This is a genomic window from Paenibacillus sp. A3M_27_13 (genome assembly GCF_024213315.1).
GTDB lineage: Bacteria > Bacillota > Bacilli > Paenibacillales > Paenibacillaceae > Paenibacillus > Paenibacillus polymyxa_B.
In genome coordinates, this window is sequence record NZ_JANAVE010000005.1 from 57,672 (window position 1) to 288,357 (window position 230,686).

204 protein-coding genes, 2 tRNA genes and 2 pseudogenes (2 of these 208 only partly in view) are annotated in these 230,686 nt (G+C 45.2%); 143 read left to right on the top strand and 65 right to left on the bottom strand.

All coding sequences use genetic code 11. The features are described 5' to 3' along the window. The 5 genes from NLX82_RS18255 to NLX82_RS18275 form a co-directional block, all read left to right on the top strand. On the top strand, positions 1-1,754 hold the 3' portion of the coding sequence (locus NLX82_RS18255; RefSeq protein ID WP_071559424.1) for a bifunctional 2',3'-cyclic-nucleotide 2'-phosphodiesterase/3'-nucleotidase. 349 nt of this gene lie to the left of the window's left edge; the window shows 1,754 of its 2,103 coding nt (coding positions 350-2,103); its start codon lies beyond the left edge, outside the window; its stop codon occupies positions 1,752-1,754. Between the two features lie 275 nt (positions 1,755-2,029). Continuing rightward, positions 2,030-3,091 (top strand): EAL domain-containing protein, encoded by a 1,062-nt coding sequence (locus NLX82_RS18260; protein WP_071559423.1) that lies wholly within the window; start codon positions 2,030-2,032, stop codon positions 3,089-3,091. 395 nt (positions 3,092-3,486) lie between these two features. Further along, positions 3,487-4,500, top strand: a complete 1,014-nt coding sequence (locus NLX82_RS18265) for a zinc-dependent alcohol dehydrogenase family protein (protein WP_053324489.1) — start codon at positions 3,487-3,489, stop codon at positions 4,498-4,500. A gap of 153 nt (positions 4,501-4,653) precedes the next feature. Continuing rightward, complete coding sequence (locus tag NLX82_RS18270) at positions 4,654-5,811, top strand: SMP-30/gluconolactonase/LRE family protein (RefSeq protein ID WP_209940854.1); 1,158 nt, start codon at positions 4,654-4,656, stop codon at positions 5,809-5,811. 18 nt (positions 5,812-5,829) lie between these two features. Then, entirely contained in the window at positions 5,830-6,618 is a 789-nt protein-coding gene (locus NLX82_RS18275) for an SDR family oxidoreductase (RefSeq protein WP_071559420.1), read from the top strand. Positions 6,619-6,925: 307 nt separating this feature from the next. On the opposite strand, the gene NLX82_RS18280 is transcribed toward NLX82_RS18275, so the two are convergent. Then, complete coding sequence (locus NLX82_RS18280) at positions 6,926-8,017, bottom strand: hypothetical protein (RefSeq protein WP_254348729.1); 1,092 nt, start codon at positions 8,015-8,017, stop codon at positions 6,926-6,928. A gap of 272 nt (positions 8,018-8,289) precedes the next feature. On the opposite strand from NLX82_RS18280, the gene NLX82_RS18285 reads away from it, so the two are divergent. After that, entirely contained in the window at positions 8,290-9,987 is a 1,698-nt protein-coding gene (locus NLX82_RS18285) for a glycoside hydrolase family 13 protein (RefSeq protein WP_254348730.1), read from the top strand. Between the two features lie 71 nt (positions 9,988-10,058). Here NLX82_RS18285 and NLX82_RS18290 read toward each other — a convergent pair whose 3' ends face one another. Next, the gene (locus NLX82_RS18290) at positions 10,059-10,826 is read right to left on the bottom strand and encodes an HAD-IIB family hydrolase (RefSeq protein WP_254348731.1); all 768 of its coding nucleotides are present in this window, start codon (positions 10,824-10,826) and stop codon (positions 10,059-10,061) included. A gap of 161 nt (positions 10,827-10,987) precedes the next feature. Further along, entirely contained in the window at positions 10,988-11,785 is a 798-nt protein-coding gene (pdaA, locus tag NLX82_RS18295; RefSeq protein WP_028541204.1) for a delta-lactam-biosynthetic de-N-acetylase, read from the bottom strand. A gap of 263 nt (positions 11,786-12,048) precedes the next feature. On the opposite strand from pdaA, the gene NLX82_RS18300 reads away from it, so the two are divergent. Continuing rightward, the gene (locus NLX82_RS18300; RefSeq protein ID WP_254348732.1) at positions 12,049-13,071 is read left to right on the top strand and encodes a methionine ABC transporter ATP-binding protein; all 1,023 of its coding nucleotides are present in this window, start codon (positions 12,049-12,051) and stop codon (positions 13,069-13,071) included. Then, complete coding sequence (locus NLX82_RS18305) at positions 13,068-13,733, top strand: methionine ABC transporter permease (protein WP_023986716.1); 666 nt, start codon at positions 13,068-13,070, stop codon at positions 13,731-13,733. The genes NLX82_RS18300 and NLX82_RS18305 overlap by 4 nt, the downstream gene beginning before the upstream one ends. On the opposite strand, the gene NLX82_RS18310 is transcribed toward NLX82_RS18305, so the two are convergent. Continuing rightward, a complete protein-coding gene (locus NLX82_RS18310) occupies positions 13,730-14,104 on the bottom strand; it encodes a MerR family transcriptional regulator (RefSeq protein ID WP_023986717.1) in 375 nt (124 codons plus the stop codon). The genes NLX82_RS18305 and NLX82_RS18310 overlap by 4 nt on opposite strands. A 99-nt stretch (positions 14,105-14,203) precedes the next feature. Further along, positions 14,204-15,184: an aldo/keto reductase gene (locus NLX82_RS18315; RefSeq protein WP_068941055.1), complete on the bottom strand. Its 981-nt coding sequence runs from the start codon at positions 15,182-15,184 to the stop codon at positions 14,204-14,206. Positions 15,185-15,459: 275 nt separating this feature from the next. Between NLX82_RS18315 and NLX82_RS18320 the strand changes: the two genes are divergently transcribed. The 4 genes from NLX82_RS18320 (at position 15,460) to NLX82_RS18335 (ending at position 23,883) form a co-directional block, all read left to right on the top strand. Continuing rightward, positions 15,460-18,876 carry an S-layer homology domain-containing protein gene (locus NLX82_RS18320; RefSeq protein ID WP_254348733.1) on the top strand — a complete coding sequence of 1,139 codons (3,417 nt, stop codon included), beginning with the start codon at positions 15,460-15,462 and terminating at the stop codon, positions 18,874-18,876. A gap of 162 nt (positions 18,877-19,038) precedes the next feature. Then, positions 19,039-22,182 carry an ATP-binding protein gene (locus NLX82_RS18325; protein ID WP_069080462.1) on the top strand — a complete coding sequence of 1,048 codons (3,144 nt, stop codon included), beginning with the start codon at positions 19,039-19,041 and terminating at the stop codon, positions 22,180-22,182. Positions 22,183-22,338: 156 nt separating this feature from the next. Continuing rightward, positions 22,339-23,490 (top strand): response regulator, encoded by a 1,152-nt coding sequence (locus NLX82_RS18330; protein WP_069080461.1) that lies wholly within the window; start codon positions 22,339-22,341, stop codon positions 23,488-23,490. 240 nt (positions 23,491-23,730) lie between these two features. Continuing rightward, positions 23,731-23,883, top strand: a complete 153-nt coding sequence (locus tag NLX82_RS18335; RefSeq protein ID WP_172828288.1) for a hypothetical protein — start codon at positions 23,731-23,733, stop codon at positions 23,881-23,883. Positions 23,884-24,045: 162 nt separating this feature from the next. Here NLX82_RS18335 and NLX82_RS18340 read toward each other — a convergent pair whose 3' ends face one another. Beyond that, a complete protein-coding gene (locus NLX82_RS18340; RefSeq protein ID WP_254348734.1) occupies positions 24,046-25,815 on the bottom strand; it encodes an alpha-glycosidase in 1,770 nt (589 codons plus the stop codon). 151 nt (positions 25,816-25,966) lie between these two features. Between NLX82_RS18340 and NLX82_RS18345 the strand changes: the two genes are divergently transcribed. From NLX82_RS18345 to NLX82_RS18365, 5 genes are read left to right on the top strand one after another with little or no spacing between them, the layout of a single operon-like run. Then, positions 25,967-26,641 carry a response regulator transcription factor gene (locus NLX82_RS18345; RefSeq protein WP_023986723.1) on the top strand — a complete coding sequence of 225 codons (675 nt, stop codon included), beginning with the start codon at positions 25,967-25,969 and terminating at the stop codon, positions 26,639-26,641. Further along, positions 26,641-28,071, top strand: a complete 1,431-nt coding sequence (locus tag NLX82_RS18350) for a sensor histidine kinase (RefSeq protein ID WP_023986724.1) — start codon at positions 26,641-26,643, stop codon at positions 28,069-28,071. The genes NLX82_RS18345 and NLX82_RS18350 overlap by 1 nt, the downstream gene beginning before the upstream one ends. 59 nt (positions 28,072-28,130) lie before the next feature. Then, positions 28,131-29,048: an ABC transporter ATP-binding protein gene (locus NLX82_RS18355; RefSeq protein ID WP_023986725.1), complete on the top strand. Its 918-nt coding sequence runs from the start codon at positions 28,131-28,133 to the stop codon at positions 29,046-29,048. Further along, complete coding sequence (locus NLX82_RS18360; protein ID WP_023986726.1) at positions 29,045-29,761, top strand: ABC transporter permease; 717 nt, start codon at positions 29,045-29,047, stop codon at positions 29,759-29,761. Before NLX82_RS18355 ends, NLX82_RS18360 begins: the two co-directional genes overlap by 4 nt. Further along, a complete protein-coding gene (locus NLX82_RS18365; protein WP_075153614.1) occupies positions 29,761-30,489 on the top strand; it encodes an ABC transporter permease in 729 nt (242 codons plus the stop codon). Before NLX82_RS18360 ends, NLX82_RS18365 begins: the two co-directional genes overlap by 1 nt. A gap of 72 nt (positions 30,490-30,561) precedes the next feature. Here the strand turns inward: NLX82_RS18365 and NLX82_RS18370 are convergent, their stop codons facing one another. Continuing rightward, positions 30,562-31,518, bottom strand: coding sequence for an L-lactate dehydrogenase (locus tag NLX82_RS18370; protein WP_023986728.1), 957 nt, complete (start codon positions 31,516-31,518; stop codon positions 30,562-30,564). Between the two features lie 537 nt (positions 31,519-32,055). On the opposite strand from NLX82_RS18370, the gene NLX82_RS18375 reads away from it, so the two are divergent. The 3 genes from NLX82_RS18375 (at position 32,056) to NLX82_RS18385 (ending at position 34,078) form a co-directional block, all read left to right on the top strand. Next, positions 32,056-32,880: a MerR family transcriptional regulator gene (locus NLX82_RS18375; protein ID WP_069080456.1), complete on the top strand. Its 825-nt coding sequence runs from the start codon at positions 32,056-32,058 to the stop codon at positions 32,878-32,880. Positions 32,881-33,022: 142 nt separating this feature from the next. Then, positions 33,023-33,844, top strand: a complete 822-nt coding sequence (locus tag NLX82_RS18380; RefSeq protein WP_069080455.1) for a serine/threonine protein kinase — start codon at positions 33,023-33,025, stop codon at positions 33,842-33,844. Between the two features lie 114 nt (positions 33,845-33,958). Then, the gene (locus tag NLX82_RS18385) at positions 33,959-34,078 is read left to right on the top strand and encodes a hypothetical protein (RefSeq protein ID WP_013369112.1); all 120 of its coding nucleotides are present in this window, start codon (positions 33,959-33,961) and stop codon (positions 34,076-34,078) included. A 179-nt stretch (positions 34,079-34,257) separates the two neighbouring features. Here NLX82_RS18385 and NLX82_RS18390 read toward each other — a convergent pair whose 3' ends face one another. The 4 genes from NLX82_RS18390 to NLX82_RS18405 all read right to left on the bottom strand — a co-directional run bounded on the left by NLX82_RS18390 (position 34,258) and on the right by NLX82_RS18405 (position 38,314). Further along, on the bottom strand, positions 34,258-34,443 hold the full coding sequence (locus NLX82_RS18390) for a hypothetical protein (protein ID WP_071559410.1): 186 nt from the start codon (positions 34,441-34,443) through the stop codon (positions 34,258-34,260). Between the two features lie 92 nt (positions 34,444-34,535). After that, positions 34,536-36,083, bottom strand: coding sequence for a gluconokinase (gene gntK, locus NLX82_RS18395; protein WP_028541194.1), 1,548 nt, complete (start codon positions 36,081-36,083; stop codon positions 34,536-34,538). A 41-nt stretch (positions 36,084-36,124) separates the two neighbouring features. Next, on the bottom strand, positions 36,125-37,486 hold the full coding sequence (locus NLX82_RS18400) for a GntP family permease (protein WP_028541193.1): 1,362 nt from the start codon (positions 37,484-37,486) through the stop codon (positions 36,125-36,127). Between the two features lie 132 nt (positions 37,487-37,618). Then, the gene (locus tag NLX82_RS18405; RefSeq protein WP_071559407.1) at positions 37,619-38,314 is read right to left on the bottom strand and encodes a GntR family transcriptional regulator; all 696 of its coding nucleotides are present in this window, start codon (positions 38,312-38,314) and stop codon (positions 37,619-37,621) included. 193 nt (positions 38,315-38,507) lie between these two features. Here NLX82_RS18405 and map (NLX82_RS18410) point away from each other — a divergent pair, with 193 nt between their 5' ends. After that, positions 38,508-39,254, top strand: coding sequence for a type I methionyl aminopeptidase (map, locus tag NLX82_RS18410; protein WP_023986734.1), 747 nt, complete (start codon positions 38,508-38,510; stop codon positions 39,252-39,254). A 327-nt stretch (positions 39,255-39,581) separates the two neighbouring features. Here the strand turns inward: map (NLX82_RS18410) and NLX82_RS18415 are convergent, their stop codons facing one another. From NLX82_RS18415 to NLX82_RS18425, 3 genes are all read right to left on the bottom strand, one after another. Then, positions 39,582-40,079 carry a CcdC family protein gene (locus NLX82_RS18415; protein WP_023986735.1) on the bottom strand — a complete coding sequence of 166 codons (498 nt, stop codon included), beginning with the start codon at positions 40,077-40,079 and terminating at the stop codon, positions 39,582-39,584. A 165-nt stretch (positions 40,080-40,244) separates the two neighbouring features. Next, entirely contained in the window at positions 40,245-40,721 is a 477-nt protein-coding gene (locus tag NLX82_RS18420; protein WP_053324504.1) for a disulfide oxidoreductase, read from the bottom strand. Next, a complete protein-coding gene (locus NLX82_RS18425; protein ID WP_023986737.1) occupies positions 40,705-40,857 on the bottom strand; it encodes a hypothetical protein in 153 nt (50 codons plus the stop codon). The genes NLX82_RS18420 and NLX82_RS18425 overlap by 17 nt, the downstream gene beginning before the upstream one ends. Positions 40,858-40,956: 99 nt before the next feature. Between NLX82_RS18425 and NLX82_RS18430 the strand changes: the two genes are divergently transcribed. After that, complete coding sequence (locus NLX82_RS18430; RefSeq protein WP_023986738.1) at positions 40,957-41,583, top strand: nitroreductase family protein; 627 nt, start codon at positions 40,957-40,959, stop codon at positions 41,581-41,583. Positions 41,584-41,689: 106 nt separating this feature from the next. On the opposite strand, the gene mprF is transcribed toward NLX82_RS18430, so the two are convergent. Further along, positions 41,690-44,332 carry a bifunctional lysylphosphatidylglycerol flippase/synthetase MprF gene (mprF, locus tag NLX82_RS18435; protein WP_023986739.1) on the bottom strand — a complete coding sequence of 881 codons (2,643 nt, stop codon included), beginning with the start codon at positions 44,330-44,332 and terminating at the stop codon, positions 41,690-41,692. 212 nt (positions 44,333-44,544) lie between these two features. Between mprF and NLX82_RS18440 the strand changes: the two genes are divergently transcribed. The 3 genes from NLX82_RS18440 (at position 44,545) to NLX82_RS18450 (ending at position 48,031) form a co-directional block, all read left to right on the top strand. Then, a complete protein-coding gene (locus NLX82_RS18440) occupies positions 44,545-45,306 on the top strand; it encodes an AAA family ATPase (RefSeq protein WP_254348735.1) in 762 nt (253 codons plus the stop codon). 247 nt (positions 45,307-45,553) lie between these two features. Further along, on the top strand, positions 45,554-46,756 hold the full coding sequence (locus NLX82_RS18445; protein WP_023986741.1) for an MFS transporter: 1,203 nt from the start codon (positions 45,554-45,556) through the stop codon (positions 46,754-46,756). A gap of 222 nt (positions 46,757-46,978) precedes the next feature. Next, positions 46,979-48,031 carry a lactonase family protein gene (locus NLX82_RS18450; RefSeq protein ID WP_023986742.1) on the top strand — a complete coding sequence of 351 codons (1,053 nt, stop codon included), beginning with the start codon at positions 46,979-46,981 and terminating at the stop codon, positions 48,029-48,031. 119 nt (positions 48,032-48,150) lie between these two features. Here the strand turns inward: NLX82_RS18450 and NLX82_RS18455 are convergent, their stop codons facing one another. Beyond that, complete coding sequence (locus NLX82_RS18455; protein ID WP_023986743.1) at positions 48,151-49,107, bottom strand: ArsR/SmtB family transcription factor; 957 nt, start codon at positions 49,105-49,107, stop codon at positions 48,151-48,153. Between the two features lie 271 nt (positions 49,108-49,378). Next, positions 49,379-50,344, bottom strand: a complete 966-nt coding sequence (locus NLX82_RS18460) for a hypothetical protein (protein WP_075153619.1) — start codon at positions 50,342-50,344, stop codon at positions 49,379-49,381. Positions 50,345-50,617: 273 nt separating this feature from the next. Here NLX82_RS18460 and NLX82_RS18465 point away from each other — a divergent pair, with 273 nt between their 5' ends. Continuing rightward, a complete protein-coding gene (locus tag NLX82_RS18465; RefSeq protein WP_023986745.1) occupies positions 50,618-51,250 on the top strand; it encodes an NAD(P)-dependent oxidoreductase in 633 nt (210 codons plus the stop codon). Positions 51,251-51,283: 33 nt separating this feature from the next. Continuing rightward, positions 51,284-52,999, top strand: a complete 1,716-nt coding sequence (locus NLX82_RS18470) for a bifunctional ADP-dependent NAD(P)H-hydrate dehydratase/NAD(P)H-hydrate epimerase (protein ID WP_075153620.1) — start codon at positions 51,284-51,286, stop codon at positions 52,997-52,999. Here NLX82_RS18470 and NLX82_RS18475 read toward each other — a convergent pair. Continuing rightward, positions 52,983-53,477, bottom strand: coding sequence for a hypothetical protein (locus tag NLX82_RS18475; protein WP_023986747.1), 495 nt, complete (start codon positions 53,475-53,477; stop codon positions 52,983-52,985). The genes NLX82_RS18470 and NLX82_RS18475 overlap by 17 nt on opposite strands. A gap of 170 nt (positions 53,478-53,647) precedes the next feature. On the opposite strand from NLX82_RS18475, the gene NLX82_RS18480 reads away from it, so the two are divergent. After that, entirely contained in the window at positions 53,648-54,484 is an 837-nt protein-coding gene (locus tag NLX82_RS18480; RefSeq protein ID WP_023986748.1) for an HAD hydrolase-like protein, read from the top strand. A 171-nt stretch (positions 54,485-54,655) separates the two neighbouring features. Here the strand turns inward: NLX82_RS18480 and NLX82_RS18485 are convergent, their stop codons facing one another. Continuing rightward, the gene (locus tag NLX82_RS18485; protein ID WP_025723691.1) at positions 54,656-55,606 is read right to left on the bottom strand and encodes a beta-ketoacyl-ACP synthase III; all 951 of its coding nucleotides are present in this window, start codon (positions 55,604-55,606) and stop codon (positions 54,656-54,658) included. 245 nt (positions 55,607-55,851) lie between these two features. Between NLX82_RS18485 and NLX82_RS18490 the strand changes: the two genes are divergently transcribed. Together NLX82_RS18490 and NLX82_RS18495 are read left to right on the top strand one after the other, a co-directional pair. Continuing rightward, positions 55,852-56,532 (top strand): LexA family transcriptional regulator, encoded by a 681-nt coding sequence (locus tag NLX82_RS18490; RefSeq protein WP_075153622.1) that lies wholly within the window; start codon positions 55,852-55,854, stop codon positions 56,530-56,532. Positions 56,533-56,647: 115 nt separating this feature from the next. Continuing rightward, positions 56,648-57,454, top strand: a complete 807-nt coding sequence (locus NLX82_RS18495; RefSeq protein WP_075153623.1) for a patatin-like phospholipase family protein — start codon at positions 56,648-56,650, stop codon at positions 57,452-57,454. 180 nt (positions 57,455-57,634) lie between these two features. On the opposite strand, the gene NLX82_RS18500 is transcribed toward NLX82_RS18495, so the two are convergent. The 3 genes from NLX82_RS18500 to NLX82_RS18510 all read right to left on the bottom strand — a co-directional run bounded on the left by NLX82_RS18500 (position 57,635) and on the right by NLX82_RS18510 (position 62,938). Then, the gene (locus NLX82_RS18500; protein ID WP_023986749.1) at positions 57,635-59,386 is read right to left on the bottom strand and encodes a methyl-accepting chemotaxis protein; all 1,752 of its coding nucleotides are present in this window, start codon (positions 59,384-59,386) and stop codon (positions 57,635-57,637) included. 166 nt (positions 59,387-59,552) lie between these two features. Then, a complete protein-coding gene (locus NLX82_RS18505) occupies positions 59,553-60,584 on the bottom strand; it encodes a ribonucleotide-diphosphate reductase subunit beta (RefSeq protein WP_023986750.1) in 1,032 nt (343 codons plus the stop codon). Positions 60,585-60,604: 20 nt separating this feature from the next. Then, complete coding sequence (locus tag NLX82_RS18510; protein WP_254348736.1) at positions 60,605-62,938, bottom strand: ribonucleoside-diphosphate reductase subunit alpha; 2,334 nt, start codon at positions 62,936-62,938, stop codon at positions 60,605-60,607. A gap of 526 nt (positions 62,939-63,464) precedes the next feature. On the opposite strand from NLX82_RS18510, the gene NLX82_RS18515 reads away from it, so the two are divergent. From NLX82_RS18515 to NLX82_RS18525, 3 genes are all read left to right on the top strand, one after another. Next, the gene (locus NLX82_RS18515; RefSeq protein WP_013308518.1) at positions 63,465-63,812 is read left to right on the top strand and encodes an MTH1187 family thiamine-binding protein; all 348 of its coding nucleotides are present in this window, start codon (positions 63,465-63,467) and stop codon (positions 63,810-63,812) included. Positions 63,813-63,885: 73 nt separating this feature from the next. Then, positions 63,886-63,957 (top strand) — tRNA-Thr (locus tag NLX82_RS18520). A gap of 256 nt (positions 63,958-64,213) precedes the next feature. Further along, the gene (locus tag NLX82_RS18525) at positions 64,214-65,635 is read left to right on the top strand and encodes a transcriptional regulator (protein WP_254348737.1); all 1,422 of its coding nucleotides are present in this window, start codon (positions 64,214-64,216) and stop codon (positions 65,633-65,635) included. 317 nt (positions 65,636-65,952) lie between these two features. Here the strand turns inward: NLX82_RS18525 and NLX82_RS18530 are convergent, their stop codons facing one another. Both NLX82_RS18530 and NLX82_RS18535 read right to left on the bottom strand, forming a co-directional pair. Beyond that, entirely contained in the window at positions 65,953-67,128 is a 1,176-nt protein-coding gene (locus NLX82_RS18530; protein ID WP_254348738.1) for an MFS transporter, read from the bottom strand. Between the two features lie 24 nt (positions 67,129-67,152). After that, positions 67,153-67,971, bottom strand: coding sequence for a MerR family transcriptional regulator (locus tag NLX82_RS18535; RefSeq protein ID WP_254348739.1), 819 nt, complete (start codon positions 67,969-67,971; stop codon positions 67,153-67,155). A 310-nt stretch (positions 67,972-68,281) separates the two neighbouring features. Between NLX82_RS18535 and NLX82_RS18540 the strand changes: the two genes are divergently transcribed. Beyond that, positions 68,282-68,342 (top strand) — tRNA-Thr (locus NLX82_RS18540). Between the two features lie 297 nt (positions 68,343-68,639). Here the strand turns inward: NLX82_RS18540 and NLX82_RS18545 are convergent. Further along, positions 68,640-69,158, bottom strand: a complete 519-nt coding sequence (locus tag NLX82_RS18545) for a DUF3231 family protein (RefSeq protein ID WP_023986755.1) — start codon at positions 69,156-69,158, stop codon at positions 68,640-68,642. 292 nt (positions 69,159-69,450) lie between these two features. Between NLX82_RS18545 and NLX82_RS18550 the strand changes: the two genes are divergently transcribed. From NLX82_RS18550 to NLX82_RS18560, 3 genes are all read left to right on the top strand, one after another. Then, positions 69,451-70,101, top strand: a complete 651-nt coding sequence (locus NLX82_RS18550) for a glycosyltransferase (RefSeq protein WP_209435649.1) — start codon at positions 69,451-69,453, stop codon at positions 70,099-70,101. A 455-nt stretch (positions 70,102-70,556) separates the two neighbouring features. Next, positions 70,557-71,438: a glycosyltransferase family 2 protein gene (locus tag NLX82_RS18555; RefSeq protein WP_254348740.1), complete on the top strand. Its 882-nt coding sequence runs from the start codon at positions 70,557-70,559 to the stop codon at positions 71,436-71,438. 146 nt (positions 71,439-71,584) lie between these two features. Continuing rightward, complete coding sequence (locus tag NLX82_RS18560) at positions 71,585-71,692, top strand: hypothetical protein (RefSeq protein ID WP_023986758.1); 108 nt, start codon at positions 71,585-71,587, stop codon at positions 71,690-71,692. A 276-nt stretch (positions 71,693-71,968) separates the two neighbouring features. On the opposite strand, the gene NLX82_RS18565 is transcribed toward NLX82_RS18560, so the two are convergent. From NLX82_RS18565 to NLX82_RS18575, 3 genes are all read right to left on the bottom strand, one after another. Further along, on the bottom strand, positions 71,969-73,090 hold the full coding sequence (locus tag NLX82_RS18565) for an SPRY domain-containing protein (protein WP_053324515.1): 1,122 nt from the start codon (positions 73,088-73,090) through the stop codon (positions 71,969-71,971). Between the two features lie 184 nt (positions 73,091-73,274). Further along, a complete protein-coding gene (locus tag NLX82_RS18570) occupies positions 73,275-73,916 on the bottom strand; it encodes a hypothetical protein (RefSeq protein ID WP_076295425.1) in 642 nt (213 codons plus the stop codon). Positions 73,917-74,194: 278 nt separating this feature from the next. Further along, positions 74,195-75,091 (bottom strand): SPRY domain-containing protein, encoded by an 897-nt coding sequence (locus tag NLX82_RS18575; protein ID WP_254348741.1) that lies wholly within the window; start codon positions 75,089-75,091, stop codon positions 74,195-74,197. 522 nt (positions 75,092-75,613) lie between these two features. On the opposite strand from NLX82_RS18575, the gene NLX82_RS18580 reads away from it, so the two are divergent. Further along, on the top strand, positions 75,614-76,429 hold the full coding sequence (locus NLX82_RS18580; protein WP_023986765.1) for a DUF2935 domain-containing protein: 816 nt from the start codon (positions 75,614-75,616) through the stop codon (positions 76,427-76,429). Positions 76,430-76,562: 133 nt separating this feature from the next. Here the strand turns inward: NLX82_RS18580 and NLX82_RS18585 are convergent, their stop codons facing one another. The 3 genes from NLX82_RS18585 to NLX82_RS18595 all read right to left on the bottom strand — a co-directional run bounded on the left by NLX82_RS18585 (position 76,563) and on the right by NLX82_RS18595 (position 78,465). Then, complete coding sequence (locus tag NLX82_RS18585; RefSeq protein WP_254348742.1) at positions 76,563-77,462, bottom strand: alpha/beta hydrolase family protein; 900 nt, start codon at positions 77,460-77,462, stop codon at positions 76,563-76,565. 77 nt (positions 77,463-77,539) lie between these two features. Next, positions 77,540-77,905: a cupin domain-containing protein gene (locus NLX82_RS18590; RefSeq protein ID WP_028541171.1), complete on the bottom strand. Its 366-nt coding sequence runs from the start codon at positions 77,903-77,905 to the stop codon at positions 77,540-77,542. A 17-nt stretch (positions 77,906-77,922) separates the two neighbouring features. Next, positions 77,923-78,465 carry a GNAT family N-acetyltransferase gene (locus NLX82_RS18595; protein ID WP_023986768.1) on the bottom strand — a complete coding sequence of 181 codons (543 nt, stop codon included), beginning with the start codon at positions 78,463-78,465 and terminating at the stop codon, positions 77,923-77,925. Between the two features lie 160 nt (positions 78,466-78,625). On the opposite strand from NLX82_RS18595, the gene NLX82_RS18600 reads away from it, so the two are divergent. From NLX82_RS18600 to NLX82_RS18610, 3 genes are all read left to right on the top strand, one after another. Continuing rightward, on the top strand, positions 78,626-79,480 hold the full coding sequence (locus NLX82_RS18600; protein ID WP_254348743.1) for an aminoglycoside 6-adenylyltransferase: 855 nt from the start codon (positions 78,626-78,628) through the stop codon (positions 79,478-79,480). Next, positions 79,464-80,057, top strand: coding sequence for a dienelactone hydrolase family protein (locus NLX82_RS18605; protein WP_254348744.1), 594 nt, complete (start codon positions 79,464-79,466; stop codon positions 80,055-80,057). Before NLX82_RS18600 ends, NLX82_RS18605 begins: the two co-directional genes overlap by 17 nt. A 109-nt stretch (positions 80,058-80,166) precedes the next feature. Continuing rightward, a complete protein-coding gene (locus tag NLX82_RS18610; protein WP_254348779.1) occupies positions 80,167-81,270 on the top strand; it encodes a hypothetical protein in 1,104 nt (367 codons plus the stop codon). 23 nt (positions 81,271-81,293) lie between these two features. Here the strand turns inward: NLX82_RS18610 and NLX82_RS18615 are convergent, their stop codons facing one another. Continuing rightward, positions 81,294-81,983, bottom strand: a complete 690-nt coding sequence (locus NLX82_RS18615) for an ArsR/SmtB family transcription factor (protein WP_023986772.1) — start codon at positions 81,981-81,983, stop codon at positions 81,294-81,296. Between the two features lie 125 nt (positions 81,984-82,108). Between NLX82_RS18615 and NLX82_RS18620 the strand changes: the two genes are divergently transcribed. The 11 genes from NLX82_RS18620 (at position 82,109) to NLX82_RS18665 (ending at position 93,936) form a co-directional block, all read left to right on the top strand. Next, on the top strand, positions 82,109-82,729 hold the full coding sequence (locus NLX82_RS18620; protein ID WP_254348780.1) for a flavin reductase family protein: 621 nt from the start codon (positions 82,109-82,111) through the stop codon (positions 82,727-82,729). Positions 82,730-82,881: 152 nt separating this feature from the next. Beyond that, complete coding sequence (locus tag NLX82_RS18625; protein ID WP_013308539.1) at positions 82,882-84,174, top strand: homocysteine synthase; 1,293 nt, start codon at positions 82,882-82,884, stop codon at positions 84,172-84,174. 190 nt (positions 84,175-84,364) lie between these two features. After that, a complete protein-coding gene (locus NLX82_RS18630; RefSeq protein ID WP_034094966.1) occupies positions 84,365-86,017 on the top strand; it encodes a CoA-disulfide reductase in 1,653 nt (550 codons plus the stop codon). A 137-nt stretch (positions 86,018-86,154) separates the two neighbouring features. Beyond that, complete coding sequence (locus NLX82_RS18635; RefSeq protein WP_023986776.1) at positions 86,155-86,484, top strand: hypothetical protein; 330 nt, start codon at positions 86,155-86,157, stop codon at positions 86,482-86,484. Between the two features lie 339 nt (positions 86,485-86,823). Further along, positions 86,824-86,946 carry a hypothetical protein gene (locus tag NLX82_RS27605; protein ID WP_023986778.1) on the top strand — a complete coding sequence of 41 codons (123 nt, stop codon included), beginning with the start codon at positions 86,824-86,826 and terminating at the stop codon, positions 86,944-86,946. A 99-nt stretch (positions 86,947-87,045) separates the two neighbouring features. Continuing rightward, positions 87,046-87,354, top strand: coding sequence for a hypothetical protein (locus NLX82_RS18640; protein ID WP_023986779.1), 309 nt, complete (start codon positions 87,046-87,048; stop codon positions 87,352-87,354). 784 nt (positions 87,355-88,138) lie between these two features. After that, a complete protein-coding gene (locus NLX82_RS18645) occupies positions 88,139-89,641 on the top strand; it encodes an HD-GYP domain-containing protein (RefSeq protein ID WP_023986780.1) in 1,503 nt (500 codons plus the stop codon). A 297-nt stretch (positions 89,642-89,938) separates the two neighbouring features. Beyond that, on the top strand, positions 89,939-91,384 hold the full coding sequence (locus tag NLX82_RS18650) for an ATP-binding protein (RefSeq protein WP_028541154.1): 1,446 nt from the start codon (positions 89,939-89,941) through the stop codon (positions 91,382-91,384). Positions 91,385-91,430: 46 nt separating this feature from the next. After that, positions 91,431-92,150: an NAD(P)H-binding protein gene (locus NLX82_RS18655; RefSeq protein WP_076158780.1), complete on the top strand. Its 720-nt coding sequence runs from the start codon at positions 91,431-91,433 to the stop codon at positions 92,148-92,150. Positions 92,151-92,367: 217 nt separating this feature from the next. Further along, positions 92,368-92,748, top strand: a complete 381-nt coding sequence (locus NLX82_RS18660) for a RidA family protein (RefSeq protein ID WP_013308546.1) — start codon at positions 92,368-92,370, stop codon at positions 92,746-92,748. A 123-nt stretch (positions 92,749-92,871) separates the two neighbouring features. Continuing rightward, positions 92,872-93,936 carry an undecaprenyldiphospho-muramoylpentapeptide beta-N-acetylglucosaminyltransferase gene (locus tag NLX82_RS18665; RefSeq protein ID WP_302055885.1) on the top strand — a complete coding sequence of 355 codons (1,065 nt, stop codon included), beginning with the start codon at positions 92,872-92,874 and terminating at the stop codon, positions 93,934-93,936. 98 nt (positions 93,937-94,034) lie between these two features. On the opposite strand, the gene NLX82_RS18670 is transcribed toward NLX82_RS18665, so the two are convergent. Next, positions 94,035-94,790: a TspO/MBR family protein gene (locus NLX82_RS18670; protein WP_053324525.1), complete on the bottom strand. Its 756-nt coding sequence runs from the start codon at positions 94,788-94,790 to the stop codon at positions 94,035-94,037. Between the two features lie 244 nt (positions 94,791-95,034). Between NLX82_RS18670 and NLX82_RS18675 the strand changes: the two genes are divergently transcribed. The 3 genes from NLX82_RS18675 to NLX82_RS18685 all read left to right on the top strand — a co-directional run bounded on the left by NLX82_RS18675 (position 95,035) and on the right by NLX82_RS18685 (position 98,060). Continuing rightward, positions 95,035-95,985 (top strand): bile acid:sodium symporter family protein, encoded by a 951-nt coding sequence (locus NLX82_RS18675; RefSeq protein WP_023986785.1) that lies wholly within the window; start codon positions 95,035-95,037, stop codon positions 95,983-95,985. A 250-nt stretch (positions 95,986-96,235) separates the two neighbouring features. Beyond that, positions 96,236-97,360: an NADH-dependent flavin oxidoreductase gene (locus NLX82_RS18680; protein WP_254348745.1), complete on the top strand. Its 1,125-nt coding sequence runs from the start codon at positions 96,236-96,238 to the stop codon at positions 97,358-97,360. Between the two features lie 112 nt (positions 97,361-97,472). Continuing rightward, entirely contained in the window at positions 97,473-98,060 is a 588-nt protein-coding gene (locus NLX82_RS18685) for a GNAT family N-acetyltransferase (RefSeq protein ID WP_023986787.1), read from the top strand. On the opposite strand, the gene NLX82_RS18690 is transcribed toward NLX82_RS18685, so the two are convergent. Next, a complete protein-coding gene (locus NLX82_RS18690; RefSeq protein ID WP_023986788.1) occupies positions 98,026-99,660 on the bottom strand; it encodes a response regulator transcription factor in 1,635 nt (544 codons plus the stop codon). The genes NLX82_RS18685 and NLX82_RS18690 overlap by 35 nt on opposite strands. A 7-nt stretch (positions 99,661-99,667) precedes the next feature. Further along, on the bottom strand, positions 99,668-101,482 hold the full coding sequence (locus tag NLX82_RS18695) for a sensor histidine kinase (RefSeq protein ID WP_023986789.1): 1,815 nt from the start codon (positions 101,480-101,482) through the stop codon (positions 99,668-99,670). A 208-nt stretch (positions 101,483-101,690) separates the two neighbouring features. Between NLX82_RS18695 and NLX82_RS18700 the strand changes: the two genes are divergently transcribed. From NLX82_RS18700 to NLX82_RS18710, 3 genes are all read left to right on the top strand, one after another. Beyond that, positions 101,691-102,572, top strand: a complete 882-nt coding sequence (locus NLX82_RS18700) for a carbohydrate ABC transporter permease (protein WP_023986790.1) — start codon at positions 101,691-101,693, stop codon at positions 102,570-102,572. Continuing rightward, positions 102,573-103,409: a carbohydrate ABC transporter permease gene (locus NLX82_RS18705; RefSeq protein ID WP_023986791.1), complete on the top strand. Its 837-nt coding sequence runs from the start codon at positions 102,573-102,575 to the stop codon at positions 103,407-103,409. 227 nt (positions 103,410-103,636) lie between these two features. Further along, the gene (locus tag NLX82_RS18710; RefSeq protein WP_023986792.1) at positions 103,637-104,932 is read left to right on the top strand and encodes an ABC transporter substrate-binding protein; all 1,296 of its coding nucleotides are present in this window, start codon (positions 103,637-103,639) and stop codon (positions 104,930-104,932) included. Positions 104,933-105,014: 82 nt separating this feature from the next. Here the strand turns inward: NLX82_RS18710 and NLX82_RS18715 are convergent, their stop codons facing one another. Continuing rightward, complete coding sequence (locus NLX82_RS18715; protein ID WP_023986793.1) at positions 105,015-105,554, bottom strand: dihydrofolate reductase family protein; 540 nt, start codon at positions 105,552-105,554, stop codon at positions 105,015-105,017. 106 nt (positions 105,555-105,660) lie between these two features. Here NLX82_RS18715 and NLX82_RS18720 point away from each other — a divergent pair, with 106 nt between their 5' ends. The 9 genes from NLX82_RS18720 (at position 105,661) to NLX82_RS18760 (ending at position 115,933) form a co-directional block, all read left to right on the top strand. Then, a complete protein-coding gene (locus NLX82_RS18720; protein WP_023986794.1) occupies positions 105,661-106,614 on the top strand; it encodes a helix-turn-helix transcriptional regulator in 954 nt (317 codons plus the stop codon). A gap of 157 nt (positions 106,615-106,771) precedes the next feature. Then, positions 106,772-109,897 (top strand): DEAD/DEAH box helicase, encoded by a 3,126-nt coding sequence (locus NLX82_RS18725; RefSeq protein ID WP_254348746.1) that lies wholly within the window; start codon positions 106,772-106,774, stop codon positions 109,895-109,897. Between the two features lie 20 nt (positions 109,898-109,917). Next, entirely contained in the window at positions 109,918-110,643 is a 726-nt protein-coding gene (locus NLX82_RS18730; RefSeq protein WP_254348747.1) for a phosphoribosylglycinamide synthetase, read from the top strand. A gap of 151 nt (positions 110,644-110,794) precedes the next feature. After that, positions 110,795-111,700 carry a M15 family metallopeptidase gene (locus NLX82_RS18735; RefSeq protein WP_071559386.1) on the top strand — a complete coding sequence of 302 codons (906 nt, stop codon included), beginning with the start codon at positions 110,795-110,797 and terminating at the stop codon, positions 111,698-111,700. A 90-nt stretch (positions 111,701-111,790) separates the two neighbouring features. After that, positions 111,791-112,348, top strand: coding sequence for a hypothetical protein (locus tag NLX82_RS18740; RefSeq protein WP_023986798.1), 558 nt, complete (start codon positions 111,791-111,793; stop codon positions 112,346-112,348). After that, a complete protein-coding gene (locus NLX82_RS18745) occupies positions 112,348-112,686 on the top strand; it encodes a hypothetical protein (protein WP_254348782.1) in 339 nt (112 codons plus the stop codon). The genes NLX82_RS18740 and NLX82_RS18745 overlap by 1 nt, the downstream gene beginning before the upstream one ends. 1 nt (position 112,687) lies before the next feature. Further along, the gene (locus tag NLX82_RS18750; protein WP_254348748.1) at positions 112,688-114,121 is read left to right on the top strand and encodes a glutathionylspermidine synthase family protein; all 1,434 of its coding nucleotides are present in this window, start codon (positions 112,688-112,690) and stop codon (positions 114,119-114,121) included. Between the two features lie 94 nt (positions 114,122-114,215). Continuing rightward, on the top strand, positions 114,216-114,629 hold the full coding sequence (locus NLX82_RS18755) for a DUF350 domain-containing protein (protein WP_023986801.1): 414 nt from the start codon (positions 114,216-114,218) through the stop codon (positions 114,627-114,629). A 227-nt stretch (positions 114,630-114,856) separates the two neighbouring features. Beyond that, complete coding sequence (locus NLX82_RS18760) at positions 114,857-115,933, top strand: Gfo/Idh/MocA family protein (protein WP_053324535.1); 1,077 nt, start codon at positions 114,857-114,859, stop codon at positions 115,931-115,933. Between the two features lie 158 nt (positions 115,934-116,091). Here the strand turns inward: NLX82_RS18760 and NLX82_RS18765 are convergent, their stop codons facing one another. Together NLX82_RS18765 and NLX82_RS18770 are read right to left on the bottom strand one after the other, a co-directional pair. Next, positions 116,092-116,592 (bottom strand): NAD(+) diphosphatase, encoded by a 501-nt coding sequence (locus NLX82_RS18765; RefSeq protein WP_254348749.1) that lies wholly within the window; start codon positions 116,590-116,592, stop codon positions 116,092-116,094. A 135-nt stretch (positions 116,593-116,727) separates the two neighbouring features. After that, entirely contained in the window at positions 116,728-118,197 is a 1,470-nt protein-coding gene (locus tag NLX82_RS18770; RefSeq protein ID WP_254348750.1) for an MFS transporter, read from the bottom strand. A gap of 164 nt (positions 118,198-118,361) precedes the next feature. On the opposite strand from NLX82_RS18770, the gene NLX82_RS18775 reads away from it, so the two are divergent. Continuing rightward, the gene (locus NLX82_RS18775) at positions 118,362-118,787 is read left to right on the top strand and encodes a MarR family winged helix-turn-helix transcriptional regulator (protein ID WP_023986805.1); all 426 of its coding nucleotides are present in this window, start codon (positions 118,362-118,364) and stop codon (positions 118,785-118,787) included. A 94-nt stretch (positions 118,788-118,881) separates the two neighbouring features. On the opposite strand, the gene NLX82_RS18780 is transcribed toward NLX82_RS18775, so the two are convergent. Next, positions 118,882-119,460 (bottom strand): TetR/AcrR family transcriptional regulator, encoded by a 579-nt coding sequence (locus tag NLX82_RS18780; RefSeq protein WP_023986806.1) that lies wholly within the window; start codon positions 119,458-119,460, stop codon positions 118,882-118,884. 188 nt (positions 119,461-119,648) lie between these two features. Here NLX82_RS18780 and NLX82_RS18785 point away from each other — a divergent pair, with 188 nt between their 5' ends. Beyond that, positions 119,649-120,872 carry an MFS transporter gene (locus NLX82_RS18785; protein ID WP_254348751.1) on the top strand — a complete coding sequence of 408 codons (1,224 nt, stop codon included), beginning with the start codon at positions 119,649-119,651 and terminating at the stop codon, positions 120,870-120,872. Between the two features lie 17 nt (positions 120,873-120,889). Here NLX82_RS18785 and NLX82_RS18790 read toward each other — a convergent pair whose 3' ends face one another. Continuing rightward, complete coding sequence (locus NLX82_RS18790) at positions 120,890-121,318, bottom strand: DUF3995 domain-containing protein (RefSeq protein ID WP_071559378.1); 429 nt, start codon at positions 121,316-121,318, stop codon at positions 120,890-120,892. 21 nt (positions 121,319-121,339) lie between these two features. Next, positions 121,340-121,894, bottom strand: coding sequence for a TetR/AcrR family transcriptional regulator (locus NLX82_RS18795; RefSeq protein WP_068941247.1), 555 nt, complete (start codon positions 121,892-121,894; stop codon positions 121,340-121,342). 120 nt (positions 121,895-122,014) lie between these two features. On the opposite strand from NLX82_RS18795, the gene NLX82_RS27610 reads away from it, so the two are divergent. Both NLX82_RS27610 and thrS read left to right on the top strand, forming a co-directional pair. Then, positions 122,015-122,149 (top strand): hypothetical protein, encoded by a 135-nt coding sequence (locus NLX82_RS27610; protein WP_256715626.1) that lies wholly within the window; start codon positions 122,015-122,017, stop codon positions 122,147-122,149. Between the two features lie 300 nt (positions 122,150-122,449). Continuing rightward, positions 122,450-124,363, top strand: coding sequence for a threonine--tRNA ligase (gene thrS / locus NLX82_RS18800; protein WP_160788622.1), 1,914 nt, complete (start codon positions 122,450-122,452; stop codon positions 124,361-124,363). Positions 124,364-124,522: 159 nt separating this feature from the next. Here thrS and NLX82_RS18805 read toward each other — a convergent pair whose 3' ends face one another. Next, entirely contained in the window at positions 124,523-125,323 is an 801-nt protein-coding gene (locus tag NLX82_RS18805; protein WP_076158742.1) for a GTP pyrophosphokinase, read from the bottom strand. Between the two features lie 276 nt (positions 125,324-125,599). Here NLX82_RS18805 and NLX82_RS18810 point away from each other — a divergent pair, with 276 nt between their 5' ends. The 3 genes from NLX82_RS18810 to NLX82_RS18820 are packed head-to-tail and all read left to right on the top strand — an operon-like array spanning position 125,600 to position 127,747. Further along, positions 125,600-126,061 carry an S-ribosylhomocysteine lyase gene (locus NLX82_RS18810; RefSeq protein WP_007428584.1) on the top strand — a complete coding sequence of 154 codons (462 nt, stop codon included), beginning with the start codon at positions 125,600-125,602 and terminating at the stop codon, positions 126,059-126,061. 5 nt (positions 126,062-126,066) lie between these two features. Beyond that, positions 126,067-126,837, top strand: coding sequence for an SDR family NAD(P)-dependent oxidoreductase (locus NLX82_RS18815; protein WP_023986813.1), 771 nt, complete (start codon positions 126,067-126,069; stop codon positions 126,835-126,837). 25 nt (positions 126,838-126,862) lie between these two features. Then, the gene (locus NLX82_RS18820) at positions 126,863-127,747 is read left to right on the top strand and encodes a MetQ/NlpA family ABC transporter substrate-binding protein (RefSeq protein ID WP_023986814.1); all 885 of its coding nucleotides are present in this window, start codon (positions 126,863-126,865) and stop codon (positions 127,745-127,747) included. Positions 127,748-127,913: 166 nt separating this feature from the next. On the opposite strand, the gene NLX82_RS18825 is transcribed toward NLX82_RS18820, so the two are convergent. Next, positions 127,914-128,753: an AraC family transcriptional regulator gene (locus NLX82_RS18825; RefSeq protein WP_028541133.1), complete on the bottom strand. Its 840-nt coding sequence runs from the start codon at positions 128,751-128,753 to the stop codon at positions 127,914-127,916. 239 nt (positions 128,754-128,992) lie between these two features. Between NLX82_RS18825 and NLX82_RS18830 the strand changes: the two genes are divergently transcribed. Next, the gene (locus NLX82_RS18830) at positions 128,993-131,176 is read left to right on the top strand and encodes an alpha-galactosidase (RefSeq protein WP_076158736.1); all 2,184 of its coding nucleotides are present in this window, start codon (positions 128,993-128,995) and stop codon (positions 131,174-131,176) included. 242 nt (positions 131,177-131,418) lie between these two features. On the opposite strand, the gene NLX82_RS18835 is transcribed toward NLX82_RS18830, so the two are convergent. Continuing rightward, entirely contained in the window at positions 131,419-132,312 is an 894-nt protein-coding gene (locus NLX82_RS18835; RefSeq protein ID WP_028541131.1) for an AraC family transcriptional regulator, read from the bottom strand. A 157-nt stretch (positions 132,313-132,469) separates the two neighbouring features. Here NLX82_RS18835 and NLX82_RS18840 point away from each other — a divergent pair, with 157 nt between their 5' ends. Together NLX82_RS18840 and csaA are read left to right on the top strand one after the other, a co-directional pair. Continuing rightward, complete coding sequence (locus NLX82_RS18840; RefSeq protein ID WP_034094968.1) at positions 132,470-133,375, top strand: DMT family transporter; 906 nt, start codon at positions 132,470-132,472, stop codon at positions 133,373-133,375. Between the two features lie 56 nt (positions 133,376-133,431). Beyond that, positions 133,432-133,764 carry a chaperone CsaA gene (csaA, locus tag NLX82_RS18845; protein ID WP_254348752.1) on the top strand — a complete coding sequence of 111 codons (333 nt, stop codon included), beginning with the start codon at positions 133,432-133,434 and terminating at the stop codon, positions 133,762-133,764. A 266-nt stretch (positions 133,765-134,030) separates the two neighbouring features. Here the strand turns inward: csaA and NLX82_RS18850 are convergent, their stop codons facing one another. Then, positions 134,031-136,457 (bottom strand): UvrD-helicase domain-containing protein, encoded by a 2,427-nt coding sequence (locus NLX82_RS18850; protein WP_076295408.1) that lies wholly within the window; start codon positions 136,455-136,457, stop codon positions 134,031-134,033. A 311-nt stretch (positions 136,458-136,768) separates the two neighbouring features. Here NLX82_RS18850 and NLX82_RS18855 point away from each other — a divergent pair, with 311 nt between their 5' ends. Then, positions 136,769-137,623: a zinc ribbon domain-containing protein gene (locus NLX82_RS18855; protein ID WP_254348783.1), complete on the top strand. Its 855-nt coding sequence runs from the start codon at positions 136,769-136,771 to the stop codon at positions 137,621-137,623. A gap of 65 nt (positions 137,624-137,688) precedes the next feature. Then, positions 137,689-138,477 carry a TrmB family transcriptional regulator gene (locus tag NLX82_RS18860; protein WP_028541127.1) on the top strand — a complete coding sequence of 263 codons (789 nt, stop codon included), beginning with the start codon at positions 137,689-137,691 and terminating at the stop codon, positions 138,475-138,477. A 7-nt stretch (positions 138,478-138,484) separates the two neighbouring features. Here NLX82_RS18860 and NLX82_RS18865 read toward each other — a convergent pair whose 3' ends face one another. Beyond that, entirely contained in the window at positions 138,485-139,117 is a 633-nt protein-coding gene (locus NLX82_RS18865; RefSeq protein ID WP_028541126.1) for an NUDIX hydrolase, read from the bottom strand. Positions 139,118-139,289: 172 nt separating this feature from the next. Here NLX82_RS18865 and NLX82_RS18870 point away from each other — a divergent pair, with 172 nt between their 5' ends. Both NLX82_RS18870 and NLX82_RS18875 read left to right on the top strand, forming a co-directional pair. Next, positions 139,290-139,583 (top strand): hypothetical protein, encoded by a 294-nt coding sequence (locus tag NLX82_RS18870; protein WP_023986824.1) that lies wholly within the window; start codon positions 139,290-139,292, stop codon positions 139,581-139,583. A gap of 72 nt (positions 139,584-139,655) precedes the next feature. After that, on the top strand, positions 139,656-140,357 hold the full coding sequence (locus NLX82_RS18875) for a histidine phosphatase family protein (RefSeq protein ID WP_023986825.1): 702 nt from the start codon (positions 139,656-139,658) through the stop codon (positions 140,355-140,357). Positions 140,358-140,442: 85 nt separating this feature from the next. On the opposite strand, the gene mscL is transcribed toward NLX82_RS18875, so the two are convergent. Further along, the gene (gene mscL, locus NLX82_RS18880) at positions 140,443-140,937 is read right to left on the bottom strand and encodes a large conductance mechanosensitive channel protein MscL (RefSeq protein WP_023986826.1); all 495 of its coding nucleotides are present in this window, start codon (positions 140,935-140,937) and stop codon (positions 140,443-140,445) included. A gap of 151 nt (positions 140,938-141,088) precedes the next feature. On the opposite strand from mscL, the gene NLX82_RS18885 reads away from it, so the two are divergent. Further along, the gene (locus NLX82_RS18885) at positions 141,089-141,532 is read left to right on the top strand and encodes a carboxymuconolactone decarboxylase family protein (protein WP_023986827.1); all 444 of its coding nucleotides are present in this window, start codon (positions 141,089-141,091) and stop codon (positions 141,530-141,532) included. Positions 141,533-141,550: 18 nt separating this feature from the next. Further along, a complete protein-coding gene (locus NLX82_RS18890; protein WP_028541124.1) occupies positions 141,551-142,510 on the top strand; it encodes a sigma-70 family RNA polymerase sigma factor in 960 nt (319 codons plus the stop codon). A gap of 56 nt (positions 142,511-142,566) precedes the next feature. Here NLX82_RS18890 and NLX82_RS18895 read toward each other — a convergent pair whose 3' ends face one another. From NLX82_RS18895 to NLX82_RS18910, 4 genes are all read right to left on the bottom strand, one after another. Then, positions 142,567-142,905: a DUF4870 domain-containing protein gene (locus NLX82_RS18895; RefSeq protein ID WP_023986829.1), complete on the bottom strand. Its 339-nt coding sequence runs from the start codon at positions 142,903-142,905 to the stop codon at positions 142,567-142,569. A gap of 348 nt (positions 142,906-143,253) precedes the next feature. Next, complete coding sequence (locus tag NLX82_RS18900; protein WP_023986830.1) at positions 143,254-143,535, bottom strand: hypothetical protein; 282 nt, start codon at positions 143,533-143,535, stop codon at positions 143,254-143,256. A gap of 31 nt (positions 143,536-143,566) precedes the next feature. Continuing rightward, a complete protein-coding gene (locus NLX82_RS18905) occupies positions 143,567-144,718 on the bottom strand; it encodes an MGDG synthase family glycosyltransferase (protein ID WP_023986831.1) in 1,152 nt (383 codons plus the stop codon). Positions 144,719-144,761: 43 nt separating this feature from the next. Next, positions 144,762-145,799, bottom strand: coding sequence for a serine hydrolase domain-containing protein (locus NLX82_RS18910; RefSeq protein ID WP_071559370.1), 1,038 nt, complete (start codon positions 145,797-145,799; stop codon positions 144,762-144,764). 365 nt (positions 145,800-146,164) lie between these two features. On the opposite strand from NLX82_RS18910, the gene NLX82_RS18915 reads away from it, so the two are divergent. Beyond that, positions 146,165-146,353 carry a hypothetical protein gene (locus NLX82_RS18915; protein WP_007428354.1) on the top strand — a complete coding sequence of 63 codons (189 nt, stop codon included), beginning with the start codon at positions 146,165-146,167 and terminating at the stop codon, positions 146,351-146,353. A 105-nt stretch (positions 146,354-146,458) separates the two neighbouring features. Continuing rightward, a complete protein-coding gene (gene map / locus NLX82_RS18920) occupies positions 146,459-147,241 on the top strand; it encodes a type I methionyl aminopeptidase (RefSeq protein ID WP_254348753.1) in 783 nt (260 codons plus the stop codon). 66 nt (positions 147,242-147,307) lie between these two features. On the opposite strand, the gene NLX82_RS18925 is transcribed toward map (NLX82_RS18920), so the two are convergent. Next, the gene (locus NLX82_RS18925; protein WP_254348754.1) at positions 147,308-148,594 is read right to left on the bottom strand and encodes a hypothetical protein; all 1,287 of its coding nucleotides are present in this window, start codon (positions 148,592-148,594) and stop codon (positions 147,308-147,310) included. 147 nt (positions 148,595-148,741) lie between these two features. Between NLX82_RS18925 and NLX82_RS18930 the strand changes: the two genes are divergently transcribed. After that, entirely contained in the window at positions 148,742-149,254 is a 513-nt protein-coding gene (locus tag NLX82_RS18930; RefSeq protein WP_254348755.1) for a GNAT family N-acetyltransferase, read from the top strand. Here NLX82_RS18930 and NLX82_RS18935 read toward each other — a convergent pair. Then, entirely contained in the window at positions 149,243-150,502 is a 1,260-nt protein-coding gene (locus NLX82_RS18935) for a DUF438 domain-containing protein (RefSeq protein WP_028541119.1), read from the bottom strand. The two genes, NLX82_RS18930 and NLX82_RS18935, sit on opposite strands and share 12 nt — an antisense overlap. A 14-nt stretch (positions 150,503-150,516) precedes the next feature. After that, complete coding sequence (locus NLX82_RS18940) at positions 150,517-150,744, bottom strand: DUF1858 domain-containing protein (RefSeq protein WP_160788823.1); 228 nt, start codon at positions 150,742-150,744, stop codon at positions 150,517-150,519. Positions 150,745-150,979: 235 nt separating this feature from the next. On the opposite strand from NLX82_RS18940, the gene NLX82_RS18945 reads away from it, so the two are divergent. The 6 genes and pseudogenes from NLX82_RS18945 to NLX82_RS18970 all read left to right on the top strand — a co-directional run. Beyond that, the gene (locus NLX82_RS18945) at positions 150,980-151,699 is read left to right on the top strand and encodes a hypothetical protein (protein ID WP_254348756.1); all 720 of its coding nucleotides are present in this window, start codon (positions 150,980-150,982) and stop codon (positions 151,697-151,699) included. A gap of 41 nt (positions 151,700-151,740) precedes the next feature. After that, complete coding sequence (locus tag NLX82_RS18950; RefSeq protein WP_023986839.1) at positions 151,741-152,142, top strand: GntR family transcriptional regulator; 402 nt, start codon at positions 151,741-151,743, stop codon at positions 152,140-152,142. Positions 152,143-152,183: 41 nt separating this feature from the next. Continuing rightward, positions 152,184-153,119 (top strand): ATP-binding cassette domain-containing protein, encoded by a 936-nt coding sequence (locus NLX82_RS18955; RefSeq protein WP_034095140.1) that lies wholly within the window; start codon positions 152,184-152,186, stop codon positions 153,117-153,119. A gap of 2 nt (positions 153,120-153,121) precedes the next feature. Next, a complete protein-coding gene (locus NLX82_RS18960) occupies positions 153,122-154,024 on the top strand; it encodes an ABC transporter ATP-binding protein (protein ID WP_023986841.1) in 903 nt (300 codons plus the stop codon). After that, positions 154,017-155,336 (top strand): ABC transporter permease, encoded by a 1,320-nt coding sequence (locus NLX82_RS18965; RefSeq protein WP_254348757.1) that lies wholly within the window; start codon positions 154,017-154,019, stop codon positions 155,334-155,336. Before NLX82_RS18960 ends, NLX82_RS18965 begins: the two co-directional genes overlap by 8 nt. A gap of 272 nt (positions 155,337-155,608) precedes the next feature. Further along, positions 155,609-156,072 (top strand): annotated as a pseudogene (locus NLX82_RS18970) (recombinase family protein); the annotation flags it as partial. 260 nt (positions 156,073-156,332) lie between these two features. On the opposite strand, the gene NLX82_RS18975 reads toward NLX82_RS18970, so the two are convergent. The 3 genes from NLX82_RS18975 to NLX82_RS18985 are packed head-to-tail and all read right to left on the bottom strand — an operon-like array spanning position 156,333 to position 159,050. Further along, complete coding sequence (locus NLX82_RS18975) at positions 156,333-157,610, bottom strand: MFS transporter (RefSeq protein WP_023986843.1); 1,278 nt, start codon at positions 157,608-157,610, stop codon at positions 156,333-156,335. A gap of 53 nt (positions 157,611-157,663) precedes the next feature. Then, positions 157,664-158,143 carry a GNAT family N-acetyltransferase gene (locus NLX82_RS18980; protein ID WP_028541114.1) on the bottom strand — a complete coding sequence of 160 codons (480 nt, stop codon included), beginning with the start codon at positions 158,141-158,143 and terminating at the stop codon, positions 157,664-157,666. A gap of 55 nt (positions 158,144-158,198) precedes the next feature. Then, complete coding sequence (locus NLX82_RS18985) at positions 158,199-159,050, bottom strand: MBL fold metallo-hydrolase (RefSeq protein WP_053324553.1); 852 nt, start codon at positions 159,048-159,050, stop codon at positions 158,199-158,201. Between the two features lie 188 nt (positions 159,051-159,238). Between NLX82_RS18985 and NLX82_RS18990 the strand changes: the two genes are divergently transcribed. Continuing rightward, positions 159,239-160,168, top strand: coding sequence for a LysR family transcriptional regulator (locus tag NLX82_RS18990; RefSeq protein ID WP_231517152.1), 930 nt, complete (start codon positions 159,239-159,241; stop codon positions 160,166-160,168). Positions 160,169-161,457: 1,289 nt separating this feature from the next. On the opposite strand, the gene NLX82_RS18995 is transcribed toward NLX82_RS18990, so the two are convergent. Continuing rightward, on the bottom strand, positions 161,458-163,986 hold the full coding sequence (locus NLX82_RS18995) for a helix-turn-helix domain-containing protein (protein ID WP_254348758.1): 2,529 nt from the start codon (positions 163,984-163,986) through the stop codon (positions 161,458-161,460). A 132-nt stretch (positions 163,987-164,118) separates the two neighbouring features. Between NLX82_RS18995 and NLX82_RS19000 the strand changes: the two genes are divergently transcribed. The 33 genes from NLX82_RS19000 to NLX82_RS19165 all read left to right on the top strand — a co-directional run bounded on the left by NLX82_RS19000 (position 164,119) and on the right by NLX82_RS19165 (position 196,888). Then, complete coding sequence (locus NLX82_RS19000) at positions 164,119-164,502, top strand: tautomerase family protein (protein ID WP_023986848.1); 384 nt, start codon at positions 164,119-164,121, stop codon at positions 164,500-164,502. Between the two features lie 49 nt (positions 164,503-164,551). Continuing rightward, positions 164,552-165,187, top strand: a complete 636-nt coding sequence (locus tag NLX82_RS19005) for an FMN-dependent NADH-azoreductase (protein ID WP_023986849.1) — start codon at positions 164,552-164,554, stop codon at positions 165,185-165,187. Between the two features lie 161 nt (positions 165,188-165,348). Further along, positions 165,349-165,666 carry a hypothetical protein gene (locus NLX82_RS19010; RefSeq protein WP_053324556.1) on the top strand — a complete coding sequence of 106 codons (318 nt, stop codon included), beginning with the start codon at positions 165,349-165,351 and terminating at the stop codon, positions 165,664-165,666. Between the two features lie 18 nt (positions 165,667-165,684). Further along, entirely contained in the window at positions 165,685-166,368 is a 684-nt protein-coding gene (locus NLX82_RS19015; protein ID WP_053324557.1) for a metal-dependent hydrolase, read from the top strand. 142 nt (positions 166,369-166,510) lie between these two features. Continuing rightward, a complete protein-coding gene (locus NLX82_RS19020; RefSeq protein ID WP_280782116.1) occupies positions 166,511-167,080 on the top strand; it encodes an ATP-grasp domain-containing protein in 570 nt (189 codons plus the stop codon). Then, complete coding sequence (locus tag NLX82_RS19025) at positions 167,056-167,247, top strand: hypothetical protein (RefSeq protein ID WP_053324559.1); 192 nt, start codon at positions 167,056-167,058, stop codon at positions 167,245-167,247. Before NLX82_RS19020 ends, NLX82_RS19025 begins: the two co-directional genes overlap by 25 nt. Before the next feature lie 893 nt (positions 167,248-168,140). Further along, entirely contained in the window at positions 168,141-168,839 is a 699-nt protein-coding gene (locus NLX82_RS19030) for a response regulator transcription factor (protein WP_023986855.1), read from the top strand. A gap of 2 nt (positions 168,840-168,841) precedes the next feature. Continuing rightward, the gene (locus NLX82_RS19035) at positions 168,842-170,302 is read left to right on the top strand and encodes a HAMP domain-containing sensor histidine kinase (protein WP_254348759.1); all 1,461 of its coding nucleotides are present in this window, start codon (positions 168,842-168,844) and stop codon (positions 170,300-170,302) included. 3 nt (positions 170,303-170,305) lie between these two features. After that, positions 170,306-171,451, top strand: a complete 1,146-nt coding sequence (locus tag NLX82_RS19040) for a hypothetical protein (protein WP_209940915.1) — start codon at positions 170,306-170,308, stop codon at positions 171,449-171,451. Positions 171,452-171,635: 184 nt separating this feature from the next. Continuing rightward, the gene (locus NLX82_RS19045) at positions 171,636-173,438 is read left to right on the top strand and encodes an acyltransferase family protein (RefSeq protein WP_075153699.1); all 1,803 of its coding nucleotides are present in this window, start codon (positions 171,636-171,638) and stop codon (positions 173,436-173,438) included. Positions 173,439-173,465: 27 nt separating this feature from the next. After that, positions 173,466-174,164, top strand: a complete 699-nt coding sequence (locus NLX82_RS19050) for an SGNH/GDSL hydrolase family protein (RefSeq protein ID WP_028541104.1) — start codon at positions 173,466-173,468, stop codon at positions 174,162-174,164. A gap of 47 nt (positions 174,165-174,211) precedes the next feature. Further along, positions 174,212-175,204 (top strand): LCP family protein, encoded by a 993-nt coding sequence (locus tag NLX82_RS19055; protein WP_028541103.1) that lies wholly within the window; start codon positions 174,212-174,214, stop codon positions 175,202-175,204. Positions 175,205-175,333: 129 nt separating this feature from the next. Further along, complete coding sequence (locus NLX82_RS19060; protein ID WP_254348760.1) at positions 175,334-178,147, top strand: M14 family metallopeptidase; 2,814 nt, start codon at positions 175,334-175,336, stop codon at positions 178,145-178,147. Positions 178,148-178,577: 430 nt separating this feature from the next. Further along, positions 178,578-178,751, top strand: a complete 174-nt coding sequence (locus NLX82_RS19065) for a hypothetical protein (protein ID WP_254348761.1) — start codon at positions 178,578-178,580, stop codon at positions 178,749-178,751. A gap of 181 nt (positions 178,752-178,932) precedes the next feature. Continuing rightward, positions 178,933-180,042, top strand: a complete 1,110-nt coding sequence (locus tag NLX82_RS19070; protein ID WP_254348762.1) for a TolC family protein — start codon at positions 178,933-178,935, stop codon at positions 180,040-180,042. Positions 180,043-180,077: 35 nt separating this feature from the next. Further along, a complete protein-coding gene (locus NLX82_RS19075; RefSeq protein WP_254348763.1) occupies positions 180,078-181,550 on the top strand; it encodes an efflux RND transporter periplasmic adaptor subunit in 1,473 nt (490 codons plus the stop codon). Next, positions 181,547-182,284 carry an ABC transporter ATP-binding protein gene (locus NLX82_RS19080; RefSeq protein ID WP_254348764.1) on the top strand — a complete coding sequence of 246 codons (738 nt, stop codon included), beginning with the start codon at positions 181,547-181,549 and terminating at the stop codon, positions 182,282-182,284. Before NLX82_RS19075 ends, NLX82_RS19080 begins: the two co-directional genes overlap by 4 nt. Then, complete coding sequence (locus NLX82_RS19085; RefSeq protein WP_053324567.1) at positions 182,281-183,495, top strand: ABC transporter permease; 1,215 nt, start codon at positions 182,281-182,283, stop codon at positions 183,493-183,495. Before NLX82_RS19080 ends, NLX82_RS19085 begins: the two co-directional genes overlap by 4 nt. Before the next feature lie 5 nt (positions 183,496-183,500). Beyond that, positions 183,501-183,821, top strand: a complete 321-nt coding sequence (locus NLX82_RS19090) for a hypothetical protein (protein WP_209435650.1) — start codon at positions 183,501-183,503, stop codon at positions 183,819-183,821. An 804-nt stretch (positions 183,822-184,625) separates the two neighbouring features. Then, positions 184,626-184,772, top strand: a complete 147-nt coding sequence (locus NLX82_RS19095; protein WP_218639123.1) for a hypothetical protein — start codon at positions 184,626-184,628, stop codon at positions 184,770-184,772. 39 nt (positions 184,773-184,811) lie between these two features. Beyond that, the gene (locus NLX82_RS19100; protein WP_076265439.1) at positions 184,812-185,015 is read left to right on the top strand and encodes a hypothetical protein; all 204 of its coding nucleotides are present in this window, start codon (positions 184,812-184,814) and stop codon (positions 185,013-185,015) included. A 33-nt stretch (positions 185,016-185,048) separates the two neighbouring features. Continuing rightward, the gene (locus tag NLX82_RS19105) at positions 185,049-185,348 is read left to right on the top strand and encodes a hypothetical protein (RefSeq protein WP_254348765.1); all 300 of its coding nucleotides are present in this window, start codon (positions 185,049-185,051) and stop codon (positions 185,346-185,348) included. 220 nt (positions 185,349-185,568) lie between these two features. Next, positions 185,569-186,903 carry a DUF418 domain-containing protein gene (locus NLX82_RS19110; RefSeq protein WP_254348766.1) on the top strand — a complete coding sequence of 445 codons (1,335 nt, stop codon included), beginning with the start codon at positions 185,569-185,571 and terminating at the stop codon, positions 186,901-186,903. Positions 186,904-187,182: 279 nt separating this feature from the next. Continuing rightward, positions 187,183-187,743, top strand: a complete 561-nt coding sequence (locus NLX82_RS19120; protein WP_302055886.1) for a pentapeptide repeat-containing protein — start codon at positions 187,183-187,185, stop codon at positions 187,741-187,743. Positions 187,744-187,782: 39 nt separating this feature from the next. Further along, positions 187,783-188,307, top strand: coding sequence for a hypothetical protein (locus NLX82_RS19125; RefSeq protein ID WP_254348767.1), 525 nt, complete (start codon positions 187,783-187,785; stop codon positions 188,305-188,307). A 20-nt stretch (positions 188,308-188,327) separates the two neighbouring features. Then, the gene (locus NLX82_RS19130) at positions 188,328-188,996 is read left to right on the top strand and encodes a hypothetical protein (protein ID WP_254348768.1); all 669 of its coding nucleotides are present in this window, start codon (positions 188,328-188,330) and stop codon (positions 188,994-188,996) included. Further along, a complete protein-coding gene (locus NLX82_RS19135; protein WP_028541097.1) occupies positions 188,983-190,407 on the top strand; it encodes a phage baseplate assembly protein V in 1,425 nt (474 codons plus the stop codon). Before NLX82_RS19130 ends, NLX82_RS19135 begins: the two co-directional genes overlap by 14 nt. Positions 190,408-190,434: 27 nt before the next feature. Continuing rightward, positions 190,435-190,869 (top strand): DUF4280 domain-containing protein, encoded by a 435-nt coding sequence (locus NLX82_RS19140; RefSeq protein WP_068941311.1) that lies wholly within the window; start codon positions 190,435-190,437, stop codon positions 190,867-190,869. 11 nt (positions 190,870-190,880) lie between these two features. Continuing rightward, positions 190,881-193,913: a phage baseplate assembly protein V gene (locus NLX82_RS19145; RefSeq protein WP_254348769.1), complete on the top strand. Its 3,033-nt coding sequence runs from the start codon at positions 190,881-190,883 to the stop codon at positions 193,911-193,913. Between the two features lie 13 nt (positions 193,914-193,926). Continuing rightward, positions 193,927-194,259, top strand: a complete 333-nt coding sequence (locus NLX82_RS19150) for an Imm8 family immunity protein (protein ID WP_069079802.1) — start codon at positions 193,927-193,929, stop codon at positions 194,257-194,259. A gap of 478 nt (positions 194,260-194,737) precedes the next feature. Further along, on the top strand, positions 194,738-195,007 hold the full coding sequence (locus NLX82_RS19155; protein ID WP_069079801.1) for a preprotein translocase subunit TatA: 270 nt from the start codon (positions 194,738-194,740) through the stop codon (positions 195,005-195,007). Between the two features lie 256 nt (positions 195,008-195,263). Then, positions 195,264-196,100 carry a hypothetical protein gene (locus tag NLX82_RS19160; protein WP_254348770.1) on the top strand — a complete coding sequence of 279 codons (837 nt, stop codon included), beginning with the start codon at positions 195,264-195,266 and terminating at the stop codon, positions 196,098-196,100. Between the two features lie 362 nt (positions 196,101-196,462). Then, positions 196,463-196,888 (top strand): MarR family winged helix-turn-helix transcriptional regulator, encoded by a 426-nt coding sequence (locus tag NLX82_RS19165; RefSeq protein ID WP_023986869.1) that lies wholly within the window; start codon positions 196,463-196,465, stop codon positions 196,886-196,888. 266 nt (positions 196,889-197,154) lie between these two features. Here the strand turns inward: NLX82_RS19165 and NLX82_RS19170 are convergent, their stop codons facing one another. Next, a complete protein-coding gene (locus tag NLX82_RS19170; protein WP_023986870.1) occupies positions 197,155-198,129 on the bottom strand; it encodes a bile acid:sodium symporter family protein in 975 nt (324 codons plus the stop codon). Positions 198,130-198,244: 115 nt separating this feature from the next. Continuing rightward, complete coding sequence (locus tag NLX82_RS19175) at positions 198,245-199,126, bottom strand: AraC family transcriptional regulator (protein ID WP_053324575.1); 882 nt, start codon at positions 199,124-199,126, stop codon at positions 198,245-198,247. A gap of 136 nt (positions 199,127-199,262) precedes the next feature. Between NLX82_RS19175 and NLX82_RS19180 the strand changes: the two genes are divergently transcribed. The 3 genes from NLX82_RS19180 to NLX82_RS19190 are packed head-to-tail and all read left to right on the top strand — an operon-like array spanning position 199,263 to position 206,277. After that, positions 199,263-202,619: a DUF5107 domain-containing protein gene (locus tag NLX82_RS19180; RefSeq protein ID WP_254348771.1), complete on the top strand. Its 3,357-nt coding sequence runs from the start codon at positions 199,263-199,265 to the stop codon at positions 202,617-202,619. Then, positions 202,612-203,898, top strand: a complete 1,287-nt coding sequence (locus NLX82_RS19185) for a cellulase-like family protein (RefSeq protein WP_254348772.1) — start codon at positions 202,612-202,614, stop codon at positions 203,896-203,898. The genes NLX82_RS19180 and NLX82_RS19185 overlap by 8 nt, the downstream gene beginning before the upstream one ends. A gap of 21 nt (positions 203,899-203,919) precedes the next feature. After that, entirely contained in the window at positions 203,920-206,277 is a 2,358-nt protein-coding gene (locus NLX82_RS19190; RefSeq protein WP_254348773.1) for a beta-galactosidase, read from the top strand. Between the two features lie 96 nt (positions 206,278-206,373). Here NLX82_RS19190 and NLX82_RS19195 read toward each other — a convergent pair whose 3' ends face one another. Next, on the bottom strand, positions 206,374-207,357 hold the full coding sequence (locus tag NLX82_RS19195) for a glycoside hydrolase family 5 protein (RefSeq protein ID WP_069079795.1): 984 nt from the start codon (positions 207,355-207,357) through the stop codon (positions 206,374-206,376). A gap of 473 nt (positions 207,358-207,830) precedes the next feature. On the opposite strand from NLX82_RS19195, the gene NLX82_RS19200 reads away from it, so the two are divergent. From NLX82_RS19200 to NLX82_RS19220, 5 genes and pseudogenes are all read left to right on the top strand, one after another. Further along, on the top strand, positions 207,831-208,397 hold the full coding sequence (locus tag NLX82_RS19200; protein WP_069079794.1) for a 5' nucleotidase, NT5C type: 567 nt from the start codon (positions 207,831-207,833) through the stop codon (positions 208,395-208,397). Between the two features lie 121 nt (positions 208,398-208,518). After that, positions 208,519-209,313 (top strand): Nif3-like dinuclear metal center hexameric protein, encoded by a 795-nt coding sequence (locus NLX82_RS19205; protein WP_069079793.1) that lies wholly within the window; start codon positions 208,519-208,521, stop codon positions 209,311-209,313. Positions 209,314-209,392: 79 nt separating this feature from the next. Continuing rightward, positions 209,393-211,771 (top strand): glycoside hydrolase family 2 TIM barrel-domain containing protein, encoded by a 2,379-nt coding sequence (locus tag NLX82_RS19210; RefSeq protein ID WP_254348774.1) that lies wholly within the window; start codon positions 209,393-209,395, stop codon positions 211,769-211,771. Between the two features lie 231 nt (positions 211,772-212,002). Then, positions 212,003-213,198 (top strand): annotated as a pseudogene (locus NLX82_RS19215) (MFS transporter). Between the two features lie 13 nt (positions 213,199-213,211). Then, positions 213,212-213,781, top strand: a complete 570-nt coding sequence (locus tag NLX82_RS19220) for a sugar O-acetyltransferase (RefSeq protein WP_076160523.1) — start codon at positions 213,212-213,214, stop codon at positions 213,779-213,781. 61 nt (positions 213,782-213,842) lie between these two features. Here the strand turns inward: NLX82_RS19220 and NLX82_RS19225 are convergent, their stop codons facing one another. Next, positions 213,843-214,394 (bottom strand): helix-turn-helix domain-containing protein, encoded by a 552-nt coding sequence (locus tag NLX82_RS19225; RefSeq protein WP_023986881.1) that lies wholly within the window; start codon positions 214,392-214,394, stop codon positions 213,843-213,845. A gap of 113 nt (positions 214,395-214,507) precedes the next feature. Here NLX82_RS19225 and NLX82_RS19230 point away from each other — a divergent pair, with 113 nt between their 5' ends. The 7 genes from NLX82_RS19230 (at position 214,508) to NLX82_RS19260 (ending at position 224,392) form a co-directional block, all read left to right on the top strand. Then, a complete protein-coding gene (locus NLX82_RS19230) occupies positions 214,508-215,089 on the top strand; it encodes a LysE family transporter (protein WP_023986882.1) in 582 nt (193 codons plus the stop codon). Between the two features lie 272 nt (positions 215,090-215,361). Next, complete coding sequence (gene treC, locus NLX82_RS19235) at positions 215,362-217,101, top strand: alpha,alpha-phosphotrehalase (protein ID WP_069079789.1); 1,740 nt, start codon at positions 215,362-215,364, stop codon at positions 217,099-217,101. Between the two features lie 91 nt (positions 217,102-217,192). Beyond that, entirely contained in the window at positions 217,193-219,151 is a 1,959-nt protein-coding gene (gene treP / locus NLX82_RS19240; protein ID WP_069079788.1) for a PTS system trehalose-specific EIIBC component, read from the top strand. Between the two features lie 73 nt (positions 219,152-219,224). Next, positions 219,225-219,983, top strand: a complete 759-nt coding sequence (gene treR, locus NLX82_RS19245) for a trehalose operon repressor (protein WP_069079787.1) — start codon at positions 219,225-219,227, stop codon at positions 219,981-219,983. 201 nt (positions 219,984-220,184) lie between these two features. Further along, positions 220,185-220,925, top strand: coding sequence for a LytR/AlgR family response regulator transcription factor (locus NLX82_RS19250; protein ID WP_069079786.1), 741 nt, complete (start codon positions 220,185-220,187; stop codon positions 220,923-220,925). A 1-nt stretch (position 220,926) separates the two neighbouring features. Then, positions 220,927-222,228, top strand: coding sequence for an ATP-binding protein (locus tag NLX82_RS19255; protein ID WP_053324586.1), 1,302 nt, complete (start codon positions 220,927-220,929; stop codon positions 222,226-222,228). Between the two features lie 121 nt (positions 222,229-222,349). Continuing rightward, entirely contained in the window at positions 222,350-224,392 is a 2,043-nt protein-coding gene (locus NLX82_RS19260) for a serine hydrolase domain-containing protein (protein ID WP_254348775.1), read from the top strand. Between the two features lie 113 nt (positions 224,393-224,505). Here the strand turns inward: NLX82_RS19260 and NLX82_RS19265 are convergent, their stop codons facing one another. Genes NLX82_RS19265 through NLX82_RS19275 form a run of 3 tightly spaced genes read right to left on the bottom strand, consistent with a single transcriptional unit; the run spans position 224,506 to position 228,499 of the window. Beyond that, the gene (locus NLX82_RS19265; protein WP_023986889.1) at positions 224,506-225,699 is read right to left on the bottom strand and encodes a Ger(x)C family spore germination protein; all 1,194 of its coding nucleotides are present in this window, start codon (positions 225,697-225,699) and stop codon (positions 224,506-224,508) included. Then, the gene (locus NLX82_RS19270) at positions 225,692-226,795 is read right to left on the bottom strand and encodes a GerAB/ArcD/ProY family transporter (RefSeq protein ID WP_028541074.1); all 1,104 of its coding nucleotides are present in this window, start codon (positions 226,793-226,795) and stop codon (positions 225,692-225,694) included. The genes NLX82_RS19265 and NLX82_RS19270 overlap by 8 nt, the downstream gene beginning before the upstream one ends. A gap of 24 nt (positions 226,796-226,819) precedes the next feature. Next, positions 226,820-228,499 (bottom strand): spore germination protein, encoded by a 1,680-nt coding sequence (locus tag NLX82_RS19275; RefSeq protein WP_076160528.1) that lies wholly within the window; start codon positions 228,497-228,499, stop codon positions 226,820-226,822. 232 nt (positions 228,500-228,731) lie between these two features. Between NLX82_RS19275 and NLX82_RS19280 the strand changes: the two genes are divergently transcribed. Together NLX82_RS19280 and rpe are read left to right on the top strand one after the other, a co-directional pair. Further along, positions 228,732-229,742, top strand: coding sequence for a LacI family DNA-binding transcriptional regulator (locus NLX82_RS19280; protein ID WP_028541072.1), 1,011 nt, complete (start codon positions 228,732-228,734; stop codon positions 229,740-229,742). Between the two features lie 413 nt (positions 229,743-230,155). After that, on the top strand, positions 230,156-230,686 hold the 5' portion of the coding sequence (gene rpe / locus NLX82_RS19285) for a ribulose-phosphate 3-epimerase (RefSeq protein ID WP_069079782.1). 126 nt of this gene lie beyond the right edge of the window; the window shows 531 of its 657 coding nt (coding positions 1-531); it begins with the start codon at positions 230,156-230,158; its stop codon lies off the right edge, out of view.

The following is a 230,686-nucleotide window of genomic DNA, read 5'->3' on the forward strand; positions in this document are numbered from 1 at the left end:
TCCATCCAGTCTACAAGATGATGAACTTGATGGGCTATGATGCGGCGACAGTGGGTAACCACGAATTCAACTACGGTCTCGATTTTCTGGAGAAATCGCTCAAGGGAGCCGATTTTCCTTACGTAAATGCGAATGTTTATGTTGACAAGGGGGGGCAAGCTACTAAAAATTATTTTACCCCTTATCGAATTCTTGATAAAACGGTAACGGACGAGAAGGGCCAAGAGCACATCCTTAGAGTGGGCGTCATCGGTTTGGTCACACCACAAATTATGCAGTGGGATGAAGCCAATTTGAAGGATAAAGTCGTTACGAAGGATATTGTGGAAACGGCGAAAAAGTTTATTCCTCAAATGAAGACGGAAGGTGCTGACATTATTGTCGTGCTTGCGCACACAGGTTATGAGGATGTGCCGCAAACGCCAATGATGGAGAATGCCGTTAAATATTTAAGCCAGGTGGACGGAATTAACGCTATTTTGTTTGGGCATGCTCATAAATCTTTCCCCGGCCCTGATTTTAAAGAAATGAAGGGTGTAGATCTAGATAAAGGAACCATTAACGGCGTACCGGCTGTGGAAGCTTCCTCATGGGGCAAGGATCTGGGTATTATTGACCTGAGCCTGGAAAAGAGAAACCGCGAGTGGAACGTAACTAACTCTCAGTCTGAAGTACGTCCGGTTGTGAGTACCACTAACCAGGCTGTGCAGTTTACTCCTGACTACAAACTGACAGATTCGATCAAGGAAGAGCATCAAGGAACGCTGGATTATGTTCGCCAACCTGTTGGAACAACGACTGCACCGATTAACAGTTATTTTGCATTAGTGCAGGATGACCCTTCCATTCAAATTGTGACGAATGCACAGAAATGGTATGTTCAAAACCATCTTAAAGGGACCGAATACGAAAATCTTCCCGTATTGTCGGCAGGCGCTCCATTCAAGGCCGGTGGTCGAAACGGAGCCGAGTATTACACCAACATTCCTGAAGGTACGATAGCGATTAAAAACGTGTCCGACCTGTATGTGTATCCGAACACGGTTCATGCTGTAGAAGTGACCGGTGCTGAAATTCAGGAATGGCTGGAGTGGTCTGCAGGTCAGTTCAACCGCATTGATCCAAAGCAAACTGAGGAGCAATCGCTGATCAACAAAGATTTCCCAACCTACAATTTTGATGTCATTGACGGTGTGAATTACCAGATTGATGTAACTCAGCCTGCACGATATGATGCCAAGGGAACGATTATTGATTCTTCAGCTCATCGTATCAAGGATCTGCAATACAATGGGAAGGCTATTGATCCTGCGCAGAAATTTATCGTAGCTACCAATAACTATCGTGCTTCCTCATCCAAACTGGCTAACCCAGATGGCAAACGAATTGTGATGGCAGCACCGGATGAAAGTCGCCAGGTCATTATTGACTATATCCGTACGAACGGAACGATTAATCCATCGGCGGACGGCAATTGGTCTATTGCTCCTTTTGGTCAGGCAAAGGTTACTTTCGAGTCCTCTCCTGATGCCAAAGACGTGCTGGCAGGAAATCAACAAATTTCATACTTGAGCAGCGCGGCAGACGGCTTTGCCAAATACAGCTTAAAAGCTGGCGCTAAGCCTAGTGCAGCAACCACTCCTGTAAAGGAAGCTGTGGCTCCCGCGAAAGCAACAGCAAAACCAGCTGTTAAAACGACCAAACCTGCAGCTGTTAAACCAGCTAAAACAACGAAGCCGAAGGCGTCCAAATAACTTCGGATTTTAGTTTCCACTCAATATCAGAATGAAGCAGCAAGTCTCTTTAACCAAGAGATTTGCTGCTTTTTTTGATGCCAAAAACAACAGCCCCGAATTTATCATGATTGCAAAAAGTTTTCTGATTTTTGTCGAATATGTACTTAAGTCCTAAGTTGTCGTTAAGAATAAGCTACTTTTTTGTAAAAACACGTAATTATATAGTGCTTTTGTTCTAGTTATTTGTGATATAATGGTGAAAAAACCGGAAAATTGTTCCGAGGAGGACCATTATGACATGCAGCAATTGCAGCATCATATTACCTATTAAGGATCAAGGATTGCTCAGAATTAGGCATTCCAGGGTGTCGCTTACTCCAGCATTAGATGGTTTGGGTATGCTATCGGAACAACTGAAGCAGGAACATGGGCGTGAGGGCAGCATAGAGTTTCGCTTTGACAGCCGTTCAGAGCTGGAACAGCTGGTTAACGGACTGGCTCGTCTGCCGCAGGAATACCTGAACCATATGCAAGTTGTGGTAACGGGCTTGCATTATATCGAAGGATATGAGGACTGGCTTCTATTTAGTCAATTGCAAGCCAGACTGCAACATCCAGATATCGTGAGTATTATTAAGGATCAAAGTTTTTCCAGCCATATGCAGCCTATTGTTGATCACAAGCTGGATATTATCGGGTTTGAGTTTTTGCTGCGTCCGTCACATGCAGAGAGACCTTTTCAGCCTTTCCGGCTGTTTGAAATCGCCCGTGAAGCTGGCTTGCATGCTCATCTGGATCGCTCGGCTCGTATTTCCGCTATTGAAAAAAGTGCAACATGCCTTCCGGCGGGAATTAAACGTTTTATTAACTTTCTCCCTTCCACCATTTATAATCCGGCTTATTGCTTGAATCACACCTTTGAGACGATTGATCGGTTATCCATGAGTACGAAGGATTTTGTATTTGAGGTCGTAGAAACGGAAGAGATAGACGACCTTAATTTTTTACATCATATCTTTGATCAATATCGCAATCGAGGAGTTTCGGTAGCCCTGGACGATGTGGGGGCAGGTTATTCTACGACAGAGCTTATGAATTGCCTTCAGCCGGATTATGTTAAAATTGACCGCAGTATAATTGACGGCTGTCATAGTAACAGTGATCAGAAGCGGCAAATTACAGGGATTGTAGAATCGGCTTTTCGTTTTGGAGGCCAAGTGTTGGCTGAAGGCGTAGAGCAGATGGAGGATTTTGAATTTTGTCGTGAAGCAGGTGTGTCACTGGCTCAGGGTTATTTGTTTGGCAAGCCGGAGCCTGGTCCGCCCTCCAATTTTATGCTTAGTAGCGTAATATAGTCAGGAACAAATTTAAGTAGACGTAGTTTATAAAAATGGAGCTTAAATAAGGCTGTGGCATAAGCAAATTCCAATTCTATTGGACAGCGCTTTATCACCATTAATGTAAAAAACGCGAGTTGCAGAGGTTATTTCACCCCTGCAACTCGCGTTTTTTGGTATGCTTGCCCACCTGAGTAAGTTCTGGACAAGCGAAGCCACCCAGTCTCCAATTTTACTTGGTAAGGAACGTTAAAAGCCCGGAGGCAGTTTACGACCGTTTTTATTTTTAAAGTAAAGATTGACGTCTTGAAGACAATTGGATACAGTGTATTGTATAAGAAACGGTGTTTCTTTCGCAATACACTGTATCCATACTAGGTAAAAAGTTTAACATTACAGGGAGGACAACCAAAATGAAAGCAGTGCAACTGAAAGACGGTTTTGGCTTTGAAGAGTTAACCTTGACGGAACTTGACATACCGGTGCCGGGACGGCTGGAAGTTCTGATCCGCATAAGGGCAGCGTCCCTGAATTACCGTGATTTGGTGATTATCAACGGGCTAATGCCGATCGGCATTCAATTTCCCTTTATTCCGTTATCTGATGGAGCGGGTGAAATTGTAGCTGTGGGCGAAGGGGTGACAAAATTTCAGATTGGACAAAGGGTAGCGGCAAATTTACAACAGAAATTCATTGGCGGGAGCACGAGAGCGGAGGTCTTAAAGGACAGTCTGGGAGGCCCGCTCAGTGGAGTGGCGTCTGAATATATCGTTCTGCATGAAGAAGGGGTCGTCGCCATTCCGGATCACCTTTCTTGGGAGGAGGCTTCCACCTTGCCGATTGCAGCATTAACCGCATGGAGCATGCTGATGGAATCCGGTGGGCTGCGAGCGGGGGATACGGTACTCTTGCAAGGAACAGGCGGTGTTTCCATCTTTGGGCTTCAATTTTCTCTGATGGCGGGAGCAAGGGTAATTATCACATCGAGCAGCAATGACAAGCTGGAACGGGCAAAGGATCTCGGCGCATGGCAGACAATCAACTATTCGGAAGTTCCCGAGTGGGATAAGGTGGTTCTGGAGCTGACAGACGGCGGAGTCGACCATGTCCTGGATGTAGGGGGAGCGGCAACAATGGCGCAATCCATCAATGCACTTCGCACCGGAGGGACTGTGAACATGGTCGGCTTCTTATCGGGCTTGACTATTCCTGAGTTTGATGTCACCAGCATTTTGCAGAAGGCTGCGACGATTCGCGGCAGCCAAGTCGGTAACCGGGAACATTTCGAAAACATGAATCGTGCCATTTCCCGCCATCGTTTACATCCTGTCATTGACCGGGTATTCCCGCTCAGCCGAATCGGCGAAGCCTTCGCACTTTTGGCTGAAGGAAAACAGTATTTCGGTAAAATCGTCGTTCAAATATAAATGAGCATTTTGCATAAATCCCAAGAGCGATTTCAAATCAGCAATATATAGATCGAAACGGTTTAGTTCGTCTATATAGTGTACTTTCGAGCGTTGGGAATCGAATTATGCAAAATGCTGAAATATTATTCACATCACATAGGAGGCACTCTAATGCCCAGTAAACCCGATTTATCTGTCAAAGATTCTCAAGGAAGAAAGACTAAGAAACCGCGTAAATGGGTACGCAGAACCGGATTATCGCTGTTGGCGGTAATCCTTCTGGGAGTGGTTATTTTTATGCTCATCCCTTCCCCTGTCCAGCCTGCAAAATGGCTTGCACCTTCGGCCCCCTCTTTTGAACAAGCGGGTCCATGGCAACAAAACAACAAACTCAGCTCCGCAGAGCTTGTTACAATTGCTCCTAAGTTTCCGGAATTTATCACCTTTGACAAGGAAGGAAATTTATATACGGGAGACTCCGACGGGAAAATTTATAAGGTTGCCTTTGATACAAAGGGCAATCCGCAAAAGGCCCAGCTATATGCAGATACCAAAGGAACGCCCAATGGACTTATGTTTGACGCAAGTGGAAATTTGATCGTTACGGATGTTAAGAAGGGGCTGCTGTCGGTAGATCCTTCCGGAAACGTGACGGTGTTGGCCAATCAAGTCGACGGCACACCGATCTATTTGGCCAACGAGCTGGATATTGCCAAAGATGGTACCATTTATTTTTCTGACACCTCCAATTATGGCAGTGTAGTCTTCAAAGAAATCGCCGAGAACAAGCCACATGGACGTTTGCTGAAATATGATCCGGCGACCAAGCAGACGACAGTTCTGTTGGAAGGCCTTTATTTTGCGAACGGGGTTGCCTTGTCTGCGGACGAAGATTTTGTGCTTGTGGCAGAGTCGTATCACTACCAATTGACCCGATATTGGCTCAAAGGGCCGAAGAAGGGAACTTCGGATATTTTTGCGGATAATCTCGCCGGTTTTCCGGATAACATTACGCGTGATGATCAAGGCCATTTCTGGGTCGGTCTCTTCACAACACGTATTCCCTTTGTAGATCAGATGCATGGAAGCCCGTGGCTAGCTGGAATGATGGCCAAATTGCCTCAATCGCTGCTCAGCGGTGCAAGCGCACCTGTGAAGCATGGGCTTGCTATAGAGCTTAATCCGCAGGGTAAACTTATCGGAAGCTGGCATGATCCTGAAGGCTCGCTTTATGGGGTAACCACGGCTGTAAACCATGACGGATATTTATATATAGGTACAGCTCCTGGAGGCAGCCAGGGTGTTCATCGTGTGCTTTTAACCAAATAAGCTTGGGGAGGGTATAATATGATATTGGATGAATTGAGATTATCCTGGAAAGCGAAGGAAAGCCTGGCCGGGAAAGTAGCTTTGGTAACAGGCGCAAGCAGCGGCATTGGGGCATCAATTGCAAAAAAACTGGCAAAGCGAGGCGCGTATGTAGCTGTATTGGCACGCCGTCAGGAGCGATTGGATGAATTGGTTCGCGACTTGAACCAAGAGGAGTTGTACGAGGTCATGGCAATACCTGCCGATATCCAAAAAGCTGAAGACGTACAGCAGGCGGTCCACGCCATTCTTGAACGCTGGGGGCGGCTTGACATTATCGTTGCCAATGCCGGCTTCGGGTATCGAAGCCCGCTGGCAGAAGTGGAACTGGAAAGATGGGAGGAGCTTTACAAGACGAATGTGCACGGTCTTGTCCTGACACTGAAGTACGGACTTCAGCCAATGAGGGAACAGGCCAAGGGGGATGTTGTCATTATCTCCTCTATTGCAGCGAAGGAAGTGGTTGCCGGAGGAGGACTATACAGCGCTACCAAGTACGGCGTTAGTGCCATAGCCTCTGCATTGCGTTTGGAGACCAGTACGCAAGGAATTCGTGTAACTGCGATTCACCCCGGGGCGGTGGCGACGGAATTTTCGCAGGTGGCCGGATATCCCGAGCAGGAAATTCGGGCGTTTGCTTCGAGCGTTTTGCCGCTGCATCCCGATGATGTTGCAGAAGCTGCCCTTTATGCACTAGAGCAACCGGAGCATGTCAATATTCCAGAGTTGACCATTATGCCTTCGAGGCAGGTCCAGCGGTTCAAATAGAGCGATATTTATTCTGACACAAACCGGGTAACCGGGTATGGTCATCGCCGATGCCGGGTATGGCGGCGAAGAGGACTACGTGCCTTCGCTTGACCATAACCTGCTCAAATGGGTGAGCATGAACCAAAAAGCGCGAGCTACAGGGGGGAATAACCCTTGCACTCGCGCTTTTTTATACTAATGACGAAGCGTGACTGTCCAATAAAGTTTAAAACCAGCTTTGGGACAGCTCCATTTACTATAGAGCAGACCATATTCTGTGAAAATTTTGGCTCCACGTTCGCTCATTCAGTCATCGTGAGCACAGCTATAGTGTAATGACGTATAGCCCCAAGGGTGTGGTTGCGCTCCCTGCAACCATGAAGCTGAGATCATAGCTAGATCTGCCGGGAGGGACGCTGATATCAGCCAATCGGCATACCTTGGTATTATCTCGTAGCAGAGGGATACCATATACACGATCATCCACACGCACAGACCCGGCGAACGCGCCCCCACGTGGATTGGCATAGATTCGTACGATACGTACCTCGTCACTGTCATTAACGATGGGAATCGTCGCGTTGTATATGGTTCCGAATTGTCCGCGATTATCTAGCGCAGGCCCCAGCTCGCTGCGTGCCCCGGTAAACAGCAGATCGGCAGGAGTCTCGCCGTTCAGCTTTTTGGTGGCACACGCCCGGTAGTTGGCGCTTTGCCCGACCACGTACTCTGGCATCCGCGCATTCGTTTCGGAAAAGGACCACACCCCTCGTGGATGCGCCTGTGGTGGAGGTACGGGAGGAAGCGCATCCATATGAATCTGGCGCAGATCCGTCTGCGTATCCTTGCTGATCACGGTGCGAATCACATAATCCAGCGTACCGTGGCCTTCAGCAAATTCTACTGTGAGGTCATAGATGAATCCGGCCAGTGATCCTTCGGGCAGCTCAAATTCCTCCAGCAGGGCGGTGCCTTTGCCGAATTTATGACGGTCTGCTGGCTTCAGACGTTCCATCGTACCCGCCAAACAGCTTTTGGCAATAGACTGCCCGACATCTATAATCCAGTTGCCATCCTCAGGCACAATCTTAAGGGCACGTTCAATATGACGTACTTCTAGTTTAGCAGCGCTTCTGTTCTCTACGGTGATGCCCAGTTTAACAGCGCTGCCGATTTTGTTATAATGCCAGCCGAAAATGCGATGTTTGACTGTTCGGGTTGTCGTGCGAACCACGTCATGCCACAGGGTGGCTTGCTCGGTAGGTACCGTCACGTGGGTAAGCGTCTCCGGGTTATCGCTAAGCATCAGGCGGCGAGTTCCCCCCTCAGTGGCTGACTCCACATCCACATGGATGTTGGGCGGGATCACAGTAGTTTCCACAATCAGATCCTTTGGCTCCTTGGGTCGATGGTTCATGTAAGTTCCTCCTTTTATTCAAAAGTGGCACCGCTTTGAGTACATGTATATGGGCAGCTCATAAATATAGGTAACGCCAGGTCCACTTTTACAACCTGTTTTGCAAAATATTTTTTTAAAATAAATCTCCGTAGGTTATAGCGGCTCTGCTAATGCGTCGAAGCAAGCTTACAAGACTCTTGTTCCCCTACACCAACGATTCGCAGACAGGTATTGCGTGTATGTTAAGAGCATAAGCTATTGGATGTACAGAGAAGCTACAGGAGGGAAACATGCCTAGAAAAATATGGTGGAAGGAAGCCGTTGTATATCAGATTTACCCGATCAGTTTTCAGGATTCTGACGGAGACGGTAAAGGAGACTTGCGAGGCATTTTGTCCAGGCTGGATTATTTGTGTGAGCTGGGTATTGATGTAATCTGGATTTGTCCGGTATATAAATCGCCTAATCACGATAACGGATATGATATTAGCGATTATTATGCCATTATGGATGAGTTTGGAACGATGGAGGATTTTGACGAACTGCTTCACCAGGCGCATGAACGAGGCATCAAAATCATGATGGATTTGGTATTAAACCATACATCGGATGAGCATCCGTGGTTTACGGAGTCACGCTCGTCCAAGGATAATCCGAAGCGGGACTACTACATATGGCGAACAGGCAAAAATGGCGGATATCCGAACAACTGGGAATCGTATTTTTCCGGTTCAGTGTGGAAATATGACAAGCTTACAGACGAATATTACATGCATCTATATTCCGAGCATCAGCCAGATCTGAACTGGGAAAATGAAGAGATGGTGAGCGAGCTCTACCGCATGGTGGAATGGTGGCTGAAAAAGGGAGTCGATGGCTTCCGTTTTGACGCCATTGCCCATATTGTCAAAGCGGAGGGGCTGCCGGATGCCGATAATCCTGACAAACGAACCTTGGTACGTGCCTATCAGCTCTTTTCCAATCTGGAACAGGTACATGTGCTTCTACGGATGCTGAATGAAAAATTACTGGAGCGTTATCCCTTAATGACAGTTGGCGAAACGTCTGGTTTAGGACCGGAACAGGCGCTTGATTATGTGGGGGACCAGCGGCATGAGCTGAATATGGTTTTCCAGTTTGAACACATGTTTATTGATGCACAAGGGCTAGGGACGGAAAAATGGAAACCCAAGCCGTGGACACTGGTGGAGCTGAAAAAAATAATGAGCAGCTGGCAGACAGTGCTTCATGAGGAAGGATGGAATGCCAATTATCTGAACAATCATGATCAGCCGCGGGCCCTCTCGCGATTTGCTAATGATGGACAATATCGCGTAGAGTCAGCCAAAATGCTGGCAACCTTCACACATATGTTAGAGGGTACGCCTTATATTTATCAAGGTGAGGAAATTGGCATGACGAATATCGCATTCCCGTCAATTGATGATTATCGGGATGTGGAAACGTTGAATTATTATGAGCAGCAACGGAAGATCGGTGAGTCTGAGGAACAGATTATGGCAGAGATCTGGCGGAAAAGTCGGGATAATGCGCGTACTCCCATGCAATGGAATGCTGGACCTTCAGCCGGATTTACCGATGGAGAGCCGTGGATGAAGATTAATGATAACTACACACACATTAATGCAGAGGCAGAAAGAAATAATCCGGACTCGATTTTCCACTATTATCGCAAGTTGATTGCTCTGCGCAAACAACATGAGGTCATAGTCTATGGCGAATACAAGCTGCTGTTGCCGCTAGATACGGAGCTGTATGTATTCACTCGTTTGCTGGGAGAAGAGCGTTTGCTGGTCATATTGAATTTCTTTGATCGTGATCCGGTGTACCACTGGCCCGAGGAGGACTTTCCTGTCGCTAAGGCGGAGTTGCTGTTGTCCAACTACGAGCCGATACAAGGGGAACAACTGCACGCCTTGAAGCTGCGCCCCTATGAAGCCCGAGTGTATATGCTAAGCGTGCAATAGGCGTTGCTATCTGTAGAATGGTAAAAGGAAGGGAAGGTTCATAGAGAGACCTTCCCTTTCTTGGCGTTTGGCTAAATGGTAACTGTTTCAGCCAACTCACGTATTTTGGCGATAATCAGGTCTTCTTGATTTTCCCCCTCATTAGGGATCGATTCAGTCGCGAAGGCAGCCAGTTCAGCATGTTGATGAATCATGACAGCATGGTGTGCCTCCCTGAACATCGGTATATCATTCGCATCATTGCCGAAGGCGATAAATTGACGGGGCTGCACACCAAGCTTCTGAAGTGCGTTCCATTTATGGATATTTTGCGGGCTGATGTCCAGCACTTGTTCATTACGGTGTTGATGGATGACCACGCCGAGCGGCGAAAGCTTGGCGGCCAGCTCATCCATATCGTCAGCAGTTAAAATGAGCATTTTTACGATGGATTTCAGGGAAGCCAAAGGCAGCTTTTGCGCCAACTTGCTGATATCCACATTGTTGAGTATAGGATGATCAGCTGCACCCGTATATGCATAATCCCACTCGCTGTCAATCAGGTAGGTGGTTTGGTGTTCCTCCAGTAGTGCGAGCAAGGCATTCTTCACATCTGGTAAAAAGGATTCCACGTGAGTTATACTGCCTTGTTGGGAGATCATAGAGCCGTTGCCACCAATCAGAGCATAGGTGTGAAAGCGTTTAGGAAGTACGGGTAACATGTCGCGAATCGGCCGTGCCGAGGCAAAAATGACTTCATGTCCCGATCGGGGCAATTGTTCCAGACAGCTTGCGATCTTATCCGACACACACTGACCCTTAAAGCAAATCGTTCCATCCAGATCAAATACAAAATGCATGATATACCTCCAAAAAATAGTGCTTTCCAATTCATTTCTTACAGTCATTATATCCATTACCTTCCTTGGTCGTAAACTAAAAAGCCCGATTCACACTGGCTACCATGGGCAGGTGTGGATCGGGCTCATTATGATATCGACTCATTAAATTCAATTACTATTTAGTGATAATGTTTCACCTTAAGGTCGTCTAGACTTTTAAACTCATACCCTTGCTTGCGAGCCTCGTCGATGATAGAAGCAAGCGCCTCGGCATTGTCCTTGGATACGGAATGGAGCAGAATAACCGCACCAGGATGGAGCTGACGCATGACTTGACGATAGGCATAGTCCGTTCCTTGCTGTATATTTGTGTCCCAGTCCTTGTAAGCTACAGACCAGAATACGCTCGTATATCCGGCTTCTCGACAGGAAGCCAATGCTTTTTCACTAAAAATGCCGCGAGGCGGTCGGACATATTTCATTTCTTTTTGCCCGGTTAGCTCTGCCGATGCATTTCGTACCCGATCCAGCTCAGACCGGATCTCTGCCGAAGAAATGGTGCTCATATCAGGATGGCTCCATGAATGGTTTCCGATAATATGACCCTCACTTGCCATGCGTCGCATCAAAGCAGGCTGGTCTTTTACAAAATGCCCTGTCACAAAGAAGGCGGCTGGGACCTTTTTGGCCTTCAATACATCCAGCACTTTCGGAGTATACCCATTCTCATAGCCGTTGTCGAAAGTGAGAAATAATTCTTTTTTAGTCGTATCCCCCAGAAAGATGCCACCTTGTCTTTTGATCAGGTGCATAAAGCCTTCTTGTGCGATAGAAGGTAGCTCCCCTCCCTTACTTTTTTTAAATCCAAAATGATAAGGCTGTCCGTCAACAGTCTGAGTGGCCCATGCGGGTTCCGCCGTAACTGCCAACATCCCCATAACTGCAACGCATAGCCACAAGGTAAATATTCGCTTCATCTATGTTCCTCCGCTTCCGTCCCGTTCGGGTAAGGTGTGTATGCTTCGGCATATTTCATACCATCTGCAATATCATGCTGATTTATGCAAGGACATGGACTAACCAGACTCAAAACACATATTGACATGAATATTAAATCGAAGTAGTATACTTTATAAAACTTACTAGAATACTCGGATTTAATTCGATCGTTCATGCCAAAGAAAAGCAATCAGCTCAGAGACATCTTACATACTTGTGAGAACGGAAGGAGTTAGGACTCATGATTGAACTTAGGAATGTATCCAAAACCTATGTGAGAAAAGGTCTAAGTATTGAAGCGTTAAAAAATATAAATATCAAAGTGGATAAAGGAGATATTTTCGGATTTATCGGATTCAGTGGTGCAGGGAAAAGTACGCTGATCCGTTTGGTCAATCGTCTGGAGAAGGTAACCAGCGGAGAGGTTCTTGTTGAGGGGGAGCAGTTAAATACCTACTCGACCTCTGGGCTTCGGAAGGTAAGGAAGAAGATCGGAATGATTTTTCAGCATTTTAATCTGCTGGAATCGAAAACAGTGTTCGACAACATTGCAATTCCGTTGGTGCTACTTAAGCGCAACAAACGGGAAATAGATGGGCGTGTAAAAGAGCTCTTGGCGTTCATAGGATTGTCCGACAAGGCGAATAGCTATCCCAACGAGCTTTCCGGCGGACAAAAGCAGCGTGTAGGGATTGCACGGGCGCTTGCGAGCAACCCGTCCATTTTGCTCTGTGATGAGGCAACCTCGGCACTTGATCCGCAGACCACACAGTCAATTCTCGACTTGCTTCGCAAAATCAATAAGGAATACAAGATCACCATTTTGATCATCACCCATGAGATGTCGGTGATTCAGCGAATTTGCAATAAGGTAGCCGTAATGGAAAAGGGGGAAATCATCGAGCAGGGCAATGTCCTGGAGGTATTCGGGCAGCCGCAGCACCCAACGACACAGAGCTTTGTACGCACGGTCATTCACGATACGGTACCCGAGAGTGTGCTGCAAACGTTCGAACAGCAAGAATCACAGCGAATTTACAAGCTGGAGTTTATAGGGCAGGTTGCTTCTGATCCGGTGGTTCATGAATTGATTCGGCAGCATGATATCCACGTGAACATTTTGTTTGCCAACATGACGGAGATTCAAGAAACGACAATTGGCTATATGACGATCCAACTGCGCGGTGGACAGCATGCCGTTCAGCAGGCTGTTGATTTTCTCAAGAGCAAAGGAGTCCATATTCAGGAGGTAGAGAGTCTATGATGATTACAGGAACTACGATCACCTGGGATCAACTGTGGGAAGCTTTGTATGAATCCGTGCTTATGGTCAGCATATCATTATTCATTGGTGCCCTGATCGGTATCCCTATCGGTATTTTACTCGTCATCACTCGTCCGGGTGGAATTCTGGAGAACAAATGGCTGCACAATATTTTGAATCCGATCATTAACATTGTTCGTTCCTTACCGTTTATTATCTTGCTGATTGCGATCATTCCGTTAACCCGTCTGATTGTGAATACATCCATTGGGACCAGTGCGGCAATTGTCCCCTTGATTGTATATATTGCGCCATATATCGGCAGGCTGGTCGAAAACTCGCTGTTGGAGGTAAATCCGGGGATACTGGAGGCAGCAGATGCGATGGGGGCGACTCCATTCCAGGTCATTCGATATTTTTTGCTTCCTGAGGCATTCAGTTCTCTGATTTTGTCGTTAACGACAGCATCCATTGGTCTGATTGGTGCTACTGCTATGGCTGGTGCGGTCGGCGGAGGCGGAATTGGTGATCTGGCGATCGCATATGGCTATCAACGTTTTGATACGCTGGTTATGCTGATTACCGTCATCATTCTAGTCTTGTTTGTTCAAGGTGTTCAGTCCTTGGGGAACCTGCTCTCCCGCAAAGCACGTAGGGGTTAAATTAGATGTTTTTCTTTTTTACCTATTGTCTGTTCATAGCTTGTAATTTTATAATCCATGCGTTCCAATACGTTGTTCATATCTGCCATTTTTGCAATGAGCTGCTTACGCTGCTCCATTAGGAGTTCTTTTCTAGCATTTATCGTTTCATCACCCTGCTGGAACAACCTAACGTACTCAATCAAAATTTCAATGGGAAGCCCTACGCCTCGCATGCATTTGATATATTCAACCCATCTGCAGTCTTCTTCCGTGTAATCCCTGATTCCACTTTTATTACGGTTCACACGCGGAATAAGTCCGATGCGTTCATAATAGCGGAGTGTATCCTGAGATAGTTCGAATTTTTTGCTTACTTCTGCGATCAACATGCAGACTTCACCTCCTGATTTCTGATCAAGAAACGCCCTATGTAAATGGATAGGGCGTTCTTGTTGTTTCTTATTTCGAAACTTTCATTTCATCCATATTTACTGAGCGCCAACTACCGGATGAGGAACATATGGCTCTTCCAGCAATGCAATTTCTTCAGGTGTTAACGTAATCGAAAGAGCAGCTACTGCATCTTCGAGATGAGACGTTTTCGTAGCACCGATAATGGGAGCTGTTACCGGTTCTTTCTGTAGCAACCAGGCAAGTGCGATTTGAACGCGAGGAACTCCACGTTTTTCTGCGATGGCCGCAACCTGCTCCACGATCAATCGATCGGTATCGGCAGTCGCATCGTATTTAGATTTCGCAACCTGATCGGTTTCGGAACGATGTGTTGTTTCCTGCACATCACGCGTCAATCTTCCACCTGCAAGCGGGCTGTATGGAATCACACCGATTTTTTCTTCTTTACAAAGCGGCAGCATCTCTCTTTCCTCTTCACGATATAAGAGATTTAAATGATTCTGCATTGATACAAATTGGGTCCATCCATTCTTTTCAGCAACATGTAACGCCTTCAGAAACTGCCATGCGTACATGGCAGAAGCACCAATATATCTTGCCTTCCCGGCCTTCACAACATCATGTAAAGCTTCCATCGTCTCTTCAATAGGGGTATTGTAATCCCAGCGATGGATTTGGTACAGATCCACATAATCTGTCCCCAGTCGCTTAAGGCTCTTATCTATTTCACTCATGATAGCCTTTCGGGAAAGTCCCGCACCATTCGGGCCTTGATGCATACGGAAATGAACCTTTGTCGCGAGGACAATTTCATCTCGATTCGCATAATCCTTTAAAGCCCGTCCAACAATTTCTTCGCTAGTTCCATCTGAATATACATTCGCGGTATCAAAAAAATTAATACCTAGCTCCAGGGCATTTTTTATAATTGGACGACTGCGCTCTTCATCTAGTATCCATGGGTGAATCCACCGTTCTGCAACCCCAAAGCCCATACACCCAAGACAAAGCCGGGATACATCCAAACCGGTATTTCCAAGTTTCACATAGTCCATTTAATTATACCTCGCTTTCCTAGATATTGTTTTCTTCAAATGTAGTCTACTCCAGCTACTTACACCGGATATTATTACATTTGGAGTTCACTCCAAGTCAAGCGATTTTGTAGCGTGATGCCATCATATAGGTCTTATTGTTCAGAATCGGTTCAGTGGGGTTTCGTATAATTTTCTTAGCATAGTTCCTTGGTTGCATAAATCGTAGAACTAAACATGACTAAAGCCTTTGGAAAAACAGGATATATGCCAATAAATAGTGTCTAGGAGTGGAAATGTTGAAACTTGTAAATCGAAATAAATGGATTGCATCTGCGATGGTATTGGGTATTGCTTCAGGTTCAATCGTATCTCTGCCTTGGGTGGGCGGCGTCCAGACTGCTTATGCAGCGACAGCAGATTCGCAAAGCGAAACTGGATTTGTAGCACAAGCTCGCACCTTGGGTTTGATGACAGGCGGTAAGCAGGGCGATTTTATGGCGCAAAAGAATTTGACCCGCGCAGAGGCGGCTAAAATTTTGTGCAGTCTGTTCCAGTTGGAAGTTAACAATCAGCCGCAGACTTCTTTTATGGATGTGTCATCCGATGCATGGGGTGCTCCCTATATTGAGGCTGTACGTGCAGCCGGGTATATGACAGGTAACGGGGAACTGTTCCGTCCGGGGGATGCCATTACCAAGGAAGAACTGATCGTATCGCTAGTACGTGCAATGGACTTACAGGATGCCAGCACAGCGAATGCACAGCAAAATGCAGTTCAGGTTGCCCGCTCTTACGGTCTTTTATCAGAGGATGCTTCTGCAACGGATTTGAAAAATCCATTGAACCGGGAGAGTGGTGCGGAAGTATTCGTCAGCCTGCTGGATCATCCGGTAGGAGAAGTGAAATCAGAGGGCAATACCGTTCGCATCGGAAATATCCCTTACCAGTTGGAAGGGTCTTTGCAAGGTTTGTTCGGTGAAAATAACAAAGCTGTATTAAAAGGGGCGAAATTCAACCTTAACCGTAACTTGCGTACACTGACAGGTGTGAATAAGCTGGAAATTAACGCAGACGGTGGCGTTTTTGACGGCAAGGGTGTGTCTTTTGAGGGGCGCCTGATCGTTAATGGCTCGGTAACCTTGAAGAACATGTCCTCCACAGGGGTATTGGAAATCAAAGGTACAGGGAATCAGCCTGTATCGGCCATTTTAGAAAATACGGCATGGTCCGGTGTGGAGCTGGGCTCTAAGGATGCCAAGCTGACAGCAACCGGGACAACGAAGATTGACAACCTGACGCTGAAAGATGATGCATCGATCGTGACCGAAGGAAATGCCGCGATTAGCCGCGTTTCTTTGCAACAGGGACTGGGCAAGCTGTTGGTTAGCGGTAGTATTGGTTTGCTGGATGCATCACAATATGTGGGCGTTCCTTTTATTACGCTGGCTAAGGGAGCTGCAATCAACCAGCTTAACCTGCCGGAACAAAAACAGCCGCAGGATGTTATCATTAACTATGATGCGATGAAAGAAGCTGTTAGTCTCGTAAATGGTACGAAGAACTCATCCTCTGCTGGATCGGTTGTCACGGACACAGATAGCAAAGATAAGAAAAAACACGATAGTGACATTATCAGCGTAGACCGCAGTCAGCTGGAGACAGAAGTCCATGCAGCCAAAGAACTACTGGAGCGTGCAGGTGAGGGTGGAACAGATCAGGCGCTTTACACGGCCGCAGCGAAGGAAAGCCTGTCCATAGCAATCAATCAAGCTATGCTGGTACTGAACAATACAGCAGCTACACAGGCAGAGGTAGATCAAGCGCTCAGCACATTGAAGCACGATGTTTCTGTGTACACAGCCTCAGCCACAGAACCAGTGATTGGGACACAGGAATTAACTAGACTGATTCAGGTAGCTTCGACTACCCTTGAACAAAACCGAATGATTGGCGACGAATTCCCGCCTCTTTGGGATGAATCACTAAGTCAAGCTATTCAATTTGGCAACAATGTGCTGGAAGGGAATGCTCCTCAAAATATTGTGGATCGGGAAGTAGTAAGCTTGCGTCGAGTAATTGAAGTCTACAATGCATCAGTAAAACTCAGAGATACCTATCTGCATTTTCTCGATGTAACGGATCGTGTGGAGAATATGAAAACTGACAAAGCGCGTTACAAGTCCTTAGTGAGGGAAGGATTAAGTGTATATGTGAACCCATTAGCTACAACTGAGCAGTTGGACGAATGGACACGAAAAATAAAAGATACGACAGAAGCATTTCTGGCATTGCAAGCAGCAGACTTTTCAGTGCTAAAAAATACTTTACAAGAAGCGCAGGTTATCTACGATCAGAGTGGCTCTCAAAATGTTGAACTGGGCAACCTCATTCAGGAATATACAGAGAAGATGCACACCGCTATGACGCAGCAGGACGTATTGACCTTGAACATGGAGCTGAGTCAAAGACTTGCGGAATTCACTGCTCCAGTGCCTGCTACAATTCGGGAAAAACTGCAGCAGCTGGTTCAAGACATTCATCTAAAACTGCTGTCTAACCCTGTAGCTCGTAATTACTTGAATACGGAAATGCTGTCTTTAGAGCAACAAACAGCACAAGCCAACTTTGCACTCATTATGCCGTTTACTCCTGAGGAGCAATTGGTGATCTCTTATAATCAATTAAGTCAGGCTAAAGGGACCTATATTGAAAAATATAACGAGAAAAGACTACAATTGAGAGCGGAAATCATTGAAATGCAGGCATCGATCAATGGAATTTTGGTGCAAAATTCAGGCGCATTAAGCGCTGAAGCCCAGCAAGCCTTGTCTTCTGCATCAGAGCATGCCTCCATTTTCTTAGGTCTGCCTAGATTTGAATTGCAAGACGTGGTTCCTGTATACGAGGAGTTGCAACAGGTACAGAGCCAGTATGCCGTACCAATAGCGGTGGATACCACGTTGTTGAATTACAACATAAATTTAGCTAATAATGAAGTTCAGACGTTCGGCCGTCATTATACCGAACAAGATAGCGAAGAACTTCAAGGGCAAATTAATCAGGCAAGCCTTGTGCTTAATACTCCGGATAGCACCCAGCTGCAGGTAGACCAGGCTAACACGGATTTGATTACAGCGTTTTCGAACTACCAGTCCAAATGGATAGTAACTGGTCAGGATATCAATGAGCTCAAGACCATTGCGAACAATCTGCTCACAGCAAATGGTACAGATCCTACGACGGTCTACTTTCACAGAGTAGTGGATGCATTCAATCGTCTGGACCAGTATTATCCTATGCCGGAAATTAAGAAAAATTATATGAATCTGGAAGATGCGATTCAGGAGTATAAAGATTTTGTAGCCAGCCAGCAACAAAACAGCGGAACAGGAAGCAGCGACAGCAGTGGTGGAGCGACGCCGCCAAGCGATAGCAGCGGAACAGGAAGCAGTGACAGCAGTGGTGGAGCAACGCCGCCAAGCGATAGCAGCGGAACAGGAAGCGGCGACAGCAACGGTGGAGCAACGCCACCAAGCGACAACAGCGGAACAGGAAGCAGTGACAGTAGTGGTGGAGCAACACCGCCAAGCGACAGCAGCGGAACAGGAAGTGGCGACAGCAGTGGTGGAGCAACGCCACCAAGCGATAGCAGCGGAGACGATTCAGGCTCGATTCCTGGCGGTGGTAATGATGAAGGCATGATTCCTTAATAAGGGAAATACAGGAAGTACAAGGATGTATAGAAGGGGACGATTCCGCACAGATTTTTGTCTGCGGCGGGCGTCCCTTTTTGCATGGGCAGGGCTTCTAATACAGCTGGTTAGAATAACAGATACTAAAAGATAGACGATATTGAAAAGAGCGGGGGATTTATGAAAAAACAGGGTGTTTTATTTTTTATTATACTTCTGCTTGCGGTTGCGTTGCCGGTGTATCCGTTAGTGTCGGGGGTTTTATCCGGGAACAGTCATTGGAAAGCTCACAACGGTGTTATTGATTTGCGTAATTGGCACCCCGAAAAGGAAGGCCCTGTACAGCTGGGAGGGGAGTGGGAATTTTACCCCAATCAGCTTGTGCAACCTTCAGCCTTTCATGAATTACAAGATAAGGATTGGGTAAATCATCAGAGTTCTTCAGAGTTGGGGATGGAAACGGGATATTCTACCAAAATTGTGGATGTGCCTGGTAGATGGAATCAGTGGATGCCTGAGGGACAGGCGACCGGATATGGAACCTATCATATTCGTATCCTGTTGCCTGAAAAAGCGGAAAATCTGTACGGCATCTATATGCAAAACATTCGGAGTTCCAGCCGAGTATGGATTGACGGAGCAGAGGTAGGAGCGAGTGGTATTCCCTCTGTTTCTGCCGACAAAGGCAAGCAGGGCAATGCTCCTTATGTTGGATTTGCAGCGGTAGATGGACAATCGGTAGATATTACCGTGCATGTGGCTAATTATAGTTATTCCTCCGGTGGGATCATTTACCCATTGTTATTTGGGGATTACGAGAGTATTACGCATAGCCGGGAAGTTGCAATGGCAGAGGACACCGTACTGATAGCGGGTTTTTTTATGCCTACCGTATTTTTTATCATGCTGTATCTTTTACGTAAAAAGGAGAAGGCATTGCTTTACTTAGGATGCTTTTGCATCGCGGCTTTATTTTACATTCTGACACATGGAGAAAAGCTGCTGGTCTGGGGAATACCGGACTTACCTTATGAATGGATACTGAAAATACAGTCGTTCTCTTCAACGCTGTTCTACTATTTTTTGATCCGGTATGTTCATCTTTCGACGCAGATTGTTATGAATCGGATCGTGCTGCGCCTCTATAATATTACAACCGCACTGATGCTAGGTATGGGGCTAATGTTGCCTACACTGATACTCTCATCCTTTGAAGCGTTTATTCTTCTTTTTGGCGTAGTTAGTGTGGGATATGTATTACTGATCTTGATTCGTGGACTTCTTCAACGGACGGATGACGCTGCACTGCTAGTCATTAGTATTATGAGCATACTTATGATTGTAGTGACTAGTTTTGTGTATATTTTGGGCTGGGGAGATGTGCGCGGGGTGACAGCCTATGAAATGCTCATATTCGTATTGGCTCAAACGCTTCTGCTGGCCAAACGTTTTGTACATTCGTTTATGGAGGTTGAGAACCTGTCACGACGGTTGCTAACACTGGATGGGTTAAAGGACGAATTCTTGGCGAACACGTCACATGAGTTGCGCACTCCTCTACATGGAATTATTAATATCGCTCAATCCATGCTAGACCGTTACGGGGCACAATTCAATGAGCCGCAAAAGCACAACTTGTCCTTGATTGCGAATGTAGGACGCAGACTTTCTTATTTAATTAACGATATTCTGGATTTTTCTAATTTGAAAAATGGAAGATTAGCCTTAAATCGCCGGCCTGTTAATGTACAGGCAGCTGTAAATTCCGTGCTGGAGGTATTGGGTCATACGGTGGGTAAGAAAAAGCTGCAATTCGTCAAAGAATGGCCCAATTCGTTACCCAAGGTGGATGCGGATGAGGATCGGCTGATTCAGATTTTGTACAATTTGTTGGGTAATGCGGTGAAATTTACGGAGGAAGGCGAAATCGTAATCTCTGCCAAAGCGGGGAACCGCGAAATGGAAATCAGTGTGAAGGATACCGGGTCCGGTATTGCCCAGGAGCATCTTTCGCATATATTTGAACCTTTTAACCGAGGGGCGAATGCTGAGGATGAAGGATACAGTGGGACAGGGCTTGGATTAGGAATAGTCCGTCGCCTGGTGGAGTTGCATGGTGGTCATATCCGGGTAGAATCTAGATTGGGCAAGGGTTCGACCTTTTATTTTACACTACCCTTGGCGCAGACCGGAACGTTGGCACATGAAGCTCAAAAAGATGTTTCGTCTGCGGTTATATTGCAGCCTGGCGTGACGTCGGGTCAGAATGTGATTCCGCATGAAGAGGATGCACTGGAGCAAGTTCAGACTGTTCCCTACAAAGTGCTGGCTGTAGATGATGATGAGGTTAATCTTCGGGTGCTGGAGGAGCTATTATATACCACAGGTTGTAGCGTGGTGGCAGTGGATCATGCCGAGGAGGCACTTCACATGCTGAATGGCCGTACCCGATTTGACCTAGTCATTACGGATTGGATGATGCCGGAAATGTCCGGTATTGAGCTGTGCCGACGGATACGGGAACGGTATTCCCTGTCCGAGCTACCAGTGTTGCTGCTGACGGCACGCGACCTGCCCGGCGATATCCGCGCGGGTTTTATGGCGGGAGCTAATGATTTTCTACGTAAGCCTGTTGATGCTGAGGAATTAAAGGCGCGTGTGCGCACGCTGTTGAACATGCGTCATTCGGCAGAGGAAGCGGTGCGTTCGGAAATGGCCTTTTTACAGGCACAAATTAAGCCGCATTTTCTGTACAATGCATTGAATGTTATTGTATCGACCGTAGCCGTAGACCCGGATAAAGCAGCGGAGCTGCTCATGGAGCTGAGTCAGTATTTGCGGGGCAGTTTTGATTTTCAGAACAGGGAGAATACGGTACCGTTATCCAAGGAGCTGGAATTGGTAGAATCGTATGTGGCACTGGAAAAAGCACGATTTGAAGAACGTTTGCAGGTGACCGTAGAGGTAGGAAGGAACATCCGGTCGCTTATCCCGCCATTAAGCATTCAGCCTATCGTGGAAAATGCGATACGACATGGTGTGATGCAACGGGCAACAGGTGGAACCGTGCGAGTGGTTGTGCAGGAGGATGGAACCGATTTTGTAGTCAGCGTGACCGATGACGGCGTAGGGATTCCGTCCGAGCGACTGGAACAGCTGTTGTCGGAGGATCATGTATCTTCCAGCGTGGGACTGCGGAATATCCATCGCCGTCTTATCCATATGTATGGAGAAGGATTGCGGATTGAAAGTAATTCAATGCAAGGGACGACGGTAAGCTTCCGTGTGCCGGAAACGATCTCGCCCCGGAATACCGATGAATAAAAAAAGTACAGTACATTTGTCGGAAAAGCTAATGTCGCGTCCGCGATGATACGATATATAAAATATAAGGAATTAAAAATCGTAAGGATAAAGCAGATAGCATGTAAATAGAGCATCATGATGGATGGTTGCAGCAGGAAGGGAGTACAGACACAAATGAAGGCGATTTTGATTGATGATGAGCGGTCGGCATTAACCTACTTGGAACGGTTGCTGGAGGCGGACGGACGGTTAACGGTAATGGGCAAATATACGTCTGCACAAGCGGGGCTGGATCATCTGGCGGCAGAACGTGCGGATATTGTTTTTATAGATATCGGAATGCCAGAGATGAACGGTCTGGAGGCCGCCGAGTGGATTCAACAGCTGGATTCCCATATTCATATCGTCTTTGTGACCGCGTACTCGGAATATGCTATTGAAGCGTTCGAGCTGCAAGCACTGGATTACTTGTTAAAGCCCGTTCATGCCCGGCGGCTATCCAAAACGTTAGATCGGATTGCAGCCACGCTGGCTGATCCCCGTTCTTCCAGCTTGGGAGTTACAGCAGAGCAATCCCCCAAGGTACGTTGTTTTCAAAAGCTTGAAATTTTGGAGGATGGACAGGAAGCCGTAGGAGCGAAACCCTTCAAATGGCGCACATTAAAGTCACAGGAGCTATTTTCCTTTTTACTACACCATGAAGGGGAATGGGTGAGCAAAGAACAATTGCTGGATGCGCTATGGCCTGAATATCATTTGGACAAGGCTGTTGTTCACCTGCACACGTCCATTTACCAAATCCGCAAGGCATTGAAAGAACGGATGCAAGATACGAAGCTGGAATACAATCTGGATCGCTACCGCTTGAACCGCAATGGCTGGATTACAGATGTGGAGCTATTCGAGCGGGGAATATCCGAATGGGCTGCATCCGGTAGCGGCGGTACGCCGCGTATTGAGAGCCTGTTGGCTCTATACCGTGGCAACTATCTGGAGGAGTACGATTACCCGTGGGCGTATGCAAAAAGGGAGAAGCTGCGCAGTATGTATCTGGCATGTGCTTCTGAGCTGGCGAGAGACGAGCTTCGCTCAGGTCGTACCCGGCAGTCTGTTCAGCGCTTACTCAGCCTCCAGCAACGGGAGCCGTACTCAGACGATATCTGCGGTCTGCTGCTGACCGCCTATGCCCAACTGGGCGATTATACCGCTGCTCAAAAGCATTATGAAAGCTTCGTCAGAATACTGGAAGATGAGTTGGGTATTGAGCCGCAGCAGGTGACGCACCAGTTGTACGTGCAATTGAAAACACAGACGCTACCTGCGTAAACTGCTCTACTGGCTCAGGTAGCGCTAAAAAACCGCTTCAAGGTATCTCCTTGGAGCGGTTTTTTGCATGGATGGAAATTTCGTTTTTTTGTGTGAATCACCGAGCCTCTTTTCTCTATGATCCGCTATTCGCCGCTACCTGTTTTCTACAGTGGCATATTCATATAGCATATCTCTTCACGGTTGAGTCGTAATTGAGAGGTTTAAGGAACTCACGTATATATTTAAGGAGGTATTGCATTGGGAAGAACGAGACGAACTGGATTTAAGAATAAAAGAATTTCGGTGAACGTCAGACAATCTTCTTCAGCTCAGACAGGACAAGGCGGTAACCCCATTTCGATCAATGCTTCGGATGTTGGGGTAGTAAGAACAGATGTTAAAAATAAATAAATGGCTTGGATAAAAGTTCTTATTCGACGTAAAGAGACCATCAGGAACAAGTAAACATCTTGTTCCCGGTGGTTTCGCTTTTTTTGCCGTATTCGGCAGGTACCTTCATCAGCATCCGCCTATATAGGCGGATGCCTTGCTTCCCGCCTTGACATCGTCCTCTTAAGCAGGTTTTACTGACCGAGCAGGTGCTGCCTTCAGTACAGCGTATCCGTAGGGTGGAAGCTTGGCGTGCAACCCCTTCGCTCCTTTGGACAACTGGCTTTCGCCAAAAGCTAATTGCCATTCCTGCTCAGGAATGTCCAGTTCAAAAACGTGATCCTCATCGGAACGATTGAGCAGCACGAGCATTACTTCTTCCTCGCTGCGGCGCTCGTAGGCAAGTGAGGTACCCTCTGGCTGTGCCTCCAAAAAGGTGATGCTTCCCTGATCACGGAGGACAGGGTGCCCCTTACGAAGCGCAATCAACTCGCGGTAAAAGTCGAACAGCTCGCGGTCCTGCTTGTCGGTGTCCCACTCCATACACTTGCGGCAGCCTGGATCGGCATCTCCATCCAGGCCGATCTCATCGCCGTAATAGATGCAGGGTGCGCCCATGTACGTGAACTGGAACAGGGCGGCCAGTCGCATCAGCCGCTTGTCATCCCCGCACAGTGTCAGCAGGCGCGGTGTGTCGTGGCTATCCAGCAGATTGAAGGCAACCTCGGATGCTTGCTGCGGATAGCGGGCCAGCTGTCGTCCGATGGCGAAGGCAAAGCTTTGGGCATCGGTCACTTTCTTGACGAAAAAATCATTCACCGCGTAGGTGAACGGATAATTCATCGTTGCATCGAATTGGTCCCCCTGAAGCCATTCAGACGATTCATTCCACATTTCACCCAAAATGTACGCATCCGGATTGGCCTGCTTGACCGTAGTGCGGAATTCCCGCCAAAAGGCGTGATCCACCTCGTCTGCCACATCCAACCGCCAACCATCGATGCCGATTTCTTCGATCCAATGCTTTGCCACATCCAGCAGGTACTTTTTCACCTCAGGATGTTCGGTGTTCAGCTTGGGCATCATTGGTTCCAGCCCGAATGTATCGTACGTCGGTGTGCCATCCACCACTTCCAAGGGAAAGCTATGTACATGGAACCAGTCCTTGTAAGGCGAGGCTTCGCCTTTTTCCTGCACGTCAACGAACGGTTTAAACGTACGCCCTGAATGGTTGAATACCGCATCAAGCAGCACACGAATTCCTCGTTCGTGGCAGGCATCGACCAGTTTTTTTAATGTCTTTTTGTCCCCGAAATGCGGGTCCACCTCCATATAATCCTCTGTATCATATTTATGATTGGTCGTTGCCTTGAAGACAGGGGTCATATATATGGCGTTAATCCCTAGCTCGTTCAAGTGATCCAGGTGATCCAGAATCCCCTGTAGATCGCCACCGAAAAAATTGTCTCTTTGTGGCGTTCCGCCCCATGTCTCTGCACCTTCTGGGCTGATGGAGGGGTCACCGTTCGCAAAACGTTCCGGGAAAATCTGATAAAATACAGCATCCTTCACCCATGCAGGTGGCTTCAGAATATCAATCGGATTCAAAAACGGATATTGGAACAGTTTATCTGCATTTTGGGGTTCCTGGGTAGTAAAGTCGTCCTCGTTCATCCAAATACGTTCCTCACCGTCTTCTAGCAAAAATCCATATTTCAGCCGACGGTGAGTAGGTTTTACGCTGCATTCATAGTAATCAAACCTGCCATCGGTAGCGAATTTGGACATCGGAACAAGCTGTCGGGTGCGGTCCCAATCGTATTTATCTCCGGTGAGAGCATGAACGGTATTCAGGTCATTTTTCTTCGCACGTAGCCGTAGAAATATCGTTTCATCATTATAACCAAAAGCCCAATTGCGTTTCGGGTGATGGTATATCGCTTCCAGCAGCATCGGGTAGGCCTCCTTTTTTCACGAGCATTCAAATTTGAAAATGTGAAGCGTATGTCGTATAAGGTAGTTATTAACCTTTTTAAGTGGGTCATGTACCATAAATGCTATAATGCCCATTACATAAAAGAAAAACGATAAGTAGGTGCCCATGATGAAAACAAATGTGTTATACATCGAAGATGACCAGGATATTGGTGCTTGGACGCATCAGTATTTGGAAGAGCGGAATTACGCTGTAGTATGGCTTCGCAGCGGGGAGGGGGCTGTGGAAGCAGCCCGTACGTGCCAACTCGTGATTTTGGATGTGATGTTACCCGGTCTGGATGGATTCACCATGGGGAAGCGGCTCAAAAAAGAGTACCCGGAGCTTCCCATTCTCATGTTGTCTGCCCGTACATCCATTGACGATAAGCTGCAAGGACTGGATTTCGCCGACGATTATGTAACCAAGCCCTTTCACCCGGACGAGCTCATAGCACGTATGGAGATTTTGCTGCGCCGATCGGGAACCGTGCCGGAAGAATCCTTACAACTGGGGCATCTCTCTGTCTTCTCTCCTGATAACCGTATTGTGAACCGTGATACCGGGGAGGAAATTACTCTGACAGGTAAGCAATATCACATTTTTGCTTATTTGCTGCGGCATTTGGGCCAGATTATGACGAAAGAGCAAATGTATGAAGCAGTGTGGGGGGACCCATATATTGACGGAGACAAAACTTTAATGGTCCACATCCGACACCTTCGCGAAAAGCTGGAGATCGATCCCGCGACACCCCGCATCATTGAGACGATCCGTGGTGTAGGATATCGGGTGAAAGCATAATGAGCAGGACGCGCAAGGATTGGAGGAGGCTACACCCCAGCTCTAGGCCGGGTCAGGGAGGTCGGTTTCGCAGTTCACTGTTGTTCCGTTATCTGGTCATTATTGTGGTTGCTATGATGCTGTTGCCCATTGTGTTGCCTGCTACAGCCTTGATATATAGCGTGTTTTTGAATTGGGGGGCGGATATCAAGCCTAAAAATGCTTACTATCCCTCTGCTACCCATACCGAAAATAGCTGGCATCGCGAAGCTGTAGCCTTGAAGGGAGCCACACCAGAGAAAATTTCAGCCCATCTGCGCAAAATACAACAAGATATGTTCCCTAAATCACAAATATTTTGGGTGGATACCGCAGGTAGAACAAGGTTGGAGTTACCGACACAACCTAACATGCCAAAACAATGGAACGCTGCGCAGGCTATAGCTTTTATGAAGCAAGCAAGCTATGAGGGGCCGTTTACGGTAGTAGCCTTTATTGGCGGGGGCAAGAATGATGTGAATCAGGGCTATATGGTGTTAAAAGTGCCTCGTTCGTTCTTTGAACAGCCACCTACAGATAGTAGCATGTTGATGTACTATCTCTTTTTTATCGTATTGATTCTGGGCACTTTTATATTCGTATCTCTTCTGTTTTTTGGAGGCATTCGGCGAAGACTGTTGCAGCTTCAGGCCGCCATGTCGCAGCGAGGAGAGGATGGCTTGCCTATTCTTGTTACCACTGGACGCCCGGATGAAATCGGCAAGCTGGAGGAAGCATTTAATCAGATGGTCGAGCAGTTGGCCGAGAGTCGGGGACGTGAGCGTCAGGAGGAAGAGCTGCGGAAGAGACTGGTCGCGGATCTGTCACACGATATTCGAACGCCGCTTACGGTCGTGCGTAGCCATCTGTATACACTAGATGGTGAAAATCTGAGCAGCAGAGGGAAACAGTCGATTACACTGATGGAAAACAAGCTAAAAGACCTTGGGAGTCTGATCGACAATCTGCTCACCTATAATCTGCTAGCTAGTGGAAAATACACTATGAATAACACACCACGTGATATCCTGCGGCTAGTGCGGGAGTGTGTAGCCAGCTGGTATCCGGTGTGGGAAAAGGAGGGCTTTGAAGTGGATATCGACCTGCCCGAACATAGCATGGTGTGGAATGTCGATGAGCAAGGCTTCCGTCGTCTGCTGGACAATCTCTTTCAAAATGTAGTTCGCCATGCTGCCTCAGGCCGATATATCGGTGTTCAAGTACAGAAAGATAATGGGACAGAGGCATTGGTTATCACAGATAAAGGGCCCGGTATGGAGCAACAGTCCAGTGAAAAAGGGGCAGGGATTGGTTTGGCGATTACAGAACTGCTGGCTCGCGAAATGAATTTGGAGAGGGAGATTTTCAGTTCATCAGCCGGGACAAGAATTCGTTTTTTAAACAAAACTTAAACTCAGAGTTCCCTTGGCTTTAAACTTGGCACGTTACGATAGGTGTCGAGGTGAGGAACTTGAACGAATACATTATTGAAACGAACAGTCTCAGCAAAATATACAAAGGCCGCGCGGCGGTTAATCAGCTGGACCTGAAAATAGCTCGAGGAGATATTTACGGATTTCTGGGTCCCAATGGAGCGGGGAAAACGACAACGATCCGCATGCTGCTTGGACTTATTCGCCCAACTCGAGGAACGATCCGTATATTCGGCAAAGATATTCGCAGACATAAGCTCGATATCTTGCGTAAAGTCGGCTCGTTGGTGGAGTATCCTTCGTATTATGGTCATTTGAACGCAATTGAAAATCTGGAGGCCATTCGCCGTATTTTGAATGTACCCAAGCAAAACATTGCCGAAGTGTTGGAGGTCGTCCGACTGACCAAGCATGCCAAACGTCCAGTCAAAGGCTACTCCCTGGGTATGAAGCAGAGACTTGGCATTGCAGCAGCCCTGCTTGGGAATCCCGAAGTGCTCATTTTGGATGAGCCTACGAATGGTTTGGACCCGGAGGGTATTCAGGAAATGCGCACATTGATTCAGGCGATGCCCAAGCAACGGGGGATCACCGTGCTGGTATCCAGCCATCTGTTGAGCGAGGTAGAGCATATGGCGAATACTGTGGGTATTATCCGTGAAGGAGAGTTGGTCTTTCAAAATACGATTCATAATCTCCGTCAGGAATCTGCGGGAGGAATTCGGATCGTAGTGTCGGAACCGGAAGCAGCCCAGTTGATTGCGCGTGAGCAGGGCTACCATTCAGTGAAGGACGGATCGGCGCTGGATTTCGAGAACATGAATGATGCGGCTGTTGCGCTGCTGGTCAGAAGATTGGTCGAAAATACGCATGCCGTATACCGTGTGGAGGAACGCCGCAAATCGCTGGAGGATATGTTCATGCAAGTGGTGGGCAAAGGAGGAACTTCCTTATGATGCTGCGGGCGCTCACGGCGGATCTGCTCAAAGCACGCAGAAAGGGAATCTGGTTCCTGGTGTTTCTCGGTCCCCTTGGGCTGGTGGCGATGCAGGCGCTGAACTTTGGACTCCGCTATGACTATCTGATTCCGCGATACAAGGGCCATTTGTGGGAATCCTTGATGGATAACATCGCTATGTTTGTCCCCCTTGCGCTGGTGTTAGGAGCCACCATGGTCGCTTCCATGTTGGCGAATGTGGAGCATATGTCTAATTCCTGGAAGCAGCTACTGGCCTTGCCTATATCCAAATTCAGCGTCTATATGGCCAAGCTGACGCTGGCGATCGGGATGCTGTGTGTGTCCTGTGTACTCCTGACGGTAGGGACGTGGGTGTTGGGCATGCTACTCGGCTTCGGGGGAGAGCCGGCGCCGATTGGAGAATTACTGCGGCTTGGATTTTGGCCTTTAGGCGGTACGCTGCCTATGCTCGTATTATTGTTGTGGTTAACGGTCACGTTCCATAACCAAGCGCTGCCTGTAACACTGGGGATTACGTTAGGTATCGGCAGCCTGTTTGCTTCACAGCTGTCCGAATGGTTTCCGTTGGCCTGGCCGCAATTCGCATGGGTTGCACCTCAAGCGTGGATGTTTGCGTCCGTCGGGTGCGGAACGGGTGTGCTTCTCAGCCTGCTGACAGCGGCCCATTTTAGCCGAAAGGATGTGGCGTAATGTTCGGAGGATATGTACGGCTGCTTTCTGTTGAACGTATGAAAATGGCGAAATCGCCCGTCTGGCTCCTTGCGCTCGTCAGCCCGGCGATTGCCGTCCTGATTGGTTTGCTGGCAAACCCGGGAGGGAATTGGCAGGTGTTGTTGTCTGCCATGCTTACAGTTCATGCGCTGCTGTTCATGCCGATGCTGACCGCCGTATTTGCATCTCTGGTCTGCCGATTCGAGCATGGGGGCGGCGGTTGGAAGCAGCTGATGTCATTGCCATTGTCCCGCACGAGTCTGTATGCGGCCAAGCTGACCATCATTATGGCCTTGGTCGGATTGACCCAGCTACTGTTCGGAGGAGCGTTGCTGGGTGTTGGAGTTGTGCAGGACATGAACGGACCGATTCCATGGGCCGTGATCGCTCAAAGTTTGCTCGCCGGCTGGGTAGCCTGCCTGCCGCTGGCTGCGTTGCAGTTGATGGTGTCCTTCCTGTGGTCCAGCTTTGCCGCACCGCTTGCGTTGAATTTCGTCTTCACCGTGCCGAATATTCTGGTCGCCAATTCTCAAACCTACGGTCCGTACTATCCATGGACACAGCCTTTATTGGCGATGATGCCGAGTGGAAGAGACAACTTCGGGGCGTTCATGGTGCCAACGGATACACTGTTGACGGTTATAATAGGTAGCTTTGTCGTATTTACGTTGGCGGGACTGACAGTATTTCGTTATAAAGAGATATAGGGCGAAATACGGGGATTGCAAAAACTCCTTATCCTCAATGAGGGTAAGGAGTTTTTTTACTGTGCTATTGGTTTACACTAGGCCTGAAATGGCACGAATATTATTGCTGATAAGGTGGCAAGAGGCGTCGAACTTCGCTTGTTCCTCCGGACTTAGCTCCAGCTCGATGACCTCTTGAATTCCTCTGCTGCCGATAATTGCCGGAACGCCCGTGCAGACATCGGTGTGCCCGTACTCGCCGTCCAATACAGCAGAGACCGCTATAATTTTACCATCATCATTTAAAATGGAACGTGTAATGTATGCCAGCGCATTGGCAATACCAAAATAAGTGGCGCCTTTGCGGGTGAAGATCTCCCAGCCTGCATCCCGAGTTTTACGGGCAATGTCGTCCAGATCGACGTGGCTGAATCGTTCTTTATGCTGACGCAAAATGTGCAAGAGTGGCTTACCACCAATCGTGACGTGTGACCAGGCAACGAATTGGGATTCGCCATGCTCGCCAAGCGCATATCCTTGTACGCTGCGCGGATCTATGGAAAACACCTCAGAAAGCAACGTCTTGAGTCGCGATGAGTCAATGGAGGTGCCCGTGCCGATCACCTTGTTGCGTGGCAGACCGGATATACTTTGTACCATATACGTTACAATGTCGACAGGATTAGCGGCAATGACGAATATACCGTCGAAGCCACCCTCCATAATCGCTGTTACAATCTCTCTGGTAATAAGCACTGCGTCATCCAGCACAGATAGGCGGTCTTGACCCGGTTTAGGGTTGGCTCCAGCCGTTATAATCACAACGTCCATATCCGTGCAGTCTGCATACGTGCCTGCACGTACCTTGGTACGTGTGGACGTAAAATCCATACAATGGGACAGATCCAGTGCATGGGCCAAAGCCCGATCATACGTGCGGTCAATCATCATGATCTCATCACAAATGGACTGATTAACCATTGAGTAGGCACAGCTCGAACCGACCATTCCCGCGCCGACAATAGCTACTTTCCTTGCCTTCCCCTTCATCTATGTTGCCTCCTCGTTCCAGCGAACGTTAATATGCTACAAATTATGCCTGAAATCCATTTTACGTTACATAACATAACATATTGCTGATCTTTTGAAAATATCCATTTTTTTGTCTCCATTCTGGAAAATTAAAAATGAACTGTAAATAGAGGTGTCTTTCTAGGATTAATTGTAGAATGAACGTAAATTATCAATACTTTTACTGGAAGGTAGGAGAGGACGTTTCAATTTATATTTAAGGTGACCGCTGTATAAATTATAACATGGACCATGTTGATGGAAGGAATGGTGCCATAGAAATCATGAAAGTGTGACATTTATGTGACGCTCTTTAAAGAGTCTGAAGGGTACATAAAACGAAAGTATTCTCTTACAATGTCGTTTCTTGTATTTCTACAAATATTCCGTTATGACAAAGGTTCTTAGCAGTCTGCAATATTAGAACATTTTTGCCAAAGGGTTTCCAATGGATTTCGCGAATTCTACATATACAAGCTAATTTCTTTCCATACCATCCGGGGAGGTAATGATTAAATGGAAGAAAGCAAATCGACGACGGAAGCAGCAAAGCAGTTGGGAATCGGGGCGAGTACCCTTCGTAAATATGCAGCGGCGCTGGAGGAGCAAGGGTATGTGTTTCAGCGTTCCGCGAATCAATCGAGAATGTTCAGTGCTGAGGATGTTGAGTGCTTGAAGGTGATGCGGTGGGCATTGCGTGAACAGCATATGACGATGGAGCAGGCGGTTCAGGTGGTGCTTGAGAGAGTGACCGCTCCCTTTCAAATGGAGGATGAGGAATTCCGCTTGCCCCCCATCTCGGATGCTGAGTCACTGACCGCAACCTGGGAAGAAATAATGGCGGCGGCTGAGGGCAGGGAAGAGACGGTCATGCAGGCGCAAGCTGCTGCTACGGTTGAACTGACAGAGTTACAGGATGAAATGAATGCTCAGGAACTGTCAGAGGAACCCATGATGCAGCTACAGTCGCAGGAGGAGTTCCAGACTTTGGCATCTACCATTGAGTATAGATTGGAGCAAGCACCTGTATCCGTACAAACGCAGGAGTCCGTAGAGCCGCAAGAACTGGCGCAGATGCAGGACATGGTGCAAAACGCTTTGTTGGAAATGCGGAGCCGTTTGGAGGAGCTGGAAGCAGAGCACAGCCGTTTGGTGGAAAAGAATATCAGCCTGTCTAACCAACTGGAGGATCAAAAACGCTGGATGAAAGAAAAGGTTGACGAGGAACGAGACCGGCAGTTAATTACGAATTTGCGTACCTACCAGGGCAGGCAACGCAAATCGCGCGGTTCGTTGTTGTCCTGGCTTGGTCTGACACCGCGCAGACGCAGAGAGGCATAACCAGCATCTTTTTTGATAAAGACCATCAGACCTTCCCGGTTCTGATGGTCTTTTATCGTGGATGGTATAATAACGGAATACAAGAATACGAACAAGCCGCATAAGAAACGTTGCTGCGGCATGTAGAGGAAAGGATATAAGTATGTTTGCTTGGTTGCGGAACGCATATGAATCATGGATGGATTATCCGAAACAGCCTGGCGATTTACTGAGCGGACGTTATGATGTTCGTTCGCTTTTAGGCATGGGGAGCTATGGTCTAACCTACCTCTGTCTGGATCGGCACAGCGGACAAGAGGTGGCAGTGAAAATGCCCAGACCGAGCAAACGGGCGAAGGCAGTTCAGCTATTGCAGCGCGAGGCTCATATTATGCGGCAGATGGAACACCCCTATATTCCGAAGCTGCTCGAAATTGTCGAGCATTCGAACGGAATAGTTGTGGTCATGGAATACATCTCTGGCATGACGCTGGAGGAGCTTATATTTGAACAGGAGCGTTCCTTTACAGAACAGGAATGCGTTGTCTACATTTTGGAGTTAATGGAGCGAGTTCTGCATGTGCATGAACGGGGCTATATCCATCGGGATATCCGCATTCCCAATGTGATTCACCGCGAGGGGAAGCCTTACCTGATCGACTTTGGTCTTGCTCTGGCGATGGGAGAGCGACAGGAGGATGTATTTACCGAATCCATGCTGGAAAAGCGCGCACCTGAGCGACAAGATGTCGCCGTCTACAGCGATTTGTACGATGTCGGACATTTAATGCTTTTTATGCTGTATAGCAGTTACGAGCCTCAGCCAGATCAACCGCCAGCAAGCTGGCAGGAAGAATTGAAACTGAGTTCACCTGTGCGTCAAATGCTGGAGCGTCTTTTTCAGATTCGGCCACGTTATGAGAATAGCCGACAGTTTATGCAAGAGCTGGAAGAAGCATTGTTGCTGCTTGAGATTAACCCATAGATAGTCCCTAAAAATAAACAGGCATTCGCCGCAAAAATGGGGGAATGCCCCCCTTACGCATTTGACCAGGTCTACATACAATGATTCTGTAAATGAGCGAAGGGAGTGTTGTAAATGAGTCATATGTGTGGAGTAGGCGGTATGGGTTGCGGCGTAGGAGCATGGACCTCTGTAGGAGCGATTCTTGTTCTGTTTATTTTGCTGGTGATCATCTCTAAAACCCTGTTTCTGTAATTTCGGTCATAACCGATTTCCTGTAAAATGCACAGATGTTGCCCTGCATAACGAAGGGCGCACAACAATAAAGCGAAGGCCCTTGAGATGAGAAGGGTCTTCGCTTTATAGGGTTTGAAGGAGCCTGTGGCATGCTTCTTGTGGTACGCTCTATTCCGTCGCTACTTCTTGTTGTTTGGCTAAGAACTGGAGTAATGACGGCGTTTATCTTTGTAATATCGGTGCCCATTGTGGCTATTCTTGTAACCGTCTGAAGAAGAATGGTGTTTACGTTCACGTTCGTAATAACGGTCTGAGCTGCTGTATCGCCGCTTATGAGAATGAGAGGTGGAATGTAGCAGGCGGTGCAGTAATTGTTTAAGCATCGTCTAATCCTCCTTCTTACCCTGCCCAACTGACATAGACAGGTTTTTATAAAAAGGTAATACGCAGCAGCGTTAGAACAGGTTCCACTAATTTAAGATTGTAGGGACTTGGCCTGAAATTCCGCAATATCCTTGAACTCTTCTTCGAATTTACGTGAAATGCGGATATAAATCGGTAGTAAATCGCGATAAATATCCACGTGTTCTGCTACAGGTTTGTGCTGGTGAGTGGTACCGATCATACCGGACACAGCATCCAGCGAATCAATCCGTCCCAGCGCGTACAAGCCCAGAATAGCTGCGCCCAGACATGAGCTTTCCAGACTTTCGGGGATAATGACTTCCTGATCGAAAATATCCGCCATGAGCTGTCTCCATAGCTCCGAGCGTGCAAATCCACCAGTGGCGTGAATGACTGACGGTCTGTCGATGACTTCTTCCATGGCGAGCATGACGGTATACAAATTGAACAGCACCCCCTCCAGAGCGGCGCGAATCATATGCTCTTTTTTGTGACGCAGGGACAGACCGAAGAAGGAGCCGCGAGCATTTGGGTCCCACAGGGGCGCACGTTCACCGGATAAGTACGGAAGAAAGAGCAGACCGTCGGAGCCAGGACGTACCTGTTCCGCAATTTGGGTCAGCACATGATATGGATCAAGTCCCAGTCGTTTGGCCGTTTCCACCTCGGAGGCTGCAAATTCATCCCGGATCCAGCGGAAGACTATACCTCCATTGTTCACCGGGCCGCCGATGACCCACAGCTTTTCGGTTAAGGCGTAACAGAAAAAGCGCCCTTTGGCATCCGTGAGCGGCTTATCAACTACGGTACGGATGGCTCCGCTGGTGCCGATGGTAACCGCGACAACTCCAGGTTTGATCGCATTCACACCGAGGTTGGACAAGACACCATCGCTGGCCCCGATTACAAAAGGAGTCGTCTTCAGTAGACCCATGTCATGCGCATAGGTCTCATCCAGCCCTTTGAGCACATGAGTTGTCGGCACCAGCTCGGATAGCTGCTCCTTCGTCACACCTGCAATGTGCAGTGCTTCCTCATCCCAGTCCAGCTGCTGCAAATTCATAAGTCCGGTTGCAGAGGCAATCGAGTGGTCCACGACATATTGGTGGAATAACCGGGCAAAAACGTACTCCTTAATGGAAATGAATTTATACGTCTGGGCCGCAATATCCGGTAAATCCCGTGTAATCCACATCAGTTTCGTTAGCGGTGACATGGGATGAATGGGCGTTCCGGTACGTAAGTAAATGTCGTGTCCGTTGTATTCATGTTTGAGCGCTTCGGCCCATTTGGCGCTACGGTTATCTGCCCAAGTGATGGAGGCGGTCAGCGGTTTGCCGTTCTTATCCACCGCCAGTACACTGTGCATGGCCGAACTAAAGGAGACGAACAGCACATGCTCGGCTGACACTCCGCTTTGTTTCATGATCTCTTGCACCGTCGTTACGACAGCTTTGAAAATATCTTCCGGGTCCTGTTCTGCCGCATCCGGCTCAGGTGTATGGAGCGGATAGCCCACATGGTGCTGGGCGGCAATATTGCCGTTTTCTTCGAAAAGCACCGCTTTGGTACTGGTTGTGCCGATATCGACGCCGATCATATATCGGGTGTCTGTCATATTCAATCTCCCCTTCACTTACCGTTATTAGCTCATTATCGTTAAATTAACACACTCAGCAGCATAATCAAACCGAAAGCAACCAGGGAGAGGATGGTTTCCATAACGGTCCATGATTTTAGAGTCTGCGGAACCGTCATATTGAAAAACTCTTTAATCATCCAAAAACCGGCGTCATTCACATGAGACAAGATCAGCGACCCGGCTCCTGTAGCAAGGACGACCAGTTCGACATTCGCGCCGGGAGTAAGTGCCAGCACAGGTGCGACAATACCGGAGCCTGTCGTCATCGCGACTGTCGCTGATCCAGTGGCTACACGAATGAGCGCAGCGACCAGAAAAGCAAATACAATCACATTCATATGGGCTCCTGTAGCGACCGCTGCAATGGCCTGACCTACACCGCTGTCGATCAATACCGTTTTAAATGCACCGCCGCTCCCGATAATTAAGATAATAGAGGCTGTTGGTGCCAGACATTCACTGGTAAAACGGGACAAGTCCTCTTTCTTTAGACCACGTGCATAGCCTAGCGAGAAAAAAGAGAACACAGCCGCAATCAGCAATGCCATAACCTCATCACCAATGAATTTGAAAAATACAGTGAGCGGATGTGTATTGGCCGGGTCTACGATTTCTGCGACTGATCCGCTAAGCATTAGAATAACAGGCAACAAAATGGTGAACAGAGTAATCCAAAAAGGAGGCAACGACCGTCCCGTCGTATTTCTGAACTGCTCGTCCAGCCTCTCGGAAGGTCTGACCATGATTCTTTTGCCAATCCAAGCGCCGAAGACCGGGCCTGCAATAATGGCGGATGGAATGCCCACGATGAGTGCATATCCTATCGTGCGTCCAATATTGGCGTTAAAGGCTTCAATCGCGATCATCGGAGCCGGGTGGGGCGGTAAAAGGCCGTGTACCGTCGATAGTCCTGCCAGCATTGGAATACCGATTTTCAGCAGAGACATATTCATTTTACGGGCAACCGTGAACAGGATGGGAATTAATAAAATAATACCAACCTCAAAAAATACTGGAATACCCACGATAAAGCCTACGATCATCATCGCCCAATGAACGCGTTTTTCACCAAAACGATCCATCAGTGTGGTCGCGATGCGTTCGGCACCCCCGGATTCTGCCATCATTTTACCGAGCATGGTGCCTAAACCGATCACGATGGCGATGGAGCCTAGCGTACTGCCGAGCCCCTTGGTAATGGAGGCAGTAACTTCATGTCCCGGCATCCCGTTAACCAGTCCGAGAAATACCGACGAAAGCAGCAGTGAAACGAAGGGATTCCATTTGAATTTGGCAATCAGCAAAATCAAAAGAATGACGGTAACTAGCGCCCATATGAGCAGGGACGCGTTATGGCTTAAGCCGAATAATGTGTTCATGAAGGTATGCCTCCTTATTCTTATATGTGTAGTTAAATGTATACTTGTCGACAACTTTAATGTAAAAGAGAACCGCGCCAGCAAGAAACGCATGAAGCGCGGTACATCGGCTCTTTGTCACGCATGTTGCGGCTAGGACGATGTCTTTCTGTAGGGAGACAGGACGCTGTCGTTAACCGCGTTGCGGGTATCACGGTAATGATCCTCAATAAATCCCGACAACTCCTGAGCATTCCCTTGATTTAAAGCGTTTGCAAAGGTTCGATGTTTGTGAATCGTGACTTGTGATTCTTCGATGTTGGACGCAAATCGTTGTTCTGTCGCAGCTAACATGACCGTCAGGATTAACTGTCTCATACCGTTCCAGGTATGAAGAATACGGGTATGGCCTGCTTCCAGAACCAGAGCCTCATGAAAATTAAAATCCTGAAGAGAAAATTCAACAACATCTCTGTACTTGAGAGCGACTTCCATTTTGTCAATCATCTGATTCAGAACAGTCACCAATGTGGCATTATCACTATGTACATACCTTTGTACAACAAAATGCTCAATCAGCATTCGCACATCGAATAGCTCCTCCATATCACCGGGTGTCATGCCGACGACAACCGCCCCCATGCGCTCCAAACGGATCAGTCCTTCGCCCGAGAGTGCCTTCAAGGCTTCACGCACCGGAGAACGACTGGTACCAAAATCGGCAGCAATCTGATTCTCAGATAGCACAGTACCTGGCGTCTGAATGCCCCGTATAATCTGAAGCCGGAGTTCACAAGCAATCCTTTCCCCAAGCGATGCGCCCTGTAACCAGGTTGTTGGATATTTCATAGGATACTCCTATCTTGGAAATAATTTTGCATACTGGTATACAAGTTATGGAGTATTATATACCCCGTTTAAGATCCTTGTAAACGGTGTCAGTTGACATCGGTTCCATTTCGCTGCTTTTAGCGTTACAATAGAAGCAGAAAAAAGAAGCAGTGAAAAGTGGAACGAACACGGAAAAGAAGGAGACCGTTTAATGATTATCATTAAAACCAAAGAACAAATTGAAAATATGAAAAAAGCTGGAGACATTTTGGCTGCTTGCCACCGGGAAATTGCCAAAATGATCAAGCCAGGCATTACGACACTGGAAATCGACGCTTTCGCAGAATCCTTTATGAAGAAACATGGCGCAACACCGGAGCAAAAGGGCTATAACGGCTACCAGTTTGCAACATGTGGCTCACCTAACGATGTGATTTGCCACGGCTTTCCGAATAAGACACCGTTGAAGGACGGGGACATCGTGACGATCGACATGGTTGTGAATCTGAATGGCTGGCTGGCAGATTCCGCTTGGTCGTATGCGGTAGGTAATGTGTCTGAGCAGGCGCAAAAGCTGCTGGATGTTACCAAGGAATCACTGTATAAAGGGATTGAGCAAGCTGTTATCGGTAACCGGATCGGAGATATTTCCCATGCGATACAAACCTACGCGGAAGCGGAAGGCTTCTCGGTCGTACGCGAATTTATTGGGCACGGCATCGGGGAAGAGATGCATGAGCAACCGCAGGTTCCACATTACGGACCGCCGCACCGTGGACCACGCTTAAAAGAGGGCATGGTCATTACAATTGAGCCGATGCTCAACACAGGCACATACCGCAGTAAAATTGATGCCGACGGCTGGACCGCACGCACGTTGGACGGCGGCTTGTCTGCGCAATACGAGCATACGCTGGCCATTACAGCAGATGGTCCGATTATTTTGACCCAGCAATAAAGCAGGCATCCATCGGTAGCATACAGACTAACGGGTTGAATGAGCTAGACATGTTACAGAAAAAGGGGCTGTCCAGAGGACGGTCTCTTTTTCTATAAGCATCCGCTGCATGTCCGTTCCAGTCCCAGGCATGTTCAGGCAGATCGGATGCTGTACACTGCGAAGACAGAGGGACGCAATCGAGTAGCTCCTTTTTCCCGGAATGCATAATGTAGACCTGATAGACTAAAAGACCAAAAAGACCAAAAAGACACGGCTCCTTTTAGGAGAACGTGTCTTTTTGGTCTATACAGCAACATGCGAGCATGCATGTTAAAAACCTGTTTGTCAGATGCGAACTTCCGCCTCGTTCGGAACGAACTGACGATATTGGAAATACATACGAAGCCGCCAGTGTAACAAGGTCCCGAAGGCTAGGATGAAAAATAGCCCTGCTGTCTGCGGAATGGTAATGTAATGCTGAATAAATTCATGCAACAGCAATCGGATGATCAGCAGGCTGATCAGGATAAAAAAGAAGGTACGTGAGCGTTGCACGAAAACCAGCCCTTCTTGCAATTCAAATTTGGTGCTGCGGATCAACGGGTAAGAAAAAATAAACCAGCCGACCAGAAAAGCGCCTAGCGCCCAAAGCCAGGGAACCCGTACTTCCGGCACCACAAACATCATAAAACCGGTGCTCATGCCGAGCGGTGGGATGATGATTTTTTTGGCATTAATCGGGCGATGACCTGTCTTCATACGGATGAAAATAGCCGATATAGCGATTAAGATCATACCGAAGGTTGCGCCATATTGCAGCAATGGGGTGCTAATATGAAACATGGACTGGCCCCCTCTATAAGGAATATAAGCGTTATTGGACAGACTGCAAACCTTTTACATTATAGCACACATGCAATGGATATATTTAGTTACAGTCTTTCCTTGGGCAAGCGGATTATACGCCTCTTGGTGGTAACGGGTCCTATAATTAGGTCTCTTTCATACTTATGCGAGTTCCTTTGCTTGTACCTCTCCTTGAGCTGATTTTTTCTCCTGACGCATGATATAACCCATGGCTGCAATAATAAGGATAAAGGCGATCAGTGCGAGAAAAGGAATGGTGATAAAATCGAACCAGTTCAGGTAATCCTGTTCACAGGATACTCTGCCGCAGGAAGTTGAAGTTTGCGCAGCTGCTTTGGCAGCTGCATGGATGCGCTGAATGATAAAATGATAGGCCGAAATCGCGCCTCCAATGATAGCCAACGGCATGACGTAACGACGTATCCCCGAATCTCCTCGAAAATATGCAATTCCGAGCAGAAGGGTCAGGGGATACATCAGAATGCGCTGAAACCAGCACAGCTTACAAGGCTCATACCCCAAAATCTCGCTGAGATACAGACTGCCCAATGTGGCCACACAAGCTACAACCCAGGCGGCAAACAAAGCAATATCCGTTTTTTTAAACGATCCAATCATAGTAACGCTCCTTTTTTAATTCAAATGAGAACAAAATGAACTCACCCGTGTCTTGTCCCATCGGCAGGCATATGCCGATATGCATGTCTTTATCCGTATTGTACTGTATTTTGAGTGCAGGGTCATACTTAAACATATTGACATCATTCACTATCATTTTTATAATTGCAGTAGTTTGGGAAGTTAATGAGGATTCAAGTTAGATATATATTAAGAAATTAGGAGAGTGCCTAGAATGTCGAGCAGTCCAAAAAATGAAACCCTATCTACTATTAGTGAAAGACACGCGGTAAAGAGCTATGTTAAGGATTTTAAATTGCCAGAGGAAGATTTGGAGGCTATTTTGACTGCCGCGATAGAAGCTCCTTCCGCTTGGAACCTTCAACATTGGAAATTCCTTGTCATCGAAAGCGAAGCGGACAAGCAAAAATTGCTACCTATCGCCTACAATCAGGGTCAAGTAGTGGAAAGTTCCGTTACGATTGCTGTATTGGGTGATTTGGAAGCAAACCGTAACACCGTCATTTATGATCAAGCGGTAGAAGCAGGCGCACTGCCAGCGGAAATCCGTGACGCATTGGTAGGTCAAATCAACGGCGCGTACCAAAACCCGCAAGTAGCTCGCGATGCCGCCATCCTGAACTCTGCTTTTGCAGCACAAAACATTATGCTGGCTGCTAAATCTCTGGGCTACGACACTTGCGCAATGGGCGGTTTCATTCCAGCACAATTGATCGAGCAATTCAATATTCCGGCACGTTACCTGCCAACCCTGCTTATTAGCGTAGGTAAGGCACAAGTACCAGCACGTCCATCAGGACGTTTCCCACTGTCTGAAGTTGTTGTAAAAGGTAGCTTCTAAGAAGATTTGTGAATGTAAAAGGGTGTTCCTGCAACCGTTCGTGGTTGGGGAACACCCTTTTTTACGTCGTGTTAGGCTGTCAAAAGCCTTTTGGTTAGCCCTTTGTTTAGTCCGAGCGTTTGGACACGAGATATACCAGCTCCAGCGTCAGGATCGGTAGAAAGACAGAAGCCGGATAGGCCAGATAACGCGGCTCCCATTGCGGCTTGAACTTATCCTTAAAGCGCCGAAGCCCCTGAAAGCCGTAAAAATGTCCCCCGTATTGAAAAACAAGTCGAGCCAGCTTTTCCTCGCGCAATGCCTTTTCGCTTTGCCCTACCTGGGACAGCGGTGCCATTCCCAGATTAAATGTCGTATATCCACTCTCCTTGGCCCACTCAATGACCCGTGTGAATAAATAATCCATCGTGCCATTTGGCGTGTCAGGCAAGTGGCGCATCAGGTCAATGGAGACCGTCCGTCCATGATCATAGGCAGGGGCCATCGTAGCGAAAGCGATAACTTTTCCTTCAGAGTCCTTTAGCAATGCAATCGGCGCCAACTGAAGATAGGGCTCTTTGAACCAACCGAGTGAATATCCCTTCTCCTTGCGCCCGTCCAGCCAAATATTCGAAACATGTCGCATCTCCTCAATCAGTGACGCCTCTAGAGGCGGTTGGATGATTTCGAATGAGTAGCCATCGCGGTCAAAGCGGTTTTTGGCGCTGCGTAGCGCTTGATTGCTTTTGCCCGTCAGTGTAAAGGATTCCAGCGGCACCAGTGCTTCCTCGCCCAGTTTGAAAAAGCGATAGCCGTTCTCGTGATAGATGGACAAATACTCCGGTGATGCCTGATAAAATACAGCCGTTAACGCATACCGATCTGCGAACCGCTGAAATTCCTGAATCGCTTCACTCACGCGTTCTTTTGGACCGAGTGGGTCACCTAATACAATCAGTTTGTCCCGACTGCGAGCATAGGGAATGACGACCTGTTCATTTTTGGTCCAATACAGATATTTATCGCCCAGAAAAAGCATGTGGGAAACGAGATTACCACCCTGTCGTTCCAAAAATTCTTTTAGCTTATCGAGCTCCTGTGCGTCGGGTAGATTGCTGATACCACGCTGAGGTCGAAGAAAGAAATACACCGTCAGGAAAACCCATGCCAAAATCAGACTAAACACGGCAGTAACTCCGTAATCGCTGCGGTTCATAAAAAAGTCCAGATGGACCTTGGCGTGCAAATGGCGCATAAACGGAGTATTGGAGCCTGCCCCAATGATAAAATAAGCCCCGGTTACGAGTAGAGATAATCCGCCCCATATTAAAATATTGTGCCGATTCAGTGGTGCACTGACCCGATAAAACCGCGAGCGCGAGATCCATAGCATTAACGCCACGAATAGTAGGAATAAGGCTTCTTCAAAATCCAGACCTTTAATGAAGGTGAAAATGGCGCCGGCCAGCAGCAATATCAATGTCAGTCGTAATGCTCTGCGAATACGCAAAGAGATTCCGTGGGACAGGACGACAAGCATAATCCCGATGATGACTGAGATTTCATGCGACAAGCGCATGACGGGCAGGCTGAGCAAATGCTCAGCAAAACGGAGCCGATATAACAGACCTGGCGTAGCTGCCGACAAAAGAAGCACCACGCCGGAGATGAGTACCAGCTTACCAAGCGCCCATACTCCTAGATCTGCCAAAAACCGGAATTGACCAGGCCAGCCCCATACCTTCTGCCACGCATTAAGGGAGTAGTCCCAGCCCGTCTCAGCTAGCTGATTCAGGCGCTCGTTACGCGGAATCATTTCCAGCGCGGCTAATACCAAGCCGATGAGCCACGGGATGATGTAATAAAAAACGCGAAAGACCAGCAGCACAGCCAGTGCCCGATCTGAGTTGGCTCCCGCCATTTGCAGCCCGAGCAGGGCAATGATGTCGAATGCCCCGACCCCTCCGGGTGCAAGACTGATCAACCCGGCAATCGCGGCTATTACATAAATACCGAACACAGCATGCATCGGCAGTTCATGGAGCAAGTGCGAGCCGATCCATGCAAAGGTAAGGCCAGCCAGCAGCCATTCCAGCAGGGAAGCACTGATGGAAGCGGAGATGGTGGACCAGGAAAGCTGTCCTTCTCCCTTGTTGAACCATGTGGAGTACCGTTTGGAGCGCTGCATGATCAGAAATAGCGGCAGGTACAATGCCATTCCCCACAGCGCCCAATGAAGCCACGGATGAGCATCCAGTACAGGCTGTACCGGATACAGATGGACAATGGCTCCCCAAGCCAGCAAAGATAGTCCGGTAATGACGACTGGCGAAAGAAATACGACCGCAGAGGTGATGACACCCAACGGCACCCCGCTTTTTTTATACAGCACTGTGCGAAGTCCCGCTCCTGTAAAGCCTGCAAACCCAAAGACATTATTGAAGGTATTGGAGATCCAGGCATAGCGAAATGTCGTTCCAGGCTTGACCTGAAGCTTGAAATGATGCCTGATTACGTAATCGTATGCGCTCATAGCCGCCACGGCAGCTAGTGAGAACAAGCCAATCTCGATCAGAAAGGTGGCATCCATTCGCCGCAGCTCATGAAGCATACGCGCCAGATTAAAGTCTTTTAGTTCTCGTCCGGCCTCCCATATAATAAAAGCCAGTACAGCCAGTGGTAGCAGAATACGTGTCAATCGTTGCCTGTAGACGGTCATCACGAACTGTACGATTTTAAAGGATTGAATCGGTTTGTGATTAGATTTCATAGATTCACCTGCTTGGAAAAGAATGAGATGTACACGGAATGAAGTGCTTAGATTTCATGCCCGATGAACATTACTATATATTATACCTGTAATAATCGTTTGAATAACAACAGAAGGGTTACGAAATGGGGTTTCAGTTTGATTGCTGTAAATAATTCCAATATAATGATGAAAAACCTAGCGAATTGCTTGGCAATGGAGCTGAACTGGACATGAGTATATGGGATCGTAATCTTTTTATACGTCGCCTGGAGCTGATATGGCCTCCAGATGCTGACAAGAGCCAATATCCGTTTAACTTAAAAGCCTTACACCAGTGGAATGAACTTAAATTCCATCCTTCCGTTACCTATATTATTGGAGAAAACGGTGTAGGTAAATCGACGCTTATGGAGGCAATCGCGGTCGCGTGGGGATTTAATCCAGAGGGCGGTACTAAAAATTTTAATTTTTCTACACAAGCCACGCATTCCTCACTGCATGAGCATATCCGGCTGGTGAGAGGGATAGAAAAGCCGAGGGATGGCTTCTTTTTCCGGGCGGAAAGCTACTATAATGTGGCGACTCATATCGACGAGCTGGATCGCGAAGGTGGAGGCCCACCTATTCGAAACTCCTACGGAGGCAAATCGCTGCATGAGCAGTCGCATGGCGAGTCTTTTTTTGCTGCCTTTGTGCATCGGTTTGGAGGACAAGGATTGTATATTTTGGATGAACCGGAGGCTGCGTTATCGCCTTTGCGCCAGATGGCCATGCTTGCACGGATTCACGAGCTGGTGCAGCAGGGCTCACAGTTTATCATTTCTACTCATTCCCCCATTTTGATGGCTTATCCAGATTCGATCTTGTATCATCTGACACATGAAGGGATCGAAACCCGGACGCTGGAGGAAACCGACCATTTTATCATTACGAAACAATTTCTGAATAACAAGGAAAAGATGATACAGGAGCTATTCGAAGATCCACAATAGGGATCGTAGGAACCGCCAGACCGTTCCAGAAATTCACCTTGGTCGTTCGTATGAGAGGGACAACATCGCCATTTCAGGTTGTTCCTTTTTGTTGTCCTGTCAAAGGAAAGATTCAGGGTTATCGGAAGTATTTTATGATTGTTATTTGTCTCTCGCTCTATTAATATAATGAAGAGTTTTGCTGAAATGGTTGCAAAATAAGATTTTCGTATACGAAATAAAGAACCTGAGGAGGACAAAACGCAACATGTCAGATTCACAACAGTTGAAAATGGGACCGCTGGTCATTTTGATGATTAATATGTTTATTGCCATGCTGGGAATTGGCCTCATTATTCCGATCCTCCCTAAGTTTATGAGCTCCTTGGGAGGCAGTGGTGAAACGGGTGGTTATTTGGTTGCCGTGTTTGGCTTAACCCAATTCCTGTTTTCGCCGCTAGCGGGGGAATGGTCCGATAAATACGGACGTAAAAAAATGATTATTATCGGTTTGGTAATCATGACGGCTTCTTCTGTATTGTTTGCGATTGGGGAATCGTTGACCACATTGTATATCTCCCGTTTACTGGGTGGTGCAGGGGCAGCCTTTATGATTCCTCCGATGATGGCCTATATTGCTGACATTACAACGGTCCACAATCGCGGTAGAGGAATGGGGCTGTTGGGTGCCGCCATGTCTCTTGGCTTTGTGATCGGTCCTGGTGTGGGCGGTTTGCTGGCAGATATTTCGATTCGTACGCCCTTATATGTTTCGGCGGCTGTATCGGGTGTAGCTGCACTGATTTCCTTGATTATGCTACCCGAAACCTTATCGCTGGAAAAACAGTTGAAGTTTCGGAATGTCAAGGCCAAACGGGACAATGTGATTAAACAGTTTGCCCTTTCTTTCCGCAAGCCTTACTTTATGCTGCTGATTATGATATTCACGTTAACCTTTGGACTGACACATTTTGAAACGATGTTTCCTTTCTTTGTGACGGGGAAGTTTCATTATAATGAGCGTGATATTGCTATCATTATTACCGTAGGTGCACTGGTCGGAACCGTGATTCAAGCTGTGGTAATCAGTCCGATGTTAAACCGTTTTGGCGAAAAAGGTGTCATCATCGGTTCCTTTCTGTTTTCGGCGATTTCCCTTGTGCTTATGCTGCTCTCTGGCAACTTTTATTATGTACTCGGGGTATCGCTCATCTTCTTTACCGCTACGTCGTTGCTTCGGCCAGCCATTAATACTGCTTTATCCAAAATGGCGGGGGATGAGCAGGGAGTTGCAGCTGGCATGAACAATGCTTATATGAGTATTGGTAATATTCTAGGACCTGCGCTTGCGGGTACATTGTTCGAGGTGCATATCAATTTGCCATACATTTTTGGGGCAGCCATTCTCATTTTTAGTTTGGGTCTGGCTGTAAAATGGAAAAGCAGAGATACGCAAACCACAGCGGTTTAATGTTGTTCTTTTCGTGAAATTAGTCTCTTTTGGTGTGAACTGTGACGTTCTTGTGAACCGCAGATGGCGCCGAAGGAGGCTATTTTTTTTGCATACATCGCGAAACGTTAATGAAACGACAGAATCTTGGGTAATAATGCATGATGAGTTTACAACAAGACAAATAGTAGAGCTAAAAGCCAGATAATATGTAAAAAAACAGCTAGAAGGAGATGAGAGCCGATGGAAGAGCGGAATGAGCAGTTATTTTATACAGGAACTTATGCGTCTCGTCAGGAAAGAGGAATATATGTATGTGCTTTGTGTGTGACCAATGGTGATCTGCGCATTGTTGGAGGTGTGGAAGGAATGGAGAGGCCTTCTTTTCTCGCTCTACACCCGGATGGGACGAAGCTGTATGCTACCAGTGAAACAGAAGGAGGCGAGCTGTATGCGTATCAGGTGAATGCCCAGACGGGGGAATTACATCCTTTGGATCGAAAAGGGACGGAGGGAGCGCATACTTGCTATGTTTCCGTAACAACCGATGGACGATATGTGCTGGCTTCTAACTATTCAGGCGGCAATGCCGTTGTGTTCCCTGCGACGGAAGCAGGAGGATTAGGAGACATGTCGGGGCAAGTTCAGCATACCGGCTCAGGTATTCGCCAGGACCGCCAGGATGCGGCACATCCGCATTCGATTATTCCAGATCCTTCAGGACAGTATGCCATGGTATGTGATCTGGGACTGGACCAGATTGTGGTATACCGTTTGACAGAGGATGGAAAACTGGTGACCCATCGTGAGACAGATTTGCCACCCGGTTCTGGACCGCGTCATCTGGTTTTTCATCCTTCGCGTCCATATGCTTTTGTCGCCAATGAGTTGAACAATACAGTCGCTGTGTTTAGTTATAACGAACGTAATGGTGAGCTTACATTGCTGCAAAGCCTGTCCACACTGCCAGAAGGCATTATAGATGTAGAAAATACAGCAGCCGATATTCGGATTACGCCCTGTGGACGCTTTTTGTATGTGTCAAACCGCGGCCATGATAGCATCGTGCTATACCATGTCGATCTGGACAGCGGCAAGCTGAAGGTGGTTGAATGGGTGGAAACCTTCGGCAGCACACCCCGTAACTTCAACATCTTGTCCGGTTATCTGGTAGTAGCGAATCAGGATGGAAACAACATCGTATCCTTTGCCATCCATAGTGAGGATGGACGGCTGACCCGAACGGGATATGTGCTGGAGGTTCCTTCACCTGTATGTATTGAACCTGTTCGCTAATCGGATAGCATGTGGCAAAAGAGTACGATATAAGTGGATGAAAAATAAAACACGGCGCTTTGTTTCCCATGAAAGGCATGGGCCAAACGCCGTGTTCAGGTCTTGAAGTGGTCTAAAAGCTATTTGCTGCTATCGCCAGCTTCTACCGCTACTGTTTTGGCATGATTTTCTGTATGTTTGTAGTACAAACGGAACAGGATATCCTGATTGTAGTTACCGAATCCGGTACCGAACAGGGTAACCCCTCCAACATGCTGGGCATCATCCAATATGGCAATGCGGAATTTCCATTGCTTCTGATCAATTAGCACTTGGCTTAAAGTCACGTCGGATATCTGCTTGCCATCCATAAAGGTACCTTCGGAGGTAACGCGAAGTCTTTTAAGGAGACCATATTGATTGATAAAATCAGGCCACCATGCAGGTGTGTATTTACCACGGTTATCCCCGAAATCCCCTGGACTGGTCCATGTACCCAAATTCACATCATTTAGGAAAAAAGTGATATCTGAAGGCCAATTATCATTGGTAAAAGGGGCCTCGGATGATAGTTCCATCGAAATTTCCAGTTCCTCAGCTTTTTGGCTGGACAGTAGGAAATTCGGCACCTTATAATCCATATATCCCTGGCTAAACCACAGAATTTTGGAATTGAAGCGCTCAGGGTCCAAGAATGAACGAGGCTCATCGAATTCACCAATGATCTTTTCGACGGTAGCCAGTCCGCAGGTCGCCTGTATTTCAAAATCTGTAAAGTGTCCGACAGAAATTTCCGTCTGATGGAATTGTCGTACATCCTGCTGGTAGCGTGGCATGGCGATTTCAATTTTGTCTGTAGCCAGTGAGCACACTTTCTGTACCCCGCCTCGTCCAGGCAGCATTTTGGTCGAAATAATGGACGCTCTCTCCAGTTTCTTGACATGCATCGTCATAATCGCACTGCTGAGCCCCAACGCTTCCGCCAGCTCACGTATATTCATAGGCTTCTCCGCAAGCAGAACAATCATGTTTAGCCGAACCTCACTGGCCAGCGCTTCATAAACGGGAAGTGATTTTTCAGAAATGTCCAGTTGCATAGTTCCTCCAATTCTAACGCACATCATAAATTGATGGTAGTTTAACATATATGGATTTTTTTCAATAATCATACATAAAAAACGATATGATTTACATTTATATAAACAATATACCCTTTCCTTGATCACTGGCACAAGCCTAACCCCTCAAAAAGCCGGAAATTGTTCAAAAAACAGGACACCCCATGAACTCTTTCTTTGTTGTTGGGATGTCCTGTGATGGTATGTGATTTGCAGGGTGGATACGGGATATAGTCATGTGCCATTGGTGTTAGGACCGGATATGTTCTTCTGCCAAAGAAGAGTCAGCCGTTTTATCTTTATCTGCTGTGTGTAAATCCTGATGCTGAGAAGCATCTGCCTTGATCAAGCCGGGGTGACCAACATAAGGACGATCACTGCGCGAGCGGCCTCGGGTAAGTCGGAAGCCAATCAAGAACAGCACAAGCTGCACAGCCAGTATGTAGGGAGACGCTTCCGGTCCGATCCATTGAAACAGAGCGACAGCGGCGATCACCATGCACAACAGGCTTGTTGGAAAATGGGATGCCGTCACGTCCAGATCATTTTGCCTGCGCAGGGTCATCAGCCGGTATACATACAGTAGGGCGATCAAGCCGGAAACGAACCTCATCCATGCACACCCTATGAGCCATGAGGCAGATTGTACAGTGTCGGGCAGACTAACATCGACATGGCTGGAGGCTATCAGTTCCACAACCAGCCTTGAGACCAACCAGACGATTCCTGCCAGCGCCAACGGACCAGCTGCTGGACGTAATAGCTTCCACAATGCTGTTCCCCAGCCTGGAGCATGAGATTCCAGCAGAACCAGACGCCGTTCCTCGATGAGTTTGTTCATTTCACGCTCCAGTGATTTGAGAAGCAATTCTCTGCGGAACGTATCACATTCCCGAAGGGATGCTTGAACCTGCTCTTGAAGGTGAGGGGTCAAATAGGGAGCAGCTTTGGCTTCCTGAAGAGCGTGGATGAGTCCGTTCTGGTACTGCTTTTCGCTGTTATTGAACCCATTCTGGGTAGCGGTTTGGAGACAACCAGCTAATCGTCCATAGATACGCAGCGATTCCTGTAATTCTTCCAGCCGCTGCTGACGCGAATTTCGAAGCTGGGCTGCACTGTGAACATACAGCCATACCAGCAAAGATAACGCCAGCAGGAAGGCAATCAGACCGGGTGAGATATATGCGGCTAACGCCGCGAAGTCCGTCGGGGACACCCGCAATCCCTCCTTCCATTGTTCTTTCTACACTATTGCACAGACTACACAGGCATTTCAAGGGCTTGTATACCTTTGACCAGGATATATGAAGTATTTTTTGGTAAAATAGACAAGATACAAGCAGGAGGGTAGATTCGGTATGGATAAAAATATAAAAATTGCAACAGAAGATCATGAGACATCGAATCGATATCTTGCACGGGTTTAAGCTGGAGATAAAACGGATAAATAACAGTAAGTAAATTATAGACAGGAAGAAGGCAAATTTATATGAAAGTTATTATTTTTGGAGCAACTGGAACCATTGGTCAAGCGTTAGTAAAGGAAGCAATCAAGCGCAAGTATGAAGTGACAGCAGCGGTCCGCGACCCCCAACGTGTGACGGAGCGAAGTGAATACTTGACGGTGGTTCAAGCAGATATTCTAAATCCGAATTCCGTTACGGAAGTGGCCAAAGGGCACGATGCTATCATTAGCGCGTACGGTCCCAAGTTTGGAGAAGAGGAAGAACTGCTCGAAGCGACTCGTTCTTTGCTGGAAGGAACCCGGCGTTCCGGCGCGGAGCGCATACTTGTCGTTGGCGGAGCGGGAAGTCTGAAAACAGAAAACGGTGAACGCCTCATGGATACCGCCGAGTTTCCGGAGGAAGTGAAGCCGCTGGCGGCTGCCCATGCAGATGCACTGGAGCTGTACCGCGCTGCGGATGTAGACTGGACCTATTGTAGTCCTGCCGGAATGATTGAATCGGGAAAACGTACAGGACAGTTCCGTATTGGCTTGGATCATTTGGTGGTTGACGAATTAGGCCATAGCCGTATCTCGGTCGAAGATTATGCGGTAGCCCTGATTGATGAATTAGTAGAAGGGGAATTTGTCAATTCCCGTTTTACAGTCGGATATTAATAAGCAGGGATAGCCATACGGGAGGCGAAAAGCATGTATATGGTGACCGCCGAAGAAATGCGAGAATTGGATCGGTACACAATTGACAGGCTGGGTATCCCAGCCCTTACGTTGATGGAAAATGCCGGGCGCGCGGTAGCTGAGGAGGTATTGAAGCTATGTGCCGAGAGAAGTGGGAAGAGCAATGGCGGCTTCTCAGTAGGCACTTCTGATCTAGCACGTGGGATTGAGCGTGCTGAAGTGTTAGGGTCGCAGTGGACAGAAGAGGTTACACACACAGGGCCGGGGGATATACCGGGACATGACGGTGTTATACGGACAGAGTCGTGGAGTCAAGGACGACATGACTTACGGGAACGAGAACACTGGTATATCCTCGTAGGTAAAGGCAACAACGGTGGTGACGGACTGGTAGCGGCCCGCCATCTAACGGATGCAGGGCTGCGTGTCACCGTTGTGTACGTCGAGCCGCCAGACACGCTGCGCGGTGAAGCGGCTGCGCAGCGCGATATCATCGCGGCTCTGGGTATCCCGGTGATCCTCTATGGCCGGGATACCCTCGACCTGCGCGGCGCCTCCGGCATCGTCGATGCCCTGCTGGGCACGGGCACGCAAGGCCCGCCGCGCGAACCCTACGCCTCGCTGATCCGCGAGGCCAATGCCAGCGGCGTGCCGCTCGTGTCGGTAGACGTGCCTAGCGGCCTCGACGCCGACACAGGTGCGCTGCACGAGCCGTGCATTCGTGCGCGCGTCACCGTATGCCTCGCCTACTTGAAGCGTGGGCTCGTCCAATATCCGGGCGCCGGGACTGCAGGCGATGTGGTGGTACGCTACATCGGTATTCCACCCGGCCTTGCCCGTGAGTGTGGCGTGCAGCTGCGGCTCTTGAACCGTGACACGCTGCGCGCTGCACTGGATGTGGATGTAAGCCGCAGCCGCGTGCCGGACGGGCACAAGGGCACCTACGGCCATGTTCTCGTCGCGGCCGGAAGCCTGCGCATGAGCGGCGCGGGCTTGCTGGCCGCACGTGCCGCTCTGCGCATCGGCAGCGGCCTTGTCACGTGGGCGGTGCCCGAGGCGTTGTTGCCGCGCGTCATTGGCGCCGCGCCGGAACTGATGCTCGCTGCCGCAGCAGCAGGCGGAGACGGCGAATGGAATGCCGACTCCGCAGACGAGCTGCTACAGCTCGCGCAGGCACGTGATGTGCTGGCCGTCGGCCCCGGCCTCGGCCGCTTTGCAGGGGACACCGGCTGGCTGCGCCGCCTGTGGGAAGAATACGGCGGTCCGCTCGTGCTTGATGCGGACGCCTTGAACATCCTCGCCTCGGCGGGGCCTGAGCTGGAGGCTTGGAAGCCGAGAAGTGCGGCGGTCGTACTAACGCCGCACCCCGGTGAAATGGCTCGTCTGCTGGGCATACCGACAGCAGAGGTGCAGCGTGACCGCATCACCCATGCCCGGGAGTACGCCCGAACACGTGGGGTCACGCTGGTGCTCAAAGGAGCGCGCACTGTCATCGCTTGTCCCGACGGAACAGCCTACGTCAATACCACAGGCCATGCTGGGATGGCGACAGGCGGTGCGGGCGATGTGCTGACAGGCATCATCGCAGGTTTGCTGGCCCAGGGTCTGAATGCTGCGCAGGCAGCAGCCTTTGGCGTGTATCTGCATGGTGCGGCTGGAGAAACAGCCGCACGTCATCGCCAGCATCCTGCCTCTGTGATAGCTGGCGACATTATTGAAGCCCTATAGGCCATAGCAGCAGTGGCAGGAGGAAGGCCAGCATGATCTGTAATCCATATTCACGGTTCAGCCAGTACCTTCCTCCATAATACAGGAGTGTAATCCCTGCACCTGCTATGCCGTTGCTCCATGAAATGCCCGTTCCGGCAGGCGACATCAAAGAACCTAGCAGGAGAAAGACACTGAATCCTGCAGCGAGGTATAGGGTGAGCTGCTCGGGCTTACGAAGCCAGGGTAAAAGATCGCGTAGCGCATCAGCGGCAAGAGCGGCAGGAAGGGCAAAACCATAGGCCCACAGCTGCGCGGTCAGTTCACCACTATTGCCTGCTATAGTCAGAGGAATTCCTGTTATTTCCTCTGTCAGATAGCAGTAGACCCATAAGAGACCAAAAACCAATCCTCCACAGGCCAGTTTATTCAGCGCATAACAACCAAGCTCCATCCGCCAAGGCATTTTGGAATTAAATTCATTCCAAGGCTGTCTCATGTTGCGACTCCTCCTCTTATCACACTCGGTATTCATAACCAATCAAGGAATTTATTTTCAATTACAATCCGCTTACCGTTTACGACACTTCAGTTTACGTTAGCTGTGTATCATGTTCCTAAGCAAAATAAAGATTGCGGATAGCCGCGGTACGGAAAGGCGGGGATTGCATGATACAGGCGGTTATTTTTAATCTCGAAAGTACATTGTTAGACCCCGGAGGACGAGGCTTAACCCAGGGAATGCGTGACATTTTCAGATGGAAAGGTATACAGGTAACTGAAGAACAGGTGTCTCATGGGCGAGGAATGCCGATCCGGGATCATATTGCGAATGTGCTGGGACTTTCAGAGGTTCGGAAAAAATGGCTGGAGTGCTTTGGTGCGCATCCTGGCAGAGCGGATATTGAGCATATTTATCTTGAGCTTGTCCCTGTTCTCCGCTCCTTGATCCAAGGGGCTGAGCCTGCTATCGGTATAGACAGGGCGCTGCAGGAGTTGCAGGATCGTCGCATTCAGTCAGGCGCCACTGCATCCTGTCCGATGGAAATGCTCAGTCACAAGTTTACGCCTGCACAGTCACCCTATACGTTGGATTGTATGGTAGCCCCTTGTGAAGTTTCGCAGGGGAGGCCTTATCCGTGGATGATCTATGAAATTGCACATCGCTTGCAGGTATTCCCACTTAGCGATATTGTGAAAGTAGGAGATACAGTAGCCGATATGCAAGAGGGACGGAACGCCGGTGTATGGACGATTGGTGTGTTGAACCATAACGAAAGCGTGACGACCGCAGCTCAAACGACCAGCCATGAAGCGGATGACAGAGTGGCTGAGGAACGGCGCAGACAGAGTGTATATGGTTTGAAAAGGGCAGGAGCCCACATCGTGATGAACTCGGTCGCTGACTTGCCGCGTATTTTGCGTGAAATCGAAATGCTCCAGCATACGGGAGGCTATCCTTCTTATACGAAACAGGTGAAAACAGCCGCGCTACCTCCATCATAAGAACAGGTATGAGTCTGGAGTGCTTGAATACACACTTCTAGGTTATATGTATGCACCTACTCGGATAAAGGTGAACTCTGCTTGGCTTTCAAAACATAAAAATGGAGCACTCGCTACGTTTGCGAATGCTCCATTTTAGTTTACTCCTTTTTGTCTGTTGAACTGAAGAATTTATGCGATCTGAATAACTTGAACACCCCAGGCTAATCCTGCGCCGAAGCCAGCCAGGACGACAATATCACCAGCTTGAATTCGCTGCTGTTCCATAGCTTCCGCGAGCGCAATGGGAATAGAAGCAGCTGACGTATTTCCGTATTTTTCGATATTTATAAAGAACTTATCCAGTGGAATTTTCAACTTAACTGCCGCATGTTCAATGATTCGGATATTGGCCTGATGCGGAATGATCAAAGCAATATCATCTATGCTTAATCTTAATTCCTCCATAACTTTAGTCAGCATAGATTCCAGAATGCGCACCCCAAACTTGAAAACCTCTCGTCCATGCATTGTAATAGGCCCTGTGACGGGGGAGATCAGCATGTCTGCTCCACGTTCTTCCGAGCCAAGCAAGGAAAAAGACGAGAAAGCACCGGGATGAGATTGAAGGACAACAGCACCTGCTCCATCTCCAAATAAAACGGCGGTATTACGGTCCTGCCAATCTACGATTTTGGAGAACTTGTCTGCTCCAATCACCAGGACGTTGTGGTATGCACCCGCCTTCATCATGTCACTGCTGATCGAGAGGGCATATACAAAACCGGAGCAGGCTGCCGATAAGTCGAATGCAGGTGCGCGGCTTCCTAGCTTTTGCTTGACCAACATGGCCGTGGAAGGGAAAGCATAGTCAGGGGTGGACGTTGCCACTACAATAAGATCCACATCTTCCGATGATAATTGAGCACGGTGTAAAGCATGAGTTGCAGCCAGGACGGCAAGATCAGAGGTTTCTGCGGATGCTTCTGCGATATATCGCTGACGGATACCTGTTCGCTGAGTGATCCATTCATCGGATGTATCCAGAGATGCGGCTAATTCCAAATTGGTGAATAGTGATGCCGGTACATAGAATCCTGCACCCGTAATAGTAATGCCGTTGGGCTTGAGAGCTGATTGCATGAACGTTTCCCTCCAATAAAATAATCACACAAAAGACCGTAAAGACCAAAAAAACCAAAAAACGATATGGATAAAAATATAACACAAGCCAATTAAAAAGGAAATATGTAAAAGAGCAGCCCGCTGTGTGAGAATCAATAATCATTATGAGGCTTGCTTATATGGGTATTCAGTGCTAATATTTAGACACAAAAAACCCAAAAACGAATTCATAGAGAATTACACAGGGAGGTTACAACGCTATCGTGTCACTTACTAAACGCCGACTGCAATTTTTGCATACATTAGTGGAACTGTACCAAAAAACAAAACTACCTATTCATTATGAGGCCTTGGCTAAATCATTAGGGGTTAGTAAGTGGACGGCCTATGACATGCTGAAAGAAATTGAAAAGCTCGGGTTTATTACGCGCAGCTATGAGGTGAATACCAAGGTAACCGGACGTTCACAGGTTGTATTTGTACCTACAGATAAAGCTTCGGATTTGTTCAACCAGTCCCGGAATGAATTAGTGGATCTGGTGGATTGGAAAAAAACCGTCGAGAATATCTCGGGACTGCTCAAGGATTTGAACAATACAGGTCCCAATGAGGCGGTCCGAAAAATTTGGGCTGAAATTCCTGAAGCCAGTGTCAGAATCAATTTTTGCGCCTATATTATAGGGCTGCTTTTGATGTACTTGAAGAAGCTGGGAGGTAAAAGAGGTCCCTGGATTCAGCGGATTGTCCTTACAGCGCCAAGCAAGGAAATTGGCATGACCATGTTTGTTGGCACTGTGTTGGGTATGGCCTTACAAACGATGAACGATGAACTAGGCCTTGAAATTACGGAGCTGGTTTCCCGTTTTCTGCAATCCATTTCGGATCTTTCTGACGAGGAAAAAGGGTTGCTTTCCGATTTTCTAAGCGAGGCTTTTCATTTTTGAATATAACAGGAATGAGTCATTTGTGAGGAGAGGAAGCTGGCCTCCTTACGTTTAGTTTTTGGGTCTTTTGTGTGTTTGGACGCATGCAGTAAATACATGTAAAGGGGTTGCGTATATGCCGAAGGTAGGATTGGTTTTGGGTGGGGGAGCAGTCAGAGGACTTGCTCATTTGGGGGTACTGAGAGCGTTCGAAAGACACGGGATTCAGGTCGATTGTATCATCGGTACGAGTATGGGCGGCATTGTTGGCGGACTTTATGCGGCGGGTGTTCCTACGGATGCTCTATTGGATTGTATTAAAAAGACACCTAAATACCGCCTGTTGGATATCGGCATACGCCATCGTGGTTTAATTGGCGGTAACAGCATGAATACGGTGGTGAATGAGCTACTGCAGCAGTATGGACAGCATACGCAGAAGATTGAGGATCTTCTTATCCGTTTTGAAGCTGTTTCTGTCGATTTACTGGAAGGCAAGCAATTCATTTTTGAACAAGGTGATTTGGTGACAGCACTGCGGGCTACGATGGCGTTTCCTGGCTTATTCGCTCCTGTGATGCATGAAGGCAAGATGCTGGTCGACGGAGGGGTATTAAACAATTTGCCTGTAGAAGAGATGAGTCGGGAAGCAGATTGTTTAGTAATTGCTGTTGATGTGGCACGGGGACATGAAAAGAAGCCGCCGCGAAATATGGTGGAAGTTGTATACCGCTCTTACAGCTTGATGACCGCCGAACGAAAGCATAATAGTCTCCGGCTAGCAGACGTTGTTATTCGCCCTGAAGTCGGACATATTGCGGCGTTTGATTTTACAAAATGGCCTGAATGCGTCGAGGCTGGCGAGGAAGCGGCTGAATGCATCATGGATGAACTGAAGCCGCAAATAGCCAATCATGGGCAATCAGCACAGATGCATGTTTAGTATGTAAAGAAAAGAAGTGCCTCTTAGTCGACACGCACGCATAGATCATCTGCCACTGATCCGCTCCAGACACATCTTGTATTCATCTGTTGAAAACGCAAATGACCCGTAAAAGAAACGCTTTTTCAAAGGTTCATCTTACGAGTCACAATTCATCATGCATGGGTAATCCCTTTTTTACTATTCAGCGTTTTTCACCCGGAACTGGTCAGCATGTCGCTGCAGATTGTTTGATAGTGTGGTCAGATTGCGGGCTACTTCGGATAGTTCTTTTACCGCTAGGGCCTGCTTCTGAGCGCTTGCTGATACATCTTCTGTCATTCCGGCAGTCTGCTGTGCCGCGCTGGCTGTGTGATTTAAATGTTGATCTACGCTGTGACGTACCTCTTGCATCTCTGCCGTCAATTGAGCCAGATGTGCAGCTAACTCCTGAACTTCCTGTGAAACCTGGGTGACTTTGTCAACAGACTGTAGACATACCGAAATTTGTACTTCTTGTTCATTGACGGTCTTTATGTTTTCATCAAATTGATCACCCATTTGCTCAATTTGCTCAACAAAGCTTCTTAAGATTTCATCGATTTCACGAATCGATATGGCGGATTGCTGGGCAAGTTGTCCCATTTCATGAGCGACCACAGAAAAACCCTTGCCAGCTTCGCCTGCACGTGAGGCTTCAATAGAGGCATTAAAGGACAAAATCTGCGTCTGCTTTACGATGCCCTGTACCTGCTGACCGATGTTAGCCGCCTCGCGGGATTTTTCGGTTAACGCGTGTGACATGCGCTGCATCTGCTTGATACGCAAGGCGCTTTCTCGTCCTTTCTCTAATAACAGTTCATGCTCACTAGCTACCTGATTACGAACCTCATTGAGATGATGGGCCGTATCCGTAAATTGTTGCACATGGCTTCCGACTTCATCCAGCGTTTGTCCTAATCGATCAGATTGTTGAACCGATTCCACCGCTTGATCCGCTTGGTTAATAGAGACATCGGCAATTTGCTGGAGTGTACGGGACAGTTCCTCAGTCTGGTGGAGTGTTCCTTCCGTTGTCACGACGATATTCTCCGATGCGTGCTGGAGTGTGCTTGAACTGCTTTGAATATCCACAATCATATTCGACATGGCTTCCACCATTTTGTTCGTCAATTTGCTGATTTCGCCTAACTGATCATATGTTACTTGCGACGATGTAACCGTAAGGTTGCCGTCGGCTACTTGCTCCAGTGTATTTTTAATAAATCTCACCTGACGCAGTATCCGTCGGGTTACCAGCATCATAGCCGCAATTGAGATGATCAGAATGATGGAGATAACAGGGATAACTAATCGGTAGGCCTCGGGCAAGGTATGTTCGTATACTTCAGTCACAGAGGACAGGGATCTGTCGATTCCCAAATATCCAATGATGGTTCCATCGGTATCCTTAATGGGAGTAAAGGAGGAAAACATCGTCCCCCACTCAGGGTCCGTTGTAATATCTGTAGTTACCGTTTCCCCTTGTTTTAATTTCTCTTCCGTTTCTTTAAGGGTAAAACTTACAGGAGTTCCGAATGGACTGTAGTCTTTGTCGTCCCATGCGGCTCCATCCACTGTAATTTTCCACTCATTTCCAACCCGGTTGTACATATAGATGTACAGGATTCCAGTTTGCAACCTGAGCGTATTTAACTCGTTCCGAAGCTGCTTATACTCGCTGCTTTGCTCAGATGAATTAGTGTTTAAGCTCTTGACTGCGGACTTGTCCAGTAACTGGGCCGTGTTCTTTGCCAGCGTTTCATTGTTTAGCTGCATGGTTGATAGAGAAGCATTTTGGATAGATTGATTGGTCGTCCACAGAACAATGACGCCAATCACTATTAAAGGAATGAGCAAGATGAAGTAGAGTTTGGATTGTAATCCCATTCTTTTTTTAACGCTGCTTTTCATAATATGCTCCTTACTATATTTTTTTCACCTTCATATATATCGTGTACAAATAGGAAAATATGAATAGTAATTCAGATGTTTCATGATTTTTTTTGCGTATTTGCGTAAATTCTCATGAAAAAAGCCTTAGCCCGGTAAGTACCGAGTTAAGGCTGTATCTTATGACTTACAAATCGTCAAATCCGTTGTCATCTCCGACCTTGCCATAATTGCGTGATTTTGCTTCAAAAAAGTCTGTTTTTGTCGCATTCAGCGCTTCGTCTGAGAATGGTTTAATCCAAGGCATACAGTTTACATCTACGCCTTCGTATGCTTTGTCCATACCAAGCAATCTCAGGCGCATATTTGCCATGTATTTGATATAATCGCTCAGCTCGTTCAAGTCGATGCCGCGAACCTCTTTGAGCGTATAATGCGCCCAATTCGTTTCCAGCTCCACAGCGCGGTTAATCATACGATAGACATAGTCCGTATTTTCCTTGGTGTTCAGCTCAGGGAAATCGGACAATAGCTGCTTGAACACTTCGGCAAAGAAGTAGCAATGCTGATTTTCATCACGCTGAATATACGAGATCATTTGGCTGGTTGCCATCATTTTCTGATCACGGGCCAAATTGTAGAAGAAAGCAAATGTGCTGTAAAAGAAAATGCCCTCCAAAATCAAATCGGCTACCATCGCTTGGAAAAAGGTTTGCGGGTTCTGCTCATCGCGGAACTCCTGGTAAATATCCGAGATGAATGTGTTACGCTCCAGCAGGACAGGATCGTTTTTCCAGTATTCAAAAATTTCCTTCTGTTCCTGATCTGACACCAAAGAAGACAGAACGTAGGAGTAGGACTGGTTATGCACCACTTCCTGCTGCCCGATAATCGCCGAAATAGCTTCCAGCGAGGAATCGGTAAAATAGCGTTTTACATCCCCGACAAACATCGTTTGCATGGAATCCAGCACAGCCAGCAGGCCGATGTTAATTTTGAAGGTGCGCTGTTCTTCGGCATCCAGCACAGGGAACTGGGACGCGTCCTTGGACATCGGAATTTCATCTGGAATCCAGTGGTTCAGCAGCAGTACTTTATACAGTTTGTACATATGCGGCATCCGAATATCGTTCCAATTCAAAATACCGGAGCTTTCGCCTTCAATAATACGGGTAGAGCGATTTGGCGCTTCCGTGTTAAAAATCTTCTGTAACTGCATGAGAGCTTCTCTCCTTTAGTTTAGGATGCGCAGCTATCACATTCTTCAATCGTCAGTGCGCGGCTGCGTACATAATAGGTCGATTTCATACCTGATTTCCAGGCATGGATGTGCAGCTCTAAAAATTCAGTTGCTTTAATATCAGGCCGTACATACAGGTTAAAGCTTTGGCCTTGGTCAATATGACGCTGACGTGCAGAAGCCATGTTGATCGAAGCGTGTTGATCCAGCAAGAAAGCTGTCTTGTAGTACCAGATGGTTTTCTCGTTCAAGTCCGGTGCTGGGTTAGCGATCTTGTAAGTTGTTTTCTCTTCATAGGAAAGCAACTCATACAATGGATCAATGCTGGCGGTAGAGCCTGCGATGATAGACGTGGAACCGTTAGGCGCGATGGCGAACAGCCATGCGTTGCGGACACCATTTTGTTTGACTTCTTCTGCAAGCTCGCTCCACTCGGACGTAGTGACAAATTTGCCTTCACGTGTACCGTCCGTATAGCCACGGGAAGTGAAATAGTGCCCGCTAGACCAGTCAGAACCCTCGAATTTCGCATAACGGCCTTTTTCTTTCGCTAGCTCCATGCTGGATTTGACTGCCAGGTAGTTAATCTTTTCATACAAATGATCGTTATAGGTTACCGCTTCATCGGATTCCCAACGGATACCTTCCAGTGCGAGTAGATGATGCAGTCCAAATGTACCTAGACCGACAGCGCGATATTGGCTGTTCGTATATTGTGCTTGCAGCACTTCAATGTTGTTGATATCAATAACATTATCCAGCATACGTACCTGAATCGGTACGAGGCGATCCAGCACACCTGCCGGAACCGCACGAGCCAGATGGATGGAGTTCAGGTTGCAAACAACAAAGTCGCCAGGAATTTTGGAAATAACAATGCGTGTTTGTCCGTCCTTGGTGACCAGTTCTTCTTTTTCCACTACAGTTGCAGATTGGTTTTGCATAATTTCCGTACACAGGTTGGAGGAATATACCATACCATGGGCGCGGTTCGGGTTGGCCCGGTTTACCGTATCACGATAGAACATGTACGGTGTACCTGTTTCCAGTTGTGATTTCATCAGGCGCTTCATGATGTCGATGGCAGGCACTGTAATACGAGAGAGAATGGGATGCTGTGACGCCTCCTCATACTTTTCGCGGAAGGTACCTGAACCGAAGGTTTCATCATAAAAATCTTCCAGGCCCAGTGGACGACCGTTGTCATCTTTCCAGCCCATCACCTTCTTCACTTCATGCGGACAGAACAGATTCCATTCACCACGTGCTTCGACCCGCTCCATGAACAGATCGGGCAGACATACGCCGTGGAACACGTCATGTGCACGCATCCGCTCGTCACCGTTGTTCAGCTTCAGGTCAAGGAACGCGAGGATATCCTTATGGAATACGTCCAGATATACGGCAATTGCACCTTTGCGAGTACCCAATTGGTCTACGCTAACAGCTGTATTGTTCAGCTGACGAATCCACGGAATGACGCCAGAACTTGTATTTTTATGTCCACGGATATCGGACCCGCGCGCCCGTACTTTACCGACGTACACGCCGATGCCGCCGCCCATTTTGCTAAGACGGGCTACATCTGTATTGGAGTCGAAAATACCTTCCAGGGAGTCGTCTACGGTGTCGATAAAGCAGCTGGAGAGCTGTCCGGCCACCTTTTTTCCGGCATTGGACATGGTTGGTGTAGCTGCCGTCATGTACATGTTGCTCATCGCCCAGTATGCTTCCTTGACCAGCTCCATACGCTTGTCGGCAGGCTCTTGGTGCATCAGGTACATCGCGATGATCATGTAGCGTTCTTGCGGCAGTTCCATTACGCGTCCATCAAAATCATTGGCCAAATAGCGCTCAGACAGCGTTAATAGCCCGATATAATCGAACAGCAGGTCATTTTTCGGCAATATGGAATCGCCCAGCTCATCAATCTGCTCCTTGGTATAGTAGTCGAGCAGTTCTTGACGGTAAATTCCTTTTTGGACCAAATCGGTAATCAGCGGATAAAAAGCGCCGTAAGGCTCGTCCGCATAGGATTTGTAACGTCGGTGAGTAGCAGCTTTTTTATACAAGGAAGTGAGCAAAGCACGTGCAGCGGCAAATTTCCAGTCCGGTTCTTCCTTACTAACCAATTCAAGGGCAGCCATCGCAAACGCGTTGCTGATGTCATCCCCCGTGACTTCGTCCCGGCGCAGCTTGCTAGTTACACCGCGAATGAGACGATCTTTATCCAGCTTGTCCAGCCCGCTGAGTACACGGTCGGCATATACGGAAATGCGTATTTCATCAAAAGCCAACTGGCGATTGTTTGGTTTGGTTACGAGTTGTGGCATAGGATTAATTCCTCGCTTTCCTGATTTGGAATCATACTTGGGAATAGCATGAAAATGATCATGATGAGAAGATAATGGCGAAAAAAGCGATGGTCAGACAGCATTTGGGGGCTGTATGTAATCCAATAACATAGAAATAGCGATGCACCTGCCAATGAAGGGGGAAAAGATGGTTCCCGTACGATTTATCGGCTACATCACTATATTTAGACGTGTTATGAATATTTAACCCAACATATTGTGTGTATAAACTTAAAATTTCAAATAAGTGCAAGGAGTATTATAGCAACATTCGAAGCCATACGTAAAGGAAAAGGAATGGAAAATCAAAATATGCAGAGAAGTCGCGGGCTGTATTTGAATTGAGGCAGTTTGAACGGTACAATGAATGATAAAGATGTTTCCTACAGAAACAAGCAGCATACATATGAACTTTTTTTGTGAAATAAGGTTGCTCGTTCTATCGGACTGAGGTTTTAGATTTTTAAAGAAGTGACGATTTTAAATTAAAAGGAGGAACTTGGCGATGGCTATTGCAGAAGTGACAGTGATCCCGATTGGAACGGGGAGTACAAGCCTGAGCGACTACGTTGCCCAGATGCAAAAAGTGTTGAAGACTCAAAAAGGAATTACCTATGAGCTTACCTCCATGAGTACGATTATTGAAGGTTCGTTGGACGATGTGTTCACCGCCATTGCTGCGCTGCACGAAGCGCCATTCCTGTCTGGAGCTAAGCGTGTTTCCACCTCGGTCAAAATTGATGATCGCCGTGACAAGCCTTCCTCCAGCCACCAAAAGCTCCGTTCCGTCGCAGAGAAACTATCGGGCACCGCGACAGGAAATGTTACCGAACTAAATCCAAATCCTAGTTGAAAAAGTTGATGTAAGTGATTGATTTTTATGTAACTAAGAGTATAATAGTTTTTGTTGTCAGTTACACTGACCTGCTGGTGTAGCTCAGGGGTAGAGCAACGCACTCGTAATGCGTAGGCCGGGGGTTCAATTCCCTTCACCAGCATAGCTATAAACTCAAGCACAGCGCGGCTTCCAAGCTTTTGGAGGGCGCGCTTTTTTGTGGTTTTGGACAATCTTCTACGCTGAGGTCTTTTTAGTAGGATTATTATGCTATATATAATTAGTTCTTTGTTTTGTTTCATGCTAAAAATCGAATTCTTACATTAGTTGCATAGTATATTGACAGGTGGTTAATTTTGGTGAAAAATGAAGTATGTTTTTAAAAATTATGGAAAGTTTATGCGAAGGGTGGCTATGGCATGAAGCATACACCTACGATACGAGCAGAATTAGACAGATACTTAAAACAAGAGAGCATGAGTCTAACGCAATTCGGGCATATAGCAGGCATGAATAGGGGAATAGTAAGTGCTATTGTGACGGGGAATAAGTCTATGTCTGTTAACCAGCTTGACCTAATTACTGAAGCTATGGATTTACCGGAGGGCTACTTTTACGACTTATTTATAGAAAACTACATCATCGACACTCCCCCGAATATGAGACGAATCGAGCCGTTTTTGTTTCGCTGTGCGGAGTTGGACAAGCTGGATGCGATCCGTCGAGTGGTGGGAAGCATTATGGACAACGTACTCTATTCGCCTAAACTATTTGATATAGCAGAAGTACTATTAGCACAGGGACGACATGAGGCTGCATTGCTGCTCTATGAGGGCGTAGCTGAAGCGGAGAAGTACCAACATTCTGAACGTTTAGCCATCTGTCAATATCGTATATTCACGATTCAAGTTGGAGACGATCAAAGTCGCAATCTCAGTGCAGCTACGATATTTGAAGCTTTTGTTGAACGCCTAGATGAAATAGACCAGCTTGATTCATTGAAGGACTTGGCTAATGTGTACAGGTCTTTGCGTAAATGGAACAAGGTAGATGAAGCGGCGAAAAAAATGAAGCAGAAAGCGAAAGCTCAATATTCGTTAAAACATCAACAAGAGAGTCGAGAGCGTGATGAGTCTGCCAAGAAGCTAAGTCGCCCGTTGTTTGTATATATTTCATATGCCGATTTATTGTGTGCAAGTGTCTGTGAAGCCCAAGGCGACTATCAACAAGCTCTAGATTATACATACACCTACGCTAATCTAGATTGGGTCAAAGAGACTGACGACGACACTCAACACTGGGTTAGCTTGTTTAAAAGTTGGGCAGAAGGTAATACTTACGTATATAAACTGTTGTCAGGAGATATAAGTGTGCTTCAAGATTATGTTGAATATATTGCAGTGACATCAGCCACTAACGAGAATGAGAAAATCTCAAAACTGTTGAATGTTATAATTTCAGCAAACCAATATAACATAGATGTGGAAGGTATACTTCAACAATTTGAAGCCGAAATAAACGCTTTTGCACAACAGCAACCATCATCAGATGATATGTATACCCAACAGGTGATACCGGATTATATCGCGTGGTTTGGTTACGAGTTAGCTTATTATTATTTACATCGAGGCTCTTACATTGATGGTTTTAAACATTTGATGTATGCAATGGTAAGTTATCATACATTAAATAATGAGACTAATTTTATAAACTGTATGGGTTTGTTTTTACATTTTCGGGATTATGCGGTTTCAGAAACTAAAGCAGCATTTTTAAATTTCATTGAAAAGGTGTGGATGACCAATGTTAAAAAAAATGGTACTGCTGATCATCGCGGCTAGCTTTTTGTTTATTGTTACTGTGCCGGATCAAGCCCTTAACCACCACAATAGTATTCAGCCTTACGTTACCATCGGAGGTGCTTAAACGTAAGCAAAGCAAATCCCCGCTAACCTTAACTGGTCGGCGGGGATTTTTGTTGAAGGAATTACTACATCGTTCACCGAATGAATTATCGAGGTGATCAGCATGGACCATACATATAAAGTGTTAAATCGGATATAGAACTGTTTGCAGCTGCATTAAGCCAGGCTCTGTCTTTTAAGACGATATATACCATCATTGAAATTGCACTGGATGTGGGTGTCCAGTCCATTTCTTATTTAGTAACTGTAGGAGTTTTAGTCCTACTGCTCATTTTTTTAAATAGTAAGATGGCAAGAAGTAAAGCTATGCTTACAGCGGCAAAACCCAGCCAATTCAAATATAGGACAGATGTACGACTGATGACTAGCCCGCCTAATCCAGATCCCAGTGCAAAACCAAATTGGATGAACGAAGTATTTACGCTAAGAGCAATGTCCGGATTTCGAGGCGCCAGAGTAACCAGATATAGTTGCTGGGCCGGGGAAATACTCCAAGTTGCTAACATAAAAATCATTAAAACCAAGATTAATACCAAGAGATTGACTCCGGCTAGAGCGAATAAAAGAAGAGTCGCCCCTTGTAACATGAGCCCGAGACAAATGGTAAATTTCGATCCCTTTGCATCTGCCAATTGTCCGCCCACTCTTGATCCGACAAAGCTGCAAATGCCCGCCAGGAACAGAACACCGCTAATTTCTGTCATGGAAAGAGAGGACGTGGCTTGCAAGAAAGGCGTAATATAAGTAAACAGTGTAGAATAGCCGCCGACATAAAATAACGTAATAACCAAGGCCATCAGAATGGTTGGATTTCTTAAAATAGAGAGCTGCATTCTGAGGGTAACCTTTTCTTCTTCTTTGATTGCCGGAACCTTTTTATAGATGATAAGTAATGGAAGAACACTTAATAATCCGATTAAAACAAATAGCACTCTCCATCCAAACATCTCACTAAAAAATGTGCCCATGGGAACACCGAGTACGAGCGAACTGCTAAGCCCCATCAAAATGATACCGATGGCATTGCCCCTTTTTTCTTTTTCAACGAGTCGTGTCGCTACTGCCATGGCTACAACGGTAGCGATTCCTCCGCTAGCCCCTTGGATAATTCGTATCCATAGTACTGTTTCATAAGCAAGATCTACAAACATAAGTCCGTTGCTGGCAATAAACACACCAAGGGTGGTCATTAGTAGTTTCTTGCGATCTGCATTGATCGTTAATGCAATCAAAATCGGAGCGACAATGGCCGCGGCGAGAGCAAACACAGTCACCAATAACCCAGCTTCTGAAGTAGATACTCCCAAGTCCACAGCGATCATCTTAATGACTCCCGTAATAATATATTCAATGGTTCCAATCAGAAAAACAGCCAGTGCCAGGACATAGATGATCCGTTTATTTTTCAATTTACCCCACTCCACCTTCTTCAGTTATCTATTTATAATGGGAATTTGTATTTCTATGAATTGTGCATCTCGTTCTGGAGTTAACGGTAAATATAGTTCCCTACCTAATTCGTTTTCCTTGATCTGATAGTTATTTTTCTCAATCCATTTAGCTAAATGAACACAGGCCGCACCATCAAATTTTGAATTTGAATGAAAAGCCATTGTGGCCATCATCGGTTCAGGAGGGAGAGTCCGTAGCCGAAACGGTTCTGGAAATGATCGCAGTTCACAGGTTAAAAAATAACCGACTTCAAACTCAAACTCATCCTCTTTTCCGTCGATTTCTTTCCACAAAACAACCTGAGGACCTTGAATCAATTGACGAATTTCCGGTATTAATAACTGATCAAATTGACGTAACAAATCCGGAATGTCTTCTTCTTTCCCGCATGTTTTCTGATAAAAAAACGATTGAGCACCATCTGCCTTGACTCTGATTTCTTGACCCGTTTCGAATTGCCCCTCTTTTTCTATAAGCTGCATACGCTCCTCAATCCTGACGAGTTTGGCTTGTTCCGTATCGATGATATGCTGGATTTCACTTCTTTTCAGCTTAAACATGCCTTGAATATTCTCCAATGAAATATCTTCCTGAAGCAGCTGTTTAATTTGGGGCAATGTAAAACCCAATTCCTTATAGATTAAGATTCGGTTGAGCTCAAGAAGCTGATCTGCGGAATAGTAACGGTAGCCCGTATCGTAATCCACTTTTCTCGGCTTAAGTATGCCAATCTGGTCGTAATAACGCAGTGTTTTTAAGGAGACCTTGCTTAGCCTGGAAAATGCACTGATTTTGAACAAAATATCATCTCCAATCTATAACATAATGTGAGTATACAGTTTCCCGTGCAGGGGAAAGTCAAGGATGTGAATGCTTTTCCTTTTTATAGCTAAGATCGACTGCCATCTTTGTCACCACTCTATGGATTTTGTTGGTTCAAGCCTTAGTAATTGAGTTAATCTATCTATTGAAAAATACTTCCAAAAGATGCTTTTATTTATTCGAGAAATTTCTCTCATGCCGATTGTAGCACTAGCTATGGCCTAACTGTCCTTTAGCGAACAAAAGGATGCCACTTATCACGGCATCCTCTAGATATTCATTAATCTATCCTGAACTGTACCGGAACGCACTCGTAATGCGTAGGCCGGGGGTTCAATTCCCTTCACCAGCATTCAATGAAACTCAAGCACAGCATGGCTTCCAAGCTTTTTGGAGGACGTGCTTTTTTGTTGGAGGGAGCATTCTTCTCCCAATCAATTCATATTATAACTACAATTGCATGCGCCCTTAACTTTAGGATTGTTATCTCCTTATATCTTACAAAGGAGACATCTACTCAAAATATCAAACGGTGAAGTTAAGTAAATACTCTAAATAAGATTAAATCCCCGCAAACCTTAACTGGTCGGCGGGGATTTTTGTTAACAATCTAAGGAACGGTGTGTTGAAGAATCGTACAGGAAATTTAGGCTTTAACTGGTTCAGGTCTTTTTAATTGAAGAGGAGGAGGTATTAGCCAACCCTTTTCTTTGTTCATTTTTAGAATACGGACTCCCAAAGCAGTCTTAGTTAGATGATATTTCGCAAATAAAGCCCCGATGTCTTCTCTTATGGATTGACCCATAGCTTGGCTGCAAGATGTCAATCCCACAGAGGTATCTAATGCGATTTTAGCTGCAATTTCGGGATCAGTAAACCTTGCACCAACCGGGATATCCTCAAGTTTCACAGGGGGTCTTTCAGGCAAAATAGGAGCTGGGGCAATCCCATTATCAGTAAGCATTGCGTCGCATTCTTGGATTTCCAGTTTAGCTTGATCAATAAGATCATCCAGTATTTTTTTGAGTTCCTTGTCTCCTGCGTGGTTTAAACATGCTTGGTAAAATGAAACGCTGCCTTTCGCTAACGCTGACAACTGCCACACACTATAAATTTCTCCGTAATGCATGGGCTCGTCTTTTGGATTCCCGCTTAGGATACCCATTATAAAACCACTCCTTGTTTATTTTAATGATGTACAAATTTATGATTCCCAGTAGTAAAGAATTAATGTGTGTATATGAAATAAGTTCTATTGGGCATGCTAAATACGTATGTTGAAAAAAATAAAGATAATGGTTGTTGTTGCATTAATGATTTCATGTTTTGAAGCGTATATAAAGTCGCTCTGCTGGCTAATCACCGGCAGGCTTTTTTTGTGTTTTGAATTAAAAACGGATATTTGAACCATAATAAGACAGCCTGTTTTATTCCAAAAGTACAGAGGAGCAGATGAATTGAAAAACAAATGGCTGTTGGCATTGCCGTTAACCTTGGCGCTCGTTTTTAGCATGACTCCGTTAGTAGTCGCGCAAGCGAAGGTAGGGGAGGAGAAGGATTCTACTTGCCTAAGTTCCAAAATGGTGCAACTGAAAGGCGATATGCAGAAGGTATGGATCGACCATACGATATGGACGAGGAACTATATTGTCAGCGCCATATCTAATCTTCAAGATCAGAAGGACGTATTGGACCGGCTTTTACGGAACCAGCAAGATATAGGCAATGTGATCAAGCCTTATTATGGGGAAGCCGCTGGTAATAAGCTGGCTGATCTTCTGAGGGAGCATATTCTAATCGCAGGGAAAATTGTAGCGGCTGCTAAAGCGGGTAATCAGGCGGATGTGAAAAAGCTAGAGGCGGATTGGCGTACAAACGCCGATGATATCGCCAAATTTTTAAGTGCAGCGAATCCGAACTGGCAGTTTAAAACACTACAAGATATGCTGTATACGCACCTTCAGTTGATTACGGAATTAGTTCTTGACTATATCAAAGGAGATTGGAAAGCGGGTATTGCATCAACCGACAAAAACGAGATCCATATGATTCATTTAGCGGACATCCTGACAGAAGGCATTGTCAAACAGTTCCCTGGAAAATTTTAAGTGAGCACTATAGCTGCAAAGCAGATTAGCTTTCTATAATCACCCCAAAGGGTGGTATAGAAAGCTTTTTTATCGGTTTAATGAATCGTTAATACAACTATGAATGCAGTCGGTATGTCGAACCGAAATACGTTCTCCCACAAGCTCAGTTCTATTGATTCTATTACGAAGCACTCGTAATGCGTAGGCCGGAGGTAAGGTGGTTAATGAATGAAAAATTTACAATAATCCTATTTTATTTCAATAATCTTTTTAAAGGAGGAAATTATATTGTCAGTTCTACAAGTTCTTTTTATTAGGACCTTTTTTACCAAGAAGCCGCCTCGAAACGTATTCCAATACATATACTTAGAACATGAATATATGAAGAACTAGTTTTCGAGAAAAATAGGGAAGTTGCTTTTATGTAAAATAATATTTTCTTAATTTAAAATGTAGAATGGAGGGAACTTCTTGTGCCACGAGCTTCAGTTATACTGCCAGTTTATAATACTGTGGCTTTTGTTTGGGAAGCAATCCACAGTATTTTAGTTCAAACCTATTCCGATTTTGAATTAATTATTATTGATGATGGCTCAACAGATGGATCTGCTTTTCTTATTTCACAGATAACAGATCCTAGAGTGGTTAAAATCTTTCATAGTACCAATCAAGGTTTGGTCGCTACTTTAAACGAGGGATTCAATAGGGCAACTGGTGAATATATCGTTCGTATGGATAGCGATGATATTTCTACGCCAGATCGATTGGATGTGCAAATATCATTTATGGATCAAAATCCCTTAATTGATGTATGCGGTGCTGCTTTTACTACTTCTAGTGGAGGAGTACTTAAGGTGAATCCGGCCAGTCATGAAGAAATTAAAACATGGTTGTTATTTCATTGCTGTATCTGCCATCCTGTCACAATAATACGCAATAGCATGATACATCGGCTAAACGTTCAATATGATAGTAATTATCCTCATGCCGAAGACTACGAAATGTGGAACCGATTAGCTTCACAGGTACAAATAGCGAACCTCCCCATAAACTTATTGTATTATCGTCAACACAAAGGACAAGTGTCCAATCAACACAAAGCAATACAAGACGCCACTGCTCGGAGAATTCGACAAAGACAGTTTAGCCAGTTGGGTTTGGAATTATCAGATGAAGAGAATCAGATTATGCTGGATATTCTTGAGTTTAAAATTAATCCCTATGATTATCATTGCTACACTAAAGCTGTAGGATTTGCGAATTGGGTGTTGGATCAAAACTGTAAGTATCAGATTTACAATCAGGAACTATTAAGCATGGCTTTTTCACGGTGTATATCCCATCTCCCATATTAACAAAGATATCAGCAAGCGATTGGAAAGTATCCTAATATTCCGCGGGCATACGTAAATGGGGTGTTTTATGTTTACCTGAATGCCCGGTCATAAAACATATTTACACATATATTAAAATGACGACAAAATAAAGGAGGGCTAAAGCTATGAGCGGATGTGCAGGTGCAGCTGTTTGCGGTGTGTGGACTTCTACAGCGGCCATTTTGGTGCTCTATATCCTCTTGGTTATCATCCTTAAATCATGTTGGGTTTAATTTTGTGAAAAGAATTGTATGATAATGACCCATCAATCAAATTCAACGACTTCTTTCTTTCATAATCTACCCGAAATTAGATTAGATAAAAAGCTCTGCTAACCTTATGGGTCGGCAGAGCTTTTTTCTTTTGAACAATTTCCTAATCACTTTAAATATATCAAACATGCTGCGATTGTACACCTTATTGTAAGCAACCTTGCGTGGGTTTCTGATCCACTTAAGCCGCGAGGCATCTTGAGTCCTGCACAGTGGACAGTCTACCTCTCTTGTTGTTTATTTCGTTGAATACTCGCTTACTTCAAATGTAAGGATTTTATTGAATATTACGTAGTCCTTACGGTTACTGAATGGACCTTTGTTATTATTATGCTTATCAATGGCAAAGAAAGAAGCACCTCTACCGGCATCTTTAGCATCATACCAAGCGACAAAGGCATTCAGTTCTTTTTTACTCAGATCGAATTCCTTATCCAATCCATTGTCCATCGTTACAATCAAGATGGCACGGTCACCACTAGGTTGTTCTGGTTCGGTTGGATCAGACGGATCGGGCGTGGATTTCTTTACAATAGCATTTGCTTCATTGGATACAACTTGATCCATGGAGATATTCGCAGAAACTACGTAATAATAGGTAGTGTTTTCTTCAACTTTATTATCAGTATAAGAAGTACCAGAAATATCTGAGGCAATTTCTTCATACGGACCCCCAGGGGCTAGTGCTCTTTCAATTTTATAAGTAGTGACTCCTGTTATTTCATTCCACTGCAATTGGATATTTTCTTCATTCCCTGTTGCATTAAGAGTTAATGAATTTTCAGGTTGTTGGTAGGGGAGGAACCCTTCGGGAATACTGTGCGTGAATGGAGTCGCACCAAAATTTGTGTCAAACGAAAAGCTGCCAGCTGAACCACCTGTGATCGAAGGAGTCACAATCTCTCCTGGAAGATCGCTTGGTTTAAAGGTACTTGTATAAACGAATACACCATTCTTATACCAGCTTATCTTGTCATCATCCATATTCAAAGCCACACCAATAACGTCCTTTAATGTGTAGGTCTTTCCAGAAGAAACGATCCCCGGAAAAGTGTTTCCGTTTGCAGCATAATACATCCAGTTCTGAAGAGCTCCTGCACCTGGTCCATTGTATTGCTTACCTTCACCGACGATACCAATGCCAGTTGTGGTACTTGCTTGAGCTGTTACTGTGACTTCCCAATACCATTTTCCTTTGGTTTTTCCCACACTTGCTTTAGTTCCACTTGAATCTACGGTGGCCGAAACAGACTGGCTCTTTTCCCACACTACGTTTTTTGTAGCAGCGTATGTCGAGGAACTAAAACATATTAGAGTAATAAATCCCAGTAGCAATAATGACGAAATAACTCGTTTCAAAATAATCTCTCCTTATTTATGTATTATTTATGCGAGTTTAGCAGTTTCAATATGTATCGTCTAAACATTTTAATGTATATATTAAATAATAAGTAAAATAATAACTTTTTAACAATGAAACGTAACAGTTTAATTCTGTTTTTGCTTAAAAGAAAAAGCCCCGAAGGGCTTACATGATTAACATTTATTGATTTTCTTTCGCGAGAAAGGAAGCTGCTAACAGTGTAGTATTCGTATAGCCACCTGAAACATTTTCATATGAAAAATTAGCGATAGGAACTCCAATAACTGTAGCAACGTCTCCTTCAAAAATTTCTCCACTTGCTCCCGGATAAACTGCCATTACTGTATTATCATTTTCATCACTAATATAAACGATAGCCGTTGTCCCTATAGGAATGTTATCTTCTTCTATATCTATTACATCCCCGCTTATTTTTACAAATTTGTTTAAGTATAAGTTCAAATTTTTATTTAAGTGTTTTGTTGTTACGGATTTGTCTACTAGATTAATGACTTTGCTTTTATCTGTGGAAGGAAATAAGTCACTGTTTTTAGCAATGAAGTCATAAGAGGTTTGTTCCATAGAAGCTTGATCTTCTGTTAACACGGGTGTTCCATCTTTCAAGAATTCAGCAAATAAATATTGTTTATCTGTGACCTCATTTGTAGATGCTTGCTGAGCAGTATTTTCATTGCTTACTGTTTGTTCAGTAGCAAAGGATGTACTTGAAGACTCAGACCTTGTCGTTGTTTCTTTAAAATTGCTTCCACAAGCTGTTAGAGCTACAGAAAGTAGAGCAATGAATAAAACTTTTTTTAACATGACGAATTCTCCTGTGAGTGTCCTCATCGGTTGAGGTAGTTGCTCATTTTATCTTGTTACCTTTATTATCGAATATTAGTGTTGAATACATAAGCAAAGCACAGCTTCCAGACTTTTTGGAAACCGTGCTTTTTTGTTGAAATAAAACGATTTGCAAACCTTTAGTCTAGAAAAAATGTATCATCCAGTATTGCAATGTAGGCGTGATTTCGAGATTAGGGTAACGGTAAAAAAGGACTTCATTGGCATATTAGCCGATATGAAGTCCTTCATCATGTTTATTTCGTTGAATATTCGCTTACTTCAAATGTAAGAATTTTGTTGAAGATTACGTAGTCTTTGCGATTGCTGAATGGACCTTTGTTGTTATTGTGCTTGTCAATGGCAAAGAAAGAAGCACCTCTACCAGCATCTTTAGCGTCATACCAAGCGATGAAGGCATTCAGCTCTTTTTTACTCAGATCGAATCCTTTATCAAATCCATTGTCCATCGTTACAGTCAGAATAGCACGGTCACCAGCTGGTTGGGACCCATCTGTATCCGACGGATCCGGTGTAGTAGACGGGTCTGGTGTTGTAGATGTACCCGATTCTTGATAAGGCAAAAATCCTTCAGGAATAGGATATTTAAAATCACTTGCTCCAAAATTAGCAGTATATACAACAGAACCATTTAATTGATCGTTTCTTATGTAGGGATATACAGTATCGCCTAATAAAGAAGGAGTGTACTTAGAAATACCTTGTGAAACTCCATTTTTGTAAAAGGTTATTGTGTTATTACTTAGATCTAAAGCGACCGAAATGACATCATTTACTGTATAAACGGCCCCGTAATTATAATTTCCTGTGCCAAAAGATTGGCTCGTAGGACCATGACTGTCTCCATGAGAACCAGTGTACCTGATTTGTTTTTTCTTGTCTGAATTTGCGACTCCAATATCGCCGCTTCCTTTATTAAGGGTTACTTCCCAATACCATTTCCCTGAGCTTTTACCTACATTAGTAATATCGGTTTGATTCCATTCAGGAATTGTTTTTGTTAAAGATCCATCTGACCAGGTCACATTTGTAGTCTCAGCTTTTGTAACGGTAGGGAACAACGAGAACACCGAAGCTCCAATGAGAAGGGCTAACACTATTGTTCCTAGTTTTTTGAATATAATATTGTTCATGACTTCCTCCTAAATATATGTAATAACAAGTGAATTATAGAACTAGATTGGGAGAATTGTCCAAATATTAAATGATATATATTCAAATATGAGTATTATTATGGAATTTAATTTTCTTAAGGGAACGTAGGTCGTCGAAAGTATAAAGGCACTAGTCATTAGATTGGAGGTTTCGAAGAAACATCCGATTAAGCTTGGCATTTGAGGATTATGGGGGAGTAGTAGAGGAGGTTAAGCCAGAATCAGTTAAGATAGCGGATAAAATTTTTATGCGAGACCAGCTTGAATTTCGAATACACCTAGTATCAGGAGAGCGCCCGGAATGATTAATAACTCCGACGGTCAATAGCTAGTACAGAGAAATATTTCACGTACATAAATAAGGTAACAGAGTTACGAGTCTCAATAGCTCAACTTCGGAATTAGATTAGTATGAGGCGTAGGATTCGATATTCATAATGACAAGGCATATTCCATATGACTAAGTAAGTGCTTTTTTGCTCACATAGAGGAGGGATATGATTGGATGCATTCGTTTCACGCTCATTAGATGAAATACGATTTTGGTCCAGGATCATGAAGGAGCATTCCTTTTTTCTGGGGTTAGGTTTTCGAGCGGAAGATACTCAACTTAAAACAGAAGCCAATCAGTTTTACACTATTTTTGAGGATATCGAGAAAAGGTCGCATGAATTTAATATCGAGACAGATCCTTATACAATCAAAGAGTTTAATACGGAGGTTCAGAATGCGGCGACGAATATTTGGGCATTTAAGAGAATGGTATTGGGCCTTATATTACAATGCAAGCTTCCTGGACAAACCAATTTTCCTTTATTGGTAGATCACATAAGCCGGGAAGCCAATTATTTCAGAAATCGTTTAGGGGAGCTCAATTCAGGAAAGCTCGAACCATTACCCGATGCAATTATTGATGAAAATGTATTTTTCTTAAAAATTATGGCCGATCATGCAAAATTTATAGGCCATTTACTTGATCCATCCGAACGTAAACTGGTTGAACAAGCTAGGGAGTTTAGTAATGATTTTGATATGCTGATGTTTCAAGCGATTGACCTAAGTCATATGCGGCCACAGTCACAAACCGTTCCACTCCTGAGTCAATTTGTTGATGAGAACCGTATCTCTGTGAAGTCTTTGCGTGATTTTAAGAAAACAGCGCGTGATTTAATCGACGAGTGCCGAATAAAAAGCATTATCCATCCTTTATTAGCCGATCATGTATTTCGTGAAGCGGAGAGGTTCCTTTTTATTCTCGATATGTTTGATCAATCCTTATCAGGTGTTAAGGTAAATAAGAAAGAAATTATGCACTGAGAGAGCCCTGCAGAAAGAATACAGTTTCTGTAAAATATCCAGTGGAAATAAAGCTTTAGACTGAACAAAAATCAAACAGCGGTGGACCAAGACTTGAAAAATAAAGTCTTAGACAGCCGCTGTTGTCATCCAACTAACGTGTATGAGTACATAGAAAATCCAATATGTCAGCATTAAGCATCCGATGGAAATGTTCGCGATCAAAGCCGGGAGGGTCTTGCGATGGGAGAAAGGCCGGAGTCCTCATCGATTCCGGGAAAGGACTCAGAAAGGAGAAATGCCCGGCGTTTTTTACTGTTTTGTATTGTACCTTCTTAGGATCTGGCACGCCATCCAATATTAAACGAGCGTGTAAAGAAGGAGTGTACTGATCCTTCTCTGCATCCATCATTAAGATAGGTAGATTAACTGCACGCAAGCTACCTTCAGCTCGAAACCAGACCGACGCTGGCGATAGTAAAACGAGACATTTTACTCGGTAATTTGGTGTAACCTCTATAAGCTGGGGCTTTCCGTCCGAGGTCTCGTGAGGCAAAGAAGTCGGCACGCCACCCGCCGCCGCTAATGCCGTGTAACCGCCCATGGAATGTCCGATGAGAGACACAGCATTCTGTATTAATTTGTCCTTGAACAGCATACTATCGAAAAACCAGTCGGTGACCATATTAAGGTGTCTAGGTCTATAGGTAAGATTCTGTGCTGTTCCTTCCAAACTATTGTCATTTCGATTGTTAAATGGATGCTCTGGAATGCCGACAATAAAACCATTGCGTGCTAAATGCTGCGCCAAAATCCGATACACAAGCGGCGTACTGCCAGTACCGTGAGAGATGATAACCAAAGGGAATCTTCCTTCTGATAGATCTGCCTCTCTCGCCAACTCTAACTGGTATGGACCCAATCGCTCTATTTGTTCGGGTTCGTCCGCTGGATACATTACCATCATGGGAAATGTAATGCCTAGGGAGGAATCCTTTATTTCTACTTCTCGCCATCCTGCATAACTATTCTTAAATTCTGCGTTTCTTATCATCCACCATACCTTTCCTTTCTCGAATTAGCACAAAATACGTATGTTTATTCTGTATTAAAGCTCGTCATTATTGCATTTTAAATCCAAATATCATTGACTGCCGTTAATTCTGACTCTGCTCCTCCAGTATTTACTACACCTCTCGGCTCTACTAGCATGATATGGCACTCCTGATGTGCGAATGGCTTGTGTTCGACCCCCTTAGGTACAATAAACATTTCTCCCTGAGAAACCTGTACCCGTCCATCTCTAAAATCAATGAACATCTCGCCCTCAAGTACAATAAAGACCTCGTCGGTATCTTGATGATCGTGCCATACAAAATCCCCAACTATTTTCACCAATTTAAATTGATAGTCATTCATTTCACCAATAACTTTCGGAGACCAATGATCACTAAACTTAGATAACTTTTCATGTAGTTTGATTGATTGATACTTCATAATACCCTCCTTTTAAACTAGATATCCTCAGACGGATTTATAATCGCCAGTACCTGGTGATCCTCCCACTTTCCGTTGATCTTTACGTTACTTCGAGAGATGCCTTCTTTGTGAAAGCCAGCCTTCTCAAGCACACGGATGGATCCTGGATTCCGAGGAGAGGCTTCCCCGAAGATTCGGTGAAACTTTAGCTCATCGAAAGCATAGCGAACCACCTGCTTGACCGCCTCCGTCGTATAGCCCTTGCCGTTATATGCTTGGTCTAGGCTGTATCCGATCATACAGCTTTGAAGCGGTCCTCTCACCACAAAAGATAAATTTATGCTGCCTATAATCCGGTCGTTCTCCTTGTGACATACCACGAAGGAATATTTCCGGTCCTCCATCATGTCGGCCTTGCTCTTAATAATCGTCTGGAGCTGGTGCTCCTCCGTATAGTACTTCTCTTGGGTGTTTGGCGAAAACTCCTCAAAGAATTCCCGATTGCGCTTGTACATTGCTGTCAATTCTGCGGCGTCCGTCTCCTCAGAGAACCGGATGTATACTCGCTGCTCCGACATCTGCACCATCCTTCCAAACTGTAATATTGAAAGAATTATATCACAGGCTGAAGATTGGGAAATTGATTTGATGAATGGTGTATATCAATGTTAACTAAAAAATATATACCGTAATTATTGGATTAGATATAATGTTTTCTAAAAAAGGAGGATATATCGTATGAATAATGCTTACGAAGTGCTTGAGGAGCGTATATCCGAATGGGGAATCTCTAATGAAGAAATTATTGCGGTTTATATCGTTGGGTCCCGGGCAAGAGAGGACAAACCTTTTGATGAGTTTTCTGACTTGGATGTAGTCGTCTTTTCAACGAATCCAGATTACTATCTTCAAAATGATCAATGGTTACTAAACATTGGCAAGGTTTGGACCAGCTTTATGTTTCGAACGGCAAAAGGAGATCCAGAAAAACTAGTTCTCTTTGACCAAGGGGCTGAGGTTGATTTTCTATTCCGTCATACATCCGATCTGGATCATATAATCAAAAATGGGCGTATTCCTGAAGGGTTTCAGCGGGGGGTTAGGATGCTGTTCGATAAGATGGGAAATGGAAACCAAATCATCCCTCAAACCACTACGATCCCGGTTACTCCTCCGATATCTGAAGATGCTTATCTACAGGTTGTTAATATGTATTGCTTCGCCTCTCTATATGTAGCTAAACAAATTTTGCGCAATGATCTGTGGGTAGCTAAGCAAAGAGATACGGACTGTAAACAATTATTGCTGCAAATGATAGAGTGGCATGCAAAAGCTGTACATGGATCGGAATATGATACTTGGCATGCAGGGAAATTCATAAATGAATGGGCTGATCAAGATGTGTTTGCTGATTTGAAAAAATCTTTTGGGGAATACGACCCCAATCATAGTTGGGAAGCACTGATCGTATCCTTGGAGTTGTTCAAACGGTTATCCTCGGAAGTAGCAGCTAAGTATAAATACGCGCATCCGAATGAATTATTTTCCCATATTCAAGCCTGGTTAGGGGGACAATATGATAAGCATAGATAAAAAGTCGGACACCCTAATTGTTGTGCTGCATGAGATTTATGGGATTAACCAGCATATACAAAATTTTTGCAGCCTATTATCGGATCAGGGTTATGACGTCATTTGTCCAAATTTACTAGGCAAGGAAACACCTTATGACTATTCGCAAGAGGAAACTGCCTACACCAATTTTATGGATAATATAGGATTTGACCGCGCTTTCTATCATATCGAAAGTTTATTATTAAGTATTCGAGCTCGCTATAAAAAGGTATTTATCGTCGGATTTAGCATAGGGGCAACGATTGCCTGGCTGTGTAGTAAAGAAAGGTACGTTGATGGAATCGTAGGATACTATGGCTCTCGTATTCGAAATTATTTAGAAATAGCTCCACATTGTCCAACATTGCTTTTTTTCCCACAGGAAGAATCATCATTTAATGTGGATGAGCTCATTTCAATTTTAGACAACCGTAATATCCAGGTACATAAATTCAGTGGACAGCACGGATTCAGTGACCCGTACTCTCCCCGATATAACGTACACTCAGCTCAGCAATCATTTAAAGAAATGGTAGAGTTCTTCAAGGAAGGTTGATCAATGAACAGTTCATCTAGCCCACACCTTTTTCATTGTTCTGGGGAAACGCACAGTCAGGATGTGCGGATTAGTCATATGTATATACATCATTGACTATGAAAAGGGGATGTATGTGGCTTTGGCTACCTTTTATCAAGCCTTCAAATTGAAAAGTCGGATTTGGCGAACGATGCTAAAGCGGAACGGAGTAACAGGGATTGGCGTAGGTTATGCTGATCCCAATAGACCGGCAAAGGGCGCGGCGATTGTGTTATATACCTTGAGAAATCTTTCGGCTGTGACGCAAACCAAATTGCAAGCAGTAACAAAAGATATAAGTCGAGCTTCTGCGGTACCTATCCGAATTTTAGGTGTGGGTTCCTTCAAAAGGGAAGCGGCGGCTCCTACCCAAACGAACCCTCGCCAAAGATGGCGCCCTGTGCCCGGTGCGGTCAGTGTAGGAACGACGGTTCCCACCACTGCGGGAGGGACCGGTGGGCTCATTGTCATTAAGAATAATACACTGTTTATTTTGAGTAATGCCCATGTTCTAGTCCCGACGAATACAAACCAATTTCACAATACCATTCAGCCTTCTCCGGCAGATGGGGGCAGAACGGCGGATCAGATCGGGAGAGCTTTTCAATTTGTCCCGCTTACTACGACAGGGGTTAACTTTCAGGACTCCGCCATCGCTATTGCCAATTCAAACAGTCTGCTTAACCCAAGGTATCTGATTAACCAAAGTGGTGGCCTCATTACCGTACCCGGGCACTTATTAAGCTACCGTCTGGGAATGACGTTTAAAAGAATGGCAAAAACCAACGGCTTCGCCAGAGGGGTCGTGGAGGCGATTGGCGTGGAACAAAGGGTGAGAGGCGATTCGGGAATTAAGATTTTCCGTGATCAAACCGTCATTCGTTTTACCCAGGGACGAACTGGGCCTGGAGATTCGGGTTCCGTATGGCTGAATGACAGTAACGATCGGTTGAATAACTATGCGGCCGCGGTCCATTTTGCCGGATCTACCGACGGAACGCGTTCCGTATCTTTCCCGATTGAACGTGCGATGAGAACGTACGGAACCTTGGTCGCCGTCCCGGCTGGAGCTGGAAGATATAAAGCAGGTGTGACAAAAGGAAAGGCTCCAAAAAACAATTATGCCTATGTCCGTCCGATGACGAGAAAACAACTGGCCTTGTCTCCAATCATAAAATCCGACGCGGATTAAGAAATGATTAGAACTATGATGATCTAGTCGACCTCTATCGAAAATATCTCTTTAAAACCTCTTTTACCATCGGCTGTAACACGTATCGCTCGGGTTGTAGGCAGACGCTCGATCCAATTTAATTCGAATAATCTGTCCAGAACAGCATTTCCTAAAGCACCTGCAAGGTGATGGCGTCGTTCACTCCAATCCAGGCATTTATGTGAGAAGGAGCGGCGCTTGTGTCTTGTTTGTGTAAGGTCAATCTGAAAGTCAGTGAAGAAAGTCTCTCCTTGTTCCGTGATATGAAGCCCGTCCTGATCTTCGGAAAGAATCCCCTTTTGAATGAAAAAACTCATGAGCTGCACGCCTAATTGACCCGCAACATGATCGTAGCAAGTTCTTGCCAACCGTAGGGCCTCGTTTTCGGAGGCATGTTTGAATGAATGAATGGGAACAGGTGGAGCTATGGATAAAAGTGACTCCATCACCTGGGCAACTTCGGGGTCTTGAATGCCAAAGTAACGGTGCCGCCCCTGTTTTTCCACAGTAACGACTTGTGCCTCGGTCATTTTAGCCAGATGGAAGCTGGCCGTTTGCGGTTTGATGCCTGCCATATGGGCCAATTCACTTGCCGTGTGGAACCTGCCGTCTAATAAAGCGGTGAGTATAGCTGCACGGGAAGGCTCGCTAACAAGAGAAGCAATCATGGCTACATTTGATTTGGTGCTCATGGCACGGTTATCCCCCTTTGTAATCCATACTTCGATGAAGGTTGAAATATTTATATTTTACAATAGAGAGGCGGATCTGAATAGAAGGAGAAAAGATAATGAATCACATAAATCACATAAATCACATGGATGAGATGAATCATAGCCCAGACGTTAAAACGATTAATCCTAGCATTTTATATTACGGAACCCCTGTGATTTTACTCAATACGCTGAATGAGGATGGAACAACCAATATTAGCCCCATTTCCTCCTCGTGGGCATTAGGAGATTGTGTGGTACTAGGCATTGGAACAGGTGGCAAAGCATTAGAAAATATGGAGCGGCATTCCGAATGTGTAATCAACGTCCCGGGGCCTTCAATGTGGGAAAATGTAGAACGTTTAGCCCCTTATACAGGCAAGAATCCTGTTCCAGCGGAAAAGAAGGAACATGGATTTATGTACCATAAAGATAAGTATGAGATCAGCGGACTAACTTCGATTGAGTCGAATAGGGTCAAGCCCGCCCGAATCAGGGAGTGCCCTATTCAAATTGAAGCTAAGGTGAAGGATGTGAGAATCCCTAACCATTCTTCTTATTTTGCGATCGTCGAAACTCAAGCCATACAGGTGCATGTTCATCAGGATATCATCCTCGGTGAGAACCATATTGATCCGACAAAGTGGAGCCCACTCATCTATAATTTCCGTCATTATTTTGGCCTGGGTGAGCATTTGGGCAAAACCTTCCGATCTGAAACCTGATATTTCAATAAAATTATAATATCCTACCTGAATAATGAGAATTATCTTCCCAAATCGTTCTTTTTGTGCGAGAATGATTGAAAAATCATCCATGAGTACGCATACAGGAAGAGACGATTCATACAGCACGTATAACAAGGGAGGAAATAACCATGTCAGAAGAACGCAAGCTGTCATTCGAAACTCTCGCTGTCCATGCCGGACAACAAATTGATCCTACTACCTTTGCCCGCGCCGTTCCATTGTATCAAACCACTTCATATGGATTTCGGGATGCGGAGCATGCGGCTGATTTGTTCTCGCTGAAAGAATTCGGCAACATTTATACGCGTCTGATGAATCCGACCACGGATGTGTTCGAGCAACGGATCGCCGCGTTGGAAGGCGGGGCTGGCGCGTTGGCAACGGCTTCGGGAGCGGCGGCGATTTCCTTCTCCATCCTGAACATTGCGGGAGCTGGGGATGAAATTGTGTCGGCCTCCAGTCTGTATGGCGGTACATATAATCTATTTTCTACAACACTGCCGAAATTGGGCATTAAAGTACATTTTGTCGATTCGGATGATCCAGAGAACTTCCGTAATGCCATTACGGATAAGACGAAGGCATTATTTGCCGAAACGATTGGCAACCCACAGGGCAATGTGCTGGATGTGGAAGCTGTAGCGGCGATTGCGCACGAATATGGTATTCCGCTGATTGTGGATAACACGTTCCCAAGTCCTTACTTGTTGCGTCCTATTGAATACGGAGCGGACATTGTCGTGCATTCTGCAACGAAGTTTATTGGCGGACACGGTACGTCTATTGGTGGGGTGATCGTGGACAGCGGCAAGTTTGACTGGAAAGCGAGTGGTCGTTTCCCAGGACTGACTGAGCCGGACCCGAGCTACCACGGAGTTGTTTACACCGAGGCGGTGGGACCTATCGCATATATTATCAAGGCACGGGTCCAATTGCTGCGGGACTTGGGAGCTGCCATTTCTCCGTTTAATTCATGGCTGCTGCTTCAGGGCTTGGAGACACTTCATCTGCGGTTGGAAAGACATAGTCAAAATGCCTTGAAGGTAGCGCAATATCTCGAAGGCCACAAGGATGTGGAGTGGGTCAGCTACACCGGGTTGCCGAGCCATCCGTCCTATGAATTAGCTCAAAAGTATTTGCCGAAAGGACAAGGAGCAATCCTGACCTTTGGTATTAAAGGTGGAAGCCAGGCGGGAAGCAAGCTAATTGCGAATGTAAAGCTATTTTCTCATTTGGCGAATGTAGGTGATTCCAAGTCTTTGATTATTCACCCGGCAAGCACAACGCACCAGCAGTTGAATGTGGAAGAACAGGTTGCTGCAGGAGTCAAACCAGAGCTGTTACGCCTATCTGTCGGGACAGAAGCGATAGACGATATATTGTACGATCTGGAGCAGGCGATCGCGGCCAGCCAGCAGTAGTAGCAGTAGACCCTTCTTAGACTAGGTGTGACAGAGCATTCGTGTAGCATTCGCAAGTGATTTTTCGACCCAGATCAGTATTCGTTCAATTTTATCAGGCGGGGGGCAACCTCCGTCTTTTTTTGCGTATTGACAACATACCCCCATAGGTATATATTATACCCCGTAGGGTATATGAGGAGGGGAAGAAATGGGTAGGAAAATAGTTATTATTGGCGGGGTAGCAGGTGGAGCTTCTGCTGCTGCGAGATTGCGTAGATGGAATGAGGAAGACGAGATTATTTTGTTTGAACGCGGAGAGCATGTTTCTTTTGCAAACTGTGGCCTTCCCTACTATATTGGCGGGGCAATCCATGCGCGGGAGAAGCTGTTTCTCCAGACACCTCAAGGGATAAGAGACCGTTTTAATATAGATGTACGGGTACTGAAAGAAGTGATACAAATAGACCGTGAGCAGAAGCTCGTCCATTTCCGCGATATGATTACAGGGGAAACAGATGAGCAACCGTACGATATTGTGGTATTGTCGCCGGGAGCCAAACCGATGATACCGGACATTCCTGGATTACATGAAGCTATGAATTTATTTACATTAAGAAACATTCATGACACGGACGTTATTAAGGCATATGTAGATGAAAGGCATCCAAAGCATGTCACGGTGATCGGGGCCGGATTTATTGGGCTGGAGATGGCCGAGAATTTGCGGGAGCGTGGACTTGCAGTAACCATTATTGATATGGGACAACAATTATTGAATCCGCTGGACCCTGAAATGGCCAAATGGGTAGAACAGCATATGAGGCTGAACGGGGTGGAGGTGCGTTTAGAGGAAGGAGTCACAGCTTTTGAAGAGCAGGGTACACAACTTCGATTGACCTCCGGGGGTGTGCTTCAGACGGACATGGTTATTCTGGCGATCGGTGTTGTTCCTGAAAATGAGTTGGCCAAGCAAAGCGGATTGGAACTTGGTTTTCGCGGCGCTATTCAGGTGAACGCCCAACTGCAAACCAGCGATCCGGCCATTTATGCGGTGGGGGATGCCATTCAGGTCAAAGACCGCAATCATGGGTTTGCAACGATGGTATCGCTAGCCTGGGGAGCCAATCGTCAGGGGCGTTTGGTAGCGGATCATATTAACGGTCAAGCAATTTCTTATGATGGGGCGCTTGGAACATCCGTAATTAAGACCTTTGCATTGACTTCAGCTTCTACAGGTAATAATGAAAAAACATTACAGCGGCTGGGCGTTCCTTATCAGGCTGTTCATATTCATCCTGGTTCACATGCCGGCTATTACCCTGGCGCATCACCCATTGCTATGAAGCTGCTCTTTAATCCCGAAAACGGGATGATCTATGGGGCGCAGGCTGTTGGAGCTGATGGAGCAGACAAAAGGATTGATGTCATTGCGACGGCTATTCGTGGCCATTTGAACGTCCGTGAACTGGCTGATATTGAACTTGCTTATGCACCTCCTTATTCTTCAGCAAAAGACCCTGTGAATATGGCGGGTTACGTGGCTTCGAATATCATGGATGGGCTGGTCCAAACGATACAGTGGCATGAAGTTGATGATTTTCACCGCAATGGTGGTCTTATTATTGATGTTAGGGATGCGGTGGAGCTACAGGCAGGGGCCATTCCAGGTTCGATTCATATTCCTCTGGCCGAAATTAGAGAGCGGATGGCAGAAATCCCTAGTGATCTAGAGATCGCGGTATCCTGCCAAGTCGGTCTGCGAGGCTATATTGCTGCCCGAATTTTGACTCAATACGGTTATCGGGTGAGGAACGTTGATGGTGGCTATAAGACGTATTCGGTTATGGCTGAACGTGAGTGAACATTTCCTTTCATGTCTTTGGTGTAGGATCGCTACTGTACATTATTTACGTTATCCGCAGGGTTTACCCCTTTTCTGATCAAATTATGGCTTGGTTCACTGTGTGACGTCTGTTACAATAGAAGAGGCATATACGAATGGATAGAAAAGAGGTTGAGCAGGTGGGCACTTCAGTGATTTGGGAAGCAGTTATATATTGGGTGATCTTGGTGATTTCCGCTCTGTGCGTGATCGCAGTATCTGGTACTCGGAAGACAGCAAGCACGATTATTTTAGCGCCCGTTGTTTTGTTCTGTACCATATTTATGATGCAGGGATCAGTGTTTACTGCCATGAATCACCCGACGATGGGGTCTAATGTCGGTTTGGGTATGGCATTTCTGACAACATGGGTGGTCAGCGGAATATTGTTTGCTGTAGCGCTTGTAATTGCTTTTATTAAATATAACAAGAAGAACAAGGCGTAATTTAGCCTTAACCTCAGATGAATAAAGGCTTTCGGTGATGTGCCGAAAGCCCTTTTTGTATTCCTTTTTAACCATGCAGGATGTCTCCGCTTATCTGCGTCTTCTCATAAGCAACACAACGATCAGCACGACGATGATTACGATCAATAGGAATTTCATATTCGATAACCTCCTTGGTCTGTCTCATATTTGGTATTAACCACTTTTAGTTAGTATGCACCGATGGATCTCAAGCAAGTATCTATTGTCGAGTTTTTGGGGAAATTTAGAATGTGGGACTAAAAAGAGGTTTACAGGCTTAGCTGGAAAGTGTATACATAAAGTAAGGAGGCGATTGCCATGAGTGATCGTGCATTTCATTTGTTCTATATTATTTTCTTAACGGTTCTGGCACTTGGAAGTGTGGGTGGAATCGCTTGGTGGCTGCGCTCTGTCGGTCGTCAGGAGAAGGAAAAAAACTAAATTCAACATGGGCATACAAGCCCGAATGCATCTTCCAGTAGGAGGGTGCATTTTTATATGTTATAATGGGAACATATGTTCTTTGTAGGGGGGAAGACGATGTTGCCAGATTTGGAACGAAAGCTGCTACGTATTTTGTATAATTATTTCGCCCAGCATCGCCACATGCCCACAATGGCGGAATTGACCGTAAAAACGGGCAAGCGAGATGCTGAAATTACAGTCGCCTTGCGACATATGGAACAGGAGCGCTACATCACTTGGGAAAACAATTCGGGTACCCAGCATGTTGTTTTACTGGAAGGGTGGGAGCGTCCCTCGACCCAAAGGCGCACCCAAGCGGAAACAAGACGTTCCACTACGCAAACGATGCCGCCCGATGGTACAGAATACTGGACGAATTATTAGAAGGTATATAAAACTGGAAAATTAATGAGTTTTTAAGGTGCATATCATTTAGTTTTAAGAAAGCGAGACTATAATGACCCTATTAACCCCTTTTTGATCAAGCTATAGGCCCTGCCGATGTATCGGCAGGGCCACTTTTTTGTTCATAGATACGCTTATGTATATGAAAAATCCCCCGGGGATCATCCGGAGGATGGTGCAGTTTGCATATACTGCACGGCCTGCTCAAACTTCATCGTTTGATGGCAAAATATATATTCAACCCCTGCTACCTTGCATTATATGGTCAGCATGTTCATAAGGGGCAGTGTGATTCCACTGTTCATTTTCCAAACGACAAAAGCCCTACCTCTCTTTCGTCCTTGCGGCTCCGATGACCGCGCCAGTGTGAATGTGAAAATCTTCGGCAAAAGCTCAAAATTCTACATTAGGGTTATACATAAAATTAGGAGAAGCTCCATACGGTGATTAGGAGTAATAGCTTGTTGCGTGGAATCTTATGGGGTTAATACATACTCCAATAGTATAGCAAGAATGATTATAAAACACAAGTCATTTTTGGCTTTTTGATTATAGACTGGAAAAAATGTTGGCTAAAATGCTCTTCCCTCGAGAGTTTCTTAGTTAAGAATAAGATGATTTCCCATCTATAAATTGCAGATTAAAAGCCATCCTCGTATTTATGTAAAATGCTCGAGCAAGAAGGTAAACTTTTGATGGTTGGACTCCGATATTGAATACACAAGATATTTTAGAGTGTACGGATGAAAAGAGGGGTAGCAATTTGCCGACCTATAAGCGCTTTATTCAGCATGTTATCCTGAACTATATTATAGGTTCGTTTATCGCTGTATTGTTGGTAGGTATGATTTTTGTATTTTCCACGTTAAATGTAGCCCACTATGAAATTCTGGGTCTTGTTAAAATTATTGCATTTTCCAGCGTCATTATGATTGCTTGTGAAACCATAGTGTTTCGAATGCATTTGAGACCGGTTCATCGTTTTTTTTACGGCAATCAGGAAACACTCAAGGATGTAGAAGCGGTGTATATCCGGGTTCATCATCTGCCTAATTTGTCAGTTTTACGTATTGTTGGACCGCATTTGTTGGGTTTCTCTATCCCGGCAGCCGTCATTGCCTTATGGATGATACATACTGGACAACTTACCTTTCCCTTGTATTATGTAGGAATCGCCTGTATAGGAGCTTGTCTGGTTGCTTCGATGCACGCACTGGTTGAATTTTTCCTGACAATGAGAGCAATCAAGCCGCTGCTGGAGGAAATCCGTGATCGAACCTATCAGCAATATGGATTAAACCTGTCCCTGCGAGGACGAGTCCTACTATCGCTTCGGCATAAATTTCAGTTAAGCGCGACGCTCATTGGTGCTTTTCCTCTGTTTTTATTTTGTCTAGCTACACAGATTCGCCTGGAACGTTTGGAGGCGACGGATTCGAGTTCCTATTGGGCATGGGCGGGTACGATTTTAATTTTTGGTGTAGCCTTTGCTTATCTGGGAGGAAGGTTGTTGACCCGTGAGATCGAACAGCCGATCCACCACCTGCTGGAAAAAATGAATGCAGTGAGGGAAGGCCGCCTGAACAGTAATGCCAGCGACTTGTACTCCGACGAATTTGCCGAGTTGGTTGAAGGCTTTAACATGATGATCGAGGGCCTGAAGGAACGGGAAGAAAAGAACGGTCAGCTATTGGACAGTTACTTCGCCACCTTGGCGGCAGCGCTGGATGCGCGAGATGCCTATACCGCAGGACATTCTTTGCGTGTGGCTGAATACTCCGTACTCATTGGGCGCAAGGGAGGTTTGAATGAGACAGACCTCGACTTGCTGCGCAAAACAGCTTTGCTGCATGATATCGGTAAAATCGGCGTGGCTGACGCTGTTCTGCTCAAGGACGGTAAGCTGACGGACGAGGAGTTTGATCAGATTAAAATGCACCCGGTTATGGGAGAGAGTATTCTCCGGCAAGTTGAACCAGCTTATGCTATGGCTCCTTATTTGCCCGGCGTGCGATCGCACCATGAACGTTATGATGGCAAGGGATACCCTGACCAGCTCGCTGGGGAAGATATCCCCTTATTTGGGCGAATCATTGCTGTAGCGGATGCTTATGATGCGATGACGTCTGATCGTCCCTATCGGCAAGGTATGAAGGAAGAGAAGGCGGTTATGATATTGGAAGAGGGAAAGGGAACCCAATGGGACCCTTATTTTGCCGAATTATTTGTCAAGGAGTGGCGCCGGAACAAAGGCATCACAAGCTGACTCTGTATATATCAGCACAACAGGGCGAGCCATTGAGGTTCGCTTTTTTTATATCAGGATTTTGCAAAATTCGATTCCAGTCGCTCCGAAGTGCAAGATATAGACGAACTAAACCATTTCGATCTATATCTTGTTCATTGGAAGCCGCTTATGGGATTTTTGCAAAATCCTCATATACGGATATAAGATCTTTTGACATGTCGAAAGATGGGGCTTCATGTTATGATGTACAAGAAAGGCAAACGCGGTTAACATAGGCCTGGCATCCAATTTTTTGCGCTATGGGAGTGTGAGTCCATGCAATTTTCAATGATGTTTTTAATGAATTTAGGGATGCTGATTGCCGTTGCCTATGTGGCGAACGTGATTTATAAATATGGTTTGAGTCGTACCTCTTCGCGGTTCAAATATGTCAGCTCGGTGCTGCTAGTGATATTTGGCGGATGGGTCAGCTCTTGTTTTGGTTTTAACTTTAGTGAAACGGTTATTTTTGATTTGCGTTTTGTACCGCTGATTATCGCGGCATTGGTGTATCCCCGCTCCTATACGCTTATTATTATTGGGGTCGCAATCGGACTAACGAGATTTACCTTCGGTCTGCATATGGCGGCGTGGGTCGGCTTTTTGAATATGAGCATTCTGGGCGTCCTGTGCGCCGGATTGAACTACTGGATGCGCCGTTCCACCTGGCGTTTGATTATTAAGGCATCGGTGACCATTTTAGCGGTTAATATCGTAAATACGTTAAATATTGCCTGTCTGGGCGTCATTCCCTGGCGCTATTATGTAGCGGAGGTTGTTCCTCTTACACTGCCAATCGGCATCGTCCTCAGTTTTTTATTTGCTCTGATTTTAAGGGACTTTCAGATGGAACAACAGCGGAATCATCAGATTAAGCAGGCGAATGAGTTGTTATCAGAGCAGCGAGATGAGTTGCAGAAGGCAAAGGTCATTCTAGAGGAACGTGCCAAGCAACTGATGATGGCTTCCCAATATAAATCGGATTTTATGGCAACGATGTCGCATGAGTTACGTACACCTCTTAACAGCATCATTAATCTGGCGCAGATTATCAACGAGCAGGGAAAAGAACTGGATGAGGACGAGTTATACCAATACAGCGATCTCATCTATGCCTCGGGGCATGATTTGCTCCAAATGATTAACGACATTTTGGACTTGTCCAAGGTCGAGGCTGGGCACATGGAAATCGTAAGTGAGCCAGTCAATGTGCGTGAGATTGCGCAGGTGATGATGATGCATTTTGAAGTCACTGCGAAGGATAAAAACCTGGAATTCAGCTTAAAGGAGCATGAGCCTATACCGAATGAAATTCGGTCCGATTCTAAACGTGTACAGCAAATTTTGCGTAATCTGTTATCCAACGCCTTTAAGTTCACTCATGAAGGACGTGTATTGCTAGAAATGAGTACACAGCATCTGGATCGAAAGGGACAGGAGGGAGATTGGGTTGTATTTGCTGTAAAAGATACGGGCATCGGTATTTCCAAGCTTCAGCAACACGTTATTTTTGAGGCATTCCAGCAGGCGAACGGTTCCATTAATCGTAAATATGGAGGAACCGGGTTGGGATTGTCCATCAGCCGTGATTTTTCCCGCTTGTTGGGCGGGTTTATCCGTTTAGAAAGTGAGGAGGGTAAGGGAAGTACGTTTTCCTTGTACCTACCCATGTGTCCGTCCGTAAGCAAGGAGGCGGACGAACAACCCTTTAAATTAACCTAATCGCAATTGTAGGAGCAGGAGCGCTATGGCACAAAGGAGGTCTATCATGGAACGTAAAGCGGTCGTTGTGGGTGCAACAGGGCTTGTCGGGGGTTATGTTGTACGAGAGCTGCTGGTGCAAAAGGAATACAACCGCGTCATGGTTATGGGCAGACGTCCGTTGGACATCAAGCATCCCAAGCTGGAACAGGCGCTCATCGATTGGGAACAGCCACAGAAAGCGGCGTTCGCCTTCGAAGGGGTGGATGATGTTTTTTGCTGCCTTGGGACAACGATGAAAAAAGCTGGCACCAAGGAGCAGTTTCGTCAGGTGGATCTGGACTATCCGGTGCTGGCTGCCCAGTTGGGCAAAGAGGCTGGTGCTGTACAGATGCTAGCTATCTCAGCGATGGGGGCCGATCCAGATTCACGTGTGTTTTATAACCGCACCAAGGGTGAGGCTGAAGAGGCGCTTGCCGCTATCGGGCTGCCTGCGCTGCATTTGTTCCGTCCGTCGCTGATTTTGGGCGCGAGACCTGAACGACGTATGGGCGAAGCCGCTGCCGCTGTTGTCATGAAAGCGCTGGACGGTCTGATGACGGGCAAGCTCGCTTCCTACCGCGCTATCCCGGCTTCGGTCATCGCACGAGCCATGGTACGAATCGCTCTTGCGCAGGCGAGCGGCGTACATATTTATCCGAACGACATCATTCGGGTCATTGGTGCAGAGCTAACATCCGATGTTGAGGAGCCTGTTACAGGAACGGCTCCTGATGAGAACGTGTAAAATCACGGCAGGATTAAAATGACAATAACGCCGCTGTTGCCCAATGATTCGGACAACAGCGGCGTTATTTGTGTTTTATTGGTGGTTTGTTTTTTGCGGCACATCCACCGTAATCTCTAATTCATCAAGTGCGTTAATCCGTCGCACGGAATAGTGGCTTTGGACTTCACATGCTATAATACGGTGAACCAGTATCAGGAAGGAGAATCCAACCCATATGAAAAAAACAATTGCTACTGAAAAAGCACCCGGTGCTATCGGCCCTTATAGCCAAGCGGTAGAGGCAGGCGGGTTTATTTACACCTCGGGACAGCTTGGACTGAATCCGGCAACAGGTGAGTTCGGTAAGGATGTACAGGAGCAGGCACGCCTGTCCTTGAGCAACGTACAAGCCATTCTGGAAGCGGCAGGCAGCAACATGAACCAGGTTGTGAAAGCGACTGTATTCCTGAAGGATATGAACGATTTTGTCAGCGTCAATGAGGTGTACAGTTCTTTCTTTGAGCAACCCTATCCAGCACGCAGTGCGGTGGAGGTAGCTCGTCTGCCTAAGGATGCACTGGTGGAGATTGAAGTCATTGCATTGAAGGGCGAATAGTCTGAAAGGTCCGTTCATAAAATAAAAAGTTTGTATGGCAACCGGGTGTCCCTATTAAATAGAGGCACCCGGTTGCTCAAATTTAATGTGTTTTGTTTTTTTGAATACAGAGTGGAGGTGGAGATGATTAAAAAAATAATTTTCACTGGTGGAGGCTCTTCAGGACATGTAGCAGTAAACCTAGCTTTGATTCCTCACTTACTGGAACAACATTGGAGTGTCCAATACATAGGCTCTGAACAAGGGATTGAAAGAAAATTGATTTCTGGACTAGAAGATGTGTGTTATTTCAGTATCTCAACTGGGAAATTACGCAGATATTTTGATTGGAATAATTTTAAGGACCCTTTTAAAGTGCTGAAGGGGATTTCTCAAGCGTACCGGATTATAAGAAAAGAAAAACCGGATGTTATTTTTTCAAAAGGCGGGTTTGTTTCGGTTCCTGTGGTATTGGCTGGGTGGTTGAATAAAGTCCCTGTAATCATTCATGAATCAGATATTACCCCTGGATTAGCTAATAAGATTTCCAGCACATTTGCTACAGAAATTTGTACTACCTTTCCTGAAACCACTCAGTACTTTCGCTCTAAGCATACCCGGTATGTAGGTGCTATTGTGAGAGATGAACTAAAAGATGGGGAGGCAGCCAAAGGTTTGACCTATTGCGGATTTACTCGAAATAAGCCGATCATTCTGATCATGGGTGGGAGTTTAGGTTCCAAGAAGATCAATGAGATGGTCTGGATGAATTTAGAGGCTTTGCTCGTTCATTTTCAAATCGTCCATATTTATGGTAAAGACCAAGTGAATTATTCCATTCATATGCATGGTTACAAGCAGTTTGAATACATAAACGATGAACTGGCGGATGTTATGGCGATGGCAGATATGGTTGTTTCTAGGGCGGGTTCAAATTCCATTTTTGAATTCTTAACGCTGCGGAAGCCTATGCTATTGATCCCTCTTTCAAAGGCAGTCAGCCGGGGAGATCAAATTCTAAATGCCAAATCATTTAAAGCGCAAGGCTTTTGTGAGTTTTTAGAAGAAGAAGAGTTGGAATCTGAACGATTTGTTGACATGATTCTTGGTTTGTATGAAAAAAGGTCGGATTATATTATCAATATGAAGAAAATGAATGCAGATCACTCGACAAGCAAGCTTATAGATTTGATTAAAGTCTATACCTAATCACATGGTTAAAATGAATAAACAAAGCAAGCGAGCTTGGGCTAGATGATTCAGACCCAAGCTCGCTTGTTCTGGCTAGGAGATCATATTCGTTTTCTTTAATCCCGTTCTCGATTACGGGCAAAGAATAGCCATAGCGCGTACACCAGAATGATTGCCGCCAAGATCAATGCAGCCAGCCGTACATTTTCATTGTTCGGATGCTCGACGGCGATGGCGACATAGGCCCATACAAATACGAGAGGATAAATGCTGTCGCGATAAGGGAAGCTGACCATGATGGCCAATACGGTGCCGATGAGCAGGATAATGATCGCCCATGTCGTATCGCTGAGTCCCCAGCCACTCCATTCATTCTTTTCCAGTGCCACTGCAATATTGATAATAGTAGCAACAGATACCCAACCGAGGTTCAGGCTGAACGGTAGCTTGACGAACCACATTTCTCCGCGGGTTGGCTGCGGCGTGCGGGTACGTACATACACGACGCTCAAGGAAAGCAAGTATAGAATAATGACGATGACGCACAGCTCTACGTATACATACTGCCAGAGGAAAATCCAGATGATATTGAAGAGACAGCTTAGAATAAAAAAAATACCGATGGACTGAACGCTTGTCTTGGCTTGCCCTGTAGGTGTAGCTTGGTACACGACAAAGCAGGCGAGCAGTACGTAGATGACCGACCAGATGGAAAAAGCGTAACCCGCTGGGGTGATCAAGGTTGGGTACATGTTGGATACAGCAGCAGTGCTTCTGCCACCGATAGGAAGTGTAGAAGCCAGAACGTTAACGAGAACGACAGCGATAAATGCAATAATATTCCACCATTTATACGGATGGCTTCGTGACATAGGGATATCTCCTCCACAACGAATGATGATCCAAAAATGACCGACTGGTCACAAGCTTCTATTATGAATATACCCACTTTGCTTTCGAATATGTCCTAACCGGAAAAAGTTTCTTGATCCCGGTAAAATCATAAAAAGTTGTATGTATATGCAGTCATATGTAGTACAATGGTGAAAATTTTAAGCACTATATAAGCTGAATTTCCTCAAATTCAAATTATATAGAAGTAAGGAGATAAGTAGAATGAATGGCTTGGAGAAAGTAGGGAAATTTGTAGGAGGAACCTTTTCCATCTGGGTACTTTTATTTGCATGCTTGGGATTTTTCTTTCCTGCGGCGTTTACAGGGTTGAAAGGATACATACAGTTATTTTTGGGCATTGTCATGTTCGGGATGGGGCTGACTTTATCTGCGGCTGACTTTCGTGAAGTATTCCGGCGTCCAGTGGATGTGGCTATTGGTGTGGTCGGACATTATCTGATTATGCCGTTTCTGGCCTTTGGATTGGCATTAGTATTGCAGCTGCCACCGGATATTGCGGTAGGTGTCATTTTGGTAGGCTGTTGCCCGAGTGGAACCGCGTCCAACGTAATGACGCTCTTATCCAAAGGCGATGTGGCGTTGGGCGTATCGATTGCTTCAGTATCGACGCTGATTGCTCCACTAGCTACCCCGGCCATGATTAACCTGCTTGCTGGACGTTGGATGAATATTGATGCGAAGTCGCTGATCATGGATATTCTCATCGTGGTTATTGTCCCCATTGTGTTGGGTGTTATCGTCAAATCGCTATTTCGCAAACAGGCAGAAGCCAGTGTCCAGGCGCTGCCGCTCATATCAACACTGGTGATTATGCTCATCGTGGCTATTGTGATTGCAGGCAGCAAAGGCAAGATTTTGGAGACAGGTCCGATTATTTTTGGTGTGGTTATTTTGCATAACGGTATCGGGTTCCTGCTCGGATATTGGTTTGCCAAGCTATTCGGTATGAATCTTTCCAAGCGTAAAGCTGTTACTCTGGAAACGGGAATGCAGAATTCCGGACTGGGCGCTGCGCTGGCAGCAGCTCATTTTAATCCGATTGCTGCTGTACCGAGTGCGATTTTTAGCGTGTGGCATAATATTTCCGGCTCGTTGCTCGCGACCTGGTTTTCCCGCCGGGAGGAGAAGAACAGCACATCCGGCAACCATTAAGCTTTGTCAGTGGCTTGTGACAAGTGGCTGCGGTTCAGCTTTTTCGAACAGTTTGGGGAAGGTCAGAAAGGATAGATTTGACTTTATAGTTGCGGATCATTATACTGTGGTTGTTACAACCACTGTATTTAAGTAAGCAACAGTAGTTTGAGTTCGTTATGGAAGGAAAACTGCATCCAATTCATATTCGGCTTCATGCTTAACAGCCTTATATTATCTGATCTGATTTAAACTGAAGGAGAGAGAACGAATGAACCCAAAATATAATTCTCTATTTGAAGCTTTTACCCTGCCATCCGGTGTTACGTTGAAGAACCGTATTACCATGGCACCTATGACTAACTTTGCTTCCCACGAAAATGGTGAAGTCAGTGACGAGGAACTGGCATACTACCGTGAACGCTCCGGTGGTGTGGGCGCGGTTATTACCGCTTGTGTGTATGTAACTCCAGATGGCAAAGGATTTGTTAATGAGTTCGGTGCGGACAAGGATGAAATGATTCCTAGCCTGCGCCGTCTGGCAGATACGATTCATCAGGAGGGCGCGAAAGCGATCCTGCAAATTTATCATGGTGGCCGCCTGTGTCCACCGGATCAAATTCCAGATGGACAGCCGATCAGTGCAAGCGCAGTAGCCGAGGAAAAAGAAGGCGCGCCTGTGCCGCGTGAAATGACATCCGACGATATCCACCGCGTCATTCGTGCCTATGGCGAAGCGACTCGCCGCGCGATTGAAGCAGGCTATGATGGTGTGGAGCTTCACGGAGCGAACGGTTACCTGGTGCAGCAGTTCTTCTCCCCGCATTCCAACATTCGTACTGATGAATGGGGAGGAAGCCTTGAGAAACGCTTGGCCTTTCCGCTGGCGATTGTTCACGAAGTGAAGAAAGTGATCGCAGAGCATGCGAAGCGTCCATTCATATTCGGCTACCGCTTGTCTCCTGAGGAAGGACACACGCCAGGCATTACGCTGGATGATACGATGGTGCTTGTAGACCGTCTGGCGGATCAAGGGTTGGATTACCTGCACATTTCCGTAAATCATTTCTTTGGTGGTTCGTTCCGTGACCGTAGTGACGAACGGTCACGTACCGTTCTCATCCATGAGAAGGTAGGTAACCGTGTGCCGATTATGGGAGTCGGGTCGCTGAATACACCGGACGAGGCGCTTGCAGCACTGGAGACAGGTGTACTGCTTGTATCGCTGGGACGTCCGCTTTTGATGGAGCCGCAATGGGTTCAGAAGGTGCAAAACGGCACAGAAGATACCATTCGCACGACATTATCCAAACAAGCTCAGCAGGAGCTAGTCATTCCTGACTATTTGTGGAATGTATTGACGACCCTTCCAGGCTGGATGCCTGTTACGGACTAAATTTTGAATGATGGAGATACCCTAGGCTGCTCTCATGCACCTGGGGTATTTTCCTGTCTCATGACCATGAACACAATATTATAGGAATAACTGAGAAAGAAGGAAACTGACAATGTTGCATGAAGCTAATGGCGTAATTTTGATTAAGTCTACCCATCCGGGGCTACAGATTCGACTGTTACAAGTAAATGATGCAGAACGTTTATTAGAGATCAGACGTGAAAATTTTGATTTCTTCAAACCGTTCGAACCAGAACGACCTGAAATTTACTTTACGCTGGAAGAACAGGCGCGTCTGATTTCCAACGGTTTGGAAGCGGCACAAGCCGGACAGGGATATACGTTTGGACTTTTTTTGCTGGAAAATAATAAGCTGATTGGCAGAATGGAGCTGTCGGGTGTCGCTAGAGGCCCCTTTCAAAATGCCAATCTGGGCTACTTTGTAGATCCTGCATACCACGGACAAGGCTATGCGACTTCCGCAGTGAAGGATATTGTACGCTACGCCTTGAACGAGTTGGAATTACACCGTATTCAAGCTGGAGTGATGCCAAGAAATACGCCTTCCAATCGAGTGATGGAAAAGGCAGGATTTCGCCGCGAAGGGCTGGCTCTCAACTATTTGAAGATTAATGGTGTGTGGGAAGATCACGTGCTGTATGCGGTCACGGCTGAGGATTTGCAGAATGGCGTTTTCTGAATTCGCCGGGCGTGACCCCCTCCAGTTTTTTGAACACCTTGCCAAAATATTTTTCATCCTGATACCCGACCATACCGGCAATATGATGAAGGCGCAGCTTGTCATTTAGCAGCAATAGCTTTGCCTTGCTCATCCTGATCTGACACAAATAGTCTGACAGATTAACCCCGTACTCCTGCTTGAATTTACGAGAAATATATTCCCGACTGAGATAAAAGCGGCTCGCCATATCCTGTAGAGAAATGTCCTCGTTATAGTGTGCATCCAGATAGCGGGCAATATCACGGATGGTCGGGTTGTTTGGGCTATGGCTTGGTGTAAGCGCCTGACCGGCTGCCAGCAGTCGGTTTTCAACCTGTCTTTGCCATAAGGGCAGGGAAAGCGTGCCACGGTTGTCGACCGGCAATGCATGAATGGAGCCGGACTCATCTGCCAGTTCCTCGCCATCGATATCTCCAGGTCTGTCATTCAGCCAGCGGGCCAGCATCCAGTCCAACTCCTGATTCCAACTGGCTAGCTGCTCTGCTGTCACCGAAGGCAGCTCGGCTACGGCTGCTATCCAATGGCCTACCGCTATCGACACACGATTGGCATTACAGCTGAGCGCACTAAGCCGCAGTTCCTCTTCCATCTCAGGCAACTGGGGAAGACGAATGCTCTGCCGTGTCTGGGAACTCTGGTGCATCCAGTCGGCGGTTTGCAACACATCCCGTTTCCACAACGCTTGCCGTGCCTCTTGGTAGGCAGTGGCTGCCGCTATGGGAAAAGCGCCAAAAGAGCCAAAAGAGCCAACCCCGATGTGCATGTAACACCGCAAAGCCGTTTTGATCCCTGTGTGAATATCCTGCAAGAGCAGCGGCCAACGAGATGGCTCGCCCCAATACAGCAGAATAATTTCGTCCATACGCTCCAGATGACGGAATGCAACTCCGGTTTGAGAAGTTCCGAGAAATTCGTTACAGATGTTAATGAGGGAAAAGCTCAAAAGCGCACGGCGCGTTTTATATTTGTCCAGTATATCGGCATCCAGCTGAGTGGTACTCATCACAGCTGCATTACATATCTGAATAGCTGCAGGAAGACGTAGCTCCTCACGTAAGGGCGTAATGGATAGAGGGGTATTCGCTATACCGGAAACGATTTCAGTCAGGAGCTTATCAGCATAGTGCGGCCTCATCCGATTGACCTCCATGGCCTGCATCGTCTGCCTATTCCGGTCTTGCTCCGCCGTCCGCCAGGCTTGAGTGGCTTTATTTAGAGCCTCGTTAATCTCCACTGGATCCACGGGCTTAAGAATATAGTCCATGCCTCCCCGGCGGATGACCTGTCGAACCAAGTCAAAATCATCATAGCCACTGACCACCACGACTCGGGTTGCTGGGGAATTGACTTGAATCCACTCCATCAGTGCTACTCCATCCTTGCCGGGCATCCGCATATCCGTGAGTACAACAGGTGGGGAAAGGGCGGTAATGACCTCAATCGCCTGATCGCCCGACTCAGCCTCAATCACCTCGCTCACACCGCAAGCTTCCCAATGTACGAGCATCCGTATGGCATGGCGTACATGCTTCTCATCATCTACAATCAGGACTTTCATTGACAGATCACTCTCCCTTAATATGAATTTCCATAGGGACTTCAGTACGAATTTCGAGTGTATAACGGACGCCATGAGGCAGAATGTTGTCTACGCACAGGGTGTTAGAACCATCCTCCGAGTGAAGCTGAATACGCAATAGAACATTACGAAGGCCAATGGAGTCCTGCTCGCTAGTGTCCGGCTCCTCGTAGGCTTTCAGCGGACGTTTTAACATATGCTGGAGCTGCTCCAAATCGGCCTGTGGAATGGAAATTCCGTTATTTTCCACTGTTATTTTCACAATGCCTTCCTGGATTCGGCTGCCTGTAATGCGAATTTCACCGGGCCCCAGCCGGGGATCGGCACCGTGTTTAAAGTAGTTTTCCACCAACGGTTGGAGAATCATTTTTGGCACCCGATCATTTAGCACCTCATCTTCCCACTGGTAAGTGACCTCTAATTGCTCACCGAAGCGTTCCTTTTGTAAATCAAGATATTGTTTTACATGTTCGGCTTCTTCCTTGAGTGTAACTACCGTATGGTCCCGCATGTTATAACGCAGCATTTTGGCAAGGGAAGAGAGCAGAGAATAAATTCGCGGCACCTCATGCTGTAGGGCCAGGGTTCCAATAGACTGTAGCGTATTATATAAAAAGTGAGGATTAATCTGTGCTTGAAGCGCTTTCAATTGATGTGTCTTGTTAGCCAGCTCCAGCTTGTATTCCCGCAAAATGAGGTTATTGATAGTATCCATCATCTGTCTGAAACGGCGCGACAGTACTCCGATCTCATCGTTACTCATGGCCCGAATGTCTACATCCAGTTGACCGGACTGAATCTGGTTTATGTAGCGAGTCAGTCGCTTAATAGGTTCCGTGATTTTTATCGAAATCCATAACGTGGCAACAATGACAAGTAGCAACGCTGCGCCTGTAATGACCGCATTAATCTGAGTCAGGCGGGTAGCCCGTAAATACAGCGTACGATGTGGAATTTTCTTGACGAGCGTCCAGCCTGACAGATTGGCATCCAGCTTGCCGTACACGTGCAGTGCTGTATCATCCTCAATCACTCCGTGCTCGCCTTCTTTAGAAATTCGATTGAGCAGGCCAGATTCCTTCCAGTGTGTTCCAATCGATGCTTCTTTTCCGCTATATACGATCGTTCCGTTCCGATCGATCAAAAACAGTTCCTCTGTATCCGCATCATACAATTGACGGCAAATACTGCGCAGCGGCTCCAGATCAACATCTATAGCCAGTACCCCAAGCGTCTCTGAGGCAGGAATGTTCCGAATCGCCCGATGAAGTGTAAATACCTGCCGCTTTGTGCTGTGCTCCGCATAGGAAACCGCCGAAAAGCCGTACAAATGCTTCATGTGCGAAGGCTGTATGAATAGTCCGGAAGGGCCGTAATGAATAGAGCCAGTAAAGGGCTCCAGTCGGAATTCCCGTAGCGGGACTGTACTGGTAATCAACGTGGATTGCCCAGCCTCAAAAGAATGCAAATATACTTGGTCAATGCCTGACGAAGCATTCATCATCGTTTGCAGTGTGGTGTAAATTTCAGCGACGGCCCGGTAATCATCCGGAATTTTGGCCAGATTACGCAGAAAATGGGGGTCATTATAGACTCCAATGGACGCGCGATTCAGTCCCTGTAAATAGTTATCCAGATTCGTAATTCCCTGAAAAATAAGCCGTTCATTTTCTTGTGTGGCCTGCTCCCGCAAGGATTGCTTGGTGAGAACAAAGGTCATAGTCATCGACAGCAGCAGCGGCAGAGTGACCGCAATGAGCAAAAACCAGATCAGGCGGGAACGAATACTGTGAAATTTCATGCAGTGAGCTCCTTTCACAATTCAAGGCGAGCCAGAGGTCAATATTTTCCCCCCTAATGGTTCACGATCCTACGTGTTCTCCAGAGCGCTTATTCGACATAATGAACATGTGAATCGCATATCCGTACGGACCAAGCATTATGCTGCTGAAAGAAAGCCGTAAGGGAGCGTTCCAGACACCAACAGACAACAAAAGGGGGGGATCGGATTGAATCGCGCCAAGTCGTCGCAATGGCTCCAGCAATGGATTTTTGTAGGGCCGTCGACGTTATTTTTCGTTATCATTATTGTAATCCCTTTTATGCTCGGAATGTACTATTCTTTTACAGAGTGGAATGGGGTAGCCAATGAGGCAAAGTGGGTCGGGCTGGATAATTTCAGTCACATTTTATGGAATGATGACAAATTTGGGACAGCGTTCTGGTTTACGGTCCGTTTTACGGTGGTAGGAGTGGTGGCTGCGAATATTTTTGGCTTTCTGCTGGCGTACTTTCTAACCAAACCGCTGAAAACAAAAAATGTACTGAGGACCATCTTTTTTATGCCTAATGTGATCGGAGGTCTGTTGCTGGGCTTTATCTGGCAGTTTATTTTCGTCAAGGGATTTGCAGCAATTGGAGAGAGCACGAACTGGTCCTTCTTCAATCTGTCCTGGTTGGGAGATGAGATCACGGCCTTCTGGGGCATTGTCATCGTGTTTATCTGGCAAACTGCCGGGTATTTGATGGTTATTTATATCTCTTCCCTGACCAATGTGCCCCGCGATATGCTGGAAGCAGCCGAAATTGACGGAGCAAGCCGGATGCAAATTTTGCGGTCGATTATACTTCCTTTAATCATGCCTGCCGTTACGGTTTGTCTTTTCCTGGCGATATCATGGTCATTCAAAATGTTCGATCTCAATTTGTCACTGACCAAAGGCGGTCCCTTCGGGTCCACAGAGTCGGTTGCACTCAATATTTACAATGAAGCGTTTGTGAATAATCGTTATGGGCTGGGAACAGCTAAAGCACTCATTTTCTTTATCATTGTTGCTCTGGTTACGAGCCTTCAGGTACGACTGACGAAAAGTCGGGAGGTGGAAGCGTAAATGGAAACAAGCAAGCGCTACCGCTTTGGAACATGGGCGACCGAGATGGTGATGATCCTCGTCGCATTGTTATTCCTCGTCCCGTTTTACTTTTTATTCGTGAATTCGGTCAAAAGCTTTGGTGACCTGCTCACCGATTCTGCGGCCTGGCCACAAACCTTTGTATGGAGCAACTATGCTAGAGCGTGGAGCATCACGCGTTTTCCCGAAGCTTTATGGAATTCACTCGTGGTTACGGTAATTAGTAATCTACTGCTCGTACTGATCAGCTCAATGGCTGCTTACCGAATGGTCCGGCGTCCGACGCGTTATAATCGGGTGTTGTTCAGCCTGTTCGTAGCTGCCATGGTCATTCCTTTTCAATCGGTGATGATTCCTTTGGTCAAGGTTGTAAGTACACTGGATTTAATGAACAGTATAAGTGGTCTGGTAATCTGTTATCTGGGATTCGGAGCTCCAATGTCGATCTTTCTCTTTCATGGATTCGTCAAAGGTGTGCCAGTCGAGGTGGAAGAAGCAGCTACGGTGGACGGCTGTACGCCTTACGGAGTGTTTTTCCGAATTGTGTATCCGTTGATGCTACCGATGATGGTAACTGTTATTATTTTAAATACGCTCTGGATTTGGAATGATTATCTCCTGCCTTCTCTGGTACTGCAAAAGGCTGAACTGCGCACGATTCCGATTGCTACCTATGCCTTTTTTGGACAATACACGAAGCAGTGGGATTTGGCTTTGCCTGCTCTGGTGCTGGGCATCTTGCCTGTCATCGTATTCTTTCTGGCCATGCAAAAATATATTATACAAGGTATTATGGCTGGTTCGGTCAAAGGTTGAGTGTGGGATGAGCTGAAAATGTACACGGTGGCCACTCCGCAAACGGATGGTGCTTACCATCGCTGTTGCCTCCAGATTCCCCTGAATAAACGAATAAAGGTGGGAATCTAGAGACAAAGGCGAGCGCTATCGCTTGTTCAGCACCATTCCGTTTTCCGTTTGCTCCGTTTCCACATGAATTTTTCGAGTTCATCTGATATGAATTTAGAATAGAAAGGAACATGAAAATGAAAACGCATACTTTTAAAAAGAAAGCTCAAGCACTCATCTTGCTTCTCGCGGCCTTTGCCCTGGTTTTGGCAGGTTGTAACAGCAGTGGCGGACAAAACGCAGGCAAAGAGGAAGTGAAGGAAAAAACAATTCACATTTTTCAGTTTAAGGTAGAGATTGCAGAAGCGCTGAATCGCATGAAGGCGGAATATGAAGCGTCTCATCCAGGGATCAAGCTCGACATTCAGACCGTGGGCGGGGGCAGTGACTATGGTGCGGCGTTAAAGGCGAAGTTCGCCTCCGGGGAGCAGCCGGATATTTTTAACGTAGGAGGTTACCGCGAGCTGGATACGTGGCTGGAATATTTGGAGGACCTGTCTGACCAGCCTTGGGTTGGCGATGTGGTGGATGTCGCCAAAGAGCCGATGACCAAAGACGGCAAGCTGTATGGCCAGCCGATGAATCTGGAGGGGTACGGCTTTATTTATAACAAGGATTTGTTCAAGAAGGCGGGGATTACGGAGACCCCTAAAACATTGTCCGAACTGGAGGGAGCTGCGCAAAAGCTCCAAGCTGCAGGGATTACTCCATTTTCTAATGGATATCAGGAGTTTTGGGTGTTAGGCAATCATTTGCTGAACGTGGCATTTGCCAATCAGCCAGACCCTTCGGCCTTCGTTAAGGGACTGAATGATGGAACTGCAAAGATTCCGGGCAACGCTGTATTCGCCGAGTGGGTTAAGCTGTTTGATCTGACAATGAAGTATGGCAATTCGAAGCCGCTCACGACCGATTACAACACGCAGGTAACGAACTTCGCCACTGGAAAGGCTGCCATGATGCAGCAAGGGAACTGGACTCAGGTCCAAATTGACGGTATTAATCCGAAGCTGAATCTGGGTATTTTACCTATGCCGATTGGTGAAGACGCAACAGCCGGAGATAAGCTGTTTGTAGGTGTCGCCAACAACTGGGTGGTTAATAAAAATTCGACTGTCAAACCCGAGGCGAAGGAGTTCTTAAACTGGATGGTGACATCCGAGCAGGGTAAAAAGTATATCACCAAGGAATTCAAGTTTATTCCAGCATTCAAGAGCATCGAAGGGGCAGAGGCTGATATGGGCCAACTGGGTGCGGAAGTGGTGAAATACAGTAAGGAAAACAAACTGTTGGGCTGGTTCTTTAGCCGCTATCCTGAAGGAGCACAGCAAGAATTCGGAAGTCAGATGCAAGCTTATGTGGCAGGTAAATCGGATGCCGGGAAGCTATTCGAGGATTTCCAGAGAACATGGGATAATTTGAAGACCAAATAATGAACAAAAGCACGCGATAAAGCCTTCATATTTCAGGAAGATTGCATGATCCTGAAATATGAAGGCTTTTCTGTAAACAAAATTATAAATGGTAATGGAGCAGAGCGATATCCCCGCGGCGTTCTATTTCTTTAAGCTTAAACGTACTTGGCAGCGATCCTTCTGGAAATAACGGTATTCCTTGTCCAAGCACCTTGGGAATGATCGCAATGATAGCCTTCTCCAGCAGTCCAGCTTGTAAGAAGGCCTGGAGTAACTGGCCTCCACCGACTAGCCATACCGCACCTTCCGATTGTTCTTGTAGACGTGGAACCAGTTCAGTCAGAGCTTCGTCCGTAAATGTAACATGTGGCGCTTGCTGTTGCTCCGTTAATGCTCGTGTGAGCACATAGCATGGCTTGCCAGCATAAGGGAAATCATCTGAGAGCTTCAACACTTCCTCATACGTCAGCCTGCCCATCAGCACTGTACCTACGGTGTCATAAAAGTCGGCATATCCATTGTCCCCGCCATCCCCTTTAACATCATACAGCCAGTCCACCGAACCGTCCGGCAAAGCTATATACCCGTCGAGACTCATGGCAATATACAGCACAACTGCGTTTGATTTCAAATCCTCCATAGTTCATTCACTCCTTTCTATTTCCTAATGTTACAATGTATTTATGACATCCTATGTCGTAGTTAAACGGTCATTTTAAATTAATTTTTGAATCGAGGGGTACCTTATGAACGAACGCAGGATTGCTCTTATGAGGATACTGGATTCCCGAAAAAAATATACGGCGCGTGAGCTGGCTGAACGTTTTGGTGTCTCCGTCAGGACGATACAAAGAGATCTCGACTATTTGCAGCAGACCGGGTTACCCCTTTATACCGAAATGGGTCCTCATGGCGGGTATCGAGCACTCCCCAATCGGCTTCTTCCTCCCCTTCATCTTGCTCGCGACGAGGCTCTGGGTCTTTTCCTCATGCTGCAACTGTTGGAGAACATTCCAGATATCCCTTTTGGCTCGGTTCGTGGACATTTATCTGAGCATTATTATGCCGAGCTTCCACAGGATGTGCAGGACAGTATCGATCAATTAAAGGAGTACATTTCTTTTCGTATGCTGCCGACTCACGCAGAGTCACCCTACACCTCAATCATTTTGGAGGCTGCGCTGAATAAGCGCCGGGTGAATATGCATTACCGCTCGGTTTCCGGTGAAAAGTGGACCGAAGTATATCCGATTGGACTGTATTTTGATCACGGATATTGGTACATGCCAGCGCATAGCAGAGACCGTATCATTCTGTACCGTTCAGATCGGGTGATCACAATAACGATGCGGGACGAAACCTTGGACAGCCTTCCCACACTTCAGGAATGGTTGGCTTCGGAGGATTCCCGTATAGGAATTCCGTCCAAAATAAAATTTACCGCAATGGGTGCCAGGCTGGCCGGGTCAGATACCCTCTTCCAAAATGTTTCCCATCAAGAAGGGCAGGGTCAGGAATGGCAGGGATATATTCCGGTCGAAGAGTTTAGATATGTGTCCCGACTTTTGCTAAAATACGGGCCAGAGGCCGAGGTCATATATCCGAAAGAGCTGCGGATGAGGGTGAAGGAATTGCTGCAAGACAGCCTGAACCCTTATCTGAAGGATGCAAAAGCAGATGATGAAGAAAAAGACAATTAATCCTGTAAATTGATTCTCTTATTTATAGTTAACCACATGAATATTTAAGGTTATTAACTTATGACTTTCCATTTATTTTTGTGATAAAGTTTTGAAAAGAGCCCGTTTTCGTATATGATGAAGAGTAATAATTCAAAAGGCTGGACGGGAGACAGATATGAATCAACCGCTTTATGGAATATGGCTCGGAGATGTGTTTTTTTGCTTTTCTGGTGAGACGTCGGAACCACGTATCGATGCGTGGAGCAGTGTAATCCGCAGGCTGACGCTAAAGGGAGACCTTCGGCCGTTTCGGCAGGCTGCGTTGCGTCTTGCTGAGGTACGGATACCGAACACTGCTCGTGTGGAAACCGCGGGCAGAGGTGGCAAAAGACGTTCCATGCTGGGGCGTACATTGGAGGGTTTGGCGCTGGAACCGCGCGAGACGATGGCACTGTTGACCCGCATGGACGAGAAGGGCTGTGCGGCATCGGGCATTACGCTGGGCGAGGAAATGCAATATTGGCAAAAAGCTGCTTATTTCGCGCTAGAGCTGATGCAGCGGGGCGAAATTGCGCCATCGCTTACAGAGGCGCGTCCATCGGGACCGCGCCGTCGTGGTCCGGAAGCGGCTGTCGGGGTGTGGATTCCTCGACTGTGTCAAGAGGAGGACATACGCCGCTTTTATGAGCTGGCTACTGCAATGCCGGCTGTTTGTATGGCGGCTCCGGCTGTTTTTGCGGGCAAGGAGCCTGAAACACGTGAGGATGCAGCCGGAATCGTGCTGTACTCCTTCTTGTGTGCGGTCATCCATGCGGAAACGACCGCGGTGCTGGCAGCCTCAGACCGTGAGCTGGGCCGATATCGCGCAGAGTATCGGCGCGGAGGATCGCCGCTGGCAGAGCTGTGGTGGAACAGTCTGCTGACAGGTTCCCGCCCGGTGGCGATTCAGGGAACGCCCGCGGAGATGGAGGAGCTGGTGCTTCAAGCGTCCTCTCTTGAGGGAAGCGCAATGCCTGTCACGGAACGGGAAGACAAAGAGCCTATAGAAGGGCAACTGCGGTTGTGCCTTCGTTTGGAGCCTTCGCTGGAAGAGAGTGTGAAGGAATGGCGCATTACCTTTTGGGCAGAAAGCGATGCTGAGCCGGGGTTGCGACTGCCTGCTCTGGCACTGTGGGCGCATCCTGAACGTGATCTGGTTCGAGGCGGAATTGTATATCGTCAAGTGCAGGCGCAACTGTTAATGAGGCTCGGACAGGCGGCTGAAGCGGCACCTATATTGCAAGAAGCATTGAATCGTCCTTATCCCGAGGGGCTGACACTGGAGCCAGAGTTGTTCTTCCGCTTCCTGACGGAAGCCGTTCCTGCACTACAAAAGAACGGTATCACCGTGCAAATGCCTTCACGCTGGAGCCGGGAGGGCCGAAGACGTGCAGGCTTGCGGCTCAAAATGCGTTCGACAGAGCAGGGTGCCAAGCCAGATGGTGTGATTGCCGATACATCGTCTGTCGGCATTAACCGCATGATTTCGTTTGATGCCGAGGCTGTGCTGGGTGATACGATTTTGACGATGGAGGAACTGGAAAGCATCGTCGCGGCCAATTTGCCGTATGTACGTCTCGGAGGGGAATGGATCGAGGTCGATCCCAAGGAAATCCGTCAGGTGCTGCGCTTTATCAAGCGCGGGGAAAACGGTGAGATGAGCTTGTCCGAATGGATGCATCTAGCTGCAGAAAATGAAAGTGCAGGCGAGGCCTCATGGAAGGGCTTGTCCATCTTTGGCGCGGAATCCGCCGGATTGCTTGCGTCCTTGGCTGAGGGCGGCGTACTCCGTTCGGTAGAGCCACGGCCTGTGCCGGAGACGCTGCATGGCGCATTACGGCCCTATCAAGAGCGCGGCTTTCAATGGCTGGCTGCGATGCGTGGATTGGGCTTTGGCGTCTGCCTTGCGGACGACATGGGACTTGGTAAAACGATTCAAGTCATCACCTGCCTGCTCGACGGTGGCATCGGCGCAGATGATCAACGTCCGGCGTTGATCATCTGTCCGACGTCCTTGCTTGGCAACTGGCAGCGCGAGTTGAAGCGCTTTTCACCGGATTTGTCACTGTATATTCACCATGGCAACCAGCGACTCCACGGCGAGCTGTTTCAGGAAAGTGTACGTGAGTATGATATCGTCCTCACTACCTATCATTTGGCGGGCCGGGACGGCAGCGATTTATCTGCGGTATACTGGTCCTCCATCGTGTTGGATGAGGCGCAATATATAAAAAATGCACGAACAAAGCAAGCACAAAGCGTCATGAAGCTGTCTGCTCCACACCGGATTGCCATGACGGGTACCCCGGTAGAGAATCGGCTGAGCGAGCTGTGGTCTATTTTTCAATTTCTGAATCCAGGTTACCTCGGTACGGCTTCTTCATTTCGCCAACGGTACAGTCTGGCGGGAGAGGAGCGGGGGTCCGCGTTGCGTGAGCTTCATCGGCTCGTCTCCCCGTTCATGCTGCGTCGTCTCAAAAGCGACCCAGATATACGCAAGGATTTGCCAGAGAAGCTGGAGTTGAAATCCTACTGTGTACTGACACCAGAGCAGGCCGGATTGTATCGGGGCGTGGTGGATCAATTATTGGGAACACTGGATGGGCAGATCGGTATGGCTCGCAAAGGGCTTGTTCTGTCTTCGCTGACCAAGTTGAAGCAGATTTGTGACCATCCGGGTTTGATCATTCCGGGTCGGGCTGATAGTGGTAAAACTGAAAACTCGGGCAAAATGGAGCGACTGCTGGAATTGGTAGAGACGATTCGCGAGAACGGCGAATCGGCGCTGATATTCACCCAATATGTGTCGATGGGAGAATTGCTGGTCTCTCGTTTGGCCAAAATCTTCGGGGAAGAGCCGTATTTTCTGCATGGAGGACTGGCGAAAACCAGACGTGATGAAATTGTTCACAACTTCCAGCAGGGAGAAGGGCCGAATATATTCGTACTTTCCCTGCGTGCAGGTGGCGTGGGTCTGAACCTGACACGTGCCAGCCATGTCATTCACTATGACCGCTGGTGGAATCCAGCAGTGGAAAACCAGGCGACGGACCGCGTATTCCGTATTGGTCAAAGCCGCAATGTACAAGTGCACAAGCTGATTTGCCAAGGTACGCTGGAGGAGCGGATCGACGAGCTGATTGAGAGCAAAAAGGCACTTTCCGAGCAGGTTGTCGGCTCCGGTGAACATTGGCTCACCGAAATGTCTGATGATGAATTGCGCGGTCTGATTGCGTTGCAAAATGATGTATGGATTGAGTGAGCAGAGAAAGGATGAAGGCGATGACGAGGCCGCAAGTGAAGCTAAAAGTAACTGACGGTCAATGGATAGCGGAATTAGACGGAAATGGGTTGGAAGGCGAATCAACGGGTGTACCTTCCACACATGCTGTCCAATGGACTGGCCCAGCGCCTGTACTGAACCCCGAACAGAGGAAGGCATGGCTGGAGCAGCTAAAAGCAGATCCTTTGGATATCTACCATTTTTTGCAAGGGGAAACCTGTCTATCGCTGGATGAGATCGTTCAGCTAGCAGCTGAGACAGCCACTTCTAGCATGGAGGATGGCGTGGGTGTAGTCGACGATGTGAAGAAAGCTCTTCAAGCCGGTCTGGAAAGCGAGCCGCAGACCTGTCTGGAACTGATCGGAATGTCGCGGGAAGAGCTGCTGGAGTACGTATTTAGTGCTTGGGCCGGAGAGTTATCCCATGTGCAGGGGACATCCCCCGCGCTTGAGTCTACCTCACGGCCAGAGGGCGGACGTAGCGGATCGGCAGCGATTAGCGAATGGATTGCAGAGTCTGCGGCAGAAGGAGCATTGCATCGTCCCGGTGCGAGCTTTCACGCGATTGAGATTCGTCTGCCGCAGAAGCTTGCTCCTAAGAAGGAAGCGGATATTACGGCTTTGCTGCCGGGTTTACCCCGTGCGGAAGAGGCATTGAAACTCATACGTGAACGGGTAGCTGAGCGGGCCCGAGCTGCAATCCCGCAAAAACGTCATACTCCGTAACAATTCGGGTATATACTTCCTTTTTCGAGTCTATTCGCCTTCATCGAACAGGATAACGGCTTCGAAGAGTGCCAAAAGTTCAGTTACAATGGGGAAACGGAAAAGTGACGGCAAGTCATGCATCAATTGCAATATTGGAGGAGATACCAGCATGAAACGACATATACAACAGACGCGAGCATCTAAGCGCTGGACCAAAGCACTCATTCCAGGGCTGATCCTGCCAGGGCTATTACTGGCAGCCTGCCAGCAGGGAGGATCAGGTGGACAGGAAAGCGAGCCGTTGAAGTCATCTACAGCGGTACAGGAGAATGTGCAGCCTTCCACCCAGCCGGATGCGGACAATGGCAGCACTAGCGCTGGACAAGCCTCTGCGGGTACAGAAGGCGGACAAGCCGACCCTGTGATGGCGTTGCGGAGCCAGAGTGCGCTGCAAGCCACGGTTAAGGAAGAGGATGGAACCGCGATCGTCACCAATGCGACTTCTGATACAGTCGTTGTGAACAAAAAGCGCAGCTTGCCTGTAGGCTATGTCCCCGATGATCTGGTGGAGCCGCAGGTACCATTTTCCTTCGAGGGACCGCATGAAAAGCGGCATTTGCGTAAGGAAGCGGCAGAGGCACTGGAGAAGCTGTTCGACGGGGCGGAAAAAGACGGCATTGAGCTGCGTGCGGTATCGGGATACCGTTCCTATAAGCGTCAGGTATCTATTTTCAACAACAATGTAAAGACAAAGGGGCAGGAATATGCCTCTAAAGTTAGCGCTGTACCGGGTACGAGTGAGCATCAGACAGGTTTGTCCATTGATGTATCCAGCCCAAGCGTAGGTAATGTGCTGGAGCAATCCTTCGGAGCTTCCAAGGAAGGCGAATGGCTGGAAAAACATGCACCGGAATACGGATTTATTATTCGTTATATGAAGGGGAAGGAAGATGTAACCGGCTATGTGTACGAGCCTTGGCATATCCGTTATGTGGGAATAGACATTGCGGAGGATGTAGCCAAGCAGGGGATGACGCTGGAGGAATATTTCGACGAGAACAATATCAAGCTGTAGCAGTGAAAATCAAGCCGTAATCCTAGGGATTGCGGCTTTTTGTCGTGTTTTTCTTCCAAATTGAACCTTTTCAAGGTAGAATCTCGTATAGTGAACGACGACAGAAGCGCTTTGATTTGTTGCAAACCTCATGACAGAAGCGTACAGGAAGGGAAGGGAATCATCATTTATTATTCATTAACGTATCGCGAATGGTCGGAAGACACTCAAAAGGAACTGCGCAGCCTGACACGGGAATCCGTATCGGGAGATGAGCTGTTTCTACGCAAGCTTGTAGACGCTACGCGTCTCCATGACAAACTATGGTCGCATATATCGAATGAAAGTGAGGAACATACGGATCATTCCGTCTATGTGACTGAATTTACAGGGGAACGTGCAAAGCCTTACGGTGCCTCCATCACAGACCTCGTGCTTGCCAGTGAGGGAGGTTACACTTCCACATTCAGTGCAATGTACTGGATATGGCATGAACCTGCATTCCGTAGTATGGATCAGCGGGAAGGTTCAGTATTTACTTTGGAGTTGGCCCAACGACTATTAGATCACTATACAGTACTGGGTGGCAAAACATATGAATTTATATATTCGGTACTGGACCCTCAGCTGAAAAAGGTACATATGTTTGTGAAGGAGGTCGATCTGTGATGGAGCATTCTTGGGAAAAAATGAAATCCAAGCCCGGCTCTCGTACACGGATGGCGGCCTTTGCCCTGATGTTGGCTGTCCCGGCCGCTCTGACGGGTTGCGGTGACGACGAGTATTATGACTGCGATGAGCTTCCTGTATCGGAACAAACGGCGTGTCGGGATTCAGGCAGCAGCGGGTATTACTATGGTGGATCGACATATTATAGTGGAGGCTCCTCATACCATAGTAGTCGTTCATCTTCCAGTTCTTACCGAAAAAGTCCATCCTCATCCTCCAGCTCACACAGCGGTTTTGGCAGCAGCGGCTCACGCAGCGGCTTTTTCTCTGGGGGTTAAGATGAGCATGCGCACGATTCGGCAATTGCCTTATGAACATAATGAGCTTTTTAAGGGTGAAATCAGCCGTAGAATTCCGTATCATCGCATGTATGGTAAATCCTATTGCGTGCCGGCCTTAACGGTATATCGGGAAAGCGAGCTGGTAGAGCTTCAGACTGCTTCTGAGGCGGTACATCGTATTTATCGCAAGGTTCAGCAATTCGTCCAGCGCTATATGCCGGATGAATACCTGGTGGAACAGTTGGGGATTCATCCGGGCTTGTTGCGTGCTGCACGAATGGAGGCCGAGCCGGATGGGATAACCCGCCAGGACTGGATTGTGGGGGAAGCGGGTATCAAGTGCATAGAGAATAACACCGATACCCCAACCGGGATTCCCGAGGTGGCTTATCTCGAAGGAAAGCTGCTGGAGGTGCTGAGTAAGGGAGTAATGTCGGAAGATGACAATGCACTACATGGACCCTCATCTGGAATGGACGAGGCGATTCAGTCTGCCTTGACGGAGTTCATTCATTTTTATAGCAATAAGGGATTAGGAACAAAGGTGTATTTCACTTGCTATGACTGGCACATCGAGGATCAGACGAACACCAAGTATATTATGCATTTATGTGAACAAGCCGGGTTTGAAGTGGTTTATGCGCCTTTGGAAGAACTGGAGATTATCCCGAATGAAGGATTGTATCACCGGGGAGAGCAGATCCACATTCTCTATCGCCTGTATCCGCTGGAATATCTAATTGATGACCGGGAGGAGGATACGGGGCTTGAGGTGGGGCAGGCGCTAATGGATATGGTGGCAGACGGGAAAATAGGATTAATCAACCCGCCGCAGCATATCATTACCCAGAGCAAAGGGTTCACCGCAACCGTGTGGTCGCTATATGAGCGCAATGAGCAGACACCAGAGTTCTGTGGTTTTCGTTTGTTTGACGATCGCGAGCTGGAGGTGATACGAACCTACCTGCTACCTACGTATTTTGAACCCTCGGTGTTTATGCAAAATAAAGAGCCTTATGTGGCCAAAGGTATATGGGGGCGGGAGGGTAAAGGGACGCACTTGATTGAACATCCTCAATCCGAGGAGATGCTGAAAGGCGCCTTGGGAGAGGTTGAACCTGCGCAGACTGACAACCCTGATCTGCTTCACCAAGCTGATGGTCCACGAACGCCTGAGCAGGAGGAAGCCGCACATATTGCCGCTTATTACGAGGGACAGCCTAAGATTTATCAGCGGCTGTGGCCGATGCAGAGTGCAGAGGTACAGACCGAGGAAGGGCTATTCCACGGCTATGTGCTGACAGGTATATTTGTGATCGGGGGGCGTTTTGCGGGTGTCCTGCCGCGAATCGGTGAAAAGGTAACAGGTGATATGGCCTACTATTGCGCCGCCGCCGTTGCCACCGTACCTCCTAATCCGCCCATTATATAAGCTGAATTAAACAATGTACCATATTCGAACATATCTGTTATTTTCACAAGTGAGGATTTTGCAAAATCCTGAAGTATCATAAGGAGGAAGAAAATTGGACTCTCATATCAGTTTGGGCAACGCATTGGGCAATGTAGGTATCGGCCTGCTTATCCTGTTTGCCATCTTAATCGTAGGTTATTTTGTGTTCAGCTTGCTGACACGTTATAACGATAATCAAGAAATCGCACGTGGCAATGAGGCGGCAGGCATCTATATGGGTGCAAAGCTGCTAGGTCTGTGTATCATCGTGGGAATGGTGTCGTACAGCAGTCATTCATGGCTAGATATGCTGACCTGGTCGGCTGTGGGCATTGTAGTGCTGTGTCTGGTCTATGTGATTTTTGATCTGGTGACGCCGCGTACCAAAGTGTGTGAGGAAATTGCCAACGGCAATGTGGCTCTGGCACAGCTGCTGCGCTCGGTCATCGTCGGGGTGTCTTTTGTGGTAGGTACATTTTTGATGTAGTCGATATAGAGAAGGAATACCAAGGATCTGCAACACCGGACAACGGAGCTGCAGATCCTTTTTTTATGGACAGTGTATTCACAGCCCGGCATCAGACTGTTGAATTGAAGGTTGTGACGATCACTTCCTGTGGGGACTATTCTATAAAGCAACGGGTGATACTGCATAGCAAAAAGGAATTTGCTACAGAGTTCAAACCAAATTGAAGAGAAGGGAATTCTGAACATATGAGTACCTCCACCTCCCCAACCAAACAAGTTCGGATGGGTATCATTGGCCTGGGTCTGATCGCTGAATATCACATGAGATCACTGCACACCATCTCGGGGGTATCTATTGTGGCCGTTAGTGATGTGAATCCCAATCGCCTTCAAGCCATCGGAGAACAATTGCAACTACCTGCTTCCAAGCGGTACGCCCATTATGAAGCATTAATCCGTGACCCAGAGGTAGATGCGATTCTGTCGCTGACACCCAATGATGTGCATTTTGACATTATTCGTATTGCGCTGGAAGAACACAAAGCTGTACTGGCAGAAAAACCATTGACTCTCACATGGGAAGAAGCGGATCAGTTGAAAAAGCTATATACAGCGAATCCGGTGCCTTTGCTGGTTCACTATAAGCATCGCTACGGGGCGGCCTTCCAATATACCAAGCAACTGCTGGATGAGCAAAAGCTGGGTAAAATCTATAACATTCAATTTCGTTATCTAATGGATGCATTTGCGCCATATCGTCAGCATCCGTATACATGGCGTCACAATTTAGCCAAGGCTGGTTCTGGAGTAGTGGGGGATACAGCCTCACATATCATTGATCTGGCCCGTTTTTTGGTGGGTGAATTTAAAAGTGTCGCAGCGCTGTTACATACCATTACACCCGAGCGGTTCGATCCGATCACGGGTCTGCCTGTAAAAGTGGATGTGGAAGATCTTGCTGCCTTTCATGGCATCGTAGGCGACAATACCGTGGGAACCTTTATCACTCATAAAAATGCCATCGGCATACGGCACGATATCGAAGTCGATATCTATGGAGAACTTGGTACGCTGCACGCCAGCCTCAATAACCCGGAAAGTATCCGCATTGTGCTGCGTGACTTGGAACACCCGGGTACCGAATACGAGACTTGGGCTGTCCCTGTAATCTATAATCATACGGCTTATGAAGATTTTGTTGAGCTGGCAAGGGGAAAATCTGTGGATCGTGCTCCCATATTCGAGGACGGCTACAAAAATCAGTGGGTACTTGAGAAAATACTGCAATCATGGAAAGAGAATGGACGTTTAGTAGAAATGTAGGGGATGTGAGGGGAATAGCTGAAATTCCAGCAATGACAAAGAGTATAAACATGCTGTGAACCGCAAGAGGGTTCCTTTGAAGAGCAGCCATCTTGCGGTTTAGCAATTCAATATATTCTGTAAATTCATCATTTTGGCATCGCCACGCTTATATCACTTCAAATGAATCCTGCCTCAATCTTTTCAATAATGGTCAGCAAGAAGGATTCCGCTAAGCTGTTTTTCAAAATAGCTTGCTTGGCTTCCTCCAGTGTAAACCAACGTGCTTGATCTACCTCCGTACTAAGAACATCCAACTGATCGTCATTCACAATGGATACAAAATTCAGCATCAGTGTATTGCTTCGTTCAAAATACTCACTGCGCATATATTGATACTCATCGACTTGTAATCCTACTTCTTCCTTAACTTCACGCACCAATGTCTGCTCGGCGGATTCACCCTTGCTCACATAACCTGCCAATAAAATGAAGCCCTGAATATTGTACTGCTGTATGAGCAGCACCTTATTTCTCTGACTATTCAATACAGCGGTACTGATCGCAGTGCTGAATATCGGGAAACGAAAGACCTGGCATGTATGACAAAAGGGGATAGGGCCCTCGCCTTCACACTCCTTCACCATCAATTTTGTTCCGCATTCATAGCAATATTTCATGTAAGCGCCACCCTTGTATCACATTTTTAAAATTGTAAATGTTGCTTTTAATGCCGTGTTTGTACTGCAATACTCATCATCTTAATCCTACGATTATTGTTCTGTCTACGGACGCTTTATTTCTTCTCTTGGTCTTTATCCCTTTTCTTGCTGCGTTTTTGCCCGTCTAGCCCCAATCAGCCGCCAGCCTGTTAACAATGCCGCCACAAGACAGATGGACGCGGACGTCATAAAGGCTACATGCATGCCTGCCAGAAAAATTTCTGGATGACCCGGGACCAAGCCGGTGACCCGATAACCAGCCTCTTTACTCATAATATAAAAGAGGATGGATGTGGCCAAAGTGATCCCCACAACCATACCGACGTTGCGAACCAGCGAATTGACACTCCCGGCTGAGCCGAGCTGTGTGCGGGGTACCGTGGACATAATCAGCGAGTTGTTCGGCGATTGGAATAAACCACTGCCAATGCCCAGCATGGCAATCCACAGACCCACGAGCGGGATGGAGCTGCCTGCATGCAGTTGGGCCAATCCAATCTGGGCAATGACCATAACGACCAGCCCGGCGAATGTAAGCAGTTCAGATCCGATTTTATCGGAAAGCGCACCGCTGAGAGGGGCCACAATAACCATCGAGATGGGGAGCAGCATCAGCAGGAAGCCGGCATGAAAAGGCGACAAGTTCAGCATATTCTGCGCATAGAAAGGCGAAATGATGTTAAAGCAAAAATTAGCGACGAACACCAGAAAAGCACACAAAATACTGAGCGAAAATAACGGATTTTTGAATAGCGCGAGCTGTAACAGCGGCCCAGAACGACGAAGTTCCAACCTAATGAACATGGCAAAAGCAACTACAGCCACCACCAGCGAAGCAACGATACGTTTGTCTCCATACCCGACCTGCTGTCCCAGCAACAATCCGACGAACAAAGTGAGAATAAAAATAGCAAACACTAAGCTACCGGGAACGTCAATTTTATCTTTCACCTTGATCAGATCCTTCGGCAAAAGCTTCCAGCCAAGAAAGACAGCGACCAGCCCTACCGGTACATTGACCCAGAAAATATACTGCCAGCCCAGCGACGAGACAATAATACCGCCCAAGCTTGGCCCGGCGATACTACCCAGAGAAACGAAGGTTCCAATGAGGCCAAGCGCTTTGCCCCGTTCATTGGACGGGAAGATATCTGTCACGATCCCCTGGCTGTTCGCCATGGTCATGGACGCTCCAAACGCCTGAATAATACGGGAAATCAGCAGCATAGAGAGCGAAGAGCTAAGACCGCACAATAGGGAGCCAAGAATGAATACGATTGTGCCGATTTTGAATATTTTGATTTTACCAACGATATCTCCAAGCTTGCCAAAAAATAAGATAGCGGTACATATCGCCATTAAATAGGCGGTTGTCACCCATTCAATCTGTGCCACGGGTAAATGTAACGTGCGAGACAACACAGGAAGAGCGATATTGACGATGCTTCCATCCAATGTGGACATAAATGTAAACAGATTCAAAACAATTAAAATCAGCCAACGTTTCTTCTGGACGTCGATATTCTCTTGATAGGTTGTAGCCGTTATAGCAGTTGAACTCATCATTACACCTCGTTATCGTTAACAATTTCTATTTAGTTGCACGCGCAACTAAATGAACGGTTCTAGTGTACAGCAAATTAGTTGCGTGTGCAACAATATTATTGTAAACTTTGCTTTGGTCCCAACTGGGGATGTGTCATTTTTAAGCCAATGAGGTGTATTTGATGAGAAAAAAACAACCGATTGGAAAGCTAATTTCCCACCTGTACCGTCGTAATCAAAAAATATTGTCCAAAAAACTGACTCCTTACGGAATCGGCAGTGGAGGACAACACAGCTTTTTAAAGCTCATTTTGCAGCGGCCGGGCATTACACAAGAGCAGTTGACGAATGAACTTAAATTTGACAAGGCAACCACGGCACGCTCTGTGAAACAATTGGAGGAATCAGGCTACATTGAACGGAAAACAGACCCAAATGACCGCCGTTCCCATCTTTTGTCTCCTACGGCCAAGGCGCTAGAATTTTCCCCTGTCCTACAAGGAATATTGGACGAGTCCAATGTCAGCCTTGTCTACAATCTATCCGAAGAGGAAGAGGAGCTTCTTATCGATTTACTGCAAAAAATTAGTATAGACCCTGACGAATAAACAAATCAGGAGTTAGCCAGAGGATCGTGGCAGGTAAAAGAAAAAGCAGCCCTCACAGAGGATACTCTGTGAGAACTGCTTAATGCCACGTCATTCAGTCCAAGCCAATTCCTTTGAACGCATGTATGACTAATTGTCGCACATAGGAATCGTCTAATGGATAACCGGTTACCAACAATCGATAAAAAACCGGCCCATAAATGAGATCGATACATAATTCAATATCGAGATTTTCCTTCAATTCTCCGCGCTCTATTCCGCGCTCAATAAGAAGCCTAGCCTCAAGTCGCCGAGGGTGGAAATATCGGGTCCGGTATGCCTCTGACAATCCTGAATCAAGTTGCCCTTCGCCTATTAACTCTGTAATGATTTTACCCTCTCGGCTTATTAAGAACCGCACTAAATTCGTGGCATGAATGAGAATGTCATCTAATACACAACCCGTGTCGGGCACGGGCAATCTTGCTATGGTGGCTGACAGGAAGCCATCCATCACTACTGCAGCTTTGTTAGGCCACCATTTATAAATGGTGGCTTTGCTAACTTTCGCTCGCTCAGCAATTTTTTCTACCGTAACCGCCCCAAAGCCTTGCTCCAACAGTAGATCATAGGAAGCGTTAAGGATAGATTTTTGCGTCTCGACATTACGTGGACGTCCTCTTTTGCTCTGCACTGGAATGCTCACCTTCTTAACGGATATAAGTAAACGCGAAAAATAAACTATACGTTCAGTATATCAAATATTATGTGAAATAAAAAAGTTGATTTTGCCTATTTACAAAACGAAACGTTCAGTATATTATTTGATTATCGAATTAATGAACTATACGTTTAGTATTTAAATTAATGAGGAGGATTATCATGCAAAGAGAACAACAAGCCTTAGAAAGTAACCGTATCTCAAATTGGATGATGTTTTTGTTGGCAGCCGCATGCGGCCTTATTGTTGCCAACCTGTACTATGCTCAAACCCTTGTAGGACCTATTCACATTGCTATGGGTCTTTCTTCTACAGCAGCGGGCTTCATTGTCACCTTGACTCAAATCGGTTATGTGGTGGGATTGCTATTTATCGTACCGCTCAGCGACATTATTGAAAATCGACGGCTCATGGTCATATCGCTAATCATCACAGTCTGTGCATTGGTTGTTGCCGCTTTTGCCACCAATGCCCCGTTGTTCCTGACCGCATCCTTATTCATTGGAATTGGATCTGTGGTAGCCCAAATACTGGTGCCGTACGCCACCTATTTAGCATCCGAAGAGCAGCGCGGCCGCGTTGTTGGGAATGTCATGAGCGGACTCTTGCTAGGCATTATGTTCGCACGGCCAGTAGCAAGCTTTATCACCAGCATCTGGGGATGGCAAGCCGTATTTATTTTGTCAGCCATTGTCTTGACGCTGTTGACGATTCTGCTCTCGCGAGCTCTTCCAGAGCGCAAGCCTGTGCCTACGGTATCTTACAGTAAATTGATTTTCTCGTTAGGCACTCTTTTAAAACAAACGCCTGCATTGCGTCGCCGTGCCCTCTATCAAGCCTGCCTATTTGGGGCCTTCAGCCTATTTTGGACTGTTGTTCCTTTACGATTGGCGGATGATTTCGGAATGTCTCAACAAGGGATTGCATTGTTTGCTTTGGTAGGCGTAGGCGGTGCAGTAGCTGCTCCGATTGCTGGGAGATTGGCTGATAAAGGCTGGAGCAAAGGTTTAACCGGGTTAGCTATGATCATTGCAGCCTTGTCTTTTTTGCTCATCTATCTTTTTCAAAGTCATTCGACCGTTGCGCTCGTACTTCTCTTTATTTCAGCGATTACACTGGATATGGCTGTATCGGGAAACCTTGTACTTGGACAACGTGTGATTTACTCCTTGGGAAGTGAAGCGAGAGGGCGTTTGAACGGATTATTCATGTCTATTTTTTTCATAGGCGGAGCGATTGGATCATCATTAGGGGGTTGGTCGTATGCGTTAGGAGGTTGGAATTTCAGTTCTCTGATTGGAGTCGTCCTGCCTGTACTGGCTTTGCTGTACTTTTTCACTGAGAAAGAAACGAGTGGAGACGTGCGAAAGAGACAAATCACCTGATAGAGGTCAGCTTTAAGCTATGCCGTACGCAAAAACATAATGATTAAAATGGCTGTTCCCAAGAGAAAACAAAGGGGCGAGTAGAGCACAGTGTCCCACTTTGCAAAAACAGTTCCTTTTTTTCTCTTGAAAAGCCCTACCCATTTGAAATCTCCTATAGAACGTAAAATAAATACGCACGACAACAAGCCTGCACCGTAGGAATGAAAGGTACTGAAAAACAGGAATTGTGTAACTCCACCTAGTTCTAGTACGAACCAAGCGGCTAAAGCTAGTAGAATAGCTACAATTGATGTCCCTATCTTGGAGGGCTCAAAGAGCAAAGCCGTTCCTGTGCTTGGGATCGCTGCCTTTGCACCTTTTTGTCCGCCGAATACCCAATATAGATGCATGCCGCTCAGTACCCATAGAATTCCGCCAACTGCCCATGTAAGTAACTCCAACATGTGGCATCCTCCTTAATTGAATTAATTTGAAATCCACTCTGTCCAAATCATGTGAATATGCTGTTGAATGGCTTCGTCACTTAACGTCTCTTGCTTGTGACGCTCATACCAACCTAAGTAGTAATGGTACAACATCCATGATCTCTGAACGGCTTTCTCTGGTTGCATTCCCTTCTGTATTAAAAGCTGCTTCATAAACTCCATTCTCATCTGTTCGACTTCATTGAGTAGGGAATGGTAACTATCATCCTTCAATGACAGTTTTCGCAGATAAAACAGAAAATCTCCTCGTTTCGTCTTCCCGAACATCTGGGTTAACAACTCTCTGATCCGCTCATCTGCGGCAGCATGGATGATGGACGCTGCAATAACCTGTTGTGTCGTCTGTTCCTTCCATGTCTCCACAATCTGTCTAATGTAGCTGCTGCGATTGTTAAAATACCAATAAAAACTGCTCTTACTGCACCCTAATGCAACGGCCATTTTCTCAACAACAAGTTGATCAATCCCACCCTGTTCAAAACGTTCGATTCCTTTCTGAATCCATTGTTCTTCTGTGACAATAATTTTAGGCATCTCTCCCTCTCCCTCTCCCTTTCTGTACGGTATCGTCTAGATGAGTATATATTATAGTGTTTTTAGAGCTGTGTAAATATGGGCACATGAGCTCCCTGAGCCAGCTGATGCATAGGAGGCATGAACTTACATAAACGCCCACTTGAAATACCTGCGAATTTGATCTATAATGCTGTAGCATATAGTGATATTCAAGGCATTGACCAAAGACATGATTTCCTTGAAGGGCCGTTCAGAGAGAAAAGACGAGGCTGAGAGCTTTTCCGGCAACCGCATGTGAAGTTACCCCTTTGTAGCCGTGACGTTGAACATGTAGCTGTGTAATCTGGCAGTAACATTAGTAAGCGCCTACCGCTTTATCCCCGTTAACGGATACCAATGGAGGGTCACGCATGTCGTGCATGAAGCATGTTCCGATGAACATGAATGTACGCACAGGAGCGGGCCGAACTAGGGTGGAACCACGAGCTGAACGCACTCGTCCCTTGAGGGAGAGAGGCGTTTTTTTGCGTTCAATTTTGATATAGCACACAATTTGAAATGGAGGCTTTAATCGTGAGTATTCAAGTGAAATTGCCGGATGGAGCCGTACGCGAGTACGAGCAGGGCGTAACGATCGCCGACGTGGCGGGTTCGATCAGCTCCGGGCTGAAAAAGAACGCAGTAGCAGGTAAAGTGAACGGGAAGGCTGTAGATCTGAACACCGTTTTGGATCAGAACGTTGACCTTGAAATTATTACGCTGGACGGTGCAGACGGTCTGGAAATTTACCGCCACAGTACAGCGCATTTGCTCGCTCAGGCGCTCAAACGCATTTACGGTGAGAAAAACGTGAAGCTGGGTATCGGTCCGGTCATCGACAGCGGCTTCTACTATGACATTGATATCGAAAACCCATTGTCCGTTGACGACTTGGCCAAGATCGAGAAGGAAATGACGAAGATCGCACAGGAAAATCTGCCGATTACACGTCGTGTGGTTAGCCGTGAGGAAGCCACTCGTATTTTTGGAGAGTTGGAAGATCCACTGAAGCTGGAACTGATTCGTGATTTGCCGGAAGAAGCGGAAATTACAATCTATGATCAAGGCGAATTTTTTGACCTGTGTCGTGGCCCGCATTTGCCATCTACTGGCCGCATCAAAGCTTTTAAACTGTTGAGTGTAGCGGGCGCATACTGGAGAGGCGATTCCAACAACAAGATGCTGCAACGTATCTACGGAACAGCATTCCCGAAAAAAGCACAACTGGATGAGCACCTGCATTTGCTGGAAGAAGCGAAAAAACGCGACCATCGCAAGCTGGGTAAAGAGCTGGAACTGTTCATGTTCTCCGAAGAAGCACCGGGCATGCCGTTCTACCTGCCTAAAGGTATGGTTGTCCGCACTGCATTGGAAGATTACTCCCGTGACATTCAACGTCTGCATGGCTATGAGGAAGTACGTACACCGCTGATGATGAACAATCGTCTGTGGGAACAATCGGGACACTATGAGCATTACAAGGAAAACATGTACTTCTCCGAAGTGGATGAAACTACATTTGCTCTGAAACCGATGAACTGTCCAGGGCATATGCTTGTGTTTAAAAATGAGCTTCACTCCTACCGCGATCTGCCAATTCGTATAGCCGAATTTGGACAAGTGCATCGCCATGAGCTGTCCGGCGCGTTGAACGGTATGATGCGTGTTCGTACATTCTGCCAGGATGATGCGCATATTTTCGTCACACCAGGTCAGATTGAACAAGAAATTACAGACGTGATTAAGCTGATTAACGAAATGTATAGTGTGTTTGGCTTTGACTTCACAGTGGAATTGTCCACACGTCCAGATGACTTTATGGGCGAGCCAGTGCTGTGGGATCAAGCGGAACAAGCTCTGCAAAACGTGCTGGATCACCTGGGCATCAACTACCGTATTAATGCGGGAGATGGAGCATTTTACGGTCCAAAAATTGACTTCCACATTCTCGATGCGCTCAAACGCAGCTGGCAGTGCGGAACGATCCAATTGGACTTCCAAATGCCTGAAAAATTCGACCTCACTTATGTGGGCGAGGACAACCAGAAGCACCGTCCAGTCGTTATTCATCGTGCCATCTACGGTTCGATTGACCGCTTCATGGGCATCCTGACTGAGCATTTTACAGGTGCATTCCCATTGTGGTTGGCTCCTGTTCATGCGAAGCTGTTGCCAGTATCCGAGAACTATATCGAGACTGCTAATGAGATACAGGATGTGTTGCTGAAAGCAGGTCTGCGCGTCGAAGTGGATACTCGCAATGAGAAGCTTGGTTATAAAATCCGCGAGGCGCAATTGGAGAAGGTTCCATATATGTTCGTTATCGGGGAAAATGAAAAAACAACTGGTACTGTAGCGGTTCGTAAACGCGGCGAAGGCGATCTGGGATCACTCAGCATTGCGGACATCGTAGAGAAAATCAGCACAGAAATTCGCGAGAAGCAGTGATATTTGATCGAAAAAATGTGTAAAAGAGCCATCAAAACCATGATGAACGTGGTTTTGATGGCTCTTTATTTATACCTAATACATAAGAATCCAGCGTAAGAATGAACCATAGTTGTTGCAGCCTCGACTGAATTCTTAAGTTATCTTGTGCACAAAAACTTAGCAGGTTTGTGGCCGTGAAGTGGCGTGATCTGCAGGGAGGGAGAGTGTCTTCAAGGACGACTCTTCGGATTGTTTCGCCGGGGATTCTTCCGCATCCTGTTCCTTGCTAAGCGATAAAATTTCGCCGCGCAACTTCAGCATTTTCTGATCCAGCTCGTAGGTTGCACGTGCGGCTTCGGTCAATCCATTAACGACATGTTCAGGCACTTTCTTATCGAACTTATAGTACAAAATATGCTCCATACTGGCCCAGAAATCCATAGCCAATGTGCGCAATTGAATTTCAACCTTGATCCAGCGTGTGCCCTCAAACAGGATCAGCGGAATTTCCACAATGACATGCAGGCTCTGATAGCCGTTGGGCTTAGGATGGGCTATATAGTCCTTGACCTCCAGAATACGAATATCTTCCCGTGTGTGAAGATGATCCATCAGACGATAAATATCTTTCACAAAAGCGCATACCACGCGCATTCCCGCGATATCATGAATTTCACGCAATATATTGTCCAAGGTGACTTCATGCCCTTTGCGCCGAACCTTTTCCACGATGCTGTGGGGCTCTTTGATCCGGGTTTTAATATGCTCAATCGGGCTAAAACCGTCTAACAGCTTCCATTCCGTCTGGATTAGCTTAATTTTATTCTTTAATTCCTCCAGAGCCAGCTGATAAAGGACGGGAATCTTTCTCCACTCCTCTAGTTGCTTGGCGTTAACACTGTTTTGATCCAGCTGTAGCTGAAATTCCTGCAAGGGTAATGGGACAGCATTCAGGTGCTTCCAATCCGGTTCATTCACAGAGCATTCTCCTAAATGAGGCTTATGATGTCCTCGATCTTTTTCGTAAAAATGCATTATCGTATACATTGTACACTATGTCAAAACCTACAGGCAAAGGAGAGACGGTCAAAGAAAAAAGAAATACGACAAGAATTATGGTGGTAAAACCGAGTAATCCGATGTATAATTACAAAAATGCTGAATTGGAGCATTTAATTCTTTTAAAAAAATCACAAATGTAGAGTATCCATCATTAGATTAAAAATATAAATTACAGAAAAGAGGAAAAGAACAATGGCAAAAGTAGAAAGTTTTCAATTAGATCACACGATTGTAAAGGCTCCTTATGTAAGAGCAGCGGGAGTAGAGCATGACGAAAAAGGAAGCACAGTACAAAAGTATGACTTGAGATTTTTACAACCTAATGAAGACGCACTTCCGACAGCAGCTGTACATACGCTGGAGCACTTATTAGCGACGTACCTGAGAGATGAAATCAAAGGAATTATTGATATCTCTCCTATGGGATGCAGAACGGGGTTCTACTTGATTTTGTGGAATGAACATGAGCCTGAGGAAATTGCACTCGCTTTGGAAAAAACCTTGAAAAGAATTCTGGAGACGACAGAGGTTCCGGCTGTTACTGCTTTGGAATGCGGGAACTACAAGGACCACTCTCTTTTTTCAGCGCAGGAATATGTGAAGATTGTATTAGAGGCGGGTATTAGCCGCGATCCTTTCGAAAGAGTATTTTAAAATTTATGATTTCGATTGACCTATCTCATCAGACAGCGGTAGTGACAGGCGGCAAGTCAGGCATAGGCAAGGGAATTGTAGAGCTTTTCATTAAAAGCGGAGCTAAAGTGATTTCTGCTGATATTTCTTATGAAGAGCCGTATAGAGTGGTTAATCCACAGTTGGTTGAAACGCAATTGGACATATCCAAACCGGATGATATCGAAAGATGGTGCGATCTACTAATCAGCGAAGCGGGAGTTCCTGATATATTGGTGAACTGCGCTGGTACTTCTACGATGGATTATGTCATTGATAGTGAGTTGGCTGATTGGGAGAAAGTATTTTCGATCAATTCAACTGGATTATATGTAACGTCCAAACGTTTTGCCAAAGAAATGGTGGCCGCTCGTAAATCAGGACGAATTATTCAAATTGCTTCGCAGGCTGGAAAAAATGGATATCGGGCCATGGGCGGATATTGTGCTTCCAAACATGCGGTTCTCGGCTTGACCAAGGTAATGGCCATTGAGCTTGCCCGGCAAAATATTTTGGTAAATGCGGTCTGCCCCGGCATTGTAGAAACGCCGATGAAGCATCGTGAACGGATTGAAGGGGGCGTCATTCGCGGAATGACCGCTCAAGAAATATACGAAGAAGATTGTTCACAGGTACCTTTGGGGAGAACGGCCGAGGTGGAGGATGTCGCCAATGTGGTGCTATTTCTGGCAAGTCCACTCTCTGCATATATGACAGGACAAGCGATTAATGTTACAGGTGGAATGACGATGCACTAGCATACATGGTCTGGGGGAAAACAACATGAAGAAATCGTTCGTTTTACTATTAGGGATTAGTTTATTATTGGTTGCCGCAGGATGCGGTAATAAAAGTTCAGACAGCAATGGCTCCAGCGCCGCTTCCGGTTCGGAAACGCAAAAAGTAGTCATCGGCTCCATGGGCTCTGACGCCCAGATATGGAAGCATATTGCCCAGTCCCAGGCCGCCAAGGATGCCAAGCTGGACATTGAAGTGAAAGAAATTAACGGCGGAATCGAAACGAACAATGCGACCAAAGAAGGCGAAGTAGATGTGAATGCATTCCAATCGTGGGCGTACCTGGTTAGCTATAACAAAGAGAGCAAAGCCGATTTGAAGGCTATAGCCACAACCTACCTGGAGCCTATGGGGATTTATTCGCAAAAATTCAAAAGCATCGATGAAGTGACCGACGGGGCTCTGGTAGCTTTGGCAGATAACCCGGCCAATACAGCAAGAGGTTTAAAGTTATTGGAAGCCTCCGGTTTGATTAAGCTTAAGGCTGACTTTAATGATGCCTTGGGTACTGTCAATGATATTACTAGCAATCCTAAAAACCTGAAATTTGAACTAATTGATGACAAAACAGGACCACGAGTGATTCAAGATGTAGGCTTGGTGCTGATTGGGAATACAATTGCTTTAGAAGGGGGTCTGAATGTACTGAAAGATTCCTTGTTCCATGAGGAAATCAGTCAGGCAACCAAAAATAATATTAACGTCCTGGTTACTTCATCTGATAAGGCGAATGACAAAGGGCTGCAAAAGTTAGCGGATCTCTATCATAACGAGGATACTCAAAAATACATTAAAGATGAATTTGGCGGTACCAAAGTAGAGGTTAAAGAGCCGGTTTCTTATTTGGAAGGACAAACTACAACAAAATAAACTTATGAGATCAGCCAGTTTTTCTGGCTGATCTTTTTTGTTCGTAAGAGGCCTCTTACCAGTAGTCGGGTAGAACGTCATCTCTGCTCTTGGAGTCCATGCCGAATAGGTGACAAACATTGAGTTGATGTCGTCCCATCCTCCAAATGAGTCAGCGATTGTATTTTTAGTAGTCGGCTTGAGTTTGAGCATGGGTTTCAGTTCGATAATGTTTGGGGGAGAATCCCTTTACCTTTTTAAAAATTTTCGAGAAGAGTAAAGGGTCGTTATAGCCGACTGAACGGGAAATATCACCTATCGAAAGTTCGGCGTTTCCCATCATTTCACATGCTTTGTTGATCCTATAGCGAACCAAATAATCCTGAATGCTTGTGTTTACTTGTTGTTTGAATAACGAACATAAATAGCTTCGATTGAGTCCGATAAAATTTGCAATGTGCTCAATGGTAATTTTCTGAGCATAATTCATTTCAATAAAATCCTTCACTTTTTCCACGTAAATTTCCGCCCGGCTTTCCTTTTGTTCGGGGGGCGTTACCGGGCCGAACTCTATAAGCTCCGATAACATTAAGCATAGCAGACCGGTTAGTCTGGTTTCCCGAGCTTTATGGCATCCACTTGATTCATTCATTAGCTGCAAATATTGATAAATCAAATGGTCTCCTTCAAAGTAGAGGATTGGATGCGTCATCGTTAGGCCTGATTGCTTGAGGAGCGTTTCTGCCAGTGCTCCGTTAAAACCAAACCAGCAATAAGACCAAGGATTCACTGCATCGGCTTGATAAAAAGTGATGACCTGGGGGCAGATTAGAAACCACTGACCTTTCCGCAAGCGATAATTGGACCCACCGACCTCGAAGGTGCCTTCTCCGTCCAAAATATAATGGAGCAGATAGTGATCTCTTATCGCAGGTCCAAAAAAGTGCCCCGGTATGCATTCCTCCATGCCAAACTGAGTTAGATACAATTCAGAGTGCTGCTTACTACGTGGCAAATATTCTATCACGCTAAATCTCCTTATGTAAATTATCAAGCATTATAACATAAATAGTGAGTACCATGCCATGTACTTCATATCTTAGTTTAATATATCATTTCTGTAGAACCTATTGCGACTAACGAGGAGCTTATCAAGCTTTACACCATGTGAACTTAGTTGGTGGTGTTACAAAAAGGTTCTTCTATGTCCTTTTTTAGGTGCGGATTTCCGAGGGGTATGATCTAGAGGGAGGGGTTGTTTTTCCAATGGGTATCATTGTTCAAGAGCAAACGGGGCTGTTTCATCTACAGTCGTCGGGCATGAGTTATATTATTCAGATTGTGGATGGATTTCCTGTGCATGTATATTGGGGAGATAGGCTGAAGCACCGCGAATCAATGACCGATCTATTGCTTCACACTTCTGCGACGGCTGGATTGGATCGGCTACCGCAAGAGTACCCGCAGTATGGGAGTGGGGACTTCCGTAACCCTGCGTATCAAGTAGAACTTGAAGATGGAACTCGTATCACGGAGTTAAAGTACGACGGTTACCGGATCATCAAGGGAAAGCCATCATTAACCGGACTTCCGGCCGTATATACCGAAAATGAAGACGAAGCGGATACGTTGGAACTGGAGTTAAAAGATGACTTTTCAGGTCTTAAAGTTGTTCTTCTTTACACCGTCTTCGCGGATCGAAACGTAATCGCTCGTTCGGCTCGTTTGAGTAATACGGGAGCCAAGAATCTTCGACTTCTCCGTGCTCTAAGTGCTTGTGTCGATTTTTCGGGTAAAAGCGATTTAGAGTTCATATATCTTTCGGGAGCATGGGCTCGGGAGGGGAATATTACCCGCAAACCGATTCTTCAAGGTGAAACCCGAATTGATAGTAAAAGGGGCATGAGCAGCCATCAACTCAATCCTTTTACTGCATTGGTCACTCGGGAGACAACGGAATGCTATGGAGAGGCATTCGGCTTTAGCCTCGTCTACAGCGGGGGTTTTGAGGCGGGAGCGGAAATGGATGCATTTGGCTCTACACGGTTTAGCATCGGCGTGAACTCCTTTGACTTTTCGTGGTTACTGAGCCCAGAGGAGAGCTTCCAAACGCCAGAAGTAGTTATGGTTTACTCCGGTCAGGGACTGGGAGATATGTCGCGGACGTATCATCGCTTGTATCGGACCCGACTTTGCCGAGGGAAATATCGGGACGAAGAACGACCTATTCTGGTCAATAACTGGGAAGCTACCTATTTTGACTTCAATGCAGATAAGTTGGTATCGATAGCGAAAGAGGGGGCTGAGCTAGGCATCGAACTATTTGTCTTAGATGACGGTTGGTTCGGAAAACGGGATTCCGACAATTCATCTCTCGGCGATTGGTACGAGGATCGTCGGAAGCTGCCAGACGGACTCGCGGATGTCGCGAACCGTATCAATAGGCTGGGTCTTAAATTTGGGCTCTGGTTTGAGCCAGAGATGATCTCTCCAGACAGCGAGTTGTACCGGGAGCATCCGGACTGGTGCCTTCACGTTCCGGGACGGAGGCGCAGCGAAGCCAGATGGCAGCTGGTGCTGGACTATACTCGCAAGGAAGTGCGCGATTTCATCTACGATTCGCTTTCGGCCATTTTCTCCAGCGTGCCAGTCTCTTATGTGAAATGGGATATGAACCGCTGTCTGACGGAAATCGGTTCCGCTGCTCTGCCGCCGGAACGACAATCCGAGACTGCTCATCGCTATGTTCTTGGATTGTATGAGCTGTTGGAGCGCATCACCACCGAATTTCCACATATTCTTTTCGAGAGCTGTTCAAGTGGCGGAGGACGCTTTGATCCAGGCATGCTTTACTACATGCCTCAAGTCTGGACTAGTGATAATACCGATGCGGTGGAACGCCTGAAGATTCAATATGGAACTAGCCTTGTCTATCCTGTAAGCGCAATCGGAGCGCATGTTTCGGCAGTTCCGAACCATCAAGTTGGACGGATAACGCCCCTTGATTTTCGAGGTGATGTCGCCATGTCCGGAAATTTTGGATATGAGCTTGATCTCACGAAATTCACCGATGAGGAAAAAGAGACGGTCAAACGCCAAATCGCAGTATACAAGCAGATACGTGGCTTAGTACAGAAAGGTGACTTGTATCGCTTAAAGAACCCGTTTGAAGATAACGAATCGGCTTGGATGTTTGTTTCTGAAGACCAAGAGGATGCCATCGTCTACTATTTCCAAGTGATGGCTGTCCCGAACGCGCCCTGGCGGGTTCTGCGCCTTGACGGACTTAATCCAGAGCTCGAATACGAAGTTCAGTCAGGAAATAGCGGAGAAAAGTCTATTAATGGGGGGGATAGGCTTATGAAGTTGGGCCTCCCTCTTGTCTACGGACAGAAAGACTATGAAAGTGGATGGTTCAGGCTCCGGGCAATAAGGTCCGGTAAGGCTTAAAGGACAGTACAACAGTACAACTGCTGAAAGAGAAAAGACAATCGATTGAGTTATGCCCCTTTTTGTATGAAAAGGGGCATTTTGCGTACAGCAGCTGTACTGATTGTGGAGGGGGAAGCCATTTTTTTATACGAATGATGAATGACATGAAACTGAGGAAGATGTAGGAGTTACATTTGAATGTTGATTGAAAACAGGATCATCAACAGAGTAAGTCGTTACGCTGACGGCTGCTTCATTCTTTAATTAATGAATTCATTTCTAAATTTACGGAATTCTTTAGGTGTTTTTTTATGATGTTTCTTAAAAGACTGAATGAAGTGATTTACATGATTGAACCCCACTCTGTGAGCTATTTCAGTTATTGTAGAATCTGTTGAAATTAATAACTCGCTGCTTTTCTTGATACGGTACTTAATTAAGTAGTCGTAAGGTGTCATATGAATGGTTCTCTTAAAACTACGAGTGCATTCCGAAATACTTAAATGTGCTATAGCAGCAATTTCTTGCAATGTTATATTGTCTGAGTAGTTTTGATGGATAAAACTGAGCATCAATTGAAGTCGCTCCTGTTGCAATTTCATGTATTTAGGTGCTTCCTCAGAAGACAGCGAAATATTAGATATTAAGACTAACCATAATTGTGCCGTTTTGATGGAAACCTCGTATTCCCAGCCCCATTTTTTTTTCATATCAAATTTCTGTTTCATATCCCAAAGCATTTGCAGTATTTGAATTTGCCATTCAGCATCTCCTTTGATTACTAATGACAATAAGAGAGAGTTTGTATAAGGCAGTACATAGTTTTTTTCCATCGCACTATCTGCATAAAAGGCCAGCAGCTTTTCAGGGAAATTAAAACTGACATATTGACCGTTATGTGTAAGGTGTGTAGTAACGTGAAGAACACCTTTATTAATTAAAATGGCCTGACCTGTTTCTAATTCATGATCAATGCCGTTAACTTGTATCACTAGCTTTCCTTTGGTAACCAAAGTGATTTGTAGTTCCTCATGCCAATGTAAATCGTTGAATCCTCTACCCTCAGGACTACTTGCATGAATAGTATGGGTGTACATGATGTATGGAAATGAAACATCGGGATATAGAATGGTCTCATGCAATTGTTTTTCCATTTTAGCGAGGTCCTTTCTGATGACGATATTTCTATATAAATTAAAGATATAGTTACACAAATAAAATAAAAGTGGTGATATTATTATACCAGATCTTCGGCTTATCATTACAATCCTGTGCACAGGCGATTGGATAAGACATCTTGGAGGCGTATATGTGAAAATAAATCAATCGTCGTTACCATTTCATCCGTATATTTTGCTTTTAATCAGCATACTGTCTGTTTCTATCTCATCTATCATGATAAAATCCTCAGATACTCCAACCTCTGTGGCTGGGATGTACAGATTGTATATGTCAGTACTCATAATGCTTCCCTTTGTACCTTGGAAAATGTTTCGTTCCTTAGAAATGAACAAAAAAGATTGGAGTACTGTTTTCATAGCTGGTCTTTTTCTCGGGTTATATTTCTTATTCTGGATGGAATCTTTAGTATATACCTCAGTTGCGAGTTCCATGGTCATCTTATCCTTACAGCCTTTATTTGTAATGATGGGTTCATACTTTATGTTCAGAGAACGAGCAAATATATTGACCATTCTTTGTTTGATCGCCGCTCTTGTCGGTTCAATCGTTATAGCTTGGGGAGACATAGGGATTTCGAGAGAGGCATTAATCGGAGATGGATTATCTTTAGTAGGAACAATCTTGGTTTCAGCATATATGTTGGCAGGACAGAAAGTAAGCCACAAAATAAATGCAAATTTATATAGTGTTATTGTTTTTTTTATTGGTGGCAGCGTCATGCTGGTCTACAATTTGTTGAATCATTATTCCTTGATCGAATATGACTCGTCGGATTGGATGTATTTCTTGTTACTTGCAGTAATCCCAACTATTTTTGGACAATATATATTTAATTTGTTGTTGAAATCAATGGGTGCAACTACGGTCTCAGTTGGTATTATTGGAGAGCCTGTTCTTGCCATAATTCTCGCCTACTTATTCTTGGGAGAAATAATCTCTGCATTTCAATTCATAGGTGGAATCATGACTTTATTCGGTATGGGGATGTATTTTTGGGCAAAATCTTTAAAGTATACTACAGTTGCAAAATATTAAATTTGAAACTGATTATCACGAAATTGAAGAAAACAATCGATGAGGAGAATGTTTAGATGGCAACGATTGATGATTTTTTGAAACTAGATATTCGAGTTGGAACCATAATTAAAGCTGAGTTTTTTGCAGAAGCAAAAGTACCTGCTATTAAACTTGAAATTGATTTTGGACAAGATATCGGTATAAAAGCTTCGAGTGCACAAATCACAAAAAGATATGTGGCTGAAGATATTATAGGGGAACAAATCATAGGTGTAGTCAACTTTCCACCTCGACGGATAGCAGGCTTTAATTCAGAGGTATTAGTCCTTGGAGGAATTCCCGAAAAGGGGGATGTGGTTTTATTGAAACCAGATATCAAACTACCTAATGGAACACCTATTGGATGATTGATCGGCTGTTTAATCAGTAAAATATATAACTTCACAACAGGCAGGACATTGAACCTAACGGGATACGATCGTTCAATAGCAAGTTGAAACAGAAAGCGGCAGACTAGGACTTTATTTTCACGTCCTAGTCTGCCGCTTTTTCTATTATTGGTCTGTCTAAAGCTTATTTGATTCATTAAAATCTGCAACAATTAGGCTGGAAATCACGGGTGTCACCAGTCCAGTAAAAGCACAATTCTCCATACCAGCTATATGCCTTATACCTATCTGGCCGGGATGCTGCGCGTCCCCTCTGTCATCGGGGAGGCGCAGAGCGGGCACACCGGCGGTGTGCTTGTGCTAGCCGCGCTTGTACGGCGTCCGCTTGTTGTGTCGCGCCGCATCCACGCCTTGCAGGCGTCGTCGGTGCATTTCCACACGGGCACGTTGATGCGTGGCTCCGCCTGAGACCCTGCCACCGACGAGGTCGTCCGTGTCGTAGCACTGCCTGGTCCCGGCCTGCTGCTCACGCGGGTCGCTGTGCCAGACGCTGGCGATCCAGCGCCAGCACGGCTGCTATACCCGGAAGCACCCTTCGGTTGGCCGAAGCTGCTGCGGCGTGCTTCTGGCTTGGAAACCTCAGGGGTGACCCCATAGGCTTCCAGCAGGAAGCGTGACACGGCGGCAGGCTTGCCATGATTAGAGGCGGGAGAGGTGATGTACAGCAACTCCTTCGCCCGGGTGACGGCCACATAAGCGAGGCGGCGCTCTTCTTCAAGCGCTGCATCGTTATCCACAGCGGTAGTCGGGGCGGCGCCTGCCCGCCGATCCTCCGGCAGCTCGCTGTGCAGCGCCGAGCTGTGCGGCAGAATGCCTTCGCTGGCTCCGATCCAATATACGCAAGGGAATTCCAGCCCCTTGGCGCGGTGGATCGTCATGAGCCGAACAGCATCGCTGTCTTCCTCTCTGCGCAGCGATTCCATTTGGCGGTGACGCTCGGAAAGCTCGTCCGCAAAGCTGACGAACGCCTCCACGGTGTCAAACCGCTTGGCTGCCGTTTCGAGCTCCTCCAGACTTTCTTGCATCGTTTCCTTATAATGAGTCCACGCGCCCGTATCTCCGCTTTCCAAATATTTATCATAAAAGATGCGCCGCATTTCTTGAATGGCATAGGCAGGCTTCATTGTAGTGAGACTGCGAATCAGACGAATACGCTCTTTCACCTGCTCACGCTGAAAATCACGTAGTCGATCCCAGCGGCTGAGATGAATCAGCGGGTATTTTTTAGCCTGCTGTTTCTCCTCGCGCATAATCCATTCCATCCCCGCCTCACGGGAGACGTACAGCGGCCCAAGGGTGCTCGGAATGGATTCCATACGCCGGGGATTCAGCGACAAGCGCAGGTGATCCATTAAGGGACGAATCAGGGACTGATCATAAAATACAGCCCCTGCTCCGTACTGAATAAATGGGACATCCCGCATAATTAATTGCTCAAAAATAGACCGGCTTCCGCTGGCTGTCCGGTGCAAAATAGCGATATCCCGGTAGCGCAGCCGACCTTCCTCTACCTGTCCGAGTAGATGGGTAACAATATGCCCCGCTTCCTCCTCGGGTCCGGATGGGGTGGCAAACTGCGGCGGCAAGCCTTCACGCCCGGCAGCCGAAAGACGTTTGGAGCGTCGATGAACATTTTTGGCGACAATGTTAGAGCCCAGCCCCAAAATCCGCGCATCGCTGCGATAATTAATATCCAGGGTAATGACCTTTGCATCCTTATAGACTTTGTCAAACTCCAGAATGGATTCCTGACGTGCCCCATTAAAGGTATAGATCGTCTGGTCATCATCCCCGACGACCATCAGATTGCGATGTCGGGCAGCCAATCGTTGCACCATCTCATATTGCAGGGCATTCGTATCCTGAAATTCATCGACCATGATATGTGAAAAACGCCGCTGAAGCGGCTGAAGCACATCCGGGTCACGCAGCAGTGCGGAGGCACGCAGCAGAATATCGTCAAAATCCATTTTATTGCGTTCCTGTTTCCACGCTTCATAAGCGAGCATGGCACGCTTGGCATCCGATTCCTCGCGCACGGTTTCCGGCAGCTCGTCCGCGCTGCGGCCTTCCGCTTTCCAGGCGGAGAGGGCAGACAGCAGGCTTTCTGGCTGGAAAGCCTCGCTGAGTCCAAGCTGCCGCAGCATCATTTTCATAACGGTATGCTGGGCCTGCGTTTCACCGAACACTTCATCTTGCACGCCGCGATGACGCAGCATCGCCAAAGCGAATGAGTGAAACGTGCGAGCCTGAACTGCACGTGCAGCGGCAGGGCGCACACCGGGTAATCCCGCGATGCGCAGTTTCATTTCGGCAGCTGCCTTGCTGGTGAAGGTCACCAGCAGAATGGACGATGCAGGGACATCCCGCATCGCCATCAGGTAGCCTGCGCGGGCAGCCAGCACTGTGGTTTTGCCGCAGCCAGCCCCTGCAAGGGTCAGAAGGGGGCCTTTGCCGTGGCGGACGGCCTGGATCTGCGGGCGGTTCAGGTGAATGCCGGCGTTCTCTAAAGCACGAAAATAGGCCGAGTCTTGGTCGGTGTCGGGCACCAGCGTCATACTGGTATCCATGGAAGCACGACGTGCCTGAGGGCTCGACGTTGAATAAGGAACCCCGATGGGTCGGGGGTAAAAAGAAGGATTTGGGTCCATAATCCTGAAACCCCTTTCGTTCTTAAAATCTTCCATTTTCACAAATGGGGGTAGTTTTTGGTATGATAGAGTTCTAGTCAGCTTTAGCTGACGATAAGAACAAGGCGATGGACTAAAATAATGCTGAAATTCATGCGGATCTTGCCGGAGCGACAGAACGTCAATACGTTGACGCTAATGCCAATAGCCTTCAAACAGGCAATATGACCGCATTCCATTATACAGGAGTTCGAGGTTTGCCAACAGAAAAAAACTTTGGGATATACGGACGGTATAGTGAAATCCGGCTGGATAATGGGGAGGAAATAACGATGAAGCTGATTCAACGTATAAAGGAAGGCGCTAATCGCGCAACAGAAAAGGCGCAGCATGCTGTCGAGATTAGTAAGATCAATTCACAAATTACAACGATTCAGCAGGAAATGGATGTTCATTTCTTACGAATGGGTCAAATCTTTTACGAAGGTTACCGCGCATCCGACATGTCGGTGGCAGAAACCGAGATGACACAGCTATCCACTGCATGTGATGAGCTTCAGGATGAAATTGACGAGCTGCGCAGTAGAATTGCAGAATTAAAAAACGCTCATTTATGCACCTGTGGAGCGGTTGTACCACTGGATGCGAACTTTTGTCCCAAATGCGGACGCAAGCTGAATGAAGGGCAGACTGCCTCCAAACAAGTAGCTGCTGTGCGTGAAGAGGTGCCAACAGACGTCTATTCTTCTTTTGATCTGCGCAAGCCAGAGGTAGTGAAGGATGCTGCGCCTGCTTACACGGAGTATGCAGAACATGAAGTAGTCGATCGGCATGAACAGGAACAGGATGAGCGGTATGAAACACAGGAACCCGCGGGACTAGACCGCGATTACACAGTATCTGATTTTACACCGGAAGAAAAAGCGGCATTCGACGCTGAGTGGGAGCGCCGTCGTCAGGAAGAACTGGAAAAAGAACACCGTCGTCTTGAAGAACTGGAACGCGAGCGTGAGCGCCAGGAGGAGCTGGACGAGCGAATCCGATATTGGAAGGCCAACAACTCCGGGGCCGAGAAGCCGGTAACGCCGTCTGCACAAGTACGTGAAAATGTAAAATGCCAAATCTGTACTGCAGAACTACCTAAAGGGTCCAAATGGTGCCCGCGTTGCGGAGCTGAACAGATTTGACGCAGCCGAACAGGCTGCTGCAGGACACAGACATAACGCCGGGCAGCATAGGGGGAACAGAATATATGGAGCGTTTGCTGCATCATCTGCGGAATCTGGGTTTTACGGAAATGGAAGCCAAGGTTATGGTCGAGCTTTCGAGGCAAAATGCGGCTTCCGGCTATGAAGTGGCTAAGCGTCTGGGTGCATCGCGCTCCAACGTGTACGCGGCTTTACAGCGTTTGGCCGGGCAGGGATACCTCAGAACCAGTGCTGGAGAGCCTGTACGTTACAGCATGCTGCCACCGGGTGAACTGACCCGGATGATCGAAGGACAAATGCAGGAGTCCCTACGCGCAGTGGAGAAAGAAATGCCACGAACAGAACCAACCAAGCCGACCTTTTATAATGCGGAAGGCGATCGGAAGGTGCTGGAAAGTCTGACACGTGAATTGGAACGGGCAGAGCATGAGATTGTGTTGGATTTGTGGCGCGAGGAAGCTGAGCTGCTGCGGACAGAGTTGGAGAAAGCTGAGGGTCGAGGTGTGCGTCTGCTCTGGTCCTGCGATAACGGAGAAAGCATGATGGGACCGTGGTTACCGTCTGGGTCTGGTACAGACGGACAGGAACCAGCAGGGCGGAAGTTTTCTTTTGTTATTGATCGGCGTTGGTGCATGCTGGGTATGCGGGGAGAGAATTGCCCGACACAGGCGCTTATTACCGAGCATCCGGTAATGACAGGCCTGCTGCTTAATCATTTTGCTCAGGATCTTATTCTGTATGAGCTGGAGCATGATATGGGCAGAGAACTGTCGACCCGGTATGGCTGGCGGTATGAAGGCATTATCGGCAAATATATGTCAGCTGGAGAATAGCTAAAGATTACCGGGTAGGAAGTTCCATCAGTGCCCGGCATATAGATGTAATATAGCCCGCCTTATGAGGCACGAATTGATCCGATGTAATCAGGCGGCGGTTTTTTTCTGGATTTGGCCCCGACGTAATGCCATGGGCTTCGATAAAGGGAATATGGCCTTCAAAAAGGGCCAGTGCTTGGTCAAGATCTGCTTCGTACAGTCCGGCTACTTCTTCTTGCTGGAGGTAATAAGCTTCCAATGGCTGGTTCGATAGCAGTCCAAACACCGAGCTAACCTCCCGATCCCAAAAAGAGGTGCCCTGTGCGGTACCTTTGCTTTCATACCGAACGGTCATCAGCGGTGTTAATGAGGTAAAGGGAACATGAATGCCCAGTTCTTCCTCCAGCTCACGAGCCGCCTGAGACATATCTTCGCCTGCCGTCAAGTGACCGGCTGCTGTAATATCGTAGCATCCGGGGAAGGTGTCCTTCGTATCCTGACGCTGTTGGAACAGCAAGCGACGGCCTGTCGAAGTGTCTCGTGCTAGCCAGCAGTGAAAGGTATGGTGCCAGTATCCCTTGGCATGTGCGTCTTGTCGCGAGGCTGTGCCAAGAGGGTTGTCTTCATCATCGTAGATATCCAGAAGCTCGCTAGTCATCGTGGTTCCTCCTATAGTAAGCAGAAATCAAAGGTCTACTTTACAGTATAACGTGTTTTCTGTCCTGACGATATGAAGGCGGGTGTGGAATGTGGAGTGGCATTTGGGGTATGCTGGGAACATGAGGATTTGCAACATCACACAGATTTACGATTGAAAGGAGCGATTTTACATGGAATGTATAGTACATTTTCGAGTCATGCATCCGGAGGAACCCAAGGAACTGCGCGGGTTGATTATGCTGGAAAGCGGAGGCAAGCCGGGGATTGATCAAATCACGGATATGTTCAAAAATATGGGCTATGATGTCCGCCCAGACAATCCGGAGGAATTGATTTTTAAACCAGTCGATGTCAGAGCCAATTATACATATATCCGGGTTATTGAACTGGATACAGGTGAGGAAGTCTACCAGGAAGACAGGGATTTGCGCGCGATTTTGGAAAATTTGCTGAATAAACGTTAAAGATCAGGAGAACTAATCGATGGAATGAGATAAAGTGATCCTGTCGCCATTCATAGGAACGGAGAACCAATAATGAGATTGTATATTATCCGACACGCAGACCCCGATTACCCCAATAACACCATCACGCCGGAGGGGCATTTGGAAGCCCAGGCACTGGCCAAACGGCTTTCCAGTCACGGACTGGATCGAATTTATGCCTCTCCTTTGGGGCGGGCTTTGGATACAATGCGCTACACCGCCGACTCTCTGGGTATGACTCATGAAGTGGAACACTGGACACAGGAGCTGGCTCTAAAGCTGGAGGAAACTCCATACGGCCGTCTTTCCCATTGGGATTTGCCAGGTGAAGTGATCCGTTCCGAAATGCCCCTGCCGACTCATGACTCTTGGCAGGAGATTTCCTATTATCAGGGAACGCAGAGTCCCGAAACCTTCGAGCGGCTGAAGCTTCATTCCGATGAATTCCTGAAACGGCAAGGCTTTGAGCGGGTGGAGGGCAGGTACCGGATTCTGAAGCATACCGAAGATCAGGTGGCCGTATTTTGTCATGGCGGCTTCGGGCTGACCTGGCTTGCTCATCTGTTGGAGCTGCCATTGGCCTTGGTCTGGTCCGGCTTTTGGATGCCGCCTAGCTCCGTAACCACGATCTTGTTTGATGAGCGCTCCCAGGAATGGGCAGTTCCCCGTTGCATCGGCTTCGGTGATGTTTCCCATCTGTACGCTGAGGGCTTGCCCGTCAGACCCCGTGGCATTATCACCAATTTCAACTAATCAGATCTCTCACACCATACCAAAACGGCTTAAGACGGTACATCGTCTTAAGCCGTTTGTTGTAGTCATATAGGTGTGGGTTGAGTCAGCGTGCTTCGACGTACCCCTCCAGCTTGGAAGTGCAATGTGCGCAACGGGTAGCGGCTACAGGAATTTCGGATAGGCAATGTGGACATTCCTTGATCGTTTTTTCCTGAGGAGGTTTTTCTTCCTCTTTGCGTTTCAGCATGTTAATCCCTTTGACCAGCATGAACACACAGAAGGCTACGATCAGGAAGTCCAGCAGGACGTTAATGAACTGACCATAGGCGAGGACTGCAATCCCTGCTTCTTTGGCCTGTGCCAAAGTCATGCGTGTACCGTCAGCATTTAAAGGATCGGCAGCTCGTAAAGCTACATACAAGTCTGGAAAATTCATGCCGCCCAGAAGTTTACCAATCGGAGGCATGATAATATCGTTTACCACAGAAGTGACAATCTTGCCAAACGCTCCACCGATGATAACACCGACCGCGAGGTCAATCACGTTACCCCGTACAGCGAATTCTTTAAACTCTTTTATAATACCTTTTCCGCTCATATGAGTGCTCACCTTCTTTACATAAAATCATTTATCTATAATACATGCTATGTCAATGGAGGGCAATTCCCAATTGATGTATTGCACTTTGTCACAAAATCACATGTTCATTTGTCTTCTATATGTAAACCAATAATGGAGGCGATGTATCGTGAGTTTAAGATTCAATCACAGAGCAGTGAGTCCTAGTACATTCAAGGTAATGATGGAGATGGAAAAATATATTTCCGGTCGTTTTACAGACAAAGTATTGTACGAACTACTGAAAATTAGAGTATCCCAAATCAATGGATGTTCCTATTGTCTGGATATGCATGCGAAGGATTTGCTCAAGCTGGGGGATTATGCTGACCACATTTTGCAGCTAGCCTTATGGCGGGAGGTTCCTTTGTTCACGGAAAAAGAACGTGTTATGCTTGAATTAGCTGAAGCGGTCACTCGTATCTCTGAACAAGGGGTACCTACGGATTTGTACAATAGGGTCAGAGAACATTTTACAGAGGAAGAATACGTAGATTTGATAACCGCGGTTAACGTGATTAACAGTTGGAACCGGATTGCAATTGCAACGGGAATGTATCCGGGCATTCTTTAATGAACAGGGGGCTATGCTTTGTCTGGCAAAGAACACAGAATTGAACAAGAATCGGTGGATTTAAATCTGGAGGAGCTGTATCAAAGATATCGCAAATATTCTTTTGCCATTGCTTATCGCATGCTTGGAACGGTTACGGATGCCGAGGATGTAGTTCAAGACTGCTTTGTCGAGCTGAAGAATAAGCCCTTGGATGATATACACAATCCCAAAGCCTATGTAGCCAAAATGACGATGAACCGGTGTCTGAATCTGCTGAACTCTGCGCGCAAGCAAAGAGAGACATATGTAGGACAGTGGCTGCCGGAGCCGTTGGGTGAAAGCGCAGATCTCCCTGCGGATTGGTTAGAGCGTAAAGACATGATATCTTACGCTTTTCTGGTTTTGCTGGAGCAGCTAAAGCCGATAGAGCGGGCTGTTTTTGTGCTGAGGGAAGCTTTTCAATATGATTACAAAGATATTGCGGAATTGCTGGGGAAGACTGAGAGCAACTGTCGTCAGTTGTTCAGTCGCTCCCGTCGTATTCTATCTTCAGGAGAATCTGCTCTTGAGGCTCAGTCCAGTCGTAATATGAATAACTCATCCCGAATAAAACTACTAGAACGTTTTACAACCGCCTTTCTTGCCTACGATGTGACTGCTATGCTGGAACTACTGGCTGAACAACCTGTATTCGTGTCAGATGGCGGAGGTAATGTGCATACGGTGATGAGACCGATGGTTGTACGCAAAGGCGTTCTTGCCCTGTTGACTTCTCGTCGGGTATTAACCGTTTTACGAGAAAGAGATGTGTTCCACACCGTCATCAATGGCGAGGTCCAGCTGGCATTTCTGGAAGATGGAAAAGTGAGAGAAACCTTATGTCTCAGACTGACACCGGACGGGGAGCATATTCAGAGTTTTTATTTAATGGTCAACCCAGATAAGCTGGGATACATTCATATAGGACAGAAGAAGCGAACATGCGATAAAAAGTAATCATCGAAACAGCAAAAACCTTGAATCCTGCTAAGGATCAAGGTTTTTTGTTGTCTTCACAACTGCCGGGCTTGATGAAGAGCCAGATCACCTACCCAGGGAAGCTTGAGCCACTTGCCTTGTCCCGCGCGAATTAACAGGATGACCCACAATACAAGGCCTGCCAGCGTTAGCAGGGAAGCGAGCAGAGGACCGAGCAGCGGAATGAATCCAACAAGCACATGCCCGATCATGAGGGTGACAAACAGAAATATGGATTGCAGCGCGTGAAATAATACAAATCGACTTTTCTTTTCCAGCATGACAAAGGCCAGTGCGCCAATAAATGCGAACAGATAGCACAGGACAGCTGCTATATTTTCATCCAATCCCGTGGAAGACTTATAGACTGACATGTCAGGCAAATCCCCCTTTATAAGTTATCCGTACTATACAAGCTATGAGGACAGGAATTAAAGATATACCCGAAACGCCAGAAAAAGTTCAATCAGGGAATGTGTATAAAAACACGAAAAAGACTGAACGAAAAGGATTCGCTCAGTCATTCACAGGGTTATACACAGGTTTTGCACATGTTGTACGCATTTTATCCACTACACCCTACTACTTGTCCACAAAATAAGCATGGGTTATGCACAAATTGTGCACAAACTGTAGACAATATAGAGATTAAGCCTACTTTGCACACAGATTGTCCACAAAATATCAACAGATTGGTATTAACCGTGGATAAGTTGTCTTATTTAGCGATCTCCGCGTTGTAAACGACGGCGTGGATGTGTGATTTTACCCTTTTTATCCTCATCGTCCTCTTTGGGGATAAGTCGTTCATCAGTACGTCCTTCATGATGATTATCAAAGGCGTATTCGGTCATTTTCCACTCGGAAGTACCCAGAACAACATCAGCGGGAAAATGCTGACCTCTGTGCAAATGCTGCTCATGTCCATCCTCATCAATATAAACACCATCCACTTCTACCTTTTCTCCTGTTAGTGGGAGCAAATCCTTCCCTTTGTGTTCCATAGGTATCCCCTCCGTCTGACTTTATTCTTCGTTAATTTGTCCGGACGGAAGGTCTTTTATCCACAAGCTGATGCAAAATATCCTCGGCAATCTGGTCTGCGGGATGAGGTTTACGAAGCAGCTCAATCGCCTGCATCATCTCTTCGGCAAGAGAGGGGGTGGAAATCAGGTCGAGACAATGCTGAATCAGCTCCTCCGTAGTGCGAGCAATACGGGCAGCTCCTTTTTGCTGCAAATACAGAGCATTATTTAGCTCCTGACCGGGTACGGGCTTGAACACAAGAATAGGTAAACCGGATGCAATGCTTTCCGAGAGTGTGATGCCGCCGGGCTTCGTAATCACCAGATTGCTCGCACGCATAAGTGCTGGGACAAAGTCCACGAATCCATAGGTGTAAATGTTTGGGTGGTCTGCATACAGCGCATCCACTTCTGCTTTCAGTTGCTGGTTACGTCCGCAGACGATCAGTAGCCGCAACTGAGGAAGCTGGCTTAATTGCCGACAGATATCCAGTATGCCGGATAGCACACCATAGGCGCCAGCCATAATGAGTAGCGTAGTAGTCTCAGACTGTAGTGATGGAATTACCTGTTCCTGAACAGGAATTTCGTCGGCAGACATGTTATAAAAAGAAGCGTGAATCGGAATACCCGTAGCGATAATGCGTTCGATAGGTATTCCCCGCTGGGCGGCTTCCTGCTGAATATCCTCAGTGGCTACATAGTAGCGGTCAATATCGGGATGCAGCCAGCGCCCATGCAGATCGAAATCTGTAACCACGTTGACAATAGGCAAATTCATTCCCATTTTGCGGCGTAACGCCGGGAGCGCGAGCTGCGGGAACGTATGTATCACGAGATCCGGCAACTCCTTTTTCAGAGTGATCGTAAGTTGACGCATTCCGAATGAATGCAATACATGGCCGAAGGCCGATTTAGCCTGCATACCGCGCGTGATGTTATAGACCCAGCCGTAAAGCTGAGGAATGGTTTTGAAGCTTTGCATATATACAAATTTGGTCAGACCGTTCAACCAGGGATGAGATTCAGCCATCAGGTCGAGAAGTTGTACCTCGCAGCGTCCGAGTCTTCGCAAACTGTCCATAATTGCCCGAGCGGCCTGCACATGGCCTTCCCCGTAACTGGCGTATAATATTAGAATTTTTGGTGCTGAGACTTCCATGATTGTTTAGCCCCCTATATTCAATAAGCACATGAAGCTCATATCAGGAACGTTCTAAGTTGAGGGAGGATACGGCTGGCAAAACGTAGCGCTCCAGCAGTGTTCGCGGATTTTTCCAACGGCTCACCTTGCTGTCTGCTGTAAATACCACGACTGCGTTCGCTTCTGGCACAAGATAAATTTGCTGTCCTCCATGTCCGTGCGCACACGCGTAGTTGATGCCGTGGAGTCGTCCTGTCCACCATTGGAATCCGTAATCTCCGAATTCTGGATAGCCTTCAACCTGTCGCTGTGTCGCCTGATGCAGCCAATCGGCCGGAATCAATTCTTTTCCGTTCCAGCTGCCTTGATGAAGGCAGCAATCGCCGAATTTAGCCATGTCACGCGATGTCAGATATAGCCCGATGTGTCCCATGGTGTAGCCCTCTGGATCTTGTGCCCAACCACTTCTTCCAAAACCTAAGGGTTCGAACAGATGCTGGAGAGCGTACGTATAGGCGTCAATCCCACAGCATTGGGTCAGCAGCACGGACAACAGGTGAGAATCAACACTACGATATTGGAATACACCGAGTTGGTCCTCCTGTACAGGTAAACGCAGGGCAAAGGACGGCCAGCTTTTGCTGCGATGAAAACGGTGGATAAAAGCTTCTCCGAGCTTTTTGCCCGTCTGCCAATACAAGCCGGATGTCATGGTCAACAGATGGCGAATCGTAATCTGCTCTAGCAGTGTTTCCTTCCGCCTAGGTAAATACTCAGACAACAGCTTATGCACAGCCGTCTCTGGCCCGGGCATATCACCGCGAGCCATAGCTATGCCGATGAGCGTGGAAGTGAAGCTTTTGGTTGCGGATCGCAAATCGTTCAGAGAGCTTACTTCATGCCCATTATAATAGCGTTCCCAGATCAGTTTGCCGTGGCGCAGCAGCAGGAAGCTGTGCATTTTAGGAAACTTGGCTTGGATTTCACGGTCTGCCTGATCAAGTAGGGAGACATTGATGCCCTCCTCTTCACAAGTTCCTATGTTCAGGGCAGACATACGGGCAACAGGTGCAGTGAACAGCGGAGCATAGCGGCGCATCCTTTTCCCTCCTTGTTATGTTTATTTATTTTACCCCAAACACATACACTCCAAAAACCGATAAATAAGGTATACCTCCTGTGCAACAGCTGATTGAGTACCCCAAATGACATGATGCGTAAAAGATAGGTAAAATCAATGTAAATTTACTGGAAAGCTGAAAGCTGTATCTGAATATGTTATAATGGGGTAGTGATTCAGCCAAAAGAAAATCGGTTAATAATAGTGTCAGGTACATGCCTTGTATAAGGTGTTCCCGACCTAAGCTGCAATTAGACATACTACTTCACTGCATAAGGACATCAATACTTTTCGGCATTCTCTTCAACGGAGCACTTATTTTCAACGTTTTGGGAGGGAGTTACATGGCAACGAAAGGTCACAATGAAGTTAAGGAAAGTCTGCGGGAAATGACTCGAATTTTCCGGCCTAAGGATCCCAAAAAATTTGTAAAGGAATATGTGCGAAAATACCGGATTACAGGAGGGTATGAGGAAGAGTTGACCATGGTGGTGGAAAACGAACTCGGTCGCATAAATTCTTCAGTATCTTAAAGGGTTCGATTACCCGAAAAACTAGAAATACGACTTTTATAAACCGTCTATCCACAGAGGAGACGGTTTTTTTGTGTCCGCCGTGCATACAATGGGATAGGTTTAGTGAATTTGTATGCTCAAAGGAGGCGGATTCCAATAGAGATAGCGATACGAACACCGGAGGAAATCGGCTACATGAGGGAGGCCGGACGTATTTTGGCAGATTGCCATCGTGCGCTGGAAAGTCGTATTCTTCCGGGAATTACAACGCTTGAAATCGATGCTTGGGTGGAGCAGTTTTTAAGCAAGCGTGGAGCCACGCCTGAACAAAAGGGCTATAAAGGTTTCCCTTATGCCACCTGTGCTTCGGTCAACGAGGTGGTATGTCACGGTTTTCCCTCGGAGCGGGTGCTTCATGATGGGGATATTGTGACCATCGACATTGTGGTTAACAAAGATGGTTGGCTGGCTGACCGAGGATGGACTTATGCGGTAGGTAACATTAGCCGCCCGGTAGCACGACTGTTGCGGCAGACCCATAAGGCATTGGTACGGGGTATCGAGGTTGCCCGCCCGGGGAGGACGTTGGGGGATATCGGGCATGCTGTGGAAAAAACGGCAGGCTGGCGGCGGTTCGGCAACGTCAAGCCTCTGATCGGGCATGGCATTGGCCGCCAAATGCATGAGCCGCTAGAGGTTCTGCACTACGGTCGTCCCAAAACGGGATTACCACTGCGCGAAGGGATGGTGATTACCATTGAGCCGGTATTTACCCTCGGAACCGAGGGGGCCGTGCTCTGGGGGGACGATGGCTGGACCATCAGCACAGCAGATGGCAGTTGGGGGGCTCAATACGAGCACACGATTGCGATTACAAAGAACGGTCCTTATATTTTGACCTCATAAAAGAGAGTTGTGCCATAGGGAGTCAATGTGCGGGGCGTTTGCATAAGGCTCTCTAGGTAAGTTTTTTCAGGGTGACACATTCATCGTGGTTGTAGAGATTTTTCGGTAAAGCAACAGATAAATTCCCAGCTCGACAGGGGAGGAAACAGCCATCACAATTCCCGCCACTTTGCCGTCCAGTCCTGGAAAAAAGCAGATACACAGAATAAGCGCGAGAATCGCAAAGCTTACAGAAAACAGCCTGCCGATAAAGATAGGTTTGGTATTACCGATTAATATTGACCTTCCAATAAAATATTCCACCCAAGGATAAAATGCGACATAGACAGCCAGTATGCGAAGCAATCCTCTGGTTTCTAGCAACAATTCTCCTTCCAATCCCAATACATTCCGTAACACAGGATCGCCAGCAAATCCGAAGGAGAGTAACAGTAGTAGCAGCGGCGACAGGATAGACAAAAAGCTCAAAAATATCAGCACTTCCCTGCGCTTGGACGTATAAAATTGAATCACAATTTGATGCAAAGAGCTGCAAAACCAGACCAATAGATTTAGGATTTGCAGTCCTACAGAAAAGGATGCCACGGCCAAAAGTGGATCAGTTGTATTGTTCAGCGCAGCTTGGATGGAAGGATTCAGGATAACCAGCACCAGCGCCGAATATAGCAAAGGAAGATAAAAAGGTAGGAGATGCTTCGCGTGATGGATGGTTTGCTCCGCGTTGTCAGGAGGCAGCTTTCTTTTGAGAACCCGGCCTTCTAAAAAAGTAACGACCAGCTCTATGAGAATACCTGCAATAAAAATGGCGGCACCGACTCGTCCGTCATTCGTCCAGCCAGCACGGATCAAAAACCAGGAAGCAATTAGCATCACGATAATACGTATGGACGAGCTGAATGTCATCCATGCCGTTCGGTGCTTGTTAATAATAAGTCCCTGATATATGTTACGGACAGCTACCAATATGTATAGTAAAGTAAGAACCTGAAATACGTTCTTGGTGGGTTCGATCAATACTGGGGACACACCAAATACATATTGAAAGACCAGATTGCCTACGGGCGTCAACCCGATGCTCCAGCCTATGATCAATACAGCCACAGCGACGAACGTACATAAAATACCGATAGAATGAACGGACTTGCGATCATAACCGAATTTCGTGGTCATTTGCCGTACAGCGGTTAACGGAGTTTCCAACAGTAGGCACAGGCTGACGGCGACCGCATAGCTGCTTAATGTAAACGAAGGATGTTCCGAACGAGCAAGCACAGCATTGACGATGACATGCGTTAGTGCAGCAATTAATGACGAAATGCCAAGCGGCACATAAAATGAAACAATTTTATTCAAGTCGAATCCTCCAGTAATGAACGAGTAGTGTAGTGAACGGTTATCCTATCCAACTTCACTAAACAATGAATATTCTTATTATAGATCAAGATTTGGATCGTCGATATAATAGAGTGCATAATATTGGAAACTAGGAGTGGAACTCACATGAACATCAGGGAAGCAACGATATCAGATGCCGAGGGCATCGCCAAGGTGCACGTAGATTGCTGGAGGACGACGTACAAAGATATAATGCCTGCCCAGGTTCTGGAACAGCTTTCCTATGAGCAAAGAACAGAACTGTGGAATGCGAATCTATCCAGTGAAGACGGTCATCGGGTATATGTTGCTGAAAATGAAAAGGGGGAAATCATCGGATTTGTGAGTGGGGGTCCGGAAAAGTCAGGTGAATATCCCCCGTATGGGGGAGAAATAACGGCTATTTACGTTTTGAGTGAATACCATAGTTTAGGCTTGGGGAAGAGATTATTTTTACGTCTGCTTCAACATTTTAATAGTATGGATATTCACTCTGTAATCGTATGGGTGCTAGCAGATAATCCAGCATGTACTTTTTATGAAGAGCTGGGGGCCAAGCTTATAGTAGAACAACATATTATAAATATGAGTGGCAAAAACCTGAACATGTTGGCTTACGGTTGGACACTATTCGGATAGAATACGCTTTTGTCCTTCCAAGGCACGAATTGGTGCGATATTTTGCGTAAATTCCAACGTTCCCAGATAGTGGCCCTCAGCATCACGGATGGCAAAATAACGGATGTAGACAAATTTGTCCTTGATTGGAATCCAAAAATCTTCAACATCCTTGCGGCCTGCTTTAAAATCTTCCAGTAGCTTCTCAACGACATGCACGCTTTGGGGCGGATGGCAATTCTGTACGGTACGACCAATGACGGCTTTCGTGCGCGCGAAGATTCGTTCCTTACCATGGGAAAAATAGCGAACAACATCATTTTCATCGATAAAAGTCAGGTCAACGGGTAGATGATTCAACAGCAATTCCAATTGTTGTACGGATATAATCCCCGTCTCGAATCTCACGAAGCCTTGCGGTGTTCCGGATGTGCCTTCCGTTTGCTCAAGGGCTTCTGCAGGTTCCTCTGCCCGTTCGGGTATCCATTCACGTTCGGGAGCGGTCAGGCAGAACCCGATTTCCTCGCTTTCCCGGGCTATTTTCAGCCACTCATCCTCTGTCAGCTTACTGAGTGCCATCGGTAGCAAAATATTTTCTTCCTTGAATATCATTTCATTCACTTCGCTCATGATATGGGCAAGTGCCTTCCCAATCTGTTCACGATCTCCGTTATATTCGGTGAGCAGACTCTTTGCCTCCTTAATCGCAGCACGAATGCTGTCGTCCACACCCCACATAACTTTAGTTGGACCAAAAATCCCATAGCGTTCTAGATAAGGAAAGACCAGATTTTCTTTGCGGCTATAGTGCTTGTCGAGATCGAGCAGCAGACTTAAATCTTCCAGTAGCTTGTAGATGATTTTGGGGCTGTCGTCCTTTTGAAATTGGTCCGCGTGCAATGACAACTTGAAGTTGACCAATTGTTCGATCTCCCGATTTTCCAGCTTGAAGGTATGAACGGGATGTCCCGGTTGTTCCTCTGGTCCTGAAGGACGGTGGATATCCTCAATGGAACCCTTGAATATCGATGTATGCACGGAACAAAGACGCTGCACTTCCGATACGGGAATTCCTTCCTCAGTCATCAATGCATGCTCCATAGCCGAAATTTCGGCTACGCTTACTCCGCCAACAGCCTCTGCGAAACGCGCTTTGACTTCCTCCACGCTTTTCCCGGCATGTAATTCTTTTATAATTTCCTTTAGCGTTTGTTGGCGTTCCGTTAATTCCTGTGCTGTATGTTCACGGTTGTTAATTAGCTCGCTCATGATCGTTAGCTCCTTTATTTTTGAATGGTAAAACCATGTTGCAAAAACGTGCGTTCCACGGTTTCCATAGCTACTTTTTTTAATGCAATACCTTTGGACAGTGTCATAAAACGACCTGCGGTTTGTAACATGCCAGGCTTGGCGATATCGTGAAAACCCAACTCTACCATAATGTCCTTCACTTCGGGATAACGGCTAACAAGGTTAAATATAGGCTCATCCCAGTGCAGTAGCTTATCCATTTGTTCATCCCCTTGATTGAGAACGTTTATCATTTACAGAGTAGCATAGGTCCTGGCGAGCTTTTGTGATTGTACGCACAATTTACATTCAGGTGTTGACAGTTGTAATTCATGGTTTATATACTGTGTATAAGGATATATACAGTAATAACACTGATTACTGTAATAACTACTTCGTATGAAGAGAGAATGAGGTCGTCATTACAGGCAGTGCAGAAGGGATCAGGATAAGAAAATGACAATCATCAAACAGGCATGGAAGATTACCCGGCACGATTTTCGCAACAATCCATATGTCATGCTGTGGACATTGCTGTTTATTGCGTATTTGGGATTTACCATGAGTTTTGCTGTAAGTGTGCATTGGGATGAGCGTGGAAACTTGAGTCCAGTAGCCGATTTTATCATGCTGGTGTTGATTCCGTTTCTCGGATTCATTTATAACCGTCGTGCATTTAAATATCTTCAGGAAGATTCCTATACGCATATGCTAGCCTTTTTCCGCACCTTGCCTATACCGATGAATGCGGTGATTATGAGTCGAATTCAACAGGCGCTTTTGGCGTTTGTTATGAATAGTGTAATATTTTTCACTCTCTTTTTTACGTTGTCAGCTACGTTTCGGGTATATGCGAGTACAGGTTTCTTTGTATCGTTTGCACTTACCTGGATAGGCTACGGAATGCTGATTCAAGCCATTTATATTCATTTAGAATTTCTTAAAAAAGGAAAATCCTACTTTTGGATATCCATTGTCATCATGCTTATTTGTGGGATAGTTACGATTATAGTTCAAGTATGTGGGGCCAATCTGGTATCGATAACGGCATTTTATAGCAAGGAATGGCAGCTGTTGTCTCCGGTAATGTGGGGAGCGCTGCTGGCAGGAGTTCTGGGTATGTGCGTGTCCTATAGGGTGACACAGCGTAGGCTTATGAAACGGGACTTAACTTAGCGGTATGTGTACAAAGATAGATAAAAAGGGGGGAGAAGCAGGTGAATATACCAGTGCAAATTGATGAGAATAGCGCGGAACCACTGTATGCGCAGATTGAAAAGCAACTTCGTTCACTCATCGTAACCGGACAGATTGCAGCGGGAACGCTGCTTCCCTCCATTCGGGAGTTTGCAGGGACGCTCCGCTGCAGCGTCATCACCGTCCGGCGGGTCTATCAGGATTTGGAGAACGAGGGCTTGCTTCGTACCCGGCAGGGGACGGGCACCTTCGTAGCTCTGGTTGAGGACGATAAGCGCTCAGGTTACCGCCTTAAAGCAGTGACTGAGGCGTTGGAAACGGCGATTGACACAGGCATCGCTGTGCAGATGACAGAACAGGAATTGTGGGAGCTTTTCGCAGAAATGGTGAAGAGAAGGTATGAAGTCCAAGTGAAGGAGTGAGGCCCGTGAAGAACGATGTAAATCATCATGTGGAAGTTCCTATGGGGATACAGATAAAAACACCCATTATTGAGATGAGCGAGGTCTATAAAACCCGGGGTAACCGGGAAATTGGACCGATTAATCTAACCATTGAACCGGGATATGTAGTCGCTTTGGCTGGACATAACGGATCGGGCAAAAGTACATTGATTCACCTGCTGACTCAGCTTATCCACCCGGATTCCGGTGAAATCCGTTGGTTCGGTCAAGCGTATCCAGACGGCATGCCAGCAGATACACGACAATGGGTTGGGTATGTGTCAGAGCAGCCAACCCGTGAGGAAGATCGACTCACAGCAGAAGCAGCAGCGGCTTTTCGAGCCTTGTGGTATCCCGGCTGGGATGAAACACGTTTTCAGCGTCTGATGGAACGATTTCAGGTTCCTCAGCATACGAAATTATCGCGTATGTCCAAGGGAGAGCGCCGTAAGTTTGAGCTGGCTGCAGCCTTGGCGCCTCACCCCCGTTTGTTGCTGCTGGATGAGCCTTCGTCGGGTTTAGACCCTTTTGCCTGGAAAATCATGCTGGAAGAACTGCGGGATTGTATGGAGAACGGCAAAACGACGGTCATTATTGCTACTCATATTATAGACGAGATTAAGCGTTTGGCGGATTATATTGTTCTGATGCATGATGGCAGGCTGCTCGGCAAGCTGGAAAAAGACCATTTGCTCGAAAATAGCAAGGAAATGTGGTTTGAAGGCACGCCAGAGGAGGCATCGGAGCTTCCGGGAGTGGTAGAGACGGAGAGCGAAGGCGGATTGCAACGAATTGTAACGTTGGCAGCCGGAGAGACCAGCGCCATATTGGAACAAGCGGGCATACGCCCCATCCGTGTGCGGCGTTTGGAACTGGATGATATTTTAGTACATTGGTCTGCGGGACAACTATCAGAAGATGCGGAGATATATACGCAGAAAAAAGGAGCGGAGTAATCATGAGCATGCTGCAATTGAAAGAGGTCGTGAAGCAATATGGGAACCACACGGCGGTGAACGGAATTTCGCTGAATGTGAACGGCGGGGAGATTTACGGACTACTGGGAGGCAATGGAGCAGGCAAAACGACAACGATGCGCATGGTGCTCGGCCTGATTTACCCTGATGGAGGAAACATTCAATATGAGGGCAAGCCCTACAGCAAGGAGCTCCAACGGACGATGGGTTATTTGCCTGAGGAGCGAGGGTTGTACCCCAAGGTGAAGGTGAGCGAGCAAATTAACTATTTGGGCAGGCTGCGCGGCATGTCGGCCAAGGAGGCGGACAAAAGTCTACGCTACTGGCTGGAGCGCTTTGGGGTGCCGGAATATTACGACAAGCGGATTGAGGAGCTATCCAAGGGGAATCAGCAGAAAATGGGTTTTATTGCTGCTGTAGTGCATCGCCCGACGCTGCTTATTTTGGATGAGGCCTTCAGTGGGCTTGATCCGGTGAACGTTGAATTGCTTAAGGATACGGTGAAAGAGCTGCGGGATGATGGGGCTGCGATTTTATTCTCGACCCACCGCATGGAGCATGTGGAGGAACTATGCCGCCATATTACGATTTTGCATCGCTCAAATACAGTTGTGCAGGGAAGTGTGCAGGAGATTAAGGGCCGTTACCCACGTGAAAAAGTTCGTCTCATTACTACAGGTGAAGTGAACGGACTGGAGCAGCTGCCCGGCGTGCGCCGTGCAGAGCCTATGGATCGCGGCTGGATGCTGCATATTGAGCAGCCGGATGCGGCGAAGTTGATTTTACAAACGGCGTTGGAGCAAACGGATGTGGAGCATTTTGAGATCAAGGAACCTACGCTGAACGAGATTTTCATAAGAGAGGTGGGTGATTCCCATGAATAGACTGGGTACGGTGATCGGTTTTACGTTTCGTCAGAAGGCGAGAACCAAATCTTTTATCATTACAACGCTGGTACTGGCCTTGCTCATTACAATTGGTATGAATCTGCCGTATATGATTTCTTTGTTTAAAGGAGATGGGGCAGGAGGTTCGGGCACAACGGCAGCCGAGCATCATCGCTTGGGACTGATTGCTGGGAGCCGGATAGAAGTGGCGAATCAGCTGGAGCAATTTACAAAGAAGCAATCCAACCCGGCAGCCATCTGGGTGCGTTATGACAACGTACAAACGCCGGCCATGCAGCAAGCCTTGAAAAACGGGGAGCTGCAAGGTTACGTGCAGTTCACGGAGCCTGCCACTAAGGGGGACACGTTTCCTAAAGTGGAGTACGTCTCTGTAGAAAAAGAGCCATCTCCTGCTGTAATTACTTTGTTGCAGACGGGACTTCAGGAAGCTAAGGTCAAAGCCATTATGGGCGGCAATGCATTGACCAGCGATCAAATTCGTGAAATTAGCACACCTGTAATGGTGGATAGCAGGGAAGTAGACAGTCCATCTGAGGCAGGAGGAGCTGTGGGGACAGAGGAAAAAGAAACCTCTATGATTAACTATGGTTTGGTCTATGTACTGATGATTTTATTCTTCACCTCCTCCATGATGACGGGAAATATGATTGCTGCAGAGGTGACATCGGAAAAAAGCTCACGTATCATGGAGATTCTTATCACAAGCGTTTCACCGCTGACCCAGATGTTCGGAAAAATTATCGGCATCTTCCTGGTCGGCCTGCTGCAAATTGCTGTTTTTGCAGCCGTTGTATGTGCCAACCTTATGCTGCCGCATAATAATGTCATTCTTAGCTCAGCCGGGCTGGATCTGTCGCAACTGAATATCGCGGTGTTGGGCTATGGTCTGGTATTCTACATCCTCGGCTACTTTCTGTACGCAGTATTGTTCGCTGCGGTGGGCTCCATCGTTAGCCGTACCGAGGAGTTGGGACAGGCGATCATGCCGATTACCGTGCTGTCACTAGCAGCCTTTTATATCGGTATCTTCAATATCGCCGCACCTGATACGATTTTCGTTAAGGTGGCCGGGTACATCCCATTTTTCTCGCCGACTGTCATGCTGCTGCGGATTGGTCTGGAGCGGGCGAGCCTGCTGGAAATCTGGCTGTCCCTTGGTATTCTGGTCGCCTCCATTTTGTTGTTCGGTTGGCTGGCTGCCAAGATCTACCGTACGGGTGTCTTAATGTATGGTAAACGTCCTTCATTCAAAGAGTTAAGAAAAGCTATGAAGGCTTACAAGATTTAAGAAGCTGTTGTCGATGTGTGATGTGTGGTGTCATAATTAATGAGAATTTTTTTTCATAATTAGTGAGAAATGAATATTTATGCATCAGTAAACAGTGATTGGACTAGTTTTTAGCTTCTTAGAGTGGTTTTGTGAGTAACCATTATAGCTGAGAAATGTAATTAATAAATGAAATTTTATTTAATATATGTTTTGGACAGAGTGGGGGCCTTGACTCATCAGAAGTACCGATGGATCAAGGCCTTTCTACTTTAAATGGTGATGATTAATAATTTGGAGTGAACGAAATTGTAAAAGGAGAAAATTAGTGGTGTTTCTAAACAGAAGCATCAATTGGGTGAACTTCTTTCCAAGATAGCTGCCGATGATACCTTAGTTGTGACTAGAATGGAAGGTCTTGATCGAAATACTGACAGTTGTTGCAGCTGGTTGAACAACTTCGTGAAAGAAACATACATTTTATTATCTTAAACTTAGGAATTGATACAAGAACACCTACTGGTAAATTCTTTTTAACTGTTATGGCAGTATTCAGTGAGCTAGACCGAGAAATGATTAAAGAAAAGCAACGTTCGGGGATAAAATTGGCTAAGCAAAAGGGAAAATATCAAGGAAGGGTAAAAAAAATACAGATAAACACCCAGGAATGAACCATGCAATTGAATTACGAAAAACAACAGATAAAACTGTAAAGGAAATTTGTACTATTACAGGGGTTAGTCAGGCAGCGTTTTAAAGGAAATAGAGGAAAAAGGGGTATAATAACTGGGGATTATTTTATATGTGGCCTCTCAATCCCCGAATCGTTTCCGTACCCCTCTTAGGAACTAACTACAGGTATTGAACGAATATATTTCATATCCAGTTATCTCCTTGCCATTGTTAAATATTATTTTACTATCCAAAGGAATAATATAAATGGGTATGTTGGAAAGCTGATTAACTAACCAGCCAATGACCGATCTGTCTGAAAAATCCCTTCAGTTTCACTCAGTACTAGTTTCCTTTTGCTGTATTAATATTGTTTGACATGAATCCTTTTGTAATCACAGTCGCTAATAAAAAAATAAAACAAATATTTATATTAAATATAATAACTAATTTACTAAATAATGCTACACCAATACTCATACCGATAAAATTGCATAAATTATAAACACCAATACTTATTTTCTTGGATTCTTTCAGTTCCAAATCTAATAAATTATTTAAAGCAACTTGTACAACAGAAAAGGCAGTGAAGCAACAAACACTTGTTAAAATGTATACTATGCCTATTTTTGAGTTAAAAATACTAATTAAATAACCTATGAAAAAAATATATAATCCTATTCTATAGAATTTTTTCACATTTTTATTAGTCATATTCTTCCCAATCCCTATACTTGCAAACCCTCCTATTAAAGCACTTATAAAAAATAGGATTCCAGACTGTATGGGATTAAAAGTATAAGAAAAAATATAAGAGAGAAGAAAAACATTTGCTCCTAGCAAAAAAAATAACAAAAAACTAAGACTAGTTATTCTAACAAAAATTGTATTATTAAATATTTTTTTATCAATAATTGGGTAAGAAACGGTATTGATATGGCGAATGAATACTAGGGAAAATAAACTACAAAAAACAATAAAAAGAAAATTAATGTTCAAGGCACATAATAAAAAGAGAATACATAATAATAAATAAAACGTCCCTAACCAATCAAATGGAGTCTTATTTTCTACTTTATTTTCTGGAAAAGTAAAATATAAAATTGGTATAAAAATTATTGCACAACTCATAAATAAAAATAACATATGCCAATCCGTTATGGATAGAATAATACCACTCAGTAAAGGTCCTAAACCTGATCCTAAAGCCATAGCAAAGCTTATAAAAGCAAGACCTATCGGTAATAATGCTCGATCAAGTACATCTATAATTGCAACCATTGTCAGTGAAATAAAGGCTGCCCCTCCGACTCCTTGTGCCATTCTAGATAATACAAGTAAATAAAAATGATCCATAAAAAAGCCCAAGATAGAGAAAAGAACAAAGATAACTAAAGCAAATAGATATAGTTTTTTTAATTGAATGCTTTCAGCAAGCTTACTGTATATTATTGAACCTACTGTAACCATAATTGAATACCCTAAGATAAACCAACTGCTAAAAGATATAGAAATATTTAAGTCTTTAGCAATTGGTACAAGAGCTAAATTAAAAAAGAAACTATTCATTACTCCGAGTAATACAGTACTTAGTAAACAAAACAATATAATCTTATTCTTCAAAGACAAACCCTCCGTTTAACTATTCCATAAAAATAAGACCTTCTTTCCTTTTGTTATAGTTCTAATAGAAATATAATTGAATTGCGGTCAGGATAATCATATTTAATTGGCAAATCTTCTTTATCAATCTCTTTAAATCCAGCCTTTTTATAGAAACCGTGTGACCTAGTGGCTTTAGATGGGGTATCTAAAATTATCTTAGAAAAACCTTGTTTCTTAGCAAAATCAAGCAGTGCTTCATAAAGCTTTTTTCCTGTCCCAAATTCTTTACCACGGTAGTCTTTATAAACAAAAAATTTCTTTAATACAGCAACCTCCTTATTTTTTTTTTGCAAACCAATTGAACCTACGACCTCTCCGTTATCATTTAACGCTATCCAAAAATTACCGCCATCATTTATATAATTTGAATGAATGTCCAGAATGTCCGGTTGTTCTTTAAGACTAATACCCACTTCATATTCGACATTCTGTACATGCAATATTAATTTAATGACTTCTTCTTTATAACTATCATCGTAAACCGTAATCATTTATTAACTCCTCCAACCGTGTTTATTAAAAGAATGCTATTATATATACCTTTTATTAAGATTTCGCTGCTTTTGCTGCTCCCCAAAGTGCACCTGGATTAGCTCTATTTGGATAGAGTTCTAACATCTTATGGTAGAGCTCCTGTGCTGTTTCCGTTATTTCATTCAATCGGTTAAAATCTCGGATGTAATTTTGTGTCTCGGCGATAATTTTGGGATTATCTTCATTTTCGGGTTTCTTATGTCCAGCAACCACTGCACGTGGTTTTAGTACCTCAAGTTTGTCGAGCACAGCTATCCACTCAATTCGAGTTTCGTTAGTGGTTTCAGCCAAGTAAAGATGAATGTCGTTATAAGTTGCATCCCCTGAAACGATTAAATCAATTGATGGGACGTGTAGAGACGTTGTATCTCCAGTATCAGTAAACCCAGTATTCACCACGATAAGTTTTTGTCCTTCTAGCTCGAACTCACTTCCTTCAAGTTCCTGAGCGACGACTAGATCCTCAGGTATCTCACCAGGAAAGAGTTTATGCCAGAAAGATTCAGGAGATATTTGTTCTTGCATGGCTTTGACAGCACCTGGAGTTGCTATCGCTCTTGCATCAGGGAAACGATCTAAAAGCATCTTTATACCAAAGAAATGATCACCATGACCATGAGTGATATAGATTGTGGTTAAGTTTTTACCACTTTTGACAACCCAATCTACCAATGCTTGATTTTCTTTAATAGTAAGAAATGTATCAATGAGGACTGCGTCTTGTTCACCATAGATAAGCGTGACCGTATTTGCCACCCACTTCAGCAATTCTTGTCCTTCTGGTAAATCTCTACTGAGACCTTGACGCTTTGACACTAACACATCCCAGTTTAGGGGATTTTTTTTGATTTTAACTTCCGTCATGTCATTTCTCCTCCCTGACTATTTAGCGTTGTAAATACCTTAATTAAAAGGTACGTCCAGAATGGTTTTCACATAATATCCTTCTGTTTTCAAATTTCCTTAAGATTAACCCGGAACTAATTGTTAGTAAAATTGAAATTCGAGAAGTTATCCATTGATTTTTTTGATACTATAGAAGTGAGATTAAATTGAAAGTTGGTGAACTGATGGAAATACGTCATTTTATTACATTTAAAAAAGTTATTCAATTTGGTAGCTTTACACAAGCAGCAGAACATTTAGGTTACACTCAATCCACGGTCACTTCTCATATTCAAGCACTTGAAGAACATTTGGGTGCACCTCTATTTGATCGGATGGGTCGAAAGGTAAGATTGACTGATATAGGCAAGAAATTATTGCACTATACTCAAGAAATTTTGGATACTTACGGGAAAATCGAAAGCATTGTAAATGATGGTGATGAAATAAGAGGCGAGTTAAGGATTGCTGCTCCTGAATCTTTAACGGTTTATCGACTTGAACCTATATTAAGAGAATATAGAAATAAGTTTCCCCATGTAAGCATCATTCTAAGTAACGCTACTTGCGGAGATAACAAGAGAGCAATACTTAACGGTAGTGCAGATATTGCATTTCTTATGATGCCAACGTTTCAGGATTCAGATTTAATCGTACATTCTTTATTGGACGAGCCTATTGTCCTTGTTGGAAGTCATGACAACCCGCTGAATGTTTTAGATCAAAGCTATGAAAACCAAAAGTTAAACGAGTGTTTGATCACGAATGAGAAAGAATGCAGTTATCGAACCATGTTTGAAGAATATCTTCGAGAAAGAGGAATCTTACTTTCCAACACGATGGAACTTTGGAGTATTGAGGCGATAAAACGTTGCGTAATGAGTGGGCTGGGTATTGCTTGTTTACCATTAATAACTGTAAATAATGAAATCAAGGATGGAAGGTTAAAGGTTATTCCTTGCAAAGGTGATCTTAAACAGATCTCAGCCCAAGTTGTTTATCATAAAAACAAGTGGATTTCCCCCGCTCTATCAAAGTTTATCGATATTACATTGAAACACACAAGAGACTGGTCACGAGAGGAAATTATTTGTTAAGGCAACCGGAGGCCTGAGTTTCATTTTCTCCTCCATAATAGCAGCTTAAAGCATGAAAAATAGGCAAATGATTCAGACTCAAGCGACCCTCATTTTGAAATCTTAATACCTATAGCTAAACCATAAACGGTTTTTCTTGAAACGGGCGCTGTAATGGAGTAACGAAAAAAGTCTTATTTCCCAGCATTTATTGAAAAATCAGGCTTTTAATATGAGGATTTCCTTAACGTTGTAATTCCGCATTTTCCTGACGTTACCCCGTAAAGAAATATTAGAAAAGGTAAAGACGGGCACACAACTTTATTGTATCCGCACAGGGGGAAATAATTGTAGTTGACTCGCTAGTACACAACTTTATTGTTCGAAGAAAGTGGTGTCATATTAAATAAGAAAATTTTTAGATTAAACGAGAAAATTATCATAATTGATGTTCGAAGAAAATAAAGTTGCAGACTGGAGTTGCTGATTTTACGCGATTGTCCATTTCAAAGGTCGTCAGCTTTTGAGAAATATGTTTTTCGACTGATCCGACAAATGCAACAGCGGCAGATAAGGAAGCGAAAATAAAATCCTAGACTGGCCGCTGTTGTGGTCAACATTCAACATCGTGTCCCGTTAGCCAAATAACACTGCAGTTTGTAAGAGAGCGTCCAGCCGCTCTGGGTCTATGTTCTGCAGCGACGCCCCAATCTCATGCATGTGGCGCCTTGCTTCCTCCAGCTTGGCGACAAGCTGCTTCTTGCTCTCTGGCTGAGGAGGCGTATATTGTAGGTCGGGGTAGTACCAGCGAAGCTGTCACAGCCCGTAAAGTAAACCAGTGAAAAGTCCGGTTTTTGTTGGTATCGTAACCATAGTTCTGCTGTGCACTCGTTATTCTGGTTCAACGTGGTTTCCAAGGCGCAAATTGAATTACTTTCATCATATGAGAGGGCTCAAGAAAAAAGATTATTCGAAGTTTATATCTTTAATGCTTTATTTTCCAGTGAATCAGGATTATTAACAATTTTAGTGCGAGGTAATGACCCGTCTGTACTTCTGAAAAAACTGTTAGCGAGGGTGCACCTTCAGTGATTCCGACCTGGATCAGTTCTGGTTACCTGACTTGCGGAAACAGAATCTTTTTCAACACAACATAGGTATGCTCGTTTTGCTTAATGTTGTGTTATGGCGACTTTTGTTGTTATCAAAAAATCCCTTTGGCCACAAGCAAATGAATTTCATCACTTTGTAGTTCAAGGGGGACAGCGTATGGTTCGTCTAGTTTATCTATTCATTCGATTGGCAACCCTCTATATCTCCAAAGCGTAGGCAAGCGCTTGAGCTTGGGTCATCTCTTTCCCTTTGTTCCACCATCTATACCATTCCTGTTCCTGCAAACCCTGCTGAATGGCGCTTACACTCTTACGATGTTCGTCAGGAAAATTGGGTATGCTACCCTCATCATAGGCTTGACGACCTTTCTCGGCTGCTCCAAGAAGGATCGCTGCATCGGTCAGCGCTCCCTGAGCGCATAAGGTAATCCCTAACCCCTCAATTCCTCGGGAGAGAACCCAGGACCCTCGATATATTTGGCTTGCGGCAATGCATTTCTTGAAATATTCGATTGATTGATCCAGCTTCCCGAGTTTCAAAGCGGTATACCCAAGACATTCATAGGGACCGGACACTTCCCACTGATCCTGTACCGTTTCAAAGAGATGTACACTTTCTCTCAGCAATACGGAAGCATCATTGTATCGGTGCTGTTCCAGCCGTATTTTGCCGTATGCATGCAGAGAAGAGGCAAGATTCCATGAGTCATGAGCGCTTCTCGCCAAGTCTGCACTCTGCTGTACAACCGTTTCCGCTTCCTCGATACAATTCTGCTTAATGTGGAGAAAAGCGAGCAAACGCAGGGATGAGGCTAACAGGGAAATCTCTTGTTGTTCACGGGCAATTTCCACACTTCGTGTCGCTGCTTCCATAGCTGTTTTTGTATGGCCCTGTATAAATTGAATAATACTCAATCCATGCCACGCTTTGGCTGAATCCGTACGAAAGGCATGGCTTTCTTCTTCCGTGTACAGAAATCTCTCCAACCAAAACAACCCATCTTTCAACCTGCCTTCGTGAAGCCAGAACCAATACAGATGCGCCGCCATATGAAGACCACTAGGACGGACCTGAACACTTGAATAAGACCATTGAAGTGCAGAACGCAGATTGGCATATTCCCGTCTTACCGCCTCGATGCAGGACTCACGTTCAATGCTCCGAAATTGGGATTCAGCCTGTAGAAGGTACTTCATGTAATACCTCACATGACGCTCATAGAGAGCATCTCGCTTGCGATCATCGGATTCTTCACGGAACTTGTCACTCGCATATTCCTTGATGGCCTCCAGCAGAAAATAGCGAATGGAGCCATAGTGCGAGCTGATTTGTGTAGAGACTAGAGACTTGTTAACTAGGCTCGACAAGAGATCAACCACGTCTACCACAGTTATGCGGTCTTCCCGATCGGGTATGTCTGGTTCACAGATGCAGATTCCTTCCACCGCCTCCAGTGTGAAACCTCCTTCGAATACACTAAGCCGTCTTAATAAAAGACGTTCCCTGCCCGTAAGTAGATCATAGCTCCAGTCAATTGTTGAACGTAACGTTTGGTGCCGGGGCGTGGCTGTTCGTTTGCCTACGGTCAGCAGGGTCAGCTGATTCGTCAGACGTTCTTCAATCTGTTCCAGGGTCAGCATATTCATTCGTGCCACAGCAAGCTCAATCGCTAACGGGATGCCCCCAATTTTCTTGCATATCGAAGCAATCCGTTTCAGATGGGGAAGGGAGACCGCAAAATGGGGAGCCTGAATGCTGGCTCGTTCCAGGAACAGTTGTACGGATTCATAGTTTATCAATTCCGTTTCGGAAAGTTCATCCAGTGTGACTTCATCCACGGGAAAAGAAAGCGGAGGGATTCGGTAAACATACTCTTCTGCAATGTTAAGTGGCTCTCGACTGGTCGCCAAAATGGATAACTCTGGTGCCTCTGCCAGAAGAGACTCGGCCACCGTGGCGATGACATCAATGAGATGCTCACAATTATCGAAAATAAATAGCATATTACGGTTGATTGCCGTTTCCAGTACAACTTGTACATCGGGCTGGCTCCCTTGGTTTGACAGCCCCAGCGTGGATAAAAGAAACGGACCCACGTCATGCGCTTCACTGATTGCACCAAATTCAAACATCCAGATGCCTTGCGGAAAACGTTCCGTAAGCGTCGAAGCCAGTTCGACAGCAAGGGACGTTTTGCCGATTCCACCAGATCCAATGATGGAAACTAGCGCGTGGTGAGTTAACTGCTCCGCCAAGGCATCTCTGGATTGATGTCGTCCAACAAAGGTGGATGGCATCTTCCGTAATCGGGCTGGTGCCGTGACCGTGGTACCTCGCTTTTCTTTGCCTGTCTCCGGCTGTATAGCTTTGGTTGTCATCAGCGTATCAAACCAGGCCTTATCAAAATCCTCAAACTCGCGTCTCGTGGCTGAACGCGCTTCCGATAAACGCTTTACAGCCATCCAAAGCTGTTCAGCTTCCTGGCGAGGATCTCCCTTCAGAAACAACCCTTCTTCCCAAAAAACCTGAATAATCTGCTTGAGGTTTCCGATGCTGGGTAGACGATCTCCACTTTCCCATTGCTGTACCGTCCTTGGATCAACACCAACCCGCTTCGCCAGATCCACTTGCCGCATCTTTTTTGACGTCTCTCGTCTGGAAGGTCTCGTACGAATTTTTTTGATCCATTCATGGGGCCAATCTTTTGCGTATTTACTGTCATCCATTCAATCACCTGAATTTCATAGTTTGAGCAACTTGAACACACGAACAAACACGAACTTATGTACATTCGTGCTCTGGATTGTAGCAGATAAAATAATCCATATCAACATAAACAAAACAAGGAGGTAACACTGATGCCTTTAACTCGCATTGTTACACTGAAGGGTCGTCCGAGTAAAGAGAAAACGCAGATCGGGGAAGTTGTCTTGCAAACTGTCGTGGATAAACTGCATGTACCTGCAAACGATCGGTTTTTGATTATTGAAGAACTGGATCGCGAAAATTTGAGTTTTGATCCAACGTGTCTCGACATTGAAAGAAGTGATGGATTTCTTATCATTCAAATCACTTTGAACATCGGTCGTTCTGATGAAGTGAAAAAAGATTTTTACGCGGCACTTGCCGAGCAGTTGCATCAGAAGATTGGTATTCGTAAAGAGGATGTATTCATCAATCTTATTGAGGTTACGAAAGAAAACTGGTCGTATGGCAATGGTCTTGGTCCATTCCTCGCCTAACTCATTACCCATCATAAATTTCGTTTATATAAGAAAGGAAGTCATAACCATGTCAACATTATTATATATTACTGCTCACCCTGGTAACCCGGAAGCATCCTACAGCCTTGCTGCCGGCGAACAATTTGTACAAGCTTATCGCGAAAGCCACCCACAGGATGAGGTTATTCATGTGGATCTGTATCGACGCAACATTCCGTACATTGATGCTGACGTATTGGAAGCGTGGGGCAAGCTGCAAACGGGCGGTACGTTCAATCAACTGACAGTGGAACAGCAGCAAAAAGTAACTCAGTTAAATGAACTTCTGGAGGAGTTCGTGACCGCAGACAAATATGTGTTCGTGACACCGATGTGGAATTTCTCATATCCTCCGGTGATGAAAGCATACATTGATTCCTTCTGTGTCAGAGCTAAAACATTCAAATACACCGAAAACGGCCCGGTCGGCCTGCTCAAAAACAAAAAAGCGTTCCACATCCAAGCTAGTGGCGGCGTGTACTCCGCAGGTCCTGTCGCTGATCGGGAGAACGGCAGCCGTCACCTGAAAACCGTACTGAATTTTGTGGGAATTACTGACGTGGATCATCTATACATCGAGGGTATATCTTCAGCAGGAGAGCGTGCGCCTCAGATCAAAGCCGAAGCCATTGGACAAGCACGTACAGCAGCGCAAAACTTCTAAGCAATGATGAAGCATGTATCGTAAAACATGTTTGCATACATCTCCGGCTCACGTTTGTCATTCAAAATCTGTTCGGTACGTCTCCGCAGCTATTCAGCATACTGTTTGCCCTGAACGGACTGGGACTAATCATTCCAGGTCAGATTACAGGGCGACTGTCAGTGAGCATTAGCGGGCAAACTCTGTTTATAAGCGAAATTACGCTGGCAACTGTGAGTGGTTTAATCTTATTCATTGTGCTGATCAGTGGTGGGAGACTGTATGCCGTTTGCACCCCTCTATTTTTCACCGTTTCCAGCGTCGGTATCGTAACCACAACCGGTTTCTCCCTTGCGATGCAAAACTATGTACAAGCGGCACCTTTGACCGGCCTCGGTGGGGGTAAATCGGCCATACCCATGGGCCTAATTATTGTGTTATCCAACATGGTTGCGTTTTATATGATCTTCACCCGCAGAAAACCCGGCAACAATCAATGAATTCAAGGAGGAAGCATAATGAAGGTGACCTATCATGGACATTCTGTTGTAAAAATTGAGACCCTCGGGAAAATCATTCTGATCGATCCGTTTATTACAGGGAACGCCAATACGGACCTGGATGCATCCACGGTAAAGACGGATGTGATTCTGTTAACCCATGGGCACGGCGATCATGTGGGAGATACCGTAGAGATTGCCAAACGTAACAACGCGCTGGTTATTGCTTCGGCAGAACTGGCGGACCTGCTCGGATGGGAAGGCGTACGTACACATGCAATGAGCATCGGCGGAGCGTATACATTTGACTTTGGGAAAGTGAAATTGACACAAGCTTTTCATAGTTCAAGTCATGTATACAAAGAAACAAAAACAATTATTTATACGGGGATGCCCACGGGAATACTGTTTTCCGCCGAAGGCAAAACGCTGTTTCATGCCGGGGACACAGGCCTGTTTTACGATATGAAGGTGATTGGAGAACGCAATGCAATTGACCTGGCTTTTCTACCCATCGGGGACAATCACACTATGGGTCCAGAAGACGCCGCAGTGGCTACAGAATGGCTTCAGGCCAAACAGGTTGTACCGATCCATTTCGACACGTTTCCGTTCATTAAGCAAGACCCCCATTTCTTTGTTTCGTTACTGCCGACCGGGGTAGGGGTAGTTCTTGAAGCTGGTGAGGGAATTGAACTTTAACGCTGATCATTTTGACTTTATCACGAAATAATCGGCCGAAAACAAGAAAACAAAGAAGTCCATCTTATACGATTATCAAGAGATATTTTTGAATAGCCCAGTAAGGTAGGGGGGGATTTCAATTATCCGCTCTTTCGAACAGATTGAAGACGCGTTGCGTCATAGCACACAGCAGGATGAATATATATTGGATGGTACGCTGGTGATTGAGGAGTATATAGACGACGGGGAAGAATACAGCGTTGAGGTGCTAACGACTAATGGAAGGCACGAAGTGCTTGCAATCACAACCAAAGAGGTGGTAATGCCTTATTTCATAGAGGCTGGTCACCTGTTACCCGCACCTTTGAAAATGGAAGATCGAGAGGCTATTCAAGAAACGGTATGCAGTTTACTCACTTCCATTGGACATCTTGAAGGCCCCTCACATACAGAAATCAAGCTACGGCGAGGCATACCGTACATTATCGAGTCTCACACGATACGGTGGCAATCAAATTTGGGATATGGTTCGGCTAACCACAGGCGTAAACATGCAGCGTGCTACCGTGTGTCATTTGCTCGACATTCCTTATGTGAAAGAGAAGGTGAAATATCCGTTCTGCTGCATAAAATTGTTGCTGCCACAAGTGGAAGGAAAGGTCGTCATTATGAGCGTCAATGGAGTAAACGAGGCGGAGCATATGGATGGAATCCATCGAATCCAGTTTAGATGTAGGAGAACACTCGGAGCTCGTCCCGGCGACTAGCAACAAAAACTATATAGGATATTTTTTGGGAGGGGGGAGTACCCCCGAAGAAGCAGCGGCATCGGTAGAGCATGCGCTTTCATTAATCCGAATTGAAACAGCCTCCATCCAGCAGGTTCAATCTATCTGAGCACAACTTGCACGAGACTGTTCATTTGTATCGGGTCTGCCCAAGGGCAGACTCTTTTTTTGTACAAGAAAAAGTCCATCTTATAATCGTCAGCTTGGTTTTTTTTGTGAAAATATGGTCCAAAGGTCCTTTGTTCTGAACCAATTAATAAAAATATATAAAAAAGATAGAGAATTCCTTATCAAAGATATTGGATTTTGGTACTCAATTTTATTGTTTATCGCACAAATTTTAGTTGACTCGCTAGTACACAACTTTATCGTCCGAAGAGAGGTGTCATATTTAATGAAAAAATTTTCAGAATAAACGAGAAAAATCATCATAATTGACAAAGAAGAAGTTATACAAATTATTGATTGTATAAATACTCATTTTTAGAGTTGTGGATATTCTCATGAAATATGAAAATTAGGGCAGATCTAATAACTTCGAGTCAATGAGTTCTCATTAATTATGAAAATGATCCTCAAATAATGCATGTATTCTGCTGTTGTTTTCTCATTAATTATGACACCACACATGTGAGTAACTATTAGAAGAGGAATTACTAAATAAAAATTATCTGCAATTATAATTAAGATTAATTGTAGTATGCACCGAGTCTAAACGGGAGAAATAGTTTGTTTAATAATTACTAGTTTGTAAGATGTCATACTTGTTGGAAACATGTGATGATATTTTCCTTGAATTTATTGGATCGCTAAAGCAGCCTCCTTTTGTTTCCGAATATTTCATAGCTCTCTATGCTGTAATCAAAACCATGCGCAGTCATTTGCGCGTGGTTTTTTACGTAAAAACATTTACAATATACATTTGATTGTTTTCCCCTGAATGATTAATATAATGGACAATGTCATAAACCTGCCGTATTAAAAATAGAGATGAGGATTGCTATGAATAAAGCAAAGATTCTTATTATTGAAGATGATGCCCCGATTGCCGACTTGCTTTCGTACGGGCTTTCTATGGAGGGGTTCCAGACACGCACAGCGGCCAGCGGAGCAGCGGGAATGCATGAGTTGCAGTCGTTTCAGCCCGATTTGCTGCTGCTGGATTGGATGCTGCCTGACCAGAGCGGTCTAGATATTTGCAAAAAGGTGACTATGGACTATAACATACCGATTTGCATGATTACGGCCAAATCGGATATTACCGATAAGATTCTCGGCCTTGAATTCGGTGCCGATGATTATATTACCAAGCCTTTTGATCTGCGCGAAGTTGTTGCACGCATTCGAACCATTTTGCGCAGAGTGGAGCAGGCGAGCAGCCCGGACAGGGAAGAAGCCGCGAAAGCCGTCATTAGGTTTGAAAATATTGAAGTGATCGAAGAAGAACGGCTTGTCCAAAAAGAGGGCCGTCCCGTTGAATTGACCCCCAAGGAATTTGACCTGCTTATGATGCTGGTTAAACATCCGGGCAGAAACTTTACACGTTCCGAACTGCTTGATCTGGTATGGGGTTATCATTTTGCCGGAGATACCCGTACGGTTGATACGCATATCCAAAGACTCCGCAAAAAGCTGGATGCCACTGGATACATTACTACCGTCTTCGGAATCGGGTACAAATTTAAAAAAATGGGTGGATAAGTATGATACGTAAAATCAGCATCAAATTTCTGATCGGTTTTTTTCTGATTTTTTCGTTTTCTTTTGTCGTACTTAATCAGACAGTCAAGGAATTTATCTGGACAAGCAATCAGAATTTGGTTACCTCCGAACTGGTCGGACTGAAAAACAATAGCAATGTGTATGTGCGCCAGGCTTTCCTGATTAACCATTTCAGCAGCAATGAGCTGTATTTTGGAGAGATTGCCAGGGAGATAGCAACTGATCTGAACCATACCACGGACAGCAGTGTTGGCGTATATACGGTGAAAGGCAAATTGCTTTATGCCCCGGACAGCTCCTTATTTCAGCAGCAAATGCAAAGCGATCTACAGCAGGCGATTGATGGCAATACAGCGTACAGCATTACTTATGATCGTAATAAGACGACTGTCCTTTTCTCCTATCCGGTTGTTATAGACGGTTCAAAGGTGGGCATACTGCGTTTTTACAAAGATTTCAGCTCACTCTACGAACAAACCGGACAGATTCGGCAGATTACTCTCTATATTGCCTTGGCGATTTTTGCGGCAGCCTTTCTGTTTTCCTATATTCTTTCCAGGCATATTACCATCCCGCTGACCAGACTGACGCAAGCATCCACCGAGGTGAAAAACGGGAATCTGGATATCCGCCTTCATTTTAAACGCAGGGATGAAATTGGCCGATTGGCCGAAAATTTTAATGATATGATTGATCAAATTAGTAGACAGATTCATATTATTGAGAAGGACCGGGACCATTTAAAGCAACTTCACCAGCAGGAAAAGCGCTTTTTTGACAATATCACTCATGAACTGAAAACGCCGTTAACCTCCATTCTGGGATATGCAGAGCTGATCAGGCTGAATGGTGAGAAAGATCGTGCTTTTTTTGATAAAGGAATGAATCATATTATCGAGGAGAGCAGGCGCCTGCATGCGATGGTGCTAAAACTGCTGGAAGTTTCACGCAAAAATATCATGATCAATGAGCTTGATCGGGTGGATATCGGGCTGATCCTACGGGACGTGTGTGAATCGATGGTGATCCGGGCACAGCGCTATAAAAAGACCATCGAATATGAGATTAGTGAGGAATTGATCATGTTGGCCGATGGGGACAGAATCAGACAGCTGTTCATCAATTTGATAGATAATGCAATAAAATACAGTTTGCCGTTTTCGGCAGTATCGGTAAAAGCGGTGCGGTCAGAAGAAAAGATCCGCTTGATCTTCAGCAATCCAAGCGATCCGATTGAGGCAGAACATCTGTCACGCTTGTTACAACCATTTTATCCGGCTTATTCCGACAGCGCGGAAGAAGGCAGTGTAGGCTTGGGGCTCAGTATTGTGAAATCCATCGTTGAAGAATTGGCAGGTTCCATCATGATTACAAACGAGCATAATGAAACAATCGTAACGGTGGAATTTAAAGCTCTGGAAACCGCGGGGAACGGAGAATGAATAATGGGCAATAAATATAAATATTTTGTAATGCTGCTGGTCGTATCTGTCGTGGTATTACTGCTGTCAGGATGCGGTTCAGAACCAAAAACAGAGACCGTCGTCATCGCCGACAGCAATGAAGTTTCCAGTGCCGATCAAAGCTCTCGGCCGTTTCAGGTCCAAAGAATATATCGGCTTCCGGATCGTTTTGTGAATACGGGTCAGCTGCTGGGCTGGTCGTCTGCAGATGCTGTCATCGCTTCGTTCGGAGCCATGACCATACTGAAGCGAGGCACGCTGGAACGTTTAACTTATCCGTATGAGCAGAGCAAGGCCATACCCGGAATCGGCAATGTAACTTCCAATACTATACTTTCTCCCGATGGTAAATATATTTGCGAATTTTCTCGTTCTTCCTCGGAGACAACCTTAAAGCTTATTTCCTTGCAGGATGGCAAAGAAAAGGAAATAGACAGGATCAGTACCAGAAACGATTCTTATGTACAATATGTTTCCTGGTCTGCCAACAGTTCGTATATCGGCTACCTGGTAGAAAACCCGGTTGATAATGGAGCTGATAGCCTGTACATCTACGATATGGGGGCTCAAACTTCCAGCAAATATCAGTTAAAAGGTATCCTAAAGGGAGACACGCTTTTGAGTGTTAACCTTGCAAATGATGGTCGCAGCGTACTGCTGCAGTTATTTCGTGCAAAACAAGGTCAGAAAAAGGTGTTAACCATGGGGAAGGTTTCCGGGAAGAATATTGAGTTTCAATACGAGCGTCAGTTTGGTGGAGATTCAGTAGCCTGGATGAATAACGACCAGTTTGTGTTTCTCGGAACGGATAGTTCATTGTACGAATATGATCAGCGAAACGGAGAGCTCTCCGTCATTCTGGAAAAAGTGCTTGATTTTGAATTCTCGCCTGACAGGAAAAATATCGCATACACCGTGTATGATCAAAATGTCACTTACGTAGGCAAGGTGCAAGGAAGAAATATAATGTACAACGAACCGGTGTATCGCGGAATTTTGCCGACGCATATGTACTGGAATCCGAACAATAAAAGTGTACTGCTTCAAGGACAAAAGCAATTGGATTCCTCGCAGACTGCGCCAACAGATTCTCCTAGCAAGGAGTCATTGATCATTGAATTGAAATAGTGATTAGGATCGCCATATTTGTATATGTCAAAAACCTTATTTCGGTTGTTCAGCCGGAATAAGGTTTTTCTTTTTGCAACCGTTGTGACAATTTGTTTACATGTTGATCAAACTTTAGCGACATCTTTTTTCTATAGTAAATGAAGCAAGATCATTAGCCTATAAGGACAAGGAATGGACCATAGTGAATGGAAACCGGAATTTGCACCTGAATCAACCCATAAAACGTTATATGACCGGTCTGGATGGGCTAAGGGCCATCTCCGTGCTTGCTGTTATTGCTTATCATCTTCATTTCAGATGGGCAGAGGGTGGGCTGCTGGGAGTGGAGATTTTCTTCGTCCTGTCAGGATATCTAATTACGGATCAGATCCTTTTTGAATGGAGGACGCGCAGCGGTTTTTCTATTGTGCAATTCTGGATAAGACGAATGCGCAGACTACTGCCAGCAATGATCTTTATGATGACTGCAGTGGCATTGTGGTTTTTAATTACCGATTTCTCCAGACTGCAGGAATTAAGAGGGAATTTTGTATCCTCGCTTTTTTACGTAAACAACTGGTATCTCATTTTTCATCATGTTTCCTATTTTGAGAGCTTTGGCCCGCCTTCTCCAATCGGGCACCTCTGGTCGCTTTCCATTGAGGAACAGTTTTACGTAATCTGGCCGCTTGTTCTACTGATCGGTCTGTGCCTTGCACCGCGACGAGGCAGACTGATGTTATACATTCTGGGTTGCGCCGCCGTATCCGCCATAGCAATGGCCGTTATATACGAACCCGGAACAGATCCAAGCAGGGTGTATTACGGGACGGACACGCGGGCGTTTGCCATTTTAATCGGAGCGGCTCTGGCGGTAATTTGGCCCAGCTGGAGACTGAGCGACAATGTATCTTCTTCGTCCCGGACCATGCTGGATATGACTGGCGTACTGGGCATTGTAATGCTGTTTATCCTGATCGGTCAGACCAACCAGTTTGATGATTCGCTGTATCGCGGCGGTTTTCTTTATTTATCACTCATTACTGCAGTTGTTATTGCTGTACTTGTTCATCCGGCCAATCGACTGGAACGATTGCTCGGCTGCCGGCCTCTAAGCTGGATCGGTAAGCGATCTTACAGTCTGTATATATGGCATTATCCGGTCATTATTTTATCAAGTCCCGCGGTAAGTACCGAAGATGCCAGCTATATGCGCATTGCTCTGCAGGTAATGGTCAGTTTCATAATGGCGGGTCTTTCCTACAGATACATCGAAGAGCCCATCCGCCGCGGGACCTTTGGGACCAGCCTAAAATCACTCCGCAGATCAGGCGCTGGCAGCCAACTAGGTCTTGTCGTAATTGTTATCGCCATCATTCTGGTCCTGACATCATGGAAGACGGATTCACCAGATCCTGTACCCGATGTGCCAGCAACCGTAAGCCGGGAATCCGTCCAGACAGAAAAGCTGCAATCCGGCTGTTCTGCTGAAAATCATTCCGCTGAAAATACAGGCCATTCCGCAGAAGGAGAGGGGGTCACGGCGATTGGAGATTCTGTCATTCTGGATGCCGCCCCGTTTCTGGAAAAACAGCTTCCCGGTATCATCATAGATGGCAAGGTGGGACGGCAAATGTCACAGGCCGAGGATGTGCTTGATGGCCTGCGGGCACAGGGCAAACTTGGCCATAAAATTATTATTGAACTCGGCACCAACGGCGTTTTTAACCAGAGTCAACTGAAGTCCTTGCTGGCTTCACTGCAGGATTCCCGGCACATTTATCTGATAACGACCAGAGTACCGAGAGGGTGGCAGAATACCGTAAATGACAATCTACGTGAAATTGCTGGTGAATTTCAAAATGTCCGGCTTATCGACTGGTATTCGGCCAGCGAAAACCGCAACGATCTGTTTTATGACGATGGTGTTCATCTGAAACCAGAAGGCGCTCAGTATTATGCCTCGTTTTTGATTGATGCTATCAAACAAGATAAAACCTACTAGCATGTTAAAGGGAAGGATGAACTAGGTATGAACAAAAAAAATGGATGGATGGTAAAAACATTAGGGGGTTTTATGGTTATCCTTATCGCTTTAGGAGCCATCGGCCTCCATATGCACGCAAAGCAAAATTCGGATGATAACGAATCACGCAGCAAGGATTCTTCTCTATACAATCTTGATGCGATGCAGCCCGCTGCACAAAAGCGTGCGGCTTCCAGCACCAGCGGAGAACAAGCTCAACCATCCGCTTCCTTAAACGGCGAGGGCGTCACGATGATTGGAGATTCGGTTACGGTCGGAATTGAGCCTTATTTAAAAGAGCAGCTTCCGAATATGACGGTTGACGGCAAGGTTGGCCGGCAGATGTCTCAAGCTATAAAAGTCATTAATGAATTGTCCGCCCAAGGCAAACTGGGAGACCAGGTCATTATCGAACTCGGCACCAACGGTCCGTTTAGCAAAGACCAACTGCGCGACGTACTGCAATCCCTTTCTGGAGCCAGACAGGTAATCTTGGTCACCACCCGGGTGCCGAAAGGCTGGCAAGACACGGCGAATGACACGATTGCACAGGTCGCTGGTGAATACAGTAACGTCAGCGTGGTGGACTGGTATTCGGCTAGTGTAGGCAAAGATGAATATTTTTATAGAGATGGCGTCCATTTAAAACCAGATGGTAGCCGATACTACACTTCACTTCTCGTAGCAGCCTTGCAAAAATCTTAAATACAGAAAGGGGCAGGGGCGTTCATCATCCAGAAAGGAAGAATGACATGACACAGAGGAAAAAGAGGATATTGACTGTAACATTGTTACTTGTGGTCGCTGCTGTAATCTTTGTCTTTTACTATTTCTTGTCCATTTACAAAGGATTAGAAGGACTTAACAAAACACCGGCAAACTCCTCGTTCATTAAAGTAAGCACCGATAATGCCGAAGCTCTGGAAGCTCCGGAGTGGGAGGGAACCGAGCCTGTCAACATTCTGCTGATGGGTGTGGATGCCCGTGGAAGTGACAAGGGCGAGGTACCCAGATCCGACAGCATGTTGGTCGTTTCATTGAATCCTGCCAATAAGCATATTCATGTATTTTCGATTCTTCGAGACACTTATACGGATATTCCCGGGTACGGCAAAAATCGAATTAATACCGCTGTTACGCATGGGCCAGATACGGCGATGAAAGCAGTCAGCGAATTGCTGGGGGTGCCTGTTCATTTTTATGTATATACGGATTTCCAGGGGTTTATTAAACTCGTGGATGCTGTAGGCGGACTCGATTTTTATGTCGAAAAGGATATGTACTATGAGAGCAAAGCCGATCAGCATGAGTATGATATTAATTTAAAGCAGGGACAGCAGCATTTCGACGGCAAAACGGCGCTTCAATATGTCCGTTTTCGTCATGATGCCATGTCCGATTATTCCAGAACAAAAAGACAGCGGCAATTGATTACGGCATTAGCCGAGAAGGTAAAAACAACGACTTCCATTATGAAGTTTCCTTCCATTCTAGAGGAAATCAGTCCGTATATCGATACCAATTTGTCAGTCTCTGATATGTGGAATTTGGCTTCGGTAGGGTATCAAAGTACATTACAGGGAAATGAACAAATACCGCCAATGAAGCTGTTAAAAGAAACCTATGTAGGCAGAGCGGCTGTTCTGGACGTAAAAAGTCGAACGGATTTGAAGCAATTTGTGCAAAGTATCATAAACTCCGACGCTTCTAACTCGATTACAGACAATCCTTCCGAACAAAAGTAGAAAACAGATTTTGAATAGGATTGGACAATATATAAAATCATCATTTGCCGGACAATAGTCTGTTAAATGCTCTTTGTGAATAAAGAAGAGTACAACATGGTCTTTCGGTTATAAATAGGGGGAAAAAGAATGGGTACAAAACCGATAGTAAAGTTCTGCTTGGCGTTAACCATATCCGCCGCCATGCTTCTGGAGATCACTGCTCCGCACATGGCTATGGCTGATGCTGCACAGCGTGCAAAAAGCACGTTATTGAACGATAAACAGAGTCAACCAACAAAAACAATTTCAACGCAAGGTGAAAATACCCGGACACTGAAATTGGATAACAATGTAGCATCCATGACGAAGAAAAGAACAATTAAAGCTAGATTTAAACTTCCGAAGGGGACCAATATAAAGAAAATACGCTGGACATATGGTGGAAAGCCATTATCGGAATGGAAATCGTACAAGAATGGCGATTATAATGGCGCCCCCTTTATCACAGTTACTCAGATAAAAGCAGAAAACGGAGAAGTCACTGCAAATATCAATTTCGGTCTTGCTTACGGTACGGAGAATCTTGCCGAACCGAGTCTGCAGCGTCCGCTATACGCTTCCCTGATGGGGACCTATGAACTGGCTGCAGTAGTCAACGGAAAAACTGTTGCCCGTGCTCCCATTAAGTTGGTCCCATACGACAGCTTCCGTACCTATGATGAACTGAAGCCGGAGATTGATGCGATTACGGCACAGGCAGCTCAAAAAAACAACAGATACATTAAGACGATATCGATCGGCAAATCCGTGGAAGGCCGCGATATTTATATGACTGTGCTTGCCAAAGATAAAGCAACGATTGACAAATATCAGAATGTAACTCATCCTGACATGCTGAATCATCCTGCAAAGCTGGAGAACGATATTAAATCCGGTGCATTCGGAGATTATCAAGTGCCCATCTGGATCAACAATATTCATCCAAATGAAGCGCCGGGCTTTGATGCGATTATCAATTATTTTAAGACAATGGCCCTCGATAAAAATGTTACGTACAAAACTACCTCGTCCAATGGAAAATCGAGTACGGTAACTCTGAATTTGGATGATGCGCTTGATCATGTATTTTTCCTGTTCCTGTATACGGAGAATCCGGATGGAAGGGTTCATACCGAACGTTCTAATGCTGAATATTTTGACTTGAATCGGGATAATTCATATCAAACTCAGCCTGAAACACGCAGTATAACAGAGCAAATCGCCAGATGGTCGCCGATTTCTTTCCTAGATCTGCATGGGTTTGATAAGAATTTTCTGATTGAGCCTACCACACCGCCTCACAATCCGAATATTGAATACGATTTGCTTATGGATAACATGGTAGAACAGGCAAAAGTGATGGGTGAAGCAGGTATTGCAAACACGAAGTATGATTACTACCATATTCCTTATGAAGAACATCGTAAAACGGCCGAAAATCCTAAATATGTTTCCAAAGGAACTGCTTCGGGATGGGACGATGTGTCTCCAGCCTATACAGCTGTCTTCGCCATGCACCATGGTGCAATGGGACATACGCTGGAAACACCTGAATCGAATGAGGAGTCGACCAAAGCATTGTACTATAGTGTCGCTGCAGCAACCGATTATGTTATGGAAAAGAAAGAAAAGTTATTTTTGAACCAGCTGAAAATATATGAACGTGGAATTAATAATATGGATGATCATGCCGTAGATCGGTATCTAGTCAATGCAAAAAATCAAGTCATTGGCCGCCCGCGTCACGGTAATAAGAATTTTTTCCCTGAATATTACGTTTTGCCGACTGATAAAAGTCTTCAAAAAAATCCGCTGGAAGCCTACCGGATGATTGAATATTTTATCCGCAATGGAGTAAAGGTTGAACGCTCGACAAAAGCTGTAAGTGCTGCTGGCAAGACCTACCCTGCAGGTTCATTTATCATAAATATGCATCAGGCCACACACGGCATTGCAAACATGGTTTTATATGATGGTATTGACGTCTCAGATTATGCTTCCGTAGCTGGCGAGATTGTACAGGACTTTCCAGTCCTACGAGGATTTGAATGTGATGCGATTAGAGAAGCCGGAGTGTTTGCGGGCAAAACTTCTCCGGTGACTTCCGTATCGATTCCGGCAACACAAATGCCGAATCATTCTGCCTATGTTTTAATCCGAAACACCAATAACGATGTCATCAAAACGGTTAATGAATTGCTTAAATCCGGCAAAGTGGTTACAATGCTATCCAAAAGCGGAACAGGATATGAAGCGGGCGACTTTGCAGTGGCTTATGATGATCTGCACCCGCTGGCCTCGAAGTATTATCTTGATGTAACGGCATTCGGCAATAATAGACCTGTTGGCAAAGTTCTTAAACCTTCTACGGTAGCCGCTCTCGGTGAACCAGCTTATGTGCTCAAAAATCTCGGTTTTAAAGTGACCGATGATCAGCAACATGCCGATGTGCTGGTGAATACATTCGATTCCGATAAACTTGTCGAGAAAGGAAAGCCTTACATTGCTTATGGAAATATGGGAATGGATAACGTGAAAAACTCAATTCCTCAATTTGCATTTGCTGGACCGACATGGGAAAGATACGAAGGGGTGTTCCTAGCGAATGTCAAACAGGATAATGTAATTACAGCCCCTTACGCTAACGAAGAATACTTCTATACCGTTACAGGTTCTTACATTACAAAACTACCTAAAGCAGCAAAAGTTCTTGCGACCATAAGTAATAAAGAAAACTTCTTCAAAGCGGGCTGGTGGCCAGGTCACGATGCTGCAAGAGGAAAGATCATGGCCTTCACCTATAAGGAAAACAAAAAGAATCTTACTGTTTTCTCCAATGATCTAACCAATGGCGCTCATTCACAGCAGCAATTCCGACTACTGGCCAATTCAATTTTTAATGCCGTCGCCGGAAAATACTGAGTGACTTTTAATGATATTGCAAACAACCTTATTCCAGTGATCAACTGCGAATAAGGTTGTTTTTGCGATAAAACGGTTTCGCCTACTGTGACATTTTGTTTACAACTTGATCAAACTTTAGCGACATCTGCAGGATATATTGGACTATAGCGTGACATCAATCCTCTGCATAACCAGGTTGATAAAAATGTGAATTCAGTATTTTCAGGGAGGAATGCAAGTTGCTAAGCAGTATAAAGCTGATGAGCAGATTCGTCAGAGAGTATGTGGAGGAGACAAGAATTAAGGATACTGTTTATTCCAAAAGCGTTCGACCCGCACAATGGTTACAACAGCAGCAGTTTTGCTCGTGACGGCCCCGCCGCTAATGGTTCTTGGATCAAGCATTTTCTCGAGCGCCTATCTTCTTAGTGATATCGCGGGAGGTTCGATGTCTGCTCTCGCCTGGGCTCCTGCATTTGTTACTGGTATGGCCATTGGTCGCTTTGCTCTCACCAGGATGCGAACTGCTCTCTTACTCACAGGCAGCGGTATCGTTATGCTTGTTATTCGTACAACACTGGCTGTTTATGTACTTCCGAATTGGAGTCTGCACCTTGAATAATGGCTGGTAAGTGTGCACGGAGCTGCTCCTGCACAGCCGGATGAATACGCAATTTGGCCTCTTATAACGTTAAAAATATTTAGTATCATTCCATCTTATACTTTTAATATTGAGGAAAATATAAGATTCGTATAACAACGTATTTATATAAAGATATAAAAATTGGAAAGAAGGCGGTTCTATGAAAAAACACATGTTGATTTTATTGCTATTGGCCTTATCGGCCAGTTCTTTATCAGCGTCCTTTGTTCAAGCAGAAGAGGCGCAGCAGCAGTCTTCCAATACAAGTGTGAAATTAACACTGAGTCAAGCCCAGCAATGGGCGCGATCAAATAGCTTTAGCTTGAAGGAAGCCCAGCAAACGATAGATCGTAACCGGATTAACCTAAAAAATGCAGGTAAGAATTTGGATTTTATTCCGGCAGGTACAGGCAACGGTGAGGAAGATGCGGCTAGTAGCTCAGCTTGGAAGGGGTATGCCTCATCGACGGTTTCTTATTTGGAATCTAAGAAGCAAATTGAACTTGCCCAAGATCAGACAGACTACGCTACAATGAAAAACTATTACGATGTACTTCTGGCTGATAACAAAGTGAAGAGCAGTGAGGATGCACTTACGCTTGCGTTATTGGAGGAAAAAGCTGCTGAGGCGAAAGCCAACCGTGGGAAAATTTCTCCAGGTGATCAAAGCACCATTACTCAGAATCGACTAGAAGCACAAAAGAATGTAGAGATTGCAAAAGCTGCGCTTCGAAAAGCGATGGATTCACTAAATACGCAAATGGGGCAACCTCAAGGTACGGTGTATGAACTGGTTGATCGACCTGTTTACCGGAAGATGGATAACACGAATTTAGATACGCTGGTGACGCGTGCCATCTCGGCGAATCCTTCGGTATGGAGGCAGGAGGAGGCTGTCAAGCTGGCAAAGATGGAAGTTAAATATTACACGTGGAACTCAGGAAATGATGATTATGAAATTAAACAGATTGAAGTAGATTCAGCAGAAGGCGGATTGGAAAATACCAAGGACCAATTAGCAGAAACACTGAAGAGTATGTACTTTAACTTACAGCAGAGTTATGAACAATACGAACAAATGCAAAGTAATCTGCAGAACACTAATAAAGTATTAGATATATCTCGTAAAAAAAAGGAACGAGGATTTGCTACAGGTACAGAGGTCGCCACGAATCAGTTAAAAGTGAAGCAAATTGAACGGAATAAGGATGAACTAATTGTTCAAATGACAATGCTGCAACATGCTTTAAACAAGCCGTGGAGCGTATAGGTTTTAGAAAAAATACATTTTAAGGGGATATAACATTGTCGGAAACAGAAAAGAAAGATGCTTTGCAAGTGTTAAGAAGGAAAAAAAGATTGAAAGGGATCATAGGTATTCTTGTCTTGGTTATTATAGCGGGAATTGGAAGTTTTGTTTATATGAAAAAGGGGCAGGAAAAGCCCGTGGAGAGTCCTGTGAACCAGATCGTAAAGGTACAGAAAACAAACATGACCGAGTCGCTTAAAGTGACTGGGACCGTTCAGGCATCTAAGGAAGTGAATATTAATTTTACAAATGTCGAGGGTGCCAAGCTCATTGCTGTCAATGTCAAAGCAGGAGATAGTGTCAAGGCTGGTCAGGTGCTGGCTCGTTTGGATGATTCCGATTCCAGGTTACAAATTAAAAATGCTGAGTCCAATGTAGCGATAGCCCGAGCCAAGCTGGAGGAAACCAAGCGTGGACCGAAGTCCAGTGATATTGAGCTCCAGAAGGCAAATGTCTTAAAGGCACAGATGGCGATTAAAACAGCCAAGGACGGGATGGATTTAGAGGAAGCCACTGCACAAAAAGAGGCGGCCAAGGTGACTTTGGATAAAGCACAAAAGGATTATGATGACCAGGTTTATCTAGTTCAGAATGATGCAGCTGCAGAAAGTGACCTGGCGACGGCCAAGCAAAACCTGGATAAGGCAAAATTGGATATGAATAATGTTGAACTTCAATATAAAAAGGCAAAGAACCGCCAAGCTCAGGCGATTGAGGAGGCGGAAATGGGCTATAAAACAGCTTTAATACAATTAAGAGCTGCACAGTCCCCGCCTGATGCTTCCAACATTCAATCCGCACAGGCTTCTTTACAACAGGCGGAAACGGAATTGGAACAGAAGAAAAGTGTCCTGAACAAATTACAGGCTACAGCGCCATGGGATGGAATAATCATGAAGGTCAACGGCGATGTGGGTACCAGTCCTACAGCACCTTTTATTGTTATGAACAACTCTAATACAGGCATTATGAAGGTTAGTGCCAAGGTTAACGAAAGTGACATTGCTAAAATGAGGACTGGGCTTCAGGCTACGATGCACACAAGTTCATTCCCGGACAAACAATTTAAAGGCAAAGTCCTCTTTGTATCTCCAGAGCCGGTTACTGAATCCAATGTGACTACATACAAAATTGAATTATCTTTAGATAGCCAAAAAATAAAGCTACAGTCAGGGATGAATATAGATGTATCGCTCCAGTTGGCTGAGCACAAAGATACGCTTACAGTGCCACTGTTCGCATTGAGATCCGAAGGTGGAGTGGATGGAGTATATGTAGCGAAGAACCCGGCTAACCCTGCAGATTATGAATTCAGGCCAGTGAAGCTGGGTGTCTATACAGCGGATCAGGCCGAAATCAAGTCCGGTGTCAAGGAAGGCGAGACCATTGTTATTCCACCTCAGAGTGGTAGTGCTGGTTCCAATGGCAGTCAAGAGGGTCAAGACCCTGATGGGGGTCAGGCACAATGAGAGAAAATCAATCCCATAAAGTTGTTATCGAAATTAAAGAACTGAAAAAAATGTATGAGGTAGGCGGTCAGAAGATTCAGGCTCTGCGCAGTGTTAATTTATCTATTAGCGAAGGTGAATTTGTTGCCATTATGGGACCTTCTGGTTCGGGCAAGTCTACCATGATGAATGTCATTGGTTGTCTTGATCATCCCGATACCGGAGAGTACTACCTGGATGGGTACTCCATATTGGATGCTCGTGAGAACGAGCTTTCGGAGATTCGAAATCAGAAACTGGGTTTTGTGTTTCAGAAATTCTATCTACTTCCCCGAACTACAGTATTAGCAAATGTAGAGCTACCTATGATGTATGCAGGTATACCTGCCAAGGAACGCCGGGAACGAGCCGTGGAGGCACTACGTAGCGTTGGTCTTGCAGAACGAATGTATAACAAGCCTAATGAGCTTTCTGGTGGTCAGCAGCAACGTGTCTCCATTGCCCGAGCATTGGTGAATAATCCTGTTATTCTGCTGGCGGATGAGCCTACGGGAGCACTGGATACGAAGACGAGCGTCGAGATTATGGAGCTGTTCCAAGGCTTGAATGAGCTGGGAAAAACCATCGTCTTGGTCACGCATGAGCTGGAAATTGCTGAATATGCCAAACGATTGATTAGTTTTCGGGATGGTAATATTGAACGAGATGAGCGTATTACGAATAGACGAATTTCATCAAGGATGGTAAGCCTATGAATTTGATGGAAACAATCCGTGTATCTATGAATAGCTTAACCACCAACAAGATGCGCTCATTTTTAACGATACTCGGTATTATTATTGGGGTAGCGGCGGTTATTGCCATTATGGCAATCGGAAATGGATCTAAGGCCAGTATTAAGGAGGAAATCGACAAATTAGGAAATAACGTGCTTATGGTTGCTCCAGCCATGCCAATGACTGAAGAAGAAGTCATTGTGAGCAACTTGGCCTCATTTACGTGGGCTGATATCGAGGCGTTGGAACAAAAGAAGTCTATAGATGCATTAATGCCAAATATAACGAGCAATTCAAAAGCTACGTGGGGGCGATATAACTATAACGCCACTATTGTAGGGACTTCCGCTTCATTCTATAAGGTCAAAAAGGTTTCCTTTGCCGAGGGTAGAACATTTACCAACGATGAGATGGATAAACGCATGAATGTCGCCGTCCTTGAAAGCCAAGCGGTTCAACGTCTTTTTGGTGGAGATACCCAAAATGTATTAGGACGAACGTTTCAAGTTAAACAGATCCCTTTCAAAGTGATCGGAGTATTGGATACTCAGCCAGTTACGAACTTAAGCTACGGTAGTGATGATCAAATTTATATCCCTGCTACCACTATGATGAACCGTTTGGGTGAGAAGAATATTGTCACTCTGGATGTGTCCGCCAAGTCACCAGCTTTGATGGATCAGGCTCATTCAGACATATTGGAAAGCTTGCGTGTGACGCACCAGCTAAAACCTTCAGAACCGGATCAATTTCAAGTTACGAGTCTGTCCGAAGCAGTAGGTGCAGCTTTCGGTGTAGATAAAATCATGAGCAACTTGCTGGGAGGTGTAGCCGCGATATCGCTCGTGGTAGGGGGAATCGGAATTATGAATATTATGATGGTTTCAGTTATAGAGCGTACGAGAGAAATCGGGATTCGAAAAGCTATCGGTGCCAAGCCAAGAGATATTATGATTCAATTTCTGTCAGAAGCAGTTATCTTCGGTCTAATGGGTGGTATCCTCGGGGTTGTTACTGGTATAGCAGCATCCAAAATAATTGAAGCAACTTCTCATATGGCCATTCAATTTACGGTCTCGCCTATCATATATTCGTTTCTCAGCTCCGCAGGTACAGGCATTCTATTCGGGGTATATCCAGCTTATAAAGCAGCAAGCTTGAAGCCTATAGATGCATTGAGATACGAATAATTTTATTGGCACATGGTCGCAAAATAAAACGTAAACTGCTTCTAGATTTTGGAGAAACATATACTATTGAAAAAAGCTATACGCATAATAGAACCAGAGCTCATCGGATTAAGAGAAGAAGACTACTGTTTATTATTATCATTTGTATTGTTCTAAATATTTTAAAACTCTCTGACATCTTCAGTAGTAAACCACAGCCAGTAAAAACGATTGAATTTGCAGAAAAAATAAAAACAGTATCAACCGACAAATTAAATAACGAATCCAAAGGGAGCGAATCCTCTCTAAAAAATGTTACTGATATTGAAGATGCAGCCATTTGTTGAAAAGTACTTGAATCAGCAAATGCTCGTCCAAAAGCCTGAGGAGACAGATGATAAAAATTTCTATGTTATTTATGTCAAGAGAACACTGTAACCAAACAGAACGGAAGGAATAAGCAAAATATGGACATTAAAGATTTAGAGGATCTATTTTTATCTTATAAATCAGAACTCTTTGGAAATCCTTGAGAATAGTGCATAACAAACAGGATGCCGAAGATTTGTTGCACGAATGCTTTAATTCGGTTTATAAGTGCTTCCCTTGACTGGCCCAAAGATCGTATCCGTTTTATCTTTTGAGAATTGCCAAAAATCTTGTTATAGATTTATTAAGAAATGAAAAAAGATGGGAGGATACTCTTCACATAGAGATTGATTATCACTGGGATACCCTGGATTTGAAAATTCGAGAGGAAGTCGATCGGATTTTTTTGATGGTAAGTAATGACTAGCAAAGGACTGTACTTCATTGCGCCTAGTCCAAGGATACTCCATAAAAGAAATAGCTAATAATTTTAAACAAGAGTGAAGCTTCTGTGAAGTCGTTGCTGCACAGAGCTTCTTTTCAAGCACTAATCCTTAAATTTCTTTTTATTGTTGGGACTTTTTGGACCTGTCTGATTTCAATGCGCAGGTCAGGTGTCGGGCACCCAGGTAGGCCTTTCCGTAATCGTTATTGCCTTTGTTTTGATTCTGGCTTCATGGAAGACGGATACGTCAAAGCCCGACCTTTGCCTGATGCGCCGGCCGCTGTAAGCCAGGAACCGGTCCAGACGGAAAAGCTATGCTTCCGTAGTAGGTGAGATTGTGCAGGATTTCCTGGATCTGCGCGGTTTTGAACGTGATGCGGTTAAAGAAGCTGGCGTATTTGCGGACAAAACCTCTCCGGTAACAGAGATGCTGTATCATTCCATCTATGTGTTAATCCGAAATACAAATAACGAAGCCATCTAAGTGGTCAATGAACTGCTAAAAAAAAGAATAAACGTCACCATGCTTATGAAGAGCGGAGCCGGTTATGAAGCCGGTGACTTCGCAGTGGCTTATGACGATCTGCATCCGCTGGCAGCCAAATACTATCTTGATATAACGGCATTCGGCAATAACAGACCCGTTGGCAAAGTTCTTAAACCTTCTAATGTGAAAAACCGGGTTCCTCAATTTGCGTTTGCTGAACCGACGTGGGAAAGATGCTAAGGGGTCTTCCTGGCAAATGTCAAACAGGATCATGTGATTACAGCCCCTTACGATAATGAAGAATACTTCTACACCATTTCAGGTTCTTACATTACGAAACTACCTAAAGCCGCAAAAGTTCTTGCAACCATAAGTAATAAAGGAAACTTCTTCAAAGCGGGCTGGTGGCCAGGTCACGATGCTGCAAGAGGAAAGATCATGGCCTTCACCTATAAGGAAAACAAAAAGAATCTTACTGTTTTCTCCAATGATCTAACCAATGGCGCTCATTCACAGCAGCAATTCCGACTACTGGCCAATTCAATTTTTAATGCCGTCGCCGGAAAATACTGAGTGACTTTTAATGATATTGCAAACAACCTTATTCCAGTGATCAACTGCGAATAAGGTTGTTTTTGCGATAAAACGGTTTCGCCTACTGTGACATTTTGTTTACAACTTGATCAAACTTTAGCGACATCTGCAGGATATATTGGACTATAGCGTGACATCAATCCTCTGCATAACCAGGTTGATAAAAATGTGAATTCAGTATTTCAGGGAGGAATGCAAGTTGCTAAGCAGTATAAAGCTGATGAGCAGATTCGTCAGAGAGTATGAGGGAGAGGAAAATATTAAAAAACGAGCTTCTTCCGTAAACAGCCAGTTGAATGAAAATCAAGTAGATGAAAAGACGGTTGCTAATAAATTGGATGAAAAAGCAGTAGATACAGCAGGTATATCCAATACATCCTACGACGGTACACAAAGCGATATTCCTTCTCGAAGCTCTGTAGAAGAGTCGAGGAGAAGGCGGGGCACCGGGCGTCTTGTAGCACTTGATGCAGTACGAGGACTGGCGGTGCTGGGAATGTACTTGCAGCACTTCGGATCGAACCCAAACGTTTCTGCGATTGTTTCCGGAAACACGACACTATTATTCGTATTGTGCGGGGGTATGTCTTATTCCATTATGGCACAGCGCATGATGGATCGGGGAGCGGATACGGCCGCTTTCCGTGCGCGAATGCTGGCACGCGCCGTATTTGTTGATATTATCGGATATTTGCTTATTATGCTGAACACTCCATATGGTGTCATTTTGCCTGCCTATGCAGCTATGTTTGTGTTGGCACTAATGTTATTTCGCCGTTCGACCCGCACAATTGTTACAACAGCAGCAGTTTTGCTCGTGACGGCCCCGCCACTAATGATTCTTGGATCAAGCATTTTCTCGAAAGCTTATCTTCTTAGTGATATCGCGGGAGGTCCGATGTCAGCTCTCGCCTTGACTCCTGCATTTGTTGCCGGCATGGCCATTGGCCGCTTTGACCTCACCAGGATACGCACAGCTCTCATACTCGCAGGCAGCGGTATTGTTATGCTTGTGATAGGCAAAACGCTGGCCACTTTTGTGCTTCCAGGTTGGAGCCTTCGTTTTGAACAATGGCTGATCAGCGCACAGGGAATTGCTCCTATGCAGCCGGATGAATACGCAATTTGGCCGCTTAACACGGAACCACCGATGTGGCATATGCTTTTGCAGTCGGCTCCGCACACCGCTTCGTCATTCCAGACGATTATAGGCCTGGGAATCTCGTTTCTGGTATTGGGACTAGCATGCTTCGTGGCGAAGAAATTTTCCGCTGTATTAATGCCTTTTGCGGCAGTCGGGCGCGTGGCGCTGACCATGTATGCCATTCAGTTTGTGGTGGTCTGGATTCTTGATCTGATAGGAATCGGGCATAGTCTCGAAGGCGTTCCGTTCGGCGACCTGATTATCGGAGTGGCGGCACTACTGCTGGGCTGGCTGATTGCGCGGCTTCCTGTCGGCCCGCTTGAAGGACTGATGCGCCGTTTTGACCGAGTATTCAGTCCTACCCAACCAGTCTCACAAACAGTAAAGTAGATAGCCTTCTTGATACTCTATATTTATAGTCATAGAAAGTGCCGGGTTATAATTAAAACGGACTGATCAAACAGGATACCAGATAAAGAGAATACAGTCCGATTTTCGGTATTCATCGGCTCTGATCATGGTGCCTAAATAAACTGAGCTATAAGATAATCAATGAACAGAATTGAAAAAGAGAAACTAATCATGAAAATAATAGAAAATATTAATATTTAATTTCTCGGAAGGGGTGGGTTCAATTGTGAACCCATCCATTTTCCATTGAGTACAGTTATGGTTCTTTCTGTAAACAAAATCACTAATTACTGGATAGAGGAAAAAAAGCCCTACGACTACATACATGAAGTTTTCCGCAGGATCGATGGGTCTCAAGGAAATTATGAGGGAATACGTCTACAATATGCTGATTTGAGTGAAAGTTCCTTTATAAATAGTGATTTTACGGGAGGCAATTTGATTGGCTCCTGTTGGAATAAAGCATGTTTAATAGAAGCTGACTTTAGCGATTGTTTGATTCAAGAAGCCTGTTTTGAAAAAGCCAACTTAAGAGGAACGTCTTTTCGAGATGCAGTAGCTGTACCTGGAATATACCAGTCTGAACGATGGGAAAGACCTGGTTTTCAACCCGTAAGTTTTGCAGGAGCAGATCTTACAGGAGCCAAATTTCAGGGCGCTTACTTACAGAATGCTGATTTCACCGGGGCTATATTGCAGGGGGCCGACTTCATTGGTGCAGCTATAGAGGGGACCTGTTTCAAAGGGGCGGTGCTGGATGGAACCCGATTTAGTTTAGGGATGCATCCAGTTGCCCGGGATCTAACTTCATTTGGATGAAACCATGTAGGACAGGCGCAATGGAAGGGACGTGGCATAGTGGAGTATTTTCTTTGTCAACATGATGATCGGATGTTGTATTCTGCTGTTCCCATATGGGACGAAGAGGCCAATGCAGAGATGGTAAATATTAATAATTGGACGGAATGGCCCTTTTCTTATGCTGCACAGTTTAAGGTGAAAGGTCACGATTATACGGTTTATCCTGATATTCTGATGGGTTCGAGGATGATGGTATCTGATTCTGTGCATGAGTTGTTACAGGTCTATACGCCGAGCCTGTTCAGTCGTATGGCTTTGTTTCGGGATATGGAACGTTCTCAGCAAAAGTTGTACTGGATGATTCAGCCCCCTTTAGTGAACTGTGTAGGTGAGCTAAGTACATTTTATCCCGGAGGAACATTAATGAAGTTGGTAGTAGATCGAGAGCGCACCGAGGGAAGGCCCTTATTGCAAGTTCAAGGTTTGCGTGAAACCTGTACATTAGTAAATCTAGCATTAGCAGAAAGTCTGTTGCGGAGGGGAACGAGTGGTATCTCCTTTCAGGAAGTCGATATGCAGTAACGAAATGGGAGGAGATATTTGTGGAACATCTGGATAAGAAAATTGTTTCTTTGCTACATACGGTAACATCAGAAAATGCCGAAAATAATCCATCCTTAACTGAGGATGGAGCTTTAAGTCACGCACACGATAAGGAGCCGTTTGGGCAAACATTACAAACATTCATGCAGCTTGAAGGGGAAAGTTTGGTTTTTGCTCAGCGGTATTTAGTGGATGAACGCATCAGTATAACAATGCCAAAGAGCTTTCGGGATATGCCAATTGATGAGCAGCTATTAAAATATCCTTCTCACCATCGCCCAGATTTTATTTTCACTAATGAGGCAGGCACGATTAACTTAACCTTCAAGCATACCGAAAGCCCGTTGCAAACAGAAGAGTTGGAGGACTTTACGGATGAGATGGCTCTGGTGGTAAAACAAACCCAGAAGTTGACCGAATGGTTTGGCCATGAAGTGTTGGAGGTAGGAGAGAATCGAATAGGGTACTGCGAATTCATGACGCCTGTATGGAATGCCCGTATGTATAATTTATCCTTTTTTACAGTATTGGAAGGACGGGCGCTAATGTGTGCGTTTAACTGTACGGAAGAAGAAATGGTGACCTGGAAGCCCGTTGCCCGCAGTATGCTGCTAACATTGAAAATCGAACCCGAGCGAAAGGAAAGTAACTCTTATGACATTAACTAACATTACATATGATCGGCTGCAAATTACACCATTTGAATTGGTGAGTATTCAGGAATTGCGTATGACCAAGCGGTTGAATGAGCATACCCGGCTCTCTTTTACAGCTATTTTACCTGAAGAATTACAGGACAGTTATGTTCAATTGATCGAAGCCGATTCCCCGGTTTGTGTATCACAATTGGATGAGGCAGGAACACCAACACCGCTATTTAACGGAACGGTACTTCATATGGAAGTCAGAGCTGTCCGAGATGTGTATTACCTGGAGGTCGAGGCTATATCACACACGTATAAACTGGATATTCGCAAAAAAGACAGGTCCTTTCAAGATAAAAATATGAAGGTAGAGGAATTGCTGCGGGCTGTAGGTGGGAATTATCCCGGTTTTGACATTATTGATTCGGCTACAGGGGGAGCAGCTTTAGGTCGCATAGCGGTCCAATATCGTGAAACAGATTGGGAGTTCCTAAAGCGGATCGCTTCGCGTTATCATACTTCACTCACGCCTGCCTCTGTGTTTGATGTGCCGAAGTGTTATTTTGGTGTTGAGGAGACCCCGTCAGGACTTGATTTAACGAATTATCATTATACCGTCAGTAAACGAGTTGCGGATTATCGTTATTTTAACGGCAATGATACAGCACATGTAAACGAGCATGATTTTATTGATTATCTGGTTGAGGCGGAGCAAGTTTTGGAGCTAGGCAGCACCGTTACCTTTAAAGGTAAAAGCTTGTACGTGTACAAGGTAGATACTCACATGCAAAAGGGTGTACTGCAGCACGTGTATACCTTAACTTCTCACAAGGGGTTGAGGCACAAGGAAGTCTTTAACGAACAGCTTATCGGTCTGTCTTTACCAGGTAAAGTCATTCAGGTAGAGCGAGATCGTATCAAATTACATTTGAATATAGATGCCGTTCAAGACCCTACGAAGGCCCACTGGTTCACGTATGTTTCTCCTTATACTGCGGAAGGACATAGCGGATGGTACGTGATGCCTGAGTTGGGAGATACCGTGCTACTCTATTTCCCCGCCCATCGGGAAGAAGAAGGCATGGCAAGTACATCTTTGCGCCAAAAGAATCAGAGTGTAGAGCAGCATGCGCTTGCTAATCCCGACATCAAATTATTTCGTACGGCCCACGGTAAGGAAATCAAATTAACTCCCGATGAAATTGTAATCACCAGTAAGGAGGGAGCTGTGTATATACAGTTAAATGAGAAAGATGGTATTCATATTGTAAGCGACAAACAGATTCATTTCTCAGCAGGAGGAAATATCTCCATTCATTCCGGCAGTAAAGTGAAAATCACGGCAGGGAATGAAATTCAAATGACGAGCAAAGGCAGCACCGTATCGCTGGGCGGAATGACAAATGTTCTGGGCAGTGAAGTAAAGACGAACTAAGAAAGGAATGAAAGGGGGAATAGAAGAATGGCAAATAAGTCTCATTCCGATAAGGAACCTATTCAAGCTGGACGGGGAAGTAAACAAGGATATGTTGTTGCTGGGGCGATCTTAAGCTGCAGCTTTGGTACGCAACCGACACGTCTCAAACGTCCGTTCAGTCACGGAGTATATGTAAAAGATAAAGCGCAAATGAACGTTACAGATTACTTGCCAGGAACCAATATCAGCAATTTCGGTCGTTGCTCCTGTCCAGCTAATCCAGCGGTCAAAAGTAGTGACATGGTGGATATCTACGGGGTGAAAAAAGCGAACTGTGTTCCGGTCATCACCGGACCCTGGATCGGCGGCAAAAGTGATGTGCTTGTGGAGGGAGAACCAGCCTTGCTGGATCAATGCTCGAATGCGTGCCTATACGGGGGAATGATTCGGATTACAGACGATGGCCAGACGCTGGAGTAAGGAGGTACAAGTTGAATCACACACAAACGATGTTAACGTATACGGAGTTGGAATGTACAGGTCCATATCCTCTTCAAACGATAAGCGAACTGCGTATTGAACGAAAATTAAATGACCATGCCCGGTTAAAGATCAGTGGATGGTTAGATGAAGAGCAGAGAGATCATTACATAGAACAGGATCAGGATAACGAACCGGTCATTATCCGTACCAAAACGGAGAATGGTCAGCCTGAACGCATTTTGTTCCATGGTTTACTGGTCCATGCAGAAACACGGATGGTGCGTGGCATCTATTATGTGGAGCTTGAAGCCGTTTCTCATACGATTCAGTTGGATATCACACCTGTAACGCGGTCTTATCAGGATACCTTAATGCCCTACGGAAATTTGATCAAGCAAATCATTCAGAAGCACAATCAGGCCGATGTTATTGATAACATAACAGATAGTACTATCTTACATGAATTTACTTTACAATATCGAGAGACGGATTGGGCCTTTCTCAAACGGATGGCTTCCCGGTTTGGAACGGTGTTGATCCCAGAGATCTCATTGAATGGACCTAAATTCTGGTTTGGTATGCCTGAGGGGCAGTACGTTGAGATGAAGCATCCGGTTTACCGTACTCGACGTAGTTTTGATCCGAAAAGGACAGCGGAATTCAGCTACATGATGGAGAGTGAAACGCTTGCCAGGCCCGGAGACCTCACGAATTGGAATGGTGAGCAATGGATGGTGGCAGAAGTCACTTCTGAATTGCGGAAAGGGTTGCTATTACACGAATATGAACTGGTTCACGAACAGGGAATTCAGCAAACAGAGATTTTGTGCCCCCACCTCACAGGAGCTTCATTCGAAGGACGTGTAATAGAAGCCAAATCAGGCCGAATCCGTATTCATCTTACAGTGGATGAAAAACAAGACCAGGATAAGGCGTGGTGGTTTCCATATGCCAGCAGTTATACCGCCGAAGGACATAGCGGGTGGTACGTCATGCCGGAACGAGGAGATACAGTATCTGTCCGCTTCCCTACAGAGCAGGAGGCGGATGGATATGCGGCAAGTTCCATACGACAAGGGCGAAGCTCGTCCCCCAAGCTCACTGATCCAGCCACCAAGTATTGGGGGACTCCTCATGGCAAGGCCATCAAGCTGAGTGCCAGTGAATTGAAGGTGACGGCTAAATCGGAACAGGTTCACATTTCAATGAATGGTTCGGGTATTCAGGTCGTCAGTGAACATGAATTGTCATTGTCGGCAGGCAAGACGCTCTCCTTGCATGCAGACGGGGAGCTGAATATTCAAGCTGCCGAGGCTATTTATTTCAAAGCGGGCAGCAGTAGCTTGGTGTTGGATGGGGAAACGGATATACGGTCCGCTAAAGTACAGCTAGAAGGCACGGTTAAAAGATCGGTTTTTGTTGCTGATTTAGCACCGATTTGGGAACCACCACTAATGTCTATGAAAGCTTATGCGGAGGCGCAGGCGGCAAAAAGTGCAGCAAACAGCAGTACAGGGGGAAGCTCCAATTCAAGCGTTACATCGAAAGATGGGGGAGCCGTTAAGTCAGCCGTAAACACTCCAAATTCACCGAAGGCTAGTCTACTCGATGGCGTATTGGGATTAGCCCAGAAAGTATGTGATGTGGCTGCGTCTATTCCTGTATTGGGTGCCATACCGAAAGCAGCAAGTCAAAAAATAGCTTCGATTCGTTCCGAAGTGGCTTCCTCTGGACCGTCATCCATAGTTAAATATGCGGCAGCAGGATTGTCCATGATTGCCAGCGTCCCTTCCCATGGTTGGGGAGTGGTGTTGGGGAAGACGGCCAAGGTTGCTGCTCAAACCTTACATGCACACGCGGAGGAACAGAGAGCCCGTGAACGGCATGCGACGATGGATTTTCTCGGCAAGGTATGGACGAGTGCCAGAGGGTATGGAGAAGTACAATCCATACATGACTTCATCAACTATGTAAAGGGAGTCAATCAGGCTTCCGTACAAGCCTATAGCGATATTCCTTCTGATATACGGGAACGCTGGTATCAAAGAAATGTGGATCAACAGTTTGAAAAGGCGCTGGATGCTTATTATAATAATCAAGATCTCTCCACAGATATAGTCGCATTAATGGAACATCAGCGGCAGACGGACAACCATTTTCGATATAGTGACAGAGCTTTGATGAGTTCCAAGTATCGGGATGATATGAAAGGATACACGACGGAACAGAAGAAATATCTAATTGATTTTCTGAATTCAATTGACGAATATAGAAAAGAGTATGGGCCGTATAGGGAAAGTCCTTTTATGAAAGACCTGGATGAGACTGAGCGGATTGTGCTGAATGAAATCAAAAACTCTGCTTATGAGAGTGTAGAAGCGACATGGGAACGAATACGTAATTTTCCTAATCTAGATATCCGTCAAATGGTGGCCGATAACTTCCAAGCAAAGCAAGACGTAGCAGATAACATCGTTAATGTCATAACGGATCCAGATGCTGCTTATGAAAAAACGATAAACAGATCCAAACAAGAAAATGCCCATTTGTTAGTAGATACAGCATTTGCTTTTATTGTTGGAATGAAAGGAAAGAAGCATTCTAAAGATGACGGTGCTTCACCAGGGGGATCGCATAAGAAGGAGGATCATTCTTCTGAGGGTACGGGAAAACCTAAATGGTGGCATCCTGGATATGTAGATAACTTGACTGATTCTCAAATTCTTCTTGGAGTTAAACAATCACCAAAAGGGTTATCAACTCTAGGCAGTTCTACTCGTACAGAGGCAATGAATGCTGGTAAAGCATGGGTAGGTGAGGGTGCTAAAGATATTATTGATAAAACGACAGGTGAAATTATTGGTTTTTCAAGTGCAGATGGAATGAGGGCTTTTAGAATTCAATTTAAGCCAGGAGAAAATATGGTAAGAGCAAATTTCCAAGAAAATATCATGATTAGGACAGAACGTAATTATAATGACTATAATAAGACATGGGCACCAAAGCAAATTAGAAATGTTCATATCGATATTTTGGATTAGGAGAGTAGATTAAATGCTTATTATAAAGGCTCTAACAAAGATATATGAGGACTGGGGTGATGATATAGACGATTTTTATATTACTTATCATATAGATATCGGTCCTAAGGACATAAATGGAGCATCAGACTTGTTTTCATTCGAATTAATTAGTCCTAAAAGGTTAGAACGGATGGTAGGTCCAGGTGATGTCATAATCGGACATGGTCATTTTATTACAAGTGACTTTAATGAAAAGATACTTGAAGCAACTTTGAATCGTATTATTAATAAATGCACAGATGATGATATTAATAAAGCATACAATAATCTCTCCAAATACTTTCGTTGGGAGATGGATGAGTAGTAACACATATAACCCATGTAATACCCGTAAAAAGATTTCCCCATTATGTTTGTACGCACATTAATACCTTAATTTTATACCCTAAATAACGTAATAGCGTTACATTGAACAGGTTGATTATGGTCAAATACTACCATGGTTGATCTGTTTTTTATCTGCTGTACCGCCACAACCCATGCGCACCATGCACCGTCAATTAAGCGGACAACAGATAGCGAAGCTAAGCAAGATTCGATTATTCTTACCCTTGCTGATAATGAACCGATCGGATTAGCATCCAAATAGTGTGATGAGATGCGGAAATCTAATCGAATCTATTCGGGGCTTACCGTTATTAACTAGGCTCTCTTGTTATTAATGAGTAATTCTGATGTGACAAATACAAGAGTTTTCCTATGCTTATGTATGTCTGGGTGTGATTCCTGCCTGTAGAGTGTCTAACCTATAAGGGAAAACCTCTCGAAAGGAGAATACGTTCATGAATCATCCTGTTAAGGAATGTATTCAGAAGTTAGGGCTAACTCATCGGGCGTTTGTTGTCCTGTATGACATCTCATGGGAAAGGTTTCGTAGTTGCTTGTACGGTTACACCAATTCCATCCCCCGCGCCATCCTGAACGTCATGATACAGAATGGCTACGATGAACAGGAAGCACAACAGAAATATCTGTTATGGCGAAAGTGGAGAGTACAGCAAGAGGTTCTATCTGATTCAAAATCGTCAAGCTTGCTAATGAGTACATGGTAGTTGAAGAAGTATGGGGAAATGTTAAAGGTTCGGATGGCAGAATTACGCAGGATGGAATTCTGTATATATACGAGATGAATATGGAAACAATGGTGTAATGTGAATTATTTATAAGCAAACTCCCAAAGGAATTGAGTGGCATGTAGTACAATGGCACTAGCTTTCTATTGTAGAATTGCTTTTTTATTGCCAGTAATCTAAAGTCGTGTAAAAAGTTGAATTAAGTAACACTAACAATAGAAGGGGAGAAAGTCTGGTGGACGAGAAAGTTAAATATATTAATGAGCTGTTCAAATATCTAACACAAAATAATGATACAAAAGAATATCAAACGTTTTTTGCTCTATTAAAAAATATAAAATATAATCCTAGCTTGCTAGAGTATTATGGAAAAGAATTTGTTGAACATATGATAGACCTTCTCCCGCATATAGAAGATAAGTATGATCAAGCTTCACTAATAGAAACGATCATTGAATGTTTGGATATTTACACATTTGGTGAAAAATACCTCAAGGAAACTTTTGATAAATATATGTTATGTATAGCTGAAAAAGCTGTTAATGTGAAAGGGATGTCAGCTTGTTTAATAGGGTTTATAAAAGCGGGAATTAGTGAAAAAGAAATAATTAAGAAGTTGGAGGAGAATTTAGAGAAAGAACACTTAATAAGTGTTCTTTTAAGAATGTACAACAATTATCTTGCTGATTCTGTAGAAGACAAATCTTACTTAATGAAGGAAGTACAAGAAGCCTATTATATAAGCCAGCGTTCTGGAATCGTCGCTCAATTTTTATTATTAGTGCATCCATATGTTCGGAAATATGCGGGAATAAGTCAGATCACTTTCTTGTATGATTCATACAGAGGTGTGTATGAAGATTGCTGGCCAAGAGGGTTACTTCCTAATATGAAAGACACGCTTATTAAGTCAAAGGTGTTGTCATCAAAGGAAGTAAGTATTTTAGAAAAGTTGGATAGGTTAATCAACATACAAGGAGAAGAATTAGACTCGATGGAAGTCAGAAAATTGTATGAAGATTTTTTCGAAGGTAAAGATCCACTTGAAGTAATCTTTACTTTGCCAATGTAGGAAATTATGTAAAATGATTTCACCTAACCACTTGATAATATGTTCCTGTGGTTAAGCGGAGTTAGCCCACCTTATTTAGAAGATGTTGGTTTTGTAGTACATACCAATTTCGAGTGAACCCAACCATACGACCAATAACACATATAAACCATGTAATATCCGTGGACGATAGTTAAGGTGGATTACTGTCAATAAGTGGACGCTCTGAAACGAGAATCATTATGCTGCATTTGCATACTGGTTCGGTGACGACGGATTGTAATATTTAAAATATTGTAGGAGTTTTGACCATTCCATTTAAGCTTGATACAATAGGATAAACTAAGTGGAGATACTTTAACATAGAATGGTGTGGTCTAAACTTGCAACATGAAAACGAACTCTTGGATGTATGGTTGTCTTTGTCTCACATCCATTCCACTTTAAATGATAAGTTAGAACAAGCTCTACTACAAAATTATGATTTATCCTTGAAGGAGTTTTATGTGTTGGGTTTTATATCCAATTCCGAGGAAAAAAAATTACGACTGCAGCAACTTCAAGAATTGGTGGGATTAAGTCAAAGTGCGACATCGAGACTCGTAGTGAGAATGGAAGCCAAAAACTGCGGGGCTTTACAAAGATATACATGCGAGGATGATCGACGAGGTGTGTATACTCGGATTACGGAATTAGGTGAAAATAAATTCCAGCGTGCACTTCAAACCTTTAATCAGGTGTTACAATCAGAACTTCAGAAAGATGGAGTGAAGTCACAATTTCAAAATCTTACGCAAAAGCTATTTTAGACTTTGCAACCTGTGTATATCGTTCTTAGTTTCCTTAGGGTAATATGTGGCCTGAACGTTGTGCCACGAAAGGCTCTTTACAGGGGCTTAGTTTATTACCCTACACGATTCAATAGAAATGTTATGAAGTGGAAAGTAACCATTTACATGATTGTGCATGCATGTTTTAATTAAGCTCCCAACCATGTGCGCATAGAAACGCCCTTCCGAAACTCCTCCTCATAAGGAGGAGTTTATCTTCTGGAACCGCCGCCAGCCCCCTTTGCTTAAGAAACTGAGGCCGTATTGCGCTTTTCCTTGGCGTTGCCGCGGTCGCGACGACTTAGCAGAAATCCGACCAGAGATGCCGTGGATTGCTGGAAAATCATCCCGAGTACAACAGGCAGTGCTACCGGGGCCGGGAAATAGGTGATGGCCAGCACAGCTCCCGCGCTAATATTACGCATGCCGCCGTTAAAGACAAGCGCCGTACGGTCTGCATTATTCCACCGCATCAGCCCTGATATCAGATAACCGATCGCATATCCAGTGGAAGCAAGGACGACTATGGATAGGCATACTCCAACAAGCTTGAGATTAAAATCGACCAGATAAGGCGCGATGACAGATCCGTTAATCATGACGACAAGAGCCATAGCCAGCTTGGAGAACGGGCCTAGCCGAGGTCCCCATACCTGCTTGATCTTCCCTTTAGTCCATTCGTTCAATACCATGCCGATTAGCGAAGGAACGACAATCATCCAGAACAGGCTCTGCATCATCGCCCAGGTATCGAGATGCACATCCGCTCCGATCAGCAGGGACATGATGCCCGGCACGGCGAATGGGGCCAAAATCGTATCAATTAGAATGATCGCCAATGTCAGCGCCGTGTTGCCTTTATAGATGTTGACCCACACGAAGCTGGAAATACCTGTAGGGATAGCTGCACCAAGAATAAGTCCAGTGATCGTATAAGGATCATTACTGAAAGCCAGATGCCCCAGCATCATGGCGAGAAGCGGCATGGCCAGGTGAAGAATAAACAGACAGGCGATGAGCGGACCAGGATGCTTTATCACATGGACAAAATCCTTAAACCCCATACTGATACTGCCCGCGAAGGTCATGAATGCAAACAGCCAGGGAGAGAGTTCGGTATATTGTGACAACGGCGTACCGATCAGGACGCCAATTAGAATGCTGATTGGTGTAATTAGCGGCATAGCTGCATTTAGTCTTCGATTCAACGTGAGGAGCATACAAAACTTCCTTTTTTAACCTTAAGTATAGACCTTGCACCCCTGATTCGTAAATGATCTGTGACCTTGCGGTAGCCCGATAGAAGCAAATTTGAACGCTCCTGATGAACATAGATCAACCCTTCAAATTATTTCGATACTCCAAAGGAGAGCAGCCCATTATTTTTTTGAATAGCCTGGAGAAGTAGTAAGGGTCCCTAAAACCGAGTTGTATGCTGATTTCTTTAATAGAAGCATTCGTCAAATCCAAAAGCTGACTGGCCCTCTGTATCTTCATTCTTAAATAGTAATCGACAGGAGAGTAGCCGGTGGATTGTTTGAATATCAAGTTCAGATGCTGCTTGGATACCTGAACATGCCGACTAAGCTCCTCAAGCGAAAGGGTGGATTCCAATTGTTCACTCATATAGCGTGTTGCCTTATCCACATGACTCTGGTACGTACTGTCTTCCTTGCGAAATGCAACGGAAACAACAAAACTCAGCAGATAACGGACAGTTTGCGATACTTGAACTAAATGTATGATGGAGTATGATTTGTTCAGTAAAAGGTCGTAACACTGATGAAATAGCTCCAGTAGTTTGACTTCATCACTGGCGGCCATCGAAATATACGTTTTAAAAGGCTCGAATAATGCCATAAAATCATCAGCTTGGTCCCCTTTAAGATGAAACCAGTAAATCGTCCAAGGATCTCCATCGTCAGCCCCATAAGCATGCGGCATGTCCCTGGGAATGTACGCAAAGCTTCGCTCCGTCATGTCAATCGTTAGGCCATCCTTTGTTCGTATCCAACCTTTTCCGCTGGCACAGTAGATGAATATATGAGAGTCACATCCGTGCATTCTTTCACGAAAATGATGGCGCGCATGGCTGAAGCAGCCTATGTCCGTAATATATAGATTTTTAGTAAGCGGATTCATATTTAATTTATCCAGCATATAGGGTGGAAGGACATATAACTTTTCACCCTCAAATCCATCAGCTTTCTTATTCATAATCTATCCATCTCCTAGCCTTAGGCGGCTCTAATGGTGAAATACGTATATAGTCCATCATAAACAGTGGATTGTCAATTGTCTGTACTGTCACTTACTTGTAAGCTCTGAATATAAGAGCGACTATGGGGGAGTGATGGAATTGAGCATCTTCGACGCTAAGGCATGCGTGTGGGAGGAAACCGTGCACATCCCCACATATGGAATTGGCAAACCCGACAAAAATCCAATGTTTCTGGAGAAACGTGTCTATCAGGGAAGTTCTGGTCGAGTGTATCCGCATCCGGTAATTGATAAAATTGAGGATGAGAAGAAGCTTGAAAATTACCAAATGGTTTTTCTGGAAAATAAATATTTACGCATTGAGATCATGCCGGAACTGGGAGGCCGCATTTATCGTGCGGTCGACAAGACCAACGGTTACGATTTTGTTTATTATAACAGGGTCATCAAACCAGCGCTTGTGGGCTTATTGGGGCCGTGGATATCTGGAGGCATTGAGTTCAACTGGCCGCAGCATCACCGTCCCAACACTTACGGACCCGTTGAATACAAGTTGGAAGAACATGAGGACGGAAGCGCAACGGTATGGGTGAGCGAAATTGATCGTATGTTCGGCACGAAAGTAACAGCTGGTTTTACACTCCAACCGGATAAAGCATACCTTAAAGTTGGGGCCCAGCTATACAACCGGACTGCCAAGCCTCAAACGTTTCTATGGTGGGCCAATCCAGCCGTAGCGGTACATGAGCACACACAATCTGTTTTTCCTCCAGACGTATCAGCCGTGTTCGACCATGGAAAGCGAGATGTATCCCGTTTCCCGATCGCTACAGGCACTTATTATAAAATGGATTATTCTGAAGGCGTAGATATCTCCCGATACAAAAATATTCCTGTCCCCACTTCATATATGGCCTATAAATCGGATTACAATTTCATAGGTGGTTACGACCATATGAAACAAGCCGGGCTTTTGCATGTGGCTAACCATCACATCTCTCCCGGAAAAAAGCAATGGACATGGGGAAATGGCGAATTCGGCCAAGCATGGGACCGGAATCTAACAGACGAAGACGGCCCCTACATCGAGTTGATGACGGGGGTATATACCGATAACCAACCAGATTTCACTTGGCTTCAGCCGTATGAAGAAAAATCGTTCTCGCAGTATTTTATGCCTTACAAACATATTGGTATGGTCAAAAACGCTTCAATTGACGCAGCCGTTAATTTGGAATTAAATCGCAGCGAAGGGACAGCACAGATTGGAGTCTATGTAACTTCGTCATTTCGTGACGCTGTTGTGAAATTAAGTAGTCAGCGGAAAGTTTATATCCAAGAAACCTTAGATCTGACACCTAATAAGGCCTTTATGCAGAAGACAGTTATTTTGGCTGAGGATGAGGATTATGAACTATGCTTAACCGTCAAAGACGTGACCGGAAGGGAGTTGATTAGCTATCAGCCGAAGAAAAAGGAAGTTGAACAGATGCCGGCTGCTGCCGCCCCCCTGCCAGAACCGGAGGAATTAAGAACGAACGAAGAATTATATTTAGCAGGACAACACTTGGAGCAATACCGTCATGCTACCTTTGAACCCGAGGCGTATTATCTTGAGGGCCTGAAAAGAGATAAAAATGACAGCCGCATAAATGTGGCATATGGTACGTTGCTTCTTCGTAGAGGGTTGTATTCAGAAAGTGAAGAGTGCTTTCGTAAAGCTATCTCGCGGGTAACCTGGCGTAACTCTAATCCCTATGACGGTGAGGCCTACTACCAGCTTGGCTTGTCGCTAAAATACCAAGAGCGGATGGATGAGGCGTTCGCTGCATTTTATAAATCAGTATGGAGTGCAGCATGGCAAGACAGCGGGTATTTCTCACTGGCACAGATTGCGACAGAAAAAGGGAACTATGAAGAAGCGTTGGAGCTGGTGGAGCGTTCGATAATCCGAAATGCTCGCAACTACAAAGCACGCGACCTGAAGTCGGCTATTCTTCGTAAGCTTGGCAACTATGAAGTAGCAATAGCCTTTTCCAAGGAAACGATTAAGCTCGATATCGCCGATTTTGGAGCTTACCGTGAGCAAGCATTATCATTAGAGGCTCTCGGGTTACGAGATGATGCTAAAACGGTCTTCGAAGAGCTGCAAAAATGGATGCGTGGAGATGTGCATAATTATATAGCGGTAGCATCGGACTATGCGGCGGCGGGACTCTATGAGGATGCAGCATGTGTGCTGGAAGAAGCTCCAGAGCAGGCGAAAACATACCCTATGCTGTATTACGTTCAGGCCTTCTGCTATGCTAAAATCGGCAAACATGAGCAGGCGAATAATGCTCTCGCGCAGGCCGCAGTTGCAGTTCCCGACTACTGCTTTCCTAACAGTCTGTTGGAGTTGGATGTGTTACAATTTGCAATTCGAACGAGACCGGGGGATGGAAAGGCGCATTATTACTTAGGTAATTTACTCTATGATAAGAAACGGCATCGGGATGCCATTTCCAGCTGGGAAACGTCTCGTTCCATTGACGATACTTACCCCGTTGTTCACCGTAATCTTGCTCTTGGATATTTTAACAAACAAGGCCAAGTAAAGAAGGCTCGCCATTCGTTAGAGCAGGCCTTTGCGTGCAATACTTCAGACGCACGTGTTCTTTATGAGCTTGACCAGTTGTATAAGAAGCTGAACATCAAGCCCAACGACAGATTGAACCTAATGGAGAGTTATCCGGGAATCATAAAGCTTCGCGATGATCTGTTTTTGGAATATGTAACCGTTCACAATACGATGAAGCAGCATAAAATAGCGTTGTCCTTGCTGACAGGGAGAATATTTCATCCATGGGAAGGCGGAGAGGGGAAGGTAACTGGACAGTATAGGCTTGCCAAGGTAGAGCTTGCGAAGTCCGACCTGAGGTCTGGGCAGATTGAGCAGGCTGTAAAAGGGCTGCGGGAGGCTTTAGTGTATCCAGAGAATCTTGGCGAAGGTAAGCTAGAGGGTTCCCAAGATAACGATATCTACTATTATTTGGGCTGTGCGTATGAGCTATTGAAATTAACAGATGAGGCAAGGCAGGCTTTTTCCACGGCCTCTCAAGGACTGGGGGAACCCATTAACGCCATGTATTATAACGATCAACAGCCAGATATGATATTTTACCAAGGTTTGGCCTGGCAGAAACTTGGTTATGCGAAGGAAGGAAAGCGTCGATTCAACAAGCTCATTGATTACGCCGAAAGGCACTTGTTTGAACCCGTGAAAATGGATTATTTTGCGGTCTCGTTACCCGACTTTCTCATCTTTGAAGATGACCTGAATATTCGTAATCAGGTTCATTGTACTTATATGAAAGCACTTGGTTTGCTTGGATTAGGACGACAGGACGAAGCTATCTTGCATTTTGAATCGGTGCTTAAGCTGGAAGCTAACCATCAAGGAGCATTGAACCATATGGACTGGAGCTGGGAGGGGAAATCGAATGAGTAATCTCATGAGAAATGTACCGCGCAAATTGACGATCACCATGTGGGACTTTTCTTGGTATACAATGACGCAGGAAGGTGAGCCCTACAGCGATCTTGAGGCCCGTTTTAAAGAAGCGGTCGAAAGAGGGTACAATACGATCCGAGTATGTGCTATGCCATTCATGTTGTTTACAGCGGATGGCAAACGTCCTGGACCCTTGGAGTTTGCTAACCTTGGGGAAGTAGGCCAGCGTACGCGTTGGTATAACTGTCGTGGCGGCGCAGTGCTGGACGGGCATGCTCATTTACTTGAACTGTTTAAACAAGCAAAGGCTCATAACTGTTACATTATGTTATCCTCTTGGGAATATCAGCAGAGTCCCAGCTTTCTGGCTCATGCTGAGCTTAGAGATGAATTAGCTGCAATACCTCCTAAGGAGAGATTCATGGCCATTGCAAAATCAATGGATCAGTTGATCCGTTTCGTCACAGCAGAAGGCTATAGGAACCAGATCATCTATACAGAGTTGCATAACGAAGTGGAATTTGGGCAGTTAAACGCTGTTGGGACGTCTGAAGGCATAGCCGAAACGAATGTACCAGCGCTTATTGAAGCCATGCAGCCCTATGTAGAAGAAGCGATTGAATATCTTCGCCAATGTCATCCCGATATTATGATGACGGCAAGCTATACGTTAAATGAAGCCTACCCTAAGGCTTACGTCGCGCGCAATATGCAGGTTGCCCATTTTCATCTTTATATTAAAGGAGTGCTCAATGAGCTTATGGAAGCGGCAGGGCTTTATGATGAGTTGGCGCCGTTCCCCAATCCATTCGTACAATCCCTATTAAGAGAAGACGCTCCTCCATTTGCAAAGTGGACCCTGCCTCCGGAGCAGAATTGGCGGATGGAAGGCAATCCAGTCGGCATGAGGCTTATTTATTTACACGACTGGGTAGATCCCAACCAATGGGATTTATTTTTGTACGATCGGTATGGAGACCATAAAATTGCCATGTTGCAGAAGGCCGACACCCGTTTAGAAGAAATTCATGAATGGACTCGTCATTCCGGTATTCCAATTGTCATAGGAGAAGGTTATGTAGGCTACACGCCGCTGTATGCCCAATTTGAAGAAGGCCCAGTCGGCAAATTTATCGCTGAATATGTGTTGCGAAAAGGAATGGCACTTGGGTTCTGGGGAATGACCCTCTGCTCTAACTGTGCTCCCCATCATCCATTCTGGAATGATATCGCTTGGCAGCGCAAATGGAATCAATTTATCTTGAATTCAGATTAACGAGTGAGGGGAGTGAACTCCATGAGAAACTATCGGGTTACAGTCAAAGACGATCAAAAGCATATTGTTAAAGGACATATCAAACTGGGCGGCACCAATCCCAAAGGAGAGGAAATCGGATTCACCAACTATTTTATGGAGAAGGACGGAGAGCCCTTTTTCGGTATTTGTGGTGAATTCCATTATGCCCGTTATGATGAACGCTATTGGGAAGACGAAATTATTAAAATAAAAATGGGCGGCGTAAACATCATTGCCACTTATATTTTTTGGAACCTACATGAAGAAGTTGAAGGTATTTTTGATTGGAGTGGGGACAAAAATCTTCGTCGTTTCATCGAGTTGTGCGGCAAGCATCAGGTATACTCCATGATTCGGATCGGACCCTTTGATCATGGGGAAATTCGAAACGGCGGTATGCCGGATTGGTTATTCGGTCGACCATTTGAGGTTCGTTCTAATGATGAGGGGTATCTGTTCTATGCAAGAAGAATGTATAACGAAATCGGTACCCAGGTTAAAGGGTTGTTATATAAGGAGGGGGGGCCAATTATCGGCACCCAAATCGAAAACGAGCATAATCATTCATCTGCCCAGTGGGCCTTGACTGTAGGAATTAATGATATGTGGTTAAACAGCGGAAGTGACGGTAACTCGCATATGTTAAAACTTAAAGAAATAGCTCTGGAAGCAGGGATTGATACTCCGATCTATACGTGCACAGGATGGGGAGGAGCGACAACTCCTGTACCTGATATGCTGCCATTATGGGGCGGGTATGCCTATTGGCCATGGATCTACTACGAAGAGGGACGGTTGGAGGGGATGAACGAGCATCCTGCGACACCGGAATACATTTTCCGAGACAAGCATAATAACAAGATTCCAAAGAGCTACAATTTTGAGCCTCAATACGCGCCTGAAGACTATCCGTACGCTTGCTGTGAAATGGGTGGCGGCATGGTTCAGTTTTATAAATATCGATTCGCATTTCCCTACCGCAGTGTTCCAGCGATGACTGTCATGAAGGTTGCAGAAGGCTGTAACCTGATCGGATACTACATGTATCATGGGGGTTCCAATCCTCGAGGTAAGGTTAACCCGTTCACAAATGATCTAGCCACTCCTAAAATATCCTATGATTTCAACGCTATGATCGGCGAATTCGGCCAAGTAAGGGAATCATACCAAAGAACAAAGCTGCAGCATTACTTTTTTTCAACGTTCCAAAAGCAATTCTCACTAACAAAGACAATTCTGCCAGGGGATACGTCCCAGATGGACCCTTATGATGTGGATACGTTACGATATGCAGTGCGATCTAGTGCCGGATCGGGTTACCTGTTTCTAAATAATTTTCAAGACCATGTCGAAAATTACGACCTGTGCGATTTTAATGTGAGTATTGAGCTACCCGAGGAAAAAATTGTAATCCCTAGCCAAGGTGAACTGACGTTAGGACGTGATAGTTTTGCCATATTGCCATTTAACTTCAATTTAGATGGAATGAAACTCAAATATGCTACGGCACAGCTGATAACAAGGATAGAAGAGGATGGAGAAGCATATTATTTTTTCTTTGTACCAGAGGGCATGCAAGGAAGGTATGTAATGGAGTCAAAAGATATAATCAGTGCCACAATCGACAAAGGTTCGATAGAGCAATTGGATGGGAACACGATCATTAAGGTTGCTGAAGAGGAGGATAGTCTCATCCATCTGGTATCTGAAAGTGGTCAAAAAGTTGCCATCTATACGATGACTGATGAGCAAAGTCTTACATTTTGGAAGGTAAACATGCAAGGCCGGGACAGAGTCATTTTGACAAATGCCAATGTACTTGTATCTGAGGGCGATCTAAGGCTGGAATCAACGGACCAAGAAATGGTAACCCTGAGTGTATTCCCGGATTTTGACGCCTCATTCACATCGATTTCCGGTGGAGAACTGCTTGAAATAACAGAAAACAATGTATTCAAAACATATCGTTTAAAGGCTCCTAAGAAAGAAATTCATTTCAATTTGAAAAGGATAAATAACGATAAATTTACCCTTGATTTCGAATTAGATGCCTTTCACGGAATCAAGGAAGCTCTGCTGCGTATCCATTATACTGGAGATATCGGTTATGCTTTTATTGATGGCGAACTGATCAACGATAATTTCTGCAACCATACGACCTGGGAAATAGGTTTGAAAGCATTTGAGCATCGGCTCATCGAGCAAGGGTTGTACGTATATGTTTCTTCCATTCGAAAAGGTAAGGTTCTCAATAGCAATACGACCATGGCTGGCTGGAAAGAGACGACAAAGGAAAGTATTGTAGATATCGGTTCGGTTAGCCTTGTGCCTGTATATGAAATCAAAATCACCATATAACCCAGAAGGTTACATGGTGATTCCTTTCCAGACTAATTTCACATAAAGTAAGGGGCCAGTGAATACATGAGTATTTTTTATTTTCTTAATGTGTTTTTAGTAGATACCGGCTTTTTTCGATGTTTGTTTGATCCCGTTGCTTCCGTTAACTACAGTTTTTCCCCAATCCGTCAGATTGCCATTAGGTCCTGTTACAAGATCAAGGTAGGAAAGGTTGGAACTATTACCATACCAGGACCAGGCTAACCAGCCTACTCCTTTGGATTGGCCATATCTCATGATTTCTGTCTCGTCGACGTCTGCTCCCTGGTGGTAACCGCCAAATTCACCAATAATCAGAGGAAGTCCTTGATTCAGAACGTTATCAATATTGGTTCGAACAGTTTGAACATCTTTACCCGCGAACTCATACATATGGATGGAGAATACCGTATTCTTCAAAGAGTCAGCTGCAAATACAGATTTACCAAAGTCATTGATAGACTGAGGATATTGTCCCCATCCGGCACAATCGACGATGAGCGTATTTTTGATACCTGCGTTTCTCAACTTGGGAATCGCTTGCTTGTATCCATCAGCCCAACCACTTCCATTCCAAGAACCATACCATTCGTTCGCAATGTTTACGATAACCCGGTCTTCCTTGCCGATCAGAGCATCCTTTATGCTAATCCAGTAGTTCACAGCTGCATCCAAAGACGCATAGTCGTCTTTGCCTGTAGCGTCATGAACTTCAAGCACAGCAATCATTTTGTAACTCGTGACTAGAGAGATAATATTTTTCACGGAATTAATGTCATCCTTGGTGTACTGGTTTCCGTTAGAAAGGACAATTCGGACGGTATTAGCACCTGTCTGGGCAATTGCCGGGATAGCTGTATAAAGATCATTTTTGTACCATGTGTGAGCATGATTGACGCCTCTCATAACAAATGGCTTGCCTGTAGAATCATACAATTTGGTACCGCTTACATAAAATCCTGAAGCAGCTTCTACCTTTGAGAAAACTCCTCCTAAACCAATCATGATGAGCAAGCCGACCAGTCCAGACAATAATGCTTTTCTTAACAATACCTTCATTTTTATTCCTCCCTAAATATATTATTCAACTTCCTGCTATACAGAGATGAGGTAGGTATGTAAGTGTGTAAATAGCAGTAAGCTAAACACAAATTAAGCGTTTTCAATTTGGAGAAAAGTTATTTTTGTTATTCTATCATTTGAGTTTTTGTTATTCAATTGATTTTTTTGGTTATTTTTTGTGTTTTCTAAGAATAAACACATAGATTTATTATTTAAGTGAGATTTTCTATGATATCATTGTATTTATTGCTTATATTTGTTTGAAATTTAGTTTATTTTAATAAAACCAACCTAACTTTTTTGCTTTAATATATCTGATTTATGTAGATAAACCTAACGTTGTGCTTGGCTAATTATCTTGAATAAAGGCGAGATCTAATCGGCCAGCAATACCTAAGCTTCACCGCGATATTAAATTATAGTATGATATTCTTGTGAAAAATTTTACCAGAGTGAATAGGGGCAAGCTGATGAGAAAACCAATCATTGCAGTCGATATGGACGATACCATCTGTCATCTCGTCAAACGAGCCATATACCATAACAATAGTGAATTTCCCACTCATCCGCTTCGGTATGAAGAAATGTTAGATTGGAATACTGATCATCTACGTCATCCCAAAAGCACGCATGATGTATTTTATGGGCGACCGGGTTTGTTTGAGGAACTTGAACTGTATGACGAGTATGTTGTAGAAGAGATGGAGAAGCTTTGCAATGCTTTTGATGTCATTATTGTGACAGCGGCAGAACCCAAGACCGTCGTAGAGAAATGGAACTGGCTTCAAAGACATATGCCATTCATTCCGATTGAGAACTTTTTCCCATGTAAACGAAAGAACCTGATTAACTATGATCTCCTGATTGATGATGGTCCTCATAATTTAGTGCCTGCGCTAGAGGAGGGGAAAAAGGTGCTTTGCATTCCTCATCCATGGAATCTGAGAGTAAGAGAGCAATATGAGTTCCCCGTCATGACATCCTGGCAAGGAGCAAAAGAACGAATCGACTCCATTTTAGGAGTTCTGTATAAATAATAGAACCATTCGTAAAACAGCTGGCTCCTTTGGAACTGGCTATTTTGCTAGAAAGAATAGCACTTATGATTGAAATAAAATGGTACAATTGATATGCATTATCCATGAGGAGGGAACGTGTATGACCATGACTATGGGTCAGATTGTGAATCATCTGACCAAGGGAATAAGCATACCCAACACCACCGTAGATCTACTGGACCCAGGATATATAGATACTGAGGTGCAAGGAATTGTAACCGCTTTCTCAGCTTCGCAGTATGTAATAGAACAAGCTATTTCTCTAGGTGCAAATTTTATCATTACGCATGAAGGCATCTTTTATAGTCATCAGAGAATGCATGAATGTTTACTATATGATCCTGTTTTTTTGCAAAAATCTCGCCTCATTGCCGATGCAGGTATAGGCATTTATCGGTTTCATGACGCCATACATCGTTATCAACCGGATGGAGTGATGGTTGGGCTTCTTCAGGCGCTTAGCTGGCACAACTACATTGTGAAACAGCAGCCGACGGCCGCCATTTTGACTATTCCGGCTATGGAGGTTAAGGAGATCGCTGAATATATCAAAGCCAAACTACATATTCGTTATGTACGGGTGGCTGGCGAGGTTTCCATGCCATGTGAACGAGTGGGAATCTCAGTAGGATACAGGGGAGGTGGTGAACTAGCCATTCCATTATTTCTAAATGAAAATGTGGATTTAGTCATTGCCGGTGAGGGCCCAGAATGGGAAACACCAGAATATGTTAAAGATGCTGTCTATCAAGGGCAAAGTAAAGCACTTATCATGCTGGGACATGCTGAAAGTGAAGCACCTGGGATGAAGTATCTCGCAGATGTACTTTCCGCCCAATTTCCAATGCTCCCCGTACACTTTATAGAAGATCGCCCGGTGTATCAAATATTGTAATGAGAACACGTCTTTTGTGATGGTCATCCCGCACTGTTGTTATATCCGTTCATCCACTTTATGAAATGGAGGCAAGATGATGGGAAGCAGAGTGATTATGCCATTCAAAATAGATTGGAAATTTATAGAAGGTAATTATGCAGGTGCTGAGAAAATGGACTATAATGATGAGCATTGGCGGCTCCTTCAAGTCCCTCATGATTGGAGCATTGAAAAGTCCTTTGATCCGCATATGCTGTATGGTGGCAATCAAGCTTATTTGCCGAGATGGTCTGTCGGGTGGTACAGAAAGCATTTTAATGTGAAGCCCTCCTCTCCAAAACAGCGCGTATACATACAATTTGATGGCATTCACAGTAACAGTGAGGTTTGGATCAATGGGCATTTTGTGGGCAAGCGACCCTATGGATATGTTAGCTTTCAATATGATTTGACTCCATATATTCGGTGGGATGAGGAGAATGTGATTGCCGTCAAAGTGGACAATACGATTCTTTCACCTGATAGATGGTATTCGGGGGCCGGTATTTATCGTAATGTTTGGCTGATTTGTACGGATTATATTCATATAACCGAATGGGGGACTTACATTACCACACCTGAAATTTCGCCAGATGAAGCCAAGGTGACTGCCAGAATCCAGGTCACTAATCATCACGCGCATGCCGTAGAGTGTACGATTATGACTGAAATGCTGGACCCACAGGGACAGATCAAAGGAAAAGTGGAAAACCGAGTAACTCTTTCGGGCTGTGAAACGGGGGAAATAGAGCAAAAAGCGCGAGTTTTAGAGCCAGAACTATGGTCACCGGACAACCCACTGCTCTACGAAGCTCAGACGACGATCTATTGCGACAATACAGAGGTGGATCGTTATTGTACTCCTTTTGGTATAAGAGAAGTGAAGCTGGACACTCAAAAAGGTTTATTTCTGAATGGGCACAGCTTAAAGCTAAAGGGAGTGTGCATTCACCATGATTTAGGTTGTCTGGGGGCTGCTTACCATGATACAGCCATGAAGAGAAGGCTGCAGAGGCTGAAAGAAATGGGCTGTAACTCGATCCGTTTTGCTCATAATCCGATGGCGCCCGAATTATTAGATTTATGTGATCAGATGGGGTTCTTGGTGGTTGATGAAGCTTTTGACAAATGGAAGTCTCTTTTCTATGAGCATTTATATGATGAGTGGTGGGAAAAAGATCTGGAAGCAATGTTGCTCAGGGACAGGAATCATCCCAGTGTTTTCATGTGGAGCGTTGGGAATGAAGTGGAAAACCAAGGTCAGCCATCCATGCTCAAAATGTTGGAGCAGCTCGTGGGTTTCTGCCATGAAAAAGACCCAACCCGACCGGTTACATGTGCGCTTGAGCCGCATAATACACCGATCAGCTTGCGTGAGGGTTCGATTGAGGCCAAAGTGGAGCATACCAAACAGCTGGCACAACGAGTGGATGTTCTGGGGGTAAACTATCAGGAGCAGTGGTATGAGCACTATAGAGCGGCCATGCCGGATACGCTTATCCTTGGAACAGAAACATTCCCATACTATCGGGGTAAGGATAACCGGGTTAAAGGTTATTTGCCTATGAATCCCTGGTTTGATGTCGCTAATCATGATTATGTGATCGGTCAATTTGTTTGGAGTGGAATTGACTATTTGGGAGAAACGAGCTATCCCTCCAAAGGGTGGTCTTCGGGTCTGATTGATACTTGCGGATTCCGCAAACCAGTATCTTATCTCCAACAAAGTTTATGGTCTGATCAGCCTATTGTGCACATAGCCGCATTTAACGAACATATGAAATCGGAATTTAATCCGACATGGACGATGCACTGGAAATCTCCGGCTATGGAAGATCACTGGACATTTCCTGAATACGGTGGAAAATTGATACGGTTGGTTACTTTCACTAATTGTGAGAGTGTGGAATTGATCGTGAATGATGAATCATACGGTGAGAGGAAGCTAGTGGATTACCCTAATCATCTAATCCTATGGGAGCTTCCCTATACACCGAGCAAAATCCGGGCTGTGGGTCGTAATGGAAACGAGAAGGTTTGTGAGCATGAACTGACCACTGCCGGGGCTCCTTATGCTCTAAAGTTGGAGGCCGATCGGACGGTTCTACCTGCTGATGGGCATGAGATATCTCATGTGGAAGTAACCGTCATAGACCCAAACGGGACCATTGTACCTAACCAGGATTTTGATGTAACCTTTAAACTGCATGGTGATGGTCGTATCCTTGGAATAGACAATGGTGATCTCACCAGCGATGAATCCTTCAAGGGGAATGAGAGACGAACACACAGGGGAAGGTGTCTCGTTGTTATACAATCCGGTTATGTGGCTGGTGAGTTGTTGCTTCAGGCGTCAGCAGATGGAGGGTTGCTGGGAGAAACCAGATTGAAAATAGAAGAAGAATCCAAAAGACAATTCAAGGCTGATTCAGTATAGAGCTTGTATAGTTTAATTAAAAGGTCTGAATAGGTGACGAGTGCTCATGCTCTACCTGCTCAGGCCCTTTTTAATATGTTTACAACTGACAGTCAATAGCCATCTATGACTATAATTCTCTTTTTGACAAATAGTTTGGATACGAATAGAATGACTAATTATAATATAACTTATTAAAAGATTAATAAAAAGTGGTGATAAGGAGATAAGTAAATGCCAGTAGAACCCTCCATGAATCCCAGGGTAATTCGTAACATTTTATTTTTGTTATTCGCTTTACCGGGTGTAGCTTTTGCTTCCTGGGTGTCTCGAACGCCTATTATCCGGGATATTTTACATGTCTCGACTGCCGAAATGGGAATTATAATTTTTGGATTAGCCGCAGGTTCTTTAGTGGGACTACTTAGTGCAGGCAATATGATTTCTCGTATAGGTGGACGGGCGGTCATTCTGAGAAGTGCGATTTTGATTGTGATCGGTTTTGTCATTGTAGGGTTGGGAACTGCATTTTCGCTCACGAGCATCGTATTTGCTGGTTTGGTCATCTTTGGAGGTGGCTATGGGACAGCGGAAGTAGCTCTTAATGTCGAAGGTTCTGCGGTAGAAAATCAATTGCAAAAAACGCTTTTGCCCGCTTTTCACGGTTCATTTAGTATGGGGACACTTGTAGGTGCGGTTATTGGCTCTGGAGCAGCGGCACTACACATACCTGTTGTGGTCCATTTTGGAGCAATGGCTGTCATGATTGCAGCGGTAACTTTCTATTTTTATCGTTTTCTGCCCCGCAATACAGGTATAGAGAAAGAAGTTCCTACTCAAAAGGTCGGATCTAATCTCAAGGCGCAGCTTGCTGTATGGAAAGAAAGACGGATTTTATTGATCGGTATCATCGTGTTAGGTATGGCGTTTGCAGAAGGGTCTGCGAATGACTGGCTGCCGCTAACGATGGTAGATGGTTATGGCGTGGATTCTTTAACAGGTTCCTATATGTATGGACTATTTGTGGCAGCGATGACCATTGGACGTTTTACTGGCGGATTCATACTGGATAAATACGGCCGTGTCCCTGTGTTGAAAGGGAGTGCTGTCCTGGCTGCTATCGGTATCATTCTAGTGATCTGGGGACAGCATTACCTCATGGCCGGACTGGGCGTCGTATTATGGGGTTTGGAGCCTCACTTGGTTTTCCTGTGGGCTTATCTGCTGCCGGAGACGATCCTCGTGGTGCAGCTATCCGGGTTGGAGCCGTAGCCACGATCGGTTACATTGCCTTTTTAGTAGGCCCCCCAGGATTAGGGTTTTTAGGTGAACATGTTGGACTTCTGCATGCCTTGATTGTAGTGCTTGCTGGCGTTATTGTTGCTGGCTTGATATCGGGCGCAGCCCAACCTATTGGGATGAAAGAAAAAAATCAGATTAAAATATAAAGGGGATTGTCCCATGACTATGAAAACGGAAAAACAAAAGATGATGAATGGAGAACTTTATGTAGCTGCTGATCCTCAATTAACAAATGAAAGAGAGTATGCGAGAAGATGTGTACGTCTCTTTAATCAGACGGCAGAGACGGATCGTGAGTACCGTGAAAAGTTACTTAAGGAGCTTTTCGGGTCAACTGGTGAAAATATAGGTATGGAACCCAACATACGCTGTGACTACGGATACAATATCCATGTTGGGGAAAATTTCTACGCCAACTTTGACTGTACCATTTTGGATGTTTGCGAAGTGCGCATTGGAGATAATTGTTTCATGGCTCCAGGAGTCCATATTTACACAGCAACTCATTCCATAGATCCGTTTGAACGAATCGCTGGCCCAGAGTATGGGAAACCTGTAACGATTGGCAACAATGTATGGATTGGCGGTAGAGCAGTTATTAATCCCGGTGTTACGATAGGTAATAATGTCGTAGTGGCATCAGGAGCAGTAGTAACCAAGGATGTTCCAGATCATGTGGTTGTAGCTGGAAATCCAGCACGAGTGATAAAGCAAATTAAAATCTCCTAAACAGCATACAGGCAAATCATTTAATTTAAAGACTTGTATACTTATGGTCTTCAAGATTGAACTATACAGAGTAATAAATAATCATATTCACCCGAACCAGGGTTTCTCCTAGATTATAGTAAATGTGTGGGCGGTCTGCTTTAAAGCGGATCGAATCTCCAGCTTTAACCGTGTATATTTCCTCACTGACTTTTACCACCATCTCACCCTCAAATACCGTAATAAATTCTTCTGTACCTTCACGGTGCGGCGCTGAACTCAGTTCTCCTCCTGCTTCAATCTCTACGGTGTAAACCTCAAAATTTCTACTTCCTTCATAGGGGAAAAATGGATACAACCGATATTGATTATTTTCTTCAAGCACTTGTACTTTGCTTTTAGGAACGACTACTGCATCTGAAGGTGGTTCATTAATCAGAGCAGTGAAAGAGATTTTCAAGCCGTTCGCAATTTTCCATACGGTTGTAATCGAGGGATTAGATTCTCCGCGCTCAATCTGACCGAGCATCGTTTTACTGATCCCCGTCAGATCAGCTAATTTATCTAAACTTAATTTTCTTTCATTTCTTAGATGTTTCAAATTTTTACTTAAAATCAGATTAATATTCTCCATAATTCTTCGCTCCTATTGTGCTTTATAAAGAACATATTGTACAATCATAAAGTACAAATGTACGTCTCAACGTACATTTCATTCAATTATAACATACGGGAGTTGATTGTTGCATGCCGTTTATTCCGTTCCTTTCTTATGCACTTGTTAGCAGCTTTACGCCAGGTCCCAACAATATTATGTCTTTAGACAGTGCCAGGCGGTTGGGTTTGAAAAAAGCATTCCCATTCTTGCTGGGAGTAACAGCAGGTTGTTTCGCCATTATGCTGTTAGCCTGCTATTTTAATCTTGCTTTGTATCATTTTTTGCCACGGGTTAAGATCTGGATGAATGTTCTCGGCAGTCTGTATATGCTTTATCTGGCGGTGAAAATTGCAAAGAGCAAATCCTCTACGGAGGATAATGATCACAATGAGGGATATTCCTTCAAATCAGGACTGTTGCTACAATTTATCAATTTAAAAATCATTTTGTATGGTATTACGGTCATTTCAACGTTTGTAATGCCTTATGATGTATCGTATATAGAGCTTATTACGATTTCATTACTCCTGACTTGTATTGGTTTTGTAGCTGTAGTGAGCTGGGCGATTTTTGGCGCAGTGTTTCAACGTTTCTTGAATAAGCATGAGCGTTCCTTCAATATCATAATGTCCTTATTGCTCCTTTATAGTGCACTATCGATATGGATGTAAATGAGTACCTTATTCATCATAGAAAAGAAAGGTTCCTGACTATAGGCAGGAGCCTTTTTTCGTGTGAATTGAGCTTATTCTACGAGTCATAACATACAATCGGACAGAATGGATGAGTCTCCTGATCATTTAGCTGCAAAACGGGTATTACCTTAATAGATAAAGCTGTTGACAACTTGTATATACATGACTTAATCTTGTATATACAAGATGTTGAAAGCGTTATATTATTTTTTACGCTACTTCATTTCGCAAGAAAGGAATGAGCATGAATGGAAGCAATGAACAAGACTTTAATTCCTCAAGATAAGGACTGGTGGCGCAAATCAGTGGTCTATCAGGTTTATCCCAAAAGTTTTAACGATACAACGGGCAAAGGAACCGGTGATATAAGAGGACTGACGCAAAAGCTGGATTATTTAAAAAAACTGGGTGTGGATATTGTCTGGTTGCAGCCTGTATATGTCTCACCACAACGTGATAACGGGTATGATGTAGCCGATTATTGCCAGATTAATCCCGATTATGGAACAATGCAGGATTTTGAAGAATTGAGCGAGGGAATCCGGGCGCGTGGGATGTACCTAATGATCGACATCGTGGTTAACCATTCTTCCACAGAACATGCCTGGTTCCAGGAGGCACGGCTTTCTAAGGATAGTGAGTATAGGGACTACTATATCTGGCGTGATCCAGCACCCGATGGTGGACCTCCAAACAATTGGGTTTCCAAATTTGGTGGACCAGCTTGGCAATATGACGAGGCAACAGGCCAATATTTCCTGACACTGTTTGATAAGACTCAGGCGGATCTAAACTGGGAAAATCCCAAAGTCCGTCAAGAAGTTGTCAATCTGCTGGAATTTTGGGCTGAGAAGGGAGTTAGTGGTTTCCGACTGGATGTCATTAATTTGATTTCCAAGGATCAGCAATTCTCGGACGATGATAGAAGCACGGCTCCTGGCGACGGACGTAAGTATTATACGGACGGTCCACATGTGCATGAATACATCCATGAGTTACATGAGAAAGTATTTGCCAAACAGAATAGCGTCACTGTGGGTGAGATGTCCTCCACCTCACTGGATCACTGTATCCGTTATTCCAATCCAGAGAGAAAAGAATTGTCCATGACCTTTAATTTTCATCATTTGAAGGTGGATTACCCAAATGGACAGAAGTGGGAACTCATGCCATATGATTTTGAAATGCTGAAAAAGCTATTCTCGGATTGGCAAACGGGCATGCAACAGGGTGGTGGCTGGAGTGCATTGTTTTTTAATAATCATGATCAGCCAAGGGCAATCTCTCGCTTTTTGGATGATGGCGAATATCATGCGGAAAGCGCCAAGCTGCTGGCAACCACGCTACATGGTCTTCAAGGAACGCCTTATATATTTCAGGGTGAAGAGATTGGGATGGCCAACCCGCAGTGGGCAGACATTGAAGAGTTTCGGGATGTTGAATCTCTGAATATGTATCGTATCTTACAGGAGCAAGGCAAAAGTGCAGAAGAAGCATTGAATATCATTCGAGAGCGGTCTCGTGATAATTCGAGAACACCGATGCAGTGGGATGGCACTCGCAATGCGGGCTTCACTTCAGGTACTCCCTGGATTAAGGTAGATGAACGATATCCACAGATTAATGTTCAGGCTCAGTTAGAGGACCCGAACTCTATCTATCACCATTACCGTAAGCTAATTCATCTGCGTAAGACGGTGCAAGTCATTACCGATGGGAATTATCTACGCCTGGACGAAGCTCATCCTCAGGTCTATGCCTATCAACGCAACAATGAAGAGGAGACTTTGATCGTCATCTCCAATTTTAGCGGACAGAATACGCAATTCCGTATACCGGATTCATTTTATTCATCATTAGAAAATCAAGCGTTGGATGCGGCTGAGCTCTTAATTGGTAATACTCAGCACGCCCCGGAGCTAAAAGAAGTAATCTCTTTGACCCCATATGCTTCCTATATGTGGATTGTTCGTAGCCTTAGTGAATAGTATGGAGACATCAGGTAGCACCCCGGGTACGCTACTTTTTACAACCGGGGTTGCTGCTTTAAAATGAGCAAACGTTAAGGGAGTGGGCTAAATGGCGATTGAAAGATCACAGGTAGAAGACATTATAAAAGCCGTTGGTGGCAAAGACAACATAGAGGCCTCTACGCATTGCGTAACTCGTCTGCGATTTGCCCTTTATGATGATAAGCTGGTTGATAAAGATGCACTTGAACAAAATGATCTGGTCAAAGGCCAATTCTCTTCACAAGGACAGTATCAGGTCGTGATTGGCCCAGGTCTGGTGGATAAGGTATATGACGAAATGATCTCCATTACAGGAGGTAGTCGGGCTTCTAAAGACGATGTCAAAAATGCGGCAAGCAAAAAACAAAATCCAATTCAGCGTGCCATCAAGACGCTGGCAGATATTTTTATCCCCATCTTGCCCGCAATCGTGACTGCAGGCTTATTGCTTGGAATAAATAATATTTTGACTGGTAAGGGAATCTTCTTCGAAGGAATGGCTTTGGTTCAGGTCTATCCTCAATGGACCGACTTTGCTGCTATCATTAACACCATTGCCAGCACCGCATTTACATTTCTACCTGCCTTAATTGGATGGTCGGCCGTTGTCAGGTTTGGCGGCAGTCCTTTACTCGGGATCGTACTGGGTCTGATTCTGGTTCATCCGGATCTGCTAAGTGCATACGGTTATGCGGATGCGGTTACAAAGGGCACCGTTCCGGTTTGGAATTTGTTTGGGTGGGAAGTGAACAAGATTGGTTATCAAGGACAGGTTTTACCCGTTTTAGTATCCGCTTACGTGCTCGCCCACATTGAGAAATTCCTAAATAAGAAGATAGCGGATTCATTTAAGCTGTTACTCGTAGCACCGATTACATTATTAATAACGGGATTTCTGGCTTTTACAGTGATCGGTCCGGTTACTTTTATGATTGGTAATGCCATTACGTCTGGTCTTGTATACGTTTTCGATTTGGCTCCTGCGCTGGGAGGCCTGATTTATGGAGGCTTGTACTCCTTGCTCGTGATTACGGGAATGCACCATACTTTCCTGGCGGTGGACGTGCAATTAATTGGTACGCAAGGTGGGACATTCCTTTGGCCGATGCTGGCGCTGTCCAATATCGCTCAGGGTGCCGGAGCACTGGCAATGATGCTGGTATTGAAGGAGCAAAAGGGAAAAGGATTGGCTCTTACCTCTTCAGTGTCTGCATTTCTGGGTGTAACCGAGCCTGCCATATTCGGAGTGAATATCCGATATAAATATCCGTTTGTATTCGCAATGATCGGTTCCGGTATTGCAGGTATATTGCTCACCGTAAATCATGTGATGGCTTCTTCCATTGGTGTGGGCGGGATTCCAGGCTTCTTGTCTATTTTCCCAAACAACTGGGGTGTATTCTTCATCGGGATGGCGATCGTGTTAATTGTGCCGTTTGCTTTAACTTTAATGTATGGCAAGTTGTTAACTAAGCGCCGTCAGGCTGCACCAGCCAATGATTCCGTAAGGAAAGACTCGCTTCCGCAAAATACCGCACTAGATGTGCTTGAAGTGAGGACTCCCGTACGAGGACGTGTTGTACCGTTAGAACAAGTTCCTGACCCGGCTTTTGCCGAACGGCAGATGGGTCAAGGTATAGCAGTGGAACCGAAGGATGGCAAAATTCTTGCCCCTTTCAGTGGGCAAGTCATTCACATCATGGTGAAAAGCAAGCATGCCTTGATCTTAGAGCATCCGACAGGTGTACAGATTCTGGTACATGTGGGAATTAACACGGTGTCCCTGAAGGGGGAAGGATTCACCATGCATGTGGAGACAGGTCAAACCGTAAAGCAAGGACAACTATTGATGGAATTTGACCGTGAGCTGATTCAGAAATCGGGATACCCCATTATTACACCAGTCATTGTCCCGGATGGTCAGAGCATGATTGAATCGGTTGAGGAACTGCCAGGTGAGGCAGAAGATTTGCAGTATACCTTAATGAGAATTCATTTGAATTCTTCATCAGACAATACGAATTAAGTCAGATTCATCGTACAGCCTATTTTAGTGAACAGGAAGTGAAAGGATGCTACAATGAACGTGGTGATGAAAATTGACAAAGAATATATTTTTGCAAATTTATCAGGAGTACTCGGGACGAATCCAGACAGGCGAATTGGCTCCAGGCACGAAAATGCCATCTGAAAATGAACTGGCCCGAGAGTATAACACTTCTCGCGAAACCGTACGTAAGGCACTTCACTTGCTTGCACAAAATGGGTATATCCATAAAATAAAAGCTAAAGGATCTTTTGTTCTGGATATTGGACGGATGGATTTCCCTATAGGAGGCTTGGTCAGTTTCAAGGAAATGTCTGAACGGATTGGGCGTACATCACGAACAATTGTACATGAAAATCATTTAATTCCAGTTCCAGATGACATAGCCAATCATCTTGAGATTAACAAAGACAAGTATTTGGTCTGGAAAGTTATTCGTGCGCGTGAGATTGAGGGTGAATGCGTCATACTGGATAAAGATTACTTTCGATCAGACATTGTACCTGTGCTTACCGAGGAAATTAGTCGTGGGTCCATCTACGAATATTTGGAGGGAGAACTCCATCTTCAAATCAGTTATGCCAAAAAAGTGGTTTCCGTAGAAAATGCAGACGAAGAAGATCATAAGCTGATGGACCTTCAGAACTACACTCATGTGGTCGTAGTACGTAACTATGTTTATCTGGAGGACACCACCTTGTTCCAGTATACCGAGTCAAGGCATCGGCTGGACAAATTCCAATTTGTCGACTTTGCCAGACGTTCCCACGGTGAAGAGAAAAGAACTGATTTTTTTAATAACGATCAATAAAACAGTTAAGAAACCCCGTCTTTTGAAGACGAGGGTTTCTTTTTTGCCTTGGATGCAACTGCTGAGCAGCTTGTATACTGGCATTTGAGGGATTTGAATTTGCGTTTTATCCAAAAGCTGTTTATAGAATATTAAAAGGTTATATACTGTTTAGAATACAATTCCATGATCAATGCAATGGGAATGAGGTGTATGTTATTTATGTATAGAGTGGCTATCTGCGATGATGAGCACAAGCACAGAGAACTTGTTAAAAATATGCTGATCACTTTGTCGATAAAGACCAATATAGAATTTAAAGTTGAATTATTCGACTCAGGAGAACAGCTGGTATCTCATTATCAAAACCATGAATCTCCATTCCATATCTTAATATTGGATGTTGAAATGAATGGCATAAACGGAATTCAAACCGCCCAAAAAATAAGGAATTTAAATCACCTGGATGAACAGATTGTTTTTTTAACGAGCTACCCTGAATATATGGTGGAAAGTTTTGACGTAGTCACATTTCAGTATTTAATAAAACCGATTGCTCCCCATATCTTTGAGGAAAAAATGATAAAGCTGTGTCAATATTTTCAATCTCTCGATAAAAAATTCGTTATCATCAAGTCAGCTTATGAGGAAGTGCTTTTAAAATATGATGATATCATTAGTATTGAAGTGGCCAAAAGCTTAACCATAAAAAACAAACTGCATTTTGTAACCTCTACTCAAACCTATGATAGCAAAGGGATTCTTTCGGACTATGCTTCAGCATTAAAAGAACATAATTTTCTACAAATTCATCGTTCGATTATTATAAACTTAATTCATGTGAAAAAATTTGCTGGCGGTGATGTTTTGATGTCAAATGATGTGAAGTTACCTATTGGGCGTTCTAAAATAAAAGAAGTTAAAGATCTATATACCAAATTTATGATCATGAAGATGCATTAATATGATGGAATATAGCTACCTGCTTCTTAACCTATGTGTTGTACTGGTGATGTGCTTTCAAGTGAATTTTTACTTTAACTCCGTTTTTGATAAGTCCAATCGAAAGCCAAATAGATTCATATATTTCATTATTTTCGGGTTGCTGAACATCTTATATTTAAGTGTTTATCTGTCTCCTACGCTATCCTCGATTTTGGCATTACTTGTCATATTTAGTTTAGCGCACTCGTATACAGTGGAAATAAAGACAAAGATCATTTTTTCTATCCTTTATGCTGTATTGATAACCATCGTTAATTTTATATCTCTTTATATTTTATATGCTGTAGGCTCCGTTAAAATTAGCAACTTTAGCCATTTGGGTGGGCAAGATCACTTGATATCCTCTAAGGTTATGTTACTCAGCTGCATTATCATGTTTGCTGTCATTCAGATTATACGGCTATTTGCCAAACGCAGAACCTTCCCTTTGCAGCATCGTTACTATATTTTATTTTTAATCGTTCCCATCATAAGTTTATACCAGGTCAATGTTTTATCTGTTTATAGTGAAAAGAATATGTATTATTTTGGTTCTATTATTAGCTTTATTTTTTTAAATGTTTTTATCATATATATTTTCGATAATATCATTGAAAAATTTCAATTAATGCATGAAAATGCTCAATTACAACATCAGATGGACTACCAAGATGCTAACTACGAAAAAACGGTTTACAGCTTCAAAAATATGAAAAGAATCATTCATGATACACACCAACAGTTTTTGTATATTGAAGAATGTATCAAGAGAAATGAATTGGCTGAGGCGAGTGAACATATTAAGGTTACATTAAATAAAATCGAAGGAGCCTATCAAAGGGTTAATACCGGTAATCTGGTTATAGATGCTCTTGTCACAAATAGTCTTAATATTGCTCAGGCCAATGGCATCAAGGTAGATACTCAGCTTAACTTGTATTCACAAAAAGTAAATATTGAACGTTATGACTTGTGTGTCGCTCTGGGCAATATGCTGGATAATGCCATAGAAGCATCTAAAAAGATCAAGATTGCGGATGATAGGTACATTCTTATTAAAATACATTCCAATGAGTCCGCGCTTTTCATTCACATCCTTAATCATGTGGAGAATGAAGTGGCTCATTTGCATAGTCAAAAATCAAACCCGGATGTACATGGCATTGGCTTGACCAATATATCCAGAATATGTGACAAATACGGTGGGAATATGACCATTGAAACAAAAAATAAAGTATTCGATAATATGGTTTTATTGCCATTTTATAAGGACAATTCTTAGACATCTTGCTGTTTAGGGATTGTTTTTTTCGTTTCAGGATGACTTTTTTATATAGAATCCTCGTTCATAGTATGATCAGTCCAGTAATAATCTGGGAACCCATAAGAGGAGGAAATATGGAATGAAGAAAATAATAGCTGTGTTCATTTCGGCTATGCTTTTTGTACTGCCGATGACGAATGCTTTTGCTCAAGACAATCCTGAACTTATTAAGGAAAAGGCTCGCAATCTGGCCTCGGAGCTGGTATCCAAATACGGTGCTAGCGGTGTGCAGTATGCCATTAGGGACCATGGAAACATCGTATTATCGGATAGCGTGGGTGTAAAGAATAAAGCAACCAACGAGCCAATCACCAAGGATACGATGTTCGGTATAGGCTCTACAAGCAAAATGTATGTATCTGCTGCAACGATGATGCTGGTGGATGCCCATAAGGTAGATATTGATCAGCCGCTAACAACATACATTAAGGACTTTACAATGGCTGATGAAAGATACAAACAAATTACACCGCGTATGCTGTTAAATCATTCGTCGGGTCTTTACGGTGCCCACTATAAAAATAGTATGTTATTTAATGACAATGATACAGAAAATCATGATGAGCTATTGCTGAGATTACGATCAGAAACTTTAAAATCCAACCCCGGCGAATATTCTGTATATAGTAATGATAGTTTTCAATTGCTTGAAATATTGGTTGAACGGGTGAGTGGTCTAAGTTATACCGAATTTCTGGCAAAGCATATTAGTGCCCCTTTGGGTTTGAACTCTACGAAAACACCACTCGATCAGTTTGACAGACAAAAGCTGTCCAAAACTTATTTTCCTGCGATTGAGGGGGCCTTACCCGTTGAAAATGCCAATGTCATCGGGACAGGGGGCTTATACTCTACCGCAGAAGAGGTGGCTATGTTTTCAGAAGTATTAATGGGGAACAGACCCGATATTTTATCTGCACAATCGGCGAAGTCCATGCAAAGTCATGAATATCGAAAAGGAATATGGGTACCTGAGGAGACAAACAGCTTTAATTATGGGCTTGGCTGGGATGCGGTTCAGTTGGCACCGTTTAGTGATTACGGAATAACTGCGCTATCCAAGGGTGGGGATACTGTTTTGTATCACTCTACTTTGATCACCATACCAGAGCATCAAATTTCTATGGCTGTGCTTTCATCTGGAGGGTCTTCCATCTTAGATAGTATTTTTGCTTCTAACGTTTTATTGGAAGTTTTAAAAGATAAGGGCATCATTAAAGACATCATACCGGATAAAACATTTGAGGCTCCTGTAAAAGTGGAAATGCCATCTGATTTACTTTCTTATTCGGGATTATACGGTTCTGTGGGTACAACCATCAATGTAGAGATTAAAAACGGTGAGTTTGATTTACCTGCTTTTTTGGATGGATTCGTCCCGGCGCAAAAATATGTGTATACAGGTGATGGACAATTCAAAAGCAGTGATGGCAGTGTAGCCGTAAGCTTTGACAAACAAAAAAACGGGAAAACGTATATTAAGGCTAACATTTATTTAAACTTTCCGGGATTAGGCCAAATGGTTATGGTGATTTATGAATATCAAAAGCTTGATGCCAATCCTCTAAATACTACAGTTAAAAAGGCATGGGAAAATAGAAACGGGAAAAATTATTATGCTTTGGATGAAAAGATATCTTCCATATTTTATCTGGCCCCCTCATTTATAACAAAAAAAATATCCGTTGATCATGATGGATACGCAAGTGGTACTAAAATTGTGGATGAGAATAAAGCAGTAAATGCCGTTGAGATTCCTGTTATGAGTGGAAGAGATGCATTTGATCTGAATTTTTATACCAAGGATGGTTCGGAGTATTTAACCATAGATGGACAATCCTATATCAGTGAAGATGCTGTTAAACCTATCTTGGGAGGAAAATCAGTGTACACCATACCATCTAATGGCCAAGCCACATGGTATAAAATAGATAAAAACTCAGCCAATAAAACGATGACCGTTGATTTTCCAAAAAGCGGAGGCTTCGCTGTCTATGATGAAAACGGAGCGGTTGTACAATTTTCAACTGCTAGCAATAACAATTCGGTTGTACTGCCCAAAGGTGGCTTGATCGTTTTAGGTGGCCATGCAGGGGATGGATTTAAAATCAATTTGAATTAAGCGTGTAGCCGCTTCTGGAAATTCAGGAGCGACCGTTGCAGTGTTGGATGGTTATGAAGACAACCGCGAATCTTAAGTCGAATTGGCTTTTATATAAGGCCAATTCGACTCTTTCATTCGGCAGATGAGCCTAAATCCGTAATAGATAATTTTATATCGAAGGTTACGGGTATTTTGCTGAATTTGTAATCCCAATCATCCTTTACTTTTTTCCACACTTGAGGCTGCTCAATATTTAAACGTTCGCCAAAACTGGCGACATCGACTTTATATTCTGATTGTAATTTGTGCATAAGAGACTTAATCCTTCTAGTCACTTCTTTTTCAAATTCTTTCTCAGCCTCTTTCATGTTTCGTGTCTCTGTCGGGTTCACTTTCTCATCCCAGTTTTCGATTAAACGTCCTTTGGATTCAATTTTTACGTGAAACGAGATATCGTTACCCTCGGTCACCTTCGCTGTTATTTTGCTTTTTACCGATTTGATCTCATAAGTTATAGCTTCATTCCGCTTGTCATACGTTTTGACAGCTCCGCCCTCAACATCACCTTTAATCCATGCAATGCTCTCTACGTCTTGTTGTCCCAAACTACCGATCCAGTGACCGGTGTCTCCTTTAATAACACCAGCACCCGAAAATTCTAATTCCCCATCGGATTCAGAAATGTTTTGCAATATATAGCTTTTTTTGGAGTGCATCAACCCATCCAATTCAGACAAATTGACTCCCCTCATCACCTTGCTGGTTCTGAAATGATTACGAAGCATATACAGAATATGAATGGATGGGACCTCGTCCTTATATTTGGTAACTAAGGTATCAGCTGCACGTTCCTTACTTAAGAAAACAAAACAACTCGGACGAATATCATTATCACGAAGCACAAAATCCATCAATTGCTGCATCGTCTGTTGTTCTGCCAATTTGGTGGAAACCACCATGACCTTTAGATGGTGACCAATAATCGGGCGATCCAGACGGAGGGATAATTGCCGGAAGATTTCAAGTAAAGAATCCCCGGTGGCAGCTATATTAATATAGTTTGGCCCTTGTCCACCACCTTGTTTTGCCGTGTTTCCAAAAGTCTTTTTGGGGACGATTTGCACAGTGGCAGTAATTTTATTTTTCTTGAAGTAACGGCTGCCTTCCTTTTCCAGGTCCTTTTCCACTGTGCTGGGCTCACCCTTATCCAGAGCCAGTCCTGTATACATGCTTAGTTCTTCTATTTCTCTGCTGCTCCAGCAACCGGCTTGAGTTACCAGGAGAATGAAGGCAAGCAGCAAAGATAGGATTTGTTGCCTATACATTTTGCTTCATTCCCTTCTTCCTGATCATGAAAACGATGGAGAGAAGTACCGGGACCAGAAAAAATAAAATGATTCCCATGTATCCGATCGCATCGCCTAGGCTAAACACTTCCATCATACGAACAGGAGTCATTGTGGAGATAAAGATAATTGGGATTAAGCCGAAAATCGCATAACGATATTTAAGGCCAAATACCTGTGAGACACCTAAGGATGCATTGAAGAAAAAACTGCAGAAATTACAAAACATTTGCATCATCCAGATTACCAGCAACGGAAACTCAAGACGTTCAAAAAGAAATCCGGAGATTTCAAAGCTGCGCATTAAATTAATGGTGGGCCAGGTACTTGTCATAGTAGAGTCCACCGATAACCCGCCGACTACCATAACTACTGTCAAAAAGTATAATACCCAAGGGATGCTGATTCCCACTACCATGGCCTTTATGGCTTTTTCAGGGTACTGCAAGAAAGCGACCAGTGTCATGACGACTTCACATCCAGTGAAAACAAGGACAGTCGACTTTAGCCCCTTAACTACTGGAAGAATACCGTTACTCAATACAGGACGAAGATGGTCAATTTCAAAGATCCTTAGGCTAAGGACAAAACAGATGAGTAAAAAGAAGAGACTGATCGGGAGTACAATCTGGTATAACCGCGCAATGGGATTAATACCTCCAAAAACCAGATAACTTCCCACCCAGATGAATGGAATCACAATCGCCCATATGGGTGTCCCTTCAAGCAAAAAATAAATCGTCACTTCAGCTAAAACACGAATCTCAAAGCCAGCGATGATGATAAAGTATATGATTAATAATAGACTTAAAAATCCTCCTGGAATGATACCGACGATTCTCCTGGAGTATTGATACACAGTGTTTCCGGGAAATTGTTGGCTTAATTTTACCATGAGCAACACCACTAATATGACAATACATCCGCCAAGCAGGACAGAGAGCCATGCATCCGGAGTCTTTACCGTTTCAGTTACACCTCTTGGCAGTGTCAAAATCCCTGCGCCCAATACCGTATTGGTCAGGAATACTGCCGCCTGTTTGGATGTAATCTTATCATCAGAACGTCTAAACACAATCCTTCCTCCTTCCTCCGGGTGCTATGATTTGCGCTTGCTTTGCTGAGTTTTCATCATAACGGGTCTTCGTTTCATCAGAGATATAGGGGCTCGAATGTACACATCCTTCCAGTCGCTTGGACGCATAGGGGAGAAGGGAGTCACATACGGTACGCCAAAGCTTTTTAATTTCGTCAGATGGATACAAATTAACAGAAAGAACAATACGGTTCCAAACATGCCCAGGATTGCTGCAAATAGCATGCCAACGAAACGCAAAAGACGCAAGGTAATGCCCGCACTATATGTCGGTATCGAAAACGAAGAGATGGCAGTAACCGAAACCACAATCACCAGGAACGGGCTAACAATGCCCGCATTGACAGCAGCATCGCCGATGACTAAGCCTCCCACAATGCCCATGGCAGGACCGATAGGTTTGGGCAATCGTATGCCGGCTTCCCGCAGGATTTCGATAGAGATTTCCAGAATCATAACTTCTATGACAGATGGAAAAGGAACGCCTTGACGGGTCTCGATGATGCTAATAATCAGCTTGGTTGGAATCAAACCGGGATGAAACGATATGAAAGAGATATATAAAGCAGGACCCATAAGCGCTATAAAAGCTCCGCAAAATCGTAACACGCGTAAAAGTGTCCCTGGAATCCAGCGCTCATAATAGTCCTCGGGAGATTGGAGTAGCATACTGAAGGTCACCGGAACAATAAGTGCAAAGGGAGTACCATCCAGCAGAATCGCTACTCTTCCTTCCAACAAAGCACTTATGACACGGTCGGGGCGCTCAGTGTTGTGAGCCTGCTGGAACGGACTTAAATAATTGTCTTCAATAAGTTGCTCCACATAACCGGATTCAGCTAAAAAGTCCATGTCTATTTTTGAAATTCTGCTGTTTACTTCTTCGAGGAGATCCGGATTCACAATATCCTTGATGTACGCGACAACCAGATCTTTTTTGATTCGGCTTCCCACTTGGAATTTCTTCATTTCCAGACTTTTGTTTATGCCTTGGCGTCGAAGCATCGAAGTATTTTCACTTAATACCTCCGTAAAACCGATCCTGGGACCCCGAAGTAATGCTTCAGAGGTTGGTTCATTGACGGAGCGAATGGCGCCATTAGGCGAGCCTACCAGCAGTGCTCCCTTCATTCCTTCAATTAATAAGGCAGTATGCCCTAAAAGTATAGACTCCTGCAGGTCCTCCATATCAGCAACTTCACTAATTTGCGTAAGCGGCATCAAGCTTTCTTTTATAAAAGAGCTATTTATACTTTCCTGCTGTTCCTGTGGGGCCTGCTGGCCGTCAAACATCAAGACCTCCAATACCTGCTTGCTCATTAGCTTTTCATCCTGCATACCATCTATGAAGACTAAAACGGACCGTGCATGATATTTCTTTACTACAAACTCACGAAAATGCACATCACTATTTTCGCCTATAGCCTCTCGGATCGAATTTAAATCGGAATCGTAATTCCCTGAAATTTTGGAGCTTGGTTCATGCTGTTGATCAATGTGCCCTTCGTTATTTTCATCGGAGAGAGAACGACCAGAAGAATGCTTGGATTTCGCTCCCTTACTGCCAACAAACGAATAAATCGAGGTGTTTATATAATAAATCCCTAAAGGAATAATCAACGCGAGGCCTGCTTGAAAGAGTGTACTCCAGCTTGGAATATAAGAAATTATTTTAGACCACATGATGATCACCTCCATACGATTAATTCATTTTTCCTTAAGATACAAGTTGTTCCTAAAGTATTCCTTATAAAGGTTGTATTTACTCATTAAATGGTATGTTGACTTGTGGTCTCTTCGTATTTTGGCGGAAAACTCTTTCTATGCTAGTGTGTCAGTTGACACCCATATTAGGATTATGTTAATCTCCAATCAGGAAAACGTTTACTCAATATAATTATTTGAGGGAAATAATATGAAAAAAAATCAAGTGTCCATAAAGGATATTGCCAGGTTAAGTGGAGTTTCTGTAGCTACGGTTTCCCGTGTGATTAACGAGAATGGTCGCTTCTCTGAGGAAACACGGCAGAAGGTTGTTGAAGTAATCCAAAAGTACCAATATGAGACTAACAGCATCGCCAAAAGCCTGCGGATGAGTAAATCACAGACGATTGGCGTTTTGGTGCCGGATATTAATAATGAATTTTTTTCAGTCATTGTACAAAAAGTGGAAAGCTTCTTTTTTAAACAAGGATATTCTACCATTATATGTAATACTGCTAAAGATGCGGAGAAGGAACGAGAATATTTGAAAACTTTGGATGGAAAAATGGTAGATGGTCTGATCTGCATTTCGGGTCAGGAGGAGCTTTCTGCGGAATTGCTTAAACGTCCCATTCCGATTGTATGTATTGACCGACGACCAAAGATTAATACGAACGTAGCTTTTATTGAGTCCAATCATTATGAGGGTGGATTTTTGGCGACAGAGGAGCTGATTAACAAAGGCTGCAAGGAAATTTTGCTGTTGACCAAGCAAAACAATCTATCCTCTGTTAATGAGCGTCTGTACGGGTATAAAGATGCTCTGCAAAAGCATGGACTGCATCCATCCGAGGACCACTTGGTTGCAGTTCGCAATGATGGGCCTACTCTGGAGACCGCACAGGCTGCTATTAAACATGTCTTGGAAAAAGGACTGCGGTTTGACGGTATTTTTGCAACTAATGACTGGTTGGCTTTGGGCGGATTACTGGCGTTACAGAAATTCGGAGTACAGGTCCCCGGTGAAGTCAAGATAGTGGGTTTTGATAATGACACAATTTCCCAATATTGTAATCCACCATTGACCACAATTGAACAGGATAAAGAAACACTTGCAGATAAAGCTTCCAGTATGCTGCTTCGTATGCTGAGTGGAGACAAGATGGAACAAGAGCAGCATTATTCCATCCCAGTACGATTGATACAACGCAGTACCACCTAGTTTCGTGGTCAGATATCATCTTGCATTAGCCAAGGGAGAGGTGAGCATAGGTACTGTTTTACCTCTCCAGAGTAAGATGGTCGAGCTGTGCTCTATTATGCTGTAAACTTTCCCGTTTAATATCCAACAAAAAAATGGTTTGACAACAATATCAGAAAATGATAACTTTAATTATGTTAAATGTAATCGTTTACCCAAGAGAGTTCAGAATCCATATGATGTGTGAGAAACCAACAAGTGATGGAGTTCGAGCCATGAACTGTTGTTATTTTTTTCAATGGGTAAACGTTTTCTCTACTGATTTATTCAATACCAAAGGGCATAAAGATCAACTGCTGCTTTTTGGAAAATCGAAAACAGATTATGTCGTTTGAGTAATCGTTTACTCTATTTTAGAAGAAGGGTGATTATGAATGAGTATGCTATTATGTCCTTCCATGATGTGCGCTAATTTCAGCTCCTTGGAACATGAAGTAAACGCGCTGGAAGAAGCCAATGTGGATATTTATCATATTGATATTATGGATGGTAGATTTGTCCCTAATTTCGGAATGGGGCTTCAGGATTTGGAGTTTATCCGTAAACAAACCCAAAAAACAATGGATGTACATCTGATGATAGACAACCCTTCCGCCTATATTGATTTATTTGCCGATAAGGGTGCAGACATCATTTATTTTCACCCGGAGGCCGATATGCACCCGACGCGCACCATTGACCGAATTGTTGGAAGCGGGGTAAAAGCGGGAATCGCTCTTAATCCGGGGACAGCCATTGCTGCAGTAGAACCTTTACTTGGCATGGTTGACTATGTGTTGGTCATGACCGTAAATCCGGGTTTTGCAGGGCAAAAATATTTACCCTTCGTGAACGACAAGATTAAAGCGCTGCAAGCTTTTAAACGCGAAAAGGGATTGAATTATACAATCGTGGTTGATGGGGCT

Excerpts from the sequence above, each read along its gene's own strand:
- NLX82_RS19120 (WP_302055886.1), top strand. The coding sequence starts at position 187,183 with ATGGTTCTTTCTGTAAACAAAATCACTAATTACTGGATAGAGGAAAAA.
- NLX82_RS18955 (WP_034095140.1), top strand. The coding sequence starts at position 152,184 with ATGGGGATACAGATAAAAACACCCATTATTGAGATGAGCGAGGTCTAT.
- NLX82_RS18765 (WP_254348749.1), bottom strand. The coding sequence starts at position 116,592 with ATGAAATATTGCTATGAATGCGGAACAAAATTGATGGTGAAGGAGTGT.
- NLX82_RS18830 (WP_076158736.1), top strand. The coding sequence starts at position 128,993 with ATGGGTATCATTGTTCAAGAGCAAACGGGGCTGTTTCATCTACAGTCG.
- NLX82_RS18915 (WP_007428354.1), top strand. The coding sequence starts at position 146,165 with ATGGCAACGAAAGGTCACAATGAAGTTAAGGAAAGTCTGCGGGAAATG.
- NLX82_RS18620 (WP_254348780.1), top strand. The coding sequence starts at position 82,109 with ATGGATGAGATGAATCATAGCCCAGACGTTAAAACGATTAATCCTAGC.
- NLX82_RS18670 (WP_053324525.1), bottom strand. The coding sequence starts at position 94,790 with ATGTCACGAAGCCATCCGTATAAATGGTGGAATATTATTGCATTTATC.
- NLX82_RS18985 (WP_053324553.1), bottom strand. The coding sequence starts at position 159,050 with ATGACGGAAGTTAAAATCAAAAAAAATCCCCTAAACTGGGATGTGTTA.
- NLX82_RS18450 (WP_023986742.1), top strand. The coding sequence starts at position 46,979 with ATGGAAGAGCGGAATGAGCAGTTATTTTATACAGGAACTTATGCGTCT.
- NLX82_RS18695 (WP_023986789.1), bottom strand. The coding sequence starts at position 101,482 with ATGAAATTTCACAGTATTCGTTCCCGCCTGATCTGGTTTTTGCTCATT.
- NLX82_RS19230 (WP_023986882.1), top strand. The coding sequence starts at position 214,508 with ATGCCGTTTATTCCGTTCCTTTCTTATGCACTTGTTAGCAGCTTTACG.
- NLX82_RS18720 (WP_023986794.1), top strand. The coding sequence starts at position 105,661 with ATGAACGAACGCAGGATTGCTCTTATGAGGATACTGGATTCCCGAAAA.
- NLX82_RS18430 (WP_023986738.1), top strand. The coding sequence starts at position 40,957 with ATGTCGAGCAGTCCAAAAAATGAAACCCTATCTACTATTAGTGAAAGA.
- NLX82_RS18375 (WP_069080456.1), top strand. The coding sequence starts at position 32,056 with ATGGAAGAAAGCAAATCGACGACGGAAGCAGCAAAGCAGTTGGGAATC.
- NLX82_RS19195 (WP_069079795.1), bottom strand. The coding sequence starts at position 207,357 with ATGAAGGTATTGTTAAGAAAAGCATTATTGTCTGGACTGGTCGGCTTG.
- NLX82_RS18290 (WP_254348731.1), bottom strand. The coding sequence starts at position 10,826 with ATGCATTTTGTATTTGATCTGGATGGAACGATTTGCTTTAAGGGTCAG.
- NLX82_RS19035 (WP_254348759.1), top strand. The coding sequence starts at position 168,842 with ATGATACGTAAAATCAGCATCAAATTTCTGATCGGTTTTTTTCTGATT.
- mscL (WP_023986826.1), bottom strand. The coding sequence starts at position 140,937 with ATGAGCGGAAAAGGTATTATAAAAGAGTTTAAAGAATTCGCTGTACGG.
- NLX82_RS19155 (WP_069079801.1), top strand. The coding sequence starts at position 194,738 with ATGAATCATCCTGTTAAGGAATGTATTCAGAAGTTAGGGCTAACTCAT.
- NLX82_RS19055 (WP_028541103.1), top strand. The coding sequence starts at position 174,212 with ATGACACAGAGGAAAAAGAGGATATTGACTGTAACATTGTTACTTGTG.
- NLX82_RS18360 (WP_023986726.1), top strand. The coding sequence starts at position 29,045 with ATGATGCTGCGGGCGCTCACGGCGGATCTGCTCAAAGCACGCAGAAAG.
- NLX82_RS18930 (WP_254348755.1), top strand. The coding sequence starts at position 148,742 with ATGAACATCAGGGAAGCAACGATATCAGATGCCGAGGGCATCGCCAAG.
- NLX82_RS18965 (WP_254348757.1), top strand. The coding sequence starts at position 154,017 with ATGAATAGACTGGGTACGGTGATCGGTTTTACGTTTCGTCAGAAGGCG.
- NLX82_RS18310 (WP_023986717.1), bottom strand. The coding sequence starts at position 14,104 with ATGTTGATCGCAGAAGTAAGCAAAAAATTCGAACTATCTCAGGATACA.
- NLX82_RS27605 (WP_023986778.1), top strand. The coding sequence starts at position 86,824 with ATGAGTGATCGTGCATTTCATTTGTTCTATATTATTTTCTTAACGGTT.
- NLX82_RS18935 (WP_028541119.1), bottom strand. The coding sequence starts at position 150,502 with ATGAGCGAGCTAATTAACAACCGTGAACATACAGCACAGGAATTAACG.
- gntK (WP_028541194.1), bottom strand. The coding sequence starts at position 36,083 with ATGACAGACACCCGATATATGATCGGCGTCGATATCGGCACAACCAGT.
- NLX82_RS18320 (WP_254348733.1), top strand. The coding sequence starts at position 15,460 with ATGTTGAAACTTGTAAATCGAAATAAATGGATTGCATCTGCGATGGTA.
- NLX82_RS18995 (WP_254348758.1), bottom strand. The coding sequence starts at position 163,986 with ATGGATGACAGTAAATACGCAAAAGATTGGCCCCATGAATGGATCAAA.
- NLX82_RS18870 (WP_023986824.1), top strand. The coding sequence starts at position 139,290 with ATGGAATGTATAGTACATTTTCGAGTCATGCATCCGGAGGAACCCAAG.
- NLX82_RS18300 (WP_254348732.1), top strand. The coding sequence starts at position 12,049 with ATGATTGAACTTAGGAATGTATCCAAAACCTATGTGAGAAAAGGTCTA.
- NLX82_RS18425 (WP_023986737.1), bottom strand. The coding sequence starts at position 40,857 with ATGTTTAAGTATGACCCTGCACTCAAAATACAGTACAATACGGATAAA.
- NLX82_RS19150 (WP_069079802.1), top strand. The coding sequence starts at position 193,927 with ATGCTTATTATAAAGGCTCTAACAAAGATATATGAGGACTGGGGTGAT.
- NLX82_RS18905 (WP_023986831.1), bottom strand. The coding sequence starts at position 144,718 with ATGGAAGTCTCAGCACCAAAAATTCTAATATTATACGCCAGTTACGGG.
- NLX82_RS18750 (WP_254348748.1), top strand. The coding sequence starts at position 112,688 with ATGAGCATGCGCACGATTCGGCAATTGCCTTATGAACATAATGAGCTT.
- NLX82_RS18485 (WP_025723691.1), bottom strand. The coding sequence starts at position 55,606 with ATGCAATCAGCTCTCAAGCCCAACGGCATTACTATTACGGGTGCAGGA.
- NLX82_RS18350 (WP_023986724.1), top strand. The coding sequence starts at position 26,641 with ATGAGCAGGACGCGCAAGGATTGGAGGAGGCTACACCCCAGCTCTAGG.
- NLX82_RS18685 (WP_023986787.1), top strand. The coding sequence starts at position 97,473 with ATGTTGCATGAAGCTAATGGCGTAATTTTGATTAAGTCTACCCATCCG.
- NLX82_RS19025 (WP_053324559.1), top strand. The coding sequence starts at position 167,056 with ATGGAATCCATCGAATCCAGTTTAGATGTAGGAGAACACTCGGAGCTC.
- NLX82_RS18370 (WP_023986728.1), bottom strand. The coding sequence starts at position 31,518 with ATGAAGGGGAAGGCAAGGAAAGTAGCTATTGTCGGCGCGGGAATGGTC.
- treP (WP_069079788.1), top strand. The coding sequence starts at position 217,193 with ATGGCGATTGAAAGATCACAGGTAGAAGACATTATAAAAGCCGTTGGT.
- NLX82_RS18630 (WP_034094966.1), top strand. The coding sequence starts at position 84,365 with ATGGGTAGGAAAATAGTTATTATTGGCGGGGTAGCAGGTGGAGCTTCT.
- NLX82_RS19065 (WP_254348761.1), top strand. The coding sequence starts at position 178,578 with ATGTCTGCTCTCGCCTGGGCTCCTGCATTTGTTACTGGTATGGCCATT.
- NLX82_RS18690 (WP_023986788.1), bottom strand. The coding sequence starts at position 99,660 with ATGAAAGTCCTGATTGTAGATGATGAGAAGCATGTACGCCATGCCATA.
- NLX82_RS19085 (WP_053324567.1), top strand. The coding sequence starts at position 182,281 with ATGAATTTGATGGAAACAATCCGTGTATCTATGAATAGCTTAACCACC.
- NLX82_RS18590 (WP_028541171.1), bottom strand. The coding sequence starts at position 77,905 with ATGAAGTATCAATCAATCAAACTACATGAAAAGTTATCTAAGTTTAGT.
- NLX82_RS18600 (WP_254348743.1), top strand. The coding sequence starts at position 78,626 with ATGAATAATGCTTACGAAGTGCTTGAGGAGCGTATATCCGAATGGGGA.
- NLX82_RS19005 (WP_023986849.1), top strand. The coding sequence starts at position 164,552 with ATGTCAACATTATTATATATTACTGCTCACCCTGGTAACCCGGAAGCA.
- NLX82_RS18280 (WP_254348729.1), bottom strand. The coding sequence starts at position 8,017 with ATGAACCATCGACCCAAGGAGCCAAAGGATCTGATTGTGGAAACTACT.
- NLX82_RS18525 (WP_254348737.1), top strand. The coding sequence starts at position 64,214 with ATGAAGCATACACCTACGATACGAGCAGAATTAGACAGATACTTAAAA.
- NLX82_RS18785 (WP_254348751.1), top strand. The coding sequence starts at position 119,649 with ATGCAAAGAGAACAACAAGCCTTAGAAAGTAACCGTATCTCAAATTGG.
- NLX82_RS18705 (WP_023986791.1), top strand. The coding sequence starts at position 102,573 with ATGGAAACAAGCAAGCGCTACCGCTTTGGAACATGGGCGACCGAGATG.
- NLX82_RS19015 (WP_053324557.1), top strand. The coding sequence starts at position 165,685 with ATGAAGGTGACCTATCATGGACATTCTGTTGTAAAAATTGAGACCCTC.
- NLX82_RS18440 (WP_254348735.1), top strand. The coding sequence starts at position 44,545 with ATGAGTATATGGGATCGTAATCTTTTTATACGTCGCCTGGAGCTGATA.
- NLX82_RS18315 (WP_068941055.1), bottom strand. The coding sequence starts at position 15,184 with ATGGACTATGTGAAACTTGGAAATACCGGTTTGGATGTATCCCGGCTT.
- NLX82_RS19080 (WP_254348764.1), top strand. The coding sequence starts at position 181,547 with ATGAGAGAAAATCAATCCCATAAAGTTGTTATCGAAATTAAAGAACTG.
- NLX82_RS18725 (WP_254348746.1), top strand. The coding sequence starts at position 106,772 with ATGAATCAACCGCTTTATGGAATATGGCTCGGAGATGTGTTTTTTTGC.
- NLX82_RS18400 (WP_028541193.1), bottom strand. The coding sequence starts at position 37,486 with ATGAACACATTATTCGGCTTAAGCCATAACGCGTCCCTGCTCATATGG.
- NLX82_RS18340 (WP_254348734.1), bottom strand. The coding sequence starts at position 25,815 with ATGCTGCTGGAAGCGATATACCATCACCCGAAACGCAATTGGGCTTTT.
- NLX82_RS19265 (WP_023986889.1), bottom strand. The coding sequence starts at position 225,699 with ATGTATAGGCAACAAATCCTATCTTTGCTGCTTGCCTTCATTCTCCTG.
- NLX82_RS18660 (WP_013308546.1), top strand. The coding sequence starts at position 92,368 with ATGAAAAAAACAATTGCTACTGAAAAAGCACCCGGTGCTATCGGCCCT.
- NLX82_RS18855 (WP_254348783.1), top strand. The coding sequence starts at position 136,769 with ATGAAGCTGATTCAACGTATAAAGGAAGGCGCTAATCGCGCAACAGAA.
- NLX82_RS18385 (WP_013369112.1), top strand. The coding sequence starts at position 33,959 with ATGAGTCATATGTGTGGAGTAGGCGGTATGGGTTGCGGCGTAGGAGCA.
- NLX82_RS19040 (WP_209940915.1), top strand. The coding sequence starts at position 170,306 with ATGGGCAATAAATATAAATATTTTGTAATGCTGCTGGTCGTATCTGTC.
- map (WP_023986734.1), top strand. The coding sequence starts at position 38,508 with ATGATTATCATTAAAACCAAAGAACAAATTGAAAATATGAAAAAAGCT.
- NLX82_RS19205 (WP_069079793.1), top strand. The coding sequence starts at position 208,519 with ATGACCATGACTATGGGTCAGATTGTGAATCATCTGACCAAGGGAATA.
- NLX82_RS18760 (WP_053324535.1), top strand. The coding sequence starts at position 114,857 with ATGAGTACCTCCACCTCCCCAACCAAACAAGTTCGGATGGGTATCATT.
- NLX82_RS19220 (WP_076160523.1), top strand. The coding sequence starts at position 213,212 with ATGACTATGAAAACGGAAAAACAAAAGATGATGAATGGAGAACTTTAT.
- NLX82_RS19000 (WP_023986848.1), top strand. The coding sequence starts at position 164,119 with ATGCCTTTAACTCGCATTGTTACACTGAAGGGTCGTCCGAGTAAAGAG.
- NLX82_RS18775 (WP_023986805.1), top strand. The coding sequence starts at position 118,362 with ATGAGAAAAAAACAACCGATTGGAAAGCTAATTTCCCACCTGTACCGT.
- NLX82_RS18275 (WP_071559420.1), top strand. The coding sequence starts at position 5,830 with ATGATATTGGATGAATTGAGATTATCCTGGAAAGCGAAGGAAAGCCTG.
- NLX82_RS18265 (WP_053324489.1), top strand. The coding sequence starts at position 3,487 with ATGAAAGCAGTGCAACTGAAAGACGGTTTTGGCTTTGAAGAGTTAACC.
- NLX82_RS18640 (WP_023986779.1), top strand. The coding sequence starts at position 87,046 with ATGTTGCCAGATTTGGAACGAAAGCTGCTACGTATTTTGTATAATTAT.
- NLX82_RS18605 (WP_254348744.1), top strand. The coding sequence starts at position 79,464 with ATGATAAGCATAGATAAAAAGTCGGACACCCTAATTGTTGTGCTGCAT.
- pdaA (WP_028541204.1), bottom strand. The coding sequence starts at position 11,785 with ATGAAGCGAATATTTACCTTGTGGCTATGCGTTGCAGTTATGGGGATG.
- NLX82_RS18940 (WP_160788823.1), bottom strand. The coding sequence starts at position 150,744 with ATGGATAAGCTACTGCACTGGGATGAGCCTATATTTAACCTTGTTAGC.
- NLX82_RS18560 (WP_023986758.1), top strand. The coding sequence starts at position 71,585 with ATGAGCGGATGTGCAGGTGCAGCTGTTTGCGGTGTGTGGACTTCTACA.
- NLX82_RS18835 (WP_028541131.1), bottom strand. The coding sequence starts at position 132,312 with ATGGAAAAACAATTGCATGAGACCATTCTATATCCCGATGTTTCATTT.
- NLX82_RS18420 (WP_053324504.1), bottom strand. The coding sequence starts at position 40,721 with ATGATTGGATCGTTTAAAAAAACGGATATTGCTTTGTTTGCCGCCTGG.
- NLX82_RS19170 (WP_023986870.1), bottom strand. The coding sequence starts at position 198,129 with ATGCTCCTCACGTTGAATCGAAGACTAAATGCAGCTATGCCGCTAATT.
- NLX82_RS19050 (WP_028541104.1), top strand. The coding sequence starts at position 173,466 with ATGAACAAAAAAAATGGATGGATGGTAAAAACATTAGGGGGTTTTATG.
- NLX82_RS18980 (WP_028541114.1), bottom strand. The coding sequence starts at position 158,143 with ATGATTACGGTTTACGATGATAGTTATAAAGAAGAAGTCATTAAATTA.
- NLX82_RS19255 (WP_053324586.1), top strand. The coding sequence starts at position 220,927 with ATGATGGAATATAGCTACCTGCTTCTTAACCTATGTGTTGTACTGGTG.
- NLX82_RS19280 (WP_028541072.1), top strand. The coding sequence starts at position 228,732 with ATGAAAAAAAATCAAGTGTCCATAAAGGATATTGCCAGGTTAAGTGGA.
- NLX82_RS18595 (WP_023986768.1), bottom strand. The coding sequence starts at position 78,465 with ATGTCGGAGCAGCGAGTATACATCCGGTTCTCTGAGGAGACGGACGCC.
- NLX82_RS18510 (WP_254348736.1), bottom strand. The coding sequence starts at position 62,938 with ATGCCACAACTCGTAACCAAACCAAACAATCGCCAGTTGGCTTTTGAT.
- NLX82_RS18610 (WP_254348779.1), top strand. The coding sequence starts at position 80,167 with ATGTATGTGGCTTTGGCTACCTTTTATCAAGCCTTCAAATTGAAAAGT.
- NLX82_RS18390 (WP_071559410.1), bottom strand. The coding sequence starts at position 34,443 with ATGCTTAAACAATTACTGCACCGCCTGCTACATTCCACCTCTCATTCT.
- NLX82_RS19190 (WP_254348773.1), top strand. The coding sequence starts at position 203,920 with ATGAGAAACTATCGGGTTACAGTCAAAGACGATCAAAAGCATATTGTT.
- NLX82_RS18815 (WP_023986813.1), top strand. The coding sequence starts at position 126,067 with ATGATTTCGATTGACCTATCTCATCAGACAGCGGTAGTGACAGGCGGC.
- NLX82_RS18895 (WP_023986829.1), bottom strand. The coding sequence starts at position 142,905 with ATGTCAGTCTATAAGTCTTCCACGGGATTGGATGAAAATATAGCAGCT.
- NLX82_RS18875 (WP_023986825.1), top strand. The coding sequence starts at position 139,656 with ATGAGATTGTATATTATCCGACACGCAGACCCCGATTACCCCAATAAC.
- NLX82_RS19250 (WP_069079786.1), top strand. The coding sequence starts at position 220,185 with ATGTATAGAGTGGCTATCTGCGATGATGAGCACAAGCACAGAGAACTT.
- NLX82_RS18445 (WP_023986741.1), top strand. The coding sequence starts at position 45,554 with ATGTCAGATTCACAACAGTTGAAAATGGGACCGCTGGTCATTTTGATG.
- NLX82_RS18495 (WP_075153623.1), top strand. The coding sequence starts at position 56,648 with ATGCCGAAGGTAGGATTGGTTTTGGGTGGGGGAGCAGTCAGAGGACTT.
- NLX82_RS19185 (WP_254348772.1), top strand. The coding sequence starts at position 202,612 with ATGAGTAATCTCATGAGAAATGTACCGCGCAAATTGACGATCACCATG.
- NLX82_RS18680 (WP_254348745.1), top strand. The coding sequence starts at position 96,236 with ATGAACCCAAAATATAATTCTCTATTTGAAGCTTTTACCCTGCCATCC.
- NLX82_RS19060 (WP_254348760.1), top strand. The coding sequence starts at position 175,334 with ATGGGTACAAAACCGATAGTAAAGTTCTGCTTGGCGTTAACCATATCC.
- mprF (WP_023986739.1), bottom strand. The coding sequence starts at position 44,332 with ATGAAATCTAATCACAAACCGATTCAATCCTTTAAAATCGTACAGTTC.
- NLX82_RS18470 (WP_075153620.1), top strand. The coding sequence starts at position 51,284 with ATGTATATGGTGACCGCCGAAGAAATGCGAGAATTGGATCGGTACACA.
- NLX82_RS18585 (WP_254348742.1), bottom strand. The coding sequence starts at position 77,462 with ATGATAAGAAACGCAGAATTTAAGAATAGTTATGCAGGATGGCGAGAA.
- NLX82_RS19135 (WP_028541097.1), top strand. The coding sequence starts at position 188,983 with ATGACATTAACTAACATTACATATGATCGGCTGCAAATTACACCATTT.
- NLX82_RS18455 (WP_023986743.1), bottom strand. The coding sequence starts at position 49,107 with ATGCAACTGGACATTTCTGAAAAATCACTTCCCGTTTATGAAGCGCTG.
- NLX82_RS19225 (WP_023986881.1), bottom strand. The coding sequence starts at position 214,394 with ATGGAGAATATTAATCTGATTTTAAGTAAAAATTTGAAACATCTAAGA.
- NLX82_RS18735 (WP_071559386.1), top strand. The coding sequence starts at position 110,795 with ATGAAACGACATATACAACAGACGCGAGCATCTAAGCGCTGGACCAAA.
- NLX82_RS18465 (WP_023986745.1), top strand. The coding sequence starts at position 50,618 with ATGAAAGTTATTATTTTTGGAGCAACTGGAACCATTGGTCAAGCGTTA.
- NLX82_RS18745 (WP_254348782.1), top strand. The coding sequence starts at position 112,348 with ATGGAGCATTCTTGGGAAAAAATGAAATCCAAGCCCGGCTCTCGTACA.
- NLX82_RS18325 (WP_069080462.1), top strand. The coding sequence starts at position 19,039 with ATGAAAAAACAGGGTGTTTTATTTTTTATTATACTTCTGCTTGCGGTT.
- NLX82_RS18575 (WP_254348741.1), bottom strand. The coding sequence starts at position 75,091 with ATGAACAATATTATATTCAAAAAACTAGGAACAATAGTGTTAGCCCTT.
- NLX82_RS18545 (WP_023986755.1), bottom strand. The coding sequence starts at position 69,158 with ATGGGTATCCTAAGCGGGAATCCAAAAGACGAGCCCATGCATTACGGA.
- NLX82_RS18515 (WP_013308518.1), top strand. The coding sequence starts at position 63,465 with ATGGCTATTGCAGAAGTGACAGTGATCCCGATTGGAACGGGGAGTACA.
- NLX82_RS18960 (WP_023986841.1), top strand. The coding sequence starts at position 153,122 with ATGAGCATGCTGCAATTGAAAGAGGTCGTGAAGCAATATGGGAACCAC.
- NLX82_RS19200 (WP_069079794.1), top strand. The coding sequence starts at position 207,831 with ATGAGAAAACCAATCATTGCAGTCGATATGGACGATACCATCTGTCAT.
- NLX82_RS18405 (WP_071559407.1), bottom strand. The coding sequence starts at position 38,314 with ATGAAATATCCAACAACCTGGTTACAGGGCGCATCGCTTGGGGAAAGG.
- NLX82_RS19030 (WP_023986855.1), top strand. The coding sequence starts at position 168,141 with ATGAATAAAGCAAAGATTCTTATTATTGAAGATGATGCCCCGATTGCC.
- NLX82_RS19175 (WP_053324575.1), bottom strand. The coding sequence starts at position 199,126 with ATGAATAAGAAAGCTGATGGATTTGAGGGTGAAAAGTTATATGTCCTT.
- NLX82_RS19210 (WP_254348774.1), top strand. The coding sequence starts at position 209,393 with ATGGGAAGCAGAGTGATTATGCCATTCAAAATAGATTGGAAATTTATA.
- NLX82_RS18860 (WP_028541127.1), top strand. The coding sequence starts at position 137,689 with ATGGAGCGTTTGCTGCATCATCTGCGGAATCTGGGTTTTACGGAAATG.
- NLX82_RS18345 (WP_023986723.1), top strand. The coding sequence starts at position 25,967 with ATGAAAACAAATGTGTTATACATCGAAGATGACCAGGATATTGGTGCT.
- NLX82_RS18790 (WP_071559378.1), bottom strand. The coding sequence starts at position 121,318 with ATGTTGGAGTTACTTACATGGGCAGTTGGCGGAATTCTATGGGTACTG.
- NLX82_RS18770 (WP_254348750.1), bottom strand. The coding sequence starts at position 118,197 with ATGAGTTCAACTGCTATAACGGCTACAACCTATCAAGAGAATATCGAC.
- NLX82_RS18675 (WP_023986785.1), top strand. The coding sequence starts at position 95,035 with ATGAATGGCTTGGAGAAAGTAGGGAAATTTGTAGGAGGAACCTTTTCC.
- NLX82_RS18305 (WP_023986716.1), top strand. The coding sequence starts at position 13,068 with ATGATGATTACAGGAACTACGATCACCTGGGATCAACTGTGGGAAGCT.
- NLX82_RS18330 (WP_069080461.1), top strand. The coding sequence starts at position 22,339 with ATGAAGGCGATTTTGATTGATGATGAGCGGTCGGCATTAACCTACTTG.
- NLX82_RS18270 (WP_209940854.1), top strand. The coding sequence starts at position 4,654 with ATGCCCAGTAAACCCGATTTATCTGTCAAAGATTCTCAAGGAAGAAAG.
- NLX82_RS18820 (WP_023986814.1), top strand. The coding sequence starts at position 126,863 with ATGAAGAAATCGTTCGTTTTACTATTAGGGATTAGTTTATTATTGGTT.
- NLX82_RS18615 (WP_023986772.1), bottom strand. The coding sequence starts at position 81,983 with ATGAGCACCAAATCAAATGTAGCCATGATTGCTTCTCTTGTTAGCGAG.
- NLX82_RS27610 (WP_256715626.1), top strand. The coding sequence starts at position 122,015 with ATGAACTTACATAAACGCCCACTTGAAATACCTGCGAATTTGATCTAT.
- NLX82_RS18260 (WP_071559423.1), top strand. The coding sequence starts at position 2,030 with ATGACATGCAGCAATTGCAGCATCATATTACCTATTAAGGATCAAGGA.
- NLX82_RS18285 (WP_254348730.1), top strand. The coding sequence starts at position 8,290 with ATGCCTAGAAAAATATGGTGGAAGGAAGCCGTTGTATATCAGATTTAC.
- NLX82_RS18900 (WP_023986830.1), bottom strand. The coding sequence starts at position 143,535 with ATGGAACACAAAGGGAAGGATTTGCTCCCACTAACAGGAGAAAAGGTA.
- NLX82_RS18665 (WP_302055885.1), top strand. The coding sequence starts at position 92,872 with ATGATTAAAAAAATAATTTTCACTGGTGGAGGCTCTTCAGGACATGTA.
- NLX82_RS18380 (WP_069080455.1), top strand. The coding sequence starts at position 33,023 with ATGTTTGCTTGGTTGCGGAACGCATATGAATCATGGATGGATTATCCG.
- NLX82_RS18730 (WP_254348747.1), top strand. The coding sequence starts at position 109,918 with ATGACGAGGCCGCAAGTGAAGCTAAAAGTAACTGACGGTCAATGGATA.
- NLX82_RS18415 (WP_023986735.1), bottom strand. The coding sequence starts at position 40,079 with ATGTTTCATATTAGCACCCCATTGCTGCAATATGGCGCAACCTTCGGT.
- NLX82_RS18910 (WP_071559370.1), bottom strand. The coding sequence starts at position 145,799 with ATGCGCCGCTATGCTCCGCTGTTCACTGCACCTGTTGCCCGTATGTCT.
- NLX82_RS18505 (WP_023986750.1), bottom strand. The coding sequence starts at position 60,584 with ATGCAGTTACAGAAGATTTTTAACACGGAAGCGCCAAATCGCTCTACC.
- NLX82_RS18945 (WP_254348756.1), top strand. The coding sequence starts at position 150,980 with ATGACAATCATCAAACAGGCATGGAAGATTACCCGGCACGATTTTCGC.
- NLX82_RS19275 (WP_076160528.1), bottom strand. The coding sequence starts at position 228,499 with ATGTGGTCTAAAATAATTTCTTATATTCCAAGCTGGAGTACACTCTTT.
- NLX82_RS18650 (WP_028541154.1), top strand. The coding sequence starts at position 89,939 with ATGCAATTTTCAATGATGTTTTTAATGAATTTAGGGATGCTGATTGCC.
- NLX82_RS19180 (WP_254348771.1), top strand. The coding sequence starts at position 199,263 with ATGGAATTGAGCATCTTCGACGCTAAGGCATGCGTGTGGGAGGAAACC.
- csaA (WP_254348752.1), top strand. The coding sequence starts at position 133,432 with ATGGCAACGATTGATGATTTTTTGAAACTAGATATTCGAGTTGGAACC.
- NLX82_RS18655 (WP_076158780.1), top strand. The coding sequence starts at position 91,431 with ATGGAACGTAAAGCGGTCGTTGTGGGTGCAACAGGGCTTGTCGGGGGT.
- NLX82_RS19070 (WP_254348762.1), top strand. The coding sequence starts at position 178,933 with ATGAAAAAACACATGTTGATTTTATTGCTATTGGCCTTATCGGCCAGT.
- NLX82_RS18850 (WP_076295408.1), bottom strand. The coding sequence starts at position 136,457 with ATGGACCCAAATCCTTCTTTTTACCCCCGACCCATCGGGGTTCCTTAT.
- NLX82_RS18365 (WP_075153614.1), top strand. The coding sequence starts at position 29,761 with ATGTTCGGAGGATATGTACGGCTGCTTTCTGTTGAACGTATGAAAATG.
- NLX82_RS18795 (WP_068941247.1), bottom strand. The coding sequence starts at position 121,894 with ATGCCTAAAATTATTGTCACAGAAGAACAATGGATTCAGAAAGGAATC.
- NLX82_RS18625 (WP_013308539.1), top strand. The coding sequence starts at position 82,882 with ATGTCAGAAGAACGCAAGCTGTCATTCGAAACTCTCGCTGTCCATGCC.
- NLX82_RS18865 (WP_028541126.1), bottom strand. The coding sequence starts at position 139,117 with ATGACTAGCGAGCTTCTGGATATCTACGATGATGAAGACAACCCTCTT.
- NLX82_RS18500 (WP_023986749.1), bottom strand. The coding sequence starts at position 59,386 with ATGAAAAGCAGCGTTAAAAAAAGAATGGGATTACAATCCAAACTCTAC.
- NLX82_RS18715 (WP_023986793.1), bottom strand. The coding sequence starts at position 105,554 with ATGGAGGATTTGAAATCAAACGCAGTTGTGCTGTATATTGCCATGAGT.
- NLX82_RS18810 (WP_007428584.1), top strand. The coding sequence starts at position 125,600 with ATGGCAAAAGTAGAAAGTTTTCAATTAGATCACACGATTGTAAAGGCT.
- NLX82_RS18710 (WP_023986792.1), top strand. The coding sequence starts at position 103,637 with ATGAAAACGCATACTTTTAAAAAGAAAGCTCAAGCACTCATCTTGCTT.
- NLX82_RS18570 (WP_076295425.1), bottom strand. The coding sequence starts at position 73,916 with ATGTTAAAAAAAGTTTTATTCATTGCTCTACTTTCTGTAGCTCTAACA.
- NLX82_RS19140 (WP_068941311.1), top strand. The coding sequence starts at position 190,435 with ATGGCAAATAAGTCTCATTCCGATAAGGAACCTATTCAAGCTGGACGG.
- NLX82_RS19260 (WP_254348775.1), top strand. The coding sequence starts at position 222,350 with ATGAAGAAAATAATAGCTGTGTTCATTTCGGCTATGCTTTTTGTACTG.
- treC (WP_069079789.1), top strand. The coding sequence starts at position 215,362 with ATGGAAGCAATGAACAAGACTTTAATTCCTCAAGATAAGGACTGGTGG.
- NLX82_RS18480 (WP_023986748.1), top strand. The coding sequence starts at position 53,648 with ATGATACAGGCGGTTATTTTTAATCTCGAAAGTACATTGTTAGACCCC.
- NLX82_RS18475 (WP_023986747.1), bottom strand. The coding sequence starts at position 53,477 with ATGAGACAGCCTTGGAATGAATTTAATTCCAAAATGCCTTGGCGGATG.
- NLX82_RS19100 (WP_076265439.1), top strand. The coding sequence starts at position 184,812 with ATGCTTATGAAGAGCGGAGCCGGTTATGAAGCCGGTGACTTCGCAGTG.
- NLX82_RS18635 (WP_023986776.1), top strand. The coding sequence starts at position 86,155 with ATGGATAGAAAAGAGGTTGAGCAGGTGGGCACTTCAGTGATTTGGGAA.